This is a genomic window from Alkalinema sp. FACHB-956 (assembly GCF_014697025.1).
In the GTDB taxonomy this organism is placed as follows: domain Bacteria; phylum Cyanobacteriota; class Cyanobacteriia; order Leptolyngbyales; family Leptolyngbyaceae; genus Alkalinema.
The window spans coordinates 1-230,686 of sequence record NZ_JACJRC010000002.1 but is presented as its reverse complement, the minus strand read 5'-3'; the positions used below and the strand labels follow the sequence as shown (position 1 = coordinate 230,686).

General features: G+C 50.1%; 209 protein-coding genes, 2 tRNA genes and 1 pseudogene (1 of these 212 cut by a window edge). 93 read left to right on the top strand and 119 right to left on the bottom strand.

The window, feature by feature from the left end:
- Positions 1–686, top strand: partial view of a hypothetical protein gene (locus tag H6G21_RS04395; RefSeq protein ID WP_190570926.1) — the 3' portion only. 97 nt of this gene lie to the left of the window's left edge; 686 of the gene's 783 nt are visible here — the last part of the coding sequence; its start codon lies beyond the left edge, outside the window; the stop codon is at positions 684–686.
- 99 nt (positions 687–785) lie between these two features.
- On the opposite strand, the gene H6G21_RS04390 is transcribed toward H6G21_RS04395, so the two are convergent.
- The gene (locus H6G21_RS04390) at positions 786–1,754 is read right to left on the bottom strand and encodes an RluA family pseudouridine synthase (RefSeq protein ID WP_190570924.1); all 969 of its coding nucleotides are present in this window, start codon (positions 1,752–1,754) and stop codon (positions 786–788) included.
- A gap of 159 nt (positions 1,755–1,913) precedes the next feature.
- On the opposite strand from H6G21_RS04390, the gene H6G21_RS04385 reads away from it, so the two are divergent.
- Together H6G21_RS04385 and H6G21_RS04380 are read left to right on the top strand one after the other, a co-directional pair.
- Positions 1,914–2,978, top strand: a complete 1,065-nt coding sequence (locus tag H6G21_RS04385; RefSeq protein ID WP_190570922.1) for an LD-carboxypeptidase — start codon at positions 1,914–1,916, stop codon at positions 2,976–2,978.
- Between the two features lie 270 nt (positions 2,979–3,248).
- Positions 3,249–4,250, top strand: a complete 1,002-nt coding sequence (locus tag H6G21_RS04380) for a 2-hydroxyacid dehydrogenase (protein ID WP_190570920.1) — start codon at positions 3,249–3,251, stop codon at positions 4,248–4,250.
- Positions 4,251–4,299: 49 nt separating this feature from the next.
- Here the strand turns inward: H6G21_RS04380 and H6G21_RS04375 are convergent, their stop codons facing one another.
- From H6G21_RS04375 to H6G21_RS04360, 4 genes are all read right to left on the bottom strand, one after another.
- Positions 4,300–4,752 carry a hypothetical protein gene (locus tag H6G21_RS04375; protein ID WP_190570918.1) on the bottom strand — a complete coding sequence of 151 codons (453 nt, stop codon included), beginning with the start codon at positions 4,750–4,752 and terminating at the stop codon, positions 4,300–4,302.
- 140 nt (positions 4,753–4,892) lie between these two features.
- Positions 4,893–7,139, bottom strand: coding sequence for a CHASE2 domain-containing protein (locus H6G21_RS04370; RefSeq protein WP_190570916.1), 2,247 nt, complete (start codon positions 7,137–7,139; stop codon positions 4,893–4,895).
- A 46-nt stretch (positions 7,140–7,185) separates the two neighbouring features.
- Positions 7,186–7,992 carry a FecR family protein gene (locus tag H6G21_RS04365; RefSeq protein WP_190570913.1) on the bottom strand — a complete coding sequence of 269 codons (807 nt, stop codon included), beginning with the start codon at positions 7,990–7,992 and terminating at the stop codon, positions 7,186–7,188.
- Positions 7,993–8,221: 229 nt separating this feature from the next.
- Positions 8,222–9,613, bottom strand: a complete 1,392-nt coding sequence (locus H6G21_RS04360) for an EAL domain-containing response regulator (protein WP_190570910.1) — start codon at positions 9,611–9,613, stop codon at positions 8,222–8,224.
- Positions 9,614–12,637: 3,024 nt separating this feature from the next.
- On the opposite strand from H6G21_RS04360, the gene H6G21_RS04355 reads away from it, so the two are divergent.
- The gene (locus H6G21_RS04355) at positions 12,638–13,966 is read left to right on the top strand and encodes an AAA-like domain-containing protein (RefSeq protein WP_199307009.1); all 1,329 of its coding nucleotides are present in this window, start codon (positions 12,638–12,640) and stop codon (positions 13,964–13,966) included.
- A 143-nt stretch (positions 13,967–14,109) separates the two neighbouring features.
- Here the strand turns inward: H6G21_RS04355 and H6G21_RS04350 are convergent, their stop codons facing one another.
- On the bottom strand, positions 14,110–14,397 hold the full coding sequence (locus H6G21_RS04350) for a hypothetical protein (protein ID WP_190570905.1): 288 nt from the start codon (positions 14,395–14,397) through the stop codon (positions 14,110–14,112).
- Here H6G21_RS04350 and H6G21_RS04345 point away from each other — a divergent pair.
- Both H6G21_RS04345 and H6G21_RS04340 read left to right on the top strand, forming a co-directional pair.
- Positions 14,396–14,533: a hypothetical protein gene (locus H6G21_RS04345; protein ID WP_190570903.1), complete on the top strand. Its 138-nt coding sequence runs from the start codon at positions 14,396–14,398 to the stop codon at positions 14,531–14,533. The two genes, H6G21_RS04350 and H6G21_RS04345, sit on opposite strands and share 2 nt — an antisense overlap.
- 518 nt (positions 14,534–15,051) lie before the next feature.
- A complete protein-coding gene (locus H6G21_RS04340; protein WP_190570901.1) occupies positions 15,052–18,567 on the top strand; it encodes a DNA polymerase III subunit alpha in 3,516 nt (1,171 codons plus the stop codon).
- 719 nt (positions 18,568–19,286) lie between these two features.
- Here H6G21_RS04340 and H6G21_RS04335 read toward each other — a convergent pair.
- Positions 19,287–19,814 carry a DUF1003 domain-containing protein gene (locus H6G21_RS04335; protein WP_190570899.1) on the bottom strand — a complete coding sequence of 176 codons (528 nt, stop codon included), beginning with the start codon at positions 19,812–19,814 and terminating at the stop codon, positions 19,287–19,289.
- Between the two features lie 337 nt (positions 19,815–20,151).
- On the bottom strand, positions 20,152–20,520 hold the full coding sequence (locus H6G21_RS04330; RefSeq protein ID WP_190570897.1) for a helix-turn-helix transcriptional regulator: 369 nt from the start codon (positions 20,518–20,520) through the stop codon (positions 20,152–20,154).
- A 204-nt stretch (positions 20,521–20,724) separates the two neighbouring features.
- On the opposite strand from H6G21_RS04330, the gene H6G21_RS04325 reads away from it, so the two are divergent.
- The 5 genes from H6G21_RS04325 to H6G21_RS04305 all read left to right on the top strand — a co-directional run bounded on the left by H6G21_RS04325 (position 20,725) and on the right by H6G21_RS04305 (position 23,085).
- Positions 20,725–20,961 carry a hypothetical protein gene (locus tag H6G21_RS04325; protein WP_190570895.1) on the top strand — a complete coding sequence of 79 codons (237 nt, stop codon included), beginning with the start codon at positions 20,725–20,727 and terminating at the stop codon, positions 20,959–20,961.
- Positions 20,962–20,979: 18 nt separating this feature from the next.
- On the top strand, positions 20,980–21,801 hold the full coding sequence (locus H6G21_RS04320) for a DUF6745 domain-containing protein (RefSeq protein WP_190570893.1): 822 nt from the start codon (positions 20,980–20,982) through the stop codon (positions 21,799–21,801).
- A gap of 54 nt (positions 21,802–21,855) precedes the next feature.
- A complete protein-coding gene (locus H6G21_RS04315; RefSeq protein WP_190570891.1) occupies positions 21,856–22,194 on the top strand; it encodes a hypothetical protein in 339 nt (112 codons plus the stop codon).
- 72 nt (positions 22,195–22,266) lie between these two features.
- Positions 22,267–22,578, top strand: a complete 312-nt coding sequence (locus H6G21_RS04310) for a hypothetical protein (RefSeq protein ID WP_190570889.1) — start codon at positions 22,267–22,269, stop codon at positions 22,576–22,578.
- A 132-nt stretch (positions 22,579–22,710) separates the two neighbouring features.
- Complete coding sequence (locus tag H6G21_RS04305) at positions 22,711–23,085, top strand: hypothetical protein (RefSeq protein ID WP_190570888.1); 375 nt, start codon at positions 22,711–22,713, stop codon at positions 23,083–23,085.
- Between the two features lie 156 nt (positions 23,086–23,241).
- On the opposite strand, the gene H6G21_RS04300 is transcribed toward H6G21_RS04305, so the two are convergent.
- Positions 23,242–23,463: a hypothetical protein gene (locus H6G21_RS04300; protein ID WP_190570885.1), complete on the bottom strand. Its 222-nt coding sequence runs from the start codon at positions 23,461–23,463 to the stop codon at positions 23,242–23,244.
- A 178-nt stretch (positions 23,464–23,641) separates the two neighbouring features.
- Positions 23,642–26,032, bottom strand: coding sequence for a prolyl oligopeptidase family serine peptidase (locus H6G21_RS04295; protein WP_190570883.1), 2,391 nt, complete (start codon positions 26,030–26,032; stop codon positions 23,642–23,644).
- A gap of 447 nt (positions 26,033–26,479) precedes the next feature.
- On the opposite strand from H6G21_RS04295, the gene H6G21_RS04290 reads away from it, so the two are divergent.
- Complete coding sequence (locus H6G21_RS04290; RefSeq protein ID WP_190570881.1) at positions 26,480–28,999, top strand: GH116 family glycosyl hydrolase; 2,520 nt, start codon at positions 26,480–26,482, stop codon at positions 28,997–28,999.
- Between the two features lie 189 nt (positions 29,000–29,188).
- A complete protein-coding gene (locus tag H6G21_RS04285; protein ID WP_347277976.1) occupies positions 29,189–32,110 on the top strand; it encodes a zinc-dependent metalloprotease in 2,922 nt (973 codons plus the stop codon).
- A gap of 209 nt (positions 32,111–32,319) precedes the next feature.
- On the opposite strand, the gene H6G21_RS04280 is transcribed toward H6G21_RS04285, so the two are convergent.
- Both H6G21_RS04280 and H6G21_RS04275 read right to left on the bottom strand, forming a co-directional pair.
- On the bottom strand, positions 32,320–32,748 hold the full coding sequence (locus H6G21_RS04280) for a hypothetical protein (RefSeq protein WP_190570879.1): 429 nt from the start codon (positions 32,746–32,748) through the stop codon (positions 32,320–32,322).
- A gap of 198 nt (positions 32,749–32,946) precedes the next feature.
- A complete protein-coding gene (locus H6G21_RS04275) occupies positions 32,947–34,179 on the bottom strand; it encodes an FAD/NAD(P)-binding protein (RefSeq protein ID WP_190570877.1) in 1,233 nt (410 codons plus the stop codon).
- A 191-nt stretch (positions 34,180–34,370) separates the two neighbouring features.
- Here H6G21_RS04275 and H6G21_RS04270 point away from each other — a divergent pair, with 191 nt between their 5' ends.
- Complete coding sequence (locus tag H6G21_RS04270) at positions 34,371–35,243, top strand: MnmC family methyltransferase (protein ID WP_190570875.1); 873 nt, start codon at positions 34,371–34,373, stop codon at positions 35,241–35,243.
- A 29-nt stretch (positions 35,244–35,272) separates the two neighbouring features.
- Here H6G21_RS04270 and H6G21_RS04265 read toward each other — a convergent pair whose 3' ends face one another.
- Both H6G21_RS04265 and H6G21_RS04260 read right to left on the bottom strand, forming a co-directional pair.
- Entirely contained in the window at positions 35,273–36,031 is a 759-nt protein-coding gene (locus H6G21_RS04265) for an isoprenyl transferase (protein ID WP_190570872.1), read from the bottom strand.
- A 433-nt stretch (positions 36,032–36,464) separates the two neighbouring features.
- Positions 36,465–36,538: transfer RNA gene (locus tag H6G21_RS04260), tRNA-Met, on the bottom strand.
- 237 nt (positions 36,539–36,775) lie between these two features.
- Between H6G21_RS04260 and H6G21_RS04255 the strand changes: the two genes are divergently transcribed.
- The 5 genes from H6G21_RS04255 (at position 36,776) to H6G21_RS04235 (ending at position 42,059) form a co-directional block, all read left to right on the top strand.
- Positions 36,776–37,480 (top strand): response regulator transcription factor, encoded by a 705-nt coding sequence (locus tag H6G21_RS04255; RefSeq protein WP_190570870.1) that lies wholly within the window; start codon positions 36,776–36,778, stop codon positions 37,478–37,480.
- Between the two features lie 88 nt (positions 37,481–37,568).
- Complete coding sequence (locus H6G21_RS04250) at positions 37,569–38,675, top strand: HAMP domain-containing sensor histidine kinase (protein ID WP_190570868.1); 1,107 nt, start codon at positions 37,569–37,571, stop codon at positions 38,673–38,675.
- Between the two features lie 469 nt (positions 38,676–39,144).
- The gene (locus H6G21_RS04245; RefSeq protein ID WP_242041637.1) at positions 39,145–40,149 is read left to right on the top strand and encodes a Gfo/Idh/MocA family oxidoreductase; all 1,005 of its coding nucleotides are present in this window, start codon (positions 39,145–39,147) and stop codon (positions 40,147–40,149) included.
- A gap of 69 nt (positions 40,150–40,218) precedes the next feature.
- Entirely contained in the window at positions 40,219–41,142 is a 924-nt protein-coding gene (locus H6G21_RS04240; RefSeq protein ID WP_190570866.1) for a hypothetical protein, read from the top strand.
- Between the two features lie 134 nt (positions 41,143–41,276).
- A complete protein-coding gene (locus tag H6G21_RS04235) occupies positions 41,277–42,059 on the top strand; it encodes a YdcF family protein (RefSeq protein ID WP_190570864.1) in 783 nt (260 codons plus the stop codon).
- Positions 42,060–42,149: 90 nt separating this feature from the next.
- On the opposite strand, the gene H6G21_RS04230 is transcribed toward H6G21_RS04235, so the two are convergent.
- From H6G21_RS04230 to H6G21_RS04205, 6 genes are all read right to left on the bottom strand, one after another.
- Positions 42,150–42,938 (bottom strand): hypothetical protein, encoded by a 789-nt coding sequence (locus H6G21_RS04230; protein WP_190570862.1) that lies wholly within the window; start codon positions 42,936–42,938, stop codon positions 42,150–42,152.
- 126 nt (positions 42,939–43,064) lie between these two features.
- The gene (locus tag H6G21_RS04225; protein ID WP_190570861.1) at positions 43,065–44,498 is read right to left on the bottom strand and encodes a nucleoside transporter C-terminal domain-containing protein; all 1,434 of its coding nucleotides are present in this window, start codon (positions 44,496–44,498) and stop codon (positions 43,065–43,067) included.
- Entirely contained in the window at positions 44,498–45,388 is an 891-nt protein-coding gene (locus tag H6G21_RS04220) for a glycosyltransferase (RefSeq protein WP_242041636.1), read from the bottom strand. Before H6G21_RS04220 ends, H6G21_RS04225 begins: the two co-directional genes overlap by 1 nt.
- A gap of 145 nt (positions 45,389–45,533) precedes the next feature.
- Positions 45,534–47,201 carry a DUF2079 domain-containing protein gene (locus tag H6G21_RS04215; RefSeq protein ID WP_347277975.1) on the bottom strand — a complete coding sequence of 556 codons (1,668 nt, stop codon included), beginning with the start codon at positions 47,199–47,201 and terminating at the stop codon, positions 45,534–45,536.
- 47 nt (positions 47,202–47,248) lie between these two features.
- Positions 47,249–48,601 (bottom strand): acetyl-CoA carboxylase biotin carboxylase subunit, encoded by a 1,353-nt coding sequence (gene accC / locus H6G21_RS04210; RefSeq protein ID WP_190570857.1) that lies wholly within the window; start codon positions 48,599–48,601, stop codon positions 47,249–47,251.
- Positions 48,602–48,887: 286 nt separating this feature from the next.
- Complete coding sequence (locus tag H6G21_RS04205) at positions 48,888–49,655, bottom strand: DUF2459 domain-containing protein (protein WP_190570854.1); 768 nt, start codon at positions 49,653–49,655, stop codon at positions 48,888–48,890.
- 456 nt (positions 49,656–50,111) lie between these two features.
- Here H6G21_RS04205 and H6G21_RS04200 point away from each other — a divergent pair, with 456 nt between their 5' ends.
- The 5 genes from H6G21_RS04200 to H6G21_RS04180 all read left to right on the top strand — a co-directional run bounded on the left by H6G21_RS04200 (position 50,112) and on the right by H6G21_RS04180 (position 53,736).
- Positions 50,112–50,309: an electron transporter gene (locus tag H6G21_RS04200; protein WP_190570853.1), complete on the top strand. Its 198-nt coding sequence runs from the start codon at positions 50,112–50,114 to the stop codon at positions 50,307–50,309.
- Between the two features lie 559 nt (positions 50,310–50,868).
- Positions 50,869–51,531: a Uma2 family endonuclease gene (locus H6G21_RS04195; protein WP_190570851.1), complete on the top strand. Its 663-nt coding sequence runs from the start codon at positions 50,869–50,871 to the stop codon at positions 51,529–51,531.
- 101 nt (positions 51,532–51,632) lie between these two features.
- On the top strand, positions 51,633–51,851 hold the full coding sequence (locus H6G21_RS04190; protein ID WP_190570849.1) for a hypothetical protein: 219 nt from the start codon (positions 51,633–51,635) through the stop codon (positions 51,849–51,851).
- Positions 51,844–52,272 carry a hypothetical protein gene (locus tag H6G21_RS04185; protein ID WP_190570847.1) on the top strand — a complete coding sequence of 143 codons (429 nt, stop codon included), beginning with the start codon at positions 51,844–51,846 and terminating at the stop codon, positions 52,270–52,272. The genes H6G21_RS04190 and H6G21_RS04185 overlap by 8 nt, the downstream gene beginning before the upstream one ends.
- A gap of 165 nt (positions 52,273–52,437) precedes the next feature.
- Complete coding sequence (locus tag H6G21_RS04180) at positions 52,438–53,736, top strand: dihydrolipoamide acetyltransferase family protein (RefSeq protein ID WP_190570845.1); 1,299 nt, start codon at positions 52,438–52,440, stop codon at positions 53,734–53,736.
- 145 nt (positions 53,737–53,881) lie between these two features.
- On the opposite strand, the gene H6G21_RS04175 is transcribed toward H6G21_RS04180, so the two are convergent.
- Both H6G21_RS04175 and H6G21_RS04170 read right to left on the bottom strand, forming a co-directional pair.
- The gene (locus H6G21_RS04175; protein WP_190570843.1) at positions 53,882–54,604 is read right to left on the bottom strand and encodes a hypothetical protein; all 723 of its coding nucleotides are present in this window, start codon (positions 54,602–54,604) and stop codon (positions 53,882–53,884) included.
- 410 nt (positions 54,605–55,014) lie between these two features.
- Complete coding sequence (locus tag H6G21_RS04170) at positions 55,015–55,194, bottom strand: hypothetical protein (protein WP_190570841.1); 180 nt, start codon at positions 55,192–55,194, stop codon at positions 55,015–55,017.
- Positions 55,195–55,576: 382 nt separating this feature from the next.
- Here H6G21_RS04170 and H6G21_RS04165 point away from each other — a divergent pair, with 382 nt between their 5' ends.
- Positions 55,577–56,131, top strand: coding sequence for an SRPBCC family protein (locus H6G21_RS04165; protein ID WP_190570839.1), 555 nt, complete (start codon positions 55,577–55,579; stop codon positions 56,129–56,131).
- 34 nt (positions 56,132–56,165) lie between these two features.
- Here the strand turns inward: H6G21_RS04165 and H6G21_RS04160 are convergent, their stop codons facing one another.
- Both H6G21_RS04160 and H6G21_RS04155 read right to left on the bottom strand, forming a co-directional pair.
- Positions 56,166–56,813: an alpha/beta hydrolase gene (locus H6G21_RS04160; protein WP_190570836.1), complete on the bottom strand. Its 648-nt coding sequence runs from the start codon at positions 56,811–56,813 to the stop codon at positions 56,166–56,168.
- Between the two features lie 26 nt (positions 56,814–56,839).
- Positions 56,840–57,175 (bottom strand): antibiotic biosynthesis monooxygenase, encoded by a 336-nt coding sequence (locus tag H6G21_RS04155; protein WP_190570834.1) that lies wholly within the window; start codon positions 57,173–57,175, stop codon positions 56,840–56,842.
- A gap of 180 nt (positions 57,176–57,355) precedes the next feature.
- Here H6G21_RS04155 and H6G21_RS04150 point away from each other — a divergent pair, with 180 nt between their 5' ends.
- Complete coding sequence (locus H6G21_RS04150; RefSeq protein WP_190570832.1) at positions 57,356–59,059, top strand: DUF1565 domain-containing protein; 1,704 nt, start codon at positions 57,356–57,358, stop codon at positions 59,057–59,059.
- 329 nt (positions 59,060–59,388) lie between these two features.
- Positions 59,389–61,809, top strand: a complete 2,421-nt coding sequence (locus H6G21_RS04145; RefSeq protein WP_242041635.1) for a Tex family protein — start codon at positions 59,389–59,391, stop codon at positions 61,807–61,809.
- Here H6G21_RS04145 and H6G21_RS25950 read toward each other — a convergent pair.
- Entirely contained in the window at positions 61,804–61,932 is a 129-nt protein-coding gene (locus tag H6G21_RS25950) for a hypothetical protein (RefSeq protein WP_277875243.1), read from the bottom strand. The genes H6G21_RS04145 and H6G21_RS25950 overlap by 6 nt on opposite strands.
- Positions 61,929–62,459, bottom strand: coding sequence for a DUF1993 domain-containing protein (locus H6G21_RS04140; RefSeq protein ID WP_190570830.1), 531 nt, complete (start codon positions 62,457–62,459; stop codon positions 61,929–61,931). The genes H6G21_RS25950 and H6G21_RS04140 overlap by 4 nt, the downstream gene beginning before the upstream one ends.
- 301 nt (positions 62,460–62,760) lie before the next feature.
- Here H6G21_RS04140 and H6G21_RS04135 point away from each other — a divergent pair, with 301 nt between their 5' ends.
- The 3 genes from H6G21_RS04135 to H6G21_RS04125 are packed head-to-tail and all read left to right on the top strand — an operon-like array spanning position 62,761 to position 64,411.
- Entirely contained in the window at positions 62,761–63,306 is a 546-nt protein-coding gene (locus tag H6G21_RS04135; RefSeq protein WP_190570828.1) for a hypothetical protein, read from the top strand.
- A gap of 51 nt (positions 63,307–63,357) precedes the next feature.
- The gene (locus H6G21_RS04130; protein ID WP_190570827.1) at positions 63,358–63,867 is read left to right on the top strand and encodes a DUF6636 domain-containing protein; all 510 of its coding nucleotides are present in this window, start codon (positions 63,358–63,360) and stop codon (positions 63,865–63,867) included.
- A gap of 4 nt (positions 63,868–63,871) precedes the next feature.
- Positions 63,872–64,411 carry a PsbP-related protein gene (locus H6G21_RS04125; RefSeq protein WP_190570825.1) on the top strand — a complete coding sequence of 180 codons (540 nt, stop codon included), beginning with the start codon at positions 63,872–63,874 and terminating at the stop codon, positions 64,409–64,411.
- Here the strand turns inward: H6G21_RS04125 and H6G21_RS04120 are convergent.
- The 3 genes from H6G21_RS04120 to H6G21_RS04110 form a co-directional block, all read right to left on the bottom strand.
- On the bottom strand, positions 64,368–65,186 hold the full coding sequence (locus H6G21_RS04120; RefSeq protein ID WP_190570823.1) for a lipoate--protein ligase family protein: 819 nt from the start codon (positions 65,184–65,186) through the stop codon (positions 64,368–64,370). The genes H6G21_RS04125 and H6G21_RS04120 overlap by 44 nt on opposite strands.
- A 19-nt stretch (positions 65,187–65,205) precedes the next feature.
- Positions 65,206–65,700: a lysozyme inhibitor LprI family protein gene (locus H6G21_RS04115; RefSeq protein ID WP_190570821.1), complete on the bottom strand. Its 495-nt coding sequence runs from the start codon at positions 65,698–65,700 to the stop codon at positions 65,206–65,208.
- A 96-nt stretch (positions 65,701–65,796) separates the two neighbouring features.
- Positions 65,797–66,261 carry a YbjN domain-containing protein gene (locus tag H6G21_RS04110; protein WP_190570819.1) on the bottom strand — a complete coding sequence of 155 codons (465 nt, stop codon included), beginning with the start codon at positions 66,259–66,261 and terminating at the stop codon, positions 65,797–65,799.
- 323 nt (positions 66,262–66,584) lie between these two features.
- Here H6G21_RS04110 and H6G21_RS04105 point away from each other — a divergent pair, with 323 nt between their 5' ends.
- Positions 66,585–67,094 carry a hypothetical protein gene (locus H6G21_RS04105; RefSeq protein WP_190570817.1) on the top strand — a complete coding sequence of 170 codons (510 nt, stop codon included), beginning with the start codon at positions 66,585–66,587 and terminating at the stop codon, positions 67,092–67,094.
- 110 nt (positions 67,095–67,204) lie between these two features.
- Here H6G21_RS04105 and H6G21_RS04100 read toward each other — a convergent pair whose 3' ends face one another.
- Both H6G21_RS04100 and H6G21_RS04095 read right to left on the bottom strand, forming a co-directional pair.
- A complete protein-coding gene (locus H6G21_RS04100; RefSeq protein ID WP_190570815.1) occupies positions 67,205–69,826 on the bottom strand; it encodes a PhoD-like phosphatase in 2,622 nt (873 codons plus the stop codon).
- A 36-nt stretch (positions 69,827–69,862) separates the two neighbouring features.
- Complete coding sequence (locus tag H6G21_RS04095) at positions 69,863–70,606, bottom strand: Mo-dependent nitrogenase C-terminal domain-containing protein (RefSeq protein WP_347277974.1); 744 nt, start codon at positions 70,604–70,606, stop codon at positions 69,863–69,865.
- 186 nt (positions 70,607–70,792) lie between these two features.
- On the opposite strand from H6G21_RS04095, the gene H6G21_RS04090 reads away from it, so the two are divergent.
- Positions 70,793–71,167: an EamA family transporter gene (locus H6G21_RS04090; protein WP_190570813.1), complete on the top strand. Its 375-nt coding sequence runs from the start codon at positions 70,793–70,795 to the stop codon at positions 71,165–71,167.
- 46 nt (positions 71,168–71,213) lie between these two features.
- Here the strand turns inward: H6G21_RS04090 and H6G21_RS04085 are convergent, their stop codons facing one another.
- Both H6G21_RS04085 and H6G21_RS04080 read right to left on the bottom strand, forming a co-directional pair.
- Positions 71,214–72,314, bottom strand: a complete 1,101-nt coding sequence (locus H6G21_RS04085; protein WP_190570810.1) for a glycosyltransferase family 1 protein — start codon at positions 72,312–72,314, stop codon at positions 71,214–71,216.
- Positions 72,315–72,351: 37 nt separating this feature from the next.
- Entirely contained in the window at positions 72,352–73,500 is a 1,149-nt protein-coding gene (locus H6G21_RS04080) for a glycosyltransferase family 1 protein (protein ID WP_190571249.1), read from the bottom strand.
- 236 nt (positions 73,501–73,736) lie between these two features.
- On the opposite strand from H6G21_RS04080, the gene H6G21_RS04075 reads away from it, so the two are divergent.
- Both H6G21_RS04075 and H6G21_RS04070 read left to right on the top strand, forming a co-directional pair.
- Positions 73,737–74,126, top strand: coding sequence for a type II toxin-antitoxin system RelE/ParE family toxin (locus tag H6G21_RS04075; RefSeq protein WP_190570808.1), 390 nt, complete (start codon positions 73,737–73,739; stop codon positions 74,124–74,126).
- On the top strand, positions 74,119–74,448 hold the full coding sequence (locus H6G21_RS04070) for a helix-turn-helix transcriptional regulator (protein WP_190570805.1): 330 nt from the start codon (positions 74,119–74,121) through the stop codon (positions 74,446–74,448). The genes H6G21_RS04075 and H6G21_RS04070 overlap by 8 nt, the downstream gene beginning before the upstream one ends.
- Positions 74,449–74,655: 207 nt before the next feature.
- Here H6G21_RS04070 and H6G21_RS04065 read toward each other — a convergent pair whose 3' ends face one another.
- Positions 74,656–74,856, bottom strand: a complete 201-nt coding sequence (locus H6G21_RS04065) for a hypothetical protein (RefSeq protein WP_190570803.1) — start codon at positions 74,854–74,856, stop codon at positions 74,656–74,658.
- Between the two features lie 173 nt (positions 74,857–75,029).
- Here H6G21_RS04065 and H6G21_RS04060 point away from each other — a divergent pair.
- Positions 75,030–76,081 (top strand): IS630 family transposase gene (locus H6G21_RS04060; protein ID WP_242041633.1). Its coding sequence is split into 2 segments (ribosomal slippage): positions 75,030–75,425 and positions 75,428–76,081, totalling 1,050 coding nucleotides; the frame shifts between segments, so codons are not numbered across the junction.
- 853 nt (positions 76,082–76,934) lie between these two features.
- Here the strand turns inward: H6G21_RS04060 and H6G21_RS04055 are convergent.
- From H6G21_RS04055 to H6G21_RS04030, 6 genes are all read right to left on the bottom strand, one after another.
- Positions 76,935–77,153 carry a hypothetical protein gene (locus tag H6G21_RS04055; protein ID WP_190570800.1) on the bottom strand — a complete coding sequence of 73 codons (219 nt, stop codon included), beginning with the start codon at positions 77,151–77,153 and terminating at the stop codon, positions 76,935–76,937.
- A gap of 463 nt (positions 77,154–77,616) precedes the next feature.
- On the bottom strand, positions 77,617–77,775 hold the full coding sequence (locus tag H6G21_RS04050; RefSeq protein ID WP_190570798.1) for a hypothetical protein: 159 nt from the start codon (positions 77,773–77,775) through the stop codon (positions 77,617–77,619).
- Between the two features lie 103 nt (positions 77,776–77,878).
- Positions 77,879–78,091 carry a hypothetical protein gene (locus tag H6G21_RS04045; RefSeq protein WP_190571290.1) on the bottom strand — a complete coding sequence of 71 codons (213 nt, stop codon included), beginning with the start codon at positions 78,089–78,091 and terminating at the stop codon, positions 77,879–77,881.
- Positions 78,092–78,593: 502 nt separating this feature from the next.
- Positions 78,594–80,324, bottom strand: a complete 1,731-nt coding sequence (locus H6G21_RS04040) for a succinate dehydrogenase/fumarate reductase flavoprotein subunit (protein WP_190570797.1) — start codon at positions 80,322–80,324, stop codon at positions 78,594–78,596.
- A 144-nt stretch (positions 80,325–80,468) separates the two neighbouring features.
- The gene (locus H6G21_RS04035; RefSeq protein ID WP_190570795.1) at positions 80,469–80,984 is read right to left on the bottom strand and encodes a hypothetical protein; all 516 of its coding nucleotides are present in this window, start codon (positions 80,982–80,984) and stop codon (positions 80,469–80,471) included.
- 115 nt (positions 80,985–81,099) lie between these two features.
- Complete coding sequence (locus H6G21_RS04030; RefSeq protein WP_190570793.1) at positions 81,100–82,296, bottom strand: sulfite exporter TauE/SafE family protein; 1,197 nt, start codon at positions 82,294–82,296, stop codon at positions 81,100–81,102.
- A gap of 187 nt (positions 82,297–82,483) precedes the next feature.
- Here H6G21_RS04030 and H6G21_RS04025 point away from each other — a divergent pair, with 187 nt between their 5' ends.
- Complete coding sequence (locus H6G21_RS04025) at positions 82,484–84,004, top strand: hypothetical protein (RefSeq protein ID WP_190570791.1); 1,521 nt, start codon at positions 82,484–82,486, stop codon at positions 84,002–84,004.
- Positions 84,005–84,180: 176 nt separating this feature from the next.
- Here H6G21_RS04025 and H6G21_RS25525 read toward each other — a convergent pair whose 3' ends face one another.
- A complete protein-coding gene (locus H6G21_RS25525) occupies positions 84,181–86,715 on the bottom strand; it encodes an amino acid permease (RefSeq protein WP_190570789.1) in 2,535 nt (844 codons plus the stop codon).
- 351 nt (positions 86,716–87,066) lie between these two features.
- Entirely contained in the window at positions 87,067–87,258 is a 192-nt protein-coding gene (locus H6G21_RS04015) for a hypothetical protein (protein WP_190570787.1), read from the bottom strand.
- Positions 87,259–87,418: 160 nt separating this feature from the next.
- Here H6G21_RS04015 and H6G21_RS04010 point away from each other — a divergent pair, with 160 nt between their 5' ends.
- From H6G21_RS04010 to H6G21_RS03985, 6 genes are all read left to right on the top strand, one after another.
- Positions 87,419–88,276, top strand: coding sequence for a metallophosphoesterase (locus H6G21_RS04010; RefSeq protein WP_190570785.1), 858 nt, complete (start codon positions 87,419–87,421; stop codon positions 88,274–88,276).
- Between the two features lie 332 nt (positions 88,277–88,608).
- Entirely contained in the window at positions 88,609–89,349 is a 741-nt protein-coding gene (locus H6G21_RS04005) for a GUN4 domain-containing protein (RefSeq protein WP_190570783.1), read from the top strand.
- A 296-nt stretch (positions 89,350–89,645) separates the two neighbouring features.
- Complete coding sequence (locus tag H6G21_RS04000) at positions 89,646–91,049, top strand: GAF domain-containing sensor histidine kinase (protein WP_190570781.1); 1,404 nt, start codon at positions 89,646–89,648, stop codon at positions 91,047–91,049.
- Between the two features lie 939 nt (positions 91,050–91,988).
- Positions 91,989–92,465, top strand: a complete 477-nt coding sequence (locus tag H6G21_RS03995; RefSeq protein ID WP_190571247.1) for a CBS domain-containing protein — start codon at positions 91,989–91,991, stop codon at positions 92,463–92,465.
- 173 nt (positions 92,466–92,638) lie between these two features.
- Positions 92,639–93,301, top strand: coding sequence for a phycobilisome degradation protein NblB (gene nblB / locus H6G21_RS03990; protein WP_190570780.1), 663 nt, complete (start codon positions 92,639–92,641; stop codon positions 93,299–93,301).
- 268 nt (positions 93,302–93,569) lie between these two features.
- Complete coding sequence (locus H6G21_RS03985; RefSeq protein WP_190570778.1) at positions 93,570–95,081, top strand: HAMP domain-containing sensor histidine kinase; 1,512 nt, start codon at positions 93,570–93,572, stop codon at positions 95,079–95,081.
- Between the two features lie 151 nt (positions 95,082–95,232).
- On the opposite strand, the gene H6G21_RS03980 is transcribed toward H6G21_RS03985, so the two are convergent.
- Together H6G21_RS03980 and H6G21_RS03975 are read right to left on the bottom strand one after the other, a co-directional pair.
- A complete protein-coding gene (locus H6G21_RS03980; RefSeq protein WP_190570776.1) occupies positions 95,233–98,964 on the bottom strand; it encodes an AAA-like domain-containing protein in 3,732 nt (1,243 codons plus the stop codon).
- A gap of 111 nt (positions 98,965–99,075) precedes the next feature.
- Positions 99,076–100,398 carry an AAA-like domain-containing protein gene (locus H6G21_RS03975; RefSeq protein ID WP_190570774.1) on the bottom strand — a complete coding sequence of 441 codons (1,323 nt, stop codon included), beginning with the start codon at positions 100,396–100,398 and terminating at the stop codon, positions 99,076–99,078.
- 348 nt (positions 100,399–100,746) lie between these two features.
- On the opposite strand from H6G21_RS03975, the gene H6G21_RS03970 reads away from it, so the two are divergent.
- Together H6G21_RS03970 and recJ are read left to right on the top strand one after the other, a co-directional pair.
- Positions 100,747–101,109, top strand: a complete 363-nt coding sequence (locus tag H6G21_RS03970; RefSeq protein ID WP_190570771.1) for a hypothetical protein — start codon at positions 100,747–100,749, stop codon at positions 101,107–101,109.
- A gap of 110 nt (positions 101,110–101,219) precedes the next feature.
- The gene (gene recJ, locus H6G21_RS03965; protein WP_347277973.1) at positions 101,220–103,259 is read left to right on the top strand and encodes a single-stranded-DNA-specific exonuclease RecJ; all 2,040 of its coding nucleotides are present in this window, start codon (positions 101,220–101,222) and stop codon (positions 103,257–103,259) included.
- A 190-nt stretch (positions 103,260–103,449) separates the two neighbouring features.
- Here recJ and H6G21_RS03960 read toward each other — a convergent pair whose 3' ends face one another.
- The 12 genes from H6G21_RS03960 to H6G21_RS03905 form a co-directional block, all read right to left on the bottom strand.
- Entirely contained in the window at positions 103,450–104,289 is an 840-nt protein-coding gene (locus tag H6G21_RS03960; RefSeq protein ID WP_190570768.1) for a nitrate ABC transporter ATP-binding protein, read from the bottom strand.
- Between the two features lie 101 nt (positions 104,290–104,390).
- Positions 104,391–106,400, bottom strand: coding sequence for a nitrate ABC transporter ATP-binding protein (locus tag H6G21_RS03955; RefSeq protein ID WP_190570766.1), 2,010 nt, complete (start codon positions 106,398–106,400; stop codon positions 104,391–104,393).
- Between the two features lie 140 nt (positions 106,401–106,540).
- A complete protein-coding gene (gene ntrB, locus H6G21_RS03950) occupies positions 106,541–107,368 on the bottom strand; it encodes a nitrate ABC transporter permease (RefSeq protein WP_190570764.1) in 828 nt (275 codons plus the stop codon).
- 260 nt (positions 107,369–107,628) lie between these two features.
- The gene (locus H6G21_RS03945) at positions 107,629–109,002 is read right to left on the bottom strand and encodes an ABC transporter substrate-binding protein (RefSeq protein ID WP_190570762.1); all 1,374 of its coding nucleotides are present in this window, start codon (positions 109,000–109,002) and stop codon (positions 107,629–107,631) included.
- A 672-nt stretch (positions 109,003–109,674) separates the two neighbouring features.
- Positions 109,675–110,517: a nitrate ABC transporter ATP-binding protein gene (locus H6G21_RS03940; protein ID WP_190571243.1), complete on the bottom strand. Its 843-nt coding sequence runs from the start codon at positions 110,515–110,517 to the stop codon at positions 109,675–109,677.
- A 126-nt stretch (positions 110,518–110,643) separates the two neighbouring features.
- Positions 110,644–112,650 (bottom strand): nitrate ABC transporter ATP-binding protein, encoded by a 2,007-nt coding sequence (locus H6G21_RS03935; protein WP_190571240.1) that lies wholly within the window; start codon positions 112,648–112,650, stop codon positions 110,644–110,646.
- A 146-nt stretch (positions 112,651–112,796) separates the two neighbouring features.
- Positions 112,797–113,624 (bottom strand): nitrate ABC transporter permease, encoded by an 828-nt coding sequence (gene ntrB, locus H6G21_RS03930; protein ID WP_190570759.1) that lies wholly within the window; start codon positions 113,622–113,624, stop codon positions 112,797–112,799.
- 56 nt (positions 113,625–113,680) lie between these two features.
- Complete coding sequence (locus H6G21_RS03925; protein ID WP_190570757.1) at positions 113,681–115,030, bottom strand: CmpA/NrtA family ABC transporter substrate-binding protein; 1,350 nt, start codon at positions 115,028–115,030, stop codon at positions 113,681–113,683.
- A gap of 1,250 nt (positions 115,031–116,280) precedes the next feature.
- On the bottom strand, positions 116,281–116,931 hold the full coding sequence (locus H6G21_RS03920) for a hypothetical protein (RefSeq protein ID WP_190570755.1): 651 nt from the start codon (positions 116,929–116,931) through the stop codon (positions 116,281–116,283).
- Positions 116,932–116,969: 38 nt separating this feature from the next.
- Positions 116,970–118,028, bottom strand: coding sequence for a hypothetical protein (locus tag H6G21_RS03915; RefSeq protein WP_190570753.1), 1,059 nt, complete (start codon positions 118,026–118,028; stop codon positions 116,970–116,972).
- 131 nt (positions 118,029–118,159) lie between these two features.
- Entirely contained in the window at positions 118,160–118,717 is a 558-nt protein-coding gene (locus H6G21_RS03910; RefSeq protein ID WP_190570751.1) for a hypothetical protein, read from the bottom strand.
- A gap of 179 nt (positions 118,718–118,896) precedes the next feature.
- Positions 118,897–119,373 (bottom strand): hypothetical protein, encoded by a 477-nt coding sequence (locus tag H6G21_RS03905; RefSeq protein ID WP_190570749.1) that lies wholly within the window; start codon positions 119,371–119,373, stop codon positions 118,897–118,899.
- 598 nt (positions 119,374–119,971) lie between these two features.
- On the opposite strand from H6G21_RS03905, the gene H6G21_RS03900 reads away from it, so the two are divergent.
- Positions 119,972–121,459 (top strand): ATP-binding protein, encoded by a 1,488-nt coding sequence (locus H6G21_RS03900; protein ID WP_190570747.1) that lies wholly within the window; start codon positions 119,972–119,974, stop codon positions 121,457–121,459.
- A gap of 23 nt (positions 121,460–121,482) precedes the next feature.
- On the opposite strand, the gene H6G21_RS03895 is transcribed toward H6G21_RS03900, so the two are convergent.
- Both H6G21_RS03895 and H6G21_RS03890 read right to left on the bottom strand, forming a co-directional pair.
- Positions 121,483–123,321: a serine/threonine-protein kinase gene (locus H6G21_RS03895; protein WP_190570745.1), complete on the bottom strand. Its 1,839-nt coding sequence runs from the start codon at positions 123,319–123,321 to the stop codon at positions 121,483–121,485.
- A 722-nt stretch (positions 123,322–124,043) separates the two neighbouring features.
- Positions 124,044–125,081: a hypothetical protein gene (locus tag H6G21_RS03890; protein ID WP_190570743.1), complete on the bottom strand. Its 1,038-nt coding sequence runs from the start codon at positions 125,079–125,081 to the stop codon at positions 124,044–124,046.
- A 325-nt stretch (positions 125,082–125,406) separates the two neighbouring features.
- On the opposite strand from H6G21_RS03890, the gene H6G21_RS03885 reads away from it, so the two are divergent.
- Positions 125,407–126,009, top strand: a complete 603-nt coding sequence (locus H6G21_RS03885) for a methyltransferase domain-containing protein (protein WP_190570741.1) — start codon at positions 125,407–125,409, stop codon at positions 126,007–126,009.
- On the opposite strand, the gene H6G21_RS03880 is transcribed toward H6G21_RS03885, so the two are convergent.
- A complete protein-coding gene (locus tag H6G21_RS03880; RefSeq protein ID WP_190570739.1) occupies positions 126,006–127,331 on the bottom strand; it encodes a TIGR04222 domain-containing membrane protein in 1,326 nt (441 codons plus the stop codon). The genes H6G21_RS03885 and H6G21_RS03880 overlap by 4 nt on opposite strands.
- Positions 127,332–127,479: 148 nt before the next feature.
- Here H6G21_RS03880 and H6G21_RS03875 point away from each other — a divergent pair, with 148 nt between their 5' ends.
- Together H6G21_RS03875 and H6G21_RS03870 are read left to right on the top strand one after the other, a co-directional pair.
- Positions 127,480–128,382 (top strand): hypothetical protein, encoded by a 903-nt coding sequence (locus H6G21_RS03875; protein WP_190570737.1) that lies wholly within the window; start codon positions 127,480–127,482, stop codon positions 128,380–128,382.
- A gap of 5 nt (positions 128,383–128,387) precedes the next feature.
- Entirely contained in the window at positions 128,388–129,185 is a 798-nt protein-coding gene (locus tag H6G21_RS03870) for a hypothetical protein (RefSeq protein ID WP_190570735.1), read from the top strand.
- Between the two features lie 127 nt (positions 129,186–129,312).
- Here H6G21_RS03870 and H6G21_RS03865 read toward each other — a convergent pair whose 3' ends face one another.
- On the bottom strand, positions 129,313–130,047 hold the full coding sequence (locus tag H6G21_RS03865; protein ID WP_199307004.1) for a GntR family transcriptional regulator: 735 nt from the start codon (positions 130,045–130,047) through the stop codon (positions 129,313–129,315).
- 182 nt (positions 130,048–130,229) lie between these two features.
- Here H6G21_RS03865 and H6G21_RS03860 point away from each other — a divergent pair, with 182 nt between their 5' ends.
- Entirely contained in the window at positions 130,230–131,687 is a 1,458-nt protein-coding gene (locus tag H6G21_RS03860; protein ID WP_190570733.1) for an FAD-binding domain-containing protein, read from the top strand.
- Between the two features lie 127 nt (positions 131,688–131,814).
- Here the strand turns inward: H6G21_RS03860 and H6G21_RS03855 are convergent, their stop codons facing one another.
- The 7 genes from H6G21_RS03855 to H6G21_RS03825 all read right to left on the bottom strand — a co-directional run bounded on the left by H6G21_RS03855 (position 131,815) and on the right by H6G21_RS03825 (position 137,610).
- On the bottom strand, positions 131,815–133,029 hold the full coding sequence (locus H6G21_RS03855; protein WP_190570732.1) for a bifunctional sterol desaturase/short chain dehydrogenase: 1,215 nt from the start codon (positions 133,027–133,029) through the stop codon (positions 131,815–131,817).
- A gap of 440 nt (positions 133,030–133,469) precedes the next feature.
- Complete coding sequence (locus H6G21_RS03850) at positions 133,470–134,213, bottom strand: Rpn family recombination-promoting nuclease/putative transposase (protein WP_190570730.1); 744 nt, start codon at positions 134,211–134,213, stop codon at positions 133,470–133,472.
- Between the two features lie 141 nt (positions 134,214–134,354).
- Positions 134,355–134,477 (bottom strand): hypothetical protein, encoded by a 123-nt coding sequence (locus tag H6G21_RS25945; RefSeq protein WP_277875241.1) that lies wholly within the window; start codon positions 134,475–134,477, stop codon positions 134,355–134,357.
- 252 nt (positions 134,478–134,729) lie between these two features.
- Positions 134,730–135,254, bottom strand: coding sequence for an SMI1/KNR4 family protein (locus H6G21_RS03845; RefSeq protein WP_190570728.1), 525 nt, complete (start codon positions 135,252–135,254; stop codon positions 134,730–134,732).
- 90 nt (positions 135,255–135,344) lie between these two features.
- The gene (locus H6G21_RS03840; RefSeq protein ID WP_190571288.1) at positions 135,345–135,755 is read right to left on the bottom strand and encodes an HNH endonuclease; all 411 of its coding nucleotides are present in this window, start codon (positions 135,753–135,755) and stop codon (positions 135,345–135,347) included.
- Positions 135,756–135,911: 156 nt separating this feature from the next.
- Positions 135,912–136,844 carry an RHS repeat-associated core domain-containing protein gene (locus H6G21_RS03830; RefSeq protein ID WP_347277972.1) on the bottom strand — a complete coding sequence of 311 codons (933 nt, stop codon included), beginning with the start codon at positions 136,842–136,844 and terminating at the stop codon, positions 135,912–135,914.
- 160 nt (positions 136,845–137,004) lie between these two features.
- Positions 137,005–137,610, bottom strand: a complete 606-nt coding sequence (locus tag H6G21_RS03825; RefSeq protein ID WP_190570724.1) for a GNAT family N-acetyltransferase — start codon at positions 137,608–137,610, stop codon at positions 137,005–137,007.
- 1,117 nt (positions 137,611–138,727) lie between these two features.
- Here H6G21_RS03825 and H6G21_RS03820 point away from each other — a divergent pair.
- The gene (locus tag H6G21_RS03820; protein WP_190570722.1) at positions 138,728–139,216 is read left to right on the top strand and encodes a DUF4079 domain-containing protein; all 489 of its coding nucleotides are present in this window, start codon (positions 138,728–138,730) and stop codon (positions 139,214–139,216) included.
- Positions 139,217–139,364: 148 nt separating this feature from the next.
- On the opposite strand, the gene H6G21_RS03815 is transcribed toward H6G21_RS03820, so the two are convergent.
- Positions 139,365–139,517 (bottom strand): hypothetical protein, encoded by a 153-nt coding sequence (locus tag H6G21_RS03815; RefSeq protein ID WP_190570720.1) that lies wholly within the window; start codon positions 139,515–139,517, stop codon positions 139,365–139,367.
- Between the two features lie 13 nt (positions 139,518–139,530).
- On the opposite strand from H6G21_RS03815, the gene H6G21_RS03810 reads away from it, so the two are divergent.
- From H6G21_RS03810 to H6G21_RS03800, 3 genes are all read left to right on the top strand, one after another.
- On the top strand, positions 139,531–141,078 hold the full coding sequence (locus H6G21_RS03810) for a bifunctional aminoglycoside phosphotransferase/ATP-binding protein (RefSeq protein ID WP_190570718.1): 1,548 nt from the start codon (positions 139,531–139,533) through the stop codon (positions 141,076–141,078).
- Between the two features lie 20 nt (positions 141,079–141,098).
- Positions 141,099–141,440, top strand: a complete 342-nt coding sequence (locus H6G21_RS03805) for a hypothetical protein (RefSeq protein WP_190570716.1) — start codon at positions 141,099–141,101, stop codon at positions 141,438–141,440.
- Between the two features lie 131 nt (positions 141,441–141,571).
- Positions 141,572–142,345 carry a HEAT repeat domain-containing protein gene (locus tag H6G21_RS03800; RefSeq protein ID WP_190570713.1) on the top strand — a complete coding sequence of 258 codons (774 nt, stop codon included), beginning with the start codon at positions 141,572–141,574 and terminating at the stop codon, positions 142,343–142,345.
- Between the two features lie 24 nt (positions 142,346–142,369).
- Here H6G21_RS03800 and H6G21_RS03795 read toward each other — a convergent pair whose 3' ends face one another.
- From H6G21_RS03795 to gyrB, 3 genes and pseudogenes are all read right to left on the bottom strand, one after another.
- On the bottom strand, positions 142,370–143,047 hold the full coding sequence (locus tag H6G21_RS03795; protein ID WP_190570711.1) for a DNA-processing protein DprA: 678 nt from the start codon (positions 143,045–143,047) through the stop codon (positions 142,370–142,372).
- Between the two features lie 108 nt (positions 143,048–143,155).
- Positions 143,156–143,266, bottom strand: a pseudogene (locus H6G21_RS03790) (P-loop NTPase fold protein); the annotation flags it as partial.
- 165 nt (positions 143,267–143,431) lie between these two features.
- On the bottom strand, positions 143,432–145,369 hold the full coding sequence (gyrB, locus tag H6G21_RS03785; RefSeq protein ID WP_190570709.1) for a DNA topoisomerase (ATP-hydrolyzing) subunit B: 1,938 nt from the start codon (positions 145,367–145,369) through the stop codon (positions 143,432–143,434).
- Between the two features lie 240 nt (positions 145,370–145,609).
- Between gyrB and miaA the strand changes: the two genes are divergently transcribed.
- Positions 145,610–146,701, top strand: a complete 1,092-nt coding sequence (gene miaA / locus H6G21_RS03780) for a tRNA (adenosine(37)-N6)-dimethylallyltransferase MiaA (protein ID WP_190570706.1) — start codon at positions 145,610–145,612, stop codon at positions 146,699–146,701.
- A gap of 114 nt (positions 146,702–146,815) precedes the next feature.
- Complete coding sequence (locus H6G21_RS03775) at positions 146,816–147,193, top strand: VOC family protein (protein ID WP_190570704.1); 378 nt, start codon at positions 146,816–146,818, stop codon at positions 147,191–147,193.
- A gap of 549 nt (positions 147,194–147,742) precedes the next feature.
- On the opposite strand, the gene H6G21_RS03770 is transcribed toward H6G21_RS03775, so the two are convergent.
- Entirely contained in the window at positions 147,743–147,934 is a 192-nt protein-coding gene (locus H6G21_RS03770; RefSeq protein ID WP_190570702.1) for a hypothetical protein, read from the bottom strand.
- A gap of 292 nt (positions 147,935–148,226) precedes the next feature.
- On the opposite strand from H6G21_RS03770, the gene H6G21_RS03765 reads away from it, so the two are divergent.
- Positions 148,227–148,625 (top strand): hypothetical protein, encoded by a 399-nt coding sequence (locus H6G21_RS03765; protein WP_190570698.1) that lies wholly within the window; start codon positions 148,227–148,229, stop codon positions 148,623–148,625.
- A gap of 131 nt (positions 148,626–148,756) precedes the next feature.
- Here the strand turns inward: H6G21_RS03765 and H6G21_RS03760 are convergent, their stop codons facing one another.
- Positions 148,757–149,512 carry an iron-containing redox enzyme family protein gene (locus H6G21_RS03760; protein WP_190570696.1) on the bottom strand — a complete coding sequence of 252 codons (756 nt, stop codon included), beginning with the start codon at positions 149,510–149,512 and terminating at the stop codon, positions 148,757–148,759.
- Positions 149,513–149,595: 83 nt separating this feature from the next.
- Between H6G21_RS03760 and H6G21_RS03755 the strand changes: the two genes are divergently transcribed.
- From H6G21_RS03755 to H6G21_RS03665, 19 genes are all read left to right on the top strand, one after another.
- Complete coding sequence (locus tag H6G21_RS03755) at positions 149,596–150,555, top strand: LysR family transcriptional regulator (RefSeq protein WP_190570694.1); 960 nt, start codon at positions 149,596–149,598, stop codon at positions 150,553–150,555.
- A gap of 161 nt (positions 150,556–150,716) precedes the next feature.
- Entirely contained in the window at positions 150,717–151,937 is a 1,221-nt protein-coding gene (locus tag H6G21_RS03750) for a DUF790 family protein (protein WP_190570692.1), read from the top strand.
- A 246-nt stretch (positions 151,938–152,183) separates the two neighbouring features.
- The gene (locus H6G21_RS03745) at positions 152,184–152,750 is read left to right on the top strand and encodes a DUF4255 domain-containing protein (RefSeq protein ID WP_190570690.1); all 567 of its coding nucleotides are present in this window, start codon (positions 152,184–152,186) and stop codon (positions 152,748–152,750) included.
- A 79-nt stretch (positions 152,751–152,829) separates the two neighbouring features.
- On the top strand, positions 152,830–153,837 hold the full coding sequence (locus tag H6G21_RS03740) for a hypothetical protein (RefSeq protein ID WP_190570688.1): 1,008 nt from the start codon (positions 152,830–152,832) through the stop codon (positions 153,835–153,837).
- 15 nt (positions 153,838–153,852) lie between these two features.
- The gene (locus H6G21_RS03735) at positions 153,853–155,283 is read left to right on the top strand and encodes a phage tail sheath C-terminal domain-containing protein (RefSeq protein WP_190570686.1); all 1,431 of its coding nucleotides are present in this window, start codon (positions 153,853–153,855) and stop codon (positions 155,281–155,283) included.
- A gap of 174 nt (positions 155,284–155,457) precedes the next feature.
- Positions 155,458–155,892: a phage tail protein gene (locus H6G21_RS03730; RefSeq protein WP_190570684.1), complete on the top strand. Its 435-nt coding sequence runs from the start codon at positions 155,458–155,460 to the stop codon at positions 155,890–155,892.
- A 21-nt stretch (positions 155,893–155,913) separates the two neighbouring features.
- The gene (locus H6G21_RS03725) at positions 155,914–156,360 is read left to right on the top strand and encodes a phage tail protein (RefSeq protein ID WP_190570680.1); all 447 of its coding nucleotides are present in this window, start codon (positions 155,914–155,916) and stop codon (positions 156,358–156,360) included.
- Between the two features lie 12 nt (positions 156,361–156,372).
- Positions 156,373–156,534: a DUF5908 family protein gene (locus H6G21_RS03720; protein WP_190570678.1), complete on the top strand. Its 162-nt coding sequence runs from the start codon at positions 156,373–156,375 to the stop codon at positions 156,532–156,534.
- A gap of 3 nt (positions 156,535–156,537) precedes the next feature.
- On the top strand, positions 156,538–157,209 hold the full coding sequence (locus H6G21_RS03715; protein WP_190570676.1) for a hypothetical protein: 672 nt from the start codon (positions 156,538–156,540) through the stop codon (positions 157,207–157,209).
- Positions 157,210–157,402: 193 nt separating this feature from the next.
- Positions 157,403–159,148 (top strand): type VI secretion system tip protein VgrG, encoded by a 1,746-nt coding sequence (gene vgrG, locus H6G21_RS03710; RefSeq protein WP_190570674.1) that lies wholly within the window; start codon positions 157,403–157,405, stop codon positions 159,146–159,148.
- Positions 159,149–159,203: 55 nt separating this feature from the next.
- Positions 159,204–159,482 carry a PAAR domain-containing protein gene (locus H6G21_RS03705; RefSeq protein ID WP_190570672.1) on the top strand — a complete coding sequence of 93 codons (279 nt, stop codon included), beginning with the start codon at positions 159,204–159,206 and terminating at the stop codon, positions 159,480–159,482.
- Positions 159,483–159,493: 11 nt separating this feature from the next.
- Positions 159,494–159,946, top strand: coding sequence for a GPW/gp25 family protein (locus H6G21_RS03700; RefSeq protein ID WP_190571236.1), 453 nt, complete (start codon positions 159,494–159,496; stop codon positions 159,944–159,946).
- Positions 159,947–160,158: 212 nt separating this feature from the next.
- Positions 160,159–163,209 (top strand): baseplate J/gp47 family protein, encoded by a 3,051-nt coding sequence (locus tag H6G21_RS03695; protein WP_190570670.1) that lies wholly within the window; start codon positions 160,159–160,161, stop codon positions 163,207–163,209.
- A gap of 53 nt (positions 163,210–163,262) precedes the next feature.
- On the top strand, positions 163,263–165,869 hold the full coding sequence (locus H6G21_RS03690; RefSeq protein ID WP_190570668.1) for a diguanylate cyclase: 2,607 nt from the start codon (positions 163,263–163,265) through the stop codon (positions 165,867–165,869).
- A 126-nt stretch (positions 165,870–165,995) separates the two neighbouring features.
- The gene (locus H6G21_RS03685; RefSeq protein ID WP_190570666.1) at positions 165,996–168,755 is read left to right on the top strand and encodes a hypothetical protein; all 2,760 of its coding nucleotides are present in this window, start codon (positions 165,996–165,998) and stop codon (positions 168,753–168,755) included.
- A gap of 86 nt (positions 168,756–168,841) precedes the next feature.
- Complete coding sequence (locus H6G21_RS03680) at positions 168,842–170,422, top strand: contractile injection system tape measure protein (RefSeq protein ID WP_190570664.1); 1,581 nt, start codon at positions 168,842–168,844, stop codon at positions 170,420–170,422.
- A gap of 101 nt (positions 170,423–170,523) precedes the next feature.
- A complete protein-coding gene (locus H6G21_RS03675; RefSeq protein WP_190570662.1) occupies positions 170,524–171,888 on the top strand; it encodes an ATP-binding protein in 1,365 nt (454 codons plus the stop codon).
- 43 nt (positions 171,889–171,931) lie between these two features.
- Positions 171,932–175,237 carry a DUF4157 domain-containing protein gene (locus tag H6G21_RS03670; protein ID WP_347277971.1) on the top strand — a complete coding sequence of 1,102 codons (3,306 nt, stop codon included), beginning with the start codon at positions 171,932–171,934 and terminating at the stop codon, positions 175,235–175,237.
- Between the two features lie 2 nt (positions 175,238–175,239).
- Positions 175,240–175,746: a hypothetical protein gene (locus H6G21_RS03665; RefSeq protein ID WP_190570659.1), complete on the top strand. Its 507-nt coding sequence runs from the start codon at positions 175,240–175,242 to the stop codon at positions 175,744–175,746.
- A gap of 29 nt (positions 175,747–175,775) precedes the next feature.
- On the opposite strand, the gene H6G21_RS03660 is transcribed toward H6G21_RS03665, so the two are convergent.
- Together H6G21_RS03660 and der are read right to left on the bottom strand one after the other, a co-directional pair.
- A complete protein-coding gene (locus H6G21_RS03660; RefSeq protein WP_190570656.1) occupies positions 175,776–177,059 on the bottom strand; it encodes an ATP-binding protein in 1,284 nt (427 codons plus the stop codon).
- Between the two features lie 222 nt (positions 177,060–177,281).
- Positions 177,282–178,646 (bottom strand): ribosome biogenesis GTPase Der, encoded by a 1,365-nt coding sequence (der, locus tag H6G21_RS03655; protein ID WP_190570654.1) that lies wholly within the window; start codon positions 178,644–178,646, stop codon positions 177,282–177,284.
- Between the two features lie 171 nt (positions 178,647–178,817).
- Between der and H6G21_RS03650 the strand changes: the two genes are divergently transcribed.
- The 8 genes from H6G21_RS03650 to H6G21_RS03615 all read left to right on the top strand — a co-directional run bounded on the left by H6G21_RS03650 (position 178,818) and on the right by H6G21_RS03615 (position 188,891).
- A complete protein-coding gene (locus tag H6G21_RS03650; protein ID WP_190570652.1) occupies positions 178,818–179,693 on the top strand; it encodes an aldose epimerase in 876 nt (291 codons plus the stop codon).
- Positions 179,694–179,928: 235 nt separating this feature from the next.
- Positions 179,929–181,422, top strand: a complete 1,494-nt coding sequence (locus H6G21_RS03645; RefSeq protein ID WP_190570650.1) for a site-2 protease family protein — start codon at positions 179,929–179,931, stop codon at positions 181,420–181,422.
- Between the two features lie 303 nt (positions 181,423–181,725).
- A complete protein-coding gene (locus H6G21_RS03640; protein WP_190570648.1) occupies positions 181,726–182,676 on the top strand; it encodes a PIN domain-containing protein in 951 nt (316 codons plus the stop codon).
- Positions 182,677–182,933: 257 nt separating this feature from the next.
- Entirely contained in the window at positions 182,934–184,628 is a 1,695-nt protein-coding gene (locus tag H6G21_RS03635; protein WP_190570647.1) for a SpoIIE family protein phosphatase, read from the top strand.
- Between the two features lie 3 nt (positions 184,629–184,631).
- Positions 184,632–185,087: an anti-sigma regulatory factor gene (locus H6G21_RS03630; protein ID WP_190570645.1), complete on the top strand. Its 456-nt coding sequence runs from the start codon at positions 184,632–184,634 to the stop codon at positions 185,085–185,087.
- A 564-nt stretch (positions 185,088–185,651) separates the two neighbouring features.
- Entirely contained in the window at positions 185,652–185,939 is a 288-nt protein-coding gene (locus tag H6G21_RS03625; RefSeq protein ID WP_190570643.1) for a helix-turn-helix transcriptional regulator, read from the top strand.
- 987 nt (positions 185,940–186,926) lie between these two features.
- Positions 186,927–187,607 (top strand): DUF4439 domain-containing protein, encoded by a 681-nt coding sequence (locus tag H6G21_RS03620; RefSeq protein ID WP_190570641.1) that lies wholly within the window; start codon positions 186,927–186,929, stop codon positions 187,605–187,607.
- A 108-nt stretch (positions 187,608–187,715) separates the two neighbouring features.
- Entirely contained in the window at positions 187,716–188,891 is a 1,176-nt protein-coding gene (locus tag H6G21_RS03615; RefSeq protein WP_190570639.1) for an MFS transporter, read from the top strand.
- Positions 188,892–189,101: 210 nt separating this feature from the next.
- Here the strand turns inward: H6G21_RS03615 and H6G21_RS03610 are convergent, their stop codons facing one another.
- The 5 genes from H6G21_RS03610 to H6G21_RS03590 all read right to left on the bottom strand — a co-directional run bounded on the left by H6G21_RS03610 (position 189,102) and on the right by H6G21_RS03590 (position 192,933).
- Complete coding sequence (locus H6G21_RS03610; protein ID WP_190570637.1) at positions 189,102–189,755, bottom strand: cupin domain-containing protein; 654 nt, start codon at positions 189,753–189,755, stop codon at positions 189,102–189,104.
- 20 nt (positions 189,756–189,775) lie between these two features.
- On the bottom strand, positions 189,776–190,363 hold the full coding sequence (locus H6G21_RS03605) for a sigma-70 family RNA polymerase sigma factor (protein WP_190571234.1): 588 nt from the start codon (positions 190,361–190,363) through the stop codon (positions 189,776–189,778).
- A 319-nt stretch (positions 190,364–190,682) separates the two neighbouring features.
- Positions 190,683–191,408 carry a phosphoribosylglycinamide formyltransferase gene (gene purN, locus H6G21_RS03600; RefSeq protein WP_242041628.1) on the bottom strand — a complete coding sequence of 242 codons (726 nt, stop codon included), beginning with the start codon at positions 191,406–191,408 and terminating at the stop codon, positions 190,683–190,685.
- 146 nt (positions 191,409–191,554) lie between these two features.
- Positions 191,555–191,625 (bottom strand) — tRNA-Cys (locus H6G21_RS03595).
- A 39-nt stretch (positions 191,626–191,664) separates the two neighbouring features.
- The gene (locus H6G21_RS03590; protein WP_242041627.1) at positions 191,665–192,933 is read right to left on the bottom strand and encodes a DUF1688 family protein; all 1,269 of its coding nucleotides are present in this window, start codon (positions 192,931–192,933) and stop codon (positions 191,665–191,667) included.
- Positions 192,934–193,217: 284 nt separating this feature from the next.
- Here H6G21_RS03590 and H6G21_RS03585 point away from each other — a divergent pair, with 284 nt between their 5' ends.
- The gene (locus H6G21_RS03585) at positions 193,218–193,442 is read left to right on the top strand and encodes a hypothetical protein (protein ID WP_190570635.1); all 225 of its coding nucleotides are present in this window, start codon (positions 193,218–193,220) and stop codon (positions 193,440–193,442) included.
- Positions 193,443–193,454: 12 nt separating this feature from the next.
- Complete coding sequence (locus H6G21_RS03580) at positions 193,455–194,750, top strand: AI-2E family transporter (protein ID WP_242041626.1); 1,296 nt, start codon at positions 193,455–193,457, stop codon at positions 194,748–194,750.
- Between the two features lie 16 nt (positions 194,751–194,766).
- Here H6G21_RS03580 and H6G21_RS03575 read toward each other — a convergent pair whose 3' ends face one another.
- Both H6G21_RS03575 and H6G21_RS03570 read right to left on the bottom strand, forming a co-directional pair.
- A complete protein-coding gene (locus tag H6G21_RS03575; RefSeq protein WP_190570633.1) occupies positions 194,767–195,471 on the bottom strand; it encodes an ATP-dependent Zn protease in 705 nt (234 codons plus the stop codon).
- Between the two features lie 150 nt (positions 195,472–195,621).
- Complete coding sequence (locus H6G21_RS03570; protein WP_190570632.1) at positions 195,622–196,497, bottom strand: D-alanyl-D-alanine carboxypeptidase family protein; 876 nt, start codon at positions 196,495–196,497, stop codon at positions 195,622–195,624.
- 294 nt (positions 196,498–196,791) lie between these two features.
- Here H6G21_RS03570 and H6G21_RS03565 point away from each other — a divergent pair, with 294 nt between their 5' ends.
- Complete coding sequence (locus H6G21_RS03565) at positions 196,792–197,826, top strand: glycosyltransferase (protein ID WP_190570630.1); 1,035 nt, start codon at positions 196,792–196,794, stop codon at positions 197,824–197,826.
- A 138-nt stretch (positions 197,827–197,964) separates the two neighbouring features.
- Here the strand turns inward: H6G21_RS03565 and H6G21_RS03560 are convergent, their stop codons facing one another.
- Together H6G21_RS03560 and H6G21_RS03555 are read right to left on the bottom strand one after the other, a co-directional pair.
- On the bottom strand, positions 197,965–198,210 hold the full coding sequence (locus tag H6G21_RS03560) for an RNA-binding protein (protein WP_190570628.1): 246 nt from the start codon (positions 198,208–198,210) through the stop codon (positions 197,965–197,967).
- 648 nt (positions 198,211–198,858) lie between these two features.
- Complete coding sequence (locus tag H6G21_RS03555; protein ID WP_190570626.1) at positions 198,859–199,065, bottom strand: hypothetical protein; 207 nt, start codon at positions 199,063–199,065, stop codon at positions 198,859–198,861.
- A gap of 334 nt (positions 199,066–199,399) precedes the next feature.
- Between H6G21_RS03555 and cysE the strand changes: the two genes are divergently transcribed.
- Both cysE and H6G21_RS25575 read left to right on the top strand, forming a co-directional pair.
- On the top strand, positions 199,400–200,185 hold the full coding sequence (gene cysE, locus H6G21_RS03550) for a serine O-acetyltransferase (RefSeq protein ID WP_190570625.1): 786 nt from the start codon (positions 199,400–199,402) through the stop codon (positions 200,183–200,185).
- A gap of 746 nt (positions 200,186–200,931) precedes the next feature.
- Positions 200,932–201,333, top strand: coding sequence for a hypothetical protein (locus H6G21_RS25575; RefSeq protein ID WP_242041625.1), 402 nt, complete (start codon positions 200,932–200,934; stop codon positions 201,331–201,333).
- A 13-nt stretch (positions 201,334–201,346) separates the two neighbouring features.
- Here H6G21_RS25575 and H6G21_RS03540 read toward each other — a convergent pair whose 3' ends face one another.
- Together H6G21_RS03540 and H6G21_RS03535 are read right to left on the bottom strand one after the other, a co-directional pair.
- Positions 201,347–201,928, bottom strand: coding sequence for an Npun_F5749 family FMN-dependent PPOX-type flavoprotein (locus tag H6G21_RS03540; protein WP_190570622.1), 582 nt, complete (start codon positions 201,926–201,928; stop codon positions 201,347–201,349).
- Positions 201,925–202,539 (bottom strand): hypothetical protein, encoded by a 615-nt coding sequence (locus tag H6G21_RS03535; protein ID WP_190570620.1) that lies wholly within the window; start codon positions 202,537–202,539, stop codon positions 201,925–201,927. The genes H6G21_RS03540 and H6G21_RS03535 overlap by 4 nt, the downstream gene beginning before the upstream one ends.
- A gap of 382 nt (positions 202,540–202,921) precedes the next feature.
- On the opposite strand from H6G21_RS03535, the gene nrdJ reads away from it, so the two are divergent.
- On the top strand, positions 202,922–205,249 hold the full coding sequence (nrdJ, locus tag H6G21_RS03530) for a ribonucleoside-triphosphate reductase, adenosylcobalamin-dependent (RefSeq protein ID WP_190570618.1): 2,328 nt from the start codon (positions 202,922–202,924) through the stop codon (positions 205,247–205,249).
- A 147-nt stretch (positions 205,250–205,396) separates the two neighbouring features.
- Entirely contained in the window at positions 205,397–206,035 is a 639-nt protein-coding gene (locus tag H6G21_RS03525) for a Uma2 family endonuclease (protein WP_199307001.1), read from the top strand.
- Between the two features lie 117 nt (positions 206,036–206,152).
- On the opposite strand, the gene prfA is transcribed toward H6G21_RS03525, so the two are convergent.
- From prfA to rplC, 32 genes are all read right to left on the bottom strand, one after another.
- Positions 206,153–207,262 (bottom strand): peptide chain release factor 1, encoded by a 1,110-nt coding sequence (gene prfA, locus H6G21_RS03520; protein WP_190570616.1) that lies wholly within the window; start codon positions 207,260–207,262, stop codon positions 206,153–206,155.
- Between the two features lie 102 nt (positions 207,263–207,364).
- Complete coding sequence (locus tag H6G21_RS03515) at positions 207,365–207,946, bottom strand: GNAT family N-acetyltransferase (RefSeq protein ID WP_242041624.1); 582 nt, start codon at positions 207,944–207,946, stop codon at positions 207,365–207,367.
- 94 nt (positions 207,947–208,040) lie between these two features.
- Positions 208,041–208,253, bottom strand: a complete 213-nt coding sequence (gene rpmE, locus H6G21_RS03510) for a 50S ribosomal protein L31 (protein WP_190570614.1) — start codon at positions 208,251–208,253, stop codon at positions 208,041–208,043.
- Between the two features lie 142 nt (positions 208,254–208,395).
- On the bottom strand, positions 208,396–208,800 hold the full coding sequence (gene rpsI / locus H6G21_RS03505) for a 30S ribosomal protein S9 (RefSeq protein WP_190570612.1): 405 nt from the start codon (positions 208,798–208,800) through the stop codon (positions 208,396–208,398).
- A gap of 3 nt (positions 208,801–208,803) precedes the next feature.
- On the bottom strand, positions 208,804–209,256 hold the full coding sequence (gene rplM / locus H6G21_RS03500) for a 50S ribosomal protein L13 (RefSeq protein ID WP_190570611.1): 453 nt from the start codon (positions 209,254–209,256) through the stop codon (positions 208,804–208,806).
- Between the two features lie 49 nt (positions 209,257–209,305).
- Positions 209,306–210,160, bottom strand: a complete 855-nt coding sequence (gene truA, locus H6G21_RS03495; protein WP_190570609.1) for a tRNA pseudouridine(38-40) synthase TruA — start codon at positions 210,158–210,160, stop codon at positions 209,306–209,308.
- 18 nt (positions 210,161–210,178) lie between these two features.
- Entirely contained in the window at positions 210,179–210,529 is a 351-nt protein-coding gene (gene rplQ, locus H6G21_RS03490) for a 50S ribosomal protein L17 (RefSeq protein ID WP_190570607.1), read from the bottom strand.
- Between the two features lie 79 nt (positions 210,530–210,608).
- Positions 210,609–211,559 (bottom strand): DNA-directed RNA polymerase subunit alpha, encoded by a 951-nt coding sequence (locus H6G21_RS03485; RefSeq protein ID WP_190570605.1) that lies wholly within the window; start codon positions 211,557–211,559, stop codon positions 210,609–210,611.
- Between the two features lie 168 nt (positions 211,560–211,727).
- A complete protein-coding gene (gene rpsK, locus H6G21_RS03480; RefSeq protein WP_190570603.1) occupies positions 211,728–212,120 on the bottom strand; it encodes a 30S ribosomal protein S11 in 393 nt (130 codons plus the stop codon).
- A gap of 41 nt (positions 212,121–212,161) precedes the next feature.
- Entirely contained in the window at positions 212,162–212,542 is a 381-nt protein-coding gene (gene rpsM / locus H6G21_RS03475; RefSeq protein ID WP_190570601.1) for a 30S ribosomal protein S13, read from the bottom strand.
- A 171-nt stretch (positions 212,543–212,713) separates the two neighbouring features.
- Positions 212,714–212,827, bottom strand: a complete 114-nt coding sequence (gene rpmJ, locus H6G21_RS03470) for a 50S ribosomal protein L36 (RefSeq protein ID WP_190570599.1) — start codon at positions 212,825–212,827, stop codon at positions 212,714–212,716.
- A gap of 119 nt (positions 212,828–212,946) precedes the next feature.
- Positions 212,947–213,174, bottom strand: coding sequence for a translation initiation factor IF-1 (gene infA, locus H6G21_RS03465; RefSeq protein WP_190570597.1), 228 nt, complete (start codon positions 213,172–213,174; stop codon positions 212,947–212,949).
- A 291-nt stretch (positions 213,175–213,465) separates the two neighbouring features.
- Entirely contained in the window at positions 213,466–214,029 is a 564-nt protein-coding gene (locus tag H6G21_RS03460) for an adenylate kinase (RefSeq protein ID WP_190570595.1), read from the bottom strand.
- The gene (gene secY / locus H6G21_RS03455) at positions 214,029–215,333 is read right to left on the bottom strand and encodes a preprotein translocase subunit SecY (protein WP_190570593.1); all 1,305 of its coding nucleotides are present in this window, start codon (positions 215,331–215,333) and stop codon (positions 214,029–214,031) included. The genes H6G21_RS03460 and secY overlap by 1 nt, the downstream gene beginning before the upstream one ends.
- A 194-nt stretch (positions 215,334–215,527) precedes the next feature.
- Complete coding sequence (gene rplO / locus H6G21_RS03450) at positions 215,528–215,974, bottom strand: 50S ribosomal protein L15 (RefSeq protein WP_190570589.1); 447 nt, start codon at positions 215,972–215,974, stop codon at positions 215,528–215,530.
- A gap of 21 nt (positions 215,975–215,995) precedes the next feature.
- Positions 215,996–216,517 carry a 30S ribosomal protein S5 gene (rpsE, locus tag H6G21_RS03445; RefSeq protein ID WP_190570587.1) on the bottom strand — a complete coding sequence of 174 codons (522 nt, stop codon included), beginning with the start codon at positions 216,515–216,517 and terminating at the stop codon, positions 215,996–215,998.
- Positions 216,518–216,529: 12 nt separating this feature from the next.
- On the bottom strand, positions 216,530–216,892 hold the full coding sequence (rplR, locus tag H6G21_RS03440) for a 50S ribosomal protein L18 (RefSeq protein ID WP_190570585.1): 363 nt from the start codon (positions 216,890–216,892) through the stop codon (positions 216,530–216,532).
- Between the two features lie 3 nt (positions 216,893–216,895).
- Positions 216,896–217,441, bottom strand: coding sequence for a 50S ribosomal protein L6 (gene rplF / locus H6G21_RS03435; RefSeq protein WP_190570583.1), 546 nt, complete (start codon positions 217,439–217,441; stop codon positions 216,896–216,898).
- Between the two features lie 23 nt (positions 217,442–217,464).
- Positions 217,465–217,869: a 30S ribosomal protein S8 gene (gene rpsH, locus H6G21_RS03430; protein WP_190570581.1), complete on the bottom strand. Its 405-nt coding sequence runs from the start codon at positions 217,867–217,869 to the stop codon at positions 217,465–217,467.
- 22 nt (positions 217,870–217,891) lie between these two features.
- Positions 217,892–218,437: a 50S ribosomal protein L5 gene (gene rplE / locus H6G21_RS03425; RefSeq protein WP_190570579.1), complete on the bottom strand. Its 546-nt coding sequence runs from the start codon at positions 218,435–218,437 to the stop codon at positions 217,892–217,894.
- Positions 218,438–218,502: 65 nt separating this feature from the next.
- Positions 218,503–218,820, bottom strand: a complete 318-nt coding sequence (gene rplX, locus H6G21_RS03420; protein WP_190570577.1) for a 50S ribosomal protein L24 — start codon at positions 218,818–218,820, stop codon at positions 218,503–218,505.
- Positions 218,821–219,189, bottom strand: coding sequence for a 50S ribosomal protein L14 (gene rplN / locus H6G21_RS03415; protein ID WP_190570575.1), 369 nt, complete (start codon positions 219,187–219,189; stop codon positions 218,821–218,823).
- Between the two features lie 14 nt (positions 219,190–219,203).
- Positions 219,204–219,452 (bottom strand): 30S ribosomal protein S17, encoded by a 249-nt coding sequence (rpsQ, locus tag H6G21_RS03410; protein ID WP_190570573.1) that lies wholly within the window; start codon positions 219,450–219,452, stop codon positions 219,204–219,206.
- Positions 219,453–219,459: 7 nt separating this feature from the next.
- A complete protein-coding gene (gene rpmC, locus H6G21_RS03405) occupies positions 219,460–219,678 on the bottom strand; it encodes a 50S ribosomal protein L29 (RefSeq protein ID WP_190570571.1) in 219 nt (72 codons plus the stop codon).
- A 7-nt stretch (positions 219,679–219,685) separates the two neighbouring features.
- Positions 219,686–220,117 (bottom strand): 50S ribosomal protein L16, encoded by a 432-nt coding sequence (gene rplP, locus H6G21_RS03400; protein ID WP_190570569.1) that lies wholly within the window; start codon positions 220,115–220,117, stop codon positions 219,686–219,688.
- A gap of 74 nt (positions 220,118–220,191) precedes the next feature.
- Positions 220,192–220,941, bottom strand: a complete 750-nt coding sequence (gene rpsC / locus H6G21_RS03395) for a 30S ribosomal protein S3 (RefSeq protein ID WP_190570567.1) — start codon at positions 220,939–220,941, stop codon at positions 220,192–220,194.
- Between the two features lie 25 nt (positions 220,942–220,966).
- A complete protein-coding gene (rplV, locus tag H6G21_RS03390) occupies positions 220,967–221,329 on the bottom strand; it encodes a 50S ribosomal protein L22 (RefSeq protein WP_190570565.1) in 363 nt (120 codons plus the stop codon).
- Between the two features lie 13 nt (positions 221,330–221,342).
- The gene (gene rpsS / locus H6G21_RS03385) at positions 221,343–221,618 is read right to left on the bottom strand and encodes a 30S ribosomal protein S19 (protein ID WP_190570563.1); all 276 of its coding nucleotides are present in this window, start codon (positions 221,616–221,618) and stop codon (positions 221,343–221,345) included.
- A 20-nt stretch (positions 221,619–221,638) separates the two neighbouring features.
- Entirely contained in the window at positions 221,639–222,502 is an 864-nt protein-coding gene (gene rplB / locus H6G21_RS03380; protein WP_190570561.1) for a 50S ribosomal protein L2, read from the bottom strand.
- Positions 222,503–222,524: 22 nt separating this feature from the next.
- Positions 222,525–222,830 carry a 50S ribosomal protein L23 gene (locus tag H6G21_RS03375; protein WP_190570560.1) on the bottom strand — a complete coding sequence of 102 codons (306 nt, stop codon included), beginning with the start codon at positions 222,828–222,830 and terminating at the stop codon, positions 222,525–222,527.
- Positions 222,820–223,455 carry a 50S ribosomal protein L4 gene (rplD, locus tag H6G21_RS03370; protein ID WP_190570557.1) on the bottom strand — a complete coding sequence of 212 codons (636 nt, stop codon included), beginning with the start codon at positions 223,453–223,455 and terminating at the stop codon, positions 222,820–222,822. The genes H6G21_RS03375 and rplD overlap by 11 nt, the downstream gene beginning before the upstream one ends.
- A gap of 46 nt (positions 223,456–223,501) precedes the next feature.
- Positions 223,502–224,140: a 50S ribosomal protein L3 gene (gene rplC, locus H6G21_RS03365; protein WP_190570555.1), complete on the bottom strand. Its 639-nt coding sequence runs from the start codon at positions 224,138–224,140 to the stop codon at positions 223,502–223,504.
- Positions 224,141–224,915: 775 nt separating this feature from the next.
- Between rplC and H6G21_RS03360 the strand changes: the two genes are divergently transcribed.
- The gene (locus H6G21_RS03360; RefSeq protein ID WP_190570553.1) at positions 224,916–225,392 is read left to right on the top strand and encodes an NAD(P)H-quinone oxidoreductase subunit N; all 477 of its coding nucleotides are present in this window, start codon (positions 224,916–224,918) and stop codon (positions 225,390–225,392) included.
- A gap of 134 nt (positions 225,393–225,526) precedes the next feature.
- Here the strand turns inward: H6G21_RS03360 and H6G21_RS03355 are convergent, their stop codons facing one another.
- A complete protein-coding gene (locus H6G21_RS03355; protein ID WP_190570551.1) occupies positions 225,527–226,297 on the bottom strand; it encodes an HAD family hydrolase in 771 nt (256 codons plus the stop codon).
- A gap of 266 nt (positions 226,298–226,563) precedes the next feature.
- On the opposite strand from H6G21_RS03355, the gene H6G21_RS03350 reads away from it, so the two are divergent.
- Positions 226,564–227,370, top strand: coding sequence for a hypothetical protein (locus H6G21_RS03350; RefSeq protein WP_190570549.1), 807 nt, complete (start codon positions 226,564–226,566; stop codon positions 227,368–227,370).
- 460 nt (positions 227,371–227,830) lie between these two features.
- Positions 227,831–230,539, top strand: coding sequence for a CHAT domain-containing protein (locus tag H6G21_RS03345; protein WP_190570547.1), 2,709 nt, complete (start codon positions 227,831–227,833; stop codon positions 230,537–230,539).
- The last annotated feature ends 147 nt before the right edge of the window (positions 230,540–230,686 follow it).

Here is a 230,686-nt window from a genome sequence, read left to right as displayed (position 1 = left end):
GATCGACCCCCTCGAACGATCGCACGACAGTCGCCAAACCATTGTCCCCATCCAGCGACAATCCGAACAATTCATCCCAGGCAAACAACATTGCTCAGAGCAATACTACCCAGGCCAATACCGTCCAAGGCAAGCAAGCAGAACAATCTCAATCTACTGCGATTCTGGACGGGCGTTATCTCGTTGGTCATACCGGGCAAGGGCTAGAAGTGGAGGGCGATCGCTACCGTTATACCGATGAAGAAGGCGAGCAACCTTGGCGATCGATTACTGAATTAACGGCCATTAAGAAAGGCGTGATTTATGACGGGAATAGCCATTGGTGCCTGAACACAATGAAATCTAGGGAACAAGTGGGTAGCTGTTCTAAAGAGGGTTGGGTGATTTATCAACCGTCCACTCCGGAGTCCACCTCCCTGAAAATTCCGGCCCTAGAAAAAGAAATGACCTACGAGCAAGCCCGTCAATTAATTCTGGACGCGGGTTGGCAACCCCTTGTGACCACTACTGATAATCCCCAAGATGGAACAAAACCCTGGCGAGATCGGGGCTATGACGAAGTCAGTTCCTGCTCTGGTACGGGAATGGGCTTTTGCCGATTTGAATTTACGGGGTCAGGCGATCGCAAACTAGTCGTCGTCACGGGGGGGAGTGAATCCACGCTACAACAGTGGTGGGAAGAGTAAGCAAAGAACGACAGCGCTGCTCCATCCAAGGAATCCCAGCAGCCCGTGCAAGCGCTACAGCCCATGGCCCTTGACAACCTGGAAGCAGCGTCCTACTCCTCAACACCGTCGCCGTAGAACATCCAGCAACTTGGTTAATGATTCTGGTGGTGGGGCGATCGTTTCAATCCAGTCGGCAGTCACGGGGTGCTGTAACCGTAAGCGCCATGCATGGAGAGCCTGTCCCGGCAGGTTCACCCCGATCGATTTACGGCCAGAGGCATAGACCGGATCGCCAACGATCGGATAGCCGATGTGGGCTGTATGGACTCGAATTTGGTGGGTTCTGCCCGTTTCGAGTTCAAATTCCATCAGCGTAAAATTGCCCAGCCGTTCCTTAACTGCCCAATGCGTGATCGATCGGCGACCGCCCCGTTCTTCGGGCACAATCCCCATTTTTTGTCGATCGCTGGGATGGCGTCCGATCGGTTCATCCACGGTTCCTGAATCCTGGCTCGGGGCTCCATAAACTACTGCAACATAGCTTCTACGGGCTGTTTTTTCACGAAACTGGTCTTGCAAATGTTGGAGGGCTTGTTCAGTTTTGGCAACAACGATCGCGCCAGTGGTGTCCTTATCCAAACGATGCACAATTCCGGGGCGTTGAATTCCATTGATTCCTGGTAATGTTTCTCCTCGTGCTGCACAATGGGCCAACATGGCATTGACTAAAGTGCCACTGAGATGACCGATCGAAGGGTGAACTACCATTCCGGCTGGCTTATTAATCACGATCAATGAACTGTCTTCGTAAAGAATATCCAGCGGGATCGCTTCTGGTTGTAAATCTAAGGGTTCACTGGGAGGAATCGTGATTGTCAGACAATCGCCTAGCTGCACCGTTACTTTTTTAGCCGTACAAGTTTGTCCATTCACCTGCACACACCCTTCTGCAATTAACTTCTGGAACCGCGATCGAGACAGATCAGAGATCCGATCGGCCAGATAAACGTCTAAGCGCTGTCCTGGAGACTCGACTTGGAGTTCAATCACCTCTAAAGGATCAGCAAATAACTCAGAGGACAGCATAGGAGAAGCAGGAAAGGAATAAGAGCGTGAATAACAAGACCGTCGAAACCCCCTCGAGCAGGAGAAACTCTACAGGAAACTCTCAAGTAACTTCTAAAGTAACTAGTGTAGTAGACTATGGAACCCATACAATTGGAAGCATCGCTTACATGACCCTGTATGCCCTTCTTCCCCCCTTTTTCTCTGTCGCGCAGAGCCTTGCTGGGGCTCGGTTCTACCCTGGTGGCCACCAGTTTGGGGTCGGCAAACACTCAGGCTAAAACGGCCTCAGTCCTCAAACCGCCCGTCCTCAAACCCGGCGATCGGGTGGGCATGGTTGCCCCTGCCAGTAATGCCTACGAGCCAGAAGACATTCAACTGGCCAAGGAAACCATGGAGCAGTACGGTTTCCAAGTGGTTCTAGGGGAGCATATTAACGATCAGTATGGCTATTTGGCCGGTCAGGATCGCGATCGGGCTGCGGATATTAATGCGATGTTTCGCCGCGCCGATATTCGCGGTCTTGTTACCTTTTCCGGTGGCTATGGCTGCTGCCGCCTGCTGCCCTATCTGGACTATGATCTGATTCGTCGGAATCCCAAAGTCATCGTGGGTCATAGCGATATCACCAGCTTGCTCCTTGCCATCTATCAAAAAACCGGGGTGGTGACCTTCCACGGGTCTTCCGGTTTAACCGGCGTGGGGGACTACGCGATCGCCCACTTCAAGCGCACCATCATGGACACTGCGCCGATCGGAGAGATTGCCAAACCACCTGCCGCCGAGGGCATAGAGCGGAATAACCGCCTCGTGACGATCGTTCGAGGGGAAGCTACAGGCCCGTTGATTGGGGGAAATCTGACCCTGCTGACGAACTTGCTGGGCACCCCCTACGAACCGGATACCAGGGGCAAAATTTTATTCATCGAAGAAATTGGGGAAGAACCCTACCGGGTCGATCGCATGTTGACCCAATTGTGGCTGGCGGGCAAACTGCAAGATGCCGCTGGAATTGCCCTAGGGCATTTTGTGGATTGTTATCCTAAGGAATTTCAACCCTCTTTTGTACAAACCTTGAGCTTGGAAAATGTATTGCGCGATCGATTCAGTTCCTTGGGTAAACCGACCCTCTATAACCTAATGTTTGGTCATGTAAGAGAGAATGCTGTCTTGCCGATCGGAATTAATGCAACGTTAAATGCAAGTCAAAAAAAACTGATTGTGAATGAAAATGCTGTTGTGTGAACTTGTCGCTGAATTTTGCTTAATTGATCGTTTAAGTTTTGAACAGGTTTGTTGCGATCACACAGTGCCCCAAACACCGCTGTCTGACAAGAGGATCATTATTGGACTCATACCAGGTTTCTTGCCAGAGGGACTGTCGCAAGCATCACAAGATCTCCCTTTCCTCAGAAACACGGCTTCCATACGCCAAAATGTTTAATGTCAGCAAAAATTCTGGCTATCCTTCGTTATCCTAAATAAATTAAGCATCGGTTGATAAGAGGCATCTTTATGAAAGTCGCTGTCTTCAGTAGCCATTCCTACGATCGCCAGTTTTTGACCGCAGCAAATCAAGCCCACTCCCATGAGCTTGTTTTTTTTGAGCCTCGGTTAACCCCAGAAACAGCTCCCCTAGCGGCGGGATTTCCGGCAGTTTGTGCCTTCATTAACGATACGCTCAATGCCTCTGTACTAGAGATTCTGGCAGCCCAGGGGACAGAATTGCTTGCCCTGAGATCGGCGGGATTCAACCATGTCGATATCGATCGGGCTCACCAACTGGGTCTAACGGTAGCACGGGTTCCGGCCTACTCTCCCTATGCCGTTGCAGAACATGCCGTGGCCTTAATCATGGCCCTCAATCGTAAAATTTATCGAGCTTATAACCGCGTCCGGGATGATAACTTTGCCTTGGAGGGCTTACTCGGCTTTGATCTCCATGGCAGTACTGTGGGTATCGTTGGCACAGGCAAAATTGGCCAATGCTTTGCCAAAATTGTGCATGGCTTCGGTTGCAACCTCTTGGCCTACGATTTGTATCAAAGTCCCGCCTGTCTGGAATTGGGCACTCGTTACGTCTCCCTATCGACGCTCCTAGCAGAGTCTGACATCATTTCCCTCCATTGCCCGCTGACGCCCGATACCCACCATTTGATCAATGAGGCGTCCCTACAATGCCTCAAGCCCGGAGCCATGCTCATCAATACCAGTCGGGGCGGCTTGATGGATACCCAGGCCGTGATTAATCACATCAAAGCTGGCCGCATTGGCTACCTGGGAATTGATGTCTATGAGCAAGAGGAAAATCTCTTCTTTCAGGATCTCTCCGATGAAATTATTCAAGACGATACTTTCCAATTGCTGCAAAGTTTTCCGAATGTTCTCATCACAGCCCACCAAGCATTTTTTACCCGCAATGCCCTCGAGAATATTGCAGATACCACACTCTTGAACATCACACAATTCGAGCAGGGACAACCGCTCCCGAATCAAGTCCACCCTAAACTCGATTAGGGGAGGCGCAGAACGCTGGAAGAGATCACTGGAGGGGATCAAAGGGGAATCAAAGGGAACAGGGGGTAGGATGGCTGGAGGCTTGAGCGGCTAAATGATCCACGAACCGGAGTAAATCGATCGCTAAGTCCCGCAAACATTCACACAACTGCCTTAGGATGCGCTCAAACAGAAGATGCATTTCCCACATCGGTTGGGCCTGCAAATCTTGAATCTGGAAGGCCAGCAGCATGTTGATTTGCTTAATTTCCTGCTTGATATCTTCCAGCCCTTGATGGGCATCCCAAAGCACAAATTCATTCACCAGGTCAAACTCACTAATTTGGAGATTGACGGGGTGGGGCTGCATCGCCTCGATCGAGTCCAAGGGAACCCAGGAGACGGGATTCAATGGGGAAGCTGGTGTCAATGGATAAAAAGGTTTTGGGCGCAGGTGCTTCCGTTCCAGTCGCTGACTGCGGATTGTATTTAACCAAGCCTGACTCCACACGATTCGATCCATTGAAGTTGCTACCATTGAGCTTTCAGCCATAACGCATCCCCCGATTTTCTGTGGCCAACTTACAACAAAATTGCACGAGTCTATCTATTAAACCCCACGATTCCCCGTTCTTCAGTCTCACTTTAGGAATAGGTATTATTCTAGGTATAACTGATGGGAAGTTCAATAATAAATTCAGCAGCTAAATCTTCACTCTTCACTTGGATGGTGCCTTGAAGATGACTAGTTAAGCGTTTGACTAAGGCCAACCCCAACCCAGTTCCTCCCTGTTGCCAACGATCGCTCTTAGGAATTCGGTAAAACTTCTCAAAAATTTGTACCTGATCCTCAGGCGAGATTTCGACGCCGGTATTACGGACTGAAATCAGTACCCGATCGCCAGTCAGTCGCCGAGCAAAAACCCGAATTTCCCCTAAGGGGGGGGTATATTTGCAGGCATTATTAATCAGTTCAGTGAGGATGCGTTCTAAGCTTCTAGCTTCTGTAAACACTTCAGGCAGATTCGATTCAACATAGCAAGATAATTGCTGCTGTCGGGTGCGAGCACGGGTTTCAAAGGAATCTACAATTTCAGGCAGCCAAATTGTCAAATTCAGCGAAGCCAGCTCCAAAACATTTTGGCCCAATTCCAACCGCTGAAGATCGAGTAGATCGTTAATTAAGTCCCGCTCACGATGACATTCCTGCTCTAAGATGCCCAAATATTGCTGCCGTTGCTTATCAGATTGGGCTATTTTCAGCATCTGAATCGCCAAGCGCATGTTGGTAATGGGGGTTCGCAATTCGTGGGAAACCGTACTCAGAAAGTCATCCTTGAGTTGGCTAATCCGTTCTAATTCTTGAACTTGTTTTTCCAAATTGCGTTCAACCTGTTTACGATCGCTGATATCTTCAATGACCAGCAACAATCCCTGCTGATTCATAAATGAAAAGTCAGTGACTTTTTGGGCTTCTTTATACTCCAGCAACTGTAGGGTCAAACTATAGGAGTGATCGTGGGCCTCCACTTCTCTCACTTCAATCTCCTGCCCTCGACAAAGCAACCAGATATCCTGGTGCCACTGATCCGCGGGGTACCAATGGGGCACTAAAACACCCTCCAAGTTCTGGCCCACTTCAACGCCAAGCCATTCCCCTGCCAAGGCATTACAAAACCAAACATGACCTTTGACATCCAAAGCCACCAGAGCCACCGATAAACTACGAGAAATAGCACTTTGAGTAGATTGTGACCGGCCCAGTTCTTCGGCGAGATTGGCTAGATGCACCACGGCTCGAATGGATTTGGGATGGGTCGAGGGCAACAGGAGGCGATCGGGTTGCCAGTCTGGTCGTTGCTGCATTAAATCTGGCACATAGGCTTCCCACAAATATCTAACCTGTCGCTGCAATAGCCAATTCATCCGTAGTCGTTCACACAATGCAACGGCAATGGTCGTGCAAACTAGAAGACCCACTGGTAGCGCAACAGGAATCCAAATGTTGGAATGTAATAAAATCAATGCTGTGATAATCCATACTGCACCGCACGTTGCCCCGATCGCTAATTGAATTTCGGTACGCCATACACTCAGCAGTACACTCAATCCCGGCATCAAGAGCAACAAAACCGCAGTCCAGACAGGATCAAAATAGACCCGGAGCGAATTCCCTTGGAGTAAGTTCGAGGCAACCGCTGCATGGAGATAGACGCCCGTCGTGGCAGGGGCCTGATCAAAGGGCGTTAGCATCGTATCAAAGCCCGTTCCCGTCACCCCAATCAACACCACCTTGTCTTGGAAGGCGTTAGCGGGTACCCGTCCTTCCAAAACATCCACAAAGGAATATTGCTGCAATCGCCGAGTTGATCCAGGCCAATTAATCCAAAACGGTTGGGTGAGATCCGGGAGTGCAATGGGCTGCTTGACCAAACTGTAAACCTGGGTGGCCACTGCCCCTAAGGCCAAATCATCCTTCCCTTGCAGCGGAATTTTGCGGGTAATCCCATCCAAATCCGGTTGCCCAAACAAATGGCCCGTCGCAACGGCCGATTCTTGGAGAATGGGTACTGGCTGGAGGGGTAACCCTGTGGCATCCATGGCTTGGGCCATCACCACTCGCCCATTGCGCAACATTGCTTCCGCTAATTGGGCATCATCCGCACTGGATTCTGAAAAAATTAAGTCGAAGGCAATCACACTGGGGCTGGCCTTGGTTAATACGTCGATAACCTGGGCATAGTATTTGCGACGCCAGGGAAATCGCTCTAACCGACGGATACTGTCATCATCGATCGCGACCAAAACGACGCGATCGTCCCACGATCGTTGTCCGCGTAGCCAAAATAAGGTGTTGTAGCTGAGCAATTCCAGAGGTTTGAGTGCACCCATCACCAGGAGAAGACCCATGGTCACTGCCGTGAGTCCTCCTGGCAGTAGCCGCCATATATACTCCCTAAAGCGCGATGTCATATCGTTTTTCTGTACCCAGTGGTGTTGTAACCACAACCTGAATGTTTAGATGGGAGGGGGCAGGGAATAACACACTAAATTGACCGGCTGCATTGGTGTTTAGGGGGGTACCATTGACAGTTACCAGATTAACCGGATCAACTTGGCCTACAAACTTAATGCGCCGAATTCCTCTATTCACCAATTTTTGCAGTTGATAGTTCAAATTGGTATCTTCCCTAAGTGGGACTACGGTGCTTGGGGTCTCTCCTGGCACCGTAAAATTTTGGAACTGAGCCGGAACTTGGACTTCTTGACGGAGGGCTTCACTGGCTACAGCCCCCTCTAAGACCGCCAACCCAGTTTTCCCGTTCGGTTGAATGGCCACCCCGAACTCTGTCCCTCTAACCCCGTTGACACCTGCAGGGGTTTGGATTTCCAAGCGGGAGTTAGGAGAAGTAAACTTTCGTAACTTCAGTCTGGCGCGTCCGTAGGGCATGGACAATCGAGTGATCCGCCCCTGATCCGTGACTGCACTGAGCGTTTGAATTTGGAGCTTAGTATTTTCCGAAACTTCGATCGTCCCAATGGCGGTATCTACCAGTAGTTTGGCTCGCGATTTGCTGCCTGTTGTAATGCTGTCACCCACTGCTTGCAAGCGATCCCCTAGTTTAGCGGAACGTTTGCCTTGGGGGGTCGTAATGGTGACTGTGCCTGCAATCTCTTGGATTTGGAGCCACTTCTGAACCCGTACAGAGAGGGAAGACTGACTAAGACTAGTGCTGGACGAGCCTAAGATAGTCACCATCATCAATCCTGCTATTGCCCATATCCCGGCGCGTGCCCCCATTTTCCCTATTCCTTCTAAAACTGTTGCAGCTCTTACCTCTGCATTCTAGTGAGGGATCTCACGGCCATGGCAAGTATTTTTGTAGAGCCTTATGTAAACTTAATAACTAACGGTTCGTATAAGTTGTGGGCAGCAGGTTATGAACCGTTAAGTGATAGGTAGGTCTGGCTAAAATCTTGAGCAATTCTGCTTAAACGATTGCCTTTCTAGCCAACTGATGCTGGCTTAAGAAAGCTTGCGTTTCAGAAAAAGGTAAAGCAGGACTGTAGAAATATCCCTGTACTATTTGACATTGATAGCGACGCAAGAAAAACAGTTGTTCGATCGTTTCTACCCCTTCCGCCACCGTTTCTAAGCGTAATTGCTGCGCCAGCCGAAGAATCGTCTCTGCGATCGCCGCAGAGGTTTGATTAAAGGTGACTTTCTGAATAAAAGTACGATCGATCTTCAACACATTAATCGGCAGCCAATTGAGGTAGTTGAGGGAAGAATAGCCCGTCCCAAAATCATCCAAAGCAATTTGGATACCCAACTCCTGCACTAACTGCAAACAAGATTTGACCCGCGCAATCTCTTGCATGAGCGTAGTTTCTGTGAGTTCTAAGGTCAGGTTGCGGGGATCGAATTGCGTCTCACGTAACACCCCAATCAGTCGCTGCACCCAGGGGACGCCCAGTCCTAGTTGATGGGTTGAGACATTGACCGATAGTTTAATAGGAGACGCACTCGATCGCTGACAAGCTTGGACTTGTTGACAAGCCTGCCGCAAGACCCAGTCTCCCAAGGGCACAATCAAACCCGTTGCTTCTGCCAGCGGAATAAACACATCCGGCGACAGCGTTCCCAGAATTGGATGGTGCCAGCGCACTAGCGCTTCCAGTCCCTTCACCTGAGCCGTGTGGCAATCCATTTGAGGTTGGTAGTAAAGCTCAAGTTCTTGCTGGTCGATCGCGCGCCTCAATTGACTATGGAGCGACGACATCGGCATTCTCGACATTGAGGGCATAGCCACGGCGTCCCAGCTTGCTTCGCTAGGCCGTCCAGCTTCCCCCCTCCCTAGCCTCGCAAGGGTTGGTGCACCAATCGATGAGCCCATTACGCCGTCTGAGGGGATGGCAGGGGCGGAAGCCGTGACAGAAGGAAACGATGGAGAACTTTCCGGCTTCCCTGACATCCATTGGGTGGAATGGCTGGATGATTGCACAATTGCCATCTGGCGACGAAGGCGACTATGAATGGCGTCTAACAAGTCCTGCTCCATCCTAGTGTCATACAGCAACACATCATCGGCACCGCCAGCCATTGCCCGTCGCTGCAAGCCAGGTACCACATGGGAACATAGGAGAATACAAGCAAGGTGTGCGATACTCGGTATTGCACGCAAGGATTGCAGAAAACTCAGTCCATCTAAATGGGGCAGGTCATGGGTACATAGAATCAGATTTGGCTGATACGCTTGAGCGCAGGCTAACCCACTGAAAGCTTCAGTCGCAACGTGAACCTGGAAGCCTGCTCGATCGAGGATCTGGACAATTCGATCGCACCGTGTCTGCTGTATCTCAACCACCAAAATTGTTTTCATTGATGAATTGTCCAGATAATCAAACTACGTGAATATTCCGACTAACGCTAAGAACCTGATTAAGCCTGATTAATTTAACCTTGATTCAATATTGATTCGACCAGGAAATATTTTCTGAATTTTGCATATAATCTTAATTTTCTAAAATCAATCACCCCAAATTATCCTCGCAAATCAATCATTTTATCAATCATTTTAATGCCACATATTCCACCCAGCTCAAGCTCATCATCATTTAGATCCATCTCACCGCAAACCTAATCTTGTGAACCTATCTTTTTGTAGATTTATCTCAATTGAAATTCTCGCTACATTACTTGCCAGAAGCATAGGGAAAGCCTCAAAAAACAATTCCAGCAAATACTTCCATTCTAGACTAAGTCTTTGTTTTAGGCTAGCCTTTATTTTAGACTGATTCTGGAAGTTTTACTCCCCTCAACCGAATACTTAATTAAAATTTCAATGATGATTATCAAGCATGAATCAAGTATGCTCAGTAAGGCAGTGAACTCAAAATATTAGGGTGATTAACTCGTTCGTAGTGAAGTCGTTCCAAGCCAGTCTTCTAAAATGTTGCATACATGTTGCATACATTAAGTATTTTTGATTCCAGGGTAATTTGGGTCTAAGGCAAATAGACTCTAATCCACCTGTAGTCAACTTATAAATCCTTTAGTCAGCCTACAAGTTTAGTCAAGCTATAAATCAGATGGGCTGATAATAGGTTGCTATATTTTCGTAGCAGACGATACATTCATTTTTGCCTGTAGCAACAGAAGCATCAACCTAAAACATGGATCTGCCACTCATCTATGATTCCGAACACTTATAATCAGTCTAAAATCAACCACGATCGAATGTTTGCTTACCAAATATCGTTTGTTCACCAAATATCATTTCTCTGCCATTAGTTCACAATGTCACCAGTTCACAATATCACTCTTTTCCACGGATGATGCTACTACTAAATGATGCTACTACTAATTAGATAATTAGAGAGCATAGAACTAGGGTGAATAGTTCAAAAAATCAACTTGTCTCTACCCTGTTTTGCTTCATCGATCGCTATATATTTGATTTTATTAGACTACGTTTACAATCTTTTTAACCTTGATAGATCGTGAAAATTATTAATTTGCAATTACTGATTTTTTTAGTTTAATAACGTACGACAGATTAGGATTTTTAGTTAGAATAAGAGCGTTAATCAATCAACAAAATGATTGTAAAATCAGTGTTCCTGGTATTTTATTCAAGCCAGATATATTGAAAGGTGCTCCCATTTACACAAATCACAGCAGAACAACACTGCTATTTCAATCAACGTCTAACGTTAAAGACCTGAATGAGGCTCGTACCAGCCATTGAGGCAGTAGCCTAGGCACACTTCAGATCAAAACGAATCAGAATTGCTATTGATTTTATGTCCCAATCCAGTGCAACGACTTCCTATTGGTAAACTCATTTAGTCCAAGCCTGATGTATCTGTGCAAGATATCACAACTTGTGAATCTCACTCTAGAGCAATTCAACATAGCAATTCAATATAAATCTTGAGCAAACCACCCAGAAATTCCAAGGTGTTGAGTGAGAGTATCTTCATAAATCAGGTCAATTCGATCGCCTTGCTTTCGATCGAACTCGGCTTGCGATCGAGCAACCGATCAAAGCAGTACTCTCCAAGTTATGGAATTCCTACACGAAGCAGTGATGGATCCAATCACAAACTCCCTAGATAGTTCACCGACTCCCTAATAGAAAGCATCACCATTTTTGCAGTCATTACACTAACCCATAATTTCTCTCATCAGCTTAAAGTGACTTCATTGGATAGAGAAAGCTAAATTACTCTATCCCAATCACCGTAGCCAAGTTATCACCGTGGCTAAATTATCACTGTAGTCAAATTGTCACCAGTTGATAGCTAGATTCCGTTTGCAATAACAATGGTGACAATCAGGCTCACCAATATGTTGACTCACCCTAGTTAGTATTCCACTTAGCAACATTCCTAGTATGAATTGCTATCACGCCTGAAGTTGACAAGAATCACATCAGTATAGAAGGCTACACAGATATATTTAGCCATACTTGGTTTCTGGGGTTGCTACTTAGAAAATCTGTCCCACGTAGTGCGCTTGACGCATGGTGAATTGAGTTCATAGTGCAATTGATTCAGATCAAGGCTTCCATCAGGCTGTAGCGAGCAATGCTCCAACCGATAAAATCTTAAAAATTATTCCTTGAATCACCATGATTCAAAACTATGCTCCGATATCATACTCACTCATAATTTCCAATTCATAGAGGATCAGACTTTAGAAGTAGCAAAGAGACTCCCCTTAGACGTAACTTAATGTAAAGATGAAAACTGCGTTATCCTGCTCCAAAGACCTGAGTGCTCTAGCAACTCCATGGAAGGCAATCCCTGCGATCGGCCATCAGGGATCATGCATACCTCATTTCAGTGATTGAGTCAGATTGAGGCAGTTGGTCGGTGCAAGAAAGGCTGTTGATCTGCGCGATGATTCAGTGGTGCGAGACTTGAAGTTAAGCTCCAGACAGCCTTGTATCCTTCGATTCAGGGCATCGCAGTATCAGCAAACACAGTAATTACCTGAATGTTACCTAAATGTTTGAGAATATTCGAGGAAATCCTATGGACGATAGTTCTCTCTGCCCCTCATAACTGTTTATTCAAGGCGTTTAGCCAAGCAAGACGACACTGATGCCAAGGGGAGTGCCCAAGGCAAGCTACTCCAAGTCGATCGAAACTAACACTTATGTCTACCGATACTTACCTCCCTTCCCAATTCCTGTTTATTCTTTGATCCGTAGAGTTCCTTGACAGAGTAGTCTGTAATCTATAAGTGTTTCGGGTGAGTCATCGTTATGGATCAAGACACCTACGGAATCACCATTACTAAAATTTCTTCTCTAGATAAGAATTTGTTCATTTAAGAACAGTTCAACCGTCTTTGTCCATAACTATGCTCCAATAAAAGCTTTCTCATGCTGACCAACATGTCCCAGTCCAATCAACCCGCAAAGCGTAAACGAGGTATCCTGCTCAGTGCCAAAGGTTGGCAACGTTTGCAGTCGGCAGAAATGCGCTTAAGTCAGCAAGACAATGCAGGGAAACCCTATACGCTTCAGGATCTGAGCGATCGAACCGGGTTAAGCTCCAACACCTTAGCCAGAGTCAGAGGCCGCAAGGTGCCCGTCGATCATCAAACCTTGGATTGCTATTTCCGAGCCTTTGAACTGGTGCTGAATCCGGACGACTACACCGATTCTGAAAGCACCATCACAGCCCAACGCCCACTGCTCCCCCCCAATGGACAACTGGCTGTAGACTCACCTTTCTACATTGCTCGATCGCCTGCGGAGGGACTCTGCTATGAAGCCATTCTGCAACCGGGCGGGCTAGTACGGCTCAAGGCTCCTCGGCAAATGGGGAAAACCTCCCTAGTCGCCCGCACCTTAATGCAAGCACGGGAAAATCAGTTTGCCACGGTGATGTTGAATCTACGCCTTGCCGATGCCAGCATTTTTAGGGATTTATCTCGCTTTTTGCAATGGTTCTGTGCAGTAGTGACGCGGGATTTGGAATTACCCAATCGCTTGGGAGAATGCTGGGATGACCTGTTTGGGGCAAGTTATAACTGCACCCATTACTTTGAAACCTATTTGCTGCCAGCATTAGATCGTCCATTGGTGCTAGCACTCGATGAGATCGATGCAGTATTTGAATATCCTGAAGTAGCATCAGACTTTTTTGGAATTTTGCGAGCTTGGTATGAAAAAGCGCGCTATGGCGACGATCGCAGCGAACTCTGGCAGAAGCTGCGGCTCATCCTGATTCATTCCACGGAAGTATATGTGCCCCTCAGCATTGCTCAGTCTCCGTTTAACGCAGGGTTGATGGTGGATTTACCAGGCTTAACCGAATCCCAAGTTCAAGATCTGGCGCAGCGTTACCACTTAGCCAATGCGGCGGATGTCGCTCGGCAGGTTCTCAAATTGGTCGGTGCAAATACGCACTTAGCCCATTTAGCCATCTACTACCTCAGCACCGAACGAGTCAGTCTGGAGCAACTCACCCTCTCGGCCCTAGCCCCCGATGGGATTTATAGTTCTTACCTGCGCCAACAACTATCTGAACTACAGCAGTATCCTGAGCTTTTGGCAGCCTTTCGGCAAGTGGTCTTGTCGGAAACTCCCATTTCTTTGGAGCCAATTCTCGCGTTTAAACTTCAAAGCAAAGGACTCATCCAAGTCCAATCCCATCGGATTGTTCCCAGTTGTGAGTTGTATCAGCAGTATTTTTCCCAGGTCTTTCAAAGTCTTTGAAGGGGGGTTGGGGAAATCAACAACGATTAAGCGTGATTGATTAGCGCTTGATTAGCGCTGATCGAAGTCATCACCTGGATTAGCTTGATGCGTTATCTACATTGCTTGATGAATATATTGCATATCTAGACAACGTTTCGATTCTAAGCATTTGTTGCAGGAATGACTTGGGCGTCCTGCCCCGATCGGGCCACCACAATCCAGTTGACTTGCGCAGGGTCCACTGACTCAGGATCCTGTGTCACTTTAAACAGAAGATCGCCGGATTTACTTTCGACGACAAAATCCGCTTTGGGTGAAAATGTAACCACTTTAAACCCCCGATCGCGCAGGCAGTAAACGGCCCATCCCTTGAGGGTTTGATTAATGGGATCGAAGGGCTTAGGGGGGGCTTGAAAGACGGTCTGAATAAGCGCGATCGCAGGATTCATGGTCTATATTCCAGTCAAAATTCCAAGGATTGAGCCAGCAAGTGAGAGCAATCACAGCTTGCGTCCTTCCCAATCCTACAAGAAGTTGGTCTTGCATCCCGCGATCGCCCAGGCTGGCAATGCACCAAGTACCTAGACCCACGGTTTTGCAGTAACAGTTTTGCAGTAACAGTTTTGTAGTAACGGTTTTGCAGTAAACTAGTCCTGCTTTCTTTAATATTCAGGTTTTCTTGACTCCATTTTAATACGAAAGTACCATCTAAGAAGGAGTTAGGTCGGTGCACTTTCTGGGGGGATTGGCGCTCTAGGGATCCACTACAGCAAAATTTCTAGCGCATGGCAAGAACCCGAGATGGCCTGCACTATTTCTCCTAGTAACACCTAGTAACACTAAGACTAGTAGCACGACGACTAGGAGGACTACGATGGGTAGCACAACTGGTAGCACTACTAATAGTTGTGTAAAACTATTGACCTACTACATATAGTGACTATAATCTGATTACCCTTTGCAGAGTCCCTCTAGCGAGGCTCCTCTAGCACTATGAGTTAAGTACATTGTGAGTTAAGGGAAGCCTGTTGAGCAGCCCTTAGTTCGCAATACATTAACGGTTTCAACCTGTCCCAGCCTTAAAAAACGTCCAGAGAAACGCCATGTCTTTTGTTGGTTTGCATATCCATAGCGACTACAGCCTTCTCGATGGTGCTAGCCAGTTACCGGATTTGATCGATCGCGCGATCGCACTGGAAATGCCCGCGATCGCACTGACAGACCATGGCGTCATGTACGGGGCGATCGAAATGCTGAAGGTCTGCAAAGGCAAGCCCATCCGCCCGATTCTGGGCAACGAAATGTACATCATCAATGGTGACATTGCGAAACAGGAGCGCCGACCCCGCTACCACCAAATTGTTCTGGCAAAAAATAAAATTGGCTACAAGAACCTCGTAAAGCTGACCACGATTTCTAACCTGAAGGGCCAACAGGGGAAAGGTCTATTTGGTCGGCCTTGCATCAACAAAGACTACTTAGAACAATATCGAGAAGGGCTGATTGTCACTAGCGCTTGCCTAGGGGGCGAAATTCCCCAGGCGATTTTGCAAGGACGGGGGGACGTGGCGCGGCGAGTGGCCCAGTGGTATAAGGATCGTTTCGGGGATGATTATTACTTAGAAATCCAAGACCACGGTTTGCCGGAAGAGCGGGTCGTCAATCCCGAAATTGTGCGGATTGCCCAGGAATTGGATATCAAGCTGGTGGCGACTAATGATTCCCACTTTATTTCCTGCTATGACGTTGAGGCCCACGATGCGTTGCTCTGCATCCAAACGGGTAAGTTGATCAGCGAAGAGAAACGCCTACGGTATACCGGAACGGAATATTTGAAATCCGCCGAGGAAATGAGTTGGTTATTCCGCGATCACTTGCCGGAAGATGTGGTGCAAGTCGCGATCGCGAATACCTTAGAAGTCGCTGCGAAGATTGAAGATTACAACATTCTGGGAGAACCGCGCATTCCAGACTATCCCGTGCCCGCAGGCTATACCCTGGCGAGTTACTTTGAAGAAGTGACCCGCAAAGGCTTGATCGATCGGTTCCAAGTCTCCAGCTATGCAGAAATTTCCCAGGACTATCGCGATCGCTTGGAATACGAGTTGCAACTGATGCAACAAATGGGCTTTGATGCCTACTTCCTCGTGGTTTGGGATTACATCAAATACGCCCGTGATAACAACATTCCCGTAGGGCCGGGGCGCGGTTCGGCGGCGGGGTCCCTGGTTGCTTACGCCCTAGGCATTACCAACATCGATCCGGTGCACCACGGCTTGCTGTTTGAGCGTTTCCTCAATCCAGAACGGCGATCGATGCCGGATATTGATACGGACTTTTGCATCGATCGGCGGGAAGAAGTCATCGACTATGTGACGCAAAAGTACGGCGAAGAAAAGGTCGCGCAGATTATTACCTACAACCGCATGACCTCCAAGGCGGTGCTGAAGGATGTGGCGCGGGTGCTGAACGTGCCCTACAGCGAATCGGACAAAATGGCGAAAATGATTCCGGTAATGCGGGGTAAGCCAACTAAGCTCAAGGTAATGATCTCCAGTGACACCCCCACGAAGGAATTCAAAGAGAAATACGACAGTGGCGCGATCGTGCCTGGAACAACGATTACTTATAAAGATTGGATTGACACCGCCATTCGCATCGAAGGTACCAACAAGAGTGTAGGCATCCACGCAGCAGGAGTGGTGATTTCTGCGGAACCGCTGGATGAAATTGTGCCGCTCCAGAAAAACGATGATGGCGCGGTCTTTACTCAATACTTCATGGAAGACATTGAGTCTCTGGGTCTACTGAAAATGGACTTCCTAGGTCTGAAGAACTTGACCATGATCCAAAAAACCGTGGACTTGGTGCGGCAGAATTACCAAAAAGAAATTGACCTCGATCGGCTGTCCTTGGAAGATCCGGAGGTTTACAAACTTCTAGCCCGAGGCGATTTGGAAGGGGTGTTCCAGTTGGAATCTTCTGGGATGCGACAGATTGTGCGGGATCTCAAACCCTCTGGGATTGAAGATATTTCATCCGTCCTAGCGCTGTATCGACCGGGACCGCTGGATGCGGGGCTGATTCCCAAGTTCATCAACCGGAAACACGGACGGGAACAAATTTCCTACGAACACAAGGTTTTAGAGCCGATCCTTAAGGAAACCTACGGCATCATGGTCTACCAGGAGCAGATCATGAAAATTGCCCAGGATATGGGCGGCTACACCCTGGGAGAAGCGGATTTGCTGCGCCGCGCCATGGGTAAGAAAAAGAAAGCCGAAATGGAAAAGCACCAGGAAATCTTTGTCGCTGGGGCCAAGAAAAACGGCATTGATGAAAAGGTGGCGGCGGATCTGTTTGCCCAAATGGTTCTGTTTGCGGAATATTGCTTTAACAAGTCCCACTCCACGGCCTACGGGTACGTCACCTATCAAACGGCTTACCTGAAAGCGCATTATCCCGTGGAATACATGGCGGCGCTGCTGACGGCCAACAGTGGCGATCAGGATAAGGTGCAGCGCTATATTGCCTCCACGCAATCCATGGGCATTGAGGTGCTGCCGCCGGATATCAATCGATCGGGGGTGGACTTTACCCCCTATGGTCGAGATATTTTGTTTGGCCTGTCAGCGGTGCGCAATGTCGGATTTGGCCCCGTGTCAGCGATTTTGCAAGCGCGGGAAGAGGGTGGCCCGTTCCAGTCCTTGGCGGATTTGTGCGATCGGGTCGATAGCCGCACGCTGAACAAACGGGCTTTAGAATCGCTGATTTACTGTGGAGCCTTCGACAGTATTGATCCCAACCGCCACCAATTGATTAAGGATTTGGAAGTGGTGTTGGACTGGGCGCAGTCGCGGGCTAAGGATCGGGAAATTGGTCAGGGCAATTTGTTCGACTACATGGCCACAGTTTCCGCCACGCCCCGATCGACGACGGAATCGGCTCCGAAAGCGACCCCAGTAGCGGACTATCCCCAGCAGGAACGGCTGCGGTTAGAAAAGGAAGTTTTGGGCTTCTATATTTCCGACCATCCGCTGAAAACGATCGGGAAATCGGCCAAAGTCCTCGCTCCCATCAGTTTGGGTGACCTGAAGGACATGCCCGATAAACAAAGTGTCAGTGCCGTCGTGATGCTGATCGGCGTGAAGCAGGTCACCACGAAAAAAGGCGATCCAATGTGCATCGTGCAGATGGAAGATCTGACGGGCCAAACGGAAGCGGTAGTCTTTCCGAAGTCCTTTGAAAAAGTTGGCTATTTAATGCAACCGGATGCCCGCTTGATGGTGTGGGGCACGGTCGATCGCCGGGATGAGCAAGTGCAGTTCATCATTGATGACGCGGAACCGATCGATCAGGTTCGACTAGTGATGGTGGAACTCGATCTGAAAAAGGCTAGTGATGTGGAAGCCCAGCATAATCTACGCACAATTTTGCGATCGCAAACCAGCGAAGATCGTAGTGCTAAAGTTCCGGTCGTCGCGATCGTGTCTGCCAACGATCGCCGCCAATTTGTTCGTTTTGGCCAGCAATTCCGTGTCAAAGATAGTGCGGCAACGGTCGCGGCTCTGAACCAAGCGGGATTTATGGCCAGAGCTACGACGCTCTTGGGGGCTTAGAGCTGAAAAACAAATCTCATGGAGGGGGCAGTGGTTAAAACCCGTAAGCCGTAAGCCGTAAGCCGTAAGCCCATGTTCGATCGAATGCAGGAAGGGGGGCTATTGTATGATAGGTAGCCGCAGCAAGCGATGCAACCAGAGCGAAATCGGCAAATGTTGAAAGTGCTCTGGCAAAGGTGTCGTTTGCGGTAGACCCAAGTGTTTGCGGTGTGCCCCACCGTACTGAGTTCTCATTGCAGGATGGTGATCGTCGGGTTGGTGTCCAGTGCAAGGTCGTTATTTAAAAGGACACCTCCAGACTATTAGATTAGAGCCCCCCCCCAAAACAGCACTTTTCGGCTGAACCAATCCATGCGCAACTAGGTAGAAATAACCTCCTCCAACCGGTAAATACGCGATGTCCATTGACCAAGCTTGATTTACCTAGGTGATTGTCACCCCCGGAGGAGATAGGAATAGATCTGATGCTCTAAATGGGCTGGGCTCACCTTCGGTTTGGGATAGAGCACGAATAAGGCCATGTCTCGTATCAGTCGTTGCACTCGCTTACGATTGACTGAGTAGCCAAATGCAAGCATTAGGCTGTGAAATCGGCGCTGTATTGTTTGCGTTTATTGCCCATGAAAGACTCCTATCATGGTTTGAGTTTTCAGAACTTAATTACCTGTCCACTTAATTACCTGTCCACTTTGTGGGGTTCACTGCAAATACCAACGCAGCTATTGAAGGGGTTGAAGATTTTCCTGCAAAATTGTAATCACAAGTTCTGGATCGGTCATTTCCTTCATCGTCTCTGCTTCGTGATCCCGACGATCGATCACATTCGGTAAATCAGCACGCAATTCTTCAAGCAGCGCGATAATTTTTGCAATTTTTTGCTCTGTTAATAAATCTAGCTGCAACATTAAATGGGACTGTTGATTGGCTAGATTATCTTGGCGATTTTGCCGAATCAAAAGGGTTGTTGATAACAGTAAAGCAACCGTATCCAACAACTGTTCATGCAAATGATAATCCGGAATTCCTAAATCCAGCACCCCAATGCGATGCAGCTTACTCGATAACCACCACAGGAAAAAAAAGGTGATTAAGCCATAGAGAAACGCTGGCTTGCTACTCATCATCGCTAAGCGATCGAGGAACTTTAAATGTAGAGTATCATGCTGCTCCTGCTGGCTCTGGAGCTTCACAATAGATTCGACATTTTTAATCACATGATCAGGTACATTCACCTTGTGGCTAACCATATTTCCCCTCTTAAGCGATCGATAACAAGTGATAGATAGTTGATGGATAATCGTGTAGTCGATGTGTAATTGCGATGCTACCTAGGCATAAATTATCTACGACTTCGCTTGCTCCCGATCTATCTCTTTTTGTAGAAATTGCTACCTATCTATTTGGGGATTTCGATCTCAGCCTGCCCAGTCGAACAAGACTGCATTCTACTGTTTCAGAGCACAGAATTTAAGGTAAGCAGCATTGAGTATGAGGGGCGAGTATGAGCAGCATTGAGTGTGAGGAACATTTAGGGTAAAAAGCATCCAGGGTAAGACGCATCTAAGTCCCACACCCACTTCTCCATTATTTTCCCACCGTCATTTTGATCACATTGTAGAGAAACTCCCACTTTTCCGGCGTTGTCGGTTGCTGACCTCGGTACTTTAAATTAGCCAACATTTGCACATCATCTGGCGGCAAATTCGCAGCCTGGGCAAACTCCACCAAACTCGCTGGCCAATCCGGTTCCGTTGCAGCCGTTGGGGGGGGAGCTTCCTTCAGACCTAAAATTGCGGATATTTTTTCACGCAGTTGCCAAGACAAATTGGTCGCCTGACCCCGCTCAATCTGGGACAGGTAATTGCGAGAAATGCCAACCTGCTGGGCCAGTTCCTCCTGGCTGAGTTTTTCCTGGCGACGACGATCGCGCACCAATTGTCCAAAGTCTTCCATAGATCTGTCCTTAGGAGAGAACTCCTGCGAGAACTCCAACGAGATAGCCCTTACGCCTTAATTATATGACTTCGACAACCAAAGTTTGCAAAAAATGTTTTTCTGGGTTGCCATTTTGAGACTGAGCAGCTATAGTAGTAAACAAGAGATGACAACTACAGTTTACATCTTGCCTCAAGTATACCAGGAAAATCAAGGATTGCCATGAAAACGATCGCCCCCGCCGATGGTTCTTTGACAGTTCCCTTAGGAGCACTGGGACAAACCTGGCGGAAACCGAAGCGCAAACGCGGAAAAAACATCGGTAAATCCTGGCGACGGATGCGCCTCTACTGGAACAGCCTCGATCGAGAGCTGCAACAGCAACACATTCACTGGAAAAAACGTCCTCGAAAACACTGGAAACGGATTTCGGTCAAATGGCTCAAACCCTTGCAATAACGATTCTGGGGACTCCTTATGCAAACGACCTACCGACTGACGCCTGAACAAGCTGCCCAACTCCCCCACTTTGTACACACTTGGCGATCGCTGGCCCTCAGCACTGATCCGATCGATCTGCTCTCTGCGATGGCTGCCGTCAAAGCCGCCTACCAAGCCATTCACCACGCACCCCCGGAGGTTATCTTCTCGCCTAGCCCCGCCGCCATTCCCCAATTGCTCAACGATCGGTTGAAACAGTCCATCGGTGATAACCTTAGCTGGCTGATCGATCGCTACCCCAAAGCCGCCAAGCGCGATCTGCTTCAGCAAATCATCGGCTCACCCCTGCGCCAAAAGTCGATCGAAGGGATTTGGGAAAGCAAGTTATTCCAGATTCACCACGCGCTATCCCGATCGGTCAATACCCACCTTCCATGGCAGCGCACCCTACCGCTTACTCGCCCTTGGGCTGTTTACGATGTGCCGGTGCAAGAAACGTTATTAGCGCTACCTCAGTTTGACGCTAGCATTCACAATTGCTTACTATTAACCTCCTGGATGCAATCGGCTCTACACTTTGATTTTGTAATTTCTGTGATGCAAGTTCCCTGTGATCTTCAATTATGGAAGGTGATGAAAAATATGTTGCAACAGTGTGATTGGGTGCTTCCCTTTGAAAAGCTCTGTATTGTTTGCGATCGACCTTGCCAACTGCGCTTTGATGCCTACGATCGCCTCCATGCTGTCGGTGCACCCGCCGTAGTCTACCGTGACGGCTTTCAGGTGTTTGCCCATGAAGGCGCAAGTTTGCCAGCATTTTTCAGCATCCGTCCGCCGGAATTGTGGCAAGCCTCTTGAGCCAAGTTGCGTCAGTCTGATTGTTCCCTTGTATCCCACCCCACGGACTGTCCTATGCGCATTGGACAATTCTTCTCGCTCAATCACGGACAGGTCGGGCAATATCTCTCGTCCCGCGTCCTCTTGGTTCGTCAACCGTTTCAAATGGCTAATCCCGATCGTTGTTATTTTGGCTTTGATGAACTGAATCAAGCCCAACGCTTTGCCCAATACCTCGCCAGCCAAGGCTATTCCTTCCAACTCCGTTCCCACCAACTGCTTCCCCAACGCTATGAAATTGAACTGTTTGGCAATTGCCAACTGGCGAAAACTTTGGCCTATTGGGATCGCAAAGATCAAGCAAAACAGCGATCGCGCCCCTCTCTCTCCCAAGTCGCTCAGCAAGCTTGCTAGCAATCACAAATTTGTTCTACCTTCTCATCCCATTTTGCTATCTAACCTGTCCTTTTACCCATCATCCCTACCATGCTGAAACACTTTGTTCTTAACCTCAATCCCAATGCCAAATTTGACTGGGAGCGTTGCACGTTACAGAATCCCATTACGGGGGAACAACCGACGATCGCGGGTTTGGTGGCGCAACTCGTCGGTGAGCAACCCGGTTCCTACCTAGTGGCTGTCAACCTAGAAGTGACGGTGCTAGAACAAGTTCCGATCGAACCTGTTCGCAGCTTGTCCCGCCGAGCGATCGAACGGTCGATCGAACCCACAATCAATTCTTCTGAAGAACTCGCCAACCCTGTAACCGCAGAAACGCTTGCCGAGATTGCAGCCTAATATCCCTGCTATTTAAATTCCCCCCGTTTGTAGCTTTGCTTCCCACAGGGTAGGGGGTAGGGGGATCTCAGCGCTATCACCATTCAACCCCATTAACCATTCAACCCATCATTCTTCAACCCAAGGTGTCCTATGCGTTTAAATCTAGCTCAATATCCCACCGCGATCGCTCAAGCAATGCAAGCGATGAACGAAGTTGAATACCAACTGAATGAAGTTCGTCAACACCTGGCCAAACTGGAAGGCAACGCTGAAATGATTGTAGCCTTTGAAACGGGATTGAAAAACGACAATCAGCGCAAAGCCCGTCGCTTTGAAGTTCTACAGGCAAACTTGGAATACACCCAAGCCCTGCAAACCCTTAATCGCCTCACCATGGACAAGGCCAATGCCACCGCGCGACTGGAACATCTGCGCAACGAGTTTGGCGTCGCGAAACTGGAAACGCAGCTAGAGATTGCCCAAAAGTTAGTTGGGCTGGAAACTCGTGAACTGGTTGGTATCTAACACGATCAATCGCCAATTAAAAGGCTAGTCATGAAAAAGCACGGCATTGCCGTGCTTTTCTGGTATCAATGAGTGTGATTTGGAAGAGGACGATGGGTCGCGCCGACGGTTTACCGATCGTGTGTTCCTGACCAGAACCCACGATGAACAGTTCTTCTATTCGAATTGTTCAGGGCTGAGACAAGCTTCACCAAAATCGGGCACCCAAGCAATCCAGCGCCCGTCAGGACATTCGCACAACAAGAGTGCTTCGTCAAAGCTGTATTCCGACAACTGAGCCTTCAGCTTCACCCAGCGATTACTGCAAGATGGTGCTGGCACTGGACTCGCAGTCTGGAACGACGGCAGAGGTGTACGACCTGAAGTGATAACGGCCATGGCAAACCCTCGATATTCTGTAGTTAATGATACAAAATATCAGGGGTGCTCTCCCACTTTCTTGATAGAACGTTACGATCCCCAGACATAATTCTCGGATCCGTGCTGAATCTACCCCTCAATTTTTCCCAGGATTGTCATTTGCCGCTATGCCCTAAGCTAAGACTGCGATCGCAAGCTAAGACTCCAATCGCACGGGCTTGAGGTAGGTATCGCACCAATTCACCATTTCCCACAGCACATGGGCCACGGCCTCCTGGGAGCGATAGCTGTGATCCTCCAAGGGCAACACCACCCAGCGGACAATGCCTCCTAAGCCTTTCAGCGCTTCGTATAGCCGCTCCGTTTGAATCGGATAGGTGCCGGGGTTACTGTCGTCTCCCCCATGGATCAACAGTAAGGGCGATTTTACCTGGGGCACATGGGTAAAGGGCGACATTTGAATATAGGTCTCGGATGCTTCCCAGAAATTGCGCTGCTCCCCTTGGAACCCGAAGGGCGTCAGGGTGCGGTTGTAGGCTCCGCTGCGGGCAATACCGATTTTAAAGAAATTAGTATGCGCTAGGAGATTCACGGTAGTAAATGCTCCGTAGGAATGGCCTCCAATGCCAATGCGATCGCGATCGGCAATACCTCTATCAACCAAGTAATCGATCGCGGCCTTCGCTCCGGAAATTAACTGATCAACATAGGTATCATTGGGTTCCGCATCACCTTCGCCAATGATTGGCATACTGGGATTGTCTAAGACCGCATAACCCTGGGTGAGTAGAAATAAAATCGACGTGCGATAGGGACGGCTAAAGCGATTCGTAGACGTGGTAATTTGTCCAGCTAACTTTGCATCTTTGTATTCTTCTGGGTAAACCCAAAACATGGTCGGCAGAGGCCCATCGGTCTCGGGGTTATAACCAGCGGGCAAATACAGCTTGGCAGATAGAGCCACTCCATCCTGGCGCTCATACTGTACCAATTCTTCGGAAATCCCCGCCAGTTCTGGAGCAGGGTCAGGATAGCGCGTTAGGGGAATAGGTGGTTTCGCCCGATCGTAGTACAGCCAGTAATTCGGGGGTTCCGTTTGAGATTGACGGTTGGTAATAAAGGCGTTGGCGTGATCATCCAGCAAATCGACTACCCCTTCAAAATAGGGATCCTCGCATTGCCAAATCCGTTCCGTTTCGCCCGTTTGCCAATTCAGCCGATCGAAGAAAGGATACACGCCTTTGGGCGATGCCCCCCGCCCCGTAAAGTAAATCCCTTCGCCATCGGGCGTGAAATACATCACGTTCCAGTTATGGTCTCCCCGACGCAGCAAGGGCAATCCTGGATCGCTGTAGTTATCTTCAAAGCTGCGTTCCAGTAACAACACTGGGGCTTGTTCCGGTTGCGATGGATTAATCCGCCACATACGAATTTGTCGCGTGTCATACCAACGATCCCAGGCCAATGCCACATCTTCCCGCCCCCAGAGCAGTCGCCGAAAGCGATAGCCACAGCGCCATACTTCCTGGGGTTCTGCCGTAAAGGGGGCTGGCAGTTGAAACACCGCATCCCGATCGGTCGCTGCTTGGGTCGGTTCGCCACCGTCCAGCGCTTCTACCCAGTAGAGGGTAGAGGGTCGATCGCTGCGCCAAGACACATGGCGTCTGCCTGTACGCACTGCGTCAAACTTGGTCGATAGACTATCAATCAACGGCACATCGGCGACGGTATAGACTAAATTGCCCTGGCGATCGATGACTTGGATCTTGCGGGGAAAATAGTCGGCGGGCAATTGGTAGGAGTAGGGCCGGTGCAGCGTGGTGAGCAGAATGTATTGCCCATCGGGAGACGGAATCGCTTCGTCAATCAGGCTGGCAGGCCAAATGCCATGGTGTTCGCCATCGAGATTAACGATTTCCAAGGTGGAGCTGACGTAATACTCAAACAGTGCTTCGTCGTGGGGATTATGCAGCAGTTTCGTGTAGGTGCGGTTGGGCTTTTTGCCGCCGAGGTTTTCCTGGACGATCGGCCCAAAGGGAACGGGCTTGGCGACGGGCGGTTGCCCCCGATCGCGATCGACTACCTTGCACAGCAGCGTGTCTTCGGATAACCAGCGCAGGGGCGTGCCGTAGGTGCCGTTCAGGGGACTGTCGGTCAACTGTTTAGCAGTAGCCGTTGGCAAATCCAGCAACCAAGCTTCCAGGTGGTGGTTGCGCGTCAGGGTAAAGGCAAGGCGATCGCCACAGGGTGACCAGTAGAGAAAACTGATGCGGGCATTGTCCGGCAGATCGATCGGGATGGCCTCGGACAACGGCGAACCATCGGTTTTCAGTTCGTGGAGTTTAATTTTGCGGTAGGGGTTGGGGCGGGCGGGGCCATTGGTTTGGGGATTGAGGCGAAATCCGGCAACTGCAATTTCTGGCTCGGCAAGTTCCGCGATCGGTAACAAATCCGTGTATTCCAATTCCAATAACCAGCGATTATTAGGGGAAATGGCCACCGTCGGAGAGGCAGGTGCATTGAGGATTTGGTCGATCGGCGCGGGGGGGCGTTGCCAAGTTAGGGGCGCATTTGCGGTTTCGGTCATTCTTAAAAAAGATTAACATTCAGGAAAGTCTTTCTATCATAGCGGGAATCGTTACGGAGCGTGGTTAGGTCGGCGATCGAGTCTCTTTTGCATAATTTTTCACTTATCAGAAAAATTAAATAGGATTCGTATCGAATTCAACGAAATAATGCTGAAAAATTTTGGACTTTCGAGCGAATGCTGGGGAAGAGCAGATTTCTCGATGCCCCCAAATGTCATGAATAATGCTGGAAAAGTTGTTAGAAAATACCGACCACATTGAGTATTAAAACTCTCAATTACTGTTCTATTCTTGCTTTTTAAAAGGATTCAGCTGCTGATCGATCCAGTTTTCAGGAGCCGACGGGCGGGTCAGCCGTTGCCCTGCCCAGGATCGCCAATTCGCAGTATGCTGAAGGCGGTTTATCCGTCATCCTGTCACTTAACTCTGTACTGAACCCCGTAACCATGGCTGCTGTGAACATTCCATCCTGTGCTTGGCGTCGATCGATCGGTCAAGGCTGGGACACCCCCTACACCGTCCGCTATCCCAGCAACCTCGACGATGGGCCATGGCATGGGGCACCGCTGGGCGGCTTTGGAGCCGGTTGCATTGGGCGCGGCTCCAACGGGCAATTTAACCTCTGGCACATCGACGGCGGCGAACACGTTTTTCAGAACTTCGCGGGCTGTCAGTTCAGCATTTTTGAAGCGACCCAGAACGGTACCCAAGCCTACGCCCTCGCCACCGCTGCCCCGGACGATGGGAGCCTCTCCACCTGGCAATGGTACCCGGCTGCAACCGATCGACTCACCCCTGAAACGCCCGACCCTGGCAACTGCTATTCCGCCCTCTATCCCCGCAGTTGGTTCGAGTACCGTCAGCCGTTTCAGGCCGAAATCACCTGCGAGCAATTTTCCCCCATCCTGGCCCAGAACTACCAGGAAACCAGCTACCCGATCGCAGCCTTTCTCTGGACGATTCACAATCCCACCGATGAGCCGATTACCGTTAGCATTCTGCTGAGTTGGGAGAACCTCGCGGGCTGGTTTACCAATGCGGCCAAATCCCCCGATGTGAAGGTGCGGGACGACGGTAGCCCGGTTTATGAATACGTGCCGCGTTTGGGAGAAAGTGCTGGAAATTGCAATCAGCTCATCGGCGACGAACACCGCATTGGCATCGTTATGGGCAATCGCCATGATCCGACCCATCCCACCGAAGGCGATGGCGAATGGTCGATCGCGACGCTGCTCAATCCCTTAGCTGAAGTGACGTACCATACACGCTGGAATCCGGCGGGGGATGGGTCGGAATTATGGCAGAGCTTTGCGGCGGATGGCACACTAGCGCAAATCGAGGATGAAACCCCTGCGATCGCCGGAGAACGCATCGGTAGCGCGATCGCGGTGAAAATCACTGTCCGCCCTGGCAAAACACGACAAATTCCATTTATTTTGGCCTGGGATTTTCCAGTGATGGAATTTGCGGAGGGTGTGACCTACTTCAAACGCTACACCGATTTCTTTGGCCGCACGGGTAGCAATGCTTGGTCGATCGCCAAAACGGGACTGAAACACTACGCAACCTGGCGCGATCGCATTGAAGCTTGGCAACAGCCGATCGTCGATCAACCGGATTTCCCCGACTGGTTCAAAATGGCGTTGTTTAATGAATTGTACGATCTGACCCAGGGCGGAGCGCTCTGGACTGCTGCCAGTGAACTCGATCCCGTTGGTCAGTATGCAGTTTTGGAATGTATTGACTATCGCTGGTACGAAAGCTTAGATGTTCGGCTCTATGGCTCCTTTGCATTGTTGATGCTGTGGCCGAAGTTAGAAAAAGCCGTGATCTCCGCCTTTGCCCGCGCGATTCCCCAACAGGACGATCGCCGTCGCAAAATTGGCTACTACGCCACGATCGGGGTCGAAAGTCCCGAGGCCCTCCGCAAGGTGAAAGGCGCAACGCCCCACGACCTCGGGGCCCCCAACGAACATGTCTGGGAAAAGACCAACTACACCAGCTACCAGGACTGTAACCTGTGGAAGGATCTGGGGTCGGATTTTGTGCTGCAAGTCTATCGGGATTATTTACTCACCGGCGCAAGCGATCGGGAATTTCTAGCGGAGTGTTGGGACGCGATCGTGGAAACGTTGCACTACCTGAAGCAATTCGATCGTGACAACGATGGCATTCCCGAAAATGGCGGCGCGCCGGATCAGACCTTTGACGATTGGAAACTCCAGGGCGTCAGTGCCTACTGTGGTGGGTTGTGGATTGCGGCCTTGGAAGCGGCGATCGCCGTCGGCCAAGTTCTTTTGCAATCGCAGACGGAAACGCCCTACACCACCGCCATCGAGCCTGCGATCGCGACGTTCCAAGACTGGCTTACCGCTGCCCGATCGGTCTACCATGACCAACTGTGGAACGGAGCCTACTACCGCATCGATCGGGCATCCGGTTCCGATGTGGTGATGGCTGACCAGCTCTGCGGCCAGTTCTACGCCCGCCTGTTGCAATTGCCCGATGTCGTTCCCCCCGACTGCGCAAAAACCGCCTTGCAAACCATCTATGACGCCTGCTTCGTGAAATTTAACCATTACCTGGAGGCCGGGGGAGCCAGCGGCAGTGATGGTCGCATTTCCGAAGGCGATCGCGCCTTGGGCAAATCCAGCCTCCCGATCGGCGCTGCCAACGGCGTCAAACCCAACGGCCACCCCGAAAATCCCAACTCCACCCATCCCCTAGAAGTTTGGACGGGGATTAACTTTGGCTTGGCGGCATTCCTCTACCAAATGGACTTCCGGCGAGAGTGCTGGACAATCACCGAGGCCGTTGTCAAGCAAATTTACAATCATGGTTTGCAATTCCGCACGCCGGAAGCCATCACCGCCAACGCCACCTTCCGCGCCAGTCACTACCTGCGAGCCATGGCCATTTGGGCCATTTACGGGGTCATGACCGGGTTCTCCGAGGGCGATCGTTAGACGGAACCCGTTGGGGGTGGGAAAATGAGATATCTCTGTGACGCTGCGATCGCTCTGTCACCCAATTGAGCGATCGCAGTACCAGATGCGATCCCCTGCATCCCCCGCTCTCCTCCGGAGAGGCCACGCCAAGCAACTGGGGGAATGTAAGCCAATTCTTGGCAAATCTTCCTTTAAATGGGAGATTTTGTGGGATCGCTATTCCGTTCTCCTCTCTCCACCTCCATGAAACGCCTTTCCTTTGTTTTGAGCTTCTTGCTGGGAATCCTGATTGTGATGATTCCTGTGGCTTGGCAATCGATTCCTGGGTTACACCCGTTTGGGTCAGATAGGGCCAGTGCGACTACGCCACTGATCTCCGCTGGATTGCAAAAGCCACTCTCCAAACCTGTCCCGAAGGCATCCCGGACTGCCGCCCAAGGCCATTCCCTGCCCAAGGGTCCCTCGGAGGGAGAGCAACCCCGGAAGCCGCCGGGAGACAGCAGCGAAGGGCCGCCCTTGATGCCCTTAGAGCAATTAACCAAAGATACGAAGAAACTAGAGGGACTGTTTACCCTCTATCGCAACGAAAGGACGGGCAAGCTGTTCATGGAAGTGCGCCCGGAACAGTTCAATCAGAATTATTTGGCGGCCATGACCCTGGCCTCTGGGATCGGGGAGAGCGCCCTTTACAGCGGTATGCCCTTGGGGGATTTTATGTTCACCCTGCGGCGGGTGAATAATACTGTGCAGTTCGTGATTCCCAACACCTACTTCCGGGCGACGGCGGGAACACCGATTCAAGGCGTGGTGCAGCGATCGTTCAGCGATTCTGTCTTGGAAGCCTTGCCCATTCGCAGCTTGAACAAAACCAATCAAGCGGTGGTGGTGGAACTCAATCCCCTACTGCTGACGGATTTACCGGGCATTACGCCAATGCTGATTGCCTTTTTGGGCAGTCCCTACACGATCGATCAGAGTCGGACTTACTTTGGCAGCATCAAACCCTTTCCGCAAAATCTGGAAATTGAGTCCGTCTATGGCTACAGCGGCGGGATAGGGGGCATGGATATGCCCGCCTTTATCAACAATGTGCCGGATAGCCGTGCCTTTGACCTCAAGGTGCGCTATAGCCTGTCTAGCCTGCCTGCCAATCCAGCCTACCGTCCGCGCCTTGCCGACGATCGGGTGGGCTATTTCATCACAGCGTTCCAGGATTTTTCCGACGATACGCCGCGTCTGCCCTTTGTGCGTTATATCAACCGTTGGCACTTGGAAAAAGCCGATCCCAAAGCCGAGCTATCTCCCCCCAAGAAGCCCATTACGTTTTGGATTGAAAATACGGTGCCGAAGGAGTACCGGGAGGCGATTCGGGACGGAATTCTGATGTGGAATCAGGCGTTTGAGAAAATCGGCTTCAAAGATGCGATCGAAGCCAAACAAATGCCAGACAATGCCGACTGGGATCCGGCGGATGTTCGCTATAACACGATTCGTTGGTTTGCCTCTACGGATGGTGGCTTTGCCCTCGGGCCATCGCGGGTGAATCCGGTGACGGGCGAAATTTTGGATGCGGATGTGTTGGTGGATGCGAATTTCGTTCGCTTTCTGAAAAATGAGTTCCGCACCCTGGTGGAACAGAACCAGGAAAGCAATTTACCCTTTGCAGCCCAACTGACGGGAAATGCCAACCTGTGCAACTATGGGCCTCGCGGTCGATCGCTCAAGCAACGCAACCAAAAGGAGTTGCAAACTAAGAAATTGCCGCGACTACGCTTTAGTTCCCACCAAATTGCCTATCAAGATCTCTGCTATGGCCTGGAAGGAGCCCAGCAGTTTGCGGTGGGGCATATGTCCCTGGCGCTGATGCAAAATATGCTACCGAGCAGCCCGGAAATGACGAAGTATGTCAATGACTTTTTGCGGGAATTGATTGCCCATGAAGTGGGCCATACCTTGGGCTTGCGCCATAATTTCCAGGCGAGTGCCATGCTGAAGCCGGAGGAATTGAATAATCCGGAAATCACCCGTAAACGCGGACTCGTGGGTTCTGTGATGGATTACAACGCCGTCAATTTAGCGCCCCAGGGAACGCCCCAGGGGGATTACTACACCCATCGCATTGGGCCTTATGACGAATGGGCGATCGAATACGGCTATAAAACCAGTGATGCTACGACGACGATCGGGGAACGGGATTTTCTGAATAAAATTGCGGTGCGATCGGCGGAACCGGATTTAGCCTTCTCGACCGATGAAGATGTCTTTTCGGGCCTCAATCCGAAGGTGAATGTCTTTGATATGAGTAGCGATTTGCTGACCTATTCCCAGTGGCAAATGGATAATGCCCGCGCCATGTGGCAGCGCATTGATAAACGCTATCCCTTGCAGGGTGGTAGTTTTAATGATGTGCGGGTGGCGTTTAATGCGGTGTTTGGCTATTACTTCCAATATGCTTCGTTTTTAACGAATTATGTGGGGGGGCAATATTTCAACCGATCGCGCTACGGGGATGCGAATGGGCGTTTACCGTTTGAAGCGGTGACGTTAGCGGATCAACGCAAGGCGTTGGAATTAATTCGAACCAATGTGTTCAACGAGAAGGCATTTCAATTCTCGCCCATGTTGCTGAATAAGTTAGCACCATCGCGATGGTCCCACTGGGGCGCAAATCCGGCTATTTTCAAGTTGGATTATCCCATTCTCGATAATGTGTTGTTCTTACAGATGATCGTGATGTATGACTTGATGTCCTACGATCGCTTGTCACGCCTACGGGATGGGGAGTTGAAAAATCCAGAACAAACGCTGACGATTCCCGAACTGTTTGATACCGTTCAGGCGGGAATTTGGGGCGATGTGGTACAAGCGGGGGATACCCTGAAGCTGTCGGGTCTGCGGCGAGCCCTGCAACGGGAATACCTAAATGCAATGGTGGGAATTGTGCTGCGGCAGGTGGATGTGCCGGAGGATGCCCGCACCGTTGCGCGGTATGAGCTCAAACAACTACGGGATGGCATTAGCCGAGGCTTGAAGCGGGTGGATGAGAAAGATGTCTATACATTGGCGCATTTGGAGGAAGCCCGCGATCGAATTACAAAAACACTAGAGGCACAATTGCAAGGCCAGTAGGGTCAATCACGATAAGACTTGTCACGATAAGACTTGTCACGATAAGACTTGTCACGATAAGACTTAACAGTCAGATTGATAGTCAGATTGATAGTCAGATCGATTGCTTAAGACAGCTGATCTCAAGGCAAAATCCCCAGAATCTTGATTCTTCTGGGGATTTTTTGTGGGTTATACAGGTTCACACTACGGTTATTGATTACGGTTATTTACTTCGGAAGTTTGGCTTGTTCAGATTTGCTGAGCACTTCAACCATGAAGGTTCTGGCGCGCTCCATCGCAGTTGCATTGGCAATGCACACAACTTGGACATTGCTGCCACTCCGAATAATCAAATATTTGTACTTAAAAATGAAATAGAGAACGATAAAAATGAGTCCTATGCCAAAGACCCAAAGGGTGATAAGACCGAGCGCAAGCAACCAAGACATCCCATCTTCGGTAATTTCTGCGGAATCAACTTCTGAGAGCAGCACTTCGCAGTAGCGGGTAGCAACCATTTTGCGCGTCCGTTCAATTAAGCGGGTTTCACTCAGTTGCAGCGTTGTTTTTCCCATGAAGGCTGGGGAGAGAAAGTTGTAGTAGCTGTTGGCAGCTTGGCCACTGATTTCTAACAGTACGGTATGGGGGCTATTCATCGGATTTCTCGTGGATACAGGTGAAGCGTCAAGCACCCTAGGCTTGACCGAATCTATGTAACTCCATCGACTAGAAGGCTATGCAAAAAGTCGTCAAATTTTCACCCTCATCGAGTTCTGTCCGCTTCAGGGGCAACAGGAAGGAACGTGAAATTGAGCGCAATGGGCTGGGTTCTAGGCTGGGTTCTAGGCTGGGTTCTACGGCTGGAGTAATCCATCGACGATCCGATCGCTGGCCATTCTGGCTCCAGATAGGTTCCGGGCCGTGGGGCCTACTTGGAGTGCTGCCAGTCCTCCCATGAGATAGAGCGCCTGTTTACCCCAAGAGAGATTGGGTGTTAGGACAGGTAACCCATGGATCTGGGGAATGGGGTGGGTAGTCAGCATTTCCTGGAGTAACGGCTGCTGTTGTACATGCAGGGTTGAGCCTGTGGCCAGCCAGATTCGATCGCAGTGAGCTGCTTCGAGGGTTCGATCGGCTTCTAGGCAAGTGATCTGCCAATGGGAAGATGGTTGGGAGTCAGGAGGCCCATCGGATTGGGGCATCCATGCAGCGGTTTGTACTTGGCAAAATTCGCGAAATGTCACTTTGCCATCCGCTTTAAAGCGCCGTAATTGGGTCATGACGGCAGGGGTCAGGGATCCTCCATTACGTGCGGTCATAACCGAAGTCCAGCGTTTTTCCCAACAACTTTCCTGGGAGAACCCCTTGAGATATTTAGGGCCAAGCCAACCGGGATCGGCATCAAACAGCTTTTCGTAGAATTGTCGTCGCGCCATCATGGTGACGGTGGCTCCGCGCTGTATCGCGCCGATCGCTAAGTGGCCGCTGGTGAGTCCGCTACCGATGATTAAAATCCGTTCGCCCTTGCAGCGCACTTGTTGCAAGTCAATGTCTTGGGAATGTTGTAACCGATCGGGTGGATAGGGGGGGGTGATCTGTTGCACCCAGGGGGGGAGGAATTTGCTGCTGCCACCGTGGGCTAAAACGACTCGTCGGGCCGTTTGGGTTTGCCCATTGCTGAGCCAGAGCCGAAATCCAGGGTTTAAGGGTTCTAGGCTAACCACATCAGCCGCGACAACGTGATTGTGGAGTTGCCAATACTGGATGACGCGATCGCAGAATTCCTGGAATAATTGCGTGCCGGGTAGATCGTAGGGGGGGTGGAGTTCTGGGGCACGGTTTTCGGCAAAGCGGCGCAGGGCGAAGGGGTTCGGATCAGGATGGTGCACAGCGGGCGATCGCAGGTGGGGAATTTCGAGCCGCGAAAATTGTTGGTGCCAGCGCTGCATCCATTGTCCGCTGCGATCGAAGATGCAAATACGAGAATGCCAATGTTTGCGTTTCTGCAGGAGGTGGGTGACCAGGGTGAGGGCGTGAGGCCCTGCGCCAATGACTGCAATATCGATCGAGGTGTCTGAACCAGCCATAGAAGAGTAGAATAGGAATCATTCTCATTCTATGGGATGCGGGTCCTTGCCCCAAGCAATTTCCTCGCGCCAACGTACGGCAATTGTCGTGATGTTTTCGTCGTGATGTTCGCAGCCCTTCAGGCTTGTGAACAGAACGGAGGTCATCTAACATCAATGGAAGCAATCGCCCAAACGAGTTCGTGCTTTCTATGATCTGGATTCCCCAAACGACTAACGATGGTTCCTACACCTTTTTTTCGGAGGAGTTTGGGGAATCGTTCCACAGTCGCCAAGGAGCCAAGGCTGAAGCCTTTCAAAAGTTTGCAGAAGTGACCCAATTGCGGGCAAAAGCCCAACGGCCCAAGCTCAAACTATTAGACGTTTGCTACGGCTTGGGATACAACACAGCCGCAGCCTTGGAAACTGTTTTGCAGGTCAATCCAGACTGTCAGGTTGAAATTTACGGATTAGAACTTGATCCCACTGTCCCCCTCGGCGCGATCGCCCCTGACCTCATCACCACTTGGACCGATCCCGTCCAGCAGGTTCTCCAACGCTTGGCAGAACGCCATGAATATTTCCAGCCTCCCCTCACAGCCCATCTGCTGATTGGCGATGCACGGCAAACCATCCAACCAATCATGGCCCAGGGATTCCAGGCCGATGCCATCTTTTTTGATCCCTTTTCGCCCCGCCGCTGTCCCCAACTCTGGACGGTGGAGTTTTTTGCCCAGGTGGCCCAATGCCTAGCACCGGATGGCATTCTTTCAACCTATTCCCGATCGGCTTCTGTGCGATCGGCCTTACTCGCAGCGGGATTACAGATCGGCAGCATTCCCCTAGGCGAGACCCATTTGCCCCATGAATGGTCACAGGGCACGATCGCCGCTTGGCCACCCACTCCCTTACAGCCCCTCTCACCCATGGAGCAGGAGCATCTGAACACACGAGCAGCCATTCCCTACCGCGATCCTCTGTTATCCGATTCTGCGGCGGCAATTTTGCAAAGACACCAAGAAGAACAAACGGCCTCAAAGCTAGAATCCACATCTAGTTGGCGACGCCGTTGGAATATTCGGTGATACTTGCAAGAAAGAAAAGGGGGATTTCACTACAATCGAGTGCCAACTTTGCCAAAGCGTCGTTCTCGACTTTGGTAATCTAGCAAGGCGGTGTGGAATTGTTTGCGATCGAAGTCGGGCCACATGGCATCCGTCACGTAGATCTCAGCATAGGCCAACTGCCACAGCAGAAAATTACTGATCCGCATTTCTCCACTGGTGCGAATTAGCAAGTCAGGATCGCAAATGCCCGACGTGTAGAGATGGCGCTCGATCGTGGATTCATCAATATCCTCTAGCTGGAGCGTTCCCTGCTGAATTTGAGCCGCGATCGATTTGCAGACTTGCACGACTTCCTGTCGTCCACCGTAATTTGTCGCGACGGTGAACTGAATGCCGCTGTTATCGCGGGTGAGCGTCATGGCCCGATCGATTTCCGCCTGCAACGACTCCGGCAAGCGGGATAGATTGCCCACAAACCGAATCCGCACGTTTTCTTCCATCATTTCCTGGAGTTCCCGCCGTAGGATCCGCTCAAACAGCGTCATGAGAAATTCCACTTCTTCGATCGGTCTCCCCCAGTTCTCCGTAGAAAAGGCATAGGCCGTTAGGGCTTCGATCCCCCAATCCCGCGAACACCGAAGCAGATTTTTCAAGGCATCCACCCCCCGGCGGTGGCCCATGATGCGTGGGAGCCCCCGACGCTTTGCCCACCGTCCATTGCCATCCATAATGACCGCCACATGGCGAGGCAGGCGTTCACGTAAAAGGTCGGACGGCAGTTCCTGAAGAAGTTGCTTCGCTGTCATGGTTTTACCAACCGTGAAAAATCACATACTTAGGATGGGCGAAAAAGCGGCGATCGGATCAAATTTTTCAGCAATTTCATTGAAGGTTAACTCAGGTAAGTCAGATTCTACGGCTCAACTTACCCCGATCGTGCCAGCAAAACTACAGAACAATGCTCTGAAATTCCGAAAATGGCAAACGATACATCAGTTTACCCAACTCTTGCAGGGGAATCATTGCAGACCGGTTACAAGGCTGGCTGCAAATTGCTTCGAATTGCTTTGATCGATCGCTTGGATCAACCGCTTCGATCAATTACTGCGATGAGTCACCCAACAAAACCTAAAAATCTATCAAGCGAATAGGATGACCCTAGAAATCCTAAAACCAAAAACCCCAGCGGTTGATTGCTGGGGTTTTCAGGATTCTATTGCTCGGTGGAGCCTTATGAAGTGGCGGGGCATGGATTTGAACCATGGACCTTCGGGTTATGAGCCCGACGAGCTACCAGACTGCTCTACCCCGCGTCGCCTCTATTAATATAACCGGAACCTCTAGAATTTGGCAACCCCTATTTTTCATTATTTTGAAAAGGCCATGATTTTGGGGGATGGGGCCTAGGGAACTGGGACTTTACAGCGCCAACAAATTGCACAGCGCCAACAAATTGCACAGCGCCAACAAATTGCAACGAACGTTTCGGTAATTCCAGGGAAAGGTGGGGAAGCTAAACTGAAGTGAAGAGTGAAGGATGCTTTCCAGTCATGAAAATCCTGATCGTGGAAGACGAAGCCGAAATTGCCCAACTGATTCAGCTTTACCTAGAAAAGGAAGGTTTTATCTGTCGTTCCTGCCGGGATGGCCGATCGGCGCTCCAGGTGTTTCAGGACATGCAGCCCGATTTGATCATTCTGGACTTGATGATTCCGGAATTAGATGGGTTAGAAGTCTGTGCGCGGATTCGGCAAAAACCAGGAGCCAAGGATCCCTACATTCTGATGTTGACCGCGAAGGGCGAAGAAATCGATCGCATCATCGGGCTATCCACCGGAGCCGATGACTATATGGTGAAGCCCTTCAGTCCCAAGGAATTAGTCGCACGGGTACGGGCCTTACTGCGGCGATCGCTGCGCCAAGGGGGACAAACCCAGACCTACCAAACCGCTAGCTTTACAATCGACGTGGATCAACGATCGGCCACTCGCCATTTACCAGAGCAGCCGCCGGAATCCCTAGATCTGACCACGCTAGAATTTGATCTGTTGGCCACGTTCCTCAGCTATCCCGGTCGGGTTTGGAACCGTAGCCAACTGATTGATAAATTGTGGGGCAGCGATTTCTTTGGTGATGAGCGGGTAGTGGATACCCACATTGCCCGCCTGCGGAAAAAGATTGAACCCGATCCCTCCAGCCCCACCTTTGTCAAAACGGTGATTGGGGTCGGATACAAATTTGAAGATGCCAGCTAGATCCGGGGGGAGGATTTCTGGGGTGAGAGACTAGGATGACAGACTGGGGTGACAGACTAGTTGGAAAGAGCCGTTCGTGGAGAAAGTAATGCCAGCACTTGGACTTCGGGCCAGACTCTTTTTGTCCCACATTGTGGTCATGGTGGTGGGCATTGGAACCCTTTTGGCGATCGGGAAGTACTATTCTCCACAGTTATTTGTCGAACACCTGCAAACCATGGAGTTTCAGGGGTTTACGCTCTATGCCGTCAAACGGCGGTTGGTGGATGGGTTTGAATCCGCCTGGAGCCGGGGGGCCTTTTGGTCGATGATTTTGGGCGGCAGTGCCTCGGGCTTTTTGAGCTACCTGGTGTCCAAACGCATTGTGCAGCCGTTGATCCAAATGCAGCGGATTACCCAGAAGTTTGCCGCCGGAAACCTGGAAGAACGTATGCCCGCCAGCGATATTCCGGAACTGAACCGCTTCGCCGACAGCTTTAACCGGATGGCCTTGGCGTTGGAAGATGTGGAGCAGCGCCGCCGGGATCTCGTGAGTGATCTGACCCACGAGTTACGCACCCCCTTAACGATCGTGGAAGGCTACCTAGAAGGCATGGCCGATGGCACGATCGACCCCACCCCGGAAATCTACGATCGGCTAGCGCGGGAAACTGGACGCCTGAAACGATTAGTCAACGATTTACAAGAACTTTCTAAAGCAGAAGCCGGCTATTTACCCACCAATCCCCGTTCCTTTGAGATTTGGCCGTTGCTCAATGCCCTCGTGCAGCGCTTTTCCGACCAGCTAATTGAAGGTGAAATAGATCTTCAATTGGATGGTTCTCAAGATTTACCGAATGTCTATGCTGATCCAGAACGGGTGGAGCAAGTCTTGGTCAATTTGATCGGGAACGCCCTCCGGTACACCCCCGCCGGCTATGTGATCGTTCGGGCTTGGGCGCAATCAGGCATGCTCTGGGTTGCCGTGGAAGATACCGGCAAAGGTATTGCCCAAGAGGATTTACCCCACGTATTCGAGCGGTTTTGGCGATCGGATCGATCGCGGAATCGTAATTCTGGCGGCACGGGAATTGGGCTGGCGATCTCACGGCGCTTGGTCGAGTTGCAAAAGGGTACCATTACCGTCCAAAGCGAATTGGGGAAAGGCAGCACCTTTGCCTTTTCTCTACCGATCGCGAAAAAGGGTAATGCGTAGCGTGATTTCCCAGGAAAGGGGATGCCTCGCAGGGTTGAGGCCAGACGGTCAGCCTTCTGGCAGAATGCAATAGCAGCGATCTCAGGGCAAGCCATGCCACGGCCATATCACGGTCACGTCTCTGTGATATTCCAGTCATAGCACCGTCAACTCAGGTTGCTACGGTAAAAGCGATTGCTCAGAAACGATTGCTCAGATCTGCTTGTTGTTCCAGACGTTTTGATCAGAAATATGTCACCGATCGCACTGATGGTTCTCATTATTTTCCTGGTGGTATTTGGCGGAGTTGCAACCATTCGCTATCTGTTTCCGACATCCAAAGGCTAGGGTTTGGGGCTGCTCACCATCCTGCTGATCACGGCTCAAAAATTGCTTAGTCTCCCTCAAAAAAACGCGGCCCCTCGCCAGTCTTGGGTCGAATCCTAGTAACCTTAAGACTGGACAACCATGGTGATGGTGAGGGCGAAAGATGGTAGAGGGAATGCGCAAATCCCCGATCGGGGTGGGACTCATTGGCACAGGTTATGCGGCCAAAGTGCGAGCAGATGCCATTAATGCAGAATCCCGCGCGCAATTAATCGGCGTGGCAGGGCATACCCGCGACAAATTAGAGGCATTTGCCCACGCCTGCCAAACCCAAGCCTTTGACTCCTGGCAAGGGGTTATCAATTCATCGGCGGTGGATCTAGTCGTCATTTCCAACTTGAATGCCGAGCATGGGGCGATCGCTCGGGCTGCGCTGTTTGCGGGGAAGCATGTGGTTGTGGAATATCCCTTGGCCCTGGATGTCTCGGAAGCGGAATCCTTGATTGCCCTAGCGGAAAATCGGCAACGACTGCTGCATGTGGAGCATATTGAACTGATGGGCGGTGTGCATCAGTCGCTGCTGGAGAATTTGCCCAAGATTGGGAATCCCTTCTACGCCCGCTACGCCACGGTGAACCCCCAACGGCCTGCCCCTCAGAAATGGACGTTTAATCATCAACTCTTTGGATTTCCTTTAACAGGTGCCTTATCCCGGCTGCATCGATTTACCCATGCCTTTGGCAAAGTGGCGTCGGTCAGTTGTCGGGTCAATTATCAGCACACCGATGGGGTTGATCCCGCCTACTACAGCAGTTGCCTCTGTTCAGCGCAACTCCAATTCCAGCAAGGATTAGTTCTAGATGTGATCTACGGCAAGGGGGAAGCGCTGTGGCAAGCGGAGCGCAAATTGGAAGTCCACGGCAGTCAGGGCGGTTTAATTTTTGATGGCGATGAGGGCTATTTAGCGACCCCAGCAGGCAGTCAACCCTTAACCGTGAGTGCCCGCCGAGGCTTATTTGCCAAGGACACAACCGCCGTTTTAGATCACTTACTGGAGGGCAAACCGCTGTATGTCACGGTGCAGGAAAGTTTGTATACCTTGAAGGTGGCAGAAGCGGCTCGACGATCGGCGGAAATTGGGCAAGTCGTTGAAATTCCTGTTTCTTGATGGGATTTTCTGACTGCTTTGGGAGCCAAAGCCTTAGAATAAGTAAGGCAAATTCCATCCCGTGGCTACATGAGCGCTCGACGACTAACCGCAGCAGACAAACGTAAAATCGTAGAACTCTATCGCCAACCCGCTGAGAACGCTTTGACGATCGCGGAACGGTATGGTGTGAGCAATACCACGATCGGACGGATCCTTAAGGGTGAAATGTCCGTTGAGGAGTACGACAGCCTCGTGCAGCAGAAGCGATCGCGCAGTCCTGTAGAGGTCGTGCCCGTAGAAGTTATCCCTGTGCAAGGCAATTTGCTGGAGGCGGTAGAATTGCCGACGGTAGAAGCGGAATCTTCTACGGGACGGCGTGCCCGTCGGCGTTCTACCGTGGTCTCGGAGCCGGAGCCCGCACTGGAAGACGTGGTTGAAAGTCCAGCCCCCGTTGAGAAACTATCGTCCGATCGACCGAAACCCATCAAACGCAATCAGGTAGACAGCGTTGTCGATGCTGATATGGTGGGTTCTGTTGTCGATGAGCTAGCCAGCGTCTCCCGAGAAGCTGACCTCGACGATGAGGATGAAGATGACCTCGATGATCTCGATGATGATCTCGATGGAGACTTTGATGACGACGAGGGAGATGACGATGAGGATGACCTCTCTCCACTCCCGAAATTGCATGTCCAAAGCGTTGTCAGTATTATTCCTTTAGCGGCGGCTGAGATGCCACGAGTCTGTTACTTGGTGGTCGATCGCACTGCGGATTTAGTTGTGCGTCCGCTGCAAGAATTTGGGGAACTCGGCCAAATGCCCAGTGAAGAAATTGCGGAAATGACGCTTCCCGTGTTTGACAATCATCGGGTAGCCAAGCGATTTTCCAATACGCGCACCCAACGGGTCATCAAAGTGCCTGACAGTCGCGTTTTCCAAAAAGCGGCCTTGCATCTCCGCGCGAAGGGGATTACTCGTTTACTGCTGGATGGGCAAGTTTACGCAATTTAGGTGGCGTGATGATGTAGGCGTCGCTGAAACCCTGTTGCGTTTAGCACGGTGCGCGCTGAAATTACGTTTAGCCTATTGCGCTTAATATATTGCGCTTAATATAGTGTTCGTTGCTTCTTGATCAATGAACCTACATGTTTTTGTTTCTTTCTAAGCTACTGCCACTGTTTATTTATCCATTGGGGCTCGCACTATGGATGTTAGTGGCTGCGATCGTGCTAATTTTGCGTAAACGATCGCGATTGGCTCTGATTCCGATCGCCCTATCGGCTTTAATCCTGCTGGTCAGTAGTAGCGGAGCCTTTAGTTCTTTCTTAGTGCGATCGCTGGAGAAACAAAATCTCCCCCAACCGTTGCCCAATGCCCAAGCGATCGTGGTGTTAGGCGGAGCCACCCAATCGGCCTTACCACCGCGCCCCTGGGTGGAAATGTCCGATGAGGGCGATCGGGTACTCTATGCCGCCAAACTGTACCGGGAAGGTAAAGCGCCTAAAGTAATTCTCAGTGGCGGACGCATTGGCTGGCGCGGCCCTGGCATTTCCGAAGCGGCGGATATGGCGACTTTTATGGAAACGATGGGCGTGCCCCGATCGGCCATGCTGTTGGAACCCAACTCCCTCAACACCCGCGAAAATGCGGTTAATGTCCAGAAAATTGCTGAGCAAAACCAGATTTCTCAGCTGTTGTTGGTAACTTCGGCGATGCATATGCCGCGATCGTTGATGATTTTCCGCAAGCTCGGCATGAATCCTATTCCGGCGACAACGGACTTTATTGTCACGACGCCAAATCAGCCGCCCAGCGTCCAAAGCTTCTTGCTGAATCTGTTACCAGAAGCCGAAAACCTGCGATCGACCACTCGCGCCATCAAAGAATATGTCGGGATGGTGATCTACTGGATCAAAGGCTGGATCTAGGCAGAACGGGAAAACTAGGCAGAACGGGGAAACAACGTTTGGATGTTCTAGATGGGGGGTTGCCAGCACCCTCAATGAACAACCCTGCCATTACAGCCCCTGCAAACTGTCGTTCAGCGCCGTCAAGGCACCCGGTACATCGGTTTTTCCAGCTTCCGTTGCCGCAATCAGCAGTAGCAACACATGGGTATTCACCTGCTTAGCCACGATCGAGCCGCTAACCGGCTGCGTTTGTCCCCCGATCGTCAAAGCCCCCGTCCAATCCAGTAACACCCCATTGAGCAACGGTTGCTGGTTCGTGACTTGAAACCCTTCCCCCCGCTGAAAAGCCGTCTTTGCCACCTGAACTAGCTGGTCGATCGACACGACGGGCGGCAAATTCAGTTGCGCGAGGGATTGCGCCAGGACGGTATAGGACAACTTGCCCTCGATCGCTTCCGCTAAAAAGCTATCTCCCAGCGGTGAAAATTGATAATCCTTCAGCTTGGCCACCCGGAATCGCCCCGTGGGATCCCTATACTCCCCAGCCACGGGTAACGCAGGCGCTGAGGGAATCATGACCGGGGGCGCAGTCGGAATCGGTAAGGGTGTAGGAGAAGCCGTTGGACTGGGAGACCCTTGGCCGGTGGGAATGGTAATGGGCACTGCTGTGGGCAGGGGGCTGGGACTGGGAGAAGGCGGTGGTGGCTCCACGCGGGAACCCGGCAAGGGCGAGATCGGCACTGCGTTGACGAGGGCTTCTTGGGTCGGAGAAGGGGCAGGCGTTGCAGCAGGCGCTTGAGCCAGCAAGCGATCGAACCGGTTGACCCCGAAACTGGTTACCACAAGCACGATCGCCGTCAATAGACTCCAGCCCAGCCAACGTAACTTTCTACCCATCACCCACGTACCTCGCTTGTCTATCACGCTTGTTTAATCACGCCTGTTTAGTTCACGCTCAGCTGATCATGCTTAGTCGATCATGCTGGGTCGATCATGCTGGGTCGATCTCCTGGATCTATCCGCTTAACGCCCCACGATCGACTGAGTTGCCCCACTGGTATAAAACACCCCAGCAATACACCCGATCATCAACGTGGCTAAGGTTGCAGCCCAGAGTGCCTTCCAACCCAGTTCGCTCAGATCCCTACGGCGGGATGGAATCAGGCTGACAAAGCCACCCACAAAAATTCCCACCGAAGGAATATGGGCAAAGCCGCAGAGGATATAACTCGTGATCACCAAGGCCCGATCGCTCAGCACCCCAGCTTGGGACAGTCGCGCCAATTCCAAGTAGGACGGAATTTCCGTTTCCACCAAGCGGCGACCCACCAAAACCGACACATTCCACAGTTCCGGCCAACTGCTGGAAACCCCTGTGAGAGCGGTTAAGGGTAAAAACAGTGCCCCCAAAATATTTTGTACAGTGATGACTTTGAATAGGCTACCGACCTTGGCGAGAGCCGCATTCTGACTTTGGGCCAGGGCTGCTAGATTCCCGAAGAAGAGATTGACCAACGCGACCAAGCCCAGAATGGCAATCAGTAACGCCGCGATCGCCACGGCTAACTTCACACCGTCTAGGGAACCCGTGATCACCGCCTCCATCGGGTTCATTGTTTCGATTTCTTCCTCTTCGGTGTCGGTTTTGTCCGGCATGCCACCCAGGGTTCGGGGAACCTCTGTTTCTGGGACGAGAATCTTAGCCAGGACAAAACAGGCGGGAATAGCCATGAACGAGGCGGATACCAGGTGCCCCACAATATTCGGGAAGGCAGGCCGCAACAGACTGGCATACAGCGCCAACACGGTGGAAGCAATGCTGCCGTAGCAGGAGGCGAGAATGGCACAGAGTTCACTGCGGGTCATGTCCAGCAAAAACGGACGCACCACCAAGGCCGACTCAATGCCCACAAAAATATTGGCGGCTCCGCTCAGCGCTTCGGCTCCGCTCAGGCCCATGGTGCGGCGGAAAATTTTGGCAAAGAGCGCCACGATCGGTTGAATCAGGCGCAAATTGTAGAGCAAGGCCATCAATGCTGAGAAAAAGATGACTGAGGGTAAGGCGCGGAAGGCCAGCACGTAGCCAAGATTTAAATTCTCCGGACTAAGGCGATCGCCCGCAACCGGCACATAGGCAGGCGTGACCGTGCGAGCAATCCAACGCCCCGCTGCGATCGGCCCGGTGGGCTTCGTGAAATCTGGTACCAGCAAATCGCCAAACAGAAACCTTGCCCCGGCTTCCGTTGCATCCAGAACGGCATTAATATTGCGGCTCACCAGTTCAATCACCAACCGACTGGTTTCCACCTGAAATACCAACAGTCCTAAGAGGAGCTGCAAACCCAGCCCCCACAAAATCACCTTCCAGGGAATTTGGCGGCGATTTTCCGATCCCAACCATGCAATGCCGCAGAGGGCAAACAGGCCCACAAACGACAGGAAATTTAACCCAGACACTAGCAATATCGTCCTAACAGGTCATTCCAACGGATCTTCAGCAGGTCGATTAGCATCTTTAGCGAGTCCTGCAACAGGTTAACCTTAGACACTTTGGCCTGATGAGACTTGGACACTGTAGCAGGAATTTCCCCGATCGAGAAGCCCCACTTATGGGCCAGGTAGATGAGCTCAACATCAAAGGAAAACCCTGTTAACCGTTGTTGGTCAAACAGAACCTGGGCAGTCTCGCGGCGAAACCCCTTGAGTCCGGCTTGCATATCGCGATAGTCCAGCCCAAGGATTGCCCGAGAAAATCCGTTGTAAATTTTGCCTGCCACTTTGCGCAAGGGGCTGACCCGTCGCAGACTCACGGCCACCTGATTGCGGCAGCCGATCACGACATCGTGGTCGTAGAGCTTTTCAATCAACAGATCCAGGTGATCCAGGGAATAGGCCAGATCGCTATCCAGAAAACAGAAAAAATCACCGGGAAGCTCGGACTGACTGCACCACATTCCCCTGCGAATGGCATGACCTTTCCCCCCCTGGGGATGGTAGGACAGGAGTTGAATCTGCTGATGCCCCGCAGTGCGGATATGGTCGCTGATCATCATGGGCGTCCGATCGCGGGATCCATCGTTAACGAAGAGGAAAATATAGTTGGGGTGGTTTTCCAGATAGGCATCGATCGCGTTGAGGGTGCGTTCAATGCAGGCTTGTTCGTTGTAGACCGGGAGCACAATCACCGCTTCGGCTAGATGGGGCGGGGGGGGGGGGGAATCGTCAGTGGATAGCGAAGTCAGGAGGCCACCGGACATTGGCGCGATCGGTGTAAGAAGGGCTGTGTTGGCTGTGCGATCGAGCCAAGCCCGCGATCGAGATTGCAAACGACGGATCATTTTTTTCATAGCACGCTCCCCACTTCTCCATTCACACCCAGGACTCTCTCAACTTTCGACCCTATCTTCAAATCCGATCCTGTTCAAACTAGCCTACTCCAACCTGCCAGCCGTCTCCAATGGGTCCATTCTGGCAGTCCTCTGCTTGCCAGCACTATCGGGCAAATGGCTGGAGGGGCTCCTGCTGGCGAAATTGTTCCCATTGTTGCAGAGCGGCTGCTTGATTGGGCTGACCTTTGGCTAGCAGCACGACCCCTTCCTGCACGGTGACCAAGCCGTAGAGATGAGCCCCGATCGCTTCATCAAACAGGGGCAGAATTCTGGCTAGGGCGGTTTGATCCTCCTTAAAAGCTGGTTGATACTGCAACATTTGCCAAAAGTCAGCTACTAGATAGTCGCTTTCCAGCAGTTGGCCCCGATCGTCCCAGATCGATCGCGCCGGTAGCCGCAGTAAGGCCCGCCGACTGGACAGGTGGGGAATCAGGTAGGTTGTGGCAGACACGCTAGCCCGATCGGGAATTTGGCGGAGAACCCCTTGAATCGCTTGGGCATGGTGCCACTGTTGCGGTAGGGAAACGTAGACCCAAGGCCGAATCGAATCGGGAATCAGCCAGGAAAAAGCCCGATTGGGATTCGAGGTCATCGTCAGGACGATCGACAGCACAATGCCCATCAGCCAACCCTTGCGGAATTTCGGCGTAAATTGTTGCGGATGGGCTGCCCACCAGAGAATTGCGCCATAGAACAGTCCCGGCACCACCACCAAGGCGTAGCGCAGGCTGATGGAGAGGGCGGAAATGCCCGATTGCAGGAACAACGACAACAGCGGCACACTGGTCAACACCCAGGTCGCTGGCGATAGCGCGGAAATCATGCCCAACGATAGCCAATGGCGCAATAGGTAGGCAATGCGTCGATCGATCGGCCAAAACACACTGCTGAGGAACTGAATCGGATGGGTGACAATTCCCCACAAGACTTCCAGAGTGCTGGGATTGTCAGACTGGACAAACTGACGAAAGCGCGTTGCTAGATAGAGCCGGGAATTATCGGTAGAAAACTGCGGCAGAATCCAATTGGTGACGAGGGCCACGTAACTAAAGGCGATCGCACAGAGGGCGACCCCTAGCTTGGGCGATCGACGGCTGGAGAGTAAATACAGCCCAAACCCGCAGAGAATCATGCCCCCCACTTCTTCTCGGATGCCTAGCAGGGCTACGATCGCCGCTGCAAACCACAGCCAGCGCCGCTTTTCAAAGGCCAGCAGCATCCCAAAGGCAAACAGCGGAATTTGGCAATGTTCATAAAAGTTGGCTAAGGTCGGTGCGATCACCGCATTGGCCGCGTAATAGCTTCCTGTAATCCACAGCGATCGCTCCGGCGACAGATAGCACCGCGCCAAGCTGTAGAGCAACCATCCCCCGATCGTCATTAATCCCACTTGCAAGACAGTTAGGGTAATGGGATGGGGCGCGATCGCGTACAAGGGCAGCCAGAGGAGAAAATCCACCACAAAATGCTGGCCCAGGTGCAGAAAATTGACCCGTGGAATCACACCATCCTGCAAAGATTCCACGGAATTCCCGGACGTTAGGGAACTTTGGAACCAGTGGCCGTGCAGGTTATTCCAAAACAGTTGGTTAAACAGGCCGTGGTCATAGGAACTGTAGAACGTGAAATAGCGATGCAGGGAAAAAAAGAGCAACAGGCTAAAGAAAATGCAACTGAGCCCCAGCATTCGTCGGGCTCCCAGCCGATCGGGACTCTGCCAAACAGCCTGAAGGTGACTTTTCAGCTTGTGCACTGCAAGGAGAGGGTTCACTGAAAGAAGCATTGCCTGCCAGCCCTATGATTTTGCTGCGATCCAGTCTAGCCCCGCTGAAACATCACCTTATCCACAAAGTTGGTGTAAATATCGCCCTGTTGGAATTCAGGGGTTTCTAGGATTTTTTGGTGAAAGGCGATCGTGGTAGGTAGGCCCGTCACGGCACATTCCCGCAAAGCGCGCTTCATGCGCCGAATCGCCGAAGGGCGATCCTCAGCCCAAACAATCAGTTTGCCAATCAGGGAATCATAGTAGGGCGGAATTTCGTAGTCGGTGTAGACGTGGGAATCCATGCGGACACCGGGGCCACTGGGGGGCAAATAGCCGCTAATTCGTCCAGGGCTGGGCCGGAAGTTGTGTTCTGGATCCTCTGCATTGACCCGACATTCGATCGCGTGGCCCTTAAGCTGGATCTGCTCCTGGGTCAGATGCAGCTTCTCACCCTGGGCAATGCGGATCTGCTCAGCAATCAGATCCACCCCTGTCACCATTTCCGTCACAGGATGCTCCACTTGAATCCGGGTATTCATTTCCATGAAGTAGAACTCCCCGGACTGATCCAGCAGAAATTCCACGGTTCCCGCCCCAACATAGTTGATGGCCTTGGCCGCCAGCACAGCAGCCGTTCCCATTTTTTCCCGCAGTTCCGGCGTCAGGGCGCAACTGGGCGATTCTTCCAAGAGCTTTTGGTGCCGCCGTTGGATGGAGCATTCCCGTTCACCTAGGTGGATCACATTGCCGTGACTGTCCGCCAGAATTTGGAACTCGATGTGGCGGGGATTTTGCACAAATTTCTCAATGTACACCCCGGAGTTGCCAAAGGCCGCTTCAGCTTCCCCCTGGGCCGCGAGGAAGGATTTTGACAGTTCCTCCTCCCCATGCACGAGGCGCATTCCCCGTCCGCCGCCGCCTGCTGTGGCTTTAATAATCACGGGATAGCCGATCGACCGGGCAATGGTGCGGGCTTCTTCTTCCGTTTCCACCAAGCCTTTACTACCGGGAACCGTCGGCACCCCTACCCGCTGCATGGTTTTCTTGGCAGTGGACTTGTCGCCCATCGATCGAATCGAATCCGGCGACGGGCCAATGAACACAATCTTGTGATCGGCGCAAATCTCTGCGAAGCGGGCATTTTCTGCCAAAAAGCCATAGCCGGGATGAATGGCGGTGGCATTCCGAGTGAGCGCGGCTGCAATGATGTTGGGAATGTTGAGATAGCTTTTATTGCTTGGGGGCTCGCCAATACAAACGGCTTCATCAGCCAATTGGACATGCAGCGAATTACGATCGATCGTGGAATGGACAGCCACAGTGGCAATCCCCATCTCTTCGCAGGTGCGAATAATCCGCAACGCGATTTCACCCCGATTAGCAATCAAAATTTTGGAAAACTGCATGTTCTAACTAGCGTCCTTCCCGGTCTGACGGATGTACCTAAAAAAAGGCTAATCAGTAGGATAGGGCTTTTGGGGGACAGGGGGAAGGAGAAACTTAAAGAGAAACTTTTTGAGAGGGGGGAATTCTCGGGTCAAGTAAGGGAATTGCGTACAAATGAAATCCCCAGTGGGTAGGCGGGTAGATGGGTAGGCGGGTAGGTGGGTGAATAGGGGCTGTTATCTATTAACTGTTATTTCTTATATTTCTTAGTAGTCAATTCCTCAGGCAGATCATCCTCAATTCAGCCTAGGGCGAGGGCTTGGGCAGTTGGTACATAATCGGTTGGGCAATGGCTGACCACCAAGGCGCGTTGATTTGGGCAGCATCTAAAGCTTGGGCTGCCCAGGTATTACAGGTTCTCGCCAGGGAATAATGCCCCGTCCCTTCATAAAAGCCACTGGTGGGAGAAAAGGCATTTTGGATCCGGATGGGTTTCCCTTGGTTGAGCTGAAAGGAGCCTTTGAGGTAGGCCACGAGATTTAAGTAATCGGCTCGACTGACGCCAATGCAACGTAGATCAACCCCAGCGTCGTTGGGGAGTTGGTCGTAGCCCTGCACATGCATCGTGGTGGGATTTCCCGGCCAAAACAGCGATCGCAGCGTTCGACTCACTTTCAGTTGCTGCAAGCTGGGCGTATTCCTATAGAAGTCCCGATCGCCCCAGCCGAATTTTAAATATTGATAATTGCCACGGGTCTCGGAACCGATCGTTTTTAAGTCTAGGAACCCGCGCCAATCAAACGCTTCATTTTGGACGGGCAGGATCAGATTGACATGTAACGCTTCTCCCGCCACGTAGACCCGATAGGGACTGGCTTCACAACGTAACGGTTGGTAGCCCCAACGACGGGGAAGAACGGCAGCCAGGGAACTCAGAGCGACGATCGTCCCACTGGCAATTCCCACCCACTTAATGAGTCGGTGGAGGGTCAGTCGGTTTCGTTCTAGCCGATGGAGACGAATCGTCGGCAAATCCATGGAGGTGTGTAACCCCACTCGATGTAATCGCTTCATTAAGTCAACAGGAACTCAGATCAACAGGAACTCACCCGCCTTCCAGATCAACAGCCCCAACCCCAGTCAATGCTTCAAAACAATGTTGTAGGTCAACGGAGCCGGGATTCTGAAAGGAATAACGCAAAGGCTCTTCGATCGTGACACATCTGTTTGGGGTTCACAGCATAGAAGGTGCACTTTCCCAACCGTACCTTTACGGCATTCCTGTAACGGAGCCTATGCCCACAACCGCTTGCTCCCACCCACAACAGATTTTGTGGAGGTCAACAGGTTCATCTAAAAATTTTCGAGATAACCCTTGACGCTTTGTAACAAATTGTTTACATTAGTTTACATAAGTTAACAAGTCTCGAGGCAAGCCTCCAAAAAAGGTTTGAGACGGAGTTGGTGAGGCAAATCCTTGGACTTGGGGACAGTTGAACGGTTAATAGACTTGACTTGAGGAGACTTGGTATGTTTGCACCGATCGTGGTTTTGGTTCGTAACTTCTTGGGTAGCGAGCGCTTCGTGGCGTTACGGGGTAAGGCGATCGCGCAACATTCCAAAGTGATTACCAACGTTTGCAACACTCTGGGCATCGATCGCACCCAGCGGCAAAACCTCATCCGTCTAGCCCGCGACAACGGCAAGCGTTTGGGTCTGCTGGCCTAGGCTAGTGAGGGATTCTCTAGGATAAAGAACTAAAGATTTGTAAAGTTTGAGCGCAGCGGATCGACAATTGTGCATATCCATCAATGGCTTGGGTATCTTAGAGGAAGAGCCACACGTTGTAGGATGCACAGGTTGCAAAACGCGCAGGTTGTAGAATGCACAGGCAATCAGAGCCATGTATTATTACGACTCCCAACGCTTCGTAACGACTCCGCTGCAATAGGTTTGGCTGATTGTCAATAGGTTTGGCTGATTGTTAATAGGATTGGGTTTCGGGTCAGTGTTCGGCGTGAAGGGTCACGATCGAACAACTGCGAGGTCACTCAATCCTTTTCTATTGCGTTGATTTTTATACGTTGATTTTTATGCGTTGATTGCGTTTATTTACTGCGAGTTGCGAGTTGCGAGTTGCGAGTTGCGAGTTGCGAGTTGGTTTAATCAGCGGCTGATGGAGGGTGGCGATGAAATCCAATCGTGGCCGCATGGGAGCGATCGCACAGTACGGTAGGCTAGAACACGATCGCTGCTAAGGTTAGTTGCCTACGAGGTTAGTTGCCCTATGCTATTTCGCAAAAAGCCTGTCGCTACAGAAAAGCGTGTTCTGCTGAAAAATATTTCCTGGGCGAAGTTAGAAGAATTACTGGCAGAACTGGGCAGCGATCGGGAAGCCCATTTGACCTACGATCGCGGGCGTCTGGAAATGATGACGCCTTTAGAGGAGCACGATCGCTGCAATCGCCTCCTGGAATCTTTGTTGCTGGTGGTTGCCGATGAGATGGGTGATTCTCTGGTCAGTCCCGGCAATGTCCTGCTGCTGCAACCGGAGATCGGGCTGGCTGTACAACCCATGGCTTGTTATTACCTAGACAATGCACCCTCGCTCCCCCCATCCGGCAAACTTGATGTGACCCAAGTGCCTCCACCGGATATCGCGATCGAGATCGCCTTGCAGGAGCCGGATAGTCCCAAGCGATTGGCCCTGTACGAAGCCATGGGAGTCCCGGAAGTCTGGCAGTATGTCACCACCGTGGGCGATGAGGTCTTGAAGGGGAATTTGAAAATTTGGGCCCTCGATCGTGATGGATATGGGCCTGTGGAAACCAGTCCTGCCTATGAATTCCTAAGCACGGCAAGAATCAGTGAGTTCCTCGCCGAAAGCGAAACCCTAGGGCTGGCAAGAGCGCTCACCCTGCTGCGATCGTGGGTCAAAACCCAAGGGTAAACTCCATAATCTAGATAGGGAATGCGTCCCGATGAGGGTGGATACGTTCAACTGAGAGTAGTTCTCCCACATGTTGCGTATCCAACACAGGAGCAATTAACATGCCAAAACCCAGATACGACGAAGACGAAAACGTTTCAAGGCACGCAGCGGCTGAAAAAGCAGACTGTGAGGAAATGGCGGAAAGGTATGGATGGGAACTGGTTGGTGTTGAAGAAACCAGTGATTCCGTTCTTGAGGCTGATTGTGTGTTTGCAGGCAAAACCGAATTTCCAAAGTCTTACTACGACACCGACAACGAGGATGGCGACGATGCGTAAATACATTGTCTTTCGAGCAGAACGGCGCTCACCTAATTGGAAGGAGCGTAAACTACAGCATACTCAAGCACTTACCGACATTCTCGCAGAACACTACGATTGCTCAGATAAACCCATTCCAGAACCGGGCTATCGACCCACTGAATTTATCCGTGTCGATCAGCTCCACGACCCCAAAGAACATGGTCATAGCACCCATTATCGGAAAGGAGATTGGGAAGTCACGCGCGTGGAAACCTATACCCCTGATCTTCCCCTGGGGGATTACGACATGGTTGTGATCTGCTACTGCAAATACAACCCCATTAATGCCCCGCTCAAGCCGATGCCAGAACGCCAGGTTTCCTTGGCGTCCTTCGGCGGCGACGAAACGGCTTATCAACAATGGCTAGAATCTCAAAAGGAAACGGCTGACGTGTAATCAATTGAGGTGTAATCAACCAGAACTCAAGGATTTCTTGGCACCTAATTCCGATAAAATTTGATTCTGCGTATTCGCAAATCTGACTTAGGTCTGATCCATGCGATCGGAAACTAAGTCCGCGAATCCCGTCAAAACACCCTGACTTTCTCGGATGCCACCACGATGATTCACGAAATTTTCATGCCCGCGCTCAGTTCCACAATGACTGAAGGAAAGATCACCGCTTGGGTTAAGTCCCCCGGCGACAAGATCGAAAAGGGCGAAACCGTGCTCATTGTGGAGTCGGACAAAGCCGACATGGATGTCGAATCGTTTAACGAAGGAATTCTGGCCGCGATCGTCGTGCAAGCCGGAGACTCTGCCCCCGTCGGTTCCGCCTTGGGCCTCCTCGCTGAAACCGAAGCCGAAATTGAGGAAGCCAAGCAGAAAGCAGCCGCTTTAGCGGGAGGTGGATCCGCCAGTGCGCCTGCCCCTGCTGCCGCCGCCCCCGTCGCAGCGCCCACCGCAGCGGCCTCTGGCAATGGCAGTAGTGCAGCGGCTCCTGCCCGCCCATCCGGTCGCATTGTCGCTTCGCCTCGTGCCAAGAAACTGGCGAAGGATCTGGGCGTGAATCTAACCACGCTGGTCGGGACTGGCCCCCATGGTCGCATTGTGGCTGAGGATGTGGAAGCAGCAGTGGGCAAACCTTCGGCTCCTGTGGCCACCCCGGTCATTGCCGCTCCCCCGGCTCCGGCAGCCAAGCCCGTTGCCGCCAAAGCCCCAGCGGCTCCCGTTGCGCCCCCCACTCCGGGGCAAGTCCAAGCCATGAACACCATGCAAGTGGCCGTGGTGAAAAACATGGTGGCTACGCTGGAGGTGCCGGTGTTCCGCGTCGGCTATACCATCACCACCGATGCCCTGGATAAGCTGTACAAACAGGTGAAGTCCAAAGGCGTGACCATGAGTGCGCTGTTGGCAAAAGCCGTGGCGATGACGCTGCAAAAACATCCGCTGTTAAATGCGAGCTATGTCGAAAATGGGATTCACTACAATGGCTCAATTAATATTGCCGTTGCAGTCGCAATGCCCGATGGTGGCTTAATCACCCCCGTTCTGCGTAGTGCCGACCAGCAGGATCTCTATAGCCTGTCCCGCAGTTGGAAGGATTTGGTCGATCGCGCCCGTTCCAAGCAACTCACCCCTGACGAGTACAGCACTGGAACGTTTACCATTTCCAACCTGGGGATGTTTGGGGTCGATACCTTTGATGCCATTCTGCCTCCTGGCCAAGGCTCCATTATCGCGATCGGGGCGGCCCGTCCCACGGTGGTCGCTAACGAAGACGGCATGATTGGCGTTAAGCGGCAAATGCAAGTCAACATTACCTGCGATCACCGCATTATCTACGGTGCCCATGCCGCAGCCTTCCTGAAAGACTTGGCGAAGTTGATTGAAACAGATGTGCAATCCTTAACGCTGTAAGTCTCCAATCGCTAATAGCTAGCGGGTTGGATCAGGACACGACTGCCAGTCAACAGGCAGCACCGATAGAGAAAGGACTGAGTTAATTCCAGCTCAGTCCTTTTTGATTAAACGGTTGGAAATAGCAAAGGAATCTATATCGAGCCTATTCTTGGGCAAAGGCGCGGGCTAGAACCACTTTATGTTCCTGGGGAACTTCCTTGAGCGACTCATACAACTTGCGGCCTGCCCAGCAAGCATCCTCCGGCGCTGTGGTAACGCTACCACCGGGAGAACTCATGGCTTGCATGATGGTGACAAATTTCTGGGAGTCGTTGGAGGGCATTGTTTTCAGCACCGCTTGCATGGCCTGGGGCATTTTAGATTGGTCGAACTGCGGTGCGGGTGCTTTCTGGGCTTCTAATTCCATGGCCTTGTAGGACAATTGGAACCAATCATCGATCGATTGCGGATCCAGTTTTTCCAGTGCCATAAAAATGGGATTCGTTTTATCATCACCGGAGAGGGGTTGTCCCAGCACAATACTGGCGCAGGACTTGGTATCCATTTTGGCCAACATACTGGATAAAATTGTGGCTCGTCGCTCCAGAGAGGTATCATCTAGCCGCTTCAGACCCTGTTTAGCCAAATTTGCGCCCAGCTGCTCGGCCTGGTCTTTGGACACAGACTTAAATTGCTCTTTCATCGTGGGCGAGTCGGCAATTTTCTTGGTCATGCGGTAGAACGGCTCGTGCAGCGGTGAGGAATTGGGGAAGGGATTATTCATCGCAATGCTGGTTTCGTTCAGCAATGCGGGTACCCCGAATTTCACTCCGGCTCCAACGACAGCAGCAACTACAATTCCACCGATACTGGCTGCACGATTCATACTGGTTTTCCTCCCGGTAGGCTACCGAACTTTGTAGGAATAAACTTGGTGAACGATCGACGAACTCTGAACAAACATCTGACAAAAGCTTTGACGAGTGTTAGGCGAGCCTTTAACGAATGCTTGACCAACAATAGTTATCCCTACAAGCAGGTTATGCAGACGGTCCGGAAAGCGGTTGCAAACAATCGTTGCGAAAAAGTTGTTGCGAAAAAATTGTTGCCTAAAATAGCTGCCGGAGAATCACCAGCGAATTCTAATTTCCTATTACAGTGCATACCAGGGTGATGTGATCGCCAGCCAGCGATCACATCACTCAGGCTCTTTTGCGATCGACTAGCCTCCGGAGGATGCAATTCCAGCTCAGGCCGATCGGGCGTCATTAAACCTTGACCATTGCCGCAGTGGAGTTACCGAGTTTCGATCAGGCCATTTATGATGAGTAAGGCGAGGGAGGCAATGAGTAGAAAGCCCAAGATAAAGCCAGGAAGAAAGGTCACTAGCCCGATCCCTCGCAACAGCCACACAAAAGCCGTTAGACCCAGGGTGAACCAAAAAACAAAAATTCTAGAATTTTGGGCCCGCGCCATGCTGATCCTCCGCAAAATTGCTCATCCTTGCACATCCTCTACATTAACCGACAATACCTTTACGGATGCACGATCGATACCCAGTTGCCATGATTAGGGGTAGTGTGAAAAAGTTGTAATAGTATGGCGATATACTTTGAATTGTTTCAGTTAAAGTACTGAATTATTGAATTTAGCTTCAAATTTTAAAGTCGCTTCGGCTCTATTTGGCCTCTGGGAATTCTATAGGTCGGTTCTTGGAATTCTTCAAATCTTAACGAAGGGATGATGCACTTTTTACGGTCTGGTCGTTACGGTCTTAATGGATGCCTCAATGCCCATCAATCCTAGATGGATCCATTAAGAAATTATCCACTCTTCATTCATCGGATTAGATACCTGCATGACTGCTACACCTGTTTCCTCCACATCTGACACGCTTTCTGCGCTGCTCAAAGGAGAAATTCTTCTGGAGACCCGGCCCTACTCCGCCTGGGGGGGAGCTGTTACCGCAAAGATGTATATTCCTGCGCCCCACACGGAAGTTTGGCAGCAGTTGACCGATTATTCCCGTTGGACAGCCTATTTCCCAGATATCCATCGTAGCGAAGTGATTCACAACGGTATCAACACCAGTGGGGCCACAGTCAAGCGTCAGATCAAACGCCTCTATCAAGCTGCCAGCAAAGCCTTCTTATTTTTTACAGCGCAGGTGGAAGTTTACCTAAAAGTTCTGGAAACCCATCACCAGCGCATTCAATTTTTTATGGAGTCGGGAAACTTTAACGATTTCAGCGCAGATTTGGAACTACAGGCTTGGGGAGAAGGCACGATTATTACCTACTCCGTCCAAGCGACGCCAACGGTACCCGTACCTGGTGCCTTTATTCAAGAAGCAATTAAGCTGGACTTGCCCAACAACATGGAACAAATGCGGCGGGTGATTTGTAAACGGTAAGGCGCGATCGAAGGCAATCTGCGGTCCCTGGGCGCTACCCAAGCTTCAACAAGCCCAGGGGATTTTTTAGCCGTTTTTCTAACTTGCGTAACTGTTGGTAAACTTCGGCCATGCGATCGCCGTCGATCATCACTTCCTGAGTCGGATACTTTTCCAGAACTTCTAAGACCGAAAGTTTGCCATCATCTTGAATGGATAAGGTCAGTGCCGCTCGCAAAGCTTGCCGATCGGCCACTCCCGCAGGATTGTAAATCGCGGTACTGAGTTCATCAAGAAAGCGATCGCCGATGGGGCTATTTAACACCCGATCGGCTAATTTTTTGTCGAGTTTGACGGTATCGGTTAGGTTTTGGCGAACTTGGGCCGGATCCCGCTTTGCTAACTTCAGGTGGGCAGCGAGGGCGGGTGATGGGGTGCCTGTTTTGCCAAATTCGCTTAAGTCCTTCACTGGGATTGACTCCCGCAGGATGCTGTACTTCACAATCGCAGTTTCTGCGGCCTGGGCTGGGGCGATTCCAAAAAAGGCGATTCCCAAAAAGAAGGTAAAGCCGATCGGACAACCACAGACCCGGGCTAAAATTCGGCTCCAACCCTGCAATGTCCGCCGTAGCACTCTTCCAGGCAGATTTTGGTCACGGGCGACAACGGGTATGGAAACGATAGATTGCTGCTGTCCGATCATGCTGACCCCTCTCTAGAACAACACTGCTAGGAGGCCACCACCTCCGACGGGACGACCTCGCTCACAACTTCATACTCGCGATTTTCTGGGCGGCTGGCAAAGAGCGGAGCCATTTGGTTAAGAATCGCCTGATGAACCGCCGTCTCATGGGCCGCCATCGCTGCTTCGTCATCCCACAAAATCACCGAAATCCCCCGATCGCTGCCTTGCTCCCGTAGCAAATAGGCTCCACAAAAGCCTTCCCGATAGGTATCTACCGCCTCTTGGTACAGCCTTTGAGCTTCTTCAAACTTGCCTGGTAGAAATTCAGCGATCGTGACCCGAGCGAGCTTATGGGTTAAACAGTCGCGAAAATCTTGCATAAGGTTCCCTCCAGAAATGAAGCGTGGGGAAGCGACCTTCCCTTTCAAATTTTGATGGAGAATGCAGCCTTTTGTGAGATCAGGGGTATATTTCTTCAGAATCCCTATGGGAACCCAGAGTTCTTTGTCGGGTCATTGACAACAACAACACCCCAGTTTGTAGAAACCTTTAGAACACCTATGGCGAATCAGGGCAAGTCGATCGAGACCACCGCGATCGCGCAACAATCATCTCCCCTCTCCCCCCGCAGAAATCCCCCCCAATGCCACGCTGGGGCCTCTCTACGGTGGATTGTCCTCACCAGTCTTGCGGGATTGACACCCCTGGCTGTTATCTCTCCTGTACTAGCCAACCCAATGCCGTGGGGCTTTTCCACCGAAACCCTGACGGCCCAGCTACCCAGCAATGCCAAGATTATTTACGTCAACTCGGCGTTGGGCCAGGATACTGCAACGGGCGGTACCGAGGTTGCGCCGCTAAAAAGCATCACCTACGCGCTACAACAAGCTCAACCAGGCACCGTGATTCAACTGGCCTCCGGCAGTTACACCAAAGACAATGGAGAAGTTTTTCCCCTGATCTTGAAACCGGGGATTATCCTACGGGGGGATGAACCGAATAAAGGGACGACGACCACCATTATCGGTGGGGGAGCCTTTGTGAGCCCGACCTTTGCTCGCCAAAATATTACCCTGTTAGCAGCGGCGAATAGTGAAATTCGGGGGGTCAATGTCACCAATCCCCTGAGTCGAGGCACGGGCATTTGGATCGAAGGCACCAATCCTACGATCGTCAACTGTACCTTTGCCAATAGCGTGCGGGAAGGGATTTTTATTACCGGTAGTGCCAACCCCACCATTACCGATAGTGTATTTCTGAAAAATCAGGGTAATGGTATTTCCATTGCTCGTACAGCCCAGGGCTTGATTCGCAATAACATCATGCAGGATACGGGCTTTGGGTTGGCGATCGGGGGCACATCCACCCCGCGTTTAGAAAATAACCAAATCACCCAAAACCAAGATGGGATTTACATTAACGACGCAGCTCAACCGGTGCTGCGGGGCAATGTGATTACGAACAATCAACGGGATGGGGTGGTTGCGACGGTCAATGCAAAACCTGATTTAGGCATCACAGGGGATGATGGTAACAACACCGTTCGCAACAACACGAAGTTAGATGTGAATAACGCTGGCAGTCAAGAAATTTCTGCCATCGGTAACAACATTGATCCGAAAAAGATTAGTGGCAAAGTGGTTCTGGTGGCGAAGGATACGGGAGTTCCGATCGACGACCCGATCGGGGGCCCCACCGACATCAAAGGTCACTGGGCAGAGGCATTTATCAAACAACTGGCAGCTAAAAATATCATTGCGGGCTTCCCCGATGGGACTTTTAAGCCGGAAGCCCCTGTAACCCGTGCTCAGTTTGCTGCCATTATCAACAAAGCCTTTAGCCCTGCCCCTCGCCGGAATGCGGTTGAATTTAGCGATGTCTCAACCAGTTTTTGGGGCTACTCAGCGATTCAAACAGCCTCAAAGGGAGGCTTTATGGCAGGCTATCCCGGTGGCTTGTTCAAACCGGAACAACGCATTCCTCGGGTGCAAGTGTTAGTGGCCTTGGCCAATGGCCTGCAATACGGCGAGGGCAACGTATCCATCTTGGCAAGATATCAGGATGGCAATACGATTCCCAGCTATGCCACAAAGTTTGTGGCATCGGCAACCCAGCGTCGGATTGTGGTGAACCATCCCAATCTCAACCTGCTGAATCCCAATCGGGAAGCGACTCGTGCAGAAGTGGCCGCGTTTGTTTACCAGGCGTTGGTGAATGCAGGGAAGGCAGAAGCCATTTCTTCGACATTTATTGTGAATCCGTAGGCTTGTGTGAATCTGTAGACTTTTGTGAACCCATAGGTCTTGTGAACCCATAGGTCTTGTGAATCCATAGGTCTTGTGAATCCGTCAGTCCCTGCCCCATACAATGCCTCAAAATCCTTCTAGGATGGAGGCTGGCCGATCGGGGGGCTGTCAGGCCGGGGGGCTGCAAGGCTTAATATTGTCCATCATTCCATTAGCTCTCACTTATCGCGGAGATAGGTGGGAGCTTTTTGTTCCATGCATGAGAGTTTTTAATCCCGCGATCGTCCCTTCAACTCGATTGCTATAGTGAGGTATTAGATTTGCTGTTTTGAACGTTGCGTGTTTCTATGATCGAGATTCCTAAGCTCCTTGCCGAAGAATTGTCCCTCCGTCTGCAACAGGTGGAGAGTGCCCTAGAACTGTTTGATGAAGGTGCGACGGTTCCCTTCATTGCGCGGTACCGGAAGGAGCGCACGGGATCCATGGATGAAATTCAACTCCGGAATTTGTTCGATCGCTTCACCTACCTAACGGAACTAGAAGATCGCAAAAAGACGATTCTGGAGTCGATCGAATCCCAGGGCAAGCTGACGGACGAACTGCGCAGCAAGATTGTCCATTGTTTGCAAAAGAATGAGCTAGAGGATTTATACCTGCCCTACAAGCCCAAACGTCGCACCCGTGCCACGATCGCCCGCGAGAAAGGGCTAGGAGACTTGGCTGAGTGGATTAAAGCACTGAATCAGCCCACCGTGGCAGAGCAGGATTTGCTGACGCAAGCAGCAAAGTACATTTCGGAAGAAAAAGGTGTCAAAACCGCCGAGGAAGCGCTCCAGGGAGCCTCGGACATCCTGGCAGAGGAAGTGGCGGAAAATGCCGACTATCGGGTATACGTGCGGGAATTTCTGCTGGATACGGGGGTATTGGTTTCCCGTGTGAAGGAGGATTACCCCGAAGGCACGACGAAGTTTGAAATGTACCGCAGTTACCAAGCGAAGGTGAAAGCGATCGCGCCCCACAATTTGCTAGCCCTGTATCGCGGCGAGTCAGAAGGGATTGTGGACTTTGAACTGACCTTTGAAGAAGAGCAGGTGCTTGCTTATTTAGAAACCGAAGTGATTCGTACCAAGGTGCGATCGCTGCGGGACTTTTATCGATCGATGATCAAGGATGCCTTTAATCGCTTGATGAAAAATTCGCTGATTAGTGAAGTGCGATCGCAGAAGAAATTGGAAGCCGATATCGAGTCCATTAAGACCTTTGAATCGAATCTGCGGGAATTGCTGCTGTCGGCTCCGGCGGGAATGCAACCGACACTGGCGATCGACCCTGGATTCCGGACGGGCTGTAAGGTCGCAGTCCTGGATACCACAGGTAAATTTCTGCAATACCAAGCGGTCTTTCCCCATACAGGTGCAGAAAAACGCAAACAAGCCGCAATCATGCTGAAGCAACTGATTCAGGAACATCAGATTCAATTGATCGCGATCGGGAATGGAACCGCTAGCCGGGAAACCGAAGAATTCGTCGGGGAAGTGATTGGAGAATTGGAACCTAAGCCGATCAAAGTTATTGTGAATGAATCCGGTGCGTCGATTTATTCTGCCAGTGATGTGGCGATCGCGGAATTCCCTGACCTCGATGTGACGGTGCGGGGCGCAATTAGTATTGGTCGGCGATTACAGGATCCCCTTGCAGAATTGGTGAAGATTGACCCGAAGTCGATCGGGGTAGGACAGTACCAACATGATGTCGATCAAAAACTACTGAAACGCAAGCTGGATGAGACTGTTGAGAGTTGCGTTAACTATGTGGGGGTTGACTTAAATACGGCTTCTAAGGAATTGCTGACCTTTGTGTCTGGCATTTCCCCCACCATTGCCAATAACATTGTGGCCTACCGCAATGAAAAGGGCGCATTCCGCGATCGTAAAGCATTGCTCAAAGTGACCAAACTCGGCCCCAAAACCTATGAACAGGCGGCGGGCTTCCTACGGATTCGCGATGGCAGCAATCCCCTAGACAACACAGCCGTGCATCCGGAAAGTTATGGCCTCGTGGAAGCGATCGCGAAAGACCTCGGAGTCCCGCTGACGGAAACGAGTCAGATTTCGGCACAACTACAAGCCAATTTGAAGAAGTACATTACTGATACCGTCGGGGAACCGACATTGCGGGATATCATCAGTGAGTTGGAGAAACCGGGACGGGATCCCCGCGAGGAATTCAAATACGCCACATTCCGAGAGGATATTAAGGAAATTACCGATTTACAAATGGGTATGGAGTTGGAGGGCATTGTCACTAATGTTGCCAATTTCGGCGCTTTTGTGGATATTGGGGTACACCAAGATGGATTGGTGCATGTGTCGCAGTTGGCCGATCGCTTTGTCAGTGACCCAAAACAGGTTGTCAAGGTGGGACAGGTGGTCAAGGTACGGGTTTTAGAGGTGAATCCAGCTCTGAAACGAATTGGCCTCTCGATGCGATCGCCTGATGGGACAAATCAGCGACCATCCAGCGATCGGCAGGCCAGCGATCGGTCAGCAAACGATCGACCCCAAGGCCGTCCCCAACCGCGATCGCAGGGACAATCGGGAGCTAAATCTTCGGGAGATAAACTTAAAGCGGGCGATAAAACCAAGGCCGAAAATCCAGCAAAAATGCCCAAAAAAGCTGCGGAATCCCAATCAAATCAGCAATCAGGGCAGGCGGATTCAGATAACTCCCTAGAGGCGCTGAAGGCGAGGTTTGGCCGGAAGTTATAGGGTGAGGAAATGCTGAGCGATCGGGCGCAAATAACGGCGCAAATAACATTGTTCCACCGATCGCTCGTTCCAGCGATTGCTCGTTCTATCGATCGCCCATGGCATTCCTGGATGATTTATCATTTCCGGTCTTCGTAGGGCTCATGTTTCAAAAACGGGACTAAGTGCAGCATGTAATCCCGTTTTCCGATCGGGACTCCAGCCATCCGCAGAATGTCATAGGCGGTGACTAGGTGAAAGTAGAGGTTAGGAATCAAAAAATCATTGACATAGGCACTCCCAGAGAGTTCCAAATAGAGTCCTTGCCCAAGATTAATTCGGGTGACTTCCGCTAATTGATGATCTGCGGCAGTAATTCCTGCCAGTAACTGGCGAGTAGCGGATAGGTACTCGTAAGCTACGCCCATGGACGCAACCTCTGGATCTAGATTATCAGCGGGTTTGCCTTCACACCACAGAGCAAAGTTGCGGGGTTGGTTGCAAGTAAAGACTATCTGAGTTCCTAGGGGAAACATATCGGGTGCAATGCGCTGCTGAAGCAATGCATCGCTATCACCAAGATGGGCCTGAGCAGATTTCAGAAGATGCTCCAGGGTTGCCAAACGGCTATCAAAGAGCGATCGGAAAAATTCTATGGTTTGACTCGACATTTGATCGATTCTCCAGCGACTGGGTTACACATACCATTTTTTCTATGATAGTTCGCAGAATCGACGATGGTTACTCTATCTGCCTTGGCCTCCTATAACCAAGCTATTGCTCAATCTCTTCAATACACTGATCGACAAATTACTGGCGTCATCATCACTGGCGTCGTCATCACTGGCGTCGTCATCAGAGGTACGTTGATCTAGTTGATTCAGTTTTCTTAAAGTATCGTAAATTTACTGATTATTGAATCATTATCCATCGTCTACTTTAAGAGATAAGCTATTAATATCATTATCGAGAATGTTTAAATTTTTTCGGGTCTGTTCTCTCACGCTAATGCTGGGGATCACTACAGATCTGGCAGCTATTGCACTCACGACCCTCGTCACGACAACTATCACAACAACCGTCACGACAATCGGCGCGCAAGCTCAGCCACTGAAAAAATCGCAGAAATTGGCCTACAAACAAGTCTTCGATCAGCGCACCCGCTTTGCTGACAAACACTGTGTGTTTCACCAGAAAACAGTAAATGGTCTCAAGCACGACATTTGCCGTATGGAAGATCTTGTGATGAAGGTCTCCCTAGAAGGGCCACCCGGAGACAATGGGCCAGTGGCTTACTTCTATGGTGGTCGCTTGTATGCGTTCCGAGATACGGGTAATGGGCAGGCTTGGATTTTTGAGAAGGGTCGCTTGGTTGCAGAAGTTGAAGTGGGCATTGAGCCGTCTCAGAGTAAGGTGCGCACTATTTTCAATCAACAAGAACGACAGTCAGTCACCGATCGCGCAATAACCTCTACGCGCAACATGCTGAAGGTATTTGGCGAGGAACTGCGACTGTAACCTCACACATTGCCTTATAATTTTGTTCCAATTGAGAAAATTGCTTGGTGAATGATGACACACTACACAGTCTTGAGTATTGGGGCGTTGAGTATTGGGGCGTTGAGTATTAGAGCATTGAGCATTGGACTATTAAGTAGTGGAATGGCAGTGGGAATCATGGCGATCGGCCAACCGACCCAGGCGATCGAAAATAGTGATGGCTTCATGCTGCCTAGCGGTAATATTTACTGCATCAGCCATGAAGTGGGGGGTGATCTGGCTAAGGAATCACCGATTCTTCGCTGTGAAATCGGGAGCAAGCTCAATCCCATGCCCCGTCAACCCAAATCCTGCAATTTAGATTGGGGTGCGGGTCTGCGCCTCTCGAAAGCGAAAAAGCCCGCGACGGTTTTATGCGTTGGCGATACGATGTATTCGCCGGATTATCCAACGCTGGATTATGGCAAAACCTGGAAAAAGAATGGGTTTAGCTGTAAAGCAACCAAAGCAGGCTTAACTTGTACCAACGGCAAAGGCAATGGCTTTTTCCTCAATCGCGAAGACTGGAAAGTGTTTTAAACCTATGAAGAAAATCCTATGGACACTCTCGGCACTCTTGACCATTTTGCTCCCAGCTTTGCTCCCAGCAACGATCGTTGTCAGCAATGCCATTCCATCCCAAGCGCAAACCCAGAAGGCACAACTGAAGACCTACAAAATCGATCGTATTCAGTTTAAGGCACCCTCCCATTGGGTCGATCGCTCTGAAGGTGAAACGATCACACTTTATAACCAGAAACCGCCCATCCAAGGTGGGGGCATGGCACCGAAAGGGATGGTGAAGTTGGCTGCATTCGTTATCGATCAGTCCTTAGAAGATGCGGTTAAACCTGCTCCCAGAGGTATGTCCAACACAATTCAGAAAACAGAACGTTTACGCATTAGTGGCCAGCCCGCAGTCAGGATTTACGCAACGAGCGATGAAGCAGATTTTATTGGTAGTGTCACGACTTACATTGCTAAAAATGTAGATGAAACGATAGTTCTAATCACCTTTTACCAAAGTGCTCAAGTTCCTGCTAGCGTGAATCAAATTCATCGATCGATTCAGGTTGGAGAGTAGATCGATCGGACGAAGTCCAGGGAATGGGATTCACATCTTCCAGACAATCAATCATTTCCTGAATTTCCTGGAATTCATCAGGCGTTAACGGCTGGATTGTGAACGTAACTCCAAAACAGTCACTTGCAGCTTGCATTAACGCATCCATCAGTTGATGGATATTCTGCTGCTGAGGAGATAACTGTGGTAGGAATAAATCCGTTTCACCAAAGACGGTTGCAAATAACGTTCGATCGGGGGTGAGGCGAATGGAACCATGCTGCAAAATCGCCTTTCCCTTGCGGGCTTGGGCACTGCCGATCAGCTTGCTCCCATCGGCCATCACTAAATCCGCTGCCGTTGCTGTGCCGAAACAATTGGGATTGTGAATATAACCCCGTCCAGCGCTACCGTAGTGGAGTTCAATGCCGATCGTCGCCAGCCCTTGAATCAGAAATTCACAAATTTGTTGATAGCTTTCCATCCGGTTGGTTGCGAAGCCGGAAGCAACTACAGCATAGGTCAGATCACCTTGATGTAAAACAGCCCTGCCTCCCGTCGGTCGGCGCACGAGATCGATCGGTTGTCCTTGCCAGGTTAAGCCGTGCCAGGTTGCGGGATAGCTGCGCTGGTGGTAGCCGAGGGACAGGGCAACGGGTGACCAGCTGTAAAACCGGAGTACGGGCGGATGGGTACCCAAGGCATGGCGAGTTAAAAAGTAGCGATCGATCGCCATTTGCATTGCGCCATGGGTACACAAGTGTGGAATCAATCGCCAAGTTTCAGGCATAGACAATCGGAGCTATCATGAATGCTTAATGCAGCGATTTTTCAACATCCAATTCTGCTTGTAACTCATTGGTGCGTTGTTGCGTGATATTCGCTAAACAACTGCTATAGAGCATCGGTTGGGCACTGCCACCATCGAAGCGGCTAGCAATCCATTGGCAATGGGTATCGCGATACTTGAGCCATGCTAATTGGGAATCGACTAAATATTTATCCCGTTTTTTGGAGTGTTGATTGTTAAATTGACGGTTTTGTTGTCTCAGTTGTTTATAAACTTGATTAAGTTGACGATCGCTAACCTCTGCATCCCAAGCGCTGCAAAAATTCATGTCTAACTGCGTAACAGGTTTATTGCAATTCACCGCAGCTTGACAAATGCTTTTTTCTAAGTTGGTTTTGGGTTGGCGACAGTTGGGCAGTTCCTTGGCTTGGGCAGATGGGACAAGGATTAAACCCATGGTTAAGAGTCCTGATGTTAAGAGTCCTGATGGCCCATAGCTCCAGGATCGTTTGTGATGCATAGTGTATTCCTCCACCGTTCAGATTGATTGTCTAAAGCCGAATACAGGTTGAAATCCCTGGTTTCCTGAATTTCGGCATGAAGGGACAGTGGTGGGTTAATGGCTTGAACCGAATTCGGCAATGAGGGCTTCGTCATGGTCATCGGCGATCGTGGCAACGACCGTGATCGCGCGGGAGATTTCGCCGGGAGAAATCTCTGCAACGGTTCGGTTAGCCATGACGATGACTTGATTGTCCGCGATCGCAAATCGGGCTTCAAAGGTACTGAGCCAATTCATTTCCAAGAGCTTGCGGGTGAGGGCGGCTTCATTGGCCACCGGAAGAACCAGCACCCGAGACCACACTGTCAGGACATCATCATCGGTGGTGCCAGTTAGTTGGACAAAAACTTCGACCGACCCATACTGAAACTTCCACAGATGCCCGTTATCCCCTTGACTGACCATGGCTGAATCGGTTGTATCCAGGCTGGCGATTACCGTCTCGATCGCTTCAATCAAATTGACTGAACCCGATCCATCTTCGGGGGTAATATTGGGCAGTTCAAGGTCGATCGACATAAAGCTCCTTTAAGTTGGGCAATCAATAGATGAAATTGGACAGAATACATTTCCATAATGGCACTGAAAAATCAGGAAAAACCATCTCTTGGTATTTCTTTAGCTGATTGGGGGATGAGATTTCTGGAAGAGCATAGACTTGATGAGGGCCAACATAGGAGCGATACCATGTGTAGTATTGAAGAATTGATGTAGTATTATCAGCTCATTTGAAGTTTATACAGCTTCATAAAAAATTCAGCATCCCGCCTTTGGTGTTGATAGGAATCAGTGATAGTCTTGTTTCATTCTTATCTGTTTTGATAGAAACAAAGTGAAGGTTGATGATGAACCTCAAAAGATTACTGGTGTTTTTGGTTGTGCCGCTGCTCGTGATTTTTATTTTTGTGAGCTCGGTCAATGCCCAAACCAATCGTCAAGGTTTGCGGAAAGAGGCGCTAGAAAATCCACGTTTACCTAACTTCACGAGTATTTTTAATTGGGGTTTGAAACTCAGTAATATCAAAAACTGGTATTTCTTTTCCGGTATTGCAGCTCAACAGCCTAACTTCTCAATTGTGTCTCCTGGTAACTATATTGCTCAAACCGACTACGTTCTGAATGAGTTAGATATCTTCTTGCGACAAAACCAACTTAATCGCAGTGACATTGCTCGAATTGAATTTACGCTTGTGAATGGCTATAGCGAGGCCGACTTCAACGCAATTTTAGGGCGCTTTGCTGGTTATTTCCAAACTGTTCAGGTAAAACCCGCTGCAGGAACTCTACGGGTTGTCAATGCGTTGGCTTTTCCTGGGTTGGTGGTGGAGTATGAAGTTTGGTGTGTGAAATAAATCGATTCTCAATCCCAGGGGGATGCTAATCCAGGGGTTTGGGACAGCATCTCCCTTTGAATAATCCACTGATGGGGAGGCAATAGCCTCCAGTGGTCTTAGGGACTGAGTTACAGCTGCTTGCCACGATCGGGTTGGTGGGTTGACGTACAAAACCGACTGCATACTAGAACACTCGGTGCCGTAGATCGTCGCCAATACAGATCCTGCGTCACAATAAATTGTTGCTGGGCCGCATCCCAACGAACTTGCACATGGCCTAAATTGTTATGCCCGATCACTTCAGACCCTGCCTGAAACCAATGATTCAGCGGCGCAAAGATATCGACCAACCAACGCCGTAATCGATTCCCCCAGAAACGGCGATGCGTTACCTCCGATCGCCCTGGCTGCGGAGCCTCTAAACCAATTACCCGGCCCACTCGCTGCGGAGGCCGAGGCCGAATCCAAGCCAGTTTACAATACCAGTCTGGTACGGGGCGATCGTTGAGGGATCGATCGTTGAATGGCCGATCGGCGGGTTGCGTAGAGTTAGGAACTTTTGCGACAGGCATCATGGCGATCGGATCTTGCCAGCCAATCCACAAACGATCGCGTTCTGGTAACAGCCATTGTTTCAAGCGCGTTTGAATCAGTCGAGTGATCAATTCTTCATTTTTTAAAGCGCTAGAGGTTAACTGCACCAATTGACGATGACTGGCCTGGGCTGGATTTAACGGGTAGTAATCTAGCGCCACTGCCGCGCCATAGTGAATATCCCCCGATAAAACGACAACCGATTGGTCTTGATTTAACAATGTTGTCAACAGGTTCGCCAATGCTGGTAGACGAATATTCCAAGCATCCCCCACATCATGGGCAAAGACTTTATTCTGACGTAAATACCAATGCTGAATCCAATCGATCGCCTGTAAACCAAAAAGATTGGTTGGTGCAATCAAAAAGGTTATGCGAGTGGGACGTGTAGAGTCTGTCTTAGATACTTCTGGATTCAACGGTTGTTGTGATATCTCCTGCAACGGCTTTTGTAACTGCTCCTGAAAGGCGCTGGGAGATAATAATGTCGGTGGAGCGATGATCTTTTCTGCGATCGGGTAGCCGCGCCAAGTTCTGGTATCCAGCACGATCACATCGTGGCAAGGACTCTGTAACCTGTAATGCCAGGGAAGCGCGTCGGGGTGCCGACTAAGTACCCACATATCGCCATCCCGAACGAAAATCGGAACCCCCGTGCGATCGAACTGGGGCATTCCCAATAACTGTCCTAACCGTTCCCAAACCTGAGCATCTTGCCCCTGGGAGGCCGACCATTGCGCCGCCGCCTGTAACAACTGTTCCCCCAACTGGCCCGCTGCAAATCGGTCCGGGGTATTGCCCCAGCCCTGAAACACAGCATAGGCCAGTAACGCATTCTGCACCGCCCGTCGCCCCAAGGGTTTACTCAACACGCGCAAACACCAAGCCTGATTGAGATACCAATCATCACTAACATCGTGGTCGTCAAAAATGCAGTACATCGGCACATTGGCGATCGCCCGTCGCACTTTCCACAGGCTGTGAATAAAGGCTTGGATATCCCGCACTTCCCGATCCCATTGTTTAGCCGCTTGCTTGGCCGTGCGATGGGGATCGACTTTGCGCGATGACGATCGACCAAATTGATCTGCGCCCGTGGGAAATTGTGTGATCCAGCAAATCGGCGACCACGCTAAAAGATAGGCCGCATAGAATTCGCCCAAACTCAGCAAATGACTATTGACCTTATGGGACTTTTTCAATAACCCTGCCGTAAATCCTGCCGCCTTGGTCGCCACCTGACTGCGGGTTCCGGGGCGCAATTCCTCCGCGATCGCCAAATCGGCCAGTAATTCCGTGCGGGCTTGTTCCGATTCTTCAGCAGCCAGGGGTTCTAGGGCCTCGATTGGGGAACTGGTGCAGTCAGCGGGCGGGCGATTGGAGAGGGATCGGTTAGAGGGCGATCGCTTCGCTGCGGCAGCCTTGGAGCGCAGTTGCAATGCCTCCCGCCAGCCCAGTAAATCATCCCCCACCTGGGTCGCGACCCAAAGCAAGGGATCGGCCACATCATCGCCATAGATCTGATCCCCGGTCAGCCACAGTTGGTGGGGGCGGGGTTGTTCTGAACCGATCGCCCGGTCAATCAAATCATCCAAGGTCGCCAAGGCATCGACCCCGTCGCCGTGGGGTTTGCGGCAGGAACCATGGACGAGGCGGAGGTTGTCTAGTTCCTGGGGCGGCAGGGCAAAGGTGGGCAGTCTGTGGTCAAAATAACTGATCGTGACCGCTGGGAAGGCTGGGGAGCAGAGGGCGTCCTCCAGAGTTACCGATCCCTCCAGAGTTACCGATCGGTGATTCGATCGTAGGTTCGGTGAAATCCCACCTTCCGGGGAGTCTAGGGGCTGAAAATCCAAATCGTAGGCATAAACTTCACCGGCTTTTAACGAACCTGTCGCCCGATCGCTCACTTGATCCCCAACCGTACTCGTCGCCGTCACCGCCACCACATGGAGGAATTGCCCCAAGGGTACCGTCGATCGTTGCCCCTCCATCCGTAACGACTCAATCCCAGCACCATTTTGCGAGGTTGCATAAATCCGTAGGGTCACTTGGCGAGGGGCTTTCAGGGCCACCCAAACCGTCACTGACTCAGGATCCGTATGCTGGAGAATCGGGCCAGCCAAGATTAAAGGGAGGGAAGCAACGCGATCGGTCATTCTATGTAACTATCTGCGAGTTGGTTCAAGATTTGGCTAGATATACGGAGTGACGTCTTCCCCGCAGCGATCGGCCAAAAAGGACAACGCCCGGAACCGCAACCCCACCAACTGCTCATACAACGGATTCACCTTACACATCGGAGGAATGTGGACAATTTTTTTGCCAAATAACACCACATCCCGTTCAAAGGGACATTGGGACGGAATCAACTTACAGAGGAAGCGCGCCACCTTCGGATCATCCACCTCCATACCATCCAGCCAAGTCCGAACGGGTTGCAGTAAATCTTCCCGGTGCTGGGGCGGTTGCAGTCCACTGGCGACACTGCCTTCCGCAGCCACCAATGGACTGGCCGTTTGGGTTTCTAAATCGCACAACGTGAGTCGCAGGGTATCCAGCACATCGTGGCTGGTGTCTAGGGCCGCGGCAAACTCCGTCAGTTGCTCATCCTCAGTCGTTGTATAGGTGCCGTCGGACAGCGCCACCATCACCGCCGTGCGCAGAAAATTTTCTGCTAGGGCTTTATCCGATCCAAAGGCTGCTTTGAGGTCTTCAGGCTGTACCGGCTGAAAAATTTTGGCACTCTCATCAGCGGTAATTTCGTGGTGCGTCAGCGAGGCGATCAATTGCTTTTCTGATTCATCAAAATCGCCATCCGCCCACGCTAAGGTAAGGAGACCTCGGAGCCAGAGTTCAATTTGTGCGTCGGTATAGGTACCGGAATTTGCACTGGAATTTACCATGGTCATTGCGATCGAGCCTTTTCGTCTGGTCACACTGCTTCGATCATAATCCAGCTTTTCTGGGATTTGAGGAATTTCCGTGACTCCACCCATCTGGTTGTAAACATTCCTCAACACCAGATTTGCTGCACCTTTGGCCGTGAATTACAATTCTGTAGATTGTGTTAAGGTACTCCAGTCTGCTACAACTGAGCAGGTGTTTGTATCCCAGGAGAAGCCATGTCCTTCGCGGCGTTCTGTCTTTTGATGGCCTCGGTGGCAGCCAGCGTGGGCGGTCAGTTTTTCCTTAAGCAGGGCGCATTAGCCTTGGGCACGATCGATTCCAGTAATGTCCTTGCAGCGATCGTCAGTATGATCACCAAGTGGCAAATCCTGGTGGGTCTGGTCTGCTACGGCTTGGGGGTGGTGACGTATATTTTGCTGCTGAATAAGGTGAATCTCAGCATTGCCAGTCCCCTGCTAGCGTTGAGCTATGTCTTTGCAGTCTTGTTAGGCTTGTTCTTCTTCAAAGAAAAAGTGACGCTGGTGCAGTACATTGGCATTGCTTTTATCTTTCTGGGTGTAGTGCTGCTAACCCGATCGACCTCTAGCTAGAGCATTGCAAACCCTGAGTATTCCACAGTCCCTTCCTGGGCAGTATTCAGCCCATAAACTGGCGCAAGATATCTGCTGTCAGTTTTCCCGTTTTTTGCCAACTGAATTGCTTGGCGCGCGCTAAACCCCGTTGCCGCAGTTGTTGCCAGGTTTGTTCATCGGAGATTAATTCGGTCATGGCTTGGGCGATCGCGTTGACATCGTAGGGATCGACTAACAAAGCGGCATCCCCCGCCACTTCCGGCAACGAGGACAGATTGGAGGTAATCACAGGTGTTCCGCAGGCCATGGCTTCCAGTACGGGCAGCCCAAAGCCTTCCCAAAGGGTGGGAAAAACCAGTCCGATCGCGTTATTCAGTAAAACGGGCAATTCCCGGTAGGGCACATAGTTGAGGAACTGCAACCGAACCCCCAGATCCCAGGCTTGGCCTTCCAACTGCGGGGTATAACGAGGATCCGCTGGCCCTGCAATCCACAGTTCATAGTCCTGGTGATTGGGAACCTGGGCAAAGGCGGATAGGACTCTGGACAGGTTTTTGTAGGCGTCGTGGCGGCCTAGGTAGAGGAAATAGGGCTTACGAGGCAGGTCTAGAAAGCGGAAGTTGCTGGCGTCGTAGGCCAAAGGGACGGGGGTGAGTTGGCTGGCGGGAATGTTGTAGAACTCCATGGCATCGCGGGCCGTAGCGGCGGAGTCGCACAGCACATGCTTGGCCTGCCGCAGAACGCGGGGAATGTAGTGCCGGAAGTAGGGCGTCAGGGGCGATCGCTGGCGGGGAAAGCGCAGGGGAATCAGGTCATGCAGGGTGACGATCGTGGGAACGCGACTCCAAAGCGGCATTTCAGGGATGGGGGAGAAGAGGAGGCTGCCCTGGAATTTGCGGTAGAGGCGGGGCAGTTGGAATTGCGTCCAGAGCAGGCGGCGCAGGTGGCCTTTGCTGCCGTGGTCGGGGTTCATTTTGCCGGAGACGGGAAGGTAATCGAGACTGCCGCCATCCTCCGGGGCAAGGGTTTGCCATTGGGGTAGGGAGTCCTGGCTAATCAACAACTTGGGATGGAATTCCCGCAATTGTGGTACCAGGTTTTGGGCATAGACGGTGTGCCCCGTCGGTTTGGTGGTCAGAAATGCCAAATTTACCAGCAATCCCATCGTTTCTCCCCTATCCCAATGCACGCAAGCTAGCCGATTACGCCAACAGTCTATAGGCATTTAGGGTTTGTTTGGCGGTTTCGGCCCAGGAGAATTTGGCGGCTTGCTGGTATCCCTGGGTGATCAATTGTTGCCGCAGGGCACGATCGCCGATGACTTGACCGATCGCGTGGCTGAGGGCGTCGGTATCCTGGGGATCGACCAGGAGAGCGGCTTCACCAGCAACTTCGGGAATAGAAGAAGTGTTGCTGGTGACGACGGGAGTCCCGAGGGTCATGGCTTCTAAAACGGGCAGTCCAAAGCCTTCGTAGAGCGATGGGTAAACAAAGACATCAGCCTGGGCGAGGAAGTAGGCGACGGCGGCATCGCTGAGGTAGCTGAGGTGGTGAATTTGGTCGCGATAGGGCGATCGCGTGATCTGGTCAAAAATTGCTTCGTAGAACCAACCTTTTTGGCCGATGAGAACGAGATCATGGTCAATGCGATCGCGGGCTTTCAGTTGCTCAAAGGCTTGGATTAAAGCAGCGATATTTTTACGGGGTTCGATCGTGCTGACGAAGAGAATGTAGGGTTTGCTGAAGGGGTAGGGAACGTCGGCGATCGCGGTGGCGCTGGGGATGTCGGCGGTGGTGAGGCGGCTGGCGGGATAGGTGGTGGCGATGCGATCGTCGGGAAAGCCGAGGTATTCCACGATATCCCGTTTGGAACTGTCGGAAATGGTAACGATTAAGTCCGTCCAGCGTAAACAGCGCCGCAATTGCTGGGCGTAGGCTTTGACGGTGGCGGTGGCAAATTGGGGATATTTAATAAAGGTGAGGTCGTAGATCGTAGCGACTCGTTTGCTGTGGCGAAAGGGAAAGACCATGTAGTTGGTGCCATGGTAGATGTCGGGTTTGCCAAATTGAGATTCCACTAGGGGAAACAGTTGGGGAAATCGTAAAAACCAATTAGAGGCACGCACGGGGAAGGGAAAGGTGCGAATTAGATCTTCGTAGGGACACAGCTGTTCGGGGTAGTTGAATTGGCCTTTGAGGAGTCCTTTGAGGCTGGGTTGGAAGGAGATGCGCAGTTCAAAGTTTTCGGGTTGGGTGAGGCGATCGAGTTCTTGGATCAAGTTGAGGGTATAGAGCCCAATGCCGCTGGGTTTGGGTAATACGGAGGTTGCATCGATCGTCACGCTAAACATAGGGCCACGCTGAACAGGGGTAGGGCGAAGAAAATCCATTCTCCAGCGTAATCGATGATGGGAAGATTCGCGCGGGGCGATCGCTGCAATGCATTTCCACTGGGTTGCTTTGTCTGTTGAATTCCTGGAATTTAATCATGTAGTTTCTGCTGCTGCCAAGCCGCAGGCTGTAGTATCGATCGTTCGAGATTTGTCCAACTTGACAGGGTTATGCTAAAACTAGCATAATTGAGTTTATGAACTCATCTCTAAAACCCATCGAATGGATTGCTAGCTCACTTGACGACTTGAAGGACTTTCCTGAAGATGTTCAACAAGCGGTTGGGTACGCATTGTACCGCGCACAGTGTGGTGAAAAGCATCCGAGTGTGAAACCACTCAAAGGGTTCAAGGGCGCTTCTGTTCTGGAGGTTGTTCAAGACTTTGATCGAGATACCTATCGGGCAGTGTATAGCATTATGTTTGAGAAAGCTGTTTACGTGCTGCATGTGTTCCAGAAAAAGTCAAAGCGCGGGATTGAGACTCCTAAGCAAGATATTGAACTGATTGAGACACGCTTGAAACGGGCAAAAGAGCATTACGAGCAATATTACAAAAATCAGCCAGAGGAGAACGACAATGAGTGAGGAAATCAAGGTTCAATCTAGCAGTGGAAACGTTTTTGCAGATTTAGGACTTGCCAATTCTGATGAGTTGTTGGTGAAGGCGGAACTGGTTCGACAAATCAGTAACTTAATTGATGCTAGAAACCTAACCCAAACTGAAGCCGCAAAGTTGCTTGGCATTGATCAGCCTAAAGTTTCTGCGCTGCTCAATGGTAAGCTCTCTGGTTTTTCGACTGAGAGACTGTTTAAATTTTTGAACGCGCTGGGCAGTGATGTAGAGATTCGAGTAATTCCTAAACGTCAACCAGATTTTGAGGCTCAGACGAGAGTTATCAGTGCTTAACTCAGGACAAGAATTCAGTCTAACTAAGGATGTTCATCACTCTGTTCCTCGTGGAGTGTGGCTTTATTGACATCAGTTCCAAGTATTGGTACTGTCAAGCAGTCTTCGTGAGTGAAAACCGATTGTCTGAGGGCCTATTCAGATTCTCCGGTGAGTTTGTTATTAGTCTATCCTGACTCCTTCAACATACAAGGGCCTATGTTGGGCTCATTTGTCTTTTCGCTCTATTGATTGAGTTGGCTGCTGGATATTGGTTTGATCCAGCTTTGAAATTTCTTCTCGAATTTTCAGCCCAGCATTAAGTCCAAAGGTCAAAATTGAGATAATCAAAGCAGCTAAGCTAAAACCAAATGAGCTAGATGCTCTTTTCTTTTCCTCCCTGAGCATAGCAACCGTCCCAGAGAGCAAGGGAACATTTATGCAATGACGATCTGATCCTACATTAATCGCGAAAAAGTGAACAAAGCTGCCATCATCTTGCTTGTAACCATACTTATTTTCTAAGTGATAAGTAGGTGGAGGTAGAAAAACTCAACTGTGTAAAGATAAGTGAAGAGAACCTTTATTCCCCGCAACCGAACATGGGTTATCGTCTTCGTGTCTTTCTCACACCAGAACAAGATCGCACCTTGCGAGAACTGAGAACGGCTCAACATTTGCCGCAACGAGTCCGGGATCGCGCCGAAGTTGTACGACTCAGTTCACGGGGTTGGATCGTCGAGAAGATCGCGGAGTATTTTGACTGGAACTTGCAAACAGTACGCGAGACGTTACATCGCTGGCAAAAACAGGGATTAGGTGGACTGTGGGATGCTCCTAGACCCGGTGGGATGCGGCGTTGGGAAGAAGCCGACATGGTGTATCTAGAAACTTGTCTGCGGCAAGACCCTCGCCGCTATAGAGCCAAACAACTAGCAGAGAAATTAGCCAAAGAGCGCGATGTACATTTGAGTCCTGAGCAAGTTCGACAAATCTTACGAAAAAGGGGGTGATTTGGAAGCGCACTCGCACCAGTCATCAATTGCGACAGAATGCGGAACAACGTCAACTCAAACAAGCCGACCTAGATGTGCTGGAATGGGCAGCAGCAGTCGGTGAGATTTGTTTGAAATATCTGGATGAATCTGGGTTTTGTTGTTGGAGTTCGGTCGGTTATAGCTACTACTTTCGTGGAGAGCAGAAACGCCAAGAGCAAACTGCGCCGCGAGGCAGACGATTGAATATTTTAGGGCTATGGGAACCCTGCGTCAGCTTCGAGTATGGGCTGGCAGTAGGAAGTTTCAAGGCTCCTGCCTATATTCGCCTGATGGACTGGCAAGCTCAGAAAGCGCAACAGCGATTACAACAGCAAGGTCAGGTTACGGTGATTGTGCAAGACAATGGTTCATTACATGTCAATAGGGCTGTGCAAGGGCATTGGGAACGATGGCAAGAGCAAGGAATTTATTCGTTTTGGTTACCTCCCTACTGCTCTGAAATGAATCGAATCGAGAACAAATGGGAGCAGATTAAAGATCACGAGTTGGCGGGCCGTATGTTCGAGGATGAACTAGACCTTGCTGAGGCCGTGATAGATGGGATTGAAAACCAAGCACAGAAGGGGAACTACACGGTCGAGCGGTTTCGGTTCTAACCTTGAACTTTACTTTCCTTTACATACTTGAGTTTTTCTATCATTACCTACTTAATACAATCTTCCAAATACTATATCTGAATCAACACCGAGTAGCTTAGCAATCGAATCAATCTCAAAAGGGACATATATTTTTGATGATCTATCTGGAGTTTTATCATCAAATTTTGGAAACCTATCGATTACCTGCGCGTATATCGCCTCGAGTATTTGCAGATCTGTCGGTGTCTTCATAGTTTGTTTTCTGCCCTATGGTTCTGAGCACCCGCTATAAACAAACTCCAACCTCAAATCGATCAACACTCAGAATCGGTTTGCATCGGAATTGTCAGTCTGTGACGTAGCGAGAGAATTTCAAAAACATTCTTAGATTATATGCCTAAAATAGAGATCTGGGAATGAATCTGTAATTGTTCTTCAATCCATTGAACTAGATCTCGAATCATCTCTGCTAAATCTGCGACATTAGATTGAAAATTACTGGCAAATCTATCTGCTGAGTCCTGACAGATAAATTTCAGCTTCCCGTCTAGTTCTTGAATATCTTGAACCGTCTCTAAAGATTGCAGCAAATCACCAAAGTCACAAATGATCCGTGCCAGTCAGGTGCGACGATCGGTCACGTTAGGCTAATCATGAAATTTTCCTAGATTTTTGCCTGAAAACGACGGCCCACGAAACAATCTGAAAGACCGATCGAACTTTGCATCACACAAATGAGGGAGAAAATGCACGATCGCTCTCAACGACCACGATCGCTGCTTTCGCGGATGGGTTTTTAGGTCAATGAGCAGTAGAACCCCGTAAGGTGCCTACAGTCTGCCAGATGGACAAACTTGTAAGCACCTCGCCGTTACCGCTGACGTTCGCGACTGAGGATGCTGATGTATTGCCCGTCGGAATGCACGATCTTCATCGGTTGACTCCAATGAATCCGATCGGCGATCCGATGCGCATGGAATTGATTAATCGTGTCCTGTACAAACTCTTTGTGACCGATTAAGTGGATCTGCAAGCGTTGTTTTTCATGTTGAACCGAACGATCGCTCCGATCGCTAGAACCTGTCGCCATAACTGAGCTTCTCCTGTTGTGCATTGGAAGAAAGCCCAAAAATTTAGAGCCACCCCGTTTGACATCACAAACAAGAGTGGCTCGGTCAGATGCTAAAATCCTCATCAAGCCGCCTTGCTGGTTACTCAGCGAGGGGGAATAGCTACCCATAGCTGTTGGCGCAACTGTGGGTAGTGCCCTAAATTTTCAGGATCCCAGCGACCCCATGCTTCATGCCGGACTGTCAAGTGAAAGAAGGATGTTCATGGAATCACTTGACAAACCACAGTACGAAGAAACTAAAGGACTGTCAATCCGTATTTCAAAACTTCGATCGGGTATCATTTAATACCCGTATGCTTGAGCAGAATGCCTTGGCTAGCAATGGGCTCAAACCCATTTCATGGAACGCTGAACCGAACAAAAAACCTTACTGAAGCGGCAGAAAAATATCCACGATCGCCCCTGTCCCACTGATAGCCATTCACCGCTGCACTTTTCCCAATTGCTGATTCGCCTCCGCCTGCTCCCGCGCCGCCATCAAAATCTGATTCACTTCCTGCTCCGCCAGCAGCAGAGTCTGCATATCCCGCCGCTCCACCTCCTGGCTCACATCCAAAAACCGATAATCATCATCCCCCACGCTTGCCCTCCGCCCAACCCCGCGCATCCTGCAACGCCTGCCCCCGCAAAAATCCGCAAAAATCCGCCTCAATGTCGTGATCGCTAAAAATTCGATCGAAATATCAACGAAGACTTGCCCATATGACAGGGCGACTTAAGATGCTGTAGCAGTAGTCCGACGCTAAAAAGTTCACACTAATCAGCAGCAGACTAATCCCCGCTGTATTCAGATTGTCATCGATCGCCTGGGCGCACTCCGTCCCCACGCTAATTTTGCGATCGTGCCAAGTCTGAATCACCCGATGACCGCATTCCAGAGCTTGCACACCAAGCATGATGTCCGAGATGGCTAATCCGTATTTTCCTGGAACATTTCTAAACGCTAGTCTAAATGCCCGCCGGAATTCCAGAGTTCTTCACAATTTTTGTACACACTCAAAACATAACTCGAAACATAAACTTAATTTATCAACATATAAGCATGAGTTATAATGCGAACATAAAGAGCCCCAGGAGAATTTTTCATCCACCTTAGAGTGGATTGCTGGAAAGAATGAATGGCTGGGATAACCTGGCCAAAAAGAACGCTAAAAAGAACGTCACTCCCCTCGGCTAGGAAAGAAGTGACGCTCTAGAAGCATTTATTCGTAGAGATTTATAAGTTAGAGCCTTTAAAAATTTGGTTGGCTCCATTTGATCTATATCTAGAATCTCAGAAATCTGACGGAACCTTGACTTACTTAAGGTTTTCTTCAGATTTGATTTTTTTGGGGACGCCAACGCCCTCACGAGCTCGATCGTCCCCATGGCCCACAGCCCTCAATTCCAGCTTCAGCCCTAATATTTGCGTTCCTGCGGCTCAAACTGATTCACCACCACGGGCATATAGTTCAAAGCCACCCCGCCAGGCCCATAGGTCGCCAGCGTGTGCTGCAAAAAAGTGCCATCGTCCCGGTTGGGATAATCCTCCCGACTGTGGGATCCACGACTTTCCCGCCGATTTAACGCCGAAGTCAGAATCATTTCCCCCACCATCATCAGCGATCGCAGCTCCAGCGCCTCGATCAGCTCCGTATTCCAGCAGGTGCCCTTGTCATCTAGATAGATCTGCTCTGCTTTTTGCTGGAGCGCCTTCAGTTGGCTGATCCCTTCCTGCATCACCGCCTCGGTGCGGAAGACGCCACAGTGCTCCGTCATGCAGTCTTGGTAGGCTTGGCGAATCTCCTGAATGCGGTACTGGCCCGGTTGATCCAGCAGGGCTTGGAGGGTTTGCTTCGCCTCCTGGAGATAGCGCGATACCTCGATCGATGGCAGTGTGCGGCCCTCTACATAGCGCGCGATCGCAGCCCCCGTCCGCCGACCGTAGACCACACATTCCAGCAGCGAGTTACTGCCCAAGCGATTGGCCCCATGCACCGACACGCAGGCCGTTTCCCCCGCCGAGAAAAAGCCCTCCGTCAGGCCCGTCGCCGACGATCGCACCCGCCCATCGGTATTCACCGGAATGCCCCCCATGGAGTAATGCACCGTGGGTCGCACGGGGATCGGCTGTTCCGCCGCATCGATACCCAAGTGCAAATGGGCCTCTTCCCAGCAGAAGGGGATGCGACTCATAATTTTTTCCCGACCCATATGGCGCAGATCGAGGTAGACCACCGGCCCCCCAGCACTGCCATCCTGGTAATTGATCCCTCGGCCTGCCCGCACCTCGTAGGTGATGGCACGGGAGGTGATATCACGGGGGGCCAGTTCCATGCGACTGGGGGCATAGGTCGCCATGAAGCGATCGCCCTCGGCATTGATCAGATAGGCTCCTTCCCCCCGCACGGCCTCGGAAATCAGCACCCCCACTGGATACAGTCCCGTCGGGTGGAACTGCACAAACTCCATATCCTCCAAGGGCAACCCCGCCCGCGCCGTCATCGCCAGCCCGTCCCCCGTCGAGGCAAAATCGTTAGACGTGGTGTTGTAGACCCGGCCATAGCCCCCCGTGGCAAACATGACCGCCTTAGCTCGGAAGACCTCCAACTGACTATCGACAATCCGAAACGCCACCACGCCCTTGGCTTCGTTGTCTTCAAAAATCAGCCGCATCACATACCACTCGTCATAGAGCTTAACGTTGTGCCGCCGCAGGTTATTGACCAGCTCATGGAGAATGGCGTGACCCGTTTTATCCGCTGCAAAGCAGGTGCGGTTGTGGGAATGGCCCCCAAAGGCCCGCTGGGCAATGCGACCATCCTCGGCTCGGGAAAACAGGACGCCCATATGTTCTAGATCAATCACCACATTGGGGGCTTCCTGGGTCAAAATGGCCACGGCATCCTGATCCGCCAGGTAATCGGAACCCTTGACCGTGTCAAAGGCATGGGCCTCCCAGGAATCCGTGGGATCGGCGTTTTTCAAGGTGGCTGCAATGCCCCCCTGGGCCGCCACCGAGTGCGATCGAATCGGGTGCGTTTTGGCAATTAACCCAATGCTGAGACTGGGGTTCATGCGGGCAATTTCTACGGCGGCCCGAGTTCCGGCAAGGCCACCACCAATGATGAGGATGTCGTGATCGATCATGAATCTGAATTAGCGGATCAACAATGATTGTCAAGTCCCCCTGAATCAGGGGATTTAGGGCGATCGGAGCCAGTGCTATCGACGATGTTTGCAATTTATTGAGGTTTTTAAGATTGTAGGCGGTCTCTTTCCAGAAACCCGCAATCAACGGGGTCTCTTAAGCAACACCCAGAATCCCACTGCCAACGCGATCGGAAACATGAACCGTAGCCCCAGGTTCATGGCTTCATCGAAACCGGAGCGTGGCATGGGTGTGGGCGAGGGTTGCAGTAATGCGGTGGTGGCGGAATTGGGGGATTGCTGGGCGGCGGTGGCAACGGCCCCAGTCGTTTGACTCGGCGGTTGCACGGTGACCTCGTAGCTGACTTGAAACGTATTGAAGTCCTCCCCTGTTTTGGGCTGTCCTTTGAGTTCCAAGCGATACAGCCCCGCCTTCGGAAAAATCACGGTCGCCCCCGGCACACTGCTGTACCGTTCCGGGGAAATAGCTTTGAGGGTGGGAGTGGCGATCGCCGTCGAGCCGTCGTAGACCGTCAGTTTACAGACACACTGATCCAGGGCAATGGGATCTCCCCCTTCACGGGTCAGGGCAAACCAGGCTTGGGCCGGTTCCCCGGCTTTAGGGTTGTGGTTGGGTTCAATGTGAAACAGAACCCCCACTTTGCCCTCAGTTTGAATATTGTGAGCCAGGATTAATTTTTTAGGAAAAGCTGGATTATTGTCGGATTCTGAATGTGCGGATTCTAAAGGTGTTGTGAACTCTCGAAATCTCTGATTACTTGGATTTAACATGCCCCTTGCCCCAGCCAAACCATGACCATACTGTATGCGATCGTACCGCGAGAATCAGAATTGTTATGGCAATCAGTCCGATCGTCCGGCTATGGTGCACCGCAGTGGGAGCGACCACACCCAAATAACTGGATCCAACTAAAATGGCATGGATCACAATCAAAATCCAGGCGGGAATCGCCAACAGATGGAGCTGACGCCAGCGTTGTCCCAATCGTTGCACCCAGCGATCGGAACTGGTTAACGCTAAGGGCACCATGGCTAGTAATGCTAGCATCCCTAATACCATTCCCAATTGTTGCGAGAAGGGTAAAAATCGAATCCCTTGCAAATTCCAATTAAACGTATGACTAACAGTATGGGCACTATGAAAAACAGAAAAAATAAATGCACCCACACCCAATGTGCGCCGATATTGCAACGGGCCTGACCATAATTTAGCGATAGGTCGAGCGATTAATGTCAGCATCAATAAGCCCAATGCAATATGGCCTGTATAGTCCACCATTTCGCTACTGCGCAGCACCGTTAACAGCCCGATCGCCAGCGTCACCCAACCTCCCAGTTGGAATAACTGACTTCGCCGATCGCGACTGAAAAACGCAGCGGAGAGACTCACGCCCAGCATCATGGGTAACGTTCCCAGCCCAAAGGCGATCATCGTTGCGGCTCCCAGCCAGGGATTTGCCGTTTCTGCTGCTTTAATTTGTGCAGCATATAGGAATCCGCAGGGCATCAATCCCCACAGCAATCCCAATCCGATCGGGGGGGCCAGAGTTAACTTTTGCATCCAGTGATTCACCCAGTTGTGCAAACGTCCTTGGGCCAAGGGATGCAGCAGCGGCATTTGGGGCAACCAACGGGGCTGAATTTGCACCAAGCCAAACCAAATGAGTAGCAACCCCGTGAAAATCGCCATGGCCCGCCGCACATCACTACCGATCCCCGCCAATTGACCACCCGCAACCACGATCGAACTGACGCCCCCGATCGCCGCTCCCACCAAGCCATAACTCAGGATGCGCCCGCTGTTCAACCATAAATTGAACAGTAAGCGCGATCGCGCATCGGGGGTGCGATCGGTCAGCGAAAAGGCAGCTGTGAGCGGGCCACACATGCCGAGGCAATGGCCAAAACTGCCTAGAAAACCCAGGGTGGTCATCAGGACGAAATCTAGCATTTTCCCATCTTAGGACGTTGGGGCGATCGCCGGGTGCGCCTTCCTAGAATTCACAAGCGACGGTTCAGGGAATCCCCATGACCCCCATTAAATTCTGTAAACAATTTAAGCTGTCAGGAAAAGTCAGGAAAAGTCAGGTTACATTGAAGAATATTCCAACGGGTGCAGATAAATCCTGTAGCAAACTATGGGTGAAGAACATCGGGGTGAAGATCGTCGGGGGCAAGATCGTCAGGGTGAAGATCGTCAGGGTGAAAATCGTCGGGGCAGTCATCACGAACTCAATCTAGAGCAGGCGATCGCGATCGCCAATACTGCTTTGCAAAAAGGATTAGGACGATCTCTCAAGGATTTAGAAGAGGCCATTTTACGCGGTTCCTACCATGGTTTGACCTACCAACAAATTTCAGAGCAACAGGGCTACAGCGAAAAATATCTCCGTCAGGATATCGGCAACCTGTTTTGGCAGGACTTAACCTATGTGGTGGAGGAACGGGTTAGTAAAACGAACTTTCGTGGCCCGCTCCAGCGTTGGTCCCAGCGACAGCAACCTTCGATCGAGCCAGCCTCCCCCCCTCCTGTTCTGCCCAATTCAGATCCCCCTATCGACGATCGCGTCAATGATCCGCCCCGATCTGACTCCATCATGGCCCCTCTGGTCACGGCCACCCAGGAACTTCGGCTAGAGGAAGATGGAACAATCCCCGATATTTCCCGCTTTTATGGTCGCAGGCCAGAGCTAGACCAACTGGTGCAAAAACTGCTAGCGCCCTGCTGTCTGATGACGATCTATGGGCTCCAGGGCATCGGAAAAACATTTTTGGCCGCAAAACTCGCGTTGGATGATATCGGAGCCTCGTTTCAGGTTGTTATTTGGCGATCGTTATCCAGCGATCTCTCTGGCCATCACCCCCCACGCCTCCCGGAACTGCTGCGAGATTTAGTTCAGGTGTTTGATCCGTCGGCCTCCAAGTGGGAAATTGCAGATTTACTGAAACATTTTCAGCGATCGCCCTGTTTCTTAGTGCTCGATGGTTGGGAAGCCGTTTTGGAACCGGGAACCTGCCACGGCTCCTATCGACCAGGCTATGAAGACTATGGCCATTTTTTGCAAAAACTCACCACCACAGCCCACCAAAGCCGAATTGTGATCACCAGTTGCGAGAAACCTCGGGAGGTAGAACTCAAGGAAGCCGAACAGGGCAAAGTCCATGCACTGGCACTGTCTGGATGGCGCGAAAAAGCGATCGCGCAATTTTTCGCTGACAAGGGGGTAACTTGCTTGTCCGAAATGCAAGTGCGATCGCTGCTCCGCGATTCGGGAGGACATCCAGTCGTCTTAGAACGGGTGGCAGCTTGTATTCGTGGCCCCTTCGGTGGCAGTGTTGAGCGTTTTTTAGACTATGATTCTCCGCTATTTGGCGATATTCCGTTACTGATTGAACGCCAACTCCAGCGCCTGTCTGCCCCAGAACGGTTATTTTTAAATACCTTGAGCGATCGAACGCTTCCCTTCGGTTTGCAAGATCTCCAGGAAGCCCTCGCCAGCACCCTGCTTTCCATGCCGCTCCATGAATTGCTGCCCTCGCTGCAACGCAAATCTATTCTGACCGTCAATCAGCGAGATGCCTGCGACCCCGCCTACTATACGATCGTCGGATACATCATGCAGTATTTACAAACCGTACTCAAGTCCGACAACCACTAAGTCCAGTCCCCATGCTAAGTCCAGTCCCTATGCTAAGTCCAGCCCCTATGCCATCGGCTTATACCAAATTGATTTATCAATGCTACAGATCCGATCCCCCCTAGCCCCCCTTAAAAAGGGGGGAATTTAGTCAAATTCTTTCAAAGTCCCCCTTTTTAAGGGGGATTTAGGGATCGTCATGGGTTGCAATCACAGGTTGATTTGGTATTAGACGCAGTAGAAATTCCTGGTGTGGAACTGGTGGATGGTTGAGAAACAGCCGCTTGCTGCAACGGGATTTGGATGCTGAACTCGGTTCCTTGCTGTTCACTGGAGTAACAATTTAATTTACCTTGATGCTTTTCGGTAATGATTTGGTAACTGATGGACATGCCCATACCAGTTCCTTTTCCGACCGGCTTCGTGGTAAAAAAGGGTTCAAAAATGCGTTTCTGAACCGATTCAGGAATACCTGGGCCATTGTCTACGATCGCAATCTCAACCCAGTCATGATTGACCCTGGCTGTCCGAATCGTAATACGACCCGATTCCTGTGGTGAGAGTGCAGATTTTTTTTTCTGACTGCATTCTTCTAAGGCATCGATCGCGTTCGCCAGGATATTCATAAACACCTGATTCAATAGCCCTGGATAGCATTCCACCAACGGCAACTCACCATACTCCTTGATGACTTGAATTTCCGCCCGATCGGAGCGCGCTTTGAGGCGATGTTGCAAAATTAACAGGGTGCTATCAATGCCCTCATGGAGATTCACCGCCTTGAGATCGGATTCATCCAAGCGGGAGAAGTTCCGCAGGGAGAGAACAATTTGCCGGATGCGATCGGTTCCCATGCGCATAGACCCCAGCATATTGGGTAAATCTTCCCGCAAAAATGCTAAATCCATCTCCTCTGTTAAATCGGTAATTTGATCCACAGGGTGTGGATAGTGCATTTGGTAATGATCAATCAGTTGCAACAAGTTATCCGTGTATTCGTTGAGATGCTTGAGGTTGCCATGGATGAAATTGACGGGATTATTGATTTCATGGGCAATCCCAGCGACTAACTGCCCCAAACTCGACATTTTTTCAGCTTGGATGAGTTGCGTTTGCGTTTGCTGCAAATCCTGCAAGGTTCGCTCAACTTGATCCCGCGCTTCGGTAATGGCCGAAATTTGCGGTAGCGTTGTCCAACAGGCGATCGCGACGCCGACAAAGGCGACTATCACCAACAAAATACTGAATAAGGGCGTAAACTGATCATCCGGAACCTGGGCTAGTTTGGAGCGAACCCCCCAACCAATACTCAGCGCACCACACAGTAAACCCAGCAGGACCAAGACCTGGAAAGATAACCAGTCTTTCCGTGTGCGGGCAAAGCGTTGGCGATCGCGATAAATCCAGCCTTCAATCTGCAACCATTTCCATTTCAGGCGCGAGCCTTGGGTAGCAGCCATGCCAACAAATGCTGGTAAGAGTAAGCCAAGAATCCAATCCTGCCAACCCCAAGCCAACCCACCCACGATCAACACCATTGCTTCGATCGTGAAAAACAACAGAGATAACTGAGGCCAGCGCACTTCTGGCTGTTTCCGGTTCAGCCACAACCCGAGGTGAATCGCCATCATAGAAGCGAGATAGCCGGTTCCGGTGACCATGACCACCCGTGCAACATCGCCCCAGATTAAACACAGAAGGCTTAAGCAAAACGTGAAGATGAGGCTAGGTTCCAGAACCTCTTGCCGGGAGAGGAAGGCAAAAACGGGGGGTAAATAACCATCTTTGGCTAGTTGATAGAGCGTGCGAGGGCAGTTGGACACTGCTGTAGCGGAACTCAGCAAACACCCAGAGGTAATTAAAAAGGTCACTAGCGTTGCAGCCCAAGATCCCCAAAATGACTGAGCGGCGGCAATGAGGTGGAGATAGGTGCTGTCTCCTACCCCCCCCCAGGCGGGGTTCAACTGCATCAGGACCCAGGAGCCACCAATATAGACGATCGGAATTAAACAAGCTGTCACCGCCAAGCATTGCAGCGTTCTCTTGGGGCGGCGGCTATCGGCCACAAAGGAGGAGGCTGTCTCGCAGCCATAGACCGCGTAAACCGCAATAAAGAACCATTTCATCCAATCGATGAGGGTAATGCTGGTTTCTACGGTGGGCAACAATCCGGGACTGGTGGGCGACACTGCTAACCACCCTAATCCTTGGAGACAAAATGCCAGGAGAAGGCCGATCGCAGGAAAGACAAAAAAGGCATGGAGAATCCCGATCGTCCGAGTTCCGCGAAAGGCAACCAGAAAAGGAAGGGCAGTAAAGCCAATTCTGAGCCATAGTTCAGGGCAGGTAATCCCTAACGGATCGAGATTGGCTTTAATCAAGTCCGTGAGAATAATGGCGTTCATCGGCGGCACTGAAATCCAACCCAAAAAATATCCGATCGCGCCATAGCGAGCCAGTTTGGGAAAGCGCTGTAGAAGATGGGCTGTATAGTTAGGCGTTCCGCCAGCTATGTCAGGCAAGTAGCGTCCCAGTTGTTGCACTTGCAAGTTCAGAAACACGCCTACGATCGTGCCCGGAATCCAGACCCACAGGGCATTTGGCCCAAGTTCTGCATGCATTACTGGCGCTGTTCCCAACCACAGCAAAAGTCCACTAAACCCAAACCCCCAGGTTTCGAGAGAGGGTAAGCTACGGGGTAACGGGAGAATCGAGAAAGCGGGCCTAGTCATGTCTGGGGAACATCCGGTCTGAGTGCGACTTCATTGTTCCCGAAAGTCACATGAAACTTAACGATCGCTCACCACCAATTGTCACCGATTAAAGATATTTGTCCGGTTCAAGGGTAATTTTTCTGACGACTGTTTAATTTTCGTCTTTCTGACGCAATGGATTGAGGATCAGTGCTCGTTGCAAGTCCGATCGTTGAATCTCAGGGTTTTTCTAGCGATCGTCTCAGAAGACTCAACAACGGATATCTGGGTATATTTCATGGATTGTAACGGTATAACTGGAAGAATCAATATGCTCACTGAATTGCTCACGAGTTTCTTTTGTAAGTGACTGAATCGCATAATCACCAGTTAATCCGACTCATCCAACGGGAGCCAACCAATGTTGATGAGTTCTCCAGGTACAGCGGAGGGATAGACCTGTTGAAACTGATGAAATAGATGCTTGAAATAGATCTTTTCTTCTGGAATCAGTCGATCTTCATGGCTGGTGAGATAGTCCTGCAAACTTTCAAACCCAGTGTCTACAGAGCACCCCAACACTTCCGTCCATTGTACTCTTTCCCATATTAACTACTTGCATATCAACCACAGAAATTCTGGATCATGGGTTCGATCGACCCCTTTCCCTCGCAGAATTTACCCCCAGCAGAATTTACATTTGTTACCGTAGAAACGCCCCCATTCTCCTGCCACCATTGTTATGCATTGGCTTCTCACTGGCTCCCTGAAAATCGATCGCCTAGAACTCCCCATTCAAAATCTGCCCATCCACCTCGACGGTCTCAAAATTGTGCAACTCTCCGACTTCCACTGGGATGGGTTACGCCTCTCCGCCGACCTCCTAGAAGCCGCGATCGCGGCCAGTAACCGCGAAGTTCCCGACCTCATTGCCCTCACCGGAGACTTTGTCACCCATTCCGCCCAACCCATCCACGAACTCGCCTCCTACCTCCAGCAGCTCCACAGTCGCCATGGCATCTACGCCGTCCTCGGCAACCACGATCGCTACCACCGCACCAGCCAAAGCGAAATCACCCAGAGCCTAGAAAAAATTGGCATTCAGGTTCTCTGGAACCAAGTTGCCTATCCCCTGGGGCAGGAATTCGCGATCGTAGGGCTAGCGGAATATTGGTCCCAGGAATTCCAGCCCGCCCCTGTCATGGAAGCGCTTCCCCAGGAGATTCCCCGCCTGGTGCTAGTTCACAATCCCGATGCCGCCAAAAACCTCGCCCCTTGGCGCGTTGACCTGCAACTATCCGGTCATACCCACGGGGGCCAAATCATTCTCCCCGGTATTGGCAATGTCTCTGCCGTAGTCTCCCGCCACTATCGTCAAATCCACTGGCGGATCAAAAAAGCCTTACCCATCCTACGATCGGCCCACCGCGTGCTCAAAAACTGGGACTGGGCCAGTGGCTTACATGCCGTTCCCAACCAAATGGGCCAAACCAACCAACTCTACGTCAATCGTGGCCTCGGAACCTATCTGCCAGGACGGCTGCTTTGCCCCCCGGAATTGACCGTTATCACCCTCAAAGCCGATCGATCGAGGCCCTAAACATCTCCCCAGCCTCCATCTCCCCAGCCTCCATCTGTCCGTCCCCATCTGCCCGCCAATCCTGAAGTCGGGCTTGAATCCCTTTCACCTAGGGATTTATGCTGATTAACTAGGGACTCCCATAAGGAGATCAAATCTCTTACAGCCGGGTTATTTCTGCCTCGCCCAGGGGTGATCCATAACCCGAGTTCCACAACTTTATCGCTCTAAGGAAGGTAGGGACTAGCGATCGCGGCCCTTTTGCCCAGATAATGAGTTGATGTGCCTTTTTAAGATCCCGTTTTTTTCGTACGTTTGACCTGATACCGCCGCTCACTTGGATGAACGCATTCATGACAAATCTGGATACTTCCTCAGTCAGCAGTCCCCTGCCCAGCGATCTCCGCGCCCAATTTCTGTCCGCCACGGAACGCAATCGGTTACCGATCGTGGATCAATTGGCCGCCCTCGGGCAACCGGGCTACGAAGTACTGATGGACTTTTTGCGGGAGTACCAGGCCAGCGAGCAGGTTTTTACGAAATACGGCGCAGTCAATACCGTCGCTGCCAAAGCCTATCAAGCCCTCTTTAAGGCCCAGACCGAAGCGGCCCAGGCGTTTCTCTCCCAGCACTTTCCCACGGGCATCGTCCCCCTCAAATCCGATCGCGCGATCGATTACCTCCCCTTACAGCAACTGCTAGCCCAGCAAGACTTTTTAGAAGCGGACAAGCTCACCAGCCAAAAACTCTGTGAACTCGCAGGCGGCGATGCCATTCAGCGCAAATGGGTCTATTTCACCGAAGTGAATGCCTTTCCCACCACCGATCTACGGACGATCAATGCTCTGTGGTTAGCCCATTCCGAGGGTAAATTTGGCTACTCTGTCCAACGGGAACTCTGGCTCAGCGTGGGTAAAAATTGGGAAAAGCTCTGGGCGAAGATTGGCTGGAAGGATGGCATTAACTGGACACGCTACCCCGGCCAATTTGTTTGGACGATCGAAGCCCCCAAAGGACACCTACCGTTGTCCAATCAGTTACGGGGGGTCCGGGTGATTGATGGGTTGCTCAGCCATCCAGCGTGGGAAAGCTAAGCCACTTTAACGACCCCCAGTTTTTGCCAAAAATTGGATAAAGTGGGCCGACAAGTTGCCTAAAGTACCCAACCGATCGGCAATTCTCCGTAATCTTTCCGAGGGCGCACTAGAAACTCACCCAAACGGTGTAAAACTTCAGTAAACTCGCTACCTATTTCATCGTTTCTCCCAAAGACAATACGGGAATGATGGGGATGGTTAGATGTGGTGCTCTATATAGATGCAGTGCTCTATATAGCCCCTTGTCATCCAATCGTTCCATGGTTTTTAAATTAGGTTAGAGCGGGGTTAGGATGGTGTGTCCTGAAAGTCGGCTGTATTGTCGTCTCGATGGTATGACAGCGATTGCAAGAACGCAACAGCGTCAATTAGTCTTGACGGAATTAGGGTTACTTGAAGCAGAAACGGTTCCAGTCTTTGAAGAAGCAGTTCAAACCGCAGCCAACTTTGTGGATGCGCCAATTTGTTGGTTGAGTGTGATGGAAACGGAGCGGGAACGGATGAAAGCTGCGATCGGGCTATCCCGGTTGGGCTTAATGAATCCGCTATCCATCGGTCGAGAGATCTCCTTGGAAGAGTCCTTTGGTGTCTATGTGACCGATAGTAGCCAGGGTTTGGTCGTTCCAGAAACGCTCCATCACCCGGCCCTGAGCCACAGTCCCCTCAGTCAACAGTACGGCATCCGGGCTTATCTGGGGGTGCCACTGATCACGTCAGGGGGACAATGCATTGGGGTTCTCTCGGTCATGGATCTCCGTCCCCGAGACTTTGCCCAAAAGGATGTTGAATTTTTAACCTTGATTGCTCGACTCAGCATGAGTGAGTATGAGCGAATCCATTGCACTCAAAAAAGTGCAGCCCTCTCGGCCAGTCCTGCAATTCCCTTCCCCCAACATTCCCCTACTAGCCCCCTCAAGTTTGAACTGTTAGCCCAGTTGACCCAGGAGTTACGAACCCCGCTCACCTCCGTGATGGGGATGGCCAGCGTACTGACTCGGGAAATTTACGGCCCCTTAACGGGCAAACAACGGGAATATCTCGATATCATTCACCATAGCGGCCAGTATCTTCTTTCCTTGGTTAAGGAAATTCTGGAACTGTCAGAACTGGACGATCGGAATCATCAACTCAACCTATCATCAGTGGACATCGAAATGCTGTGCCAGCAAGCCATCAGCACGCTGGAGCAAGCTGCCAATCGTCGAGAACAACAAATTCGCCTGTCCGTGGAACCGGGTAATCGGATCTGGATGTTGGACAAGGAAAAAATTCGTCAGATGCTCTATCATCTGATGTTCAGTATCATTCAGTCTTCCAATGCTGGCAGTATTGTCCGGCTGCATGTTTCCAACAAAAGCAACGGACTGAAGTTAACCATTTGGGTATCCCATCCTTGCCTAGGGGAAGGACTGCCCTTCAGTGATTTCTACAGCAATGGTGATAGCAGCAGTTTGCAGGGGAGCGACGCGGTAGAAGCGGGGATGTTTGCCAATGGCAAAACGGCGGTCATGAATGCGCCGACAAAAGCAACCCGCGATGACAACAACACGAGTGCCAATCTAGGTTTGCTCCTCAGTCGTCAACTGGCAGAAATCCATGGCGGCCAACTGCTGATCCAGGGTTCAAGCCCCGGCCATCGCTATGTGATTACCCTCCCCCGCCAAACCATGCCCCATCTTGATGCCATGAATAATTGATCCAATCAATACAGGTTGCTTCGGTATGACTTCTCTTTCGCACGTTTTCTTTCGCATGAATATTTGTCTGGCTTTCTGACACACAGTTGTGAACCGCTTAAGCCTCTTCTGGGAAACCCTGGAAGAGGTTTTTTAATGCCGATCGCTTTTGTTTTATCCCCTCTGAAAGGGAGTACTCAGTATTCACACCGATCGCGCCACTTCTGGATTAGATGACATTGTTTCAATCATTAAACCTACCAACTATTAAGCCTACCAACTATTAAACCTACAACGATTAGACAGTTTTCTCAACAGTATTAAATCTAAATAGTGCTCAATTCTAACCGCATTAAATATCGTGAAAGTTTCAATAAAAACGAAATTTTGAATTGAAAAAGAAATCAATTGAGAATGCTAAATTTAGTAACCTAAGTCGAGCCAGAAAACTTACGAAAATCATTCATTCCAAGTTATCTGAAACTCAAATCATTAAATGCTACATATTCTCCTTTTCAGTGACGATCGGATCATTTCATCAGCTTGTAGCACGAGGATCTAGAGGATTCAGAAATCAACAAAACTCACAATTAATTAATCCTTCGTGATATTCTTCGCGCCCCCTTCGAGAACTCCCACTTGCCGATGAATCCAGGAGAACTATCACTGGGTTTGAAGCCTCGATCGCACTTGCCCCAATCATTAAATCCTGTGTAGATCAACGGCCAAACCTCGAATCAATGCGGATAATGAAGATATTCCAACCCTTCTATCGATCTATCGATCGTGTATCACCTAGATCGTGTATCACCGCGATCGAACCCATGTTTTCCCTTCAGTCTCAATTTTCTCTGCTGTCATTTCATTCGATCGATCCCACGTGATCACTGAAAACACATGATCACTCCATACACCTGATCTGCATACACTTCATCACTGCATACAAGGGAGACTCCTATGATTCGGAAAATGGTTGCCGATGTCATGACTCGTAATCCCATCACTGCCCATCCCGAAACACCCCTCAAACAATTGATCCACACCATGGCCGAAAACCGAGTGAGCGGGATGCCCGTTGTCGATGGGGCAGGCAAACTCGTGGGCATTGTGTCAGAAACCGATCTGATGTGGCAGGAAACCGGGGTGACGCCACCCCCCTACGTCATGATCCTCGATAGCATCATCTATCTCAAGAATCCAGCGACCTATGAGCGGGATTTGCATCGTGCCCTCGGCGTCACCGTGGCAGAAGTCATGTCCCCTCACCCGATCGTGATTCAGGAAGACCAATCCGTGGCGGAGGCCGCTCGGTTAATGCACGATCGTCATGTTCACCGTCTCCCTGTCGTGGATGGCACAGGGCGGTTAACGGGGATCTTGACCCAGGGGGATATTCTCCGCACCATGGCCCAGGAACTTGCCGTCACGACGGTTTAACACGACGGTTCAACACGACGGTTCAACACAACCGTTGAAGTCGCCCCCTGTCAGTCACGCGATCGCTGGCAGAAGAACTAGCTTTCAGAAGAATCTGTATCTTGGGTGGGGATCATTAGATGCGAAAATAGGGAGCAATTGACCAACCCAGATAATAAGACACTGAAAAAAGCATGAGCGTTGATGCAGAATCGGTAAAAGAACTACTCAACTCCTCTGATTTTGGCGATCGCATACAGGGACTCAACCAACTCCGAGGACTGGATCCTGCGGTTGGGTTTGAGCTAATTCAGCCCATGGTTCAGGATAAGAATGTCCGGGTACGATACGCTGCTGTTTGTCAATTGGCTACCCTGGGGACTCAGGATCGCGCTCGTAGTCTGCCGCTTTTGCGAGCGGGGCTTCAGGACAAGGAGCCGGATGTCCAGGCAGCCGCAGCCGATGCGATCGGGGCATTACAACTGACGGAAGCCTTTGAAGATCTGAAAGATCTCTACGAAACAACCCCAGAGTGGATCGTCAAGCTCAGCATTATTGCACCGTTGGGAGAATTTGGCGATCCCCGCTCCTTTGAACTGCTAGAAGATGCCCTTCAGTCCGGCAATGAGTTGCTAGCGATGTCCGCGATCGGAGCCTTGGGCGAAATCCGGGATGAACGGGCGATCGCGCTACTGACGCCGTTTGTGCAAAATGCCGATTGGCAGATGCGCTATCGGGTGGCTCTGGCCCTGGCCCACTACACCACGCCCGAAGCCCAATCCATGCTCGAATTGCTTGCCCAGGATGCTGTCCCCCAAGTTGCAGAACAAGCAAAAGCGGGACTGGTGGCCTCCTAAGGTCAATTAGTCGTTCAAGCATTCGTTCAAGCATTCGCCAACCCGAATCCGCAGACCCGTCCCTGAATTCCCAAAAGCAGGACGGGTTTTGCAATTCTTGCCCACAGGCTCCCAATGCCCAAGCCCCCGCAGAAAGAAGCGGTGACAACGGGTATTGCACCACGATTCGGTTCGGTTTCACACCACATCCAGGTTAGGAATCAGGGTACTCTCGTAGTACGACCAGCGACACAGACCTGTTAGTAAACTCGCGATCGAATTTGGGGTTATGGGTGAGTGGATTTTGCCAACGTTGAGTTACGTGCTGATGCTAGGCCAAGAGGAAGACGAATTTGTGACGTCCTCGGGTTCAGTGGCGACCCAGCGCGTTAAAGCCGAAAAATCCTGGGCAGCGGCGATCGCAGCCCTAGAGGTAATGTTGCAGCAAACTGCCGATCCCCGCGATACCGAGGGATTAGCGCCCCCCCAAGGTCTGGTGCTGTCGGGGCCCTTTCCGACCTTGGGTTCGTCAGAATTGCTCGATCGCTATCGCAGTTGGACGTTCACGGCGGATAATTCCCTCGCGACGATCGCTAATTTCTTTCAACTGCCCCCCTGCGAAACGGGTGCATCTCCGGCCCAAAATACCAGCACGCCCCTGCCCCTCCTGCCTGGAGATCCGCTGGCCGCTGAGCAGTTTTGCATTGCACTGACGCCGAAATTTAGTTTCGTGATGGTGCTGGGCGAAACCCCAGAAGGAACCCCTGGCTTTTGGTTTTCCTTTGAGCCGGAGCAAGTGGAACGGGCCTGTCAAATTCTGCGCCTGCGGGTTGTGATGCTGAGTCCTGCCCACGTGAACGCTTGGGATGACCTCATGGTGCAGTTTCCCACGATAATGCCCCATTACAAGACGGTCACCCAGTTTAGTCATCGCTTACTGGCCCATCTGCCCTGTGAACTTCCCTGCCCATCCGGCTCGATCGGCCAGGGCATCTCCCAGCCCCAACACCCCGAAATTCCCGATCATTTTGCGCCATCAGCCCATTTGGCAGCAGCTAGTTTAGCCACGTCCAGTTTAGATGTGGAGTTGTTGCAGGCGATCGCCCATGAAGTACGCACGCCATTGACGACCATTCGCACCCTCACCCGGCTGCTCATGAAGCGCAAGGACATGGTGCCCGATGCGCTGAAGCGGCTGGAAGTTATCGATCGGGAATGCAGTGAGCAGATCGATCGCTTTGGTCTGATTTTCCGAGCTGTGGAACTGGAAACTTCGAATAACAAAGGGGTTTCCCTAACCCCGACCTGTCTGACGCAGGTGTTTAACCAGAGCATTCCCCGTTGGCAAAAGCAAGCCCAACAGCGGGGGTTGGCCCTAGAGGTTGGCTTACCCAACACCATGCCCCATGTGGTAAGTGATCCCAGTATGTTGGATCAGGCGCTGACCAGTTTGATTGAGCGATCGGCACGCAGTTTGCCCGCCGGGAGTCGCATTCAAATTGAGGTAGGGCTTGCGGGAGATCAACTGAAGTTGCAGGTGGAAACTATTGCCAATGAATCCAGTTGTCCCTACCAACCGTTGCTCAAGTCCCTGGGACAGATGCTGACCTTCCAGCCAGAAACCGGGGTCTTGAGTCTAAATCTCACGGTGACGAAGAATCTGTTCCAAGCCCTCGGCGGCAAGCTCACGGTGAAGGAAAAATCCGCCCACCAAGGGGAGATCTTTACCGTATTTCTACCGCTGCAACCAGAAAGTATCGATCTGGGCAGGCTCGATCATCAGCCAACTCATTTGGTTTAACCGGTAGTTGGGTTTAACTTGTAGTTTGGTTTAACCTAGAGTTTCGCGTTTTCTGTGGGTTCGCGTTTCATTGAGCAGGTTATTGAGCATAGAATCCTCCTAGCGTTGTATGTCACGGTCATGAAAGCGTTGGTCTTTTATGGTCGTGGCGTCATGACGATCGTGGCTTGTCCATCATAGTTTTGCAGGTGGGTAGACGATCGAGTTCCTGGGGATGGGCTGCCAGGTAGGTGCGTAGCCAGGTGCAGCCTCGGGCGATCAGTTGAGGCAGGGTTTCGATCGATCTAGTGTGTACCTTACCATCTGCTGCAACAAAGATAATTTCATTACCTTGGGGCGTGAAATCAGCATCCAGAATTGCGGATTTTAGGTACTGAAATTCACTGAGTAAACGACCTGCTAAATCCCAGACTTTAATGCTTCGCTCATCGTGGGTGAGGATGCGATCGCCTTGGGCATTAAAGGTTGCGTTCTCACCAGCAAAATCGGTAATCCGTTGCCCTGATTGGTGCCAAAGGTAAATTCTTCCTTGTGTGCCTTCTACTAAGATCTGTTGCCCTGATGGTGAAAACTGAATTTGTTTAACTGGAGTCTTATTATCTTGCAAAGTCGTGATGAGTTCCCCAGATAGATTCCACAATTGAACCACACCGCGATCGGAGGCCGTAATGAGTCGATCGCCGGTTGCATTGAGTTGTGCTGCTTCAAAATTACCTTGTTGAGGTTCAAGTTTTAAAATCAGTTCTCCTTCAGAAGATCGCACCTGAATCACCTTGTTGGAGATATGAACTGAGTATCCGTGGGCTGGGAGCACCCTCGACTCATACATAATACGCGAGACAGGCTGGCCCTCCCAGTTAAATAGATATAGCCTGTTCGTTATGTTATTCTCTAGACTATATCCAATAATATATTTCTTGTCCTGGCGAATCTTCCAACCCCTTGTCTGTTTACCTGTTTTCTGATGCCATTTTGTCCACTCATTCTGAGACAGCGGCATTTTTAAAGTGGCAAGACGCTTTCCTGCGAAATTTATAATCTGAGCATCGTCAGATTTTTCTGGAACAACCAGTACCCGTTGAGTTAGCGGGTTGATATGGGCAGTTCGGAGGACTTTCTGAGAGGGGATGGAATCTAGGTATTGTTGTTTCCAATCCCAAATGCGTGCGGTTTTGTCTTGGGCAAAGGTGACAAGGCGATGATCACCTTTCAAGAAATGAGGACTCTTAACTAAATCGTGATCGTACTTTCCAGACTCAATAAGTAGCTTGCCTTTAACATTCCAAATTCTTGCAGAGCCATCAGTGTTGGCCGTTGCAATAAACTGACCATCTGGACTGAACTGAGCTAATGTACTCTTCGCTTTTCCGTTTAATGTACCAATCAGATTTCCCGATAAATCCCACACCTGAGGAGGATTCATGTTAGTTGTCAGAATCCTATCTCCCTGGGGACTGAACTGGGCATCGGAATCAGAAGACCAATCGATTGAAGATGAATAGCCCTGAATCGCTGAGAGGAGCTTACCGTGTAAATCCCAAATTCTGATCGTTCGATCGCTGGAAATCGTGAGAATCTTATCCCCTTGCGGAGCAAAATGAGTGTTGTAAACCTGATTCTTATAACCTTTTAATTCTGTAATGATTTTGCCCGTTAGATCTCGAATCTCTACGATGTTGCTATTATCTTCAAAAAATTCTGAGCGCGTTAACATGAGATCCCCTTTCGGGCTCAATTCTTGCGCATACACCCTTTCCATCTGTGTTGATAATTTTTGAGATCGCTGGAAAATTGTACTGACTGGCTGCTCGAATCCCCTCGCTCGATAACTGGCGAGTAAGAGTATGTGATTATCGGTGACACCTAAAACTCCTGGATAAAGGAATGGCTGATAAGGTTCATGTATTAGTGGGAATTCTCCCGGTTTGACTCCCTCCTTCCTTGAAGATAGAGTTAGTAACAGACGTCCCGATTGATCAAAAACATTAATCTTATTTTGCCCCTGTTGTTTATCTTCATTAAGAACCGCCAAAATTCCAGCTTTGTGAATAAAGTTAGTTTGTGTTCTCTGCGTTAGATCTAGCTGGAAATCGTGAATTACTTTTACGGCAGTCAATAATTGTCCCGACGGACTCCATGTGCGCATAAAACCATCTTCAGCAAAGGTTGAGATTTCATTGCCTTTTGAAGTCATTGTTATGGAAGCAATTTGGGCTGGATGCGCCAATAGGGTTTGATATTTGGTTAGTTCCAAAGCTGTCTGCAAAGCATAGGCAGGGCTGGTTGTTAAATAGTCCTTTGCTCCAGTCTTCTGCATGATCTGGTTCAATTCATCCGCCGATCGCATTGCACTTAGCAATCCTTCCAAGGGCCGCTTCTTGATTTGGTCTAAGACCGCTGCACCCTCCCGCTCTAGGCGTGTTACCGCCACTGCGACTTGCTGCTCCTCCCAAGTCCGCCAACTGTAAAAACTCAAACCAACCGCCCCGATCGACAACAATCCCGCCGCGATCGCGCCCCCTTTCACCCATCGCCCTGCTTGCTGTAATCGTTGCTGGGCCTGCATTTCCGCTGCTGCTAAAATCGACTTTTCTTCTTCAACCACTTTTAGCCGTTGCTCCATTTCCCGAGATTCCAACGCCTGACTCGCTGCAAAAAATCGATAATCCTCATCTCCTAACCGCTTCCCTTCGGCCCAAGCCTGCGCCTCCGTGAGGGCCTGTCCCCGCAGCAACCGGGACTCATCCGTTTGTCCCGACGCCATCCAAGCCGCGATCGCCGCTCCATAGGGGCGCAATTCCGCCAACATCTGCGCTAACCACATCTCATCAAAGACCTGCCGATAGATGGGGTTATACACCTGCAATTTGCCATCCCGCTTGACCACCAATCCTGTCAAACGCAATGCTTGATGATCTGCATTTTCATGGGCTGTAATCCCATTCTGCTGCAAAATCTGTTGATAGACCCCCAATAACCGCGTCCGCAAATCAACATCACTTTGCAGTAAGCGATCGCGTAATGTTTTTAAATGCTCTGGCGTATCCTGCGCCTCCCATTGGCGAATGATCCGTTGTTGCACCACCCGCGCGACCCAATCCGGGACTAATTCCTCGGGTTGCATAGTTTCCGCGGCTAACAACGCACATAACTTTTGAGTTAAAAAGGGTTGTCCCCCTGTCCAGTGCAGAATTTCTGCTAATACTGTCGTGGGATGTTCCGATCGCAACCCAGCCGCTAATCCCAAACAATCCGCTAACTCAAAGCCCTTTAACTCAATGCCCAGGGCAATATTAAACGGAGTCCGTAGGGGATCTTGAATTAACTCTCCCGGCGTTGTTACCCCTAGCAAACACCAAGTTAATCGCTGGAAGCTAGGTTGTTCCGATCGCTTATTTTCAAAGGCTCGCAAAATTGCAAAAAAATCATCCTTAAACGCCAAGCGCAACATACTATCAATCTCATCCAGAAAAACCACGATTGCGCCCTGCGTCTGGGCTAACAGCACCGTTTCCACAAATTCCCCAAAGACCTGTACCATCGGCATATCTGCCCTTGCCTGGAGCCAGCTACGGCGATCGAACTTGGCCAAATCAAACCGTTGTGCTAAACGCTGAATTAATGCCCCATACCACTGGGGTGGACTCACACCCTGCGTCCCAATTTCCGTCACGTCGATCGAGATACAGGCAATACCTTCCCCCTCTAGCTGCCGAATCATCTGCACCTTGAGACTTGACTTACCCATCTGCCGAGAATTTAGGACATAGCAAAATTTGCCCCGCTTTAAGGCTTGATAGAGTTCAGTATCGGCGGATCGTTTCACATAACTGGGGGCATCGGCTTGAAGACTCCCCCCCACTTGATAAATCATTGGTTCCATTGGACAACTCCAAACTGTAAATGACAGGAAAATAACAACCAGAATATAAGCGCTATCTCAAACGCCAAACGATAGGTCTTAACTCATTAACTCAACGATCTCGAATCCCAACTAAACGGGTTTCAAGCGTCGTTGAAAATAGTTGCGATATAATTCACATTTCAAGGTGTACTTTTGGTTTTGTATCTTGATTAATCCCAATCGATCGAGCTGTTGGGCTGCATCTACATCGATCGATTGCGGTTTTGGATTAGCTAGAATTTCTCGTAAGGCTTCTAGTAGCGTTGGCTGACGGGCAATCAAGCGCCACAAATGACGTAATTCATCACGATAGATTCCGGCTTCGGTGGGAGCCGTTTGTAAGAGATGGACTAAGGACTCCCCCTGCTGGCAAGCCTGAATCAGCCGTTGTAAATAAGCCGGATGCCCTCCCACGCAAGTCATGACCTCGGTTATTTCTGCCGTTGTCCAAGTCAAACCCGATCGGGCGACTAATGTCTGAACTTGTTCGTTATTTAAATTAGGCAACTCAAGAAACTGCCCCACATTAAAAGGAGACTCATATAAATTTAATGGAATATACACCTCGGTAGAGTAAATCAAAACTAACCGTAATTTTTGCCACACGGTATGAATTTTGCCCCGCTCATGCCAAGCTCGCAATAACCCTAAAAACTCAGCAGCCACTTCAGGATAGGGGAAAATTCGATCGATTTCATCTAGGCACAACACGAGCGGCGTAGATAGATCGGCTAACAGGTATTGCTCAAAGTAATCGGTACAGCTCATTTTGGCTGTTGAAAAGGTTTCATCCCAGTAGTCTGCTAAACGATTAGAACGCTGTAACAGTTGAGTAATTGCACTACAGAACCATTTTAGGAATGCACTCAGACTCGCAAATTCCGTCACGCTGGCTAGGTGAAAATTTAGGCTGGCTGACTGGTAACCCTGGTGCTGTAATTGGTGCAGTAAGCGATAGGAAAGTGCCGTTTTTCCCATCAGACGCGGAGCTTTAATCCGTAACAGGGCATAGGGTTGCTGTAGCACTGTGATTCCTAATGCATCAATGCCATCCCGTTCAATGTAAATAAATGGCTCAAATGCCTCTAATTCTGTGACCCCTACGAGGGTTTCTGTAACCCCTGCGAGGGTGAGTAATGATGCATTTGATGGCACGTTTAATGGTGCTGCTTGCGGTTCTCGATCGAGTTCTGAACTAAAATCCGCGATCGTGCGCCAGTCTAGCTGAAGTGCATCGCTAATTTCAATGAAATTGAGGTGATCGACAGGACGCCCATTGAGAAAATTACTCACCGTCGATCGGGACATTTGTAGCTCTTCCGCTAAATCCTGCTGACGAGCATAGCCCTGCTGTTTCAACTGACGCTTGACCTGTTCCAGTTGCGATGTTTTGACGTGGAGCGATCGACCCATGACCTTATCCTCAATCCTGCTTCTATCATAGGCAACCGCCCTCAATGGAGGTTTGAAGTCAGACATAAATCAGACAGGGGGCAGCGGTACAGCGGGACAATGGTAAGGGGTAAGCGGTAAGGGGTAGGCGGTAAGCGGTATAAATGTGGCCACAAGTGTGGCACAAGTGTGGCATAAGTATGGCATCAATGGGGCATAAGTTCTGGCCAGGGGGACTTAAATGGACTTTGGACAATAAATTTTGTCTGGGATGCCATGGAAGCAGCTGAGTGGGTGAATTCTTTTGATTTTTTCCGGCTCCATGACCTTCCTAGCTGAACGATCGTAGACTGGCGTGAGGAACATGCGATGAAATTAGGATTGAGTGCGTTGGTTTTAATAGGATTGACGGTCATTCCAGGCTGTGGCGATCGCTCCGGAGGCTATCGCACCACACCCGTGACGATCGTGAATCGCTCTTCGGCTGAAATAACCAACGTCACGGCCAAAGGGCCAGGATTTTCCCAGCCGGTAGGGACGATTCCTCCGGGACAGGCGCGTCAGATTTCGGTGCAGCCTTCTGGAGAAGCGAGTTTACAGTTAGAATTTGAGGCCCAAGGCAAGCGTCATACGTCCCGTCCCGATGGCTATTTTGAAGGGGGTGGGAGTTACCAGGTCAAAGCCACGATCGAGGCGGACTTCTCCGTTAAGGTCGATACTCAAATTCAGTGAAGTCGCTGAGCTGGGGAAACGGGGCGGACAAGGCAGATCCAAAGGACGACACCGCTCTATAATTAGATGCACTGATAATCGCGATCCGGCTTCGTCCCTGGCTTTGATTTGTGAATGACTTCAACTCCCAATCCAGCATCCCTGATCAGCGTTGGAATCTCTATCCCGCGCGATCGGAGCAGGCCATCAAATTAGCTCAGGCAGTGGGAATTTCGCCCGTCATTGCCCAGGTGTTGATCAATCGGGGAATTAAAACGATCGACCAAGCGGAAATTTTTTTGGATCCCGATCGGGAAGAACTCCCCTCGCCGCTGGAGGATTTCCCGGACTTACCCCTGAGTTTGGAACTGCTGATCCAGGCAATTAACCAAGGCCAGCGCATTGCCATTTGCGGCGATTACGATGCGGACGGCATGACCAGTACTGCACTGTTACTCCGATCGCTGCGGTCCCTCGGTGCTGTTGTAGATTATGCTATTCCCAGTCGGATGAGTGAGGGCTATGGCATTAACCAACGAATTATCGAAGAGTTTTACCACGAAGGGGTTAGTGTTGTTTTAACCGTTGATAATGGTATTTCTGCCTATGATCCGATCGTATTGGCGCGAGAGTTAGGTCTAGTGGTGATTATTACCGATCACCATGATGTCCCGAAAGATATTCCACCGGCCAATGCTATTTTGAATCCTAAACTGATTGATCCCGATTCGCCCTATCACTCCATGGCAGGGGTCGGGGTCGCCTATATTTTGGCCTTGGAGTTAGCTAATAGTTTAGGGCGGGGGCAAGACCTGCGGGAGATGCTACTGGAACTGTTCACCCTCGGCACGATCGCGGATTTGGCACCCTTGACGGGGGTGAATCGGCGCTGGGTACGGCGGGGGCTGCATTTGCTCCCCTATTCCCAAATTCCAGGGATACAGGCATTGATGCAGGTGTCTGGGGTGATGGGGGATAAAAATTTAAAGCCAGATGCGATCGGGTTTCGGTTGGGGCCTCGGATTAATGCGATCGGGCGCATTGGCGATCCGGTCACGGTGATTGAATTACTGACGACGGATGATGAAGGGGTGGCGCTGGAACGGGCCATGCAGTGTGAGCAGGTCAATAAGCAGCGACAACAACTCTGCGAACAGATTGAGTATGAAGCGGTTGAAGCTTATGAAACCGGTGAAGTGAATGCCAAGGAAGATCGAGTATTACTCATGGTTCAACCGGAATGGCACCATGGGGTGATTGGCATTGTGGCATCGCGGTTAGTAGAGCGCTATGGCGTTCCGGTATTCATTGGAACCTATGAGGATGAACATCCAGATGTGATTCGGGGATCGGCGCGGGGAATTCCAGAATTTCATGTGTTTGAGGCGCTGGAATTTTGTAAAGAGCTGACGATTAAGCATGGAGGCCACCGAGCTGCGGGGGGCTTTTCGTTTCCGGCGGCGGCGTTGGAGGAGATGCGATCGCGGTTGAGTCTGTTTGCCCATGGTTGTTTGCAGCCAGAACATCTCAAGCCGTTGGTGACCGTCGATGCGTTAGCGAATTTTGAGGATATTGATTATGACCTGTATTTAGAAATGGATGCATTGCACCCCTGCGGCATGGCGAATCCGGAACCCGTATTTTGGACGCCGAATGTGCAGGTGTTAACTCAAAAATTAGTGGGGCGCGGCCACATTAAGTTGTCGTTGGCGCAGGAGGATTGGCAGTCCGATCGTCCTGCGAAGCGGTTAGAGGCGATCGCGTGGCGTTGGGGCGATTATCATCCGTTACCATCGGCGATCGATGTGGCCTATCGGCTGAAAAGCAATGAGTGGCAGGGGGAGGTGTCGATTCAGTTAGAGGTGATTGGGGCGCGGTTGCCGGAGGAATCGAATTCGGGGGGGGTGGCATTTGTGCATCGCGATCGCACCTATCGCTGTCAGATGATCGATCGTCCGGGCAAACCGGAACTCCGGATTCGCAATGACAAGGGGGACGTTTTGGCGATTCAGAAGGGGGAACGCATGGGGACGCTGGGGAAACGGTTCCATCCGTCTCAGGCAGTGGATGTGACGCAGGAACCCTACTACAGTTTGGTGAAGACGGCTGCGGAGGTTTGGCGGACTCAGGGGGAACCGTTGGAATCGACGGGACGATCGGAGGCCGGGTAGTAGCTCACAGATCTGTGACTCAATCAGCTCAAAAAAAGAGGGAGGCGTTGAATGTCCTCCCTGATTTGGGATAGCGATAGTTAATTGGGCAAGTACATTGCCATCGATCGGGGCCTCTCACGCCGATCTCCCCTCAATGGGCAGATTATTCAGCACGCATGTCTAAACACGCATGTCTAAACACGCATGTCTAAACACTAATATCATCGTGGGCAAAGCGGTTATACAGGAAGTCCAGCGCACGGTTCCGCAAATCGTAGTAGCGTGGATCTTCCAGAATTTGAGCCCGATCGCGGGGACGGGGGAAGGGAATATCTAAAATTTCGCCAATCCCAGCCGCAGGGCCGTTGGTCATCATCACCAAGCGATCGGCCAAGAACAGACATTCATCAATGTCATGGGTCACCATCAGAATCGTACACTTGTGATCCAGGAAAATTTGCGACAGTTCCTCCTGCATCTCTTCCTTGGTAATCGCATCCAACGCCCCAAAAGGCTCATCCAAAATCAGTACCTCAGGCCGCAGACAAAACGCCCGCGCGATCGCCACCCGTTGCCGCATCCCCCCGGACAGTTGGGGCGGCTTCTTGTCCATGGCGTCGCCTAGGCCCACCATGACGAGGTGTTCTTGGACAATATGATCTTTTTCCGCTTTGGACTTGTTGGGATGTACCGAATCCAACGCCAGGTAGACATTATCGTAGGCAGACAGCCAAGGCATGAGGGAATAGTTCTGGAACACCACCATGCGATCGGGGCCAGGTTTCGTAATCTTTTGTCCCCGCTTCCGCACTTCGCCCTCGTTGGGATCGGCAAAGCCCGAAATCGTATTGAGCAACGTGGACTTGCCGCAACCAGAGTGGCCAATCAGGCAGATAAATTCGCCTTCTTTCACTTCTAGGTTAATGCCCTTGATCACCACGTTCGGGCCAGAGGCCGTGGGATAGACTTTCGTGACGCCATCCAAGACGAGAAAGGGCGCAGTTTGATCGGGAGCAGCGTTTTTAGGTTTTTGAATGCTGTAGGTCATGGCACAGGTTGATGGATAGAGGTGAAGTGCTGGACAACCAGTCTGATGCCAGAAAGGGGACTGGTGCAGTCCAACTTTTCAGAATTCGGCAACGGTCAGGCTTAGGCAACGGCTCTCGCAGGGCCGATCGGGATTTCTGCCATGGTCACATCCCGCTTAATCGCTAGACCGTTGAGATAGGCGATCGGATCATCAGCGTTAAATTGCGATCCATCGACTAGCTGAATGGAACTGCGGCTGTAGGAAATCTCAGTCATCCCCAACTCACGGGAAGCGGTACCAAACACGCCCACCTGACAGATGTTTTCCACCACTTCCACCCAGTTGCGGGGGAAGGGCACATCGCCCCAGCGCGCCATCTGCACCATTTGCCAAAGGTGTTCTGTCCGGCTGGGACGGTTCACCCCTTCACCAAAGAACACATGGTGGGCCACAGAGTTCACCCCTGGAACCGTATCCCCAGGGCCACCCAGGTGAATGTATTCCAAGTTGGTGCCAAGATACTCCCGCCGCATCAGAATTTGGCAAATTTCCGCCGCGTTGGCCGGATCAGCACAGTAGCGGCAGGCATCCAACAACGCCTTGGCTAAGGCAATGTGAGTATTGGGATAGGCCGCAGCCCAATCGGCACGGCAGCCTAGCACTTTACCGGGATGGCCGGCCCAGATGTCCACGTCCGTGGCGATCGTAAAGCCTACACCTTCCATTTCCGCCCGCAGGTTCCAAGGATCCCCCACGCAGAATCCATCGATCGTGCCACCCTTCAAGTCCACCACCATTTGCGCCGGGGGAATGGCCTTCAGTTGCAGGTCGCGATCGGGGTCAATGCCAGCCGATGCTAACCAATAGCGCAGCAGCATATTGTGCATCGAAGACGGGTGCACCACGCCCATGCGGTGGGGCTGATCCGGTGATTGTTCAATCACCCGCTTGAAATCCGCCAGGGTTTTCACGCCCATGTCTTGGAAGCGGCGATCCAGGGTAATGGCGTTGCCGTTGCGGGTCATGGTGAGGGAACTGACCACGGGCACACTCTGGGCTCCCGCGCCACCGAGGGTAATCCAGGCGGGCATTCCCGACGGCATCTGGGCTGCATCAATGTAGCCCCCGGTAATCCCATCGGCAACGCCCCGCCAAGTGGACTCGCGGACGAGGTTGACTTCATCCAAACCATGCTTGGCAAAAAAGCCTTTTTCCTGGGCGATCGCCATGGGGGCGCAGGCCGTCAGAGGCACAAAACCCAGTTCCAGGTTGACCTTTTCCAGCCCGTGGCGGGGCACCACTTGGACTTTCTTGGCCCGCATTTTCTTGACCTGCTTCTGTTGGTTCAAGAAGTAGATGATTTCGCTGCGGAGCTGGTAGTAGCTGGGATGTTTGACGGCTTCCAAACGGCGACGGGGACGGGGAATGTCCACTTCCAAAATGCCGCCAATTTTTGAGGCAGGCCCGTTGGTGAGCATGACGATGCGATCGCTCATCAGCACCGCTTCGTCCACTTCGTGGGTCACCATCAGCGCGGAGATTTGATTCTCTTCACAAATCCGCACCAACTGCTCCTGCAAGTTACCCCGCGTCAGCGCATCCAACACCCCAAAGGGCTCATCCAACAGCAACAATTTCGGCTGAACCGCGAGGGCTCGGGCGATCGCCACCCGTTGCCGCATCCCCCCGGAAATTTCCGGCGGCAGTTTGTCAATACATCCAGCCAACCCTACGACGCCGATGTAATGTTCAACAATTTCCTTCCGCTCGGCGGGCGTCTTTTCCGTCAACACTTCGTCCACCGCGAGGGCGACGTTGTCCCGCACCGTTAGCCAAGGCAGCAGCGAGTAGTTTTGGAACACGACCATGCGATCGGGGCCGGGTTTGGTAATCGTCAACCCATCGAGGGTCACTACACCATCGGTCGCCAAGTCCAACCCGGCAATCATGTTGAGCAGCGTCGATTTGCCACAACCGGAGTGCCCGATTAGCGCAATGAATTCCCCCTTGCGAATTTTTAGGTCAATCCCCTTCAGGGCGATATATTCCCGACCACCGGAGAGCGGAAAGGTTTTTCCAGCGCCCTCAATGTTCACCAATTCTGTATTGTTCAGTTCCAGGGTTGTCATGCATGCCCTCCTGTAATCCCTGTGGTTGTTATGCTGTTTTGCGTAAATCCAGTGCAGTCAGTCCAGGCTGTTTAATCCCGGATTGCATCACGCTAGGACTCATCTTCGGACTGACCTTTCAACTGACGTTGGAATGGGTCTTAGGACTGACCCTTCATGATCAGCGTTTGCAACCAAGCCATGAATTTATCGAGCAGCAGACCCACCATCCCGATGTACAGCAGTGCTAACACCACTTCACTGATGTAGTTATTTTGGTACGCTTCCCAGATGAAGAAACCGATTCCGACAATCCCAGACATCACGATTTCGGCTGCAATAATTGCCAACCAGGACAAGCTGATCGCAACGCGCAAACCCGTGAAGATGTAAGGCAGTGCGGAAGGGAGCAAAATCTTGAAGAAGTACTTCTGTCTGGAAATTTGGATCACTTTCGCAACGTTGTTGTAATCCTGGGGAATCTCCTTCACCCCCACTGCTGTGTTAATCAAAATCGGCCACACAGCGGTAATGAAAATCACGAACAATGCAGCGGGTTCGTTTTTGTTCAATGCGGCGAGGGAAATCGGTACCCAAGCCAGCGGCGGAACGGTTCTCAAGAATAGGAACAGCGGATCTAAGGCTTTGGATAACACTGGGGTGGTACCAATGGCAATCCCCATGGAAATGCCCACCACTGCCGCGATCGTGTAGCTGATGCCCACCCGACCTAGACTAGCCAGGGTCTGCCAGAACATGCCTTTGTCAATGCCGCCATTATCATAGAAGGGATAGAACAACAGCATTCTCGTCCGCTCATCGGTGAACAGGCTGCTCGGCCCCGGCAGTAGGGTAATCCCCGATGCAGATAACCCTTCCCAAATCAGTAAGAAGGCTAAAATCGCGATCGCGGGGGGAGCCGCATCCTTAATCCATTTATCAAACTTAAAGCCGGAGCCAAAGCTCTTGCCGATCGTTCCAGTTGCCATTCTGTTCTCCTCTGAATGAATGAATTCTTGAATGAATTCTTGAATATCTACATGAGCCAACGGATCTACGAACGAATTGACTAATGAGTTAATGTACGTTAGTCAAGTGCCAACCCATTCGTGGCGTGGTCAATCAGTGAACCCAGGTTACTTAAAGGTCTGAATCTAAAATCTGAACCCAAAGTCTGAACCTAAAGTTTGAACCTAAAGCCTGAACCCAAAGCTATCCAATTCCAACGGACTAGACTAAACCTTAATAACTAAGCCTTAATTGCCTTAATCTTCAGACTATCTAGATAAGCCTTAGGCTTGCTGGGGTCAAACTCAACTCCGTCAAAGAACTTCTCAATTCCTCGGGATGGGCTCTGGGGAATATCCTTGACTGTAATTTGGTTATTCACCATAGCCAATTCCATCGCAGCTTCTTTCCAGTACTTCTCACCGTTGACGCTCTTGATGATGCGATCGGCTTCACCCAGAATTTCCGGCGGTTGGAAACCCCAACGCACGCTTTCGGTCAGGAACCACAGTTCATGGCTTTGGTAAGGATAGGACACACTGGCTTTGTTATCCTTCCAGTACATCGTCCGGAGCTTAGGATCAACAATCTTGGTGAATTGATCGCCTAAGGGATACTCGCCATCATAGGGAGCCCGCAGGAACTGGGTCGGTACGTTGAAATACTTGCGCTGAGCCAGAATTTGCACCATTTCATCCCGGTTCTTGGGATCATCACACCACATCTGCGCTTCCATCACCGCTTTGAGCAGGGCCTTGGTTGCTTTGGGGTGTTTCTCAATCCAATCCCGCCGCAGCGCCAGATATTCCTCGGGGTGATCTTGCCACACCTGGGCATTCAGAACGGCCAAGTAACCAATCTTGTCGCGCACGATGCGGTAGGGCCAAGGATCTCCAGTACTGAAGCCATCCATCGTCTCGGTGCGCATGTTGGCCACGGTTTGGGAGGCAGGAACCGCCAATAGATCCACATCCTTATTGGGATCAACCCCACCCGCTGCTAACCAATAGCGAATCCAGAAATCCTGGTTGACCTTGGGGAAGGTGTAGGCCGCTTTGAACTTGTTGCCAGCAGCAGCGAGGTCTTTAATATACTGGCCACCGCCTTGGGTCAAATCCAGTCCGATGCCTTTGCCAATGTGCTTTTTCGCGATCGCGATGCCGTTTCCGTGGGTACAGAGTTGGGCCAGAACCACCATGGGAATTTTGCGATTCCCTTTGGTAATCAAGCCTTCAGAAATTAGGTGAGGCATGGGCATCTGCCACTGGCCCCCATCAATCCCGCCACCAGCAGAACCAATTTCGATATTGTCCCGTGCTGCCCCCCAGGATGCTTGCTTAGAAATTTGCACCTGGGACATGCCATGGCGCGCAAAAAAGCCTTTTTCCTGGGCGATAATCAGGGGAGCAGCTTCCACGATCGCGATGTATCCTAATTTAATGCCAGGAACTTCCGGCATTTGCGCTGACCCTAAGTCCAGGGCCTGCGCCTTAGGCGATAAACTAGAGGGTGAAGGTGGATTCAGGGAGCATCCTTTCATTAAAGCTGCACCGGCTGAAACCCCTGCGGTAAGCAAGAAATGACGACGTGAAAACGAACGCAATGGCTGTTTCATGGAAAAGACCTGACAGATGAAAAGAACGATCGAACGAAATTGCGATCAGATTCAATCACAGTTGAGAACATCAGAATGAAATCCATCCTTACTCGTCAGTAAGAACTCATCAACTGTTACGATTCAAAACCATCCTTAATAGAAAATGGGATTCAGATAGCTCACTGGGTTTCAACATTACGACTGCTTTTCAAGTCATCAAGCCGAATCGAGACAGTTCAATTCAGGGGCTGATTTTTGAAGCAACGATCGTAGTTATGAAATCTAATGAGCCACTGCTTAGCGGGTTCAAGAAATTTCTTAAAACTAAGCTTACCGTGTTTAGCAAATCTGTAAATAGGGTGGGGGGATGAACAAATGCGTTTTCCTCAATACCTAATATAAGAAAAGGTTGTCATCACCCGCCCCCTTTCTATAGGTGTTATGCGTTTCGAGCAATTCCTGATGGCTTCATATCTTCTTCATTAATTGCAAAAAATCCTAAAACCCTTACCTAACAAGGATTCTGAATGCATTGATTGGATTCTATCAAGGTTGTCGATCATGAAAAATCGTCCAGAATCAATAGATCTGGACTGATGCAACTAATCAAAACTGAAAATATTACTCGATGGTTGCTGAAGCTGATTTCAGGCAACGTTTGAATTGTAAAAATAGACTCGATTCAATCCATTACTCTGCTGTATCGTCATGGGCAAAGCGGTTGTACAAGAAATCGAGGGCGTAGTTGCGAATCTTGTAGTACTCCGGCATTTCCATGATGCGACTGCGATCGCGGGGACGCTTGAAGGGAATTTCCAGCACTTCCCCAATCTGCGCCGCTGGCCCATTGGTCATCATGACTAACTTATCTGCGAGAAACAGCGCTTCATCGATGTCGTGGGTAATCATCAACACGGTGTTGCGGCTATTATTCCAGATTTTCAGCAATTCTTCCTGGAGTTCCTCCTTGGTAATGGCATCCAGCGCCCCAAAGGGTTCATCCAAAACCAGCACTTCGGGCCGGATCGACAGCGCCCGCGCGATCGCCACCCGTTGCCGCATCCCCCCGGAAATTTGCGGCGGCGTTTTTTCCATCGCCTCCAGCAGACCCACCATTTTCAGGTGTTCTTTGACGATGTCGTCCTTTTCACCCTTGGATTTATCGGGATAGACGGCATTGACGGCCAGGTAGACGTTTTCATACACCGTCAGCCAAGGCAGCAGAGCATAGCCCTGGAACACCACCATGCGATCGGGGCCGGGGCGGGTGATCGATTGGCCTTTCAGTTTCACCGTGCCCGCCGTGGGTTGGGAAAATCCGCTGACCATATTGAGCAACGTCGATTTGCCACAGCCGGAATGCCCAATCAGACAGATAAATTCACCCTGCTGAATCGTCAAATTGACGCCATCTAGCACGACATACTCGCCGTTGGGGGTGGGGAAACTCTTTTTGACATCCTTGAGAACTAGGAACTCATCGGTGGTTGCCGTTGAACCGATCGAACGAGCGTTACTGGAGGTACTAACCATAGACTCTGGAGCAGATAACGTTTTCATAGACTGAATTCCTGGGCAATTGTGAGTCAGAGCGAGCCAGTTTCAGACGCTAGGCCATTTCAGACGCTAGGCCATTTCAGATGCTAAGCGATGGCTGGATTAAGCAGCCCGTGCCGTGGGTACCCCCAACAGGACATCCGCCATGTAAATGTCATGCTTAATCTCTAGGCTATTGAGGTAACTGATCGGGTCATCGGCGGTAAACGTCTTGCCATCAAAGAGCTCGATCGCGCCTCGGCTGTAGGTCGTCATGTCGGACAGACCCAATTCCCGCGCGGCCACACTAAACACACTGACCTTACACACCCGTTCCAGCACCTCCACCCAGTTGCGGGGAAACGCCACATCCCCCCAGCGGGCCAGTTGGGTCAGCAACCACAGATTTTCCGTGCGGCTGGGACGGTTGGCCGTGCCCCCAAAGAAAATGTGGTGGGACAGTTGGCGCGTGTCTTGGGTGACGCTACAGGTGGCCTGTTGTTGATCGCTCAGGTAAATGTACTCGTGATCCATGGATAAGTACTCCGCTTGGGAGAGAATCTCGCGCACTTCGCCATGGTGAGCCGGATCGGCGCAGTATTGGCAGGCTTCCAGCAAGGCTTTGACCAAGGCTACGTGGGTATTGGGATAGGCTAAGGCCCAGTCCTCCCGCACGCCGAGCACCTTACCGGGGTGGCCGTTCCAGATTTCCAAGTCCGTGGCAATTTCGTAACCCGTTTCTTCCACAACGGCCCGCGTCACCCAGGGTTCTCCGATCGAATAGCCGTCGATCGTTCCCGCTTGCAAGTTGGCGACCATCTGCGCGGGCGGTAAGGGCAGCACCTCCACATCCTTGTCAGGATCAATGCCCCCCGCTGCTAACCAATAGCGCAGGAGCAGGTTGTGGGAAGAGGCCGGGTGGGCAACCCCAAAGATATGCTTTGTATCCGGAGTCGCTCGCAGAAAGCGTTTTAGATCATTGAGGCTGCGAATGCCCTGATCGGCAAAGCGCTTATTCAAAGCGATCGCGTTGCCGTTGCGGGTCAGGGTCAGGGAAGTGGCAACGGGAACGGGCTTGTCATTCATGCCGCCCACGGTCATCCAGACGGGCATTCCCGACGGCATCAAGGCTGCATCCATGTAGCCTCCAGCAATGCCATCCTGAATCCCCCGCCAGCTGGATTCCCGCACTAGGTTCACTTCATCCAAGCCATGGTGGGCAAAGAAGCCTTTTTCCTTGGCAATGACGATCGGGGCACAGGCCACCAGGGGCAAAAAGCCGATTTCTAAGTTGACCTTTTCGAGACCATGGCGAGACACCACCGTTTGCTTGCGAGCACGGAGCTTTTTAATCAACTTCTGTTGGTTCAGGAAGTAGATGATTTCGCTGCGGTACTTGTAGTAGTTGGGATGCTCCACCACTTCCATGCGCTTGCGGGGCCGGGGAATATCCACCTCCAGGATTTGGCCAATGTTGGATTCCGGCCCGTTGGTCAGCATCACGACCCGATCGCTGAGCAAAATCGCCTCATCCACGTCGTGGGTCACCATAATTGCGGTGACCTTATTTTCCTCGCAAATCTTCATTAACTGCTCTTGCAGGTTACCGCGCGTCAAGGCATCCAGCGCCCCAAAGGGTTCATCTAACAACAGCAATTTGGGACGGATGGCCAAGGCCCGCGCGATCGCAACCCGTTGCTTCATCCCGCCGGACAATTGCTCAGGGGGCTTGTCGGCGGCGTGGCGCAGACCCACCATGTCAATGTGGCGTTCGATGACTTCTTCCTGCTCTGCCTTGGAGAGATGGGATAGCACATTTTTCACCGCCAACCGGATGTTTTCCCGCACGGTCATCCAAGGCAAGAGGGAATAGTTCTGGAACACGACCATGCGATCGGGGCCGGGACGCAGAATTTGTTCGCCCTGCAACATGACCACCCCTTCCGTTGGCAAATCCAATCCCGCCACCATATTCAACAGCGTTGATTTACCACAACCGGAGTGACCAATCAGGGAAATAAATTCCCCTTTCTCGATGTTTAACTCAATGCCCTTCAGTGCAACGTATTGCCCACCTCCACTGAGGTCGAAGGTTTTCTCTAAGTTCTCAACCGTAACAAAAGTCATGATACTGGCTCCCGCAATTCTGAAATGATGGGAATGCTTTCTACCAATCCAAGATTAGAAAAGGTGAGAGAAACGAAAACAGAGGAGAACAGAATGAAAATCCTGTTTTGTCTCTCCCACCGCTCTTGCAGTGCAAGAGCAAGCCGAGATTAGCGCTGGCCGGGGAGGATACGAGATTGTAACCATTCCATTAACTTATCCAACCCCCAGCCCACCAAGCCGATGTAGACTAGCGCCAAAATAATTTCGCTCACTTGGCCATTTTGGTAAGCGTTCCAGATGAAGAAACCAATCCCTACAATCCCGGACATGACGATTTCTGCTGCGATGATTGCCAACCAAGCCAAGCCAATGGCAATGCGGAGGCCGGTGAAGATGTAGGGTAAGGCGGAGGGGAAGAGAATCTTAAAGTAAAACTCTGACTTGGGCAGTTGCAGCACTTGGGCCACGTTGGTGTAATCCTGGGGAATTTGTTTAACACCAACGGACGTGTTAATCAGAATCGGCCAAACAGCGGTAATGAAAATGACGAACAAAGCTGCTGGTTGGTTCTGTTGCAGGGCTGCCAGGGCGATCGGCACCCAAGCCAAGGGCGGGACGGTTCGCAGAATTTGGAAAATCGGATCGAGTCCTTTGTAGATCCGTTTGTTTAAGCCAATGATAATGCCAACGGAAATCCCAACGATAGCAGCAAAGGTATACCCGATCGCGACCCGTTGCAAGCTGGCAAACACCTGCCAGAATAAGCCCTTATCCGTACCACCTTTGTCATAGAACGGATAGAGAATTAACTTCCAGGTTTCTTGAACAACCCGAATTGGGCCAGGAAGATTTTGATTGAACAATGAGAAAAACTGCCAGATTGCCAACAGAATCAACAATGTAACGAAGGGGGTTAAAAAGTCATCAATCCGCTGACGCAGCTTGGCATCCAAGGCGAAGCCCGAACTGGTGGGGCACTTTTGGGCAATGGTCATAATTCAAGTTCTCCTTAATAAACTTGCTCTTGCAGTGGGAAGGGAGATCGGACTCACTAAACCCGCTTAATCTTGAGGCTGCTGAGGTATGCCTCTGGGTTGGCGGGGTCAAACTTCACGCCATCAAAGAATTCCTCAATACCCCGAGATTTGTCGCTGGGAATGTCGCTGGCTGGGACACCAATTTCCTGGGCGCATTGCTTCCAGAGATCCTCGCGGTTGACCTTGCTGATCAGGGCTTTCGCAGACTCATACTGGCCTTTATCCAGGAAGTTCCAACGATGGCTTTCGGTCAGGAACCACAGGTCATGGCTCTGGTAGGGATAGGACACGCTGCCTCGTTTGTCCTTCCAATAAAGAACCGATTGCTGCGGATCATCGATAGTGCGTTCACCCAGATTGTATTTACCCATGAGGGGTTCTTCGAGCACCTTTTCTGGAACACCAAAGTATTCACGCTGGGCGAGGATGGCTGTCATTTCCTTCCGGTTTTTGAAGTCATCACACCATTGCTGGGCCTCCATGATGGCTTTCAGTAGTGCTTTTGTGGCCTTGGGATGCTTATCAGCCCAATCCTGACGCACTGCGAAATATTCTTCTGGATGGGCCTGCCACAATTCTGACGTGAGGGCTGAGATAAAGCCAATGTCATCGGCCACAATCCGGTAGGGCCAGGGATCTCCCGTACTAAAGGCATCCATTGCCCCCCGTTTCATATCCGCTACGGTTTGGGATGCAGGAACCGTTAGCAAATCCACTTCCGAATCGGGATCAATGCCATTCCCCGCTAACCAATAGCGAATCCAAAAATCTTGGTTCGCTTTCGGGAAGGTGTAGGCGGCCTTGAACCGATTGCCACTCGCTTTGAGGTCTGCAAAGTACTTTGGATCTGCCTTCAGTCCAACGTTTTTCCCTTTGTGTTTATTCGCGATCGCGATTCCATTGCCCTGAGTGTTGAGCTGACAGAGGATATACATTGGGATTTTTGCCCCATCAGTAATAATCCCTTCAGTAATCAGGTAGGGCATCGGCATTTGCCACTGTCCCCCATCAATTCCGCCACCACCGGAGCCAATTTTGACATTATCCCGTGCCGCACCCCAGTTGGCTTGCTTTTCCACTTTGACATCGGTCATGCCATATTTAGCGAAAAAGCCTTTGGCTGACGCAATGATTAAGGGCGCAGATTCCACGATCGGGAGGTAGCCCAGCTTCGCAGTTTTGACCTCAGGTTCTTCGCCTGCTTTCACACCGGAACCCGCAGCCACGGTGGGTGAGCCAGAAACCGCTGGTTGATCTTCAGGCGGATTGCCCATACAGCCCTTCAGAAGAATCGAACTCATAGCAGTAGCGCTTGCAGTCAGCACAAATTTGCGCCGTGAAAGCGCTAGGTTCTTCCGAGACATTTCTCCCTCCTTACATCCAACAAATCTATGAGTTCAATTACCAAATAGATAGATACCCATCTCAACCCTTGCTTTCTAAACAATTAGAAACCATGGTTGATCAGTTGCAAACTGGGTGGATATCTATTTATTTGTGTGGAGTGAAACTCTTTGAAAAGCAGACTAGACAAGTGTTTTGTCGTCTTTTCAGGTTTCGAAATCCATCTAATTTAGTTAACTAAATCAGGCAGTGTAGACCGATATAACTCCACAGCGAATTGAGTTGATTCAATACCTAGAAAGATTCATTCCTGAACTCTTCAATGATTAAATTATTCAGTAGTCAATCTGAAAAGTCTAGTAGCGAATCTCCACTAATTTTCGATGTTACTGATAAGTAGATCTTTGAGGATCGGGTCAGAATCAACCAAAATAAATTATGAATGTTCTAGGTACTCTATGAAAAAGACGATTGAAGCCAAAGTAATCGCGTTTCAATTTATCGAATATGAAGGAATGGATTTGATGCACTCTATCTTTCCACGGATTAATCGATAGGAATTAATGCTAATCCATTGACGTTTCTAATTCACGATCGACGGAACGTTGCACCCATAAATTCTAAGGCGGGGGCTAATCCACTGCACCAGTAAGTCAAGGTATGGCTCCCGGAGCGGACTCGATATTGATGGGTTATCTTTAATTGTCGTAATCGAATATGGAACAGAGCAACGCCTTCATTTCGAAAATCTTGGTCGCCACAATCTAAATAGATCTGGAGGTTTTGCAAGGACTCAGGATTTGCTACCTCCGCCAAGCAGAAGGGCTCGTAGGATGCCTCAATCCATAGACCAGCGCCCCCTATCCCCCATTGCCCAAGGATTCGATCGGAACGTAGCGACCATCACTCAAAATCAATGGCATTCCACAGGTTTCACAATGAAGCGATAGTGGTAGCCGATCACCCGAAGACAGCGACAATTCGGTCAAATGAGGGTTTTCTTTTGTCGATGAGGGATATGTGCAGTAGATTTGCATGGAGCCGGATTATCAACTACTGCTCTCTATTCTAGTACAGCGTAACTTCTCAACAGCCCCTCTATAAACGGCGATCGCCTATGTCTAAGATAACGCCCAAAACCAGGGGGATTTGTCAATTGCCCTACGGCAGACATGGCTGAGGGGATTCTTTTGGTAAGCTAAATCGGCATTTTTAATAATTGGCTTTTTAAATTAATAATTGGCTTTTTAAATAAGTAGGAGGTTGCTGTTCATGACTCAGGATGAGCTTGATCTAACAACTTAAAGGCAGAATCAGACTGGATGGTGCGGTAACCATTATCAAACCGAACCACCACAAAGTATTTAGTGACAGCGCGTTCAACCGTTCCGAATGCGCCTGTATGCGGCCAGCCTGTGATGAGACATTGCACCCGTTGTCCTGGCTGAAATTGCGAGGGCATTGCTAGCTCTTGGCGACGTTCTGCTGAAGTAGCAAATTGAGCAACTCGTTTTTGCTCTTTGATCGTGCAAAACTCTGTGAGCGAAAGCCCTGCGGCATCTGCCTGTTTTTGATAAAATTCACGCTCCTGCTTAGCTTGAATGCTGAATCGCTCATGTCCATATTGCTGATAACGTCTGCTGGCAAATAGAGCAAGCACATCGCCTTGATTTGCTAAATTGGTGAGGGCAATGGAAGCCGCCGATCGAATTGCCGCAATACCACTACTAGTACAAGATTCCAGAAAGTCGATAATCTCTGGATCGCCAAGGCCAAAACTGGCGATCACGCCAATCAATCCAGCTCCAATATTATCGTTCTCTCCCCATCTCAACCATTGCTGCCATGCGGCCATTGCATCTTCTTTTGACTGAATAGGTTGTCTGAGAATATACTCGTCCGATTCATTACTTAAAGCCATAGCTGACCAACCTCAAAAAGTCTCGATTATTTTGTCATTTAATAGGGATCAGGTGCGGAATCTGCTATCGCCTGTTCCTCTACCTCTCTTCTTTCCACACATTTGTGAATGAATTCGATCGCGCGTTCTAAGTCGTCTGTGCTCAAGTATTTGATTTCTCTCAGGCTCGGAGTGCGATTTTTTCGGAGTCGAGCATTGTCAATTATGTGATAGGGTTCTGACAAACGATTTTTCCCGGCTCGATCAAGCCGAATCATCCTTTGAATCGCTGCTATGAGGCTAGAAGAATAGGATTGATACTGGGTCGTATATTGATCATAAATTGCAGATTTAATTGTTGGCTCTAGTGATAACAGGGTAATACGAGGCTGCTTTTCTACTTGGCACCCGCAATAATTGCATTGCTGCATAAAATTTCTATAGCCCGCATCGCCAATACGTTCAGTCGTAAGTATTTCGCTGATGTTTCTGACGATGAAAGTACGGTTTTTGCATTTCGGACAGATGGTAGACTCATCTTTGATGAAAGATGAGATACTAAGATCTAATGTTTCTCGACTAATTGGGAAAGAGCAATCTAAACAAAATTCAGTATTCACACGGCATTGAATTAGACCTGCATGATATTCTGCCAGCTCAGTATCATGGAGAAAATCGATCGCTTGGATATCCTGCTTAATAAAAGGTGTTTTGCAAAAAGCGCAGTGCCTTTTCCGTTTGATTCTGACCTGTGGCTCTAGTTTGGAAGCATTGGAAAATATATAGATAACCGAATAGAGAATAAATGCCAGCAAAAGCAAAGTGACAATCAACAAGAAAGATTCTACCCTTGCGGATATAATTTCAGCTAAGATGATGGCTATCGAGGATAAAGATACCCATACTCCTAAAAAAGCGAATATCTGGTATATAAATAAAGAACTCTGGGCAGAGAGAGTTTCCTTGCTTGCCGTGTCTTCTAATATAACCTTGGTAAAAGGATGCAAATATATTGGTGTTGCGATCGCGACTTTTGCACAATCTCGATGCCGCTTAAAGAAATAGCGGGAGGTGATGAGTAGAACGATTGAAATTCCTACAAAAAGACTGACAATCATAGCAGCTGTTACCAACTAATTGAAACTTTCAACAGATTTTGCGTCAAAACATAAAGGGTTTAGGATTACTCAGGAGAAGTACTAACCAGAGCGTCCCATCTATGCTACTGCTGAAGCAGTTTTATCATGGACTAATCATAGTTTGAGTAATATCCTTGTTTTTCTCGCCATTCTAAATATTCGGCATTTTGTTTTTCCCGGAATCTTGCTTCTTCAGTATCTTTTGCCTGTCTTCGGATTTCTCTAAGGGCTTTTGCGCGATCGATGAGTGATAAATCTTTTAATTCATGCTCAAACTCTTTGGCAAAATCTCGCTTGGCTTCTTCAAGCTGAAACTTTCGATACTCATCGATTTGAGAAAATTCATATACTTTTTCGTAAGAACAATGTGAGCAACAGTAGGTCGTCTGCACCTTCCGTATATAACCATCCCATGTGATTACAGGATCACGTATGACCAATGCAAAATTCTGATGGCAGATCGGACAGTAAAAGCGTTGTATTAATGTGATGAGTGGTTTAATACTGAAAATCGCTGCAAGCGTTATATAAACCATAAAAGGGTATAGCCAAGCCTCACCGAAAGCGAAGCGATACACAAGTGAAAGCATCATGATATATATGATGAACGCTATAACCTTTCCTGGTATATCGTTCTTTTTCAAACAATCCTTTAAAGACTGATTCATAAGACCTCTTCATGTACAGAGTGGCAAGGATGATATAGGAAACGATAGCTCACCTACTGCGCATAGATCAGATGAGTCATGTTTATATGTCCAACCAAGTGCTACTTTATAGCTAGGCGGTCATCGCAAGTGGTCATGCGAAAATCAGAAGTAATAAGGTAGGAGGAAAATAACTCTCTTCAATGCACTTCTAGCATCGGTTTTATCGTTCTCAGATATGCTTCATGACCACTTAAATTTGTGTAATGATTGGAGCAAATTTGAGATGGTTTTTGAGAACACAAATTCTGTAGCGTTGAATAGATATTCGATAGGCGATTACATGCAGCACCATCTCCATAAAGAATACATTGTTCAGCTGCTGCCCATCCATCGATTTCCAATTGTCGGTACTGAGATGCTTCTTCGGGTGAGACGACAACATTATTTGGACGGGATTTGGATTTCTTCGTTTTAGATTTCTTCGGTTTCCGTTTTGTATTTCGAGCCAATAGCACTGGTCTTTCTTGGCTGAGAAGTACTGTAGAAGGTGAATTACTGCTTGAGGACTGTTGTTGAAGATTAAGATTTGATGCAGTTGCGCTTGTGGCAAACATTTCAAGACTCAGTGCTACAGTCGCAAAAACTACTGTAATTGATCGTGCTGGCAAGCTCATTGGTTATCTCCTAGATGACAATGTTGGGGGGTACTTTCCAATCTTATCTGAACTGATCCTACGTCTATAAGTTAAAGGATCGTTAATGGCTCTAAGCCCAATATCAAAGTTGCGATCGTAAGGGCGATCGTACTTTGAACGGTAATGAATCTTGGAATAATTGAGCGCATGAATTGAACAGAAATTGAATAGGTCATTATGCAGTCTCCTATTTATGATTGGCCCGCGGACTTAGCCACTTCTTCTTGCCATAATTGATGGAACTCTCGACTAATAGCTCGTTCATCTGGATAGCCTGGACGACGTTTTGAACTTTTTTTCAAATCTTCAATAATTGAAGGTTTGAATAGGTAAGCAACGCCGAGAATTACGAGTCCGACTAAGATATACATGATCGATGAGATTTGGATTCGATTCATCTTAACCTGTGTCATAAATCATCCTCAGCAATTGAGACATATGCAGTTTAGAAAAATTTGCTTGAGTTTGGCTAGTCTCAGCTTCAGCTCAGTCACAGGCTGAACCAACTGAGCTAAAAGTGATCCTTGACAAACGACCAGAAAGCAGGTACGGATGATGGTAAATTCCAATCTAATGTATGGTCTCTCTCTGTCTCTCTGAACACGGTAAAACTATTATTGAGCAAGCACGCCTCAAACGCGGTTGGACAGCCGATGATGAGCGCTGGCTGCAAGCGGCAATGGAAGCTACTCAACCAGCGCCGACAATCGGTTGGGACAATTACTGGAGATCGAACGTGGCAGGCTTTTCACCTTCGGTAGCGACGCTCAGGCGGTTTCTACAAGGGCGAAAAGTCCAAATCGAAAACTTTCAGGCTCTGTGCAAAGCGCTTGATGTCGAATTGGAAGATGCTGCTGATTTGAGTACGACACCCGATGCCCCAGCGCCAGTCTGTTATGGTCGTCGTCCGGCGATCGCACAATTGCAAAATTGGTTGAACGATCGACAATGCCGTATGGTTTGGCTCTATGGTCGTGCGGGAATGGGCAAAACGACTGTGGCACGAAGTGTCTGGCACCAGACTAAATCACAGTTTTCACACCATGCTTGGTATTCGCTGGAAACCGCCATCACTCCCCCGGAATTAATCAACCAACTTTTGTTCAGTTTGTCCCAAGGCGTAGTCGAACAGGGAACCTTGGCGGATTTGCAACGTTGTCTGAAACGGCATCGCTGCCTAATTGTGCTTGATCAATGGGAAACAATACTGACAACCGATATTGACGACGACTATCAAAAGCTCCTGCGCGCGATCGGACATGATCATCAAAGTACGCTACTGCTCGTCAGTCGGCAACGGCTATCGCCATTACTCACCCAGCACCTGACACCCAAGTGCTATGAGCTAACTGGAATGACTGATGCAGACGATCGCGAATTTTTGATAGCAGAGGGACTGCAAGGCAGTGAACTGGAGCTACAAAGGTTTATCGCAATCTACAATAATCCTCAAATTATTAAATTGATGGCGGAACGGATTCGGACTATTCATGCTGGCAGCATCGCCACTTTAGTTGAATCAGGGGTTAGTATCTATGGAAATAAAGATATCACACAAATTCTTCGATCGGAGTTTCGCCATTTGTCGGCACTCGAAAAAGCAATCTTATACTGGCTGGCAATTTGGCGACAACCGCTCGACTATCTTGAGTTGCGCCAGAGTCTGCCTGAGGTGCCACTAGCACAGCTAGATGACGCGCTCTATTCCCTCATGAGTCAGCACTCACTAATTGGCAAATCCGCCAAGGCAGAGTACGAAGTAGAGCCTGTCACCCTGAAAGAAATCACGAATTTACTAATCGAGGAAATTGCCCGCGAGATTCGCTATTTAATTAAAGGACGGCCTAATGCAATGGCCAAATTGCTGATTAGTCATAGTTTGGTGGTAGAAGATGAAGTGGTTCGTGCTGAACAGATGCAGCGAATTGTAAGCAAGATCGTCTGTCTTCTAAAACAAGAAATTCCACCCTTGAAACTTCGGCAAGGCATTCAACAGCTTAAAACACAAATCACCACAGGCTACGCCGGACAAAACTTAGCCTTGCTTGAACAAGCATTCCTATAGGCCATACTCGAAATAGTCTTGACTCAATTTTGGACTTCTGGATTAACTGACGGAATGGGGACATAGCCCAGTTCTGCCATAATTCTTTTGGCTTCTTTTGTGGTCAGCACAGCGGCATAGTATTCACCTATCCACTGTTTAATGCCAGCATCTTGCAAGACAATTACTGAAATTGTCGATAGAAGTTTATAGGAAGATGCTTCAATTATCTTCAGATTCACCTGATTTCGTTTATTCGCACGGCAATCTGCGCTGGAAAGAATCCGCTCTTGTTGGTAAGGATGGAGGAGAGAACCAGCATCGAACCCCAGTTTTAAGGCTTTCAACGAGCAGCCGACGATCGACCGCACAACGACTGAAGTAGGCGCAATCATCATACCCCCACGATCATCTTGAATTCTTTGAAATGCCTCCTCAAAATTTTTTACTTTAGTAAAATCGACTCCCGCTTGTGGTTCTCCACCGCTCGGATTTTTGATATATTGAGCATCAGTGGCATACATCCGAATCGGCAAATCAGGCCCGCCCACTTCTTGCCAATTAAGAATCTTTCTTGCCTCAATCAACTCTAATTGTTTTGAAGTAATTCCGCCAATTGGTAATTCTGGATGCACGACAACGGCACTACTTGTTGTTGCAACGGCAATTTTAGCCAGTTTGACTTGGCGAGCACGGGCGTTGTTGGCTTGCTTAGCTTGAATCCCTTTCGAGGAAAGCGCAAAGTCTAGTTCTCCCTGAATCAATCGATCTATGCCGTCTGCCGAATACTCATATCCCTGACTGGGCGGCTTTCGTTTCAAAATCAATTTCAGGTTGTTACGTTGAATTCGATCGTTGATTTCTGCGGCAAGGGGTTCTGCAGTAGTACTGCCACCATAAAAATAAGTGGTTTCAACTGGTGGAGGAAAGCTAATATCACTAATTGTTGATAAGCTCACTGTCCAATCGCGTTGCGGGATTTTGGGACGATTGAACTGAGGCAGGCCATAGGTGATTAGCCCCGCGATCGTACAACCTCCAAGTAACCCATACCCTAGTAGACGTCCCGGCGGACGCTGCTGATTCAGTTGCGTTAAAGCTACGCTGGCCGACGCTGGCCGTTTCACCGGGTCAGGATCGCGCATCTGCAAAAGCAAGCGTTTAAACTGCCAAGATGTGTGATGTGGCAATGCTCCATTGGGATTACCAGTTAACAAGCAAATAGCAGTTTTAGCAAGTGCATATAAATCAGTCGTCAACCCAATTTGTCCCTGTAATTGTTCTGGAGCGGCGTATTCTGGTGTGCAAAAAGGTTGAGTTGTCTGTCCTGAAATTGTGGATATTGTATCTGCCATTACCTGATGCACCGCGCCAAAATCAATCAGATGGTATTTACCATCGGTTGTCTGAATGATATTAGAGGGTTTGATATCGCGATGAATTACAGGTGACGATCGAGTCTGCAAATAATCTAAAATCTCTAGCATCTGACGGAGCATTTCTTTCACCGCAGTTTCAGGCCAAACCGTGCCAGATGAATTGTCCAGAATTTTTTGTAAGTTATCACCCGGCACATACTCTTGAACGAAATATGCATAGCTGTGATCACCCGATTGCACTTGAAAAGGTTCATATACCCGTGGAATCTGAGTATGACGTAGTTTATCTAAGACGTCGGCTTCGGACTCAAATGCTTTCAGTGCTTGTTGAATCTGCCCAGGAAAGAGTCCGCGATCACTACGGAATTGTTTGATGGCTCGACGGGCATAGGTGCCATCATTTTGGGGGAATTTGAGGTCATAGGCCAAAAATACTCGACCAAATCCTCCATCCCCTAAGGATTCGATCGGAACGTAGCGACCATCACTCAAAATCAATGGCATTCCACAGGTTTCACAATGAAGCGATAGTGGTAGCCGATCACCCGAAGACAGCGACAATTCGGTCAAATGAGGGTTTTCTTTTGTCGATGAGGGATGTGTGCAGTAGATTTGCATGGAGCCGGATTATCAACTACTGCTCTCTATTCTAGTACAGCGTAACTTCTCAACAGCCCCTCTATAAACGGCGATCGCCTCTACGGCAGACTCATCCAAGAAAAAGACCATTTGCTTTTCATCCTGTTTGTAAAATATCATGATTTTCCTATTGACGATATTGATTCCAAGCTGACTCAGCCGCTCTAGCAAAATATAAGACACAATCTGATTTTTCTCTTCTGCACCTGTGATAATTTGTAGTTATTTCATACAGCCGCTCTTGCCCTCGCATCCAAGCAAAATAACATCCGGTGCTTTGGTAGAATCCATTTGTGTAATAATCAGTTGTCTTCACATGAAGTTGTACATTATCCTGAAAAAGAAACATCGCCTTTTTAGAGTGTGCTAATCGTCCTTTTTTACACCTAAAGCTAAAGCACGGAAGTGGCATAGTCAGCAGGCAGATAAACGGTATAGCGAATGGATTTACCAAGAATTCGACTCTAGATCGTCAGTCCTTCTTGAACAATGCCTTGTATCATTCCATCATCCTGACAGGGCTAATTTGCTGGATTGATATATTTAATGGATGGAGAGTGGACACAAGCTAGCTTGTAAACGCTAGACTAGGATCTTTTCAAAACGATCGCTTCGACTAAGTAAAGAAATACATTCAGGTCGTCAATGTCACGGGTTTGCAAGACAACATTCACAAGATCAAGGGGGTTAAAGCGTCCAGATGACCATCCATCAGTCTTGCGTCGAATTGCAATCGTGCCATTTCCCGTCGTTAATTCTAGTTCATGGGCCTCAATCCGTCCTGGCACTCGATGGGAAAAGATAACCGTAATAAAACCTGAACCTATTTCCAACTTGATACTCTGAGCTGTTGAAAACCGAACAACACCCGACTGAGCGAGTTCAGCTTGTGCCCGTTGGAGCCGGATGGTGCTCCAAGCTCGTTCCGCCGCTTGAGCAAAAATGTAGTCATCACTAATTGAAATATCCCAAGCTGCTCCCGCAATGGAGAAAGGTCGTCTCCTGGTTGGCTGATCCGACAAGAACGGTTGATTGTTCCAAATATAGTGAAATGAAGTGCTGTCATAGTCTCCATATCTGTAGCGATTCGTAATATTCTTGCGTAATCCCGTTGTTTCTGAGAAACGCAAAACCTCACCTTTGATTCCTTTACGGGTTTGCCAGTAATAAGCAACTCCCAGTTCACCCACAAAAGAGCATTTAGCTTTGGAACCGCGAAATGTAGTGATATAAAACCATCCAAATAGCACTGCTACTAACCCTCCTCCAAACCAAGCCCAAATTGAACCTGCACCGGAAGCATTCAGTATTATTCCAACTAAGAATCCAGCCCCAATAGAAAATAGGCTGAGGAGAGCAAAGAGGAAGAGGTAGAAAAGGGTGATCAGGACTTGTTGCCAAGAAGAGAAGACGCTTCGGGTATTTTCCAGTAAAGTTTGCAAAATGGGTGTTCTACTTAATCGATTGAGTGCCTCCGTAGTACCTGCTCCTGATGCTGCGCTAATTACCGCTCCAATCTCTGGAGGAGGTGATGCGAAGAAAAATGTATCAGGATCAAGCAACAAGCCTCTATGATCCTTGATCTGTGCTGGCGGAGTCCAAACTGTCTGGTAGATCGTCTGCATAGTATCTTGTCTGAATGCTTATCGAAAATCTGATTCGAGATCATCAGTCCTTTGGGCACGATGCTTTTTATACTGATTTTTCTATAGACTAACCAAGCAAACTACTCAAATATTCTGGGAATGTTACTTGCTGAGTCGGAGATAGTTTCCACTGGGATCTGATCAGCTTTCTACTAGGCCGCGCAGGTATCGATCACAGGTAATATAGTCATTTATTCCCTAATTTTCAATCTTTTTGGAAATTTGAGACAATTAGGTGTCTGAAAGTCGTCATTCTGTCCTAAATTCAGAGTATAGAAGGATATTACAGGATTGATCTCTAAGTATGAGTGACTTCGCTGCTGAATCCTGGAATGACAGGTATCGAAATAATCAAGATCGGTGGGATCTAGGGTGTCCAGCTCCCCCCTTAATCAATCTACTGGCTTCATCCCAAGCGCTTAAAGCTGGGAAAATGGCCGTTTTGGGATGTGGGAAGGGACAGGATGCGATGTTGTTTTCAACCGCAGGGTTTGACGTTATCGGGTTTGATTTTGCCCGCACTGCGATCGAGTATGCTCAGGCAACGGCCCAAGCACGAGCCCTAACCACTCAGTTTTTACAACGTAATATCTTTGAACTCGAAACAGCGTTTTTCCAGGAGTTTGATTATGTTCTGGAGCACAATTGTTTTTGTACGATCGATCCAACGCTGCGATCGCGCTACGTTGAGGTTGTAAAGAACCTGCTCCGTCCAGAAGGGCAACTGATTGCTCTATTCTTGACTCGCCATCGCTCTGACGTGCCGCCCTTTAGCATTCAACCCCAAGCCATTCTGGAACTGTTCGCCCCTGACTTTGATGTCATTCTGTTCAAAGCAGCAAAAGATTCCATTGTCAGTCGTCGAGGCAAAGAACATTTAGGAATTTTCCAGGTGCGAGCGACCTAGCAGCCACAGCCACAACCTCCCGCAGTATTTTCTTGCGCTTCTGCTGCAAACATTTGCTTTAAATCATCCAGTGCCCCACCGGATAGAGCTGTATAGCCATACAAGGCAAAGCGCTGAGTCAGGTCGTAAGCATTGTGCTGTTCCTGGATCTGTCCCAGGACTCGATCCCCCCAACGAGTGCGCCCACTAGAAGAACAACAGCATAAAGTCACAATACCAATTGATAACCATGCCGCTGTACAGATAGCCCCATCTACATATAAGGATTGAATACCTAGACCACTGCTGAGCAATGTCATAGGAATAAACCAAACAAAGCTTGATCCCATAAAAGCAGCCCATCCTGTCATCAATAGCTTCTCCTGCTCTAGTGATCTTCTTAGAAAATTCGTTTGATATTGGCTAGCTTGCCGTAGATCTTTGAAAGATGGTGTTCGATGAACTTGCTTCATTACTTGCTGTTCGAGGGATGGTGCTTCAGGCGCTAACTGTTTTTCGATCGCAAACGTCCGATTGCGAACATTGGGACGCAAATAGCCCTGATGGACTAGATTAGTAATAGCCAACTCCACAGAGCGTGAATCTCCTCCCGCTAAATAAGCGGTTTGGTAATGGTCTAGCTGAGGTTTATGGGGCTGTTGGCTGGGACTTTGGATCACGTAACGTAAGCTGAGTCCCAGGATGACCGCACCAAAGAGGATTGTCCAATATAGATTAGCAGCAGTGTTACCTGTTGCTTGCTCTGGCATTGCTCCATGGGCTGCACCACTGTAAATCAGCATCAGACCGACCCCGATCGCTAGAATACTCCAGGACTGAGCAATTTTCAGAGGAAGAATACGTTTAGGAATCACCCAGTGATCGTTTAAGCTAATCCGCTGCATCTTTAGTTCAGCACCAAACCGCACATCTGGCGGTGACCAAAGATCAATAGGTGGAGCACCAAAGAATTGTCGATAACTCGCGATCGTTTGTGTATAAAGATGATGGAATTCTACGCGTTCTGCACGTCCCCCTCGGGCTGGATGATGGTGCAGTTTTTTCCCTAACACCTTTGGGCAAAACTCTTCCCAGTAGGACTGTGTCAGGAGTATGTGGGCATGCCATACCTGATCTACCTGATCAGAAGGCACCACCTGATGGTTGGCAACGACGGTAAGAAAGGCAAACTTTTTATACTCCGCGATCGCCCGTTGAGCATAGGCTAGCGTCCAGCCATGATTTTTCATCAGATGGCGGGTAAACCCAAATTCATGGCTTGGATCATCCAACTCAAATGTCTGTAGCCGTTGATAAAGGGTGGATTGGAATGTATCAAACATAGACAATCAGCCTTATAAAAGGTACAGTTATTTTTACTTGTCTCTAGAAAGTAAGTAAATGGAGGAATAGTGTAATGAAGTGTAATCAAGTAGAAATCTTCAGTCTAGGTTGCTGCTACCACAGTTACTTCTAATTCTAAGATTGAGTATGAGTTGGATTTCTTTTTTAGAGGCGCTATGTCAGTGCCCAGAGTATGAACTTACCCCTCTTGAAATAGAGGTGATGATGTGTTTACAAGAAGCTCAAGGCCAAAGTAAAAACGATCTACTGGAGGCTTACATTCAGTCATATTCTACAATTGAGGAAGAAGCCTTTACCCAACGCCTGAAGAATATCTACAAAAAATTTCAGATTACAGGAAAAGGGCATAAACTACCGCAATTGCATAAGTATTTAAGTGCAAAATACCTACAGCGCCAAAATGGTGACGTCTTTTTCTCTGAGATTGGCTTAAACTATATTTATCCAAGTTTTCCTAAAGATACATTTAGCGCTGCACTCGATTGCTTAATCAACGCTCCCAATCTAGAGAATCGTCAAGTTGATATTCTGCAAACCTTTGCACCCAACTTAGATGACTATTATGAATCTCTAATCCAGTGCGTTCAAAACGATATTCAGATCAGAATTCTATTAGCGTGGCCCTATTCTGAAGCTGCCAAACTGAGAGAAGAGGTTTTGCGACGATATGCTAATGATAGCTTTGGGAGTGAGGCCAATATCCGCGATTATGTGATTGCTAACTTGGAAACGCTAGAAAAAATTATCCAACACTCAAAAAAACCGCACTTCCTTTCAATTAAGCTATACGATACACTGCCTTCTCTGGCAATCTACCGAGCGGGTAATTATATGCTCGCTGCGCCTTTCCTGCACGGATCACTAGCTATCAATACCTTTCAGATAGAATTAAACTTAAACGCAGCCAATCAACTAATCGTAAAGACCTTACAAAACGATTTCGAACTCATGTGGCAAGTTGCACGCCACTTTTCCCCAGATCCCAAGCAGAATTGGAGAAATGATCTGAAAATCCTATTTGTGAATTAGTCAGCATGTTAAAGGCACTTAATGATTTTGAAATCAAATTAATTGATCAGTTTAAATCCTGTCCCATCTTGACTCAGATTGACACGATCGCTTGGGAGGATTTTCTGGAAATTTTAATCCAGCGCAGATTTCTATCCCTCTCAATTGTCAATATTTATGAGTTTGTCATTGATGCACTGACCGCTCCTCAGATTAAACAGACAGTTCGAGGTATCTTGAATGAAGAATTTCCTCGCAATACCAAGGGCATTCCCCTGCCTTCCCATCGTGAATTATTGTTCCAAGATTTACTGAATCTTGGGGCCACTCCTGAAAGAATTTTAACCACACCAGAAACCGAAATAACTCAGACAATCCGGGCAGAAAGCTATCAGTTTCTAGTGAACTGCCTAGGGCAGCACCATTGCCAAATTGGGCTTGTCACATTTCTTCGTTTTTGGGCGGAGGTACTTGTTTCGGTAGAGTACACCTGTTTCTGGCCAAGGATTTCTGAACGCTTATCCCATGGACAATCTCTCCAAAAGCCTAGATCAGAGTTCTATTACTTTCACATGATTCATGACAGCAGGCAGTCTGACATCGGCCAGGAACGTATTTTGGGTGGGCGAACCCATTCTCAAGAGTTGGCTATTCACTTACAACAATTCATTACATCTGAAGCAGCGTTAGAATACTGTATTCAGGCTGAGCATTATGCCTACCAACTTAAATATCAATTCTATGACCAATTTACCAGGTTTTTACAAGTATCTGATGACCAACTAACAATAGGTTCAAGTATGTCGGAGTTGTCGAAAAATTAATCATGACATTCCTAGCGGAGCGTGCGGAGACGATGGAATTCTAGTTTTAAACTCATCCAGAACCGTCTCAAAATATTGCACAGCGATCGAGACTCTGCTCAAAGGAATTTGAGCATCCTATAGGGTTCTATTTTTTCAAGGTAACAGCGTAGGCTAGGCGATCGCCACTGGAGAGCGTTTCGCCGTAGAGAATAGGCCGATCGCCCGTATAGGCCGTATGGTGATAGACCAAAATGGGACTGCCGAGGGGTAAACCTAGATCCGCAGCGGTTTCTGAATCGGCTTGGCGGCAGGACAGTAGCGCATCGATGCGATCGACGCTAATGCCCTGCTGTTCCAGTAGGGGAAAGGTCATCTTGTCCTTCAGTTCTGCCGCATAGGTTGCACCTAAATCCGGCACGAGATAGGTAATATCCAAAGCAGCGGCTACTTGGTTCACCATCAGGAACTTTTTCTGAAGGTAGACTTGGGTCACTTCCGGCGGCAGGGCTAGGGTTTGGCGCACGGATTCCGGGGGCGGGACGGCTTGGAATAGGAGGGTTTGAATGCGCGGGGTTAATCCCTGGCGTACCATGTCTTCGTTAAACCAAACGAAGGGACTGGAGAGAGAATAAATTGCCCGATCGTGGGTCGTCACAAAGACCCCTTTGCCATGGTGGGATTGCACTAACCCCTGCTGAACCAGATTCGCGATCGCCCGTCGAATGGTAATGCGACTCACGGTAAATTGCGCCATCAGTTGGGCTTCGCTGGGCAGTCGATCGCCGGGTTGATAGGTTCCAGCTTCGATCTCCGATCGCAGTTGTTCGGAAATCTGTTGATGTAAGGGGAGGGACACCCTGCGCGATCGAGACCAAGCCATAGATCCAAGCTATTTTCCAGACATCTTTTCCCTATTGTTCACTAACTTGATCTCGTTGATCAGCACTCGGGAGAGAAACAGCGAAATTCAGGAGAATCAGGTAAACTAGTTAGTAAATTTGATCTGAATGATCGGTTTTGCTGGGATTGCTTCTTGGGTTTATATTGCTTCTTGGGTTTATCATGTCTGACCTCATCCTATTTTGGCACCGTCGAGATTTGCGCATCGCCGACAATGTGGGGTTGGCCATGGCTCGCCAAAAAACACGCAAAGTCGTGGGGATATTCTGCTTAGATCCTAGCATTTTGCAACGGGATGACGTGGCTGACGTGCGAGTGGATTACCTGCTAGGCAGCTTACGATCGCTGGCGCAACGGTATCGTGAGGCGGGCAGTCAGTTGTTGTTCCTGCACGATCGGCCCACGGAAGCGATTCCTAAGCTGGCGAAAAATCTAGCCGCAACTGCTGTGTATTGGAACTGGGATGTGGAGCCCTATGCCCAGGAACGGGATAATGCCCTGATTCATGCCCTGCACGACGTGGGCGTTGAAGTCGTAACCGCCTGGGATCAACTGCTGCATACCCCCCAGGAAATCTTCGCCAAAGCCACCCAAGCCCCCTACACCGTTTACACACCCTTCTGGAAAAATTGGCGCAGTCAGCCCAAAGCAGAGCCCTATGCAGAATTAACAGGTGCGATCGGGCTATCAGAAACGGAACAGGAAACAGTCCAACGAACGGGTGTAATTGAATTACCAACGTTAAAGGAATTAGGATTCAGTTGGGATAATGGGCAGATTTTGGAACCGGGTGAACTAGCAGCGCAACAACGGTTAAACGAATTCACCGAGCAACACATTGGTGATTACGACACCGAACGGAACTTTCCCGCTAACTCCGGTACCTCCACCCTCAGCCCAGCCCTCAAATTTGGCACGATCGGGATTCGGACCGTTTGGGCCGCGACACAAACCGCCATGGAACAGGCCCGCAGCGAAGAAACCCAAGGGGGCATTACCACCTGGCAGCAGGAATTAGCATGGCGGGAATTTTACCAGCATGTACTCTTTCATTTTCCCGAACTAGAGCAGGGAGCCTATCGCGCTCCGTTTAAGAATTTTCCCTGGGATAACCAGGAAGACCGCTTTCAGGCTTGGTGTGAAGGCCGAACGGGATATCCGATCGTCGATGCAGCTATGCGACAGTTGAACGAAACGGGCTGGATGCATAACCGTTGTCGCATGATTGTGGCCAGTTTTCTCACCAAGGATTTGATTTTAGATTTTCGCTGGGGGGAAAAGTATTTCATGCAGCGGCTAGTGGATGGGGATCTGGCGGCGAATAATGGGGGGTGGCAATGGAGTGCATCCAGTGGGATGGATCCCAAGCCCCTGCGAATTTTTAATCCCGCCAGTCAGGCGCAAAAATTTGATGCCGATGGGGAATATATCCGGCGCTGGCTTCCCGAACTGCGCAGTGTCGAGACTGAAGAGTTAATCTCCGGCAAGATCGACAAAGGCAGCCGCGATCGGTCGGGATATCCCCAACCGATCGTCGATCATGCAGTCCAACAGCGGATTTTCAAAGAGCGCTACGCTGCACAAAAGGCCAGTACAGAGGGTGCTAAAACCACAATATAAAAATTCAACAAAAAACGCGATATGAATCCAATGCAGAATCACGATCGCGTTATATGAGTTAATTCTAATCAACGGCTTGCAACAATCGTATTGACAACGTCTTGTTTAAGCGTAAACAACGCTGGAATTATTTAGCATTGACCAATTCGCTAGCATCAGGAGCCACTGCACGGGAACGACGGGTAAACAACCGGAAATACAATGACTGGAAAAACTCATGTATGGGAAACACCAGATAGGTGATCGGATTGATCGTCACAATGATGTTGCGAACATCCCGCTTGGCCAAGGCCACGATCGCCCAAGCTACCCAGCGGGCTGACATAATGCCGTAGGGATTCAACGGACTCTTAAACGGCCCCAGGATTAACTTGCGAATAATGCAGGGCGCATCCAACCGCTGTAACGTGAGCAAATCTCCTACGGTACGTTTGGAGAGTTCATAGAGCGGACTAAAGGCCGGATTGACTTCCGCTTCCGAGGTGTTCACCCACAGTTCCTTCGTAGCTCTGTCCGTTGGGCCTGTCACTGTGCTGAAAAAGGCATTGGCCAGTCGCAACACCGAAAAGGCATTGACTTCATAGATTTCCTGGATGGCCTGGGCCGATCGATCGCCATAGACGTTCATGCCATGGTTGATGACCAAAATATCCACATCCTGAAGCTGAGCGACTAAATCAGCCTCGGCCCCAAGCTGCCAACGCTGCACCCGAACTTCTGGGGGGAATTCTGCGCCGGGACGGGTCGTGAGGGCGACCACTTGGGCTCCCTGCTGGCATAGCTCATCAATCAGTGCCCGACCCATCCCGCCGGAGGCCCCCGTCACCGCAACGACCTTGCCTTTCAGGGCCAAACTGGTTCCCAACAGGCGATCGACAAAGGTGAAATGCCCACAATAGTAAGCATTCATCTCGTCGAAGTGGTGTCGCCAATGGTAAGAGCGATTCACCTTCCACTGACTGGGAATCGTGACCAATGCACCGGGCTTATGGCTGAAGTCCGTTTGCAGCAACCAGCCTTGGGAGCGAGCCGCCGCAGGAATCAAAAAGGCCAGGGAATACAGGCACCCAAACCACATCCCCAGTTGCGCCGTCAATACAGCGGCCAGGGCCGTCACTCCCATCATCGCCAGAGATTCCGGCACATCATTATAGAGTTGCGCCTGTTTATAGTTCTCTAGAGTCGTCATCGTCAGATCTCGACGATAGGCTTTGTGATGGGCCATATGGTGCCGCTTTAACGGTTGCCAGTAGTGCCCCGCAATATGGTAAATGTCCCGCGTCACTTCAGCCAGGATGACTGAAACAACGCCCCACCCAATCAATCCCCACAGTAACTGCATGAGTCGTTATACTCGGTTGTTGATGTATTCAGCTTTTGATAACTATCTTAAAGTTGAAGATGATATGTTTACACAAATTAATGGGTCTACATATTACATCATAACTATACAGCTATGCAAGGATTAAAGAAAGTTGCCTTTCGGCTACACTGAAGGCGATCGAAATGCCTTTAGCTGTGCAGTTTTCACGAGTGATGGGCATCCCAGCAAGTGATATTAGGCTGACCTGAGGGCAGTTGTAGGACTGCACGCACCAGCGGATGGATGGACTAGCAGGGAGAGAGGCAAGCGAGGCGGTTGGCTCCTATGATGAGTATTATAGGAGCCTTGACAAGCAATCGATGTAGAGGAATAGCCCCAGGGGTTGCAGTCTTGCTAGCGAGAACTGTCCTGCTGTAATTGCTGAATTTGCTCGATCGACCAACCCGTTGCCCGGACAATCAGATCAATCTCTGCGCCTTCCCGTAATAGGCTGATGACCAGCGATCGGCGACCTTCCTGAAGACCTTCTTGCCTGCCTTCCTCGCGACCTTCCTGACGCCCTTCCTCGCGGCCTTCTTCCAAGACGGCTTGATAGGTAACGGACTCGCGCAAACATCCCTCCGAATGATTCGACCAATCAACTCTCGTTCTAATACTAACCCACCGAGTAAGTAGGCTGCACCCAGTAACTCATGCTGCTGCTCTGGGTTGTTAACCTGTTTCATGGCTTGTACCGCATCGCGCAAGGTGCGTTCGGGGTTATCGGTCTGGCCGAGGGCGGCAAAGGGCAATAGACCGGGAGCCTGCATGAGTTCTGTGACGGGAACTTCCCAGATCCGAATGACGTTGTACTCGGCGTACATGCCTGCGATTTCGAAGTAGTTTTGCTGGACGAGGGGGGAATCGATTTTGCGTAGGTAGATGACGACTTGATGGATGGTTTTATCGGGGGCTTTGCGGTGGATGCGCAGGCGATAGTCGGCAAGGCGCATGGGCATGACTTGGGTGGGGTCGGTTTGCCATTCTACGTGCAGGATGTCGGCATCGCCTTCGAGTAAAATCAGGTTATCGGCGCGGATGGGTTCGAGGGACAGTTCGGTGGGTTTGAGAAGGGTGGATTGAATGGGTCTGCCGAGGAGCCATTGGGCAATGTCTTCGGGAAATTGTTCGGCTAGTCGCCGACAGGTGCTATCGAAACTCATCTTTTGATTGTAAACCCCATCCGTTCTCGGGTAAGCCAGTTTTTGGGAAGGGGGGAGAAGTACGATCTAAGTCTTATTAGGACGATCGTACCTCTGCAATTTAGATGTCCCACAGGAACAAGAGATCGCCTGCTGTAAAACCTAATGGCTTTTGTCCAACAAGAACCAATCTGTCCGATCGCCCATCTGCTGCGCCAAGACCTGATCGACCCCTGGCCCATACAGATAACCTCCTATTAACCCGGCATCAGATGTTTTCATCATCTAAAACTTATATAGAATCCATTTGAGATTTACGGCTAGAATCTTGATTCCGCAAGGCTTGTAGGCGAATTCGAGAATCTGCCTTGAAATGCGCTCCCAGAAAGGACTACAGCAAAGATCCCAAATGGGTTCTATATTCTCTAGAACTGGTTCTCAGAGCCTCAATCTAAAGATGAGATAAATTTAAAGATGCACGATCAAATAGTGCCGGTTTAATATAGCTCCCAAAGCAAGTTTAGGGGATGTCGCGACCTAATCTAGTTCTTCTTCAATGCGCATTGAGTTAATAAACTCACTAAATGAATGAGCAACTAGGCAAGTATTGTAGAAGGGGTCCTCTAGATCTTCATCATCAGGATCGTGAAGTTCTTCTTCGAAATCCCAAAAATAAATTTCACCTTTAATATCCTCAGCTATCCCAATGCAAATGATGTTATCTCCGGCATCACTAGCGATCGGAAGCAACCCATTAGGAAGTCTATCTTTATAGTTATTTATATACTGATGACCAATATCTCTAGCTTCATCGTATACAATCCCCCAAAAAAGGTCGATCGACTTCCAATCTTCTCCAAAGCACTCTTCTATTAAAGGAAATTCAACATAGTTATCGAATGCAATTACATTATAATTCATCAGAAATTCGGTGTAGTCTTGAGGTAACTGATGTTGTATTATTTTTTCCAGCGCGAAAATATCCTCGATCTTAACTGTCTTAGCATCTTCATACAACCAATATATGGCTAGCTCACCGAGTTTCTGTGAATACTGATTCATGATCTACCTCTTTATTATCAAAGGAACTTTGTCTGAATTCCTAATCGTCTTTCAGCATTTCAACAATAGATAAAAATTCAAGCTGCTCTACTATATCTTACCTGCCTTTTTAAGGGAAGCACCTCCTAAATGAGGGGTATTTCCATGTAATGCTGTAGGCACAAGTTGCATCGTTTGACCATCTTCGACATGGTGCCATGTTAATTGGTTCTGTTGACGAAATCTCGCAGATGCTGCTCCATTTGGGGTTCCATTTTTAAATAACCAACCTTGTTGTTCTGCAAATAATTTATCTGCCTCTCTAAAGTCCGCCTTTTTCCCTGTCATGTTAGGTAACGAAATCTTCCCTTTCTCCCAGGCTGAAAAATCTGGAAATCCTTTCTTAAAAGGAACCCCAGAGCCTTGGGTAAGTTTGTTGACATCAGGCTTATTAGAGTACCAGATTGATTCGCCAGGGATATCGTCCCAGTAACCACCAGTCTGAGGTAATCGTCGAGCCATTTGTGCTCGGTTATGAACGAGTACCCCCAGGCAAGAGACTGCATAGTTGTGCAATCCTTCTACCATGAGGTTGTAGACGATCGACGCTTGAGATTGGCGATCGTACCTCTGCACAACTGAGATTGACCCGTCTTTAAGGAACAATCGATCGCCGATCTATAAGTGTTGTGCTTCAATCCAGCGACCACCTGCAAAATAAGCTTGTTCTTCCAGAGGAATTTCTGTTGCGCTTGGACGGAGGTTTAAGGTTTCATTCCCGATGACCCAAAATGGATGGGTTGCTGTTGCTTGAATGATTTCACCCGCAACAACTAGAGTAATAATATCTCCCGCATATTCATGCACTAACGGCTGAAGAACAGTTCTGAGTTCCCAAGTTGAAGCATCGTGATGATATGACCACACCCGATCGCCTTTTTGAATTGATTCAATAGGAGTCATCCCTGTTTCAGTCAGAACCAAGGTTCCCGCAACAAAGCATGTGCTTAGGGGCTTTGCAGTACTGCGCAACAAATCATCAATACAATCTTTACCCAAAATACTCAGCGTATCTGCTGCATTTCCGCCAAGCTTAAAGAGTTTATCTTTCCCTTTGATTAAAGCTTTCCCAAGAGCCGTTGAAGCACCCCGTTTAAGGCCATGTTCAGCCCCCTTCTTAACCAGACCTACTCCACCAGTTAAGGCTACTTCAGTTGCAGCTTCTCTCAAGACTTGATTGGGGTCAGGATGATTGTCTCTTGCATTCATCGGTGCTTGAGCAGGCTCCGGCTGAAGCATATTAGCAGCCAAACCAGCAACAACAGGCAAAACAACTGCTGCTACAGCTATTTCACCCGAGGGGTCAGTCGCCATGGCAGGACTATTCCCTACATAGCGATACAGATTGCTATCACCTGCTGCAAAGCCTAACGGGTCTTGTCCAATGAACCGTCCCGTATTGGCATCATAATACCGAGCACGATAGTAATACTGTTGCGATTCCCCATCCCACTCCCGTCCAGTAAAGCGATAGCGCGTATCCACCCCAGCATTGCCCGACTCACCCACCAGCTTACCAAAGGCATCATAGGTAAAGCTTCTCTGAATCACACCACTATCATTAATCAACGCCCTCGTCGAACCCAAATGATCCGCCAAGAACCAATCTGTCCGATCGCCCCCCTACTGCGACCAGACCTGATCGACCCCTGGCTCCTATAAATAGGCCTTACCCAGCCCCGTTGCTATAGCTACAATCCCGGATTTGACATTAGGGCAATTGCAGGACTGCACGCACCCAGAGCGGATTGATGAGATAGGATTGCAGTTGCGGCCCCGTAGATCGCAGCGATCGCAGGGCACTCGGTTGCAAATCCAACTCTCGATAAATCCGATCGCAGGGTTCTCCGGGAATAGGTCGGCGATCGATGATGCGGAAACCGACTTTATCGTAAATCGTCTGGGCTTTAGCTTCGTTGGGATCCGTAGAGGTATAGAGGCGCAGGTAGCGTTTTCCAGCGAGTTTTGCTTTGTTAATTGCAAAATTGAGGAGATCTTTCCCGATTCCCTGGCCCCGACAGGCCGGATCAACACAGAACATGGCAATCCACAGGGCTTCGTCGGCGTCTTCCCGATGGTTATACAGACCAATCAAACCGACTACTTGAGGGGATTGAGGCTCTCGATCGTCCACAGCAACCCAGTAGTTTAACTGCTGCACTCCTGCGATCAAGAAACCTAAGCGATAGATAAGTTTATTGCGGTTTAAACAAGCTCGTAGGCTCATTTGTTCAAAAATAGTTTTGCTGGGAAACGTTCGATCGAGTACAGAAATTGCGCCATGGAGCGTCACATGGCTAAGCGGTTGAATCAACATAAAAAATCGAAATTAAACAAAAAAGAAACACTAAAAATTGCAAAACAAAGCTAGTGCAATGAACTAAAAGCTCAATTCATTCACACAAAGGTTGAAAACATGTTCAAGACTGAATTTAGTTCGCAAGAATCTGAAAATCAGTAATGAATTCAAAAAATTACGTGAATCCCATAGATTTCTCAACAATTGAGGCAATACTACAAATCAGCTCCATTCAACAGAACTGAATCATATAAAATTCAAAGTCAACAATAAGATTGCAGCCGAAACTCAATTCGATCGTCGTGGCTTTTGAATCTACCAGCAATCAGTAGCCGAACTTTGGTGCACGATCGAAAATTAATCGATACAGTCAAGCCAAGCCCTAGCTAATCATCTTTGCCCGGACTGACGGCCCGTAGAACTTGCTATCAGGACTCAACCACGATCGCTGCTTCTATCCCCAAGCAACTTGCGATTGCAACCCATAACGATCTCCCTAAATTCCCCTAGCTCCTACGGAGAGGCTACGCCAGAAATAGAGAGACTTTGGAAAAATTTAACGAAATCCCCTCAATATTCAGGGGGATCGGATCGGTAGAGTTGCAAACGATCGAAGCAAGCTACAAACTGCAATCCATTCAGCTCGATATTCAGCTACGTATCCGGTATGTCGGGAATTCTCATCAAGAAGTACTTCATAAACTTTGTCCTCCCCAAAAGCCCAAAATGCTCTTAACATCCTAGGTTTGGACTCTGTTTGATACCTACAGGCTAACTCGTTTTACCAGCTTCGTCAAGTTACCATCCTAGGCCAACGGCATCCTTTGGAGGAAATAGATCGGAGTCTAAGTCAGCCTAGAAAGCAAGTGAAATCCTTTCCCCAAAAGTTCTAGGAGACATCACAGTCAATCATTGACAATCCATACATGAATGTAAGATTGGGGGATAAAAGACCATAGATACAGCCATCAGATTTTGCCTAGACTCAACAGACTTGATAGAGATTCAATATTTTTTTAAGAAATGGATACAATACAAGAGGTGAATCACAAATTTCAGAATTATCCCTGAGAGTTGTGGATTCTTGGTGTTACGCAGAAGACAAGAGCGACGCAGAAGATAAGAGGAGAACACAATGGCCTTTGGAGACGAGTTAGCCCAAAAGCTCCAGCCGATCGCGGACTGGTTTGCTTCATTTAATACGCCGGAACCGATCGTTCACTGGGGCCATCCTGTGATGATGGGGATTGTGGCATTTGTCATGGGCGGAGCCGTAGCCCTGGCAGGCTGGAAAGTCCGCACCTCCACCGATGAAGAAGTGGTGGACAAAAATCGCCAACTGCACCGCAAAACCGCCCCCTTTATGACGATGTTCATCGCCATGGGCTACACCGGTGGAATTTTATCCTTAGTAATGCAGGGTAAATCCATTTTGGAAAGCCCCCACTTTATTACGGGTACGCTGGTGGTGGCGTTACTGATGGCCAATGGGGCTATTTCTTTCTTCGGCATCAAAAAAGGTGTGGAAGGGGCCCGGAATGTTCACGCTTACCTGGGTAGTGGGATCATGGTGTTGCTCGTGATTCATGCAGCATTGGGGCTCAAGCTGGGGCTTTCTATCTAAGTGGAGGCTTGTCATCTAAGGTAGTTGACGGGTAACTGACGGTTTCAGTCAGTCTTACCAAAGCCTGCAATTGCAATGAAAAACCTTCATTTACAAATTTCATCGACATAAATTGATGACTGGAGGGCGTTCTCAGGAGCGCCTTTTTTCATCGGTTCAAGGCATCCCAGAAGCTGGGCACTGAGCGATCGATCGCCGCACTGCCCTGATGAATCTTCTGTGGAGAACCCACATCGGGACAGAAATTCCGGTATTTTAGGTAGAGCCAAGGCGACCCTTGGTGCTGTTTTGCGGAACCCACGAGAGAATTGATTATGAGTGAAGCTGCGCTGCCTGCGGTGATTCAAGCGATGCTGAAGCCGGAGTTCTATCCCCATCCGGTGAAGGAGCCGATCCAACTGGTGCAGACCCACATTTCCTATGTGCTGCTGACGGGTGACTTTGTTTATAAGCTGAAAAAGCCCGTGAACTTTGGGTTTCTGGACTTTTCAACCCTGGAAAAACGGCAGCATTTTGCCCAGGAGGAAGTGCGGCTGAATCAGCGGGGTGCAGCGAAGTTGTATCTAGATGTGGTGCCTGTGGCGCAGTCGGGGGAGGCGTTTCACCTGGGTGCTGAGGCTAGCGAGACGGGTGAGGTCGTGGAATATGCCGTGAAGATGGTGCAGTTTCCCCAGGAGACGCTGCTGAGCGAGAGGTTCGATCGCGGGGAACTGACGGAAGCCGACATTGAAGCCCTAGCCAAGCGGTTGGCCGCCTTTCACGCCCAATCCACCACCAATGACTATATCCGCAGCTTTGGCACTGTAGACAAAATTCGCCAAGCCTTTGATGAGAACTACGCCCAAAGTGAAGGTTACATCGATCGGGCACAAACCCAGGCCCAATGGGATGCCACGAAAGCCTATACCGATCGCTTTTTTGTCGATCGGGCCACAGTCTTTGCCGATCGCAGGACAGCGGACAAAATTCGCGAATGCCATGGGGATATCCACCTGCGCAACATTGCCTGCTGGGATGGCGAGATGCTGCTGTTCGATTGCATTGAATTTAACGAGCCCTTCCGCTTTGTGGACACGATGTATGATGTCGGCTTTGTCTGCATGGACTTGGATGCGCGGGGTCGATCGGACTGGGCCAACCTATTGCTGAATACCTACTTGGAGCAGACGGGGGACTACGAAGGCGTGCAGGTGTTGCCGCTGTACCTAAGCCGCCAAGCCTACGTGCGGGCCAAGGTCACTTCGTTTCTGCTAGACGATCCGGCGATTCCCGACGATGTGAAGCAGGCATCAGCCAAGACCGCAGCGGATTACTATCGGCTGGCCTATGACTACACCCAGGCCACCCAGGGTCGGGTGATTGTGATGGCGGGACTGTCGGGATCGGGCAAGAGCACGACGGCCAAGGCGATCGCTCGGCAGCAGGGGGCGATCCACCTACGATCGGATGCGGTGCGCAAGCAGTTGGCGGGGATTCCCGTGGAGCAACGGGGCGGCGATGAGATTTACACCCCGGAGATGACCCAGAAGACCTACGATCGGCTATTGGATCTGGCGTTGCTGTTGGCCGCCCAGGGGCAAACGGTGATTCTGGATGCGAAGTACGATCGGGTGGCCTTGCGGCAGGCGGTGATTGAGCAAACCCAGGCGGCGGGGATTTCGTTGACGATCGTGGCCTGTGAAGCGCCGATGGACGTGCTGCGGGATCGAGTCGCCGCCCGATCGGGGGATATTGCTGATGCGACGGTGGCCGTGCTGGAAGGCCAGTCTTTTGAGGCATTCACAGATTCTGAGCAAGAGTTCGTAAAATCGGTGAACACAACTGAGGATCTGAAGGCACAATTAGAGCTAGCAAATCTCTAGTCTGTGGCTCGTATTTAACTATGGCTCTCCCACCCAATGATGTTCTCTCTAAAGGTTTCGCCGCTGGCATCCAAGTTTGGCTAATTTTTCTGCTAGCGTTTTGGGTGTTGGGGTATCCGGTGCCGCTCAGCATTTTGCTAGGGGCGATCGGAGGGGTGGCCTCGGGGGTGATCATTGCTTGGTGGGAGATTAAAGAGGAGCCAAAGAAGGCGGAGCCTGTAGAGGACGCGAGTCTGGAGGATGTGGCGATCGTGCGGGAAAACCGCCGTCGCTTCCGGACGTTGTCGCGGCGGGCTCGCCGGAAGCAAGAATTCTCCTGGGAATTGCTTTGGGAGCAGGTGCAGTTCTGGAAGCGGATTTAGGTTTGATCGAATCCCCGATCGCTCTATTCTGAACAAGCTTTCGAGGGAGACTGGTTGACGATCGACTGCATCAGCTCTGAGTTGCTGGATGTAGGTGGTTTCTAATTGCGCGATCGCCAGCCATAGTTACCATGAAATCAACCTTCATTCTCTGCTTTTGCAGCCTCTTAATTCTCTTCGTCAATCCGGTGAATGCCGCTCCCTCCAATGCTCCAGCGGCGGTTTCCGAACAGTCCAACTGGCTGAATACAGAGGCCATTCCGCAAATTCTCTCGCAGCTACGTGACACTAACCTCGAAACCCGTAAACCTGCTGTCTACCAGATCGATCGTCTCGATGACCCCGCTAAAATTGCCATCATTCCCGGCCTTACCGACCTGCTGAAAGACCCTAATCTTGGCATTCGAAAGAGTGCGGCTGAGGCGATATATCGTCTGACGATGCGGGAGTCCTGGCAGCCGGATTCCCAAGTTGTGGCGAAGGTGCTGCAAACGATCCAGCCACTTCTGCAAGATTCCGATCGGAATACTCGTTATGGTGCAGCGATCGCACTGGGTTACATGGGCAAAGCCGAGCTAACCTCAGAACTCATCCCCGAACTGATCACCCAGTTAAAAGATACTAATCCCGAGGTTCGCAGTCAGGCCGCTGATGTACTAGGCACGATGGGCGACGCAGCAAAATCTACGGTACCTGAACTCACCCCTCTGCTGAAGGATACCGTTCCCAGTGTTCGTATCAGTATGGTGTCAGCGTTGGGCGCGATCGGGGTAGAAGTCCCAGGCAGCACTTTATTACTTGAGGAAGTGGTCAGGCATGATCCCGATCCAGCGGTTCGTAAAGCAGCACAGGAGGCACTGGATCACTTATACTACGTTGATCATCAAAGGATTAGAGGGTTGTAGGGGCCAAAGGATCAAGGCAAGTTGCTATTGCAGTGTTGTGATGAAATCCAGTTCTTCGTTATTGATATCCAGCACAACAATGCCTTGCTCCTGTAACAAGGGGTTGCTAGGGCTAGCTAAAGTCGCTACGAATTTTCCTGCTGCAATCAGGCTTTGGGCCAACGCTAGGGTTTTGCTGTTCGGGGCGGCGTAGGCAATCAAGATGATGTGTGCGATCGCTCCAATCATTGCATTTCGTTTCGCAGCCAGTTCAGCTGTTATACGAGGATAGCTGGCGCTAAAGGGCGAAATTAGCAATAAGCGATTTGCACCGATCGCCTGTTTTTGCGCTGGGGAGAGACGCATTTGATGAATACTGCGGGCAGGACAATGAATGATCGGTTGGATACCCCGAAGCAAAATTTTGAGGCAGTCTTGTTCGATCGGGGTATGGAAGCCGCTGATAACGGAAATATTGGCATCTCGCAACGCTTGAGCAAGGTCGTAGGTTTTAAGGATGAGGTCACCAGGACATTGCTTAGAACAGAAGAGGGCAAGGGTTTTGGAACAACTGGGCGGCGTAGCATTCTGGGCAAGCAAGTCAAGATTGCCGATCGCAGCCAGCGGTGGCGCAGTTTTAAAAGCAGCACTGGTTTTTAGGGCAATCGGATAGGTGGCATCCTTGGGAAAAAGGGTTTGTAAATTTGGAGTGGGTGCAGACATAAACGTCAGCAGTATTATGAGTTTATCTGCTTTATATAGCAATCCGATCTGATTTATGAGCAGAATTCGGCCTCAAGCCTTACAGCCTCTGGATAGCTCTCTCACGATTCACGTCGGATTGCTATAGAGATATTTAGCATGGTTTTCCTTCAGTCTTTCACAATGTCTTTTGATAAACCAAGTCTTTCCAGATCCCCACTTACCCTGTAGAAGAACAGCAAAACCTGGATCATGGGATAAACCACAGTACTAGTCTAGATATGTAGCGACATGACTATTAATAGTATTGTTCATTGGAACTACAGTCCTTAATTTATTTACTAGAATCGCCGATCGATCCCGATCGGCGATTAACACTTAAACCCAGCAGTCTAAATCAACAACCTAGATATCTAAATCCGCCAGATTCAACTTCGGCCCATAGGTTTCAATAAACTCCCGACGGGGAGCCACCCGATCGCCCATCAACACCGTAAACACCCGATCGGCCTCAGCCGCATCTTCAATTTCCACCTTCTTCAGCGTCCGCGTTTCCGGATTCATCGTCGTTTCCCACAACTGCTGCGGCATCATTTCACCCAACCCTTTAAAGCGTTGAATGTTGTAATTCGCATTGGCCGGAAACTCAGCAATCCGTTGATGCAAATCCCGATCGCTATAGCAATAGTGATGCTGACGCCCCCGCTCCAGCTTGTACAACGGCGGGCAGGCAATATAGACAAACCCGCGATCGACCATTTCCCGCTGATAGCGATAGAAGAACGTTAACAACAACGTCCGAATATGCGCCCCATCCACATCCGCATCGGTCATGATGATGATCCGGTGATAGCGCAACTGCCCCTCATCGAACTCCTCACCCTTAATCCCCAACCCCAGCGCCGTAATCAACGCCTGGATTTCCGTATTCTTGTAGATCTTGGCATCATCGGTCTTCTCAATGTTGAGAATCTTACCCCGCAAAGGCAAAATCGCCTGGAAGCGGCGATCGCGCCCCTGCTTAGCCGATCCACCCGCAGAATCCCCTTCCACGATGTAGATTTCCGACTCCGACGGATCCCGCGAAGCACAATCCGCCAACTTACCCGGCAACGTCGAAGACTCCAGCACCGACTTCCGCCGCACTAGCTCCCGTGCCCGCCGTGCAGCTTCCGCTGCGTTAAAGGCCTGAATCGCCTTTTCCAGGATCGTATCCGCCACCTGGGGCCGAAACTCCAAATACTCCGTCAACACTTCATTGACCAGGGAATCCACAATTCCCCGCACTTCCGTATTGCCCAACTTCGTCTTGGTTTGGCCTTCAAATTCCGGATCCGGCACCTTCACGGAAATCACCGCCGTCAGCCCTTCTCGGATATTTTCCCCCGCCAAATTGGGGGTATTTTCCTTCAGTTTGCCGCGCTTACGAGCCACGTTGTTCAGCGTCCGGGTCAGCACCGCCTTCAAGCCCTCTAGGTGCGTCCCCCCATCGATCGTACGAATGTTGTTGGCAAAACCCAGAATGTTGTCACTATAGGCGTCAACACACCACTGCATCGCCACTTCCACCTGCACGTTATTCCGCTCAGCGTTAATGTAGATAATTTCCTCGTGCAGCGACTGCTTTTCGCGGTTCATGTAGGTAACATACTCGCGGATCCCCCCTTCATAGAAGTAGGTTTCGCTGTGGGGCTGGCCATCCTTCAGCGCCTTTTCCCGCTCATCGATAAAGATGATTCTGACGCCCCCATTCAGGTAAGCCAACTCCCGCAGACGCCCCGAAAGCGTGTTGTATTCAAACTCGATCGTCTCAGTGAAAATCGAGACATCAGGCATGAAGCGCACGGACGTTCCCGTCTTATTGCCCGCCCCATCTTGAACCATTAGCTCAGTCTTAGGAATACCCCGTTCGTAGCGTTGGGTATGCACCTTCTTATTGCGCCAGACGGTCACTTCCACCCAGTCCGAGAGCGCATTCACCACGGAAATCCCCACCCCGTGCAAGCCCCCAGAGACCTTGTAGCCACCATCCCCAAACTTCCCACCGGCGTGCAGGATGGTCAGCACGGTTTCCAAGGCAGATTTCCCCGTCTTCGGGTGCAGATCCGTGGGAATCCCCCGGCCATCATCCGTCACCGACACCGAGCCATCGGCATGGATGACCACATCAATATTTTTGCAATACCCTGCCAAAGCTTCGTCTACGGAGTTGTCCACAACCTCGTAAACTAGGTGATGCAACCCCCGAGGGCCGGTACTCCCGATATACATCCCTGGGCGTTTCCGCACAGGCTCCAGCCCCTCTAGGACTTGGATCTGTTGAGCGCCATAGTTGTTAGTCATGGGTGACGTTCTCCGTCTGGGCAGGTTTAACGTGGGTTAACTGGGTTGCACTGGATGCCAATGACTCAGTTTTCCTGAAGGGATGGCAGGTTTCCTGGGACTCCAGTGAAGTGCTATCCACAATCCAGAACCATATTGTCCAGAACAATTCAGTTGCAGCCGATTCAATATAACAAATATCACCTAAATTTTAACACAAAAGGCTTGCAGGCGATTTTAGAGCCATCTCACGACAGGTTTATGACAGGGATCGATTCAGCTCAATTACCATCTATAGATGCCCCGGAAAACCAACTTGGGCAACCCCGATCGCACGACCGATCGCACCGTCTTTTTAGTAATGCAATTGTACCAGATTTAGAAGTGCCAAACTGGATAGTCCCCGGCCTACTCGTGATCTGCGGTGCAACGGCTTCCGGTAAGTCAGGACTGGCGATCGCGATCGCCCAACGGCTGAATTCCCTGATTATTAGCGCAGATTCGCGGCAAGTGTATCGAGAGTTTAGCATTGGAACCGCAAAACCGAGCATCGAAGATCAAAAACAAGTGCCCCATGCATTGATCGACGTTTGCGACCCCACGGAAACCCTGACGGTGGCGGATTTTCAGGCGCGGGTGAATCAAGTATTGACTGACTGGGGCCGATCGCACCCAACCCCCTGGCCACTGTTGGTCGGCGGCACCGGACTATACATTAAGTCCATCACACGCGGGATGCAGATTCCCCGAGTTGCTCCCCAGCCGCAACTGCGATCGCAATTGGTCAACCTCGGTCAGCCTTGGTGCTATGCCTTACTGCAACAGGTGGATCCGATCGCGGCGACCAAAATCCACGCCAATGATACCGTACGCACCCTGCGGGCCTTAGAGGTGTATTACGTCACGGGCCACCCCATTACAGAGCAACAGGGCGAGCATCCCCCCGCCTATCCCATTTTGCAGATTGGCTTGGAATCCGCACAGATTGACGATCGGATCCGGTGCCGAACCCAGCAGATGTTTGCCCAGGGCTTTGGGGAAGAGGTGAAGCAATTAGTGGAGAAATACGGGGACGCGCTGCCGTTGTTGAATACCCTGGGTTACCAAGAAGTGCGGCAATACTTGCAAGGTAAGATTTCCCTCACTGAAGCAGAGGATTTGACGGTGTTGCACACCCGCCAGTTTGCCAAACGCCAACGCACCTGGTTTCGGGCCTATCCTGAGGTGGAATGGTTTGATGCCGATGCCCCGGATCTCGTCGAACAGGTGTGGCAGCGGGTACAAGGCTTTATGACCCAGGCGAACACGCAGACTAATACGCCGACTAATGCTTCGACTAACCCAGCGATCTAGCACCATTAACAACACAAAATTAAACTAAATTGACAATTAGTTAAGCGCGTCACAAATTTTCTGAAAAGCCAAGCTAGAGTGAAAACACATTGCTAGTGCTGGGGTGGAAGAATCATGGCACAAAATTGGTCGCTAAATGCTGTGCGGGTCTTCGTATCGGATATCGAGAATGCCAAGATTTTTTACTGCGACATGCTGGGGTGGGTGCCGAAGGAGGATGGGCGAGCTAACGGATTTCTCCTGTTTGATGTGGGAGCCGTGCAACTGGTAGTGGAAACCGTGGATGTGGAGGCGCAACAAGCCTGGAAACTAGCCGGTCGTTTCACAGGCGTGTCCTTTGAGGTGGAGGATGTTCGGGCGCTGTATGAAAGCCTCGTGCGCAAAGGGGTAGAGTTTGTCAGCAAACCCGAAGCGAAAGATTGGGGTGGAGTTGTTGCTAGCTTTGTGGATCCCGATCGCAATGGTATTACTATTTTTTCTGCTGCTAAATAAGACCGCGCTTTTCGGTAAACGCTTGTCAGTAGATGATTGTAGATAGAGGCTTTTCGGTAAACGATTGTCGGTGAATGCTTGTCGGCAAACAATTGGTGAATGCTTGTCGGTAAACGATTGTAGATGTCGTTTCCAATTGATTGCTGAAGTGATTCACAAAACTGATGTCAAAAAAAATACGATCGTGTCTTCTTTTACAAGAAAACCACGATCGTAAAGTCATTTGAGCGACGAATTTGGAACAAGGTGAAATGAGTTAACGCGATCGCCCCTGCAAAGTCCTCTCAGCCGTTAGATCAGCCTACAATGCTCGATCCGCCAGCCCTCGACCTCTGCATTCAGCAGTCATCCTGTCGCGTTCTAAAGATTATGCAGGATTGCATCTAACCTGCAATGCTGAATTCAGGCCATTGCCCAACTTGTATCCAGCAAATTTGGGAGATGAATCCCAAGTTTAACCGAGTCCCTTGTCGATCGTCGCAGTGGGCTTGTTTACCTGGTTAGCTTAACTAGCTCGTTCAACCCAACTGACTAGTTCAACCCAACTGACTAGTTCAACCCAACTTGGCCCCGGTTATACACCGCGCGGTAAACATCCCCTTCGATCTGGTTTAAGGAACCGACGGTATCCGTAGACAGGCCCAGGCCAGAGGCATAACGGCTAGTCATGCATTGTTTCCGGTTGCGCAGATTTTGCCGTTGGTTGACCATCAAAGCGCGAGCACGTTCTTGAGTAGACATTTACTTTTCTCCTTGCTTCTGTATCCTAAGCTTACTATAACAGTTGAAAAACTGTATCGAAAAGTACAGAACGATACAATTAAGCATTTTATTTTCTTCTGGCTTACAGCAAAAAGATTAATTTTGCTTATAATACAGCTCTTCAGCGGTGAAAACGGACGAATGGATCCTACTTGGAGGGCTTGGCATATTCTGGGCGAGCTTGGTGAGAAGCATGCATAAGTTGGAGGGCGATGAACGTTAGACCTCCGAAAAACCGTCAGCCCCATCCAGGGCAATCAAGGGAGTCTACATGAACAAGACGATCGCACGAGTTGCGATTTTTTGCCTCAGTTGGATGCTAGTCGTTTGTAGTGTGAATGCAAGCCCGATCGAATATGAATTCACGCTGAAACCGGGGCAAGAAGTTGCCATGCCCAAAAGCCAAATAACCGTCCAATTCGACTCGGTCTTAACCGATAGTCGCTGCCCGATCGAGGTGGATTGCTACTGGGCAGGCAATGCGGAAGTCAAGCTAACCCTTCAGCGCAAACGAAAGAGAACAACTGCCATCTTCAAGACGGCAGAACGGGATCACGTTGTGCAATATCGGGGTTACGCGATTCGGTTAACCAAACTCAGCCCCGATCGACAGAGTGGAAAAACCATTGCACCGGAAGATTATAGAGCAACGTTGGCAATCAAAAAATGAAAGACGATTTCGACGGTGGTTATCGCCCAATCAGACCTTGTGTCATACAATCAGACCTTGTGTCATACAATCAGACCTTGTGTCATAGACTGACCGAGGGCGTATCAACCATGAATCGCGCGCTCCAACAGTCATGTCACTTGAGCTTCAAATTCGCTCAGAAGATCATCAAAATATTGCACATGCCGATCGATGCTCTGCTCAACGGCCTGCCATAGTTCCAACAATTTCAGCGAATCTTCTGCATAGTGAATTAACACCGGACGAATCGCATCTAGGAAGTGATCGACTTCCAATTCTGCGTGCAGGGCTAACCATTCGGGATGGGCTAACTGATGGACATCAAAGTACTGTTGTAGAATCCGTTGATTGCGAAGCGACACGCAGAGTTCACGGCCACTCAAGCCCGCTAATGCCTCATAGAAATTATCAGTACCGTGGCCAAACCTGTCAAAAAATGAGCGCTCGTAGGCTAGGGTGGCAGGACTGCGCGGGGTTGATTGGAGAACGGATTCATCAAGATTTAGCGATCGTAGCAATTCCATAAACATTTCGCTATGGCCATCTTGTAGATCAGTAAACGTATGATCGGCCAGGGACATGATCGCTAACTTTTGGTCGGGGTGGGTGCAACTGGGCGCTTTAACAATGCAGAGGCCAAACCATTGATGCAAGCGATCGCGCCAGAGCCCATACTGCAAAAAGACATACTGCATCAGGGATTGCGGCATTTCCCCAGCTCGAAGCAAGCTAAAAAAACGACTGCGATCGAGGGCGATTTGGCAATGGGCGATCGCGCGTTCACTAATTTCCTGCTGTTTGACTTGGACGTGAGGGGAGAGTGCAATATCTCGGTTGAGGCGGCTAGAGGTTGTAGCAGTTTGCATAGGATTCTCCTACAGCTTGGAAGCCTCCATATCCTATAGGATGAAAATTGAATGACAAAATATCTTGTAGGATATAGTTAATTATGCAGTGGCAAGAACTCAGCGAAATTGAGCTGCGACAGATTTACTACTTTCTGGAAATTGTGCAAAGTCATAACAATGTTACCGAAGCCGCCAAACGAATCGGGATTAAACAACCGCCCCTGAGTCAACGCATTCAAGCACTAGAAGCCTTTCTCAGCCATAATCAACCGCAGGAAGTCAAGCTCTTCGATCGCCACAAACGGCCTATGGCGCTCACCGAAGCTGGACAAGCCTTTCAAGCCGATGCACAGCAAGCGTTGATGTATTTAGAACGAGCCATTAATAATGCGCGTCAAGCCAGTCAGGGAACGATCGGACGATTAGCAATTGGCATGAATAATTCGATCGCGAATACAATGCTACCGGAGATTGTGCAAACGTTTTCCCAACGGTTTCCCAAAGTGGATCTAGAACTCCATGAAGTGACGATTCAGCAGGAGGTTCAGATGCTCAAGAAACATCAATTAGATGTGATTTTTCAACGGGCTTCCACGTTCCCAGAAACAGATGCAGCGTTGAGCATTCAACCCATTCTTGAAGAATATTTTGTAGTTGCATTACCCAGCCACCATGCACTGGCCAGCCGCTCAACGATTCCCCTAACCGCGATCGCCCATGAGGCCATTCTCTTGCCGTCCCTCGATGTTTTACCCTTCTATGAAAAGATTATTACCCTTTGCCGTGAAGCTGGCTTTGAACCTAAAATCAACCCAACGGTAACGGTGACGGGAGTCGTGACCTTACTCAGCATGGTAGCGGCGGGCGTCGGTGTGTCGATTTTGCCGAATCATGTCCAAACGCTGCAACGGGAGGGGGTCGTGTACCGATCGCTCCAGAATGCCACCCTGAACCGACGGATTGCGATCGTGTGGCGCAGGGAGGATCGATCGGCTGTACTCCGTCAGTTCCTCAAAGTGGTGCAGGAGGTGATGAATTTATCGCTGCTGGATTCTTGGTAAATATTGGCTTGTCAATGTTGGCTTGTAGTAATCTCTCATTATTCTCATAGAGTTATTTCCGTGAAGATGTTGCACCGAGTTATCTCTCCAGAGATCGACAACGGTTGTGTTATCAGTCCTGTTTCCAGTATGGTTGAATAGGTCGTGTCCTGTAAGCTTCCATGTTACCCACCGATTTACTCATGCATCGTTTCAACGGTGAAGAGGTGCAGCCGAAACGCCTAGCCCTAACCGATGATGTCCTAGAAATGGCTGCGGATTTGATTGCCATTTTCCAGTCCGCCAAGGGGGACAAGCGGGGGGAACTGAATCGACTGTTGCAGGAGTTGGAAGGGGAAGAAACGGACTATCGGGTCAAGCGGGGATTAGCCCATTTGCTGACCAGTGCTTTTAGTGAGTTTGAAACGGTGAGTCCTTTGGAGCCGCCGATGTTGCGGGAAAAGGTGTTTGCCCTCTCTGCCACCACAATTCCCAGCCGCCAAAATACCACCGCCACCCTGGAAACCGTGGCAAACCAACTGACCCAGGAACTCGGTCAAGAAGTATTAGTCGAACAAGTCCAAGCCGGACTCTATGCCGATCTGCCCGATAACCAAATTCTCACGACCTTTGATGCGCCGACGCCGGAAGCGTTAATTCATCGCTACAATTTATCCCAAGTGCAGGGCGTCTTTTATCGATCGAGTCATGTGCAAATTGACGCCCACCGCAACGATCCGGGCCAGTACAAGCTCCTGTTTCGCTATATCAAATTATTCCAATTGATGAGTTACATCGAAGGGGACGCCGACCATGGCTTTACCCTCACCCTCGATGGGCCAACCAGCCTGTTTCAGCCCTCCACCCGCTACGGACTCTCCTTGGCCAAACTTCTACCAGCCCTGCTGCATGTCACGAAGTGGAGTTTAACCGCAGACTTGCAACTGAAGGATTATTATTCCGGCCAGGTGCGCAAGGGACGCTTCACCCTTGAGGCCGACTGTGGATTGGTCACCCACTATCCCCCCGGCAAAACCTACGACAGCATGTTGGAGCAAGGCTTTGTCGATCGCTGGAACAAAACCAAAACGGAGTGGAAATTGGAACGGGAAGTGGATTTGGTCGCGATTCCCGGCAGCGTCATGATTCCCGACTTTCGCCTGGTGCATCCCGACGGTCGATCGGTCTTGCTGGAAATCGTGGGTTACTGGCGACCGGAATATTTGCAGAAAAAATTTGCCCAAGTGCGCAAAGCCGAGCGATCGGATTTAATTTTGGCCGTCTCGGAACGCCTGAATCTGGAAAAAGCGGGCATTAAGCTAACGGATGTGCCCGCGAAGCTTGTCTGGTTTAAGGATCAGTTACTCCCGAAGGCCATTCTTGCGGTGTTGGAAGAAATTTAATTATCAAGAATCCGAAATTTCTTCTCAAATAGGATGTATTTTTACATGCAAATATAAATTTATGCTGACTTCGCTAAAGTTACTTCATACTACAGTGACGCTTCAAGTTTAAAAATTTAAGCTTAGAAAATATAGAGTGCCCAAGATACAGTGTCTAGTATCACAGTCTAGCTATCACAGTCTAGAATTACAGTCTAGCTATCACAGTCCATCTATCAAATACCCGACTTAACATCATGAATTATCATGCTAGATATCGCCCTTAAATTTCTCCAAGACGAGTTGAATGCCTACTTATTTACGAGAACTGGATCAGATACCGTCAAAGTGGAAATGAGTAGGCTGGTGGATGAAGCTGGGAAATATGCTTTGGAAGGGGAAACGATCGGAGCCACTATTATTAATTTGGAAGAAGATCGTATTTTTAAATCCCACCTTCCAGACCATAGCTATCTGAATGGTCAACATGTTGTGCAAGAGCCAGATTTGAAGCTAAATTTGCATGTGTTATTTGCTGCAAATTTTAAGCTCTATGATCAGGCGTTGAAGTATCTGTCCTATATTCTTTTGTTTTTTCAGGCTCACTCTGTTTTTACATCGGAAGAATATCCAGGACTTGATCCAAAAATCGGCAAGTTAGCGATCGAACTTCAGTCCTTGAATTACGAACAATTAAATCAGGTTTGGGCCTTTATTGGCGGCAAGCATTTACCTTCTGTCATCTACAAAGTCCGCATGGTCATCCTGCAAGATATAGAACCTCAAAAAGTCCAACGCCCCCTCACCACAATCAATATAAATCTTCATCACTAATGGGGGATCAGGTTCGTTAATATTCAAGTAGGGTGTGTTACCTGCTGGCTCCTCGAAAGGCAATAGGAGAGCCTTAGTCATGCAGTTTAAAACACTGTTTACCGTTGAAATTCCCCATAGTTACTATCGGGAATTGTGTCCGGATTTTAGCTTTATTTTTCCAAGAGATACCATTCAAGCACTTCAAAGAGGAAGGCTCATTGCGAAATCCTATCACGATCGCTTGTATGTGTTATTTGAAGTAGACGATACGGAACAACCGATCGTGACTTTCGAGGGGAGTCGGTTGAGGTTTGCTTTAAAGTTACTCAATCCCTACTTCACTAACTTTACGGCCTTTAGTTTTGATTTAGGACGATTCAAACCGCTGTATCGTAATCAGACAATTGTATCTACTTTAGATCTGCATCGATCGACGATTTTAGTTGGTTCACAGTGGCAGCATTTTCTACAATTTCCCGATCGGCCTGTCACGGTCAATCTCAAAAATAGTCAGGGGCAAATTTTACGCAATCAAGTATTGGGCAGCACTCAAACCCAAGGAGACATCGCCTATGATTTAACTGGATTGTCAGCCGGATTGTATCAAGTTGAGGAACTCTATCCTAGTCGCAGTCAACGCACTGATTACTACCTGGATGAAGAACTGATTAGTCAGGATATTTTTGGCTTTTTAGAAGTTACGATCGACCCCACATTTTATAGTAGTCCTCCTGCCTTTTCAATTCCGTTTACGGCTAAGCAAGAGACCTTGAAATACTATGTGGTGACGCAAAAATATACCGATCTTGAATTGGGACAACTTACCGTAACCGATACGGGCTTTACGGAGGATCAGCGACCTCAAATTACCTTTACGAAGGTATTAGCGCCTAATTTTACGGCCAATGACCTGGCCCCCAACTTATTAGGCAATGCCCAATCGCAAGTGCTGCTATTTCAGTCGCAACAAGTCGTCTCTCGACAGCAAATGGCCCGCCGCAAAATTCAGCTCAGTCGGAATGGCGATATTTTAATTCCTCACCTTCCGGCCCCGGACATCGATCGATCGACCGCCGATTTGATTATTCAACTATCCAAACCTTAAGCGCTCAACTCAACTATGCCTACCTACAAAACCCCCGACGTTTACATCGAAGAACTGTCTGTTTTTCCGCCCTCGGTGGCTGAGGTGGAAACTGCCATTCCTGCGTTTATTGGCTATACCCAACTCAGTCCAGCCAATTTGCGCAATCAACCCACCAAGATTAGCTCGTTATTAGAATACGAGAGTTTGTTCGGCACCGCAAAAAACGAAACGCTAACCGTAACGCTATCAGAAACGCGGGACAGCAACGGAATTTACCCCATTCTCTCGATCGCGGAACCGACCCTCAGCCATTATCTGTATTACTGTATGCGGATGTTTTTCGACAATGGCGGTGGCAAATGCTATGTGGTTTCCGTGGGAGACACCAGTGGAGCCGTGGCCTTGGGAGATAATACAACGGGACTGCTGGGGGGCTTGCAGGCGATTTCTAAGGAAGATGAGCCGACCTTGATTGTCATCCCCGATGCGGTGCTCCTGGATTCGGGGGCTGGAACCAACTACGGCACACTCATGCAGGCAGTCTTGGCCCAATGCGCTCGCCTCAAGGATCGCTTTGCCGTTATGGATGTGACGCGGGGCAAATCGACCTACGTAACCAGCGAAATTGATGCCTATCGTGACTTATTGGGTAACAACAACCTGAAGTACGGTGCGGCCTACTATCCCTTTATTAAGTCTGGGCTAAATTACGCTTACAGTGATGCCACGATCGCGATTAACCAACCCGATGAAGCGGCAGATGCGGATAACGCTGCGGGGCCTCTGAATAGTTTAACCCTGGCAAATCTCAACGATCCAGCTAACGCAAATTACAACACAGCCAACTATAACAACATCAAGAAGAAATTAGCAGATCTGTTTACCACCTTACCCCCCAGCAGTGCAGTCGCTGGCATTTATGCAACCGTCGATGCAGCGCGAGGAGTTTGGAAAGCGCCTGCCAACGTGAGCATCAACACCGTCGTCGGGCCAGTCGTTCGGTTAGACAATGCCAATCAGGATGAACTCAATGTCAATCCCGGCGCAGGTAAGTCGATTAATGCGATTCGAGCTTTTGCGGGAAAGGGCACCTTAGTTTGGGGCGCACGCACGCTAGCCGGAAATGATAACGAATGGCGCTATGTCTCCGTCCGTCGCTTCTACAACATGGTGGAGGAATCGGTGAAGAAATCCACCTACTGGGCTGTCTTTGAGCCCAATGATGCCAATACCTGGGTCAAGGTGCGCGGCATGATTGAAAACTATCTGCTGCAAAAGTGGCGGGAAGGGGCCTTGGCGGGGGCAACGCCCAAGGATGCCTTTTTCGTCAAATGTGGCCTGGGAACTACGATGTCCGCCCAAGATATTCTGGAAGGTCGGATGAACGTGGAAATTGGCATGGCTGTGGTGCGTCCGGCGGAGTTTATTATCCTCAAGTTCTCCCACAAGTTGCAAACCTCTTAAACCGTTGTGAATCAAACCGTTGTGAATCTTTTGGGGAGCAGGTTCGATCGAGCTTCAATTTAACCCTTGCTCCCTTTGCAACCCTTTCCATTGGTAATCCTGTTGGTAATTCTGTGATCTTGCCGATCACAGTTGAATCCGTCCTACGATTTTCTCTACAAGGCATGGCACACTATGGCAAACAACTATCCTATTCCCGTTTTTCATTTCACCGTTGAGTGGGGGGGCAAGCGTGTCGGGTTTTCGGAAGTCTCCGGCCTGACCCAAGAAAACCAAGCGATCGAGTACCGGGATGGCTCCTTTCCGGAATATTCATCGATTAAAATGCCGGGACTGCGCAAGTTCAACAACATCACGCTGAAACGGGGCATTATCAAAAGTGACAACGACTTTTTCAACTGGCTCAACACCGTCAAGTTGAATACGGTGGAACGGCGGGATTTGGTGATTAGTTTATTGAATGAGCAACACCAACCTGTCATGGTCTGGAAAGTTCACAATGCTTTTCCCGTCAAAGTGGAAGGGCCACAACTCAAGGCATCGGGCAATGAAGTGGCGATCGAATCGATCGAAATTGCCCACGAAGGACTGGAACTGCAAAACGATTAGTACCACAACCCCGCAACAACCATGGCAAATTACTATCCGCCCGTGGGATTTCACTTTAAGGTTGAAGTGTTGGGGATTACGCCGAAAGCCGATGATGTCCGGTTTACGGAGGTGAGTGGACTGTCCGTAGAACTGGGGACAGAGGAAGTTGCGGAAGGGGGAGAAAATCGGTTTATCCAAAAGTATCCCACCCGATCGAAATATCCTGAACTCGTTCTCAAGCGGGGCCTGCTCCTCAAATCGGAAGTGCTGACTTGGGTGCGGCAATGCATTGAGGATTATGACATTCAGCCGAAAAACATTGATATTAAGTTGCTGAACGAAGCCCATGAACCACTCTTAACTTGGCATCTTGTCAATGCCTATCCCACCAAATGGGCTGTCAGTGATTTCAATGCCTCTAACAACGCTGTCGTCATTGAGAGTTTGCAATTTTTCTATCAATATTTCACCTTAGATCAAGCCTAGGAGGAAACCAGAATGCCGATCGTTGTGGATGAAGTTGTAATTTCCGTTGAAGTCAGTAACCAGGCTTCCGGCGGATCAACCACTCCTGCCAGTCCCACCCAGGATAAACAAACCTTGATTAACGAATGTGTGGAACGGGTTCTGGAAATCCTTAAACAGAAGGAGGAACGCTAAACTATGAGCGATCGCGGCACCTTAGAAAAGCTTTTAATTAAAGCCTACGAACGCCCAGACTATTCTGGACAACCGATCGGGGAGTTTGCGGCCTATATCAATCCCAATGAGATCACGTTGTCCTATGAAATGGAATACGACAGTGCCCAAGGTGCCGGAACAACCAATAGCCGCATGACCTTTAAAAAAGTCAAACCCGGTGATTTGTCCCTAACCTTTTTTATTGATGGGACGGGGGCCAATGGTAGCAAGATTGATGTGCAGCAGAAGGTGGAGTCGTTTCAAACGGTTACGGGCTACAACGGTAATATTCACCGCCCCAACTATCTCAAAGTCGTTTGGGGCACGCTCCAAGTCAAGCGCTGTATTTTAAAAAGTGCGTCCATTGCCTACAAGCTGTTCAAACCCGATGGAATTCCCCTGCGGGCTGTCATTACCGCCAACTTTACCGACAACGCCGACGATCAAACGCGGGTCGCCCTCGCCCAGGATCAATCGCCAGATTTGACCCACGTTCGCTTAATTAAAGCGGGGGATAATTTACCGGATTTGTGTTACCAGATTTACGGGGATCCCAGCTATTACCTGGAAGTCGCCCAGGCTAATGAATTGGAGAATTTCCGCCAACTCACACCGGGTAGCAAACTGTTCTTTCCACCGTTGAAAAAGGAGTAATACCCAATTGATTTATCAGTACTACAGATTTGATCCCCCCTACCTCCGCGCTACGCACCGCTCAACTAGAAAAAGGGAAGAATTTAGTCAAATTCTTTCAAAGTCCCCCTTATTAAGGGGGATTTAGGGGGATCATTATGGGTTGCAGTCACAAGTTGATTTGGTATTAAGAAGGAAGGAGTTAGTCAGAAGAATGCCAGACACTAAAACCCTCCCGATCGCCGCAGAACATCGCGAATTCACCATCAAAGTCGGTGGAACCGAGATCGATCGGGCCCATCAACTGTTGGCGGTGAATGTGGTTAAAACCGTCAATAAAATTGCCTCGGCTCGCTTGGTCTATCTGGATGGGACAGCGGATTCCAGCGATTTTCCCCTGAGCAATACTAACCAACTCATTCCGGGACAGGAGATTGAAATTCTGGCGGGAACGGGCAGTGATTTGGTGTCCCTATTTCAGGGCATCATCATTCAGCAGCAGATCAAAATTCGCGATCATACGGCTCCGCAACTGATTGTGGATTGTCGCCACCGATCGGCCAAGCTCACTGTGGGACGGAAAAGTGCCTACTTTTTTGACCAAACGGACAGCGATATGATCAGCCAATTGCTGGATCAGGCGGGGATTGAGGCCGATGTCCAGGCCCTATCTATACCCCATCCCCAGCAGGTGCAATACGACTGTACGGATTGGGATTTTTTGTTAACGCGGGCGGAGGCCAACGGGCTGTTAGTGTTAACGAATACGAATACGGTCACGATTAAGGCTCCAGACTTCAGTCGTTCTCCCGTTTGCACCTTGCAATTTGGGTCAACGATCTTGGAAATGGATGCGGCGATCGATGCGCGATCGCAATTTAGTGCGGTTAAAAGTATGACCTGGGATGCAGCCCAGCAAACCGTTGTAGAAAAGGAGGCCAATGAACCCAGTCTCAGTAGCCCTGGAAATTTAGCCAGTGCTGATCTCGCGGCGGTGATGGGGTTGGAACAGCTTGCCCTGCGCCATGGGGCTTTGCTAGAAGCGGAAGCCCAAGCCTGGGCCGATGCTCAGTGGCTCAAGTCCAAAATGAGCCGGGTTAGTGGGCGGCTGAAGTGTGAAGGCATTGCAACAGTGAATCCGGGGGATCTGGTGCGGTTGAGTGGCGTCGGCGATCGCTATAACGGCAATGTCTTTATCACGGGGGTGCGGCAGGATTTCGACCTAGTGCAAGGCTGGAAAACCCATCTGCAATTTGGCAATACGGAGCAATGGCTGGCCGCAGAGCACAACTCCGTTACCGCACCCAAGGCCGCTGCCCTGCTGCCGGGAATTAATGGCTTACAAATTGGTCTTGTCGTCAGCAATGAGGATCCTGAGGGTGAAGATCGCATTCGGGTCAAGATGCCCTTGGTCAATGCGGAGGATGAGGGAACTTGGGCAAGGCTAGCCACCTTAGATGCGGGACAGGAACGAGGGTTTTGTTTTCGACCGGAGGTGAACGATGAAGTGATTCTGGGGTTTATCAATGATGATCCGCGCCAAGCCATAATTTTGGGCATGGTACACAGTAGCGCAAAACCCGCGCCGATACCGGGATCTGATGATAACCATGAGAAGGTTTACCAAAGTCGATCGAAGATGAAACTCTACTTCGATGACGACCAAAAAATTATGCAATTCGCAACCCCAGCGGGGAATCAAATCACACTCAGTGAAGCTGATAAAGGCATCACGATCGAAGATCAAAACGGCAACAAAATTGCGATGACATCAGACGGTATCAAAATCGAAAGTCGTCAAGCGATCGAACTCAAAGCGGGAACAGAATTAAAAGTTGAATCGGGTACAGCACTGAATTTAAAAGGAGGAACGGAATTAAAGCTGGAAGGAACCGCAGGGGCAGAAATTTCCAGCACGGCAACAACCAAGGTGAAAGGAGGCTTGGTACAAATCAATTAAATATTCAGGATTGTATCGAAGAACGGGAGTCGTCATCGTTAGGAGGAATAGAAACATGCCCGCCGCAGCCAGGGTCGGAGATACTAGCAACCACGGAGGAACCCTCACAGGGCCGGGAGTCAGTACGGTCTTAATTGGTGGCAAGCCCGCTGCCGTAGCCGGAGATCTGCACGTTTGTTCGCTGCCACCCAATGGCCACCAACCCACAACCAGTGCCTTTCCATCCGGTAGTACCACGGTCTTAATTAACGGTAGGCCCGCTTTACGGACAACGGATGCCTGTATTTGTGGGGCCATGGCTTTGATTGGGGATCTGACGGTTTTGATTAATTAGGGGACAGGATGATGAGTGAAAACCGATCGAATCCAACGTATACCTCGTTTTTAGGAACAGGATGGAGTTTTCCGCCGGAGTTTGTGCTGGAAACGGGGGAAATGGTAATGACCTCCGATGAAGCGGATATTGAAAATAGTCTGAAGATTCTGCTGGGAACAGCGGCAGGGGAACGATTTCTCAATCCGAAGTATGGCTTGGATATGCACGAAATACTCTTTGAGCCAATGAGTACAACGTTGAAAACGTTCCTACAAGATCGGATTAAAACGACTATTTTGATCTACGAACCTCGGATTAATTTATTGTCGATCGAACTGGATACTTCAGCGCAGTATGAAGGCAATGTCCGCATCCTATTGCAGTACGAAATCCGGGCAACCAACTCCCGCTTCAATCTGGTCTATCCCTTCTACACCAGTGATGCCAATGAAATTCGCCAAACCGTGGATTTCAATTTGTAAGTTAATGCTAACAATATGAATATTCAAAAAATCAAATTTCATAATAGAAATAGGTCGAATTTTAAGAGAGTTTTCTACGCAAAATCGACTTAACCCAAATACTCTTTAATGCACACCACCATTTAACTTAGAAATACCGTTAAAGTCAGAGGCGATCGTTATTATTTCAGTCTCGTATCCAGCAATCGCTCCAGGAATTGGAAGCCGAACCTATGGCGGAAAAAGATATTATTCAAAATTTAATCTTCCAACTGGGTCAGAGTCAACTCGATCGCCAGTCGGACGCATTGGATAGCCATTTTGCAGCGGTGGATGAGCGATCGCTAGAAGACCTGTGGCAATTGACCCAACAGCTTGCCCAGAATGTGAATTACTATCGCGGGGACATTTCCACTCCGGCAGGCGATTGGCGTGGATTTTTCCCATCCCAGGAAATGCTGCAACAATTTCTCACCAACGACACCGCAGACACTCCCCCTCACCTCGCGCTTTTCATCACCTTCCTGAAGCTTTACCAAACGCCCCAAGCAGTGCTGAATCAGCTGACGGGGAGACACCTCGATTTCTACTACAAAGCAGTCCTTCAGTTTCAGCCCAAATCGGCCATTCCAGATAAAGCCCATCTGTTACTGGAACTCAAAAAAAATACAGCTCCCGTGCTGATTACGCCGCAACATCCGTTTTCGGCGGGTAAGGATGCTACTGGCGTTGAACAGATTTACGTGCCGACCCGCGAGACGGTGATTAATACCGCCAAGGTCGCTTCGTTACGATCGCTCTTCCTCGATCGCACCAGCCAAACAGTACGCTACGCCCCGATCGCGAATTCTGCCGATGGCCTAGGCGAAAAATTATCCCCCGAAAGTCCCAGTTGGTCAGGCTTTGGCAGTGCCAGCTTACCCCGTGCTGAAGTCGGATTCGCGATCGCGTCGCCAGTCTTAGCAATGCAAGAGGGAACACGGACTGTTACCGTTCGATTGAGCTTAGATAATCTCGATCAGACGCGCGTTAACAACACAACGTTAGTCAGTGCCTTCGATGTGTTCCTTACCGGAGCTAAAACCTGGCTTGGGCCTTACAGAGTTTCTCCGACTCTCGCAACGAATAATGTTCTGGAATTTAGTCTCACGATCGCGGCGAGTGATGCTGCTGTAGTCGGATATGATGCCGCGATCCATGGCTATACCTACAACACCACCGATCCCATTTTGCAGGTTGTTCTTAATCCTGATGCAACGCTGAGTTATCTCGATTGGCAAGGGATTTCGCTACTGACAGCCCAGATTGCCGTTGAGGTCACCGGGATTACTAGTTTACAACTGGAAAGTGATGACGGCATCCTCAATCCAAAACGCCCCTTCCTCCCCTTTGGCACCCAACCCACGATCGGCTCCAGCTTCCGAGTGGGCTATCCCGAGGCCCTCAGCAAAAAGTTATTAGAGCTAAAATTAGCCGTCAAATGGAAAGGCATTAACCCAAATCTGGCAACCCATTACAGCGGTTATGGAACTAGCGTGACAAATTCCAGCTTTACCGCAGCCGTCGCATTTAACGATGGGGGGACTTGGCATTACACGGGGACAGGCGATCGGCTGTTTGACCGCAATAATGCCACGGTTGAGCGAGTGTTTCAATTTACCCCTGGGACACCCTCTGTATCGCCTGCATTGCGCGCGGGAATGGAAGTCTACGCCTTCAATACGATCGGCAGTCTGTGGGCGTTTAATTTCGTAAGTAAGTACCTGTTGTGGAATCCTGTTTTTATCCCACTGGTAAACGTTGAACCGGAGGCTCGATCGGGATTTATCACCTTTGCGTTGGAACGGGATTTTCTGCATTCCACCTACCGCACGAAGTATGTGGAAAATGTGATGACCTATAGTAAGTCATCCAATGGCACACTTACTATTCTCAATGAGCCCTACACGCCGACGATTCAAACGATTTCCCTGTCCTACAAAGCCCAGTCCGATGCAGTACCGTTATCATCCAACGTCTTAGGAGACTTTACCAACCGGGACATCCAATTTTTCCACATCACCTATTTTGGGCAAATGCGGGAACATGGCTTCCAACGCACCCAATTTAATTTAGCGGCTACCATTTCTCTATTACCCAACTATACCTACGCGGGGGAATTGCTCATCGGATTACAAGGTCTCCAGCCGGGAGAGAGTGTAAGTCTACTATTTCAAGTTGCAGAAGGTAGCGCCAATCCAGATATAGCCAGGGAAAGTTTAGATTGGTTTGTCCTGGGAGATAATTATTGGCAATTACTCGATCGTAGCTCAGTCGTCCTAGATACAACACAGCAGTTATTAACCAGTGGTGTCATTCAGTTCATCCTTCCAGCTAAAGCAACAACACAAAATACGATTCTACCGAAAGATCACATTTGGATTAAAGCGGCGATTCGTAACAATGTCACTGCGGTTTGTCGATTAGTTCAGGTGGCAGCCAATGCGATCGAAGTGCAATTTCAGGATCAGGGCAATGATCCCAAGCATTTACTAACACCATTAGAACCTGGAAAAATCAGTAAGCTCAAAACTACGGTAGCTGGCATTAAAGCCATTACCCAACCCTATGCCTCCTTTGGAGGACGGGCGATCGAAGCCGATCGAACCTTGCAAACCCGCGCTTCAGAACGACTGCGCCATAAAAACCGTTGTATTACGGCCTGGGATTACGAGCGTATTGTGTTGGAAGCCTTTCCCCAGATTCATCAAGTGAAATGTATTCCCCATGCCAAGGATGGTGTGTGGCTGGCACCGGGCAATGTGTTACTCGTTGTCGTTCCCGATCTACACAACCAGAATGCAGCCAATCCCCTGCAACCCAAGGTTGATGCCGTAACGCTGCAACAAATTACGGATTACGTCAACGATCGACGAGGGATGCAGGTCAAAGTTCAGGTGAAAAATCCGCTCTATCAGAAAATCCAAGTGGATTGCCGAGTGCAATTTCGTCCCGGCTATGAATTTAACTTTTACCAAAAAGCATTACAGCAAGCCTTACAGGAATTCCTATCCCCCTGGGCCTTTGATGCCGATCGTCCGATTTCCTTTGGGGGCAAGGTTTATAAATCGGTTCTGTTGGATTTTGTGGAGGAACTCCCCTATGTGGATTATTTAACTGATTTTAAGGTTTATACCTATAGCGGTGAAACCAATAACTTGATTGATGTCAGTGAGGTCTCTCCTGAACGCCCAGATACCATTCTTGTTTCTGATGTGAGTCATGTCATTCATCCCGTTGCGTAATTAGTTGACTTGTTCTGGTTGTCGAATCCCATTTTGAATCAGGTTCATGAACTATGTTGTCTCAACTGACCATTCCGCAAAAACATAATCGCCCTGCGGCCCTAGATCATCAACATCTCTATGCAGCAGGCTTACAGCAGGTGCAGCAACTAGCACAGCGGATTTGGACGGACTACAACGTTCACGATCCTGGAATCACGACCTTAGAATTATTGTGTTATGCCCTCACGGATTTGAGTTATCGCGCATCTTTCCCGATCGCGGATATCCTAGCCAGTGATCCTGCGCTCAATCATGACACTTTTTTCACTGCACGACAAATTCTGCCTAACCGCGCCCTAACCGTTTTAGACTACCGGAAGTTGCTGATTGATTTACCCGGCGTCAAAAATGCTTGGATCAACCCTACAACCATTACCTATTACGCCAACCTCGTTCAAAAGCAGCTTCAGTATGGCCCTTCAGAGATCGATCGAACCCTTCCTGTAAACTTAGCAGGCTTATATCAAGTCACGATCGAGTACATGGATGGGATTAATACCAATGCTGAAAAAGAGGCTATTCAGGAAGCAGTTTGGCAATGCTTACAGGCCAATCGAAATCTTTGTGAGGATTTCATTGCATTAGAAGAAATTACAACACAGAATTTTCTACTATGTGCCGAACTCGAACTCACACCGGATGCGGATGTCGCCAAAGTGAATGCGGAAATTTGGTTCCAAGTCCAGCAGTATCTTGCCCCCGGCGTGAGAAACTATCGCCTGAGTGAAATGCTATCCCGCAAAAAGACCGACGGTACACCCTATACGATCGATGAAATCTTCGATGGCCCTGCATTAAATTGCGGTTTTATTGATGATGGGGAATTAGCCCAAGCGGAACTACGCACAGAAATTCGTCTCTCGGATGTGATTAGCATCGTGATGGATATTCCAGGAGTACAGGCGGTGCGGGACATTGTAATCAATCCTGCTGGAACGGAGGTGCCGCTGGCAACGAAATGGGTGGTTCCCGTTGCAGCCCAGCACAAAGCTCTACTCGATCGCGATCAGTCTCGGCTGGTCTTTTACAAACGGCAGATGCCCGTAGTGACCAACCGTGATCGCGTGAATCGTCTCTATACCGAGCTGACGCAAGCAGTGACGGTGAAGGCCGAAGCCATTACCCTCGACGATTTACCGATTCCTCCAGGCAATCCCCGCAGCCTCGATCGCTATTACTCCTTTCAGAACCATTTCCCAGCGATTTATGGTTTGAGTCAGGAGGGTTTACCCAGCAATGCAGATTCAACCCGCAAAGCGTTGGCCTACCAGTTAAAAGCCTATTTACTCTTTTTCGATCAAATCATGGCCAACTATTTCGCCCAGTTGCACCATGTGAAGGATTTATTTTCGATCGATCCGGAATTACGCCGTACCTATTTCTATCAAGTGGTCGATTCTTTTTCAAATTACCAAACCATTTATCATACGACAGAAGATCGTGATCCCGTTGAAGTCATTCGCACGCTGCAAACCCAGCAGGACGACCAGGAGCAGCGTTCAGGGTTCGATCGTCGCAATCGATTTTTAGATCACTTAATTGCCCGTTTTGCAGAACAGTTCCATGATCTGGCCTACACGCTGTATTCAGCCTTTGGTACCAGTCCAGAGAGTTTGATTCGTTATAAGTGTGACTTTTTAAAGCATTACCCGGAAATCAGTCGTGAGAGATCGCTGGCCTACAACTATACGCTACAAGGGGAAGGTGATTTATGGAATAGCGAAAATGTATCTGGCCTAGAGAAGCGTCTAGCCAAGCTTTTAGGAATTCAAAATTACAAACGCCGGAATTTAGGAGACATTGCCTACGACATTTACGCTGAAATTGACAGTACTCCTGAAAATGAATTCCGTTTTCGCATTCGCAACCGGGATACCTTAGCCATTATCCTCAGCAGTAGTCGCAACTATGAAACGCAGGTGCTTGCCCGACAAGCCATGGAACGGGCGATTAAGTTTGCATTGTCCCCGGCAAATTACGATCGAAAAATCAGCAGCAACGCCAAGCATTATTTCAATGTGATTGATGATGCAGGCGAAGTCGTGGCACGGCGTATTGAGTATTTTGACACAGAAGATCAGATGAATCAGGCGATCGATGAAGTGCTGCACTATCTCCAGGTCAATTACAGCGATGAAGGGATGTATTTGATTGAGAATATTCTGCTCCGACCCGAGGAAGAAACTGATCCGTTTTTACCGATTTGTGTAGATAGCAATTGTACCGACTGTGCCGAAGCCGATCCCTATTCCTATCGCATTCATATTATTTTGCCTGATTACGGGAGTCGCTTTAGTGATATGGCCTTTCGGCGCTTTGCAGAGCAGGTGATTCGGGAAGAAACTCCGGCCCATATTCTGCCCAAAATCTGCTGGATTAGTGCGGAAAACATGGCGATTTTTGAAAAGCTATACTATGACTGGATTCATCTCAAAGCGGGTGTGAATAACACGCAGCGATCGGAAAAACTGAAGAACTGGATTGAGCATTTATTCGCTGTGAAGAATGTTTATCCCCCACGACGGTTACGGGACTGTGATGGTGAAGAGAATCAACCCAAATTCATTTTAGGACGGAGTAATTTAGGAACAGGAGAAAATTTAAAACCGGATACATAAACGTCCCATAGATTGCCATTTGCTGAGAGAAGATTCGAACCTGACCCAGCGGAAAACGAACACGACAGATTCACACGACAGATTCACACGACAGATCCAGACCCCAGATCCACAGGAGCGATGGCCATGACCGACACCCTTCAGTTGCTGAAACAAATTACCACAGGCTATAGCGTTTTTGAGCCTGACCAAGTTCTGACGGAAAAACAGCTCAACAGTCTTTCCGATTACTTTGATGATCAAACGCGGCTGACGCGGCTATTTGGCTTGGGTGTCGGCATTGCTGCGGGTTTACGGGTTACAGTCCAGGAGAATCAGGTCATTGTCACGAAAGGGGTAGGACTGACGACCGACGGGGATTTGCTGTATTTAGCCCAGGACACAGTGTTCGATCGCATCCAGCCCTACGATGCCTCCAAACCAAAATATGCACCGTTCTACATCGAAAATACGATGATTACGGTCTATGAATTGCTGCCCCACAGCCCTGAAACCCCTGACGGAACTTCTCTCAAGGATTTTAGTTTTCCTACAGGGACGAGTTTAAATACACTCGTAGCATTGCTGTTAATGGAAAGCTACGAAAAAGATGATGATCTCTGTTCTGGCACCGATTGCGATAATTTAGGTAAAGATCGCCTCAATACACCCCGATTACTGTTAGTTGATCAATCCGCTCTCAAAACCCTACAGCCAGATATTCCCACACCCCACCAAGCATTTTCACAACTGGATGACGTTACCGTCGATCGAGTCACCATTCCGACCAATCTCAGTACCTTAAGTGAGCTGGCTCAACGTTATCGCACGACTTGTAATACCATTCACGATCGACTAGTTGCAGCATTGGGCAAAATTTATCCCAATTGTTCAGCGTTTATCTCTGAAATCTTTCCCAGTGATCCGGCCCCCACCTGGGTTACAAAGCTCAACAACCTGAGAAATCGCACTTTTGGCGGTAATAACTCGTTTGGAATTCAGTATTACTATGACTTTCTGAAGGATGTTTCGGAAACCTATACCCAATTTCGCGATCGGCTCTGGGACGATCAAACTTGGTGTTGTCCGAATCCCGATAGTTTCCCAAAACATTTATTATTGGGTAATTTAATTCCTGGAGAAGATCCGGAAGTAAATCGGTTTGGATTTTATCCCTCGCCCATTACCAGTTCCACGATCGATCACCTCAATCAGGCTAAGTTCCTGTTACAAACATTGAATGCGCTGATTGAGAATTTCCAAGTCCCTGCGGCAGGAACAGCCATTCGCATTACACCGAGCCTGTTTGAGGATCAGCCCCTCGCCGATCGGGCCATTCCCTATTACTACGCACCGAACGGGCGCTTTCCCATCCACAGTGCTTGGAATTATCAGCTACACCAGCGTCGCCGCGATGAGTATAACTATTCCTACCATGCCAGCAGTTACCGCGCCAAAGGGGGCGCAGCCAGTCCGCTAACGACACAACTGGGGCGGTTTTCCTTCTTCCGGATTGAGGGGCACTTGGGGCAACCTGTAACGGCAGCGATCGCAGCGATCGAACAGGAAATTGCAGCCCGGAATTTGCCGTTTACGGTGCGTACAGTACTGCTGGGGAGTGAGCGATCGCGGGTGGTCAAGAAGCCGGGAATTCGCTACACCGATCTGCATCGCTTCCACTACGTCCTGCGGCGGGATGCCTTTCACCAATTGGACGAGGTGGGTAAGTTTAGCGATCGGCTTAAGAAAATGGTAGATGCCAATGTAGGCCAGGAGAGCAATGCTTCAACTTTAAGGCAAGCGGCGGAACAGAGCAACAATGTACTTTTAGGGAAAGTAACGACAAGTCGCACCAAACTGAATCGGAGCTATTCCAGTTATGTGGCAGATGCCTCATGGAAAACGGATCTGAGCGATACATTACGGACAGCAGGGGAATACAAATTTAATTTAAGTGATGTGGTGAAAACGGAATTTACTACACCCTTCGATTCAATTCTGAGTCAAACTCATCTGCAATGGTTGGATTGGCTGGATGATTTGATTAAACGCAAGGATGAAAAAGCCGATGACAAGCTACTATTTAAAAATTTTGTCGTTGATCATACCGCGATCGAGCATTTTGGCGGAGTCGTGCGGGGAGGAACCTTTATCCTGGTGCATGACAGTAGCCAAACGGTAGTCGCAGACTTCATGTTGCCCTATTACTGGGAGGATGTGGTGGAAGAAGAAGCCGAGGATTTAACTTGGACAAAACCCACAATTCGACCGGATTGGATTATTGAGAATGGTGTGAAAGTCATCCCTTCACTCAGCACTGTATTTACAGACAAGATTACTGGATTCAAACGGGAATTTGAACCAATTTGGGAAGAAAAATTAAATCTCCAGAAGAATTACTTTGATGTGTTTAAGCAATCCGTCACGTTGATGAGTGATGTAGTTCAGAAGGATTATCTCAAGATTTTCCAAGATTCCGTCACGTTAACCAGTAATGTGATTACGAAGCGAACCACGGACAAAGTGGGTGTGAATTTTGCTGATCCATTACTGGGAGTCAAGGTGAGTGAGACAGAACTGAATCGCCAAAAGGTCGATATTCTCAGACAAAAGGCCCAGCAGCCCGATCTTCCCGCCGATCAACGTAAATTATTTGAACAGCAGGCGAAGGATGCGGAAGTGCTATTGGCCCGATCGATTCAGGATACAACCACCTATATTTCCACCACTGGAGTGGATGTATCCGGTAACAGTGAAGGGTTACAGGCAATGCTGACCGTGTCTGACAGCATGAAATCCATCACCCAAGCAGAGACACTGAAGGGGGTACAGGATAATTTGGTTGGATTGCAAAAACAAACTAAGAACACTGGACTAAAAGTCACGTTGGGCAATTTGTTGCGGTAATACAAAATCAATTTATGATCGCAACACATAACGATCCCCCTAAATCGCCCTTTTCAAGGGGGACTTCCAAGAAATAAGGAGGTGAAATGAATCAGCAGAGTTCCCATAGGATTCGGCGATTACGCTGGGAGGTTTCGACCCACTCCGTCAGTGATGCGTTTACTGTGCACCAACAGTTAGCAGAAGATTGGCAAAACATATTACTTCCCGTGTTGGAGCAGGTGTTCGATCGAGCCTATGGGTCTGATGTATGGGTTCATATTCCAAAGCTACACCTACGGCTTCAGGTGCCACCATCTGAAGCCTTGGGAGAATGGCTGGTGCGAGAGTTCCCAGACTCTCTACGCCAAGCCCTCCAGGAACAATTGACCGATCCCTCGCAGCACCCAGAATTCTCGATCGCAGTCGGCATAGACAGCACGCTAGCCCAGCAGCAATGGTCTAATCCCGATCGCAGTCAATGGGAGAGTCTGTTACAATACCTCCGCACGGGCATTCTACCTTGGTATGCTGCCCAGCCGGACGCGGAAATCGTTGCCCAGGAATTAGGCCAGTTATGTGCAACGCGATCGTCCCAGATGATCGCCCATCTCCAAACCTCCGCAAAATCCCCCGCCTTCTATTTCCGCTGGCTACAATTGCTGCCCGATTCTGATCTTCCCCATCTCATCCAAGTTTTGCTAGAGGGAGTCCCTGAGAATCGTAGAACTGTCGTCCTTGCGTTGGTCAATGCAATTTTAGCGATCGCGCCTTCTTCTCTCGATCGTCATACACGTCTGCATTATCTTTCCGCTAGCTTATCAATTGGATTACAAGTTCCAAGTTCGGTTTCCTTACCGAGTTTTCTACAAATACTAGAAGGCACATTACCTACAATCTCCCAGTCCCAATTCCGCGATTGGATTGCAACCTTACCCATCCCATTTGCTTCAGTTTTATCATTCGATCTAATATTACCCTTAGTAATAGGAGATTCCCAGGTCGCGGATCGGAGCGATCGCGCAACACCGGAATCAACAACACCGCATCTTTCCCAGGAGAGTCCAGCCTTGCTGCTTTCCCCCCTGCAACCTCCCCAGGAAACGGCTGATAGAAACATCACCCTCCCACCCCCCAACTCTCCTACCCCTATCCCTGCTCATAATCCCACCTCACCAGCATTCCCCTGGTTAGTCACACAAGCCGGATTGGTGATCATCCATCCTTTTTTGCCGCAACTATTCAGTCATTTAGCGATCACTCAAGGCAACGAAATTCTCAGTGAGCACCTCCCCCGAGCCGCAGCCCTACTCTATTTCCTTGCCACAAGACGGGATCGAATTTATGAATATGATTTGATGTTGATTAAAATTCTTTTGGGGCTACGTCCTGAAACGTCTCTGTTAGTTGCAGAAGGATTACTACAACCGCACGATCGTAGCGAAGCCATTACATTACTGCAATCGGTTATTGGACACTGGAGTGCCTTAAAAAACACATCCATAGAGGGACTCCAAACCTCCTTTTTACAGCGATCGGCCTTGCTTCGGGAACGCGATCGAGGCTGGTATTTACAACCGGAAAAAGCGGCCTTTGATCTCCTACTCAAGCAACTACCTTGGAGCATTAGTATTATCAAACTTCCCTGGATGGCCCAACCGCTTTATACAGAATGGACGGTGATTTAAAGCCTATGAATTCTAGCCAGCAGAGTCACAATCCAGTATCACCCGATCACCTAGATGGTAATCATGATGATCGGGTTCAACAGCATGCTAATGCCAAATTGATGAATCATAAAAATGCCCAGGATTTGGAACAGGAACTCAATTGGTTCGCTGATGTTTTAAATGCAAGACTGAATCAATATTTCCAACTTGCACCTGACCCATCAGCAAGCATCTCCCAGCCAATTCCAGCCGTCGATCGTCCACCGCCACCGGATCTCAGCCAAAGTCCATCGGCCTATGGGCGATTGATTCGACAATTTGAGCTACTGCCGGAAGAACGGTTGGTCCTGATTCTGGCGTTGATTCCCCATGTACGACCGCAATTGTTAGATGTGTTGTGGAGCAAGAATGAAGCCATCGATCGGGGATTTACAGAATTCGGCGGCATCCAGGGCAATCACCATGGCGGCTTCATCCCCACGGGTGAAACCGCTGCATTTATCCTGGCAGGAGATGATTTAAGTCGCCGATTTGACTTAATGCGTTTATTTGAAGGCGATCGACGGTTTGCCCGCTTGCAAATACTCCATTTGGCTCCGGTGGCGGCGGGGGAACCGTTGCTGAGTGGAGCGTTGGTACTGTCACCGGAATGGTTGCATCGCTTGACCACGGGCGTCGATCGAAAACCTAATTTTAATAGTGAATTTCCCGCCCGTTTAATCGAAACCCATCTGGACTGGGAGGATTTAATTCTGCCTGCTTCTACCTTGGAGCAGTTGGACGAAATTAAACATTGGATTTTGTACGGGCAGGAATTGCTACAAGGGTGGGAAATGCACCATCGCCTGCGACCGGGTTTTACCAGTCTGTTCTATGGCCCACCGGGAACGGGAAAAACATTCTCTGCCTGCTTACTGGGGAAACATTGTGGCTGTGATGTTTACAAAATTGATCTCAGTATGATTGTTTCTAAATACATCGGTGAAACTGAAAAAAACTTAGCGAAAATTTTCGATCTCGCGGAACATAAACAATGGATTTTGTTCTTTGATGAAGCCGATGCCCTCTTTGGCAAACGTACAAAGGTGGATGATTCCCACGATCGCTATGCCAATCAGGAAATTAGTTTTTTGTTACAACGCATTGAGGATTTTAACGGCGTCGTTATTTTAGCCTCTAACCTCAAAGCTAACATTGATGACGCTTTTATTCGCCGCTTTCAATCGATCGTGCATTTCCCCATGCCCAAGGCGGCGGAACGGTTACAAATTTGGCAGAATGCCTTCTCGCCCAAGGCGATTTTAGAAGATAGAATTGAGCTACATCGCATTGCAGAAAAATACGATTTATCGGGGGGCACGATTATGAATGTCGTGCGCTACGTTTCCCTCAAAGCCCTCAGCCGCCACGAACACACTCTTTTATTAACGGATTTAGAAGAAGGCATTCGTCGAGAATTAGTCAAAGAAGGCAGAACGCTATAACCCCCACTCCCCAACCCCCATTCCCCTCAGGAGTACCCTATCCGTGGAAACGGCTCGCCACAAAACTGCTACTAGATCGGTCTCCCCTCAGCCGAAACCCGCTGCTGCCCCTCAGATTCAGCGTCGGGTAACCAGTGGAGCCGCAAAGGTGCAATGCCAGTCGGCGATGAAGGTGTCTTCGCCCCAGGATGCTGCTGAGAAAGAAGCCGATCGTACCGCGCAGAAAATTATGCGCATGGCGGTACCGGAAAGTTCCATTTCCTACGTTCGCACGGAGAAAGGCGGCGTTTTTCGACAAGTTAAGCCGGAGGAAAGGGAGAAAGATAAAAAAATTCAACGATCACTCCAGTCACCCTATATCCAGCGCTTTGCCAATACGGGCATTTTCACCCAGCGCAATCTAGACGATCGGATTCAGCGCAAAGCAGAAGGTCAACCCAATGTCGCCTCAAATGTCGCCGCAGAAATTCAAGCCAGCACGGCCACGGGAGCGCCCCTACCGCTGACGGTACGGCGATTTATGGAACCGCGTTTCCAGGCCAATTTTAGCCCGGTCAAAATTCACACGGGCGATCGAGCGGCCAAACTGAATCGGCAACTCAACGCCCAAGCCTTCACCGTCGGCAACCAAATCTTTTTTGGCAAGGACAAATTTAAGCCCGATAGCCAGGAAGGAAAGGAACTCATCGCCCACGAATTGACCCACACGATTCAGCAGGGGGCCGCTATTCAGCGCCGGGAAGAAGTTTCGGTGACGCCAGTTTCGGTGACGCAGCAGGCTCCTGTGCAGGTGCAACGACTGGGCCTCAGTGATGCGCTGGATTACTTTGCGGATAAGGCCAATCTGATTCCCGGCTTCCGGATGTTTACGATTATTTTGGGGGTGAACCCCATTAACATGAGTCGGGTGGAACGCAGTGCGGCCAATATTCTGCGGGCGATCGTCGAATTCATTCCCGGGGGTGGCCTGATTACCCGAGCATTAGACAACTATGGTGTCTTTGAAAAAGTAGGTGCCTGGATTGAGCAACAAATTACAACGCTGGGTTTGGTGGGGAGCGCCTTCAAACAAGCGATTAGTGATTTCTTAGACTCCCTCAGTTGGACGGATATTTTCGACCTGGGGGGCGTGTGGAATCGGGCTAAACGCATCTTTACCGATCCCATCGATCGCATTATCAATTTTGCTAAAGGGCTGATTACAGGCATTCTCAAATTCATCAAAGAGGCAATTCTCAAGCCCCTGGCAGCACTGGCCCAAGGCACCCGTGGCTATGACTTACTCAAAGCCATTCTTGGCGAAGATCCGGTTACCGGCGAACCCGTCCCCCGCAATGCTGATACCCTAATTGGCGGTTTCATGAAGCTGATTGGGCAAGAAGAGGTTTGGGAAAACATCAAAAAAGGAAATGCCATTGCCCGTGCCTGGGCGTGGTTCCAAGGTGCACTGGCAGGCTTGTTAGGATTTGTCCGATCGATTCCCCGCAGAGTTATTGAGATCATCACTTCCCTGACCATTCAGGATGTGGTCAGCATTACCGGAGTGTTCAGCAAAGTTGTCGGTGCCCTTGCCAATATTGCGGGTGAGTTCATCAGTTGGGGCCTCAAGCAGGTCATTAGTCTACTAGAAATCCTATTCTCGGTTGTTGCACCGGGTGTGATGCCCTACATCAAGAAAGCTCAAGCAGCTTTCTTGACCATTCTGAAAAATCCGATCGGCTTTGTTGGCAATTTAGTTCGGGCTGGAAAACTGGGCTTCCAGATGTTTGCTAATAACATTCTGACGCACCTGAAAACCGCTCTGATCAAATGGTTAGTAGGCCCCCTTGCTGAAGCTGGTGTTTATATTCCCCAGTCTTTCAGTTTGATCGAAATTGTCAAATTAGTGTTGTCGGTCTTGGGATTAACGTGGCAAAACATCCGGAGCAAATTGGTCAAAATTATTCCTGAGCCAGTCCTGGTGGGTCTCGAAAAAACGGCTGGCATCTTAGTCACATTAGTCAAAGATGGGCCAGCCGCAGCTTGGGAACAGATTAAGGCCGAACTCACGGAATTAAAAGACCAACTGATTGCTCAAGTCACTGAGATGATCTCGATCGAGGTTGTGAAAGCAGCCATTATGAAACTGGTGAGTATGCTGAACCCTGCGGGTGCAGTCGTCCAAGCAATCATTGCGATTTACAACACAGTTACGTTCTTCATCGAAAAAATCAATCAAATTGCTGCCGTTGTTGCTTCGTTTATTGATTCTGTTTCTGCCATTGCGGGTGGACAAGTTGCCAACGCTGCGAAGCGAGTGGAACAAACCATGGCTAATACATTAGTTGTGGTAATTGCTTTCCTAGCTAAGTTCGCAGGATTAGGCAATATTCCCAGCAAGCTCGTCGGAATTGTCAAAAAAATTCGTCAACCTATTGATAAAGGGCTGGACAAAATTGTCGGTTGGCTTGGCAAAATGCTGGAGAAGGCAAAACTGACCATCAAGAGCATTCTCAACTGGTGGCAGGCGAAAAAACAATTCACGGATGAAGGAGGAGGCTCACACTCGGTATACTTCCAGGGAGAAGGAAAGAGTGCTCGTCTCTTTGTTGCATCCACGCCCCAAGCAATTCAGGCTTTCCTTGCTTCTGTTCGGCCCAAAACTCAACAAGCTGGTAATGAACGTTATCAACCCTTCTTCAGAACTGCTGAGTATCTTGTTGGACAGATTGATACACTGAGTACCGAACTCAAAAACTTACCTGATGCTCATCCTCAACAGGAAGTGAAGTCCAAGCAGCTGACTGAAAAACTTGAGTTGCTGTGTGCTAAGCCTCTAAAGGTACTGATGGTTCTGGAAAGTGCCAGTGCCCCGTCTACATCGCCCGTCACGCCTGCTCAGCGGGTTGCAATTACAGCGATTCCAGGTGGGTTAGACCAACTGAATAAGCTAGATGCTATTGTTGCAGGAGGTGGACAACCCGCTAAAATTAATGCCGAGATGGCCGTGATTAAGGCGGTGCTTGATACTGTTGCCCAAGGTTTAAAGGTACAGTATATAGGTCTTGAGCTATATAAAAGGGGAGAAACAGAAGCTCTGACGGAGATTGATATACTAACTGGGAATGAAATGATTGAAGTGAAAACTGGTGATTATAGTAAAGAACGTAAACTATCTGGTAGAGATCAAAATCAATTTACAAACCTTAAACGGTTCTTTGACAAGAAAGTTGTAGTTATTGATGTTTATGGAAGAGTCATCAAGCCACCTACGAAATTTGTGTATCAGTTTACTCTGCCAATTAGCAAAGACCTTAAGAAATGGCTGACAGAGAAAGGTGTTTCAGACGTAAGGGCCACAGTAATTTAATTATGACAAGTTATATTGACACTGTTTTGATACTTGGAGAATCCGTAGAAGCTGCTGTCATTTTCAATCAGCTTAGTGCTTGCTTTAAGGAAAGCAATGTCCAATTTTTGACAGATACACTGGTTGTATTTAATGATTTGAATGATCAAGATAAGGAGTCGGAGGTTGTCTCGTCAGAAAATCAAGCTATCAAAAAATTGCTTGCATGGCCTGTACTGGGAGGAATAGAATATGCTTTTTCAAGATGTAAACTCTCTGTTTTTTTCTGGGGGATTCGCAACTATTATGTAGATGCTATTACGATTTCCTTAACGACTAGTTCCTATTTAAAGGATTCTCAAATGCAGATCAATTACAATCAACTAATTCATAAAATTCACCAGTCTCTTCAGGCAAAAAGAACTGTATCAGATTATGAGTTGTTATCTCCTAACTCATTCTGGCTTGAAGAACTCCATAGAATTAGAAATAATATTTTTGAGGGACAATATCGCTTAGATTTGAGATGAGAGGAGTGCTATTTTAGGATTCTTTAGATTCAATGTTCTAGTTCAGGTAAGGTGACTCGTATCGTTGTGCCTTGGTTGACTTGGCTCTCTACTTGGATCGTGCCGTGGTGGTTATCCACGATCGCCTGGGCGATCGCTAAGCCCAAGCCTGTTCCCCCCGATGCCTTCGATCGAGCTGGGTCAACGCGGTAAAATCGATCGAACAATTGTGGCAACGCTTCTTCCGGAATGCCGATTCCTGTATCAATCACATTCACTTGATAGACCGAATGATTATTGCGTTTACTCGTTTGCAACTCTACTGTGACGTTACCTGACTTTGGTGTGTACTGGATAGCATTGCTGACTAGGTTAGTAAACAATCGCGATAATTGATCTCGATCGCCCTGAATAGAAGCATTTTCTACCGATGGCTTCAGATCTAACTGAATTCCCTTTTCCTCCGCCACCATCCATTGTTCTTCCACCACTTCTTCCAGCAAATCCCGCAGGTCGATCGTGCCCCACTGCGGCTGCACCATCCCACTATCCTGCCGAGCCAGGAAAAGCAAATCATCCACCAACTTCCCTAAACGGCGTGTTAAACGTTCTACCACTTGCAAATGATAACGCTGGGCTTGCGGATCGGGTTCCGCATCGGCCAATGCCACTTGCACATTGGTTTGAATCACCGCGATCGGATTGCGCAACTCATGGGAAGCATCGGCGGTAAATTGCTTCAAACGCTGGTAGGATTCCCGAATCGGTTGCATAGCAAGACCAGACAGTAACCAGCCCACACTCGCCACGATCGCAATCAGCCCGCTCAGCCCCAACACCAAATCAAAAAACAATTGCCGCGTCGGTTTCGTCACTTCAAACCAGGGATGACTGACCCGCAAATAGCCCAACACCTGCCGCCCAAACTCAATCCGCTCCGTCACCTGTCGCAACAGATGGGATTCATCCAAATGCACCGTCTCACCATTACTGTAAACATGCAACGGCACCCCGATCGGGTCTGAAAAGGTAGACCACATCAACTCCCCCGTTGGACTAAACCACTCCAAATCAATGTGGTCGTCCTCCTGCACCAAAAAATTATCCCGAAAACTCGCTTCAACGTTGACTTGTAAAGCGCGCGATCGGGGTTCGGCGGGTTCAATCACCAGCGATCGTTGCACCACCTCCACCACATGGCTCAACGTATCGTCAATCCGCTCAATTAACGTACTGCGAACATAAAAATAAAATCCCATCGCAAACGCAAGCAACAACACCGCCGTTACCGTGGTGTACCAAATTGCCAATCGCCGACGGGTTGCCTGAAACATCGCACTAATTAAAATCCCCCCTTATTGAGGGGGGCTAGGGGAATCAACTTTTACGCAATTTTTACGCAATCAACCAAATCATTGGCTTCAGTTTTCAATCACGCGAAAATGCTAGAGTTTCGATCCCCCTAAATCCCCCTTAATAAGGGGGACTTTGAGTAAGCAAGTTCCCCCCTTTTGAAGGGGGGCTAGGGGGGATCGAATAAAAGCCGTGAATCGCGTCTACTTCACCCGCACCGCACGGTTTGCCGTATTCCGTTCCACATCCCGCACTTTCTTGCCGCGCCACAACAGCCGAATCGGAGTCCCCTTAAAGCCCAACGACTCCCGGAACTTGCGCTCAATGTAACGCCGATAGCCATCCCCAAATAGTTCGGGATTATTGACAAATAGCGCGATCGTCGGGGGCTGGGCACTCACCTGCGTACCGTAGTAAATCTTGCCCTGTTTCCCCTGGCGAGTCGTGGGCGGCGTATGCCACATCACCGCATCTTCCAGAATTTCATTAATGACAGATGTCCCAATGCGTCGCCGATGCTGTTCCGCTGCGGGGGCAATCAGATCGAAAATTTTCTCCACCCGTTGCCCATTCATAGCACTGGTGAAAATCATATCGGCCCATTCTGTAAAGTGCAGCCGCGATCGCACATCCCGTTCATATTCGTAAATCGTTGTGGAATCCTTTTCGATCGCATCCCACTTGTTGACCACCACCACACAGGCTCGCCCTTCATCCAGGATCCGTCCTGCCAGCTTTTGATCCTGTTCGGTTACGCCGTCCACCGCATCAATCACCATCAGCACAACGTCAGCCCGGTTGATGGCTTTAAAGGCGCGGTTAATGCTGAAAAATTCCGGCCCGTATTCCACATGTTTCTTTTTGCGAATCCCGGCGGTGTCAATCAGCCGATAGTTGACACCCTTGCGTTCCACCAACATATCGATCGTGTCACGAGTGGTACCGGAAATCGGACTGACGATCGAGCGATTTTGTCCCGTGAAGGCATTCAGCAAACTGGACTTGCCCACATTGGGCCGTCCCACGATCGCCACCCGGATTTCCTCCGCTTCCTCCACCTCTTCGATCGGCGGAAAATGCTTCAGGACTTCATCCAGAACATCGCCTGTCCCGTTCCCATGGATCCCTGAAGATGCGTAGGGTTGTCCCAAGCCCAGACTCCAAAATTCCGCCGCCTGCAATTCCCCCTGCGTCACCGATTCACACTTATTGACCGCGACCACAACGGGCACATCCTGCAAGCGCAACCAACTCGCGATTTCCTCATCCGCTACCGTCAAGCCTTCCTGCCCATCCACCACAAAAATTGCCGCACAGGCTTCAAGCAACGCAGCCTCTGCCTGCTCCCGAATAAAGGGCAAAAATTCCGTGTCGTCGTCAAAGACTAAGCCCCCTGTATCCACGACCATAAATTCCCGATCGCGCCAGAAGGCTCGCTTGTAGGTACGATCGCGGGTCACGCCGGGTTCATCAAACACGATCGCCTCCTGCACTTGGGCAAGGCGATTAACGATGGTTGATTTACCGACATTGGGACGGCCAATAATGGCAACAACAGGTAACGGCATAGAACTCGGATGGGGAAATGGATGGGAAAGAACCAAACCTTCATAGTAGCAAGAGTTGTCTCTATTCTATAAATTGAATTTCAGTAAATTGCGAGAAACCAGGCGGCAGTTCTCCGAATCCCAGGAAACCTTGAAATAATAGGTTCTGGACTCTACACCCCCACTTGACCCATGACCGCATTCTCCGTCGAACACCTTCAGCAGCAGTACCTGACCTATCGCCTCCACGATGAAACCGCCCAAGCCTCGATCGAAGTAGTCCCCGATCGGGGGGGGATCATCACCCGCTGGCAGATCCAGGATCGCGAACTCCTGTATCTCAATCAGGAACGGTTCCAGGATCCGAGTCTTTCCATTCGGGGCGGCATTCCCATCCTGTTTCCCATCTGCGGCAACCTGCCCAACAATCGCTATACCCTGGGCGATCGCACCTACAACCTCAAGCAGCATGGGTTTGCCCGCGATCTACCTTGGCAAGTCGTCAGCCAATCCGCCACCGACTGCGCTAGCCTCACCCTCGCCCTCTCCAGCAACGCCCAAACCTACGAGGTCTATCCCTTCGATTTCCATCTGGAATTTACCTACCGCATCTTGGGTAATCGCCTCACGATCGACCAGCAATACACCAACCGATCCCAAACCCCCATGCCCTTTTCCACGGGCTTCCATCCCTATTTCAACGTCCAAGATAAATCCCAACTGCGGTTCGATTTGCCCGCCAGTAGCGCGATCGACCAAAAGACCCAGCAAGCGCTACCCTTTTTCAACACCTTTGATTTTGCCCAACCAGAAATTGATTGGGCCTTCCCCGACCTAAGCCGCACCGTCGCGATCGCCACCGACCTACAAACCCACCTGCGCCTCACCCTCACCTACAGTCCCGCCTTTTCCACCCTCGTCTTCTGGACACTTCAGGATCAGGACTTTTACTGCTTAGAACCCTGGTCAGCCCCCCGCAATGCCCTCAATACCGGGGATCGCCTCATCACCCTCGCCCCCGGAGAAACCCGATCGTTGCAAATTGAACTGACCGCAGACTGGGTTTAACTCCAAACTGGGTTTAACTTCAGATTGGGTTCACAAAGCCTGGTAAATCTAACAGCTCAAAGGGCGCGATGCTGAGCCCGATACCCCAGGGGAAATGCGGCTCTCCGTACCCCATGGCTCAGCATCTTGCCGTAAATTGATAGAGTAAGGCACTGGAAATCAGGGTGAAAATCTTGTCCCAGAAGCATTACAGAGATTCCATATCTGTTTAAAATTCGCGTTTGAAGGTTCGGAGATGATTACCGCTCTCACCGTGCTAGTAGCACTGGGCATCCTTGGCTGGGGCTTCTATCGCGCCAAACCCTACGGCAAACTCGGCATCCTGTCCTGGTTGCAATCGGTGAGCTTGATGGCTCCCTGGTTGCTGTTCTTTGGCCTCTTTTCCGTTGGCGTCTATCTCAACCTCGTGGGCATGCTGCTCCTGTTTGTCGTTTCCACCGGGGGATATATCCTACTGGGACGACAAATTCGTACGATCGCCCCGGAGGAATTGGCCAAACGGGCGGAGGCGATCGCGAAAGCTAGGGCAGAGGTCAGTGAGACCAGTGCCGCCACCGATCAAAATGCGGACACTTCTACGAAAACGCCCTTTCCCGCAGCGGCCATAGCCCAACTGCAACCCATTTCTGCTGAGGATTTAACTGCCATCAAGGGAATTTTTGGCGTGGATACCTTCTTTGCCACAGAAACTATTCCCTTCCAAGACGGAGCCGTGTTCAACGGGAATTTGCGGGGAGATGGGGAAAAAGTCCATGCTAAGCTGTCCGACCTGTTGCAGGAACGGCTGGGCGATCGCTATCGATTATTCCTCGTCGAGAATCAAGAAGGTCGCCCCACGGTGGTCGTCCTACCCAGTAGCAATGATCCCAAGCCCCTGACCCTGACGCAGAAAATTCTGGCGGTCATTCTCTTTGTCGCCACGATCGGGACAACCTTGGAAATGGCGGGCTTACTCCAGGGCTTTGATTTCTACAGTGCGCCCCAACGCTACGCCGAAGTAGTTCCCCTGGCTGCAGGACTGTTCAGCATTCTCGCTGCCCATGAATTAGGCCATTGGGTCATGGCCAAACGGCACCAAGTCAAACTCAGTTGGCCCTTTTTCTTCCCGACTTGGCAAATTGGCTCCTTTGGGTCTCTAACCAACTTTGAGTCATTGCTGCCGAACCGCTCTGCACTGTTTGACATTGCTTTTGCAGGGCCCGCAGCAGGCGGCTTACTCTCCCTAGGGATGTTGATTGCCGGATTGACCCTCTCCCACCCCGGTAGCCCCTTTAAGGTTCCGACCACTTTTTTTGAAGGATCCATGTTGGTGGGAACCCTGACCCGCGTGATTTTGGGCAGCGAAGTCCAACAAAATTTCATTGAAGTCAGTCCTTTGGTCGTACTGGGCTGGCTGGGCTTGGTAATTACAGCGATTAACTTGATGCCCGCAGGGCGTCTCGATGGGGGGCGAATCGTACAGGCGATCTATGGCCGTAAGACTGCGAATCGTACAACGGTTGTGACAATCCTCTTCCTCGGCTTAGCTTCTTTGGTCAATCCTTTGGCCCTCTACTGGGCGATCATCATTCTTTTCTTGCAACGGAATTTAGAACGTCCCAGCCTTAATGAACTCACCGAACCGGATGATACCCGAGCCGCTTTGGGTCTGCTAGCGTTATTTTTAATGATTACAATCCTTCTACCCTTGACCCCCAGCTTGGCAGGGCGTTTAGGCTTTTCGGTCTAAGGCAAGTAGTCAGTCTAGCTCATCACGGATTGCAGGCAAGCTTAGGGAAGAGACCTATTAGCAACATGGGTGGGCGCTTTTGGGCGCTTACCCGTGCAAAACCTTAAATTTTGCGCCCCAACTCTTGATTCCTCTACGATCGCTCGATAATATTGCAACTTACTTCATCTACTTTTCTCTTTCTTCGTAGAACTTCTCAATCGGTCTTGCAATGGCACTACCCACCCTGGCATTACCCAACAACGACTGCACAGTTTTAATGACGGTTTAACGATTAATTTTTCCGGTTGTGGGGTTCAACCTATGACAAAAGCTCTAGAAGTTCCGCCCGTTTTGCTCCTGTTTGATCTGAGTGCTGTTTTATCGACCGAACTCCGCGATTGGCAAGCTTTTCGGCGGGTAGGGGAATGTTACCTACCGCAAGTAGTACAGCAAGAATTACAAGATTTGAGTCAGCATGCGATCGAAAAATCCCAAGAAGCACGCGCTCGGGAATTTCTCGGATTCTGGGAACAGGGGATTTGGCAATGGACGGATGACGCGATCGACCATCCCTTGCTGCAACCCGCTCCCGCCCATGGCATGAGCAAGCGATCCCGCTTAGCCCTTGCCGTTGCCCGCTGTGCCAATGGATTTGCGCAATATAACTCCCACAGTCTCGTGGTGCTCGTGACCAATGAGCCCATCCCTCTACAAGGCTTACAATCCCTTCAGTTACCCAACCTCTGCCTCATTTCTACCAGTGCTCTCTTAACCTGGAGCCGCACCGATCGTCGCCCCACTCCAGTCGCCCATCAGCTCCTGAGCATGCGGCAGCTCCGCAGCGAATCCCTAGGGGGCAGCCAGACGGCGGCTACTTTCGCCACCCAGACGAGCGCGCTTAGAACCGCCACAGCACGGCCCCTCACCCCAAAAACACCGGCAACGCCCACGGCACCGGCCCGGAGTCTCACCCCAACCCGTTCAGATCTACCTCGATCTCCGACCCATGCAGGGCGCTCATCCTCGACGGCTCGTCGCTTAGCCAAACCCGATCGCTATCCTGTGACCGCTAACCGCCCATCTGCGCTTCGCCAAGTATGGTCAGGATTTCTCGCGCTCTCCATGTTTTTATTGCTGGGGGGAACGGTCTGGTATCTGTTCCACCCCCAAAGTCTGAATCAATTCCTACGAAATCGCGGCCTTCCGCCCATCCCGCCGCTGGTCTCCCAGGTGGTATCCCAGTCAACCGAGCCGACGGAGGGGCGATCGTAAAAATAGCCCCAAGGATTGGCTTATTTGAGCCAGACCTGAAATATAATTCTGACGGAGGATGAGGCTAGCACAGACTATTCACAATCCAAACAATTGCAGCTTCAGACAGCATGTCTACAGGCTGAGAAGTAGGGCCGCCAAGCTTCTACTACAAACTTATTTGCCTACTTTTGCAAGCTGACTGATAGCCAACTGTAAATTTTGGGTAATCTGCCTGTAAAGCCTTTATAAATCAGGCAGCCAGTGCTGGGTTAGGTATGAACAAAAGCTCCCAAGCAAAGCTCAAAATGTTGATTGTTGACGATGAGCCAGACAATCTAGATCTGCTCTATCGCACATTTCGGCTTGAATTTCAAGTTTTCCGGGCAGAAAGTGCCATTGCAGCCCTAGATTTACTCGAGGAGCACGGGGAAGTTGCCATTATTATTTCTGACCAGAGAATGCCAGAAATGTTGGGCACCGAGTTCCTCAGCAAAACCGTGGAGCGGTTCCCCGACACGATTCGTATTGTCTTAACGGCCTATACTGATGTCAAAGACCTAGTTGATGCAATTAACTCTGGGAAGGTCTTTAAGTACATTACTAAGCCCTGGAATCAGCAACAACTCCAAGCAGTCGTGCGGCAGGCTGCGGAAACCTACCGAGTGGTCAAACAACGGACTGAGGAACTGCGCCGATCGCTCCGACGAGAATCCTTGTTTAATGCCGTTAATACTGCCATCCGGGAATCCCTTGACTACAGCAGTATGCTGCAAGCGATCGTAGAAACCCTTGGTAAAGCCTTCACATCGGAATGCTGTAGCTTACATCCCATTGAAAACGGCTTTCTGTCCAGCCAGGTGGTTCAGTACATTTCCCATGACCATGTTCCTGCGAACCTGTGGAATCCAACCATGCCGTTGATCCGATCGGTTCTAGAAGACTACAGCGCAACGGAGAGTGGGTTTCGAGCCATTAAGACCTTTACAGAAGGCAACACCGAACAAAATACAGCCCATGTCATCATTCCACTCACCTATCAGACCGATCTGCTAGCCATTCTGTCCATTGTCCGCAAGGGTGATTTAAATCAGTGGTCTACGGAAGATCTCGACCTGCTAGAAGGCGTCTCAGAGCAAGCCGTCATTGCGATTTCCCAGGCTAAGCTGTATCAGCGAACTCAAAAGCAAGCCGAACAAATCCGTGCCGAACTAGCCGTCGCACGACAAATTCAAAACAACCTACTCCGGCAAACCTTGCCAGAACTGCCTGGGGTTTGTGTGCAAGCTTGCTGCCACCCTGCTCGGGAAGTCGGAGGAGATTTTTTCGAAGTATATCAGCATCCCCAGGGAGATCTGTGGCTTGCAGTGGGGGATGTCTCCGGTAAAGGCGTTCCGGCGGCCTTGTTCATGGCCAGTGCAATTTCTGTCTTACGGCGAGAACTCGCCCAGGAAACCTCGCCCAACCCAGAAGATGTGATGCAGAATCTCAATCGCATTCTGCTGGATGATTTGGTGAGTACCAACTGCTTCATCACCATGGTACTAGCACGATTTAATCCCCTGACCCGACAACTGGTCTATGCCAATGCAGGACATCTCTATCCTCTGCTTTGGTCCCGCCAAGTTGCAGATGCCGAAATCGTACCGCAATATTTAACGAATCGGGGGGTTCCTTTGGGAATTCGTGAACTATGGAAAGCGCCTTCCGGTAGCGCCGTTCTGAACCCAGGAGATACCTTTCTGCTGATGAGCGATGGTGTAACAGAAGTCACGATTCGAAGTCAAATGCAAGTTTATGCCACAACCCCTAGCGCCGTTAATTCAGGCATGATGCTTCAACAGGCCGGCTTCTGGAAGTTACTGCAAGAGGATCGGGACTGCTTAGATCTCAAACGTCTACTGGCCCGGATTCGAGCGGCCACCCTTGCCCAAGAAGATGACCAAACAATGCTATCCCTGGAGGTTCTGTAAAAAATGAAGACAGAGCTGCACGTCCCTAGCGATCTGCGTTTCTTAGCTGTGGTTGAACATTGGCTATTGGATAGCCTACAGTTGGAAATTGGCAATGTAGTAGACTGGTCGAGACAGTCCACTCGCCTAAGATTAGCCTTAGTAGAAGCCTATTCTAATGTCGTTCGGCATGCCCATCGCGATCAACCTAATTTGCCCGTTATCCTCCGACTAGAGCTCCACGATCGCGACCTCGCCCTAGAAATTTGGGACTGTGGTCAAGGGTACAATCCCTCAGATTACAAGCCACCGACCCCAGAAGATAAGCAAGAACACGGTTATGGTTGGCTCATTTTAAACCGCTTAATGGATCGTGTGGAGTATTGTCTCCAAGTAGATGGTCGTAATTGCCTTAAGCTCGAGGCAAATCTACCTAACGCTAGTGTTGAAGAAGATCAAAAGGTGTCTACAGTAGATTAATAATTAGTTTGTTAAGCTAGAAAACTCTAGACAGATACCCATGCTCTATGACATTTCCCCCACCTGATCCTTTTGATCTTCTGCACGGGTAAGTTAGCTATATGGCCTTTAGCTGATAACAGTTAGGCTTGCTTGGGCAACTAGATTGTTATAATCCAGGCTGTTTCTGCGCAATTGTCTCTTGCTTAGTGCTCACACTAGAACAAATCTAGAATTGCCGCTCCCAAGTTCTACGACCCATTCTAATGAGTTTCTGACAGGAGAATTTGAGCAGATATGGAGTTCGCCGAGTTTGATGGGATCCCAGGTACTGTCCTATGATCAATGGCTGACTTATCATACTGATCCTTGCCATTGGGATTGTTCATTGGGATTGTTGTCAGTTGGTACACCCTTCTGACTGGTTCCGAATTAATTGTGCTCTTAGGTGAATTTATCGTACCCCTATCTATCGCGAATTCCCGATTTTGACAGCCACAATTGGACTAATGCGTTCTAGAACTAAAGGCATGCTGCACATTTTGTTTGCGTGTGTTTCAATTTCACAAGGTTGATGAATAAAGTATGGGTCGAGCAGGAAAAGCTTTGAAACAAGTGCTGCGTCAATACAGCATTACACAGAATCAATTGGCTGTGACGATGGGCATTGATCGATCAAATGTGAGTCGATGGGTGAACGGTAGCCGAGATCCCTCTGCTGAGGCGGTAGCTGAGATCAAGGATGCCCTGACAAGAATTCAAACCTCTGCATCTGAAGATTTTGTGCGGTGGTTCCTCTATGAACCGCCTAGCGAACCAGAACCCGAAGAGGAACCTAAGCCCGAACCTTCAGTGGAGGTCAAGTCAGACTAATTCAGTGCTTCCGATTCTGATCATAGTGACTATCGAGGCATGTTTCAAGTTGTCAGCAAAAGACTTCTAGTCAAGAACTCCAAATCGATGAAGTATCGCTGGGAGAGACCACTCCCTAGATAGTAGTCACGCAGGGGATGATAGTCATATAGGGGTAGAAGCATTGCTTAGCAACCTGAATACAACTCTTCTATAGAGTAGGTTAGCTACTAAATGACCATTTGTCAACATCGAGCACTCAAGTAAAACGGTTAGATGATAGGCATAGTGACCTGCAAAAACTAACCCAGGAAAAACATAAGGTGGTTCCTTGATGTGATTCCTTGATGTAGCAACATGTAGCAACTGGATGTAGCAACCCCGTAGAGCCAAAATTTGTAAGACTAAGACTAGCAATCAGGGGTTACATTTAACCTTCCCTCAAACAGTCTCATCTCCAACAAATCCTACCATTCCTCTTTAGGAATGCCAAGGAGTCATCAGGGATGTCATCAACGACTTGGAGGGGGACTAAGTGGGGAAGGTTTTCAACCCGGAAAGAGCTAGGATCAGCCATCTGACAATACATACCCTCGAATCTATTAGGGGAGTAGCCTAGAGACTCAGCAGATTTGCTAGAGTCCATGGGCTACTCCCCTGTTTTCCTTAGGTCAGGCGTCTTCTGAATGGAAGGTGTGTTCGTAATGAGGTCATGCTCACTTTTTACTGCACTGCTTTTGCCTCTTTTGTCAGCGCCTGCCATTTTTTGTTGCCCCCTAGGTGACCTTTAGTTGGTTTTTAGTGAACCCTTTAGGTGCCCTAAGTAATTAATTGCCCTAATTAATTAGTTGCATCAAATAATTAATTGAGCTTCAGCATAAATCCAGTTGAGATTCCACGACGTATTCCCTTTTACAAGACTGAGAGATGAGGTACCTCCCTGCGCAGGAATGACCCCGTAATACATTCGGTCTGTTTAACGAGTGACTACTTCAAAGGAGATATGTTATGGATCGTCAACAATGGCCCACCGATTCAGTGCAGGGGCGATCGGGAAAGTCGGCTGGACTATCTCGTCGAAATTTACTAGCAACGGGTGGGCTGGTAGCTGGATTGGCGGCAACGGCGGGGGCTTCATTCTTGGCAGACCAGGTAGAAGCCATGCCTTCTCCCAAAAACAAGCAAAATGATATCAAGATTCTTAATAACGCCCTCTACTACGAGCACCAAGCAATTTGGGCCTATGAAGTAGCGGCGGGGAAACTGAGTACCACAGATGTGGGTAAGGCGGTGTTGGCTCTAGCGCTGATGAACCAACGTGATCACAAAGCCCATCGTGATAAGTTGGCAGAAGTTGTGCGGAGCTTGGGCGGCAAACCTGTCATGGCAGAGAAGAGCTATGATGTGTCTTCTTATTTAAAGAAAGGCGAAGGTGGCCTGGATTCGGATGTGAATATCGCAAAGTTAGCTTTGGCTTTAGAAACCGATGCAGCGATCGCCTACACCTTGGAAGCAGCACAGTTGAAAACGCCGGAGTTGATTACTGCGGGAGCGAGCATTGGCTTGGATGAAGCGGCCCATGCAGCCGCCATTCGAGCTACATTTCGATCGCTGGGTGTGATGTTAGATATTGTGCCAGCAGCCTTTATGAGTCCTGAAACGCGCGATCGTTGGATTCTGAAGGTGTAACGATCGACGTCTTAAAAACCCATTGCAGCCCCTTTCCTAATGAAAGGGGCTTGTCTCTTGTTTAGTTATTTGATTTGAAATTCACTACCTTTGCGAGTTTGAGGTTCTATGCAACGCACGTCTTCCTCATCATGCACCCTCTGGCAGCAGGTGGGTGGAGTTGCGATTCTATTAGCTGCAATCGTCGTGTGTTGGTCAGCCTACGGATTCTATCAGCCCCAAATTTTAGACCGCCTCGGATTTCCTTTATTAGCCAGTTGGTTGGGCATTGGCCAAGGCTTACTGGGTGCGATCGTTGAACCCTATGTCGGTTTTCAGAGCGATCGCCTCATGGCCAAAGCAGGAAATCGGCTGCCAATGATTGCGATCGGGATTGCCTTGGCAGGTTTAATTTTTATAGTATTAGCTTTTTTATTAGAACAACGACTATCTCCTGCGTTTGCCTGGATTATTCCAATCCTAATGACCCTCTGGGTCATGGCGATGATCATCTTTCGTGGCCCTGCGATCGCGCTGTTACGCCAATTCGCCCCAACGGCTAATTTGCCCCAGGCCAATGGGATACTGACCTTTGTCCTGGGACTCTCCGGCGCGCTCGATCCTCTATTACAGCAATTCTTTAGCAGGATTGGTAGTACTGGAACCTTTTTGTTTGGAGCGTTGTGTCTATTAATTGGCGGGGTGGCGATCGGGGTCAATCAACCTACGGTTTCGATTCCTGATCTGAGCTATCCTCGCCCAGCAGTTGCAGCTAAACGTTCTATTTTTATTTTTATCGTAGGAGCCGCAGCAGGAATGGAAGCTTTTCTGTTGCTCAAACAGATTCCGCTCCAGTTACAGCCCACCTTCACAAATGTCTTACCCCAATACATCACAGCCATTATCCTTTTGATTTCTGCAATCACCGCAGTTCCCTTGGAAAAGTACATCAATATTCTGGGAATTCGAAAATCGATGACTTGCAGTTTAGGGATGATTGTCACGTTACTTCTGATGTCCCCTCTAGTCACCCATTGGATAACCGCTACTATTTTGTTAACCCTATGCGGTACAGCCATGGGCTTACTGTTTATTGATCAGATTCCATTTGCTTTAACAAGGGTTCCACCGGAATTAGCTGGATGGGGAACAGGACTGTATTTTGGGGGAATGGGGAGCGCGATCGCGATCGCAAATCTCATCCAACAATTAGGCGGTTTTTCGGCTTGGACGATTTCTTTACTTGCAATCACAGCATTCGCTATGGCAGTCATCTGCCTAAATAAACTCAAGCGGGAATTCTAGAGTGGAAATTCTAAAGTGGGAATATTACACACGCTATCAGGACTGGGTTGCTGAAGATTCGACACCCCTGAACTAGACAATCACCGCCAGCAGACTCATTCTCTGGTATTGAACGCCTAAAAATCAAACACGAGCCAGAAATTAAAACAGGAAATAGCCCCGCGAATTTGATTCGCGGGGCTCAGTTGCGAGTTCCTGCAATCCACGGTTCTAGGCACTGACTAAAGAGTCTTCTAAGTACTCATCATCTAGCGACGTGCGAGCAAAGAACATGCAGCCAGTCTGGGTGGATGGCCCATGGGATGAACCACACTCCGATCGAATGTAATCCCCTGCATAGTAGACCTGATCACCTACGATCAGGTCACCTTGCAGCATGTAAATTTCTTCAAACCCACTGTGGACATGGAGGGGGTAAGAAATACCAGGTTCCGCCCGCAAGACAACGCTGACTTCCCGGCTAACTTCATCTACCCGTAGACGCGCGATCGTGACCCCCGGCACTCGATAGGGCACCCACTCAAATTCCTGCGATCGCAACGCAAATACCGCTCCCATGGGCGGGGGCGAAGGTGGCCAAAGCGTCGATTCTGTAGGCTCCAATTCCAAATTTAAGTTTTGGAACAGTCGCTGCTTCAAATCCTTCGCCATGGGGACTTCAGGAGCACTGTAAGGAATGGCATTGACTGCAACTTGATAATCCGCTAACTCTTCGGCCAGCTCAGGCATTGCTGCAATTTGGCTAGCAATCCAGGCTTGTTCATCTTCCGTCAACACACCTAATGCTTCCAGGGGAGCTAACTCACAGAAACACGGGTTGTAACCGTAATTGTCTAGTGGTGGCAACTCATTTAACTCAGCCATAGTTTTCTCCAATCGCTCCCTCATGAAGTTTCCCAGGAACCCAGAAGGATTCGTAATTTACTCAGTCCCAACCGAATGCGCGTCTTAACCGTTCCAAGGGACAAATTTGTTGCGGTTGCAATTTCACTGTGACTGAGTCCATTGTAATAAGCTAACTCAATAACCTGCCGCTGTTCTGGAGGTAATTGGGCTAACGCAGCAAAAACTTGCTGACGACGTTCCTTAACGGCAACCTGCTCGATCGGATCATGGGTGGTTTTCGGGGCCGATCGCTCCGCTTGCACCGTCGCATCTTCGACTTTACCCAACCGCTGGGTTTTACGAAGCCGATCGAGCACCCGACTCCGCGCCATCATAAATAACCAGGCATCCACTCGGCCTTTTTGACTATCGTAGCGCTCTGCGGTTTTCCAGACCTGGGAAAACACATCTAACACCACTTCTTCGCTTTCCTCAACAGACCCCAAGCTGCGATAGGCAACGGAATAAAGGATGCGGGAATAGGCGTCATACAGTTGGGACAGCGCCGTCGGATCCCGTTGAACGATACGGGTCATCAGCACTTGATCCTGCGATCGATCTCGAGTTAGGTCAGAGGGATCCGGCATGCCGTTTGAGGAAGTCACAAGAGGACACCTAGCCATTGTGACACTAGCGATTGTCTCAGAAGTCATTGCTGCAAAATAAATACAGCAAACGAAGACCCCATACAGTTGAAAATTAAGTGGTGAGATAAAAATAGGGAATAAAAAAGCAGTCCCTACCCGGTTCGGACTGCCCTTGTGCTAGACAATTAGCTTCTCAATCTGAGTATATATTGCCTGACCCGAATTGAACAGACATCTCCCCCAAGGAAGATACTTTTCGTAAAAATACGGAGATGATTTGCCCAACCCCCATAAAGCAGCGATAAATTCGCTAGTTATGTCAGGAATTCTTCACAAGCTCACGGGCCGCCGCCAGCGCGATCGCCGCAGGATAAATTTGATGTTCCTGAATCTGGATCCGAGCTTGTAGGGTGGAGATCGTATCTTCCGGCAGAATGGGCACCGCTGCCTGCATCAAAATTGCGCCACTATCCACCTCTGGAACAACGTAGTGCACGGTGCAGCCTGCTATTTTGACGCCTGCTTGAAGGGCTTGTTCCACTGCGTGTCCGCCTTTGAAACTGGGCAAGAGACTGGGGTGGATATTCAAAATGCGATTTGGGAAAGCGTGAATCAACACGGGCGTGACAATACGCATCCACCCCGCCATGATCACCCAATCCACGTCATGGGTTTTCAGGGTTTCCACGATCGCGGCATCTAGATCTTCCCGACTCTTGTAGTCTCGATGGTTCAACAACACCGCTGGTGTCTTCAAGGCTTCTGCGCGGTCTACAACCTTGGCATCTGGATTGTTGTAAATCAGAACTTGCACTTGGGCGTTGAGGGTACCCGATGCAATGGCTTGGGCGATCGCTGCAAAGTTACTCCCACTACCCGACGCCATGACCCCCAACTTAAGGGGAGGGTGGCCCGCTAGCAAATCCGCAGGCGGCGGGGGGGGAGAGAGAAGGCAGGATTGTTCCAACCACGTGGAGACAGAAGTGGAAGGAGAAGTTGATGAAGATTGTTCAGCGCCCATATTGCTCAGAGAGTCACTATCCATAAATAGAGAGTGACATGACAAGTTAAATTCGCTCTGTTCAAACAGGGTATTTTAAGCAAGTCAAGTATCAGTAGGCTAGGGAACAACTACATCCAGATACCTAAACTGATAAGACCCATCATTTAAGTAAAATCAATCATTTAAGAAGGCGGCACCCAGATTCGAACTGGGGGTAAGGGATTTGCAGTCCCCTGCCTTACCACTTGGCCATGCCGCCGCATTGCACGTTTATTACTATAGCAAAAGATCTGCATTTCTAGAACACTGTTCCATCACTTTCAATCAAAATGGGCGGACTACCATCGGGGCGAAGGGTTTGCGCGATCGTCCGTCCAGCGCTCCAGGTACCACCTTGCAGAATTTTGACCAGGGGAAGTTCAACGGCGGTTTTCTGCAATTTCTGGCGGATGCGATCGGCGATCCGATCCACAAGGGCGATCGTGAGGCCGCGCCACTCCACCACCAGAGCCGACGCGACCGAATGGGCTGTTTGGGTATCCTGGGCATGCTTCAAGCGTAATAGTCCTAAATCTAGGCAAAGTCCTCCATTGCGATATTCAGCTAACCCAGTCAGTTGGTCTAAGTCTGTAATCGTAACCCCGGCTTCCATCAACGGTTCTAGCAGGGAATAGGTAAGCCATTGGGAGAGTTTATGGAGCGGTACCAGCACGGAGGTAGAGGTAGAGGTGGAAGTAGAAGCCGTGCGATCGTCTAACGACGAATCTAACGGCGAATCCATGGGCACATAGTTCCACACATCCCCCAGATTTTGACCCGCTAACACGCACCGTTCCGGCCATAGATCACTGAGCGACTCTAATAGGGTTTGGAGAATCGTTACTGCCGAGAGAGATTGATCCACCGATTGATGCTGGAAGTAATCCACCAGGTTTCCCAAGCGCGGTCGATCGGAGCCGAAAAACTGCGGCGATCGCGCCAGGATTTGGCCTAACTTTTGCAGGATTTGCCAGCGCCCTTCCAACCCGACGATCGGATTGGTTGGACTAACTTGTAAACCGATTGCCAGGTCATTTAAGGTCAGTTGGGCAAGGCCGATCGCATCGGTTGCTAAGTCCCCCACCTGCGCAAATTTGCCTTGGCAGAATAAGTCTAAACTGGCGACGGCGAGCCCTTCCGATCGCTGCCAAACCCGACCTGCTGCATCTCGATACCGCCAAGCACTGCCCGCCCCCGCATCCAACAACACACTGGGAATCACCAAATCAAACCGCGCCTTAGCCCGTTCCCAGACATCCAAATTTTGCAGGATGGGGGCCACCCGATCGGCAGGAAAATGTCGCCAACGGCTATGGAAGGGGATATTGCCGTTCGGATAATTCCGCTGCATGATTTCAATCACGTAGTCTGCCACCGCATCCAAGCGCATCAGATCCACTTGAAAATGGTGGAGGCGATCGGCCAACCCAAGTTCCAGCAAATACTGAGCTTGAGTCCGAATCGCTTGGGGTGATCGTAGATAACTAACGGAAACCATAGGTGCAGGAACTGTAGAGGCCCAAGCCATAGCAAAAGCAATCAGTCGTCAAAGCCATTAGTGGCACAAGACATTAGTGGCACAAGCCATTAGTAACAAAAGCGATCAGTGGCAAAAGTGATCAGTGACAAAAGCGATCAGTGGGAAGCTCACCGGGAGATCACCATCGACTCAATCTTACCTAAGCCAAAATTAGGGAGCGCCGATCGGGCATTATTGGAGACAATGAAGACGTTTCTTCCAGATTTCTTTGGAGATAGTATTTTATCTTTGCTCCAGTGTTATCAAACCCTCTATCATCAAACCCTCATTGTATGAATCATTTTGGAACTGTACTTAAGGTTTTGGCCGCGTCCATCGTGATTACCCTAGGGATTAAATACCTCGCGCCCAATATCACGATCGCACCCACACCCATGAATGCGCTCATTGCAGTTCTTCTGCCCACAGTCGTCGTAGCGGGAGGGTTAGCCGTGCGATCGCAAATCGCCCCCGATCGTGCTCTGTCATCAGATCGATCGACCCCCTCCAATCCATAGGTCAGAAATCTATTGGCAGTCGAATTGATCACGCAGGAGGCAGAAGAAGTGATGGAGTTAGGACATTGGGTAGGCCTTTTGGCTTTGGGCATTGCACTATTTATTCTCTGGCAAATTCGCAATGTGTTGATGCTGATTTTTGCCGCTGTGGTGCTGGCCTCTGCCTTAAATACGGGAGCACGGCAAATTCAAAAACTGGGAATTAAGCGAGCACCCTCGCTCATTGTGTCGATCGTGGGGATTTTCGGCATTCTATTCCTGTCAATGTGGTTGATTATTCCCCCCTTCGCCGACCAATTTCAGCAATTAACCACCCTGTTTCCCAAGGGACTCGATCGGGTCAACACTTGGCTAGACGATGCCCGGAGCTTTGCGCCACCTTTTCTCCAGTCTTCATTACCCGATGTTAATAGCCTGATTCCTCAGCTACAACCTTTAGCAAATCGGCTGCTCGGCGGTTCCTTAGCCTTCTTTTCCGGCACCTTGGGAGCTATTTTAAATATCCTGCTAGTGATGATCCTCGCCATCATGTTTTTGGTGGATCCTGACCAATACCGTCGGGTCTTTGTTCGCTGTTTCCCATCGTTTTACCGTCGCCGCATCAATGAGATTTTGCTCAAGTGTGAAGAATCGCTGCGGGGCTGGCTGGTGGGAATTTTGTTCAATATGGTGGTGATTGGGGGCTTTAGCGGCCTAGGTTTGTGGATTCTGCATATTCCCCTGCCCTTTGCCAACGGCATTTTGGCGGGTTTGCTAACCTTTATTCCCAACATTGGCCCTGCGGTTAGTGTGGTGCCTCCCATGGCGATCGCGCTGCTGGATGCTCCCTGGAAATCCGTTGCTGTTCTACTGCTCTACTTTGCGGTGCAGCAGTTGGAAACCAATGTTTTGACCCCCTACGTCATGGCCCAACAGGTTTCTCTAATTCCTGCCGTAACCTTGTTATCGCAGTTTTTCTTTGCGACATTTTTTGGTTTTCTGGGATTGTTGCTGGCCTTACCCTTAACGGTAGTCGGCCAAGTTTGGATCCACGAAATTGTCGTTAAAGATATTTTGGATCAGTGGACTGAAGCAGACTTTTCGATCGTGCCTAGGTTACAGACCGCTCAAGCTAATATCTCCCAAACAACCGGCAAGAATTCACCCGAGCAGACTCCAGCCGCCACAGATGATATTGAACCTTTGGTTATTCTCCAACGGCATTCCGGCGAACCAGTGATCGATCGATCGATCGATCGATCCACTACCGACTCCCAATTGGAAGAGTCTCCAGAATCGCGGGAATCTCAAGACCAAACAGCAGATTAATTAAGCCACTTGTTAATTAAGCCACTTGGTTGATTATCGTAGAGGTCAAATGGGCGGCTAAAGCTGCTTGGCAGTCAGCTACGGAGTCCCGACGGGTTAACGCTTCCACCAAGGCGTCGTAAGCTGCCGAGTTTTCTTCCAACAGCGTTTTCGCCCGCAGAACACAGAGCCGTTCCTTTTGTTCAGCTTCAGCATCGGAGAATTTGAGGTGGTTCAGCACAGCCCGTAGCTTGAGCCGATCGTCCGATCCGCCCTCAGCATTGCCATACTGCCATTTTTCCGCTGCAATGCCTGCCATCCAGACCGTGCAGAAGCGATCGAGCCACTGCGCCGAAAGTTTACCCTGTTGCAATTGCTGATCCAACTCCTGGGTATCAAACTGAATGCCGCCTTGCCCTGCAAAGCCTTTTCTTAAGGCTTCCCAAGCCGTCAGGGAATAGTCAGTAACGGAAATCCCCAATTGCTGCGCCACCAGGAAATGGCCGGCCTCATGGCGAATAATCCGTTCACGGTGGGCGGGAGAAAAGCCTGCGATCCAGTCCAGCAGCACATTCTGCCCCTGTCCTTGAAAGCTAAAGGCATCCAGTGTCCCGATCGCCATCATTCCAAAAATTGCGATCGCAGGGATCGCTGGTGAAATGTGCAGCAACGGCCCCAACAGTGTCGTTAGGGTCATCAAAAACACTGCGATCGCGACCAGATTTAAAGACAGTTGATTCATAGAACAGAAGGATTTCAAAATTATGCAAACAGCCGGAATTGTCTATCGCAAGCTTTCAGGTTATGGAGTCTCAAACAAGACCATTGCAAACTATGGCATTTCAGACTATCAGGTTGCAGACCATAGGATTGCAGGCTACAGAGTTTCAAATTATGGAGTTTCAGGCTGTGTATTTTCAGGCTGTGCACTCTCAGGTTGAGAACTGTCTCGGGATGAACTGTCTGGGCTGACCGAGGGACTGGTTGAACCTGGGCTTTCTGGTTGCTGGCCTCGGGCTTTAAAGAAGGTTTCCAAACTTTGCCGATCGCCGACAAACCGCCAATGCCAGGGTTCGTAGGATACCCCCTGTTTATTGTTTTTGGGGAACGACATTTCAAAGTTGTAGCGCGGTGCATTGGCTTGCAACCATTTGAAGGCTGCCGTTTGCTCAAAATCGGGACTTAAGTTGGTTGCAGGGACGTTGCCATCCCCAATATCGATCGCATAGCCCGTATGGTGCTCACTGTAGCCGGGAGGGGCACTGACCGCTGCCCGTTGCTCCGCTGTTTGAATCCGTTGTTGTTTGAGTGAGAGAAACACCTGTTCCTGCTCTGAGATCGATCGAAAGGCAGATAACGGCATTAAGCTGATGCCCTCGGTTTGGGCTGCGGCAGCCATCTCTTTATAGGCTTGGGCTGCGGCTTTTCGGAGTTTCAACCCGCCATCCGCTGTAATTGCTTCCAATTCTGCTGTCGGGGCTTCTGGGTAGGGGTAATGGTTGAGGACGGTTCCCGCCGGAGCACCGGAGGAATTATTGGTCACGGGATTGGAGGCCGGTGTCGAGGCGATCGGGTTACGAGATCGCGTCATCCACCAACCCGTTCCGCCGATCGCCACCACGATCGCCAACCCAACGATCCCCATCAGCGGCGTCAACTTTTTCTGGGGCTGACTGGTTAACGTTTCCCGAGTCGCTTCTGGCAAATCATCATCCAAGGAAGACGAAGAGAGTTTTGAGGGTTTTCCGGGCCAACCAGCCTTACTCACACACAGTCTCCTTGATGAATCCAGAAGGTAACAAACAATTTCAACTGAAGGTAACAAACAATTTACAGAAAATTATAGACTGCTCAACCGAACAACTTACCCCTACAGCTTGACCGAACAACTTACCCCTACAGCTTGACCGGACAGCTTGAGGCCATCACCCCCAACTCTCTGCAACTTTCCCTAGGGTAGACTAGATCGCCACGCCGTTAACGGTTACTGTTAACACTGACGATTAATCCGTTCATCCCCACGCCTCTGCCCTCTTGAGATTCCCCGAAGGCTGTCATGGTCATGTCCCCTGTTTACGAATCTGCGCCCGTTCCCTCCAATCCGCTGGCCACGCCTGAATCACACCCTGAATTATCGATCGTTGTGCCTATCTACAACGAAGCGGAAAGTTTGCCGTTTCTGCTCGACGCGATCGCCCAAAGCTTGGTGGACAGCGGGTTGACCTATGAACTGATTTGCGTCGATGACGGTTCCAAGGATGGCTCGGATCAAATTCTCAAGCAGCAAGCCGCCGATCGCCCTCAGCTGCGGGTCGTGATTCTCCGGCGCAACTATGGGCAAACCGCCGCGATCGCGGCTGGGTTCAAATACGCCCAGGGCAAAGTTGTGGTCACGCTGGACGGTGATTTGCAAAACGACCCAGCGGATATTCCTATGCTGTGGAACAAACTCCACGAAGGCTACGACCTCGTCAGCGGGTGGCGCAAGGATCGTCAGGACAAGGCCCTCACCCGCGTCCTTCCCTCTAAGATTGCCAATTGGCTGATTGGGCAAGTCACCGGCGTCAAACTCCACGACTATGGCTGTTCCCTCAAAGCCTATCGATCGGAACTGGTGGCCGACCTAAACCTATACGGCGAATTGCATCGCTTTTTGCCTGCCCTCGCCTTCATTGAAGGGGCGCGGATTACCGAAGTCCCCGTGCGACACCATGCCCGCCGCTATGGCCACAGCAAGTATGGCCTCGATCGCACTTTCCGGGTCGTCATGGACTTGCTGACTATTTCCTTTATGCGCAAGTTTCTGACCCGCCCCATGCACGTTTTTGGCTTGTTCGGGCTGATTGCGTTGGTGATGGGGATTCTCTTGGGCGGCTATCTGGCCTACGTGAAAATTGTTTTCGGGGAAGACATTGGTCAACGCCCCCTACTCACCCTAACGGTGTTGCTGTTGATTAGTGGATTACAACTGTTTAGTTTCGGGCTCTTAGCAGAATTGGGAATGCGCACCTACCACGAATCCCAGGGTCGTCCCATCTATCGAGTTCGTGAAGTGATTGGCATTGCCGGGGCAGAGCAAGCCGATCGATTAGCCTAAATGAGCACCAGTGGATATCTGGCCCAGCAATCCTATGGGGAACAGCAAGTGGAAACAGAAGAGTCTAAGCCAGTTTTCACCAGCTTAGACCGCTAACCAGTCTTTCACCCAAGCAAACTTCTGTCCTTCGGGCTGGTTCTATTCCTTGGGTTTTGCCTTGTTCAACCGCAACTGCCGTCCCATCCACTCGGCTCCATCCAACTCGCTAATGGCATTATCTTCCTGGGCAGACTCGGTTAACTCCACAAAGGCAAAGCCACGTACCCGCCCTGTCTCGCGATCGGTGGGCACGACAATGCGCTTGATCGAACCATACTCTCCAAAAACTTCTTTTAAGTCATCCTCGGTAGCTTTGTAGGAGAGATTTCCAACGTAAATAGTCATGGGCTTGAACTTCCGAACGAGTAACGTCGCTACTTGCTGCCCAGACCTTCTCTCCAATTTGCAAATCTTCAAAGTTAAACATCTTCAAGCTGCAAGGTTTCAAGGAATGATCTAGGGTAACAAGCAACCTGCTGGAGAAGAGTTGTTATTCGCCAATGCACCTTCCAGAACTTGGCTGAGCTAGAAATCCGTCACTATGGAATTTCTAGATAGCCGTCCAGTCAGCTGCACTAGAGCAATCGTTCAACGATTCATCAGCAAGAGCACAATTTCCCCAGGCACACGATCGTTGCTGCTAGCCTTGTATCATCAACCTTTCTACGCCTTTACCAGCGGTGACCTCAGCGGTGACCTTAAGTTGGACAAGAGGACAATCTAGGCGAGATCCCAGTCAAGGGAGAAGGTCTCTTTCAAGGACGAGAAGCGAATCTATCCTAGGGAATAGATCCAAAATTCTAGCGCTTAACTTTTTTCCAAGTGGATATTGCTGCTACAAAAACAGTTAGATTTCTGGCTAATTTTTGTAACAGCTTTTGCAATGTTGTCTATTGATAAAGAACAAGCGATTCAAGTTGCAAGTTCTTAATCATTAGTTGAGCATTTGCCCGATCGAAGATTCAGTGAGCAATGAATTCATCGATCGAAGAACTAATCGATCGAAATGGACTGAGGCCCATTGGACGGAGCACTGGTTGAAGTCGTCGTCACGGGATCAATACCCTGCTTGGTCAACCAAGTCTTGATGGGATCCTCATTCAGATTGAGCTTCAGCAACCCTGAAACAAAACCACCCATAAACGCAACGGGCTGCTGAGTTAATTCCTTCATTAATGGAGAAAGTTCTGTCAGAAACATATCGCACCTTTACAGCTTGGTTTATTTGGGCTCAGTTATTTGGGCTTAGTTATTTGGGCTCAATGACTATGGTGTCCAGTGAAGTGAGCGCTAGGAAGTTCCCTCGCTGCACTGACCCTTGTAAACTTTGACCCTTGTAAACTTTGACCCTTGTAAACTTTTATTGTCATGTTTTGTTGCATTTTTGGGTAGGGGCGTTTGGGTTCGGTTTTAACGGTGGTTGGCGCGAGGGGAGTTCGGTTTTAACCCTAGGGTAGATCGGGCTACCGATTCCCTCTCACCCAAGACCCCGTTAAGATAGAAATTGGTGTTCTTGCCGATAGAGGTGCGCTCCGTGCTGAAAACCCTGGTTGAAGACTTCAAAATTATTTTTGAGCGGGATCCAGCCGCTCGCAACTGGGTCGAAGTTCTGTTTTGTTATCCCGGTTTGCAGGCGTTGTTCTTCCATCGGGTTGCCCATGCACTCCATGGGCTAGGGCTGCCCTTTATTCCACGATTGATTTCCCACATTGCCCGCTTTGTGACGGGGATTGAAATTCACCCTGGAGCGACGATCGGTCGGGGGGTGTTCATCGACCACGGCATGGGTGTGGTGATCGGTGAGACGGCGATCGTGGGGGATTATGCCCTGATTTACCAAGGCGTCACCCTAGGCGGCACCGGGAAACAAAGTGGCAAACGTCACCCCACCCTGGGGGAAAATGTCGTGGTTGGTACAGGTGCGAAGGTTCTCGGCAACATTCAGATTGGCAATAATGTGCGGATTGGGGCCGGATCCGTTGTGCTGCGGGATGTGCCATCGGATTGCACCGTGGTAGGGGTTCCGGGACGGGTGGTCTACCGGGCAGGTGAGCGGGTTGAACCTTTGGATCACAACCGTCTACCAGACTCCGAAGCGCAGGTGATTCGCGCTTTAGTCGATCGCATTGAAGCCTTAGAACAACAATTGCAATCCCTGCAAAGTCGGCAAACCCTGGCGGAATGCTATGCGATGCCTTCAGTGGAGGGGTCAGAACTGCAAGGGGACACCGATCTATCTCTCCTGGAAAGTCCAGACCAGCCGTCTTGTCAACTGCGGAACAAAGTCATTAACGAATTTCTGGATGGTGCAGGGATCTAGCCCGATCGCAGCAACCACGTAATGGCAAGCAATTGAACCCTTGTTGAGCCCTTGACGATCGGTGAGATTAATTTCTCACCGATTTTCGATCGGCTAGTTGATTGGATCTCGATCGTCAATATTCATGAATTTCTGACAAACTCTAAAAAGTGAAGTGCTAGGATCCAAGTTGAAGTGATACCTCAAGATCCTAGATTCTTTCTGAGCTAGCCAATAGCTTGCCAAAAATAGTTTGCCAAAATAATTAGTTTGCCGAACCAATTATTTCCCAACAAAAGCAGCTTCTCAACAAAAGCAGCGTTCCAAAACGTAATGGCCTAGCAACGTAATGGCCTAGCAACAGTGGCCTGGGAAATTCGGATTGAAGCATGAGAGTTTGAGTTTTGGAATTTGCTATCCCATCACTTGGCTTAACCTCGAAAATATCAATTAATTTCAGTATTAATTTTAGTGTGGATCTTTTGATCTCAGTCTTTTGCAAAATCCTATTTCTTCAACAGAGAAGTTTGTAAATTTACACATGAATTTAACTATGAATTTAACCATGAATTTAAATAATATTCTCTAGGTTTTTCTTAGCCATTGAATTCTACTCATTGAACGCTATCCCTAAAATTTTTAATTTCTCAATAATTTGATTTTTTATCTGCTGTAAGTCTTGCAGTGATTGCGATGTGCGGGTGGGGAGTAATGATTTTTTTTGATTCAATCATTCAGGAAATCTTGCTAGAGAAAAGGAGCCATATATGTTGCAACAAACCATTCGGATTGAGAATGAGACCCGGAACCATCGAGGTGATTTGCTAGACTCTACGATCGAATACGAATTGATTGAAATGAATGACACCTTTGGTTGGGCGGTGATTCGCGCCAATAATTCTGAGCAAACCATGCACCGCGTGCATCCCGATCACCTCCGCACGTTGGAAGTAATTAGATCTCAAGTGGCGATCAAACCGGGCACCCGTGATTTGAAAGGCTATTTTCTGAAACGCAAGTCAGGCTACGCCTTTATGGGCATTGATGACTTTGGTTGGGCCGTAATCTGCACCAATGAACACGATGCCTCCTGCCATCATGTCGATCCAGACAATCTGAAAATGACACAAATTACAAAGACCATCAAATATTTCCACACCAAGAAATAAACAAGGCAGTGGCTTACGGATTGACCGACTGCACTTGCCATTCTGAATCAGCGGGGCGATCGTAGATCCAACGGTTTTGCGGGTCGCCTCGCAATTCCAAGTGATCAACTCGTATAGGATCCAGCAATAGGAAACAAAAGGAATCCAATGGCTGCTCAGGATCCAAGGGTGATGCTGTAAAAGAGGCTTGAGGCGCGCGGGGTTGAGCCGGTGTAGGCCAAGCAAACTGCGATCGCGCCCGATCGGATAATTCCTGCCAGGTTTGAGATCGGGCCGCTTGCCAAGCCGCCTCAGTTTCCGTCGCTGTGACTAATCGCAATTCTCCTAGGATCCGAAACTGCTCCCGAGTTTTTTGGAAATACCAACACAACTCCGCCCAGCGAGAATTTTGGTAGTGTTGCACCTTTTCGCTGCGGACATCGGTAATAAATTTCAGTTGATTAGTTTCGCCCCAGAAGCCCCGGAAAACGATCGTGCGATTTGCCGGTCGGCCATCGGGACGGACCGTGGCTAGTTGGGCATAACGGCTTTCCAGTTGGGCACGATTGCGGTGGAGGGCACGGGCCAGGGGCGATCGCCAAGGAGCCAACGTCATGGATTTACAGGATTGAAAACCGGAACATATTGTAGTGACTCTATCACTGTGACCGCTTCTTGGGGAGATAGGTTACTACATTGAGCTAATTCTGGAATCACACCTGCACCGGTGAAGCGGTAGAATGCTGCGGGCGCAGCTATCGTAGTATCGCTTAACCAGCTGGATAATAGCGTTGGAGTCGTGGATTTACCGTATTGATCGACTTCTAAGCTGCCCTGGCTAAACTGGGATGCTTTAGCGTTAATGGGATAGCTGGCTATTTTGGACGGGGGCAAATCACCAATGCCGCCGGAAGTCGCTTCGATCGCGAAGCATTGGGTTTGTGCACCAGCAACTTTCTCGTAAATCGCTGTATAGTTATAGCCTCCCAGCCGGGACGATCGACGAGTTGTTATGAAGACTTGATGGAGACGAAAACCCTCAGGAACGAAACTCGGTAAGGCCACCCGTAAGCCGGAAGCTTGCAACGCCAGGAGCTGCCTTGCGGTCGGCTGGCTCGTGGGATTCGCCAACCCCGGATCCGGAAGCTGGGCTTGAACCTTCGGTGTTGACTGAGTGATGCCTACACAAGCGAGGAGACAGGTAACACGTGCGATCGTTGATTTCATAGGAACTCCGGAGATAGGTTGGTATTATTTGATGCAATTGCCTTAGTTGCTACTGTAGCAATCCCATCAAAGAAAAAAGATTGTCTTCCGAGAAAAGTAATGAAGACCTCATGATTCAAGCGGTTCTCTATGGTTGGGCGTCAAGAACCCTTGACATCCTTAGTAGCCTCTAGATCGTGACTTCTTGAGTCTGACGACAACACCCATCGGCTCAACGCCCATCGCCCAGCAAGGAACTCAAAAAATTACTACACAATCTGAAGAGCATTAGGCTATATTGAGTTCCCATAACAACCTTCACACTATCGGTAGCGTGTGCCTTGGAATGATAAAGCATACGTACTACTATATTGATCTGTGATCTGTCCTCAGGAGTCCCCACATGGTTCAAGACATTGAGCGTACTAGGCCCCAGGTAAGTCTGGGTGATGTAGATGCTGCTGCGCAATTAAACGGGCAGTTTCCGGCCTCTGCCCCCGCAGCCAACCCAGTCTTCTATCGCACCTACAGCCGCAAACTCAGCGAGTCTCGCCGTGAGTCTTGGGCAGAGGTGACCACCCGCACCCTCCAAGGGCTGGTCGCACTGGGCCAGTTTACGTCGGAAGAAACGGCCTTGGTCGATCGGATGCAGCAGCAGCTCAAGTGTCTGCCATCAGGGCGCTGGCTGTGGGTCGGCGGTACGGAATGGATCACGAAGCAGGAAAATTTCTCCGGGGCCTATAATTGCACGTCCACTAATGTCATCGACTGGCAAGCCTTTGGGCTGATGATGGACTTGGCGATGATGGGCTGCGGGACAGGCGCAATTCTGGAGCCGAAATACACCGATCGCTTACCGGCCATTCGCAACCGTTTAACCGTGAAATTGGGTTGGGGCATTGGCACCGTTCCAGTCGATGAGCGCCAACAGAAAACCGAAATTACCTTCAACGGCAACCAAGTCACGATCGTGGTCGGCGATAGCCGCCGGGGTTGGGTGGATTCCTACCAAGGACTGTTGGAACTTTCCACGGACGATCGCTTCACCGGCGACGTGGAAGTCACGGTGGATCTGGGCAATGTCCGGCCTGCTGGGGAAAAACTGAAGGGCTTCGGTGGCGTAGCAAATCCGATTAAGCTACCCAGCTTGTACGATCGCTGTGCGCAAATTTTAAACAAAGCGATCGGGCGAAAGTTAACTCCAGTGGAATGCTGTTTGTTAATCGACGAAGCCGCTGCCTGTGTCGTAGCCGGAAACATTAGGCGCAGTGCGGGGATGCGTCAAGGCAACAGTGAAGATCAAGCTTTCGCCATGGCTAAAGATAACCTTTGGCAACAGGGCGAAGATGGCAATTGGCGAATTGACCCGGAACGGGATGCACTACGGATGGCGAATCACACCCGTGTATACCACCGCAAACCCACGAAGCAAGAAGTTGAAGACGCCGTTCGTAAGCAATTTTATTCGGGCGAAGGTGCAATTCAGTACGCGCCGGAAGCGATCGCGCGATCAAATGCAGACTTATTGCCAAGTCGTGAGCAGCAGCTTCAATTCATGACCGCCTATGAATCGGATCAAGGTGCAGCCTTTCTCCTCAAGCTTGCGCCAAACATGCCCCAGGACGAACTAGAACATCGTTTGGGTCGTTATGGTTTAAATCCCTGCGGAGAAATTTTAGGAGAAGACTTCCACTGTAATTTGGCGGAAGTACATTTAAACCAAATTGATCCGCATAATCTCCAAGAACAGGAAGAAGCCTTTACAGCGGGGGCTCTGACCGTTGCAGCACTCTTGCATCATCAATTCACTGAGCCTCGCTATCGCCGATCGCGGGAACTAGATCCGATCGTAGGGGTTTCGTTCACGGGTCTGTTTGACTTCTTCGTGAACGCCTTTGGGACGGAATGGCTGAACTGGTGGGCAGAAGGGCGGCCAGATACCGTGAAGGGCTTGGAATTCAAAGCGAAGGAACAGGAATATCTCAGCCGTTGGAAGGCGATCGTCCATCAGGTCGTTGGGGAGTACTGCGATCGTCATGGTTTACATCGCCCCAACCGTTGCACGACAGTACAACCCGCAGGCACCAAGAGTTTGCTCACGGGTGCATCATCCGGTTGGCACCCCCCCAAAGCCCAGCGGTTCATCCGTCGCATTACCTTCCGGAAAAACGATCCCGTTGCTTTGGCTTGCTTGGACTACGGTTACAACATTGTTCCGTCCCAATCAGATAAAGACGATGAAGGTAACTTGCTGAACGATCCCTTCGATCCGCGTTGTACAGAATGGCTGGTGGAAATTCCGGTGGAAGTGCCCTGGGCCAATATTCCCGGTGCTGATGAAGTCGCGATCGAGCAATTTTCGGCAACAGCACAGTTTGATTTCTACATGCAGGTGCAGAAATACTACACAGCCCATAACACCAGTGCCACGATCGAACTGCGGGAAGACGAAATTGATGATCTTTCCAATGCAATTTACAACGCAGTGGCAACCAATGATGGTTACATGAGTGCAGCCCTGTTAGCCCGCTTTGATGCACCGTTCCCCCGTCTACCGTTTGAAAAGATCGATCGGGCAACCTACTTGCAATTGTCAGCGGATGTTCTAGCACGGCGCAAGACGGACAATTTCTATGCAGCGCTAGCGAAATATGATTCCGGTGAAGTCGTTGCAGAAGGCCCCGCTGGATGTGACAGCGATAAGTGCATGATGCCTGAAAAGAAAGGCTAGGCAGTTGGGTTAGATCCCTAGGATGAATTAGATTGGTGATGAAGTAGATAATTGCAAGGTGGGCTGATTTAAGGCTCACCTTTTTGTTGGCATATTGAATTGAGGTCAGGCAGATGAGGTGGGTTACGATAGCATCAGGGTAGCCAAGTGGGAATTGTTAATTGGGAGATCGATCGCATGGTTCCAGCACAACCTACGCAAGCACAACCCACCCAGCAGTGGAAAGAACGCCCCCAGCGTAGATGGACAGTAGCTGAGTACCATCGCATGGTTACCCTCGGCCTCCTGAATGCCCACGATCGCGTCGAATTAATAGAAGGACAAATCCTGGAAATGAGTCCACAGGAACTCCCCCATGCCTCCATCATCTCTAGCGTAGGCAATGATTTAGTGATGAAATTTGCAGGTAAGGCTTGGGTTCGGCAACGGTTGCCCATCAACCTTTCTGACTATTCTGAACCCGAACCCGATATTGCGATCGTCAAAATTTCACCCAACCGATATCGCGATCGCCATCCCACTTCAGATGAAGTGTATTGGGTGATTGAAGTTGCAACCTCTACTTTAAATTACGATCGCAATTACAAAGCCTCCATTTACGCCAAGGCCAACATTCCAGAATATTGGGTCATTGATATTCATCATCATCAAGTTTTGGTCTTCCGGGCTCCCAATGGCGATCGCTATCAGATTGAACAAGTGTTTACCGCCCAAGACACGATCGCGCCCATGACCTTTCCAGCAATCGCGATCGTCTTAGCCGATTGTTTTATGCCGGAAATTTAGACTACTGCCAGAATTAACCTTATCAACAAAGACGCTGAAGCATCCTAGCCGAGACACTCCAGCGTCCATTACTCAAATTTCAAACTGACTCGATTCAATCTCGAGCCGACCCGATGACTAGCCCACAGCCGCTCCTTCCGTTTCCGCTGCGAGCGCTTCTAGCTGATCCTGCTGATCACGGGAAATGCAGGTCTGAATGATCGTTTCAATGTCCCCATCTAGGGAAGACGCAAGCGGAAAATTTTGATTCAAACGGTGATCGGTGACGCGGTTGTCTTTGTAGTTGTAGGTGCGAATCTTTTCCGATCGTGCGCCCGTTCCCACCTGCGATCGCCGTGCCGAGGAAATCGCATCTTGTTGCTCTTGCAGCTTCATTTCATAGAGCTTGGCCCGCAAAATTTGCATCGCCCGTTCTTTGTTTTGCAGCTGTGATCGCTCTTCCGTACAAAAAATCCGAATCCCCGTCGGCTTGTGGAACAGATCCGCCGCCGTTTCCACCTTGTTCACGTTCTGCCCACCGGCACCCCCCGATCGAGCCGTTTTCATTTCAATATCCTTCGGATCGATGTGAATTTCCACATCATCCACTTCCGGCATAATCGCCACTGTTGCCGTAGACGTATGCACCCGTCCAGAGGCTTCCGTTGCAGGCACCCGCTGGACCCGATGCACCCCCGCTTCGTACTTCAGCTTGCTGTAAACCCGATCGCCCTGAATTTCAACCACCACTTCCTTGAAGCCGCCCGCATCTCCCAGCGACTCGCTCAACAGTTTGGCCTTCCAGCCTTGGGCCTGGGCGTAGTAGGTATACATCCGCAACAGGTCTCCCGCCCAGATGCTGGCTTCGTCACCCCCAGTGCCTGCGCGAATTTCCAGCATGATGTTTTTCTCATCGTTGGGATCCTTCGGCAGCAGCAAAATCTTGAGGCGATTTTCTAGATCCGCGATCGTCTCCTTCAATTCCTGCACTTCCAGACTGGCCATTTCCTGAAGTTCTGGATCCCCGGCTGACTCCTTGAGAATTTGCTGGGCACCGACTAAATCATCCTGGGCTTTTTTCCAGTCATCATAGGCCGTCACCGTTTCTTCCAAGGACGATCGCGTTTTTGCCACCCGCTGAAACTCATTGGGATCCGTGGCAATATCCGGATCTGCGAGTCGGCGAGTTAATTCATTAAAAGTCTGTTCAACAGAATTGAGTTTTTCGAGTAAATAGGCTTCAGCCATGGAATACCCTCCTTCATTAACCGTAGTGGAACCTGAAATTCAATTCAGGGGATTCAGTCAGCTTGTCCGATCGTGGGAGTTGGGGGTGAACAACCCCGTCATCTATCGCTTCCCAGGCATCGCGGTCAAGGGATAACGGGTTCCAGAATGGGCTAAGTCTTCAGGATCGGCTAAGTCGCAGATCATATTGAAGGAAACTCCTCCGACTCGATTAATCACGTCACTGCCTTCCACTCGTATAAAACCAAACCGTTGATACAGTCGAATTGCGGGATTCTCTGCCCGTACATTGAGGCAAATCGCTGGATAGTTGTGGCGAGCCATCTCCAGTAATTTTGCCAGAAGTTGGGTGCCAATCCCTTGATTGCGTCGATCGGGATGTACCCCCATCACCAATTCGGGAATCCCCTCAGCCACCCAGCCAAACCCCGGATCACTGGGCGACCCTAACCGCAACCAGACGGCCCCGATCGCTTGGCCTTGGCCGATCGCAACCACTCCCAAATCCCCCGATCGCCCCCAATCTGCCCCATACCTGACTAGGCAAGCTTGCTGCTGCACAGCGGCGATCGACGGTTCATGGGCCGCATACATCAGCATTTCCCAAAGGCTGTCTGAATACTGGGGCGTTAAGGGCAAAAGTTCGATCGTCATTGCGGGGATGGGCTGAGTAGATTGGTGCAAAAAGAACTTGCCGCTGAGTAGATTGCCAAACTCTCCATAAACGCAGAAATCCCGCCCCCAAAGAAGGCGAGATTTCCAAAGTTCAGGCCCGAAGCTATTTTTGCTTCATGCCATACTTCCGCATGAACCGATCGACTCGACCTTCGGTGTCGATAATCTTTTGGGTTCCGGTGAAGAAGGGGTGGTTACCAGACCAGACATCAACATTCATGTTGGGCTTGGTCGAACCCACAACCATAACTTCTTCGCCGTTACAAACTACTTTGGCTTCGGCGTGCCATTGGGGATGAATTCCAGGCTTCGGCATTGCGATCGCTCCAATCTTCTACAAACTATTTTGACACTTCTATCGAGGGTTTAGGTCAAGGCAGGATTGAAAAGCTGCCCATCCCCAGAACGGCTGAAAGACAAAGGTGCCCTCCGAAGAACGCACCTCCATCCGCCCAAAATTAGCGCTTGGAGTACTGAGGCGCTTTCCGAGCTTTGCGCAGACCGTACTTGCGACGTTCCTTCGCCCGAGGATCCCGGGTCAGTAAACCTTCCTTCTTCAAAGGAGAACGGTTTTCCGGATCCAATTGGCACAGAGCCCGAGCCGCACCCATCTTGATAGCATCAGCTTGGCCGGTCAAACCACCACCATGGGCGTTGACCAACACGTCGTAGTCATTTTCCAAACCCAAGGTTTCCAGGGGCGCTTTGGCCGCTGCCAGATAGTCAGGATTGCCTTGCAGATACTCTTCACCGGGCTTGCCATTGATGACAATTTGGCCACTACCGGGAACGATCCGCACCCGAGCGATCGCCGACTTGCGACGACCGGTTCCTTGATACATTGCGCGATCTTGTTCTGCCATGGCTTAACCTTCTCCTCCAGGAATCGTGTTGATCGTCAGCACTTCAGGCTTTTGAGCCGCATGGGGATGATCGGCTCCGGCGTATACCTTCAACTTGGTAAACAACTGGCGACCCAAGGAGGTTTTCGGCAGCATTCCCTTGACCGCTTTTTCAATAATCCGCTCAGGCAAGCGATTTTGCAGCTTTTCAAAGGTTTCTACCTTCATCCCACCGGGGCGACCGGAGTGGCGACGATAGAGCTTCTGAGAGCGCTTCTTACCCGTTACAGCGATTTTCTCAGCGTTAATCACAATTACAAAATCACCCACATCCATCGAAGGCGTGTAGTTGGGCTTATTCTTACCACGCAGGACCCGTGCCACTTCGCTAGCGAGGCGACCCAGGCGCTGATCCGCCGCATCCACGACGTACCAATTGCGCTCAGCATCTTGAGAGGGGAGATAGGTCTTTTCCATTGCTCTAGGATTTCAAAACAGTGAATACCTGTTAGCTCATACGAAACGATTAGCTCATCCAAACATCTGGTTTTTCAGGCGGCAAAACCAACTGTGGCTGTGTATCAAACCAGGCTTCCGGCGGGAAAGGATTGTCGTCATAACCCACGCGAAGTAAACACAAACCTTGGGGCGGAGCGGCGTATTTCACATCCTCGCGGCGTTCCGACATCCACAATTCCGTGAATTCCTCTGGGGTGCGATCGCCACGTCCCACCTGCACGAGCAGCCCCACCAGGAGACGCATCATGCCATACAGAAAACCACTAGCCTGCACCTCAATGGTCAGAAAATCCCCTTGGCGCTTGCAAAAGGCTTCCTGTACATCCACCCAGGAGTGGGGGCGCTTAGACCCTGCACGGTGGAACGCAGCTAAGTGATGGCGACCGACTAAGGGATCCAATGCTTTCTGAATCCGCTCATGATCTAGAGGCTCATGGTAGTAATGCCAAGCCAAGGGTGCAACAAACAGATTGGGACGGGAAGCCGTATACAAGGTATAACGGTAGCGCCGATAGGTTGCCGAGAATCGAGCATGCCAGGTGGCTGGAACGGGAACAGCCGCACGGATGACAATATCAGCAGGTAATCGACGGTTGAGAATTCCCATCCAGCGATGGGCAGGAATGTAGGTTTGGGCATCGAAATGCACCACCTGAGCTGCGGCATGAACACCGGTATCCGTCCGTCCTGCGGCATGGATCACCACCCGCTTTTGGGAGAGAACCGCCGCGATCGCCGTCTCTAACTCTTCCTGCACCGTTCGTTGGTTGAGCTGGCGCTGCCAACCATAGAAATGAGTTCCCAGGTATTGCACCACAAGGGCAACTCGTTGGTTATCTAGATCAGCAGCAGCCTTCACCATGACGTTGGATGCGCTGAATTAAACCAGCTCAATGATCGCCATCTGAGCATTGTCTCCCCGACGGGAGACCGTTCGCAGAATGCGAGTGTAACCACCATTCCGGTTACCATAGCGCTCACCCGCTTGCTCAAACAGAGCATGGACAAGCTGCTTGTCATACATATATCCCAAAGCTTGCCGACGGGCAGCTAAGGAACCATCCTTGGCCAGCGTAATCATATGTTCAGCTTCAGAGCGAACAGCTTGGGCGCGGGCTTTGGTGGTCGTGATCCGACCGTTACGAATCAGTTCAGTCGTCAGGGCACGCAGCAGTGCCTTGCGCTGATCCGCTGGTCTTCCCAATTGGGGAACCTTACAACGGTGACGCATTGTCTCAACCTAATCGACTACAGAACAACATTGCAGCAAAAAGACTTGACCGGTGATCAAGCCTAACGCCAGCCTAAATCTAGCTACTAGACTTAGAAGACTTTTCCTTTGGAAGGGTAATTCCCAAGCGTTCTTGGAGCGCTTCCACAACCTCTTCAGCAGACTTAGCCCCAAAGTTTTTGATCTCCAATAGATCTTCCTGGGTGTAATCCAAGAGATCTGCCACGGAATTGATCTGGGCGCGTTTCAAGCAGTTATAAGCCCGAACGGAAAGCTGCAATTCTTCAATCGGAATTTGGCTTTCAGGATGCTCATCAGCATCAATATCGGTCTCAACGGCTTCAAAGTTGACATCTTTCAGGGGATTGAACAGGTCAACCAGGATATTCGCCGCTTGGCTGAGGGCTTCCTGGGGCGTCAAACTACCGTTGGTCCAGACTTCCATGATCAAGCGATCGCGATCAATCGCGCCACCCGCCCGGGCATCTTCTACAGTGTAGTTGACTTTACGAACGGGCATAAACACAGAATCCAGTTGGAGAAAATCCAAGGACACGGCTTCATCTCGAATCCGATCGACCCCGCGGTAGCCCTTACCCCGCTCAATCCGAAACTCCATTTCCAGCGTATGCCCCGGAGCTACGGTGGCAATGTACTGATCAGGAGAGACGATTTCGACTTCGGAGGGTAGGTCAAAATGGCCAGCGGTTACAGTTGCCGGACCTTGCACTAACAAACGCCCAATCTGGGGTTGAGCCGAGTAGGTTTTCAGAACAACCTTCTTCATATTGAGAAGAATATCCAGAACATCCTCTCGAACCCCGGGGATTGTCGAAAACTCATGGCTGACGCCAGCAATGCGTACTGCAATAATGGCCGCACCTTCCAAGTTAGAAAGCAACACCCGACGCAATGCATTACCGACCGTCGAACCCTGACCACGCTCAAGGGGTTCTAAGATAAACCGACTGTATTGACTCTGATCTTTGTCAGTGCTGGTTTCTACACACTCAACCTGAAACTGTGCCACGGAGACCCTTCCTTTGAAACTGCTTTGGGAGGCAAGTAGAGCTGAACGCTCCAAACAAAATGTGAATTTATACTAGACGCGCTCTGAGAAATGAGCTTGACAACCTTGCGTGTCACAAACTTAATCAACTGGATTCTCAGCACGCTCTGAGCGACAATCCACACAAGGTTACACGCGACGACGCTTCGGAGGACGACAACCATTGTGAGGAATGGGCGTTACGTCACGGATCAGGGTGATTTCTAAGCCAGCGCCCTGAAGTGCCCGAATTGCGGTTTCCCGACCGGAGCCAGGGCCACTCACCATCACTTCAATCTGCCGCATCCCACAGTCGATGGCTCGACGGGCTGCATTTTCTGCCGCAGTCTGAGCCGCAAAGGGGGTTCCCTTCTTAGCGCCTTTAAAGCCGCTAGACCCAGCGGATGCCCAAGAAACAGTTTCTCCCTGGGTATCTGAAATTGTTACGATCGTGTTGTTGAAGGTGGACTGAATGTGCGCTACACCGGTTGGAATATTCTTCTTAACCTTCCGCGCACCCGTTCTACGATTTGGTTTTGCCATTTTTCAAGCGACTAAACTAGACAACGTTTTCCAATGAGGAATTACTTCTTCGGTGCCTTCTTCTTACCAGCAACGGTACGACGACCGCCTCGGCGAGTCCGAGCATTGGTACGCGTCCGTTGCCCGCGCACCGGTAATCCAAGACGATGACGACGGCCCCGATAGGTTCCGATGTCCATGAGACGCTTGATATTCATGGCTTCCCAGCGGCGCAGATCCCCTTCGATCTGATACCCACCTTCGACCGCTTCCCGAAGTGCAGCCACTTCAGCATCGCTGAGTTCTTTGACGCGAGTATCGGGATTAATCCCGGTCTTCGCCAGCACTTCCTTGGAGCGGGTCAAGCCAATTCCGTAAATATATGTCAGACCAATTTCTACTCGCTTATCGCGAGGCAGGTCTACACCAGCAATCCGCGCCACACTCGTTCTCCCTAAATCTGCTTAATTCACACTAAACATGTCCATCTGGACGGGGAATGCCGAGCACTGCCAATTCCTTACGTGAGATTAGGACACACAGTGGGCACACCTCTTGAGTTTTGCGTTCAATCCAGGCTACTCCCCGAAGGCGGGGCTGACCTGGCGGCTTGCTTAACCTTGACGCTGTTTATGCTTGGGGTTTTCGCAAATAACCATCACGCGACCGCGACGACGAATCACGCGGCACTTGTCGCACATACGGCGAACAGAAGCTCGAACTTTCATGCTTCTTTTGACGACACTACAAACACGACATCCTACCAAGTTAACTAGTCATTTGTCAAATATTTTTTAATAAACCTGAGTCAATGCAACAGGAAGCCAAGGACTTCCCATCCATTGACCTATCTCTTATTTTTCAATCGGTAGGTGATCCGCCCTTTATTCAAGTCGTAGGGAGACAATTCCACTTTGACCCGATCGCCCGGAAGAATCTTGATGTAGTTGCGACGAATCTTTCCGGAAATATGAGCTAGAACGTTAAAGCCATTGTCTAGATCAACCCGAAACATTGCATTGGGGAGCGAATCTACGACAGTTCCTTCCATTTCGATTAAATCTTCTTTAGACAATGGTTCCTCCTGGGAAAAATAATGAAGAAAGGCAACAACAACCTAAACAACTAACCGAAAAACTAACCCATGTAATCACAAATTAGTCTGTTCGTGAACCCTGAGCTTTCGGGATCTGGCTTGAATGCTGATTGTGGCTTTTGCGTCTTGGTTGCAAAGGATTGATGACGGCAATCGCTTTTTGAGTCTAGCTTATTTCATCCCGAAGACTGGGTCGGGACAAAAGTGGGGATCGCACTACACTACCGCTGGACAGGGCAGGTGGCACGATCCCCAACCCGTTTCAGGGGCCTAAGCAACGGCGGCTTTCAAAGCTGCTGTGACAGCGTCCATGCTTTGGTTCCCATCGATCGTCACTAAAGCGTTTTTAGTCTGATAAAAGGCAATTAGCGGCGCGGTTTGTTCTCGGTACACATCGAGACGACGACGAATGGTGGCTTCGTTGTCATCAGAGCGCCCACTGTCTTCGCCCCGCTTAACCAGACGCTGCACCACCACCTCATCCGGAACATCCAGATTGATCACCCGATCGCATTCCTGGTGGATTTCTTGGAGCAAGGTGTCTAGAAAACCCGCTTGGGGTTCATTACGGGGAAACCCATCAAGAATCCAACCTTTTTGGGCGTCGGGTTCCTGAAGTCGCTCCCGAATCAGGTCAATGACCAGGCTATCGGGCACCAGTTCCCCAGCATCCATATACTGTTTGGCTTTGACCCCCAGTGGGGTTTGATGGGCGACTGCGGCTCGCAGGATATCCCCGGTAGAAATATGGGGAATGCCCTGAGATTCCGCGAGCAACTTGGCCTGTGTGCCTTTACCAGCACCGGGTGCACCGAGAAAAATCAACCGTGTCACTATTGTTTCACCATCCCTTCGTAACGCTGAGAAATGACATAGGTTTGAATCTGTTTCGCTGTGTCAATCGCCACGCCGACCAGAATCAACAAGGAAGTGGCCCCAAACCCTTGGAAGGTGGGAACGCGGGTCGCACTTTCTACAGCGGTGGGAACGATCGCAACCACTCCTAAGAAGATAGCCCCCAGGAAAGTAAGGCGATTCAGCACCTTTTCTACGTAGTCGGTGGTCGCCTTACCAGGACGAATACCGGGAATGCTGGCTCCCATTTTCTTCAGGTTCTTCGACATCTCATCGGGCTGAATCACCAGAGAGGCATAGAAATAACTGAAAAACAGAATCATCAACAAATAGATGATGTCGTAGACAATGCTACCAGGCCGTAGATAGGTACCGATAAAGTTACTAATGCCCTGATCCTTAAAGGCACCAGCTAGCAAACTGGGGAAACTTAAGACCGCTGAGGCAAAAATAATTGGCATCACCCCCCCCTGATTTAAACGCAGGGGCAGGTAGCTGCTTTTTTCTAGATAGGTACGACGACCCACCTGGCGACGGGCCGAAATGATCGGAATCCGGCGAGTGCCCTCTTGAACAAAGACAATTCCCACCACCATGGCCAGGAATACCAAGAGCAGGACGATCGCGCCACCCACGGATTCTCGACTTCCGGTTTGCAGCAGTTCAAAGGTTTTGCCCAGGGACTGGGGTAATGTGGAAACAATGTTGAGAAAAATCAGCAAAGACGCCCCATTACCAATGCCGCGTTCTGTAATCAGTTCTCCGACCCACATGACAAACATCGAACCGGCGGTCAGGGTCAGCACGGTTTCAAGGACGAAGAAGGGCCCCCAATTTTGAGCAACCGGCTGCAAAAGACCAAACGTGAGAATTGTACTTTGAATAATTGCCCAGCCCAATGCCACGTAGCGGGTAATCTGGGAAATTTTTCGACGTCCCGCCTCCCCTTCGTTTTTTTGCAAGTCTTCCAGCTTGGGGATGGCGGCGGTCAACAGTTGCAGAATAATCGAAGCGTTGATGTAGGGAATAATCCCTAGGGCAAAGACTCCCAAGGTTTTTAACCCCCCGCCCGCAAACAGGTCTAGGAAGTTTAAAACCCCACTATTGGAAAACAGTTCACTAAATCGAGTGCGATCGATGCCTGGAACTGGAATGAAAATGCCCAACCGCAATAGAACCAACAGACCGATCGTCAAGAGCAAGCGACCTCTCAGTCCTGCTGCCTGCGCCATCTGCATGAAAGTTTCCTGTGCGGTAGGAGCCTTATCGCGATTAACGACCATAAGGGAATTCCTCTCAACCAACTGCCGATTGAATGCTCATTTTAAGAGAAGCACCAATCCTCCCCAACTGAACCATGAGAATTTCCATGGCGATTGAGCTGTGGAGGATACCTTGCATAATCGATTATGTTATGAATTCACAAATTTTAGGGACGTTCGATCGAACGTCCCTAAAGCAATTTGGAGATAACGGTTTAGGCTTCTACTTCGCAACTGCCACCGGCAGCTTCGATTTTTTCCTTAGCAGAAGCCGTAAATGCAGCAGCTTTTACGTTCAGTGCCACGCTCAGCTCACCAGTCCCCAAAACTTTCAGGGGGCCGTCATCCTGAGTCAGGATGCCAGCTTCTAGCAAGCTTGCCAGGGTGACTTCGCTGTTAGCGGCTAGCCCGGAGAGGTCTTCCAAGTTGACAATCGTAAACACCTTGCGATTGATCAGCGGAAAACCCTTCAGTTTGGGCAGGCGACGGTAGAGAGGAGTTTGACCCCCTTCAAAACCGGGGCGAGTCGGACGGCCCGAGCGAGACTTTTGACCCCGCATACCAAACCCACAACTCGCACCTTGGCCAGCAGCGATACCACGACCGACGCGACGGGCGCGCTTTGTCGAACCCTTTTGGGGTTGTGCATCAGCGAGTCTCATCGTGATTATCCTCTCTTAGAACTAGGAGTAAATTTGCTCGAGGGAAATGCCACGCTCCTCAGCAACCTGTTGGAAGGTGCGTAGGGAATCTAGGGCTTCCAAGGCGGCACGGGCATTGTTCAGAGGGTTGTTGGAGCCCAACTGCTTCGCGAGCACGTTTTTCACGCCTGCGAGTTCCAGTACCGTCCGCACTGCACCTCCAGCAATTACCCCTGTACCAGGAGCCGCTGGACGCATCAGAACCTTTGCACCCACCGATCGCCCAGAGGAGGGGTGGGGAATGGAACTGGACTTGGTGAGGGGTACTTCTACGAGGTGCTTCTTGCCATCTACAACGCCTTTTTTGACAGCGCCGATGACATCGCTGGCCTTACCCACGCCAACGCCAACCTGACCTTTTTCGTTACCGACGATCACGATCGCCCGGAAACTCAGCTTTTTACCGCCCTTGACCACTTTGGTCACCCGACGAATTTGCACGACCCGCTCTTGCCAGTCGGACTTCTCTTCCCGGGCTTTGGTATTTTTACGACCTTTCGCCATTGTTTGCCTCTTTTAGAAATCTAGACCGCCTTCACGGGCTGCATCAGCTAGGGCTGCGACGCGACCGTGGTAGAGATTACCACCGCGATCGAAGACCACTTGCTGAATTCCCTTTGCCAATGCACGCTGAGCAACTAACTTACCCACTTCGCTAGCAGCGGCACAGTTTGCGCCATTCTCCACTTTGTCCCTCAGTTCTGGATCAACGGTCGAGGCAGACACCAGAGTACTGTGGGTCGTGTCATCAATCACTTGCACATAGATGTTTTCGCGGGAGCGAAAAACAGCCATCCGAGGACGATCAGACGTTCCGGCCAACGCTCGGCGAATCCGGGCATGGCGACGACGGGTTAATTCTTTACGACTTGCTTTCATGGCTTACTTCTTCTTACCACCAGTCTTACCAACTTTGCGCCGGACAGCCTCACCAGCGTATCGGATACCCTTACCTTTGTAAGGTTCTGGCGGACGGACTGCACGAATCTTGGCAGCCGTGTTGCCGACTACTTCTTTGTCAATCCCACTCACCGTGACGTTCGTGTTATTTTCCACCGCAAAGGTAATCCCTGTGGGGGGCACGATGTTCACAGGATGGCTGTAGCCCATGCTCAGGTTCAAGTTTTGTCCCTGAACCGCAGCCCGGTAACCGACCCCTTGGATTTCCAGTTTGCGCTGGAAGCCTTGGGAAACCCCTTCCACCATGTTGGCAACAAGGGTACGGCTGAGACCGTGGCGCTGACGGGCAACGCGGGAGTCATCTTTACGAGCGACGATGAGGGTATCCCCGTCCTGGGTCACCGTCACTTCTGGCACGAGGGTGCGGGTTAGTTCGCCCTTCGGCCCTTTTACCGTAATGGTTTGACCGTCAATGGTGACGGTTACCTTAGCGGGAAGATTAATTGGACGCTTTCCAATACGCGACATTAGCTAATCACCTCGATGACGAATTACCACACGTAGCAAAGCACTTCGCCACCGACGCCCGCTTTGCGTGCCTCCCGATCGGTCATGATGCCGCTGGAGGTTGAGATCACAGCGACCCCAATTCCACCCAGCACCTTGGGTAGATCCTTACAATTGGAGTAGACACGCAGACCAGGCTTGCTCACCCGCTTCAGGTTGGTGATCAGCGGCTTGCTGCGATTTTTGCCTTTGTACTTCAGCGTAATTACCAGATTGGTTTGTACACCTTCACCGGCTTCTTCAAATTCACCGATAAACCCTTCCGCCTTGAGAACCTGAGCAATGCTACGGGTCATCTTGGTTGCTGGCACTTCGGTGGTTTCATGACGGGCCAATCCGGCATTTCGGATGCGCGTCAACATATCTGCAATGGTGTCGTTAACTGCCATAGTTTCCTCTTGATGAAACCGATTAATTCTCGCGGAAGGGCATTCCGAATTCCTTCAGCAGGGCTCGACCTTCTTCGTCCGTACCAGCGGTCGTAATGATCGAGATATCCATCCCTCGAATCTGATCAATGCTGTCATATTCCACTTCAGGGAAGATCAGCTGCTCCCGCAGACCCAAGGTGTAGTTTCCACGGCCATCAAAGCTCTTCGGGCTAATCCCACGGAAGTCACGAATCCGGGGCAATGCTAGGTTGATCAAGCGATCCATGAAGGCATACATCCGCTCAGAACGCAGGGTCACCATGACCCCTACGGGCATACCTTGCCGAATCTTGAAACCTGCGATCGCTTTCTTGGCTCGGGTGACAACCGGGCGTTGACCGGTGATGATCGCAATTTCATTGATGGAAGCTTCCAATGCTTTAGCATTCTGGGATGCTTCGCCTAACCCCCGGTTCACCGTAACCTTCACGAGCTTAGGCACTTGGTGAATGTTCTTGTACTGAAATTGTTCCATTAACTTCGGAACAACTTTCTCGTTGTAAGTGGTCTTCAGACGTTGTGTCATACCTTCAAAATCCTTTCCCTGGGCTTGGTCAGGGAAGCTTAGGTCAATGGTTGTTCGTCGGGGGACTAATCAATGATTTCGCCCGTCTTCTTCAGCATGCGCACTTTCTTACCATCTTTGATGGTGTAGCAGACGCGGCTAGCTGTTTTTTCCTTGGTGGAATACAGCATCACTTTGGAGCTATGGATGGGGGCTTCGCTGGTTTGGATTTGCCCAGATTCGCCTTCTTGCTGAGGCTTGACGTGCTTCGTCCGGATATTCACGCCTTGCACAACAACTTGGCTTGCACCGGGGAGTGCCTTAATCACTTCGCCGATTTTGCCCTTATCTTTACCTGAGATCACCTGAACGGTGTCACCGGTTTTAACGTGGATTTTCGCCATTTACAGTACCTCCGGAGCCAGCGAGACAATCTTCATGAAGTTCTTATCGCGCAGCTCACGAGCCACTGGCCCAAATACACGAGTTCCCCGTGGGTTGCCATCATTGTTGATGATGACCGCTGCGTTGTCATCAAAGCGGATACTCATACCGCTATCACGACGCAGGGTTTTGCGGGTACGCACCACAACCGCCTTAACCACATCGGATTTTTTCACGCCCATGTTGGGCGTAGCATCCTTAACTACGGCTACGATAACATCGCCAACCCCAGCGTAACGGCGGTTTCCACCACCCACAACACGAATACACATCAGCTTCCGAGCGCCGCTGTTATCCGCCACATTCAAATAAGTTTCCTGTTGAATCATGACGCTATCCCTCTCTAGCTTTGAGCAGTAGTCAGGATGTCAACCACAGCCCAGCGCTTGGTACGGCTGAGGGGTCGAGTTTCCTCGATGCGCACGCGATCGCCCACTTTGCACTTGTTCTCTTGATCATGTGCTTTGTAGCGCTTGGTGCGGACAACGATTTTGCCGTACTTCGGGTGAGCAGCGCGGTTTTCCACTGCCACCACTACGGTCTTGTCCATTTTGTCGCTAACGACTAAACCAACTCTCTGTTTGACTGCCATTGGAACCCTACTCCGCTTCAGTTGCTGCCTTGATTTGACGCTCCCGCTCCACGGTCATCAGTTGCGCCAGTTCATGCTTTGCATGCTTGAACTCGTGGGGCTTCTCTAGCTGGCGGGTACCTTTCTTGAAACGGAGTTCGAACAATTGCCGTTTCACAGCCAGAATTTGATCTTCAAGCTCCTGATCGCTGAGCTTGCGTGCATCTTCAATATTAGGAAGAGACATAGCTTGATTAACCCTCCGTCTCAGCAGCTGATGTGGGACGTGTAATAAACTTGGTCTTGATCGGCAGTTTGTACTGAGCAAGACGCATGGCTTCCCGTGCCACTTCTTCGGGAACACCCGCAATTTCAAACAAAATCCGACCTGGCTTCACAACCGCTACCCAGTATTCTGGAGCACCTTTACCGGAACCCATCCGGGTTTCTGCGGGTCGAGCCGTCACAGGCTTATCTGGGAAAATACGGATCCAAATCTTACCACCCCGGCGGATATAGCGGGTCATGGCACGACGGCTAGCTTCAATCTGACGGGAGGTAATCCAGCTACATTCCGTAGCTTGCAGACCAAATTCTCCGAAGTTGAGGCTGCTACCACGGGTCGCCAGACCGCTCATCCGTCCGCGTTGCTGTTTGCGGAACTTAGTTCTTCTTGGACTTAACATCTTTGCTTACCTACAAAGGACGAGGGAGGGAGGAGAGAACTCTGGCGGAATGGGTCAGAGTTCCCAAGCCTCAATTAACCTTCGTTAGAACGATCTTCAAACTGCTGACGACGACGCTGTTGGCGACGGCGAGGCTGCTGGTTTGTGGGAGCAGCTTCAACAATTTCTTGGCCAGGAATACGCTCACCGTTGAACACCCAAATCTTAATGCCAAGGGTTCCGTAGATGGTTTGCGCAGTGCAATAGCAGTAGTCGATATCCGCCCGCAGGGTATGCAGGGGCACACGACCTTCCCGAGTCCACTCCGGACGGGCGATTTCCGCACCGTTCAGACGGCCACTGACTTGGATTTTGATCCCTTCAACCCCAGCCCGTTGAGCGCGTTGGATAGCTTGACGAACCACACGACGGAAGGAAACCCGACGCTCCAGCTGTTCTGCGATGTATTCCCCAATCAGGGCTGCATCGGCATCGACGCGGGACACTTCCACAACGTTGATGCGAATCTGCCGATCGCCACCTAGAACCTTTTGTAGTTTGGTGCGCAGTTCTTCAATCCCAGAACCGCCACGACCTACCACGACCCCAGGACGGGAGGTGCGAATTTCCAGATCAATTTGATCCGCCTTACGCTCAATCCGAATATCGGAAATACCGGGCTTATTCAGGTTAGCGAGGTTAAGAGGATTCTTCGTGAAAAACTCCCGAATTTTGTGATCCTCTTGCAGCAAGGCTGGGTAGCGATTGGAATCAGCGAACCAGCGAGAGCGGTGCTCTTTAATAATGCCTAGGCGTAAGCCATTTGGATGAATCTTTTGTCCCACGGTTTTATCCTCTTGCGATGTCTACTTAGTCTTCTGCACCGGGTGCCACGGTGATTGTGATGTGGCAAGTCGGTTTACGAATTTGATAAGCACGACCTTGGGCACGAGGACGGAACCGCTTGAGGGAAGGCCCCATGTCTGCAAAGGCTTGGGCCACCGTCAGGGACGCCCGATCGATTCCCATATTGTGTTCCGCATTGGCTGCCGCAGACCGCAGAACCTTGAGAATCGGTTCACAGGCGCGGTAGGGCATAAATTCCAGGATAATCAACGCTTCCCGGTAGGAGCGGCCTCGAATTTGATCCAACACACGACGCACCTTACGGGGAGACATGCGGATATATTTCGCGGTCGCTTTCGCTTCATTGGGTTGTAGTGCAACTGCCATAGCTCAGGTCTCCTTAGCGACGCGCCTTCTTATCAGCACCGTGCCCCTTAAAGGTACGGGTGGGAGCAAATTCACCCAGTTTGTGACCCACCATTTGTTCCGACACGTAGACGGGGACGTGGGTTTTGCCGTTGTGTACGGCGATCGTCAGACCGATCATGTTGGGCAAAATGGTGGATGCCCGAGACCAGGTTTTGATGACGGAGTTATCATTTTTGGCCTTCGCCGCCTCAACCTTACGCAGCAGGTGGTCGGCAACAAAGGGGCCTTTCTTCAATGAACGAGACATTTCCGAGTTCTCCCTTTAACTTATGACTCACGACCGCCGCGTCCACGCTTGGACGACTTACGGCGACGACGAACAATCAGCGCACTGCTGAGTTTCTTCTTCTTACGGGTCTTCTTACCCAGAGCCGGTTTACCCCAAGGCGTAACAGGGCCAGAACGACCGATGGGAGCCCGACCTTCACCACCACCGTGGGGGTGATCTACGGGGTTCATGACGCTACCCCGAACTTCGGGACGACGACCGCGATGGCGAGTCCGACCCGCTTTACCCAGGGTCAGGTTGCGGTGCTCGGTGTTGCCGACTTGACCAATCGTGGCCATGCAATTACGGCGCACCATGCGAACTTCCGTGGAAGGCAACTTCAGGGTGACGTAATCGCCATCTTTTGCAGCGACTTGGGCACCCGCACCTGCGGAACGCACCATCTGGCCACCACGACCGGGATAGAGCTCGACGTTATGCACGATCGTCCCTAGGGGAATCGCAGACAACGGCATTGCATTACCGACTTCGATCGGCGAACCTTCGCCAGAAACAACCGTCGCACCAACTTCTAAGCCAACGGGATGAAGGATATAGCGCTTCTCACCATCTTGGTAGTGCAGCAGCGCAATCCGAGCGTTGCGGTTGGGATCGTATTCGATCGCCACAACTTTAGCGGGGATCCCTTGCTTGTCCCGCTTGAAGTCAATGATGCGGTACAGCTTTTTGTGACCACCGCCGCGATGACGGCAGGTGATGACCCCACGGTTGTTCCGACCCTTAGAACGGTGGATGGAAACAACCAGCGACTTTTCGGGTTCGCTCTTGGTAACTTCTTTAAAATCCGCCACGCTACGATCGCGAGTACCTGCGGTGTAGGGGCGATAGTTCCGAATACCCATAGTTCACTCTCTCAACTGCTGACTAAACTTCGGGGAACAGGGTGATGGAATCCCCTTCCGCCAGCGTCACGATCGCTTTTTTGTAGTGCGGCTTCCGACCTGCAAAGCGACCAACGCGACGAGATTTGTACGGCGGGTTCTGGGTGCTGATCCCAGTCACTTTAACGTCGAACAAAAACTCAACAGCGGCCTTAATTTCCGGCTTCTTGGCCTTGGGATCAACTTCGAAGGTGTACTGATTGTTTTCCAGCGCAACCGTGGCCTTCTCAGTGATAATCGGGCGACGGATCAAATCCGCCAAATCACGGGGGTTAAAGTTAGTCGTCACCGTAAACCTCCTGAATTTTTGCGATCGCAGATGCAGTCGCTACGATTTGATCCGCAGCCAAAATGTCATACACGTTCAGGTTGCTTGCAGAAATAATCCGCACCCGCTCTACGTTCCGAACCGACAACCAAACGTTTTCTTGGCGCTCAGAAACAATCAACAGCACCTTGGAATCCGCTTCTACGCCCCAGCGTTGGAACGCAGCCAACACTTCTTTGGTCTTGGGACGCTCTAAATTAGCCGCAAAATCTTCTACCGCAATCAAGTCAGCCACGCGGCTTTGCAATGCGGTACGCAGAGCTAACCGACGCTCCTTGCGGTTCATCTTCTGGCTGTAATCCCGAGGCTTCGGCCCGAAGATCACACCACCGCCGCGCCACAGGGGAGAACGGTTAGAACCTGCCCGAGCACGACCCGTTCCCTTTTGACGCCAAGGCTTGCGGCCACCCCCACTGACTTCAGAACGAGTCTTGGTGCAGGCAGTCCCTTGCCGAGCATTGGCCAATTGACGAACTAGGGCGCGGTGCACGATATGAGCTGCGCTTTCTTCTTTTGCAACTTTGAGATCCAGCGAGGCGTTGCCTTTATCTGCGCCTTGCCAGTCTTTCACGACACAATCAACCATTGTTTTATCTCCTGTCTCGTTTCGTCAGACTTGACGATCGCCTCGCTTACTTACCACCAACCAATTTGGCCGGAACGATTTTCACCAAGCCACCGGGTTTGCCAGGAATCGCACCTTTCACCAACAGCAGGTTGCGATCGCTATCGACACGCACCACGGTCAGCTTTTTCACCGTGACTTGCTCGTTCCCGTACTGACCGGCCATCCGCTTACCAGGAAAAACCCGACCGGGAGTTGTACCTGCACCGGTCGAACCGGGCAGACGGTGGTTCTTAGAACCGTGCGCCATGGGTCCACGCTTGAAGTTATGGCGCTTTTGATAACCTGCGAAGCCACGACCAATGCTGGTTCCGATTACATCTACCAATTGGCCAGACTCAAATTGCTCAACGGTTAGTGCTTGACCTAATTCGTAGCCGGACACATCCTTCAAACGACACTCCGTCAGATGACGCAGAGGAGCCGATTCAGATTTTTTCAGGTGACCCTTTTCAGCTTTGCTCAGGTTCTTTTCCTTCACATCGCCGTAAGCAAACTGAAGTGCCACATACCCATCAGTTTCTTTGGTCTTAACTTGAGTAATCGGGCAGGGACCTGCCTGAATCACTGTGACAGGGATTGCTCTCCCTGCCTCATCAAATACTTGGGTCATCCCAAGCTTTGTGCCGAGAATTCCAACAGCCACGATGTCGGGTCTCCTTTAACTAAACATCCCGTACTGGGCAGCGGTTGCAGCACACAACTTACCCTGGACAAAACAGCACGCTCGGAAGAATTAAATTCCACCGATCGCGCACACGCAGAAACAACCTCCAAATAATATAGGAGGCTACCTCTACAAACTTGATCACTCCATCTTCAGGCGATAGACGCACCTCACAAAAGGCGCTGAATCACTCCGACAGTCAGTTCCAGTGGACTTAAACAGCAAGCTGCTCAGTATCCAAACCAGAAAGGAGTCCTTCCAAGTAGTGAAGGGATTTACCCTTCCTCAGAAAACTTCAAACAATTGCCTGAAGCTAACCTCACGCTGTTTCCTCTCATCACGGGTGCGAACCTGTGCTACACGTACCGAAAAGCCATGATGCTGAGAGTTTCAGTACCGCAAAGGTGGGCGGGAAACAAGCTGCGCCGTAAAATCACGACAATTAAACATTCTACCTAAGGTGTTCAGTTCTGTCTAGCAAGACACAAAATTTTCTGGATCTTTTTCCGGGCATCTCGCCTGGGGCTCTCGGACAAAGCTAGAGCCAAACTCTCAACACTAAATCTATATCTATCTAGCGATCGAGCAAGCTATCTAAGCCCAGCCAAAAATACCTAAGGAGATATCTAGACATCTATTGAGAAGCTAGGAACTGTGGACACTAGATAATTCTATGGCCTCGGGTGAACAAGGGCGATGAAATCGCTGCAAGAACGATTAGACTAGAGTGCAGTGGGTATTAAAGCTTATTGATATGGCACTAATTACGACTGGCGGCAAACTAATCCGAGATTTGGAGTCCCATGGTGCACTGGGCGTCTATGTCCCACTAGAAGGGGGCTTTGAAGGTCGCTATCGTCGCCGCATCCGATCGAAGGGATACGTTTCCCTCAGTCTGACGGCACGGGGCTTGGGCGATGTGGCCATGTACCTGACGGGCGTCCATGGGGTACGTCCACCTCACCTCGGCAAAAAAAGTGCAACCTCCGACCCCGCAGTCGGCTATCGCTACTTTATCCCTCCGATTATCGAAACCCAGTTGGCTAGCCTGCCGCCCAAGTGCAAGGGACTCTTGCTCTGGATTATCGAAGGTAATATTTTGTCCAACGAAGAATTAGACTTTTTGGCGAACCTGCCTAAGCTGGATCCGCGCGTTAAAGTCGTTGTTGAACTGGGAGGCGATCGGTCTTTCCGTTGGACTCCGTTAAAAGAAACCTTAGCTGCTGCTTAGCCTCTGTTTGCTTGGGGTAAAAATTTAGGTGCAGATTAATTGAGGTGCAGATTAAAGTATGAAAACAGCCTCTTCTAGAACAGGAGAGGCTGTTTTGTGCTGGTATTTTTTTGTTCGTACTTTTGTGCTCGTGTTTATTTTGCAGATTGCGCTTCACCAGACATCATCAGCTCCACCAGTTCACAGAACCCCGCCCCTTCCTCTGCCTGGGTGACAAACTGGGGGAGCTGGGACAATTGATCAACATAATGCTGCACATTAGCCACACCCACAGAAAGCGGCATCTGGAACAAGCTTTCATCATTGGGGCTGTCCCCAACCGTAACCACCTGCTGGGGGTCGATCGTCGGAAACGCCAGCCGCAAAACTTGCTGCAAGCCCTGCAATTTACTTTGTTTTGGAAGTTTAATATGACATTGCACAGTGCTGTAGACCATCGTCCATCCCTGGGCCTCGCAGCATTGGCTTAGGGCTTGCAACTGCTGACGGGAAAGCCCTTGCACATCAAACGTCCAATCTGTGAGCCGAAAGCGATTGTCTGACGATTCCTGAAGCTGGGGAAAGTGAGATTGCAAGGCTGCAAAGGTCTCTGACAAGGCTTGGCGATGCTTCTGTAAGTCTGAAATGGGCACCAACCATTCCGAACGATCGCCCTGATAGAACAGCCCCCCATTTTCCGCGATCGCCCCTGCAATGGGCAGGTAATGACTGATGGCACTGACCCAGCCCGCCGATCGACCCGTCACAATCACCACAGGAATGGCGCGATCGGCCAACCGTTCAAATGCCTGTAACAGGGCTGGACTGAATTTGCCCTGTTGAGTCAGTGTGCCATCCATATCCGTTGCAACACATTGGATCGCAGAAAACTCACCCTGAGCCTGCGCGATCGGCCTTAGGAACATACAGCCCCCCTGTAAATACCACCCCTTGGATAATACAAGGACTGCTGCCCGATCTATTTTTAGGGAATTCGACGATTGAAGAGAAATTACCGTCGTCCAATCCCCTCAAGTTCGCTGGAACCGATTAGGTAACATAGAGTCAGCAATAGAGGCAAAAATCCCCTCTGATGAGGGATAGATTCTCTAATTGTTGTTCCCTACAGTTTTATGGGAATACTCCCTTAATAGTTTCAACCCGTTGTCCAAATAGTGATTCTGTGGTGAATATGTCAGTCCCGATTATCCCGACGGGAACCTGGCTTGCTCAGGCCGCCCCAAAAACGACCAAACCTAAGACCGCAACAACCCAGCCAGCTAGTTCTTCCCCTCAGGCAGCCAGTCTGCAAACGTCTCCAGTGTGGATGCACACTGCGGGTGGGTTATTAGTGCTATTGGTGATTCTGGGCGCGACCTCCGCGTTGCAGTACCGTCGCCTGAACAAAAAGCTCCGGTTTGAACTCTTGAAAAATCAGGAACTCCAGAAAAAATATAAATTTGCGGTCGATACGATCGGCAAAATGGAGCGCAATCCGGACTTAATTCACTCACGGGAATTTAATCTAGATTATCTCAGAATGCGGATGGCAGAAGAGGTCTTCCACTTCTCGATCGTCAACCAAATGAAAATTAAGGTTAAAGATCGAATTACCATGGCTCTGCGCCCACAGCAAGCCAGCCAAGGTGAACTGGGCATTGCCAGCAGCACCGGCCGACAAGTGGATGAAGTCTTTGATGTGGAATATGAGCCCCAGGATGCCCCCAAGGGAACCAAGCGTGTGCTGTTCCGCGTCTGCATTAAAATTCTCAAGCTACCTACCCAACCCACATCCCAAACGATCGGGCAAATCATTGATTGCATTGAAACCTTTCTCAGCCCAGGGCATGAAAACGATACCTGGCAACCAACGATTCAGGGGCGCATCGCCAATATGCATTGGGATCAAAAGGCTAAACCCACGCCTCTTTTGGTGCTAGAACAAACCCAGGAAGGATCGAACGTGACCTTCCGGACGAACCGGATGGCCAAAGCTTAACGGCCTGCCAGAGCGACGAAGCGATCGTGGACATGACCTTCCGGGGGGAAGTCACATCGCCCAAGGTTCCGGGTAATCCCGTAGACAATCCATTCCTTCCTACAAAAAACCCCCAACCCACTAGGCATGAGTTGGAGGTGGAAATCAGGGTGCATCTACCATTCCGCTTTACTAAGCATCGACCTAGGGTTCGGGACTAGTTCCATAGAGTAACCATGAAGTTACTACAAAGTTTCTTTGAAGCCTGCGTACTTTCTCGGATCCTCAGATCAGGTCTCACCCTGACTTAGCTGGCTCTCTGCCTGACCGAGTTCACAGAATTTCCGTAGATTGGAGATAAGATTGACTTCGACAAGTCTCAAATTTACCGCTATAAGTACAACAGAAGTGTAGGAGCGGAAGGTTTCGCATCAGGGGGTGGGACAATGGAACGTTTAGAATTACTGGGAGAAAAAAGGCTGTGACCCAAGAATTCTCACTGTCCGTCACCCCTGTTAAAGAGGAAACCTATCTCGTGAGAACGGAGCGGGTCTCCCCTGGAGTTCCCTTGGCAGAAGAATTGGTCTCTTGGCGCGTAGGAGACTGGTTACAGCAAGCAGGACAGTTGATGAATGACCCTCTGTTGGGGTTACTACGAGGACGCGGCCAATCTGGGCCGGCTGGAGAACCCGCTTCGGTGGATTTGGTGACCTTGGGGCAAGATCTCTACAATGCGCTGTTTCAAGGGACCGTGCGGGACAGTTGGATGGTGGCCCAGGGGATTGCCCAGCATCAACAGGATATTCTGCGGTTACGTTTGGGATTGAAGGGCGATCGCTTACCCAGGCTACCTTGGGAAGTCTTGCATGCGGGCGATCGGCCCCTCTCGACCGGAACCGACGTGGTGTTTTCTCGCTACCATTCCGCCTTTACCGCTGTTGGCAGCAAACTCTCTCTGCATTCTACGAATACTCAACCAAACCAGCCTCTACGGATCCTGATGGTATTGGCCGCACCGACGGATCAGGAAATGCTGCAACTGCACCAAGAAGCGGTTCATTTGAAAGCTGAGCTTCAGCGAGAGCAGGATCGTCGCTTTGATGGCCCTACGATCGAACTCCAAATTCTCGACCAACCGGGACGGGAGCAACTGACGCAATCCCTAGAACAGGGGCATTTCGACATTTTGCACTATGCAGGCCACAGCAACTTGGGCAGTGCAGGGGGGGATCTCTACCTCGTCAATGACAAAACAGGGCTGACGGAAGTCCTCAATGGCGATGATTTAGCGGGTCTCTTGGTGAATAACGGAGTGCGGATGGCTGTGTTTAACTCCTGCCGAGGGGTGCATGGAGCCACCGCCGGAGAAGATAACAGCAATAATTTGGCCGATGCCCTGTTGAAGCGGGGGGTGCCTGCGGTGCTGGCCATGGCAGAACGGATTCCCGATGATGTGGCCTTAAATCTCAGCCGCCTGTTCTATCGCAATCTGAAGCAACGCTATCCCATCGACCTCAGCTTGAATCGGGCTAGACAGGGGCTACTATCCTCCTACGGTTCCAGCCAGCTTTATTGGGCGTTACCCATTCTCTATCTCCATCCGGAATTCGATGGCTATCTCCGGCCTCATCAGACAGCCAGTCGCGATCGATCGGGGGGCAGTCCAGTTGATTCCATCGATCCTGCCTTTTTGGAGTCAGAGCAGTTAGATTCCCTGGGCCAGTTAGATCCCGCAGGTCTAACCGCTAAGCATTTTGCCGTCAGCGGCTTAGAACATGACTTAGGAGATAGTGAGTTAATTAACAGTGAGTTAATCAATGGGGATTTCGTGGAAGAAATCAACCTAGATGACGACCTGGACTATGCAACCGATCGGGCAGAAATTGCGGGTCTGTTCAAGGAACTTTCCAGCAACGGGAGTGTAACTGCCTCAGCACAATCGATGCAGACAGCCCAGCAACCACCTGGCAATGCATCTTCTAGCAATGGCAATGGTGGCCTTGTTCCTGCGCCAACCGCGGCGATCGCCAACGAGAAAGCCCGTGAATTGAATCAAATGGCACAGGTGCTCCAACAACAAGGAGACTTGACAGGAGCGATCGCAACCTATGGAGAAGCCCTCAAGGTTGCGCCGGACTGCGGAGAAATCTACTACAACCTGGGCACTGCTTTTCAAGCCTACGGCAACCTACCGGAAGCGCTGACCGCCTATAAGATGGCCTTGCGCTTGGAGCCAAACCACGCCCATGCCCCTACACGCCTGCAACAACTCCTAGGTCAGACTCCCGCAGCGACACCAGACACCGGCCCCCAGACGGGCCAAGACCATGCAAATCGGGCCAATTTTGGCCAGCAGCAGGAGTCTCGACCGCCCCTATCTAAGGCATTGCTGGGCACGATCGGCATTACTGCGGCCAGTTTACTGGGCATTGGAGTTGCTGTGAGTCGCTTAGGATCCAAGCCTCCCACGCCACCAACGCCCTCCATTTCAGCAAGTTCGCCTCAACCCTCCCCAGGCAATCCTTCCAGCCCAAGCACGCTCCAGCCCAATAATTCCCAGCCCAATCTGGCAAATCTTGTCGCGATCGCCCAGCAATCCTTCAGCAAAAATAATTTGCGCCCAGCCCAGGAAGCGGTAACAGCCTTGCTCGATCAAGGGGCGCTAGTAGAAGCCCAAGCTGCCTTGGAGAACGCTTCAGTCAAGCAATTAGAAACTGCACCCATTCTGTTTTTGCGGGGACGGCTGTCCTGGCAATTTTGGCAACAGAACTCCAATGGCAATCACAGCCTAGATGATGTGCGGCGTTTTTGGGGCATGACAACCCAAAAGGATCCCAACAATCCGCTGTATCAAATAGCACTGGGCTTTGCCTTTTACTCCGAAGGGAAGCTAGCCCCCGTCGATTTACCCCGAGCGACCGATGCTTGGTTCCAAGCTGCTAATCTAACTGCTCAGCAGCCCAATTCTCCTGAAGCGCTGACTGCCTATGCAGGATTAGCCCTCAGTGCTTTCAAAACCGCGCAGACCAAGACCGGCGCTGAACAGAAACGCCTCCAGGCCGAAGCGATTAAACTACGGGATCAAGTGATGAAAGCTAATCCCGATCGCTTTAGTCCGGCTAATTTAAGCCAAAACTGGCTCTGGACAGAGGCCGCGATCGCTGACTGGAAAAAGTTACAGGCGCTGTAGTCTAGGCCTTTTCCCAGTCCAACCCACATTCCGCAGGTTTTGGCATAGAGTTATTGTATTTTTGATGCATGAATGCATCTGAAATTAGAGTACAAGATATTGACCACAGCGGGATTGTGGCCGGTGTGATTGACGAGATGGGGTTGG

What these genes read in the sequence shown, in the direction of transcription:
- H6G21_RS04390 (WP_190570924.1), bottom strand. Translation starts at nt 1,754, where the DNA reads ATGCTGTCCTCTGAGTTATTTGCTGATCCTTTAGAGGTGATTGAACTC.
- H6G21_RS04385 (WP_190570922.1), top strand. Translation starts at nt 1,914, where the DNA reads ATGCCCTTCTTCCCCCCTTTTTCTCTGTCGCGCAGAGCCTTGCTGGGG.
- H6G21_RS04380 (WP_190570920.1), top strand. Translation starts at nt 3,249, where the DNA reads ATGAAAGTCGCTGTCTTCAGTAGCCATTCCTACGATCGCCAGTTTTTG.
- H6G21_RS04375 (WP_190570918.1), bottom strand. Translation starts at nt 4,752, where the DNA reads ATGGATCGAATCGTGTGGAGTCAGGCTTGGTTAAATACAATCCGCAGT.
- H6G21_RS04370 (WP_190570916.1), bottom strand. Translation starts at nt 7,139, where the DNA reads ATGGGTCTTCTCCTGGTGATGGGTGCACTCAAACCTCTGGAATTGCTC.
- H6G21_RS04365 (WP_190570913.1), bottom strand. Translation starts at nt 7,992, where the DNA reads ATGATGGTGACTATCTTAGGCTCGTCCAGCACTAGTCTTAGTCAGTCT.
- H6G21_RS04360 (WP_190570910.1), bottom strand. Translation starts at nt 9,613, where the DNA reads ATGAAAACAATTTTGGTGGTTGAGATACAGCAGACACGGTGCGATCGA.
- H6G21_RS04355 (WP_199307009.1), top strand. Translation starts at nt 12,638, where the DNA reads ATGTCCCAGTCCAATCAACCCGCAAAGCGTAAACGAGGTATCCTGCTC.
- H6G21_RS04345 (WP_190570903.1), top strand. Translation starts at nt 14,396, where the DNA reads ATGGTCTATATTCCAGTCAAAATTCCAAGGATTGAGCCAGCAAGTGAG.
- H6G21_RS04350 (WP_190570905.1), bottom strand. Translation starts at nt 14,397, where the DNA reads ATGAATCCTGCGATCGCGCTTATTCAGACCGTCTTTCAAGCCCCCCCT.
- H6G21_RS04340 (WP_190570901.1), top strand. Translation starts at nt 15,052, where the DNA reads ATGTCTTTTGTTGGTTTGCATATCCATAGCGACTACAGCCTTCTCGAT.
- H6G21_RS04335 (WP_190570899.1), bottom strand. Translation starts at nt 19,814, where the DNA reads ATGGTTAGCCACAAGGTGAATGTACCTGATCATGTGATTAAAAATGTC.
- H6G21_RS04330 (WP_190570897.1), bottom strand. Translation starts at nt 20,520, where the DNA reads ATGGAAGACTTTGGACAATTGGTGCGCGATCGTCGTCGCCAGGAAAAA.
- H6G21_RS04325 (WP_190570895.1), top strand. Translation starts at nt 20,725, where the DNA reads ATGAAAACGATCGCCCCCGCCGATGGTTCTTTGACAGTTCCCTTAGGA.
- H6G21_RS04320 (WP_190570893.1), top strand. Translation starts at nt 20,980, where the DNA reads ATGCAAACGACCTACCGACTGACGCCTGAACAAGCTGCCCAACTCCCC.
- H6G21_RS04315 (WP_190570891.1), top strand. Translation starts at nt 21,856, where the DNA reads ATGCGCATTGGACAATTCTTCTCGCTCAATCACGGACAGGTCGGGCAA.
- H6G21_RS04310 (WP_190570889.1), top strand. Translation starts at nt 22,267, where the DNA reads ATGCTGAAACACTTTGTTCTTAACCTCAATCCCAATGCCAAATTTGAC.
- H6G21_RS04305 (WP_190570888.1), top strand. Translation starts at nt 22,711, where the DNA reads ATGCGTTTAAATCTAGCTCAATATCCCACCGCGATCGCTCAAGCAATG.
- H6G21_RS04300 (WP_190570885.1), bottom strand. Translation starts at nt 23,463, where the DNA reads ATGGCCGTTATCACTTCAGGTCGTACACCTCTGCCGTCGTTCCAGACT.
- H6G21_RS04295 (WP_190570883.1), bottom strand. Translation starts at nt 26,032, where the DNA reads ATGACCGAAACCGCAAATGCGCCCCTAACTTGGCAACGCCCCCCCGCG.
- H6G21_RS04290 (WP_190570881.1), top strand. Translation starts at nt 26,480, where the DNA reads ATGGCTGCTGTGAACATTCCATCCTGTGCTTGGCGTCGATCGATCGGT.
- H6G21_RS04280 (WP_190570879.1), bottom strand. Translation starts at nt 32,748, where the DNA reads ATGAATAGCCCCCATACCGTACTGTTAGAAATCAGTGGCCAAGCTGCC.
- H6G21_RS04275 (WP_190570877.1), bottom strand. Translation starts at nt 34,179, where the DNA reads ATGGCTGGTTCAGACACCTCGATCGATATTGCAGTCATTGGCGCAGGG.
- H6G21_RS04270 (WP_190570875.1), top strand. Translation starts at nt 34,371, where the DNA reads ATGATCTGGATTCCCCAAACGACTAACGATGGTTCCTACACCTTTTTT.
- H6G21_RS04265 (WP_190570872.1), bottom strand. Translation starts at nt 36,031, where the DNA reads ATGACAGCGAAGCAACTTCTTCAGGAACTGCCGTCCGACCTTTTACGT.
- H6G21_RS04255 (WP_190570870.1), top strand. Translation starts at nt 36,776, where the DNA reads ATGAAAATCCTGATCGTGGAAGACGAAGCCGAAATTGCCCAACTGATT.
- H6G21_RS04250 (WP_190570868.1), top strand. Translation starts at nt 37,569, where the DNA reads ATGCCAGCACTTGGACTTCGGGCCAGACTCTTTTTGTCCCACATTGTG.
- H6G21_RS04245 (WP_242041637.1), top strand. Translation starts at nt 39,145, where the DNA reads ATGGTAGAGGGAATGCGCAAATCCCCGATCGGGGTGGGACTCATTGGC.
- H6G21_RS04240 (WP_190570866.1), top strand. Translation starts at nt 40,219, where the DNA reads ATGAGCGCTCGACGACTAACCGCAGCAGACAAACGTAAAATCGTAGAA.
- H6G21_RS04235 (WP_190570864.1), top strand. Translation starts at nt 41,277, where the DNA reads ATGTTTTTGTTTCTTTCTAAGCTACTGCCACTGTTTATTTATCCATTG.
- H6G21_RS04230 (WP_190570862.1), bottom strand. Translation starts at nt 42,938, where the DNA reads ATGGGTAGAAAGTTACGTTGGCTGGGCTGGAGTCTATTGACGGCGATC.
- H6G21_RS04220 (WP_242041636.1), bottom strand. Translation starts at nt 45,388, where the DNA reads ATGAAAAAAATGATCCGTCGTTTGCAATCTCGATCGCGGGCTTGGCTC.
- accC (WP_190570857.1), bottom strand. Translation starts at nt 48,601, where the DNA reads ATGCAGTTTTCCAAAATTTTGATTGCTAATCGGGGTGAAATCGCGTTG.
- H6G21_RS04205 (WP_190570854.1), bottom strand. Translation starts at nt 49,655, where the DNA reads ATGAAGCGATTACATCGAGTGGGGTTACACACCTCCATGGATTTGCCG.
- H6G21_RS04200 (WP_190570853.1), top strand. Translation starts at nt 50,112, where the DNA reads ATGTTTGCACCGATCGTGGTTTTGGTTCGTAACTTCTTGGGTAGCGAG.
- H6G21_RS04195 (WP_190570851.1), top strand. Translation starts at nt 50,869, where the DNA reads ATGCTATTTCGCAAAAAGCCTGTCGCTACAGAAAAGCGTGTTCTGCTG.
- H6G21_RS04190 (WP_190570849.1), top strand. Translation starts at nt 51,633, where the DNA reads ATGCCAAAACCCAGATACGACGAAGACGAAAACGTTTCAAGGCACGCA.
- H6G21_RS04185 (WP_190570847.1), top strand. Translation starts at nt 51,844, where the DNA reads ATGCGTAAATACATTGTCTTTCGAGCAGAACGGCGCTCACCTAATTGG.
- H6G21_RS04180 (WP_190570845.1), top strand. Translation starts at nt 52,438, where the DNA reads ATGATTCACGAAATTTTCATGCCCGCGCTCAGTTCCACAATGACTGAA.
- H6G21_RS04175 (WP_190570843.1), bottom strand. Translation starts at nt 54,604, where the DNA reads ATGAATCGTGCAGCCAGTATCGGTGGAATTGTAGTTGCTGCTGTCGTT.
- H6G21_RS04170 (WP_190570841.1), bottom strand. Translation starts at nt 55,194, where the DNA reads ATGGCGCGGGCCCAAAATTCTAGAATTTTTGTTTTTTGGTTCACCCTG.
- H6G21_RS04165 (WP_190570839.1), top strand. Translation starts at nt 55,577, where the DNA reads ATGACTGCTACACCTGTTTCCTCCACATCTGACACGCTTTCTGCGCTG.
- H6G21_RS04160 (WP_190570836.1), bottom strand. Translation starts at nt 56,813, where the DNA reads ATGATCGGACAGCAGCAATCTATCGTTTCCATACCCGTTGTCGCCCGT.
- H6G21_RS04155 (WP_190570834.1), bottom strand. Translation starts at nt 57,175, where the DNA reads ATGCAAGATTTTCGCGACTGTTTAACCCATAAGCTCGCTCGGGTCACG.
- H6G21_RS04150 (WP_190570832.1), top strand. Translation starts at nt 57,356, where the DNA reads ATGGCGAATCAGGGCAAGTCGATCGAGACCACCGCGATCGCGCAACAA.
- H6G21_RS04145 (WP_242041635.1), top strand. Translation starts at nt 59,389, where the DNA reads ATGATCGAGATTCCTAAGCTCCTTGCCGAAGAATTGTCCCTCCGTCTG.
- H6G21_RS25950 (WP_277875243.1), bottom strand. Translation starts at nt 61,932, where the DNA reads ATGATAAATCATCCAGGAATGCCATGGGCGATCGATAGAACGAGCAAT.
- H6G21_RS04140 (WP_190570830.1), bottom strand. Translation starts at nt 62,459, where the DNA reads ATGTCGAGTCAAACCATAGAATTTTTCCGATCGCTCTTTGATAGCCGT.
- H6G21_RS04135 (WP_190570828.1), top strand. Translation starts at nt 62,761, where the DNA reads ATGTTTAAATTTTTTCGGGTCTGTTCTCTCACGCTAATGCTGGGGATC.
- H6G21_RS04130 (WP_190570827.1), top strand. Translation starts at nt 63,358, where the DNA reads ATGATGACACACTACACAGTCTTGAGTATTGGGGCGTTGAGTATTGGG.
- H6G21_RS04125 (WP_190570825.1), top strand. Translation starts at nt 63,872, where the DNA reads ATGAAGAAAATCCTATGGACACTCTCGGCACTCTTGACCATTTTGCTC.
- H6G21_RS04115 (WP_190570821.1), bottom strand. Translation starts at nt 65,700, where the DNA reads ATGCATCACAAACGATCCTGGAGCTATGGGCCATCAGGACTCTTAACA.
- H6G21_RS04110 (WP_190570819.1), bottom strand. Translation starts at nt 66,261, where the DNA reads ATGTCGATCGACCTTGAACTGCCCAATATTACCCCCGAAGATGGATCG.
- H6G21_RS04105 (WP_190570817.1), top strand. Translation starts at nt 66,585, where the DNA reads ATGATGAACCTCAAAAGATTACTGGTGTTTTTGGTTGTGCCGCTGCTC.
- H6G21_RS04100 (WP_190570815.1), bottom strand. Translation starts at nt 69,826, where the DNA reads ATGACCGATCGCGTTGCTTCCCTCCCTTTAATCTTGGCTGGCCCGATT.
- H6G21_RS04090 (WP_190570813.1), top strand. Translation starts at nt 70,793, where the DNA reads ATGTCCTTCGCGGCGTTCTGTCTTTTGATGGCCTCGGTGGCAGCCAGC.
- H6G21_RS04085 (WP_190570810.1), bottom strand. Translation starts at nt 72,314, where the DNA reads ATGGGATTGCTGGTAAATTTGGCATTTCTGACCACCAAACCGACGGGG.
- H6G21_RS04080 (WP_190571249.1), bottom strand. Translation starts at nt 73,500, where the DNA reads ATGTTTAGCGTGACGATCGATGCAACCTCCGTATTACCCAAACCCAGC.
- H6G21_RS04075 (WP_190570808.1), top strand. Translation starts at nt 73,737, where the DNA reads ATGAACTCATCTCTAAAACCCATCGAATGGATTGCTAGCTCACTTGAC.
- H6G21_RS04070 (WP_190570805.1), top strand. Translation starts at nt 74,119, where the DNA reads ATGAGTGAGGAAATCAAGGTTCAATCTAGCAGTGGAAACGTTTTTGCA.
- H6G21_RS04055 (WP_190570800.1), bottom strand. Translation starts at nt 77,153, where the DNA reads ATGGCGACAGGTTCTAGCGATCGGAGCGATCGTTCGGTTCAACATGAA.
- H6G21_RS04045 (WP_190571290.1), bottom strand. Translation starts at nt 78,091, where the DNA reads ATGCTTGGTGTGCAAGCTCTGGAATGCGGTCATCGGGTGATTCAGACT.
- H6G21_RS04040 (WP_190570797.1), bottom strand. Translation starts at nt 80,324, where the DNA reads ATGATCGATCACGACATCCTCATCATTGGTGGTGGCCTTGCCGGAACT.
- H6G21_RS04030 (WP_190570793.1), bottom strand. Translation starts at nt 82,296, where the DNA reads ATGCTAGATTTCGTCCTGATGACCACCCTGGGTTTTCTAGGCAGTTTT.
- H6G21_RS04025 (WP_190570791.1), top strand. Translation starts at nt 82,484, where the DNA reads ATGGGTGAAGAACATCGGGGTGAAGATCGTCGGGGGCAAGATCGTCAG.
- H6G21_RS25525 (WP_190570789.1), bottom strand. Translation starts at nt 86,715, where the DNA reads ATGACTAGGCCCGCTTTCTCGATTCTCCCGTTACCCCGTAGCTTACCC.
- H6G21_RS04010 (WP_190570785.1), top strand. Translation starts at nt 87,419, where the DNA reads ATGCATTGGCTTCTCACTGGCTCCCTGAAAATCGATCGCCTAGAACTC.
- H6G21_RS04005 (WP_190570783.1), top strand. Translation starts at nt 88,609, where the DNA reads ATGACAAATCTGGATACTTCCTCAGTCAGCAGTCCCCTGCCCAGCGAT.
- H6G21_RS04000 (WP_190570781.1), top strand. Translation starts at nt 89,646, where the DNA reads ATGGTGTGTCCTGAAAGTCGGCTGTATTGTCGTCTCGATGGTATGACA.
- nblB (WP_190570780.1), top strand. Translation starts at nt 92,639, where the DNA reads ATGAGCGTTGATGCAGAATCGGTAAAAGAACTACTCAACTCCTCTGAT.
- H6G21_RS03985 (WP_190570778.1), top strand. Translation starts at nt 93,570, where the DNA reads ATGGGTGAGTGGATTTTGCCAACGTTGAGTTACGTGCTGATGCTAGGC.
- H6G21_RS03980 (WP_190570776.1), bottom strand. Translation starts at nt 98,964, where the DNA reads ATGGAACCAATGATTTATCAAGTGGGGGGGAGTCTTCAAGCCGATGCC.
- H6G21_RS03975 (WP_190570774.1), bottom strand. Translation starts at nt 100,398, where the DNA reads ATGGGTCGATCGCTCCACGTCAAAACATCGCAACTGGAACAGGTCAAG.
- H6G21_RS03970 (WP_190570771.1), top strand. Translation starts at nt 100,747, where the DNA reads ATGAAATTAGGATTGAGTGCGTTGGTTTTAATAGGATTGACGGTCATT.
- H6G21_RS03960 (WP_190570768.1), bottom strand. Translation starts at nt 104,289, where the DNA reads ATGACCTACAGCATTCAAAAACCTAAAAACGCTGCTCCCGATCAAACT.
- H6G21_RS03955 (WP_190570766.1), bottom strand. Translation starts at nt 106,400, where the DNA reads ATGACAACCCTGGAACTGAACAATACAGAATTGGTGAACATTGAGGGC.
- ntrB (WP_190570764.1), bottom strand. Translation starts at nt 107,368, where the DNA reads ATGGCAACTGGAACGATCGGCAAGAGCTTTGGCTCCGGCTTTAAGTTT.
- H6G21_RS03945 (WP_190570762.1), bottom strand. Translation starts at nt 109,002, where the DNA reads ATGAAACAGCCATTGCGTTCGTTTTCACGTCGTCATTTCTTGCTTACC.
- H6G21_RS03940 (WP_190571243.1), bottom strand. Translation starts at nt 110,517, where the DNA reads ATGGTTAGTACCTCCAGTAACGCTCGTTCGATCGGTTCAACGGCAACC.
- ntrB (WP_190570759.1), bottom strand. Translation starts at nt 113,624, where the DNA reads ATGACCATTGCCCAAAAGTGCCCCACCAGTTCGGGCTTCGCCTTGGAT.
- H6G21_RS03925 (WP_190570757.1), bottom strand. Translation starts at nt 115,030, where the DNA reads ATGTCTCGGAAGAACCTAGCGCTTTCACGGCGCAAATTTGTGCTGACT.
- H6G21_RS03920 (WP_190570755.1), bottom strand. Translation starts at nt 116,931, where the DNA reads ATGGCTTTAAGTAATGAATCGGACGAGTATATTCTCAGACAACCTATT.
- H6G21_RS03915 (WP_190570753.1), bottom strand. Translation starts at nt 118,028, where the DNA reads ATGATTGTCAGTCTTTTTGTAGGAATTTCAATCGTTCTACTCATCACC.
- H6G21_RS03910 (WP_190570751.1), bottom strand. Translation starts at nt 118,717, where the DNA reads ATGAATCAGTCTTTAAAGGATTGTTTGAAAAAGAACGATATACCAGGA.
- H6G21_RS03905 (WP_190570749.1), bottom strand. Translation starts at nt 119,373, where the DNA reads ATGAGCTTGCCAGCACGATCAATTACAGTAGTTTTTGCGACTGTAGCA.
- H6G21_RS03900 (WP_190570747.1), top strand. Translation starts at nt 119,972, where the DNA reads ATGGTCTCTCTCTGTCTCTCTGAACACGGTAAAACTATTATTGAGCAA.
- H6G21_RS03895 (WP_190570745.1), bottom strand. Translation starts at nt 123,321, where the DNA reads ATGCCATTGATTTTGAGTGATGGTCGCTACGTTCCGATCGAATCCTTA.
- H6G21_RS03890 (WP_190570743.1), bottom strand. Translation starts at nt 125,081, where the DNA reads ATGCAGACGATCTACCAGACAGTTTGGACTCCGCCAGCACAGATCAAG.
- H6G21_RS03885 (WP_190570741.1), top strand. Translation starts at nt 125,407, where the DNA reads ATGAGTGACTTCGCTGCTGAATCCTGGAATGACAGGTATCGAAATAAT.
- H6G21_RS03880 (WP_190570739.1), bottom strand. Translation starts at nt 127,331, where the DNA reads ATGTTTGATACATTCCAATCCACCCTTTATCAACGGCTACAGACATTT.
- H6G21_RS03875 (WP_190570737.1), top strand. Translation starts at nt 127,480, where the DNA reads ATGAGTTGGATTTCTTTTTTAGAGGCGCTATGTCAGTGCCCAGAGTAT.
- H6G21_RS03870 (WP_190570735.1), top strand. Translation starts at nt 128,388, where the DNA reads ATGTTAAAGGCACTTAATGATTTTGAAATCAAATTAATTGATCAGTTT.
- H6G21_RS03865 (WP_199307004.1), bottom strand. Translation starts at nt 130,047, where the DNA reads ATGGCTTGGTCTCGATCGCGCAGGGTGTCCCTCCCCTTACATCAACAG.
- H6G21_RS03860 (WP_190570733.1), top strand. Translation starts at nt 130,230, where the DNA reads ATGTCTGACCTCATCCTATTTTGGCACCGTCGAGATTTGCGCATCGCC.
- H6G21_RS03855 (WP_190570732.1), bottom strand. Translation starts at nt 133,029, where the DNA reads ATGCAGTTACTGTGGGGATTGATTGGGTGGGGCGTTGTTTCAGTCATC.
- H6G21_RS03850 (WP_190570730.1), bottom strand. Translation starts at nt 134,213, where the DNA reads ATGAGTTTCGATAGCACCTGTCGGCGACTAGCCGAACAATTTCCCGAA.
- H6G21_RS25945 (WP_277875241.1), bottom strand. Translation starts at nt 134,477, where the DNA reads ATGATGAAAACATCTGATGCCGGGTTAATAGGAGGTTATCTGTATGGG.
- H6G21_RS03845 (WP_190570728.1), bottom strand. Translation starts at nt 135,254, where the DNA reads ATGAATCAGTATTCACAGAAACTCGGTGAGCTAGCCATATATTGGTTG.
- H6G21_RS03840 (WP_190571288.1), bottom strand. Translation starts at nt 135,755, where the DNA reads ATGGCTCGACGATTACCTCAGACTGGTGGTTACTGGGACGATATCCCT.
- H6G21_RS03825 (WP_190570724.1), bottom strand. Translation starts at nt 137,610, where the DNA reads ATGTTGATTCAACCGCTTAGCCATGTGACGCTCCATGGCGCAATTTCT.
- H6G21_RS03820 (WP_190570722.1), top strand. Translation starts at nt 138,728, where the DNA reads ATGGCCTTTGGAGACGAGTTAGCCCAAAAGCTCCAGCCGATCGCGGAC.
- H6G21_RS03810 (WP_190570718.1), top strand. Translation starts at nt 139,531, where the DNA reads ATGAGTGAAGCTGCGCTGCCTGCGGTGATTCAAGCGATGCTGAAGCCG.
- H6G21_RS03805 (WP_190570716.1), top strand. Translation starts at nt 141,099, where the DNA reads ATGGCTCTCCCACCCAATGATGTTCTCTCTAAAGGTTTCGCCGCTGGC.
- H6G21_RS03800 (WP_190570713.1), top strand. Translation starts at nt 141,572, where the DNA reads ATGAAATCAACCTTCATTCTCTGCTTTTGCAGCCTCTTAATTCTCTTC.
- H6G21_RS03795 (WP_190570711.1), bottom strand. Translation starts at nt 143,047, where the DNA reads ATGTCTGCACCCACTCCAAATTTACAAACCCTTTTTCCCAAGGATGCC.
- gyrB (WP_190570709.1), bottom strand. Translation starts at nt 145,369, where the DNA reads ATGACTAACAACTATGGCGCTCAACAGATCCAAGTCCTAGAGGGGCTG.
- miaA (WP_190570706.1), top strand. Translation starts at nt 145,610, where the DNA reads ATGACAGGGATCGATTCAGCTCAATTACCATCTATAGATGCCCCGGAA.
- H6G21_RS03775 (WP_190570704.1), top strand. Translation starts at nt 146,816, where the DNA reads ATGGCACAAAATTGGTCGCTAAATGCTGTGCGGGTCTTCGTATCGGAT.
- H6G21_RS03770 (WP_190570702.1), bottom strand. Translation starts at nt 147,934, where the DNA reads ATGTCTACTCAAGAACGTGCTCGCGCTTTGATGGTCAACCAACGGCAA.
- H6G21_RS03765 (WP_190570698.1), top strand. Translation starts at nt 148,227, where the DNA reads ATGAACAAGACGATCGCACGAGTTGCGATTTTTTGCCTCAGTTGGATG.
- H6G21_RS03760 (WP_190570696.1), bottom strand. Translation starts at nt 149,512, where the DNA reads ATGCAAACTGCTACAACCTCTAGCCGCCTCAACCGAGATATTGCACTC.
- H6G21_RS03755 (WP_190570694.1), top strand. Translation starts at nt 149,596, where the DNA reads ATGCAGTGGCAAGAACTCAGCGAAATTGAGCTGCGACAGATTTACTAC.
- H6G21_RS03750 (WP_190570692.1), top strand. Translation starts at nt 150,717, where the DNA reads ATGTTACCCACCGATTTACTCATGCATCGTTTCAACGGTGAAGAGGTG.
- H6G21_RS03745 (WP_190570690.1), top strand. Translation starts at nt 152,184, where the DNA reads ATGCTAGATATCGCCCTTAAATTTCTCCAAGACGAGTTGAATGCCTAC.
- H6G21_RS03740 (WP_190570688.1), top strand. Translation starts at nt 152,830, where the DNA reads ATGCAGTTTAAAACACTGTTTACCGTTGAAATTCCCCATAGTTACTAT.
- H6G21_RS03735 (WP_190570686.1), top strand. Translation starts at nt 153,853, where the DNA reads ATGCCTACCTACAAAACCCCCGACGTTTACATCGAAGAACTGTCTGTT.
- H6G21_RS03730 (WP_190570684.1), top strand. Translation starts at nt 155,458, where the DNA reads ATGGCAAACAACTATCCTATTCCCGTTTTTCATTTCACCGTTGAGTGG.
- H6G21_RS03725 (WP_190570680.1), top strand. Translation starts at nt 155,914, where the DNA reads ATGGCAAATTACTATCCGCCCGTGGGATTTCACTTTAAGGTTGAAGTG.
- H6G21_RS03720 (WP_190570678.1), top strand. Translation starts at nt 156,373, where the DNA reads ATGCCGATCGTTGTGGATGAAGTTGTAATTTCCGTTGAAGTCAGTAAC.
- H6G21_RS03715 (WP_190570676.1), top strand. Translation starts at nt 156,538, where the DNA reads ATGAGCGATCGCGGCACCTTAGAAAAGCTTTTAATTAAAGCCTACGAA.
- vgrG (WP_190570674.1), top strand. Translation starts at nt 157,403, where the DNA reads ATGCCAGACACTAAAACCCTCCCGATCGCCGCAGAACATCGCGAATTC.
- H6G21_RS03705 (WP_190570672.1), top strand. Translation starts at nt 159,204, where the DNA reads ATGCCCGCCGCAGCCAGGGTCGGAGATACTAGCAACCACGGAGGAACC.
- H6G21_RS03700 (WP_190571236.1), top strand. Translation starts at nt 159,494, where the DNA reads ATGAGTGAAAACCGATCGAATCCAACGTATACCTCGTTTTTAGGAACA.
- H6G21_RS03695 (WP_190570670.1), top strand. Translation starts at nt 160,159, where the DNA reads ATGGCGGAAAAAGATATTATTCAAAATTTAATCTTCCAACTGGGTCAG.
- H6G21_RS03690 (WP_190570668.1), top strand. Translation starts at nt 163,263, where the DNA reads ATGTTGTCTCAACTGACCATTCCGCAAAAACATAATCGCCCTGCGGCC.
- H6G21_RS03685 (WP_190570666.1), top strand. Translation starts at nt 165,996, where the DNA reads ATGACCGACACCCTTCAGTTGCTGAAACAAATTACCACAGGCTATAGC.
- H6G21_RS03680 (WP_190570664.1), top strand. Translation starts at nt 168,842, where the DNA reads ATGAATCAGCAGAGTTCCCATAGGATTCGGCGATTACGCTGGGAGGTT.
- H6G21_RS03675 (WP_190570662.1), top strand. Translation starts at nt 170,524, where the DNA reads ATGAATCATAAAAATGCCCAGGATTTGGAACAGGAACTCAATTGGTTC.
- H6G21_RS03665 (WP_190570659.1), top strand. Translation starts at nt 175,240, where the DNA reads ATGACAAGTTATATTGACACTGTTTTGATACTTGGAGAATCCGTAGAA.
- H6G21_RS03660 (WP_190570656.1), bottom strand. Translation starts at nt 177,059, where the DNA reads ATGTTTCAGGCAACCCGTCGGCGATTGGCAATTTGGTACACCACGGTA.
- der (WP_190570654.1), bottom strand. Translation starts at nt 178,646, where the DNA reads ATGCCGTTACCTGTTGTTGCCATTATTGGCCGTCCCAATGTCGGTAAA.
- H6G21_RS03650 (WP_190570652.1), top strand. Translation starts at nt 178,818, where the DNA reads ATGACCGCATTCTCCGTCGAACACCTTCAGCAGCAGTACCTGACCTAT.
- H6G21_RS03645 (WP_190570650.1), top strand. Translation starts at nt 179,929, where the DNA reads ATGATTACCGCTCTCACCGTGCTAGTAGCACTGGGCATCCTTGGCTGG.
- H6G21_RS03640 (WP_190570648.1), top strand. Translation starts at nt 181,726, where the DNA reads ATGACAAAAGCTCTAGAAGTTCCGCCCGTTTTGCTCCTGTTTGATCTG.
- H6G21_RS03635 (WP_190570647.1), top strand. Translation starts at nt 182,934, where the DNA reads ATGAACAAAAGCTCCCAAGCAAAGCTCAAAATGTTGATTGTTGACGAT.
- H6G21_RS03630 (WP_190570645.1), top strand. Translation starts at nt 184,632, where the DNA reads ATGAAGACAGAGCTGCACGTCCCTAGCGATCTGCGTTTCTTAGCTGTG.
- H6G21_RS03625 (WP_190570643.1), top strand. Translation starts at nt 185,652, where the DNA reads ATGGGTCGAGCAGGAAAAGCTTTGAAACAAGTGCTGCGTCAATACAGC.
- H6G21_RS03620 (WP_190570641.1), top strand. Translation starts at nt 186,927, where the DNA reads ATGGATCGTCAACAATGGCCCACCGATTCAGTGCAGGGGCGATCGGGA.
- H6G21_RS03615 (WP_190570639.1), top strand. Translation starts at nt 187,716, where the DNA reads ATGCAACGCACGTCTTCCTCATCATGCACCCTCTGGCAGCAGGTGGGT.
- H6G21_RS03610 (WP_190570637.1), bottom strand. Translation starts at nt 189,755, where the DNA reads ATGGCTGAGTTAAATGAGTTGCCACCACTAGACAATTACGGTTACAAC.
- H6G21_RS03605 (WP_190571234.1), bottom strand. Translation starts at nt 190,363, where the DNA reads ATGCCGGATCCCTCTGACCTAACTCGAGATCGATCGCAGGATCAAGTG.
- purN (WP_242041628.1), bottom strand. Translation starts at nt 191,408, where the DNA reads ATGGATAGTGACTCTCTGAGCAATATGGGCGCTGAACAATCTTCATCA.
- H6G21_RS03590 (WP_242041627.1), bottom strand. Translation starts at nt 192,933, where the DNA reads ATGGCTTGGGCCTCTACAGTTCCTGCACCTATGGTTTCCGTTAGTTAT.
- H6G21_RS03585 (WP_190570635.1), top strand. Translation starts at nt 193,218, where the DNA reads ATGAATCATTTTGGAACTGTACTTAAGGTTTTGGCCGCGTCCATCGTG.
- H6G21_RS03575 (WP_190570633.1), bottom strand. Translation starts at nt 195,471, where the DNA reads ATGAATCAACTGTCTTTAAATCTGGTCGCGATCGCAGTGTTTTTGATG.
- H6G21_RS03565 (WP_190570630.1), top strand. Translation starts at nt 196,792, where the DNA reads ATGTCCCCTGTTTACGAATCTGCGCCCGTTCCCTCCAATCCGCTGGCC.
- H6G21_RS03560 (WP_190570628.1), bottom strand. Translation starts at nt 198,210, where the DNA reads ATGACTATTTACGTTGGAAATCTCTCCTACAAAGCTACCGAGGATGAC.
- H6G21_RS03555 (WP_190570626.1), bottom strand. Translation starts at nt 199,065, where the DNA reads ATGTTTCTGACAGAACTTTCTCCATTAATGAAGGAATTAACTCAGCAG.
- H6G21_RS25575 (WP_242041625.1), top strand. Translation starts at nt 200,932, where the DNA reads ATGTTGCAACAAACCATTCGGATTGAGAATGAGACCCGGAACCATCGA.
- H6G21_RS03540 (WP_190570622.1), bottom strand. Translation starts at nt 201,928, where the DNA reads ATGACGTTGGCTCCTTGGCGATCGCCCCTGGCCCGTGCCCTCCACCGC.
- H6G21_RS03535 (WP_190570620.1), bottom strand. Translation starts at nt 202,539, where the DNA reads ATGAAATCAACGATCGCACGTGTTACCTGTCTCCTCGCTTGTGTAGGC.
- nrdJ (WP_190570618.1), top strand. Translation starts at nt 202,922, where the DNA reads ATGGTTCAAGACATTGAGCGTACTAGGCCCCAGGTAAGTCTGGGTGAT.
- prfA (WP_190570616.1), bottom strand. Translation starts at nt 207,262, where the DNA reads ATGGCTGAAGCCTATTTACTCGAAAAACTCAATTCTGTTGAACAGACT.
- rpmE (WP_190570614.1), bottom strand. Translation starts at nt 208,253, where the DNA reads ATGCCGAAGCCTGGAATTCATCCCCAATGGCACGCCGAAGCCAAAGTA.
- rpsI (WP_190570612.1), bottom strand. Translation starts at nt 208,800, where the DNA reads ATGGCAGAACAAGATCGCGCAATGTATCAAGGAACCGGTCGTCGCAAG.
- rplM (WP_190570611.1), bottom strand. Translation starts at nt 209,256, where the DNA reads ATGGAAAAGACCTATCTCCCCTCTCAAGATGCTGAGCGCAATTGGTAC.
- truA (WP_190570609.1), bottom strand. Translation starts at nt 210,160, where the DNA reads ATGGTGAAGGCTGCTGCTGATCTAGATAACCAACGAGTTGCCCTTGTG.
- rplQ (WP_190570607.1), bottom strand. Translation starts at nt 210,529, where the DNA reads ATGCGTCACCGTTGTAAGGTTCCCCAATTGGGAAGACCAGCGGATCAG.
- rpsK (WP_190570603.1), bottom strand. Translation starts at nt 212,120, where the DNA reads ATGGCAAAACCAAATCGTAGAACGGGTGCGCGGAAGGTTAAGAAGAAT.
- rpmJ (WP_190570599.1), bottom strand. Translation starts at nt 212,827, where the DNA reads ATGAAAGTTCGAGCTTCTGTTCGCCGTATGTGCGACAAGTGCCGCGTG.
- secY (WP_190570593.1), bottom strand. Translation starts at nt 215,333, where the DNA reads ATGGTCGTTAATCGCGATAAGGCTCCTACCGCACAGGAAACTTTCATG.
- rplO (WP_190570589.1), bottom strand. Translation starts at nt 215,974, where the DNA reads ATGAGACTCGCTGATGCACAACCCCAAAAGGGTTCGACAAAGCGCGCC.
- rpsE (WP_190570587.1), bottom strand. Translation starts at nt 216,517, where the DNA reads ATGGCGAAAGGTCGTAAAAATACCAAAGCCCGGGAAGAGAAGTCCGAC.
- rplR (WP_190570585.1), bottom strand. Translation starts at nt 216,892, where the DNA reads ATGAAAGCAAGTCGTAAAGAATTAACCCGTCGTCGCCATGCCCGGATT.
- rplF (WP_190570583.1), bottom strand. Translation starts at nt 217,441, where the DNA reads ATGTCGCGTATTGGAAAGCGTCCAATTAATCTTCCCGCTAAGGTAACC.
- rpsH (WP_190570581.1), bottom strand. Translation starts at nt 217,869, where the DNA reads ATGGCAGTTAACGACACCATTGCAGATATGTTGACGCGCATCCGAAAT.
- rplE (WP_190570579.1), bottom strand. Translation starts at nt 218,437, where the DNA reads ATGACACAACGTCTGAAGACCACTTACAACGAGAAAGTTGTTCCGAAG.
- rplX (WP_190570577.1), bottom strand. Translation starts at nt 218,820, where the DNA reads ATGGCGAAAATCCACGTTAAAACCGGTGACACCGTTCAGGTGATCTCA.
- rplN (WP_190570575.1), bottom strand. Translation starts at nt 219,189, where the DNA reads ATGATTCAACAGGAAACTTATTTGAATGTGGCGGATAACAGCGGCGCT.
- rpsQ (WP_190570573.1), bottom strand. Translation starts at nt 219,452, where the DNA reads ATGGCAGTCAAACAGAGAGTTGGTTTAGTCGTTAGCGACAAAATGGAC.
- rpmC (WP_190570571.1), bottom strand. Translation starts at nt 219,678, where the DNA reads ATGTCTCTTCCTAATATTGAAGATGCACGCAAGCTCAGCGATCAGGAG.
- rplP (WP_190570569.1), bottom strand. Translation starts at nt 220,117, where the DNA reads ATGTTAAGTCCAAGAAGAACTAAGTTCCGCAAACAGCAACGCGGACGG.
- rplV (WP_190570565.1), bottom strand. Translation starts at nt 221,329, where the DNA reads ATGGCAGTTGCACTACAACCCAATGAAGCGAAAGCGACCGCGAAATAT.
- rpsS (WP_190570563.1), bottom strand. Translation starts at nt 221,618, where the DNA reads ATGTCTCGTTCATTGAAGAAAGGCCCCTTTGTTGCCGACCACCTGCTG.
- rplB (WP_190570561.1), bottom strand. Translation starts at nt 222,502, where the DNA reads ATGGGTATTCGGAACTATCGCCCCTACACCGCAGGTACTCGCGATCGT.
- rplD (WP_190570557.1), bottom strand. Translation starts at nt 223,455, where the DNA reads ATGGTTGATTGTGTCGTGAAAGACTGGCAAGGCGCAGATAAAGGCAAC.
- H6G21_RS03360 (WP_190570553.1), top strand. Translation starts at nt 224,916, where the DNA reads ATGGCACTAATTACGACTGGCGGCAAACTAATCCGAGATTTGGAGTCC.
- H6G21_RS03355 (WP_190570551.1), bottom strand. Translation starts at nt 226,297, where the DNA reads ATGTTCCTAAGGCCGATCGCGCAGGCTCAGGGTGAGTTTTCTGCGATC.
- H6G21_RS03350 (WP_190570549.1), top strand. Translation starts at nt 226,564, where the DNA reads ATGTCAGTCCCGATTATCCCGACGGGAACCTGGCTTGCTCAGGCCGCC.